The sequence below is a fragment of the Nocardioides coralli genome (assembly GCF_019880385.1).
In the GTDB taxonomy this organism is placed as follows: domain Bacteria; phylum Actinomycetota; class Actinomycetes; order Propionibacteriales; family Nocardioidaceae; genus Nocardioides; species Nocardioides coralli.
Genome location: NZ_CP082273.1, coordinates 1,290,707 through 1,520,733, shown reverse-complemented (window position 1 = coordinate 1,520,733; position 230,027 = coordinate 1,290,707). Strand labels below are relative to the sequence as shown.

At 71.9% G+C, this 230,027-nt stretch carries 205 protein-coding genes, 7 tRNA genes, 3 rRNA genes, 1 other RNA gene and 2 pseudogenes (2 of these 218 running past the window's edge); 85 read left to right on the top strand and 133 right to left on the bottom strand.

Translation table 11 applies throughout. The annotated features are described in order from the left end of the window. The 3 genes in view from K6T13_RS07410 to K6T13_RS07400 are tightly spaced (at most 2 nt apart) and all read left to right on the top strand, a layout consistent with a single transcriptional unit that may run on beyond the window. On the top strand, positions 1-1,031 hold the 3' portion of the coding sequence (locus K6T13_RS07410; protein ID WP_222897853.1) for an FAD/NAD(P)-binding protein. 553 nt of this gene lie to the left of the window's left edge; the window shows 1,031 of its 1,584 coding nt (coding positions 554-1,584); its start codon lies off the left edge, out of view; the stop codon is at positions 1,029-1,031. 2 nt (positions 1,032-1,033) lie between these two features. Further along, complete coding sequence (locus tag K6T13_RS07405) at positions 1,034-1,468, top strand: hypothetical protein (protein ID WP_222897852.1); 435 nt, start codon at positions 1,034-1,036, stop codon at positions 1,466-1,468. Then, a complete protein-coding gene (locus K6T13_RS07400; protein ID WP_222897851.1) occupies positions 1,465-2,754 on the top strand; it encodes an FHA domain-containing protein in 1,290 nt (429 codons plus the stop codon). The genes K6T13_RS07405 and K6T13_RS07400 overlap by 4 nt, the downstream gene beginning before the upstream one ends. Before the next feature lie 43 nt (positions 2,755-2,797). Here the strand turns inward: K6T13_RS07400 and K6T13_RS07395 are convergent, their stop codons facing one another. Further along, positions 2,798-4,366 (bottom strand): serine/threonine-protein kinase, encoded by a 1,569-nt coding sequence (locus tag K6T13_RS07395; protein ID WP_222897850.1) that lies wholly within the window; start codon positions 4,364-4,366, stop codon positions 2,798-2,800. Between the two features lie 174 nt (positions 4,367-4,540). Between K6T13_RS07395 and K6T13_RS07390 the strand changes: the two genes are divergently transcribed. Beyond that, on the top strand, positions 4,541-5,881 hold the full coding sequence (locus tag K6T13_RS07390; protein ID WP_222897849.1) for a serine/threonine-protein kinase: 1,341 nt from the start codon (positions 4,541-4,543) through the stop codon (positions 5,879-5,881). 11 nt (positions 5,882-5,892) lie between these two features. Here K6T13_RS07390 and K6T13_RS07385 read toward each other — a convergent pair whose 3' ends face one another. Further along, positions 5,893-7,968, bottom strand: a complete 2,076-nt coding sequence (locus K6T13_RS07385) for a cation:proton antiporter domain-containing protein (protein WP_222897848.1) — start codon at positions 7,966-7,968, stop codon at positions 5,893-5,895. A gap of 129 nt (positions 7,969-8,097) precedes the next feature. Here K6T13_RS07385 and K6T13_RS07380 point away from each other — a divergent pair, with 129 nt between their 5' ends. Beyond that, entirely contained in the window at positions 8,098-8,895 is a 798-nt protein-coding gene (locus K6T13_RS07380; protein WP_222897847.1) for a serine/threonine-protein kinase, read from the top strand. Between the two features lie 62 nt (positions 8,896-8,957). Here the strand turns inward: K6T13_RS07380 and K6T13_RS07375 are convergent. The 3 genes from K6T13_RS07375 to K6T13_RS07365 all read right to left on the bottom strand — a co-directional run bounded on the left by K6T13_RS07375 (position 8,958) and on the right by K6T13_RS07365 (position 10,397). Then, positions 8,958-9,029, bottom strand: a tRNA-Val gene (locus tag K6T13_RS07375). A 34-nt stretch (positions 9,030-9,063) separates the two neighbouring features. Beyond that, the gene (locus K6T13_RS07370) at positions 9,064-9,546 is read right to left on the bottom strand and encodes a PGPGW domain-containing protein (RefSeq protein WP_222897846.1); all 483 of its coding nucleotides are present in this window, start codon (positions 9,544-9,546) and stop codon (positions 9,064-9,066) included. A 29-nt stretch (positions 9,547-9,575) separates the two neighbouring features. Further along, a complete protein-coding gene (locus K6T13_RS07365) occupies positions 9,576-10,397 on the bottom strand; it encodes an aminotransferase class IV (RefSeq protein WP_222897845.1) in 822 nt (273 codons plus the stop codon). A gap of 103 nt (positions 10,398-10,500) precedes the next feature. Between K6T13_RS07365 and K6T13_RS07360 the strand changes: the two genes are divergently transcribed. The 4 genes from K6T13_RS07360 (at position 10,501) to K6T13_RS07345 (ending at position 11,100) form a co-directional block, all read left to right on the top strand. Next, a tRNA-Gly gene (locus tag K6T13_RS07360) sits at positions 10,501-10,573 on the top strand. Between the two features lie 28 nt (positions 10,574-10,601). Further along, a tRNA-Cys gene (locus K6T13_RS07355) sits at positions 10,602-10,675 on the top strand. Positions 10,676-10,710: 35 nt separating this feature from the next. After that, positions 10,711-10,785 (top strand) — tRNA-Val (locus tag K6T13_RS07350). 81 nt (positions 10,786-10,866) lie between these two features. Next, positions 10,867-11,100, top strand: coding sequence for a CGNR zinc finger domain-containing protein (locus K6T13_RS07345; RefSeq protein WP_222897844.1), 234 nt, complete (start codon positions 10,867-10,869; stop codon positions 11,098-11,100). A 25-nt stretch (positions 11,101-11,125) separates the two neighbouring features. Here the strand turns inward: K6T13_RS07345 and K6T13_RS07340 are convergent, their stop codons facing one another. The 8 genes from K6T13_RS07340 to K6T13_RS07305 form a co-directional block, all read right to left on the bottom strand. After that, positions 11,126-12,085: a formylglycine-generating enzyme family protein gene (locus tag K6T13_RS07340; protein ID WP_222897843.1), complete on the bottom strand. Its 960-nt coding sequence runs from the start codon at positions 12,083-12,085 to the stop codon at positions 11,126-11,128. Next, a complete protein-coding gene (locus K6T13_RS07335; protein WP_222897842.1) occupies positions 12,082-13,527 on the bottom strand; it encodes an aldehyde dehydrogenase family protein in 1,446 nt (481 codons plus the stop codon). The genes K6T13_RS07340 and K6T13_RS07335 overlap by 4 nt, the downstream gene beginning before the upstream one ends. Continuing rightward, a complete protein-coding gene (locus K6T13_RS07330) occupies positions 13,514-14,659 on the bottom strand; it encodes a mandelate racemase/muconate lactonizing enzyme family protein (protein ID WP_222897841.1) in 1,146 nt (381 codons plus the stop codon). Before K6T13_RS07330 ends, K6T13_RS07335 begins: the two co-directional genes overlap by 14 nt. After that, on the bottom strand, positions 14,656-15,528 hold the full coding sequence (locus K6T13_RS07325; protein ID WP_283247952.1) for an NAD(P)-dependent oxidoreductase: 873 nt from the start codon (positions 15,526-15,528) through the stop codon (positions 14,656-14,658). Before K6T13_RS07325 ends, K6T13_RS07330 begins: the two co-directional genes overlap by 4 nt. 2 nt (positions 15,529-15,530) lie before the next feature. Next, positions 15,531-16,382, bottom strand: coding sequence for an ATP-binding cassette domain-containing protein (locus tag K6T13_RS07320; RefSeq protein ID WP_222897839.1), 852 nt, complete (start codon positions 16,380-16,382; stop codon positions 15,531-15,533). After that, positions 16,379-18,193, bottom strand: coding sequence for a dipeptide/oligopeptide/nickel ABC transporter permease/ATP-binding protein (locus K6T13_RS07315; protein WP_222897838.1), 1,815 nt, complete (start codon positions 18,191-18,193; stop codon positions 16,379-16,381). The genes K6T13_RS07320 and K6T13_RS07315 overlap by 4 nt, the downstream gene beginning before the upstream one ends. Beyond that, entirely contained in the window at positions 18,190-19,131 is a 942-nt protein-coding gene (locus tag K6T13_RS07310) for an ABC transporter permease (RefSeq protein ID WP_222897837.1), read from the bottom strand. The genes K6T13_RS07315 and K6T13_RS07310 overlap by 4 nt, the downstream gene beginning before the upstream one ends. Positions 19,132-19,209: 78 nt before the next feature. Beyond that, positions 19,210-20,760, bottom strand: a complete 1,551-nt coding sequence (locus K6T13_RS07305; RefSeq protein WP_222897836.1) for an ABC transporter substrate-binding protein — start codon at positions 20,758-20,760, stop codon at positions 19,210-19,212. Between the two features lie 106 nt (positions 20,761-20,866). Between K6T13_RS07305 and K6T13_RS07300 the strand changes: the two genes are divergently transcribed. The 5 genes from K6T13_RS07300 to K6T13_RS07280 are packed head-to-tail and all read left to right on the top strand — an operon-like array spanning position 20,867 to position 26,401. Then, complete coding sequence (locus K6T13_RS07300) at positions 20,867-22,543, top strand: sulfatase family protein (RefSeq protein ID WP_222897835.1); 1,677 nt, start codon at positions 20,867-20,869, stop codon at positions 22,541-22,543. Next, positions 22,540-23,262 (top strand): GntR family transcriptional regulator, encoded by a 723-nt coding sequence (locus K6T13_RS07295; protein ID WP_222897834.1) that lies wholly within the window; start codon positions 22,540-22,542, stop codon positions 23,260-23,262. The genes K6T13_RS07300 and K6T13_RS07295 overlap by 4 nt, the downstream gene beginning before the upstream one ends. Further along, positions 23,259-25,724 (top strand): beta-glucosidase, encoded by a 2,466-nt coding sequence (locus K6T13_RS07290; RefSeq protein WP_249423984.1) that lies wholly within the window; start codon positions 23,259-23,261, stop codon positions 25,722-25,724. The genes K6T13_RS07295 and K6T13_RS07290 overlap by 4 nt, the downstream gene beginning before the upstream one ends. Further along, a complete protein-coding gene (locus K6T13_RS07285; RefSeq protein WP_222897833.1) occupies positions 25,724-26,083 on the top strand; it encodes a YidH family protein in 360 nt (119 codons plus the stop codon). The genes K6T13_RS07290 and K6T13_RS07285 overlap by 1 nt, the downstream gene beginning before the upstream one ends. Positions 26,084-26,089: 6 nt before the next feature. Next, positions 26,090-26,401: a DUF202 domain-containing protein gene (locus tag K6T13_RS07280; RefSeq protein ID WP_222897832.1), complete on the top strand. Its 312-nt coding sequence runs from the start codon at positions 26,090-26,092 to the stop codon at positions 26,399-26,401. A gap of 14 nt (positions 26,402-26,415) precedes the next feature. Here the strand turns inward: K6T13_RS07280 and K6T13_RS07275 are convergent, their stop codons facing one another. After that, positions 26,416-27,309, bottom strand: a complete 894-nt coding sequence (locus tag K6T13_RS07275; protein WP_249423983.1) for a phytanoyl-CoA dioxygenase family protein — start codon at positions 27,307-27,309, stop codon at positions 26,416-26,418. A gap of 96 nt (positions 27,310-27,405) precedes the next feature. Here K6T13_RS07275 and K6T13_RS07270 point away from each other — a divergent pair, with 96 nt between their 5' ends. Beyond that, a complete protein-coding gene (locus K6T13_RS07270) occupies positions 27,406-28,299 on the top strand; it encodes a helix-turn-helix transcriptional regulator (protein WP_222897830.1) in 894 nt (297 codons plus the stop codon). Here the strand turns inward: K6T13_RS07270 and K6T13_RS07265 are convergent. The 4 genes from K6T13_RS07265 to K6T13_RS07250 all read right to left on the bottom strand — a co-directional run bounded on the left by K6T13_RS07265 (position 28,296) and on the right by K6T13_RS07250 (position 33,699). Next, positions 28,296-30,614, bottom strand: coding sequence for a zinc metalloprotease (locus K6T13_RS07265; RefSeq protein ID WP_222897829.1), 2,319 nt, complete (start codon positions 30,612-30,614; stop codon positions 28,296-28,298). The two genes, K6T13_RS07270 and K6T13_RS07265, sit on opposite strands and share 4 nt — an antisense overlap. Positions 30,615-30,675: 61 nt before the next feature. Beyond that, positions 30,676-31,542 (bottom strand): hypothetical protein, encoded by an 867-nt coding sequence (locus K6T13_RS07260; RefSeq protein WP_222897828.1) that lies wholly within the window; start codon positions 31,540-31,542, stop codon positions 30,676-30,678. A 132-nt stretch (positions 31,543-31,674) separates the two neighbouring features. Continuing rightward, positions 31,675-32,670, bottom strand: coding sequence for a potassium channel family protein (locus K6T13_RS07255; RefSeq protein WP_222898190.1), 996 nt, complete (start codon positions 32,668-32,670; stop codon positions 31,675-31,677). A gap of 114 nt (positions 32,671-32,784) precedes the next feature. Next, the gene (locus tag K6T13_RS07250) at positions 32,785-33,699 is read right to left on the bottom strand and encodes a YihY/virulence factor BrkB family protein (RefSeq protein ID WP_222897827.1); all 915 of its coding nucleotides are present in this window, start codon (positions 33,697-33,699) and stop codon (positions 32,785-32,787) included. 17 nt (positions 33,700-33,716) lie between these two features. Here K6T13_RS07250 and K6T13_RS07245 point away from each other — a divergent pair, with 17 nt between their 5' ends. Beyond that, entirely contained in the window at positions 33,717-35,360 is a 1,644-nt protein-coding gene (locus K6T13_RS07245; protein WP_222897826.1) for an acyl-CoA dehydrogenase family protein, read from the top strand. A 203-nt stretch (positions 35,361-35,563) separates the two neighbouring features. Here the strand turns inward: K6T13_RS07245 and K6T13_RS07240 are convergent, their stop codons facing one another. After that, positions 35,564-37,000 (bottom strand): glycine hydroxymethyltransferase, encoded by a 1,437-nt coding sequence (locus K6T13_RS07240; RefSeq protein ID WP_222897825.1) that lies wholly within the window; start codon positions 36,998-37,000, stop codon positions 35,564-35,566. 308 nt (positions 37,001-37,308) lie between these two features. On the opposite strand from K6T13_RS07240, the gene K6T13_RS07235 reads away from it, so the two are divergent. The 6 genes from K6T13_RS07235 to K6T13_RS07210 all read left to right on the top strand — a co-directional run bounded on the left by K6T13_RS07235 (position 37,309) and on the right by K6T13_RS07210 (position 41,928). Then, positions 37,309-39,039 carry a nitrite/sulfite reductase gene (locus K6T13_RS07235; protein WP_222897824.1) on the top strand — a complete coding sequence of 577 codons (1,731 nt, stop codon included), beginning with the start codon at positions 37,309-37,311 and terminating at the stop codon, positions 39,037-39,039. Next, positions 39,036-39,203, top strand: coding sequence for a hypothetical protein (locus tag K6T13_RS07230; RefSeq protein WP_222897823.1), 168 nt, complete (start codon positions 39,036-39,038; stop codon positions 39,201-39,203). The genes K6T13_RS07235 and K6T13_RS07230 overlap by 4 nt, the downstream gene beginning before the upstream one ends. Further along, complete coding sequence (locus K6T13_RS07225; protein WP_222897822.1) at positions 39,200-39,943, top strand: phosphoadenylyl-sulfate reductase; 744 nt, start codon at positions 39,200-39,202, stop codon at positions 39,941-39,943. Before K6T13_RS07230 ends, K6T13_RS07225 begins: the two co-directional genes overlap by 4 nt. A 24-nt stretch (positions 39,944-39,967) precedes the next feature. Continuing rightward, entirely contained in the window at positions 39,968-40,711 is a 744-nt protein-coding gene (locus K6T13_RS07220; protein WP_222897821.1) for a sirohydrochlorin chelatase, read from the top strand. A gap of 78 nt (positions 40,712-40,789) precedes the next feature. Continuing rightward, entirely contained in the window at positions 40,790-41,230 is a 441-nt protein-coding gene (locus tag K6T13_RS07215; protein ID WP_222897820.1) for a hypothetical protein, read from the top strand. After that, the gene (locus K6T13_RS07210) at positions 41,227-41,928 is read left to right on the top strand and encodes an MOSC domain-containing protein (RefSeq protein ID WP_222897819.1); all 702 of its coding nucleotides are present in this window, start codon (positions 41,227-41,229) and stop codon (positions 41,926-41,928) included. Before K6T13_RS07215 ends, K6T13_RS07210 begins: the two co-directional genes overlap by 4 nt. Before the next feature lie 21 nt (positions 41,929-41,949). On the opposite strand, the gene K6T13_RS07205 is transcribed toward K6T13_RS07210, so the two are convergent. The 13 genes from K6T13_RS07205 to K6T13_RS07145 all read right to left on the bottom strand — a co-directional run bounded on the left by K6T13_RS07205 (position 41,950) and on the right by K6T13_RS07145 (position 51,940). Beyond that, positions 41,950-42,336: a DUF3037 domain-containing protein gene (locus tag K6T13_RS07205; RefSeq protein ID WP_222897818.1), complete on the bottom strand. Its 387-nt coding sequence runs from the start codon at positions 42,334-42,336 to the stop codon at positions 41,950-41,952. Beyond that, positions 42,333-43,097, bottom strand: a complete 765-nt coding sequence (locus K6T13_RS07200; RefSeq protein WP_222897817.1) for a HipA family kinase — start codon at positions 43,095-43,097, stop codon at positions 42,333-42,335. Before K6T13_RS07200 ends, K6T13_RS07205 begins: the two co-directional genes overlap by 4 nt. Continuing rightward, on the bottom strand, positions 43,094-43,948 hold the full coding sequence (locus K6T13_RS07195) for a PPK2 family polyphosphate kinase (protein WP_222897816.1): 855 nt from the start codon (positions 43,946-43,948) through the stop codon (positions 43,094-43,096). The genes K6T13_RS07200 and K6T13_RS07195 overlap by 4 nt, the downstream gene beginning before the upstream one ends. A 22-nt stretch (positions 43,949-43,970) precedes the next feature. Beyond that, the gene (locus K6T13_RS07190) at positions 43,971-44,681 is read right to left on the bottom strand and encodes a GNAT family N-acetyltransferase (RefSeq protein WP_222897815.1); all 711 of its coding nucleotides are present in this window, start codon (positions 44,679-44,681) and stop codon (positions 43,971-43,973) included. Positions 44,682-44,691: 10 nt separating this feature from the next. Next, positions 44,692-45,276 (bottom strand): regulatory protein RecX, encoded by a 585-nt coding sequence (locus tag K6T13_RS07185; RefSeq protein ID WP_249423982.1) that lies wholly within the window; start codon positions 45,274-45,276, stop codon positions 44,692-44,694. A 109-nt stretch (positions 45,277-45,385) separates the two neighbouring features. Beyond that, positions 45,386-46,438 (bottom strand): recombinase RecA, encoded by a 1,053-nt coding sequence (recA, locus tag K6T13_RS07180; protein WP_222897813.1) that lies wholly within the window; start codon positions 46,436-46,438, stop codon positions 45,386-45,388. Between the two features lie 181 nt (positions 46,439-46,619). Next, a complete protein-coding gene (locus tag K6T13_RS07175) occupies positions 46,620-47,750 on the bottom strand; it encodes a sensor histidine kinase (RefSeq protein WP_222897812.1) in 1,131 nt (376 codons plus the stop codon). After that, positions 47,747-48,430 (bottom strand): response regulator transcription factor, encoded by a 684-nt coding sequence (locus K6T13_RS07170; protein ID WP_222897811.1) that lies wholly within the window; start codon positions 48,428-48,430, stop codon positions 47,747-47,749. Before K6T13_RS07170 ends, K6T13_RS07175 begins: the two co-directional genes overlap by 4 nt. Continuing rightward, positions 48,408-48,830, bottom strand: a complete 423-nt coding sequence (locus K6T13_RS07165) for a hypothetical protein (protein ID WP_222897810.1) — start codon at positions 48,828-48,830, stop codon at positions 48,408-48,410. The genes K6T13_RS07170 and K6T13_RS07165 overlap by 23 nt, the downstream gene beginning before the upstream one ends. Next, on the bottom strand, positions 48,827-49,978 hold the full coding sequence (locus K6T13_RS07160; protein WP_222897809.1) for a molybdopterin-dependent oxidoreductase: 1,152 nt from the start codon (positions 49,976-49,978) through the stop codon (positions 48,827-48,829). Before K6T13_RS07160 ends, K6T13_RS07165 begins: the two co-directional genes overlap by 4 nt. Further along, the gene (locus K6T13_RS07155; protein WP_222897808.1) at positions 49,975-50,625 is read right to left on the bottom strand and encodes a class I SAM-dependent DNA methyltransferase; all 651 of its coding nucleotides are present in this window, start codon (positions 50,623-50,625) and stop codon (positions 49,975-49,977) included. Before K6T13_RS07155 ends, K6T13_RS07160 begins: the two co-directional genes overlap by 4 nt. After that, positions 50,622-51,284, bottom strand: coding sequence for a TIGR04282 family arsenosugar biosynthesis glycosyltransferase (locus K6T13_RS07150; protein ID WP_222897807.1), 663 nt, complete (start codon positions 51,282-51,284; stop codon positions 50,622-50,624). The genes K6T13_RS07155 and K6T13_RS07150 overlap by 4 nt, the downstream gene beginning before the upstream one ends. Further along, positions 51,281-51,940 carry a glycosyltransferase family 2 protein gene (locus K6T13_RS07145; RefSeq protein WP_222898367.1) on the bottom strand — a complete coding sequence of 220 codons (660 nt, stop codon included), beginning with the start codon at positions 51,938-51,940 and terminating at the stop codon, positions 51,281-51,283. The genes K6T13_RS07150 and K6T13_RS07145 overlap by 4 nt, the downstream gene beginning before the upstream one ends. 103 nt (positions 51,941-52,043) lie before the next feature. Here K6T13_RS07145 and K6T13_RS07140 point away from each other — a divergent pair, with 103 nt between their 5' ends. Beyond that, positions 52,044-53,360, top strand: coding sequence for a hypothetical protein (locus K6T13_RS07140; protein WP_222897806.1), 1,317 nt, complete (start codon positions 52,044-52,046; stop codon positions 53,358-53,360). 1 nt (position 53,361) lies between these two features. Here K6T13_RS07140 and K6T13_RS07135 read toward each other — a convergent pair whose 3' ends face one another. Genes K6T13_RS07135 through K6T13_RS07115 form a run of 5 tightly spaced genes read right to left on the bottom strand, consistent with a single transcriptional unit; the run spans position 53,362 to position 57,764 of the window. Then, positions 53,362-54,405 carry an NAD-dependent epimerase/dehydratase family protein gene (locus K6T13_RS07135; protein WP_222897805.1) on the bottom strand — a complete coding sequence of 348 codons (1,044 nt, stop codon included), beginning with the start codon at positions 54,403-54,405 and terminating at the stop codon, positions 53,362-53,364. Then, the gene (locus K6T13_RS07130; protein ID WP_222897804.1) at positions 54,402-55,190 is read right to left on the bottom strand and encodes an S-methyl-5'-thioadenosine phosphorylase; all 789 of its coding nucleotides are present in this window, start codon (positions 55,188-55,190) and stop codon (positions 54,402-54,404) included. Before K6T13_RS07130 ends, K6T13_RS07135 begins: the two co-directional genes overlap by 4 nt. Then, positions 55,187-56,449: an MFS transporter gene (locus K6T13_RS07125; protein ID WP_222897803.1), complete on the bottom strand. Its 1,263-nt coding sequence runs from the start codon at positions 56,447-56,449 to the stop codon at positions 55,187-55,189. Before K6T13_RS07125 ends, K6T13_RS07130 begins: the two co-directional genes overlap by 4 nt. Continuing rightward, positions 56,446-56,640: a DUF3046 domain-containing protein gene (locus tag K6T13_RS07120; protein ID WP_222897802.1), complete on the bottom strand. Its 195-nt coding sequence runs from the start codon at positions 56,638-56,640 to the stop codon at positions 56,446-56,448. Before K6T13_RS07120 ends, K6T13_RS07125 begins: the two co-directional genes overlap by 4 nt. Further along, a complete protein-coding gene (locus K6T13_RS07115) occupies positions 56,637-57,764 on the bottom strand; it encodes a DinB family protein (RefSeq protein ID WP_222897801.1) in 1,128 nt (375 codons plus the stop codon). Before K6T13_RS07115 ends, K6T13_RS07120 begins: the two co-directional genes overlap by 4 nt. A gap of 18 nt (positions 57,765-57,782) precedes the next feature. Between K6T13_RS07115 and K6T13_RS07110 the strand changes: the two genes are divergently transcribed. Beyond that, positions 57,783-58,265, top strand: coding sequence for a GNAT family N-acetyltransferase (locus K6T13_RS07110; RefSeq protein ID WP_222897800.1), 483 nt, complete (start codon positions 57,783-57,785; stop codon positions 58,263-58,265). 164 nt (positions 58,266-58,429) lie between these two features. Here the strand turns inward: K6T13_RS07110 and K6T13_RS17425 are convergent. The 5 genes and pseudogenes from K6T13_RS17425 to K6T13_RS07085 form a co-directional block, all read right to left on the bottom strand. After that, a pseudogene (locus tag K6T13_RS17425) lies at positions 58,430-58,708 on the bottom strand (GNAT family N-acetyltransferase); the annotation flags it as partial. A gap of 38 nt (positions 58,709-58,746) precedes the next feature. After that, complete coding sequence (locus tag K6T13_RS07100) at positions 58,747-59,556, bottom strand: ABC transporter permease (RefSeq protein WP_222897799.1); 810 nt, start codon at positions 59,554-59,556, stop codon at positions 58,747-58,749. Next, a complete protein-coding gene (locus K6T13_RS07095; protein WP_222897798.1) occupies positions 59,556-60,347 on the bottom strand; it encodes an ABC transporter permease in 792 nt (263 codons plus the stop codon). Before K6T13_RS07095 ends, K6T13_RS07100 begins: the two co-directional genes overlap by 1 nt. Further along, a complete protein-coding gene (locus K6T13_RS07090) occupies positions 60,347-61,273 on the bottom strand; it encodes an ABC transporter ATP-binding protein (protein ID WP_430228127.1) in 927 nt (308 codons plus the stop codon). Before K6T13_RS07090 ends, K6T13_RS07095 begins: the two co-directional genes overlap by 1 nt. A 50-nt stretch (positions 61,274-61,323) precedes the next feature. Then, positions 61,324-62,073: a phosphotransferase gene (locus K6T13_RS07085; protein ID WP_222897797.1), complete on the bottom strand. Its 750-nt coding sequence runs from the start codon at positions 62,071-62,073 to the stop codon at positions 61,324-61,326. Positions 62,074-62,105: 32 nt separating this feature from the next. On the opposite strand from K6T13_RS07085, the gene K6T13_RS07080 reads away from it, so the two are divergent. Beyond that, positions 62,106-62,495 (top strand): RidA family protein, encoded by a 390-nt coding sequence (locus K6T13_RS07080; protein ID WP_222897796.1) that lies wholly within the window; start codon positions 62,106-62,108, stop codon positions 62,493-62,495. A gap of 21 nt (positions 62,496-62,516) precedes the next feature. Beyond that, positions 62,517-62,879 carry a DsrE family protein gene (locus K6T13_RS07075; RefSeq protein WP_222897795.1) on the top strand — a complete coding sequence of 121 codons (363 nt, stop codon included), beginning with the start codon at positions 62,517-62,519 and terminating at the stop codon, positions 62,877-62,879. A gap of 25 nt (positions 62,880-62,904) precedes the next feature. Here K6T13_RS07075 and K6T13_RS07070 read toward each other — a convergent pair whose 3' ends face one another. Then, positions 62,905-64,026 (bottom strand): GNAT family N-acetyltransferase, encoded by a 1,122-nt coding sequence (locus K6T13_RS07070; RefSeq protein ID WP_222897794.1) that lies wholly within the window; start codon positions 64,024-64,026, stop codon positions 62,905-62,907. Positions 64,027-64,094: 68 nt separating this feature from the next. Next, positions 64,095-64,364 (bottom strand): DUF1876 domain-containing protein, encoded by a 270-nt coding sequence (locus K6T13_RS07065; RefSeq protein WP_222897793.1) that lies wholly within the window; start codon positions 64,362-64,364, stop codon positions 64,095-64,097. A gap of 112 nt (positions 64,365-64,476) precedes the next feature. Between K6T13_RS07065 and K6T13_RS07060 the strand changes: the two genes are divergently transcribed. Genes K6T13_RS07060 through K6T13_RS07050 form a run of 3 tightly spaced genes read left to right on the top strand, consistent with a single transcriptional unit; the run spans position 64,477 to position 70,440 of the window. After that, the gene (locus K6T13_RS07060; RefSeq protein WP_222897792.1) at positions 64,477-68,991 is read left to right on the top strand and encodes an ATP-dependent helicase; all 4,515 of its coding nucleotides are present in this window, start codon (positions 64,477-64,479) and stop codon (positions 68,989-68,991) included. After that, the gene (locus K6T13_RS07055; protein WP_222897791.1) at positions 68,988-69,638 is read left to right on the top strand and encodes a class I SAM-dependent methyltransferase; all 651 of its coding nucleotides are present in this window, start codon (positions 68,988-68,990) and stop codon (positions 69,636-69,638) included. The genes K6T13_RS07060 and K6T13_RS07055 overlap by 4 nt, the downstream gene beginning before the upstream one ends. 4 nt (positions 69,639-69,642) lie before the next feature. Next, positions 69,643-70,440: a DNA-formamidopyrimidine glycosylase family protein gene (locus K6T13_RS07050; RefSeq protein WP_222897790.1), complete on the top strand. Its 798-nt coding sequence runs from the start codon at positions 69,643-69,645 to the stop codon at positions 70,438-70,440. Positions 70,441-70,461: 21 nt separating this feature from the next. Here the strand turns inward: K6T13_RS07050 and K6T13_RS07045 are convergent, their stop codons facing one another. Continuing rightward, the gene (locus tag K6T13_RS07045) at positions 70,462-70,734 is read right to left on the bottom strand and encodes a helix-turn-helix domain-containing protein (protein WP_222898188.1); all 273 of its coding nucleotides are present in this window, start codon (positions 70,732-70,734) and stop codon (positions 70,462-70,464) included. Between the two features lie 50 nt (positions 70,735-70,784). Further along, entirely contained in the window at positions 70,785-71,267 is a 483-nt protein-coding gene (locus tag K6T13_RS07040) for a CinA family protein (protein WP_249423980.1), read from the bottom strand. Between the two features lie 34 nt (positions 71,268-71,301). Between K6T13_RS07040 and K6T13_RS07035 the strand changes: the two genes are divergently transcribed. Beyond that, on the top strand, positions 71,302-73,071 hold the full coding sequence (locus tag K6T13_RS07035) for a glycoside hydrolase family 15 protein (protein ID WP_222897788.1): 1,770 nt from the start codon (positions 71,302-71,304) through the stop codon (positions 73,069-73,071). Positions 73,072-73,078: 7 nt separating this feature from the next. Here the strand turns inward: K6T13_RS07035 and K6T13_RS07030 are convergent, their stop codons facing one another. From K6T13_RS07030 to dapA, 9 genes are all read right to left on the bottom strand, one after another. Beyond that, positions 73,079-75,937 carry an ExeM/NucH family extracellular endonuclease gene (locus K6T13_RS07030; RefSeq protein WP_222897787.1) on the bottom strand — a complete coding sequence of 953 codons (2,859 nt, stop codon included), beginning with the start codon at positions 75,935-75,937 and terminating at the stop codon, positions 73,079-73,081. Between the two features lie 83 nt (positions 75,938-76,020). Further along, complete coding sequence (locus K6T13_RS07025; protein WP_222897786.1) at positions 76,021-78,258, bottom strand: bifunctional metallophosphatase/5'-nucleotidase; 2,238 nt, start codon at positions 78,256-78,258, stop codon at positions 76,021-76,023. A gap of 180 nt (positions 78,259-78,438) precedes the next feature. Beyond that, complete coding sequence (gene pgsA, locus K6T13_RS07020; RefSeq protein ID WP_222897785.1) at positions 78,439-79,071, bottom strand: CDP-diacylglycerol--glycerol-3-phosphate 3-phosphatidyltransferase; 633 nt, start codon at positions 79,069-79,071, stop codon at positions 78,439-78,441. Next, positions 79,068-80,507 (bottom strand): 30S ribosomal protein S12 methylthiotransferase RimO, encoded by a 1,440-nt coding sequence (gene rimO, locus K6T13_RS07015; protein ID WP_222897784.1) that lies wholly within the window; start codon positions 80,505-80,507, stop codon positions 79,068-79,070. Before rimO ends, pgsA begins: the two co-directional genes overlap by 4 nt. A gap of 67 nt (positions 80,508-80,574) precedes the next feature. Further along, positions 80,575-82,407 (bottom strand): helix-turn-helix domain-containing protein, encoded by a 1,833-nt coding sequence (locus tag K6T13_RS07010; RefSeq protein ID WP_222897783.1) that lies wholly within the window; start codon positions 82,405-82,407, stop codon positions 80,575-80,577. Continuing rightward, positions 82,407-84,941, bottom strand: a complete 2,535-nt coding sequence (locus K6T13_RS07005; protein ID WP_222897782.1) for a DNA translocase FtsK — start codon at positions 84,939-84,941, stop codon at positions 82,407-82,409. The genes K6T13_RS07010 and K6T13_RS07005 overlap by 1 nt, the downstream gene beginning before the upstream one ends. 185 nt (positions 84,942-85,126) lie before the next feature. Then, positions 85,127-86,911, bottom strand: coding sequence for an ATP-binding protein (locus tag K6T13_RS07000; RefSeq protein WP_222897781.1), 1,785 nt, complete (start codon positions 86,909-86,911; stop codon positions 85,127-85,129). A 17-nt stretch (positions 86,912-86,928) separates the two neighbouring features. Beyond that, the gene (locus K6T13_RS06995; protein ID WP_222897780.1) at positions 86,929-88,620 is read right to left on the bottom strand and encodes a ribonuclease J; all 1,692 of its coding nucleotides are present in this window, start codon (positions 88,618-88,620) and stop codon (positions 86,929-86,931) included. A gap of 26 nt (positions 88,621-88,646) precedes the next feature. After that, positions 88,647-89,549, bottom strand: a complete 903-nt coding sequence (gene dapA / locus K6T13_RS06990; protein WP_222897779.1) for a 4-hydroxy-tetrahydrodipicolinate synthase — start codon at positions 89,547-89,549, stop codon at positions 88,647-88,649. Positions 89,550-89,698: 149 nt separating this feature from the next. Here dapA and K6T13_RS06985 point away from each other — a divergent pair, with 149 nt between their 5' ends. Beyond that, positions 89,699-91,267 carry a CHAP domain-containing protein gene (locus K6T13_RS06985; protein ID WP_222897778.1) on the top strand — a complete coding sequence of 523 codons (1,569 nt, stop codon included), beginning with the start codon at positions 89,699-89,701 and terminating at the stop codon, positions 91,265-91,267. A gap of 42 nt (positions 91,268-91,309) precedes the next feature. Here K6T13_RS06985 and K6T13_RS06980 read toward each other — a convergent pair whose 3' ends face one another. Genes K6T13_RS06980 through gcvT form a run of 6 tightly spaced genes read right to left on the bottom strand, consistent with a single transcriptional unit; the run spans position 91,310 to position 96,363 of the window. Next, on the bottom strand, positions 91,310-91,795 hold the full coding sequence (locus K6T13_RS06980; protein ID WP_222897777.1) for a dihydrofolate reductase: 486 nt from the start codon (positions 91,793-91,795) through the stop codon (positions 91,310-91,312). Beyond that, positions 91,792-92,586 (bottom strand): thymidylate synthase, encoded by a 795-nt coding sequence (locus tag K6T13_RS06975; RefSeq protein WP_222897776.1) that lies wholly within the window; start codon positions 92,584-92,586, stop codon positions 91,792-91,794. The genes K6T13_RS06980 and K6T13_RS06975 overlap by 4 nt, the downstream gene beginning before the upstream one ends. Positions 92,587-92,595: 9 nt before the next feature. Further along, positions 92,596-93,426, bottom strand: coding sequence for a PhzF family phenazine biosynthesis protein (locus tag K6T13_RS06970; RefSeq protein WP_222897775.1), 831 nt, complete (start codon positions 93,424-93,426; stop codon positions 92,596-92,598). Between the two features lie 29 nt (positions 93,427-93,455). After that, on the bottom strand, positions 93,456-94,958 hold the full coding sequence (locus tag K6T13_RS06965; protein ID WP_222897774.1) for a SigE family RNA polymerase sigma factor: 1,503 nt from the start codon (positions 94,956-94,958) through the stop codon (positions 93,456-93,458). Between the two features lie 38 nt (positions 94,959-94,996). Next, positions 94,997-95,254: a hypothetical protein gene (locus K6T13_RS06960; protein WP_222897773.1), complete on the bottom strand. Its 258-nt coding sequence runs from the start codon at positions 95,252-95,254 to the stop codon at positions 94,997-94,999. Beyond that, positions 95,254-96,363, bottom strand: coding sequence for a glycine cleavage system aminomethyltransferase GcvT (gene gcvT / locus K6T13_RS06955; RefSeq protein WP_222897772.1), 1,110 nt, complete (start codon positions 96,361-96,363; stop codon positions 95,254-95,256). Before gcvT ends, K6T13_RS06960 begins: the two co-directional genes overlap by 1 nt. Before the next feature lie 106 nt (positions 96,364-96,469). Here gcvT and K6T13_RS06950 point away from each other — a divergent pair, with 106 nt between their 5' ends. Further along, on the top strand, positions 96,470-97,969 hold the full coding sequence (locus K6T13_RS06950) for a leucyl aminopeptidase (RefSeq protein ID WP_222897771.1): 1,500 nt from the start codon (positions 96,470-96,472) through the stop codon (positions 97,967-97,969). 126 nt (positions 97,970-98,095) lie between these two features. Beyond that, entirely contained in the window at positions 98,096-100,990 is a 2,895-nt protein-coding gene (locus K6T13_RS17585; RefSeq protein ID WP_222897770.1) for a helix-turn-helix transcriptional regulator, read from the top strand. Positions 100,991-101,040: 50 nt separating this feature from the next. On the opposite strand, the gene K6T13_RS06940 is transcribed toward K6T13_RS17585, so the two are convergent. After that, the gene (locus K6T13_RS06940) at positions 101,041-101,319 is read right to left on the bottom strand and encodes a hypothetical protein (RefSeq protein WP_222897769.1); all 279 of its coding nucleotides are present in this window, start codon (positions 101,317-101,319) and stop codon (positions 101,041-101,043) included. Between the two features lie 129 nt (positions 101,320-101,448). Continuing rightward, a complete protein-coding gene (locus K6T13_RS06935) occupies positions 101,449-101,808 on the bottom strand; it encodes a hypothetical protein (RefSeq protein WP_249423979.1) in 360 nt (119 codons plus the stop codon). Positions 101,809-101,917: 109 nt separating this feature from the next. Here K6T13_RS06935 and lpdA point away from each other — a divergent pair, with 109 nt between their 5' ends. From lpdA to K6T13_RS06920, 3 genes are all read left to right on the top strand, one after another. After that, complete coding sequence (gene lpdA / locus K6T13_RS06930; protein ID WP_222897768.1) at positions 101,918-103,297, top strand: dihydrolipoyl dehydrogenase; 1,380 nt, start codon at positions 101,918-101,920, stop codon at positions 103,295-103,297. 34 nt (positions 103,298-103,331) lie between these two features. Then, on the top strand, positions 103,332-105,173 hold the full coding sequence (gene sucB / locus K6T13_RS06925) for a 2-oxoglutarate dehydrogenase, E2 component, dihydrolipoamide succinyltransferase (protein WP_222897767.1): 1,842 nt from the start codon (positions 103,332-103,334) through the stop codon (positions 105,171-105,173). A 353-nt stretch (positions 105,174-105,526) separates the two neighbouring features. Then, entirely contained in the window at positions 105,527-106,417 is an 891-nt protein-coding gene (locus K6T13_RS06920) for a TIGR01777 family oxidoreductase (protein ID WP_222897766.1), read from the top strand. Here K6T13_RS06920 and K6T13_RS06915 read toward each other — a convergent pair. Then, positions 106,366-106,956, bottom strand: a complete 591-nt coding sequence (locus tag K6T13_RS06915; protein ID WP_222897765.1) for a hypothetical protein — start codon at positions 106,954-106,956, stop codon at positions 106,366-106,368. The two genes, K6T13_RS06920 and K6T13_RS06915, sit on opposite strands and share 52 nt — an antisense overlap. Before the next feature lie 64 nt (positions 106,957-107,020). Between K6T13_RS06915 and lipB the strand changes: the two genes are divergently transcribed. Beyond that, on the top strand, positions 107,021-107,761 hold the full coding sequence (gene lipB / locus K6T13_RS06910) for a lipoyl(octanoyl) transferase LipB (protein WP_249423978.1): 741 nt from the start codon (positions 107,021-107,023) through the stop codon (positions 107,759-107,761). On the opposite strand, the gene K6T13_RS06905 is transcribed toward lipB, so the two are convergent. Continuing rightward, positions 107,758-109,104, bottom strand: coding sequence for an FAD-binding oxidoreductase (locus K6T13_RS06905; RefSeq protein ID WP_222897763.1), 1,347 nt, complete (start codon positions 109,102-109,104; stop codon positions 107,758-107,760). The two genes, lipB and K6T13_RS06905, sit on opposite strands and share 4 nt — an antisense overlap. A 96-nt stretch (positions 109,105-109,200) precedes the next feature. Continuing rightward, entirely contained in the window at positions 109,201-110,739 is a 1,539-nt protein-coding gene (locus tag K6T13_RS17410; RefSeq protein ID WP_249423977.1) for a LuxR C-terminal-related transcriptional regulator, read from the bottom strand. A gap of 129 nt (positions 110,740-110,868) precedes the next feature. On the opposite strand from K6T13_RS17410, the gene K6T13_RS06895 reads away from it, so the two are divergent. From K6T13_RS06895 to K6T13_RS06880, 4 genes are all read left to right on the top strand, one after another. Then, entirely contained in the window at positions 110,869-111,801 is a 933-nt protein-coding gene (locus K6T13_RS06895; protein ID WP_222897762.1) for an ABC transporter ATP-binding protein, read from the top strand. Next, on the top strand, positions 111,798-112,778 hold the full coding sequence (locus K6T13_RS06890; RefSeq protein WP_222897761.1) for a hypothetical protein: 981 nt from the start codon (positions 111,798-111,800) through the stop codon (positions 112,776-112,778). Before K6T13_RS06895 ends, K6T13_RS06890 begins: the two co-directional genes overlap by 4 nt. Positions 112,779-112,848: 70 nt before the next feature. Continuing rightward, positions 112,849-113,799: a lipoyl synthase gene (lipA, locus tag K6T13_RS06885; protein ID WP_222897760.1), complete on the top strand. Its 951-nt coding sequence runs from the start codon at positions 112,849-112,851 to the stop codon at positions 113,797-113,799. Positions 113,800-113,825: 26 nt separating this feature from the next. Beyond that, complete coding sequence (locus tag K6T13_RS06880) at positions 113,826-114,530, top strand: DUF4191 domain-containing protein (protein ID WP_222897759.1); 705 nt, start codon at positions 113,826-113,828, stop codon at positions 114,528-114,530. 6 nt (positions 114,531-114,536) lie between these two features. Here K6T13_RS06880 and K6T13_RS06875 read toward each other — a convergent pair whose 3' ends face one another. From K6T13_RS06875 to K6T13_RS06865, 3 genes are all read right to left on the bottom strand, one after another. Then, positions 114,537-115,367 carry an SCO4651 family lipoprotein gene (locus K6T13_RS06875; protein ID WP_222897758.1) on the bottom strand — a complete coding sequence of 277 codons (831 nt, stop codon included), beginning with the start codon at positions 115,365-115,367 and terminating at the stop codon, positions 114,537-114,539. A gap of 70 nt (positions 115,368-115,437) precedes the next feature. Beyond that, the gene (locus K6T13_RS06870; protein ID WP_222898185.1) at positions 115,438-115,803 is read right to left on the bottom strand and encodes an RDD family protein; all 366 of its coding nucleotides are present in this window, start codon (positions 115,801-115,803) and stop codon (positions 115,438-115,440) included. Between the two features lie 79 nt (positions 115,804-115,882). Then, a complete protein-coding gene (locus K6T13_RS06865) occupies positions 115,883-116,767 on the bottom strand; it encodes an endonuclease domain-containing protein (protein ID WP_222897757.1) in 885 nt (294 codons plus the stop codon). Between the two features lie 210 nt (positions 116,768-116,977). Here K6T13_RS06865 and glnA point away from each other — a divergent pair, with 210 nt between their 5' ends. Next, positions 116,978-118,399 carry a type I glutamate--ammonia ligase gene (gene glnA, locus K6T13_RS06860; protein WP_222897756.1) on the top strand — a complete coding sequence of 474 codons (1,422 nt, stop codon included), beginning with the start codon at positions 116,978-116,980 and terminating at the stop codon, positions 118,397-118,399. 177 nt (positions 118,400-118,576) lie between these two features. Here the strand turns inward: glnA and K6T13_RS06855 are convergent, their stop codons facing one another. Continuing rightward, positions 118,577-119,269 carry a hypothetical protein gene (locus K6T13_RS06855; RefSeq protein ID WP_222897755.1) on the bottom strand — a complete coding sequence of 231 codons (693 nt, stop codon included), beginning with the start codon at positions 119,267-119,269 and terminating at the stop codon, positions 118,577-118,579. 144 nt (positions 119,270-119,413) lie between these two features. On the opposite strand from K6T13_RS06855, the gene K6T13_RS06850 reads away from it, so the two are divergent. Both K6T13_RS06850 and K6T13_RS06845 read left to right on the top strand, forming a co-directional pair. Continuing rightward, positions 119,414-120,037 carry a maleylpyruvate isomerase family mycothiol-dependent enzyme gene (locus K6T13_RS06850; protein WP_222897754.1) on the top strand — a complete coding sequence of 208 codons (624 nt, stop codon included), beginning with the start codon at positions 119,414-119,416 and terminating at the stop codon, positions 120,035-120,037. A 125-nt stretch (positions 120,038-120,162) separates the two neighbouring features. Next, positions 120,163-121,050 carry a universal stress protein gene (locus K6T13_RS06845; protein WP_222897753.1) on the top strand — a complete coding sequence of 296 codons (888 nt, stop codon included), beginning with the start codon at positions 120,163-120,165 and terminating at the stop codon, positions 121,048-121,050. Between the two features lie 2 nt (positions 121,051-121,052). Here K6T13_RS06845 and K6T13_RS06840 read toward each other — a convergent pair whose 3' ends face one another. From K6T13_RS06840 to K6T13_RS06830, 3 genes are all read right to left on the bottom strand, one after another. Beyond that, on the bottom strand, positions 121,053-121,895 hold the full coding sequence (locus K6T13_RS06840) for a universal stress protein (protein WP_283247956.1): 843 nt from the start codon (positions 121,893-121,895) through the stop codon (positions 121,053-121,055). A 96-nt stretch (positions 121,896-121,991) separates the two neighbouring features. Next, on the bottom strand, positions 121,992-122,912 hold the full coding sequence (locus tag K6T13_RS06835; RefSeq protein WP_222897751.1) for a universal stress protein: 921 nt from the start codon (positions 122,910-122,912) through the stop codon (positions 121,992-121,994). A 182-nt stretch (positions 122,913-123,094) separates the two neighbouring features. Next, positions 123,095-123,538, bottom strand: coding sequence for a pyridoxamine 5'-phosphate oxidase family protein (locus K6T13_RS06830; protein WP_222897750.1), 444 nt, complete (start codon positions 123,536-123,538; stop codon positions 123,095-123,097). A gap of 97 nt (positions 123,539-123,635) precedes the next feature. On the opposite strand from K6T13_RS06830, the gene K6T13_RS06825 reads away from it, so the two are divergent. After that, the gene (locus tag K6T13_RS06825) at positions 123,636-124,856 is read left to right on the top strand and encodes an FAD-dependent oxidoreductase (protein ID WP_222897749.1); all 1,221 of its coding nucleotides are present in this window, start codon (positions 123,636-123,638) and stop codon (positions 124,854-124,856) included. Here the strand turns inward: K6T13_RS06825 and K6T13_RS06820 are convergent, their stop codons facing one another. From K6T13_RS06820 to K6T13_RS06780, 9 genes are all read right to left on the bottom strand, one after another. Beyond that, complete coding sequence (locus K6T13_RS06820) at positions 124,857-125,093, bottom strand: hypothetical protein (RefSeq protein ID WP_222897748.1); 237 nt, start codon at positions 125,091-125,093, stop codon at positions 124,857-124,859. Between the two features lie 95 nt (positions 125,094-125,188). Then, positions 125,189-125,587, bottom strand: coding sequence for a hypothetical protein (locus K6T13_RS06815; protein ID WP_222897747.1), 399 nt, complete (start codon positions 125,585-125,587; stop codon positions 125,189-125,191). Positions 125,588-125,592: 5 nt separating this feature from the next. Then, positions 125,593-126,336, bottom strand: coding sequence for a hypothetical protein (locus K6T13_RS06810; RefSeq protein ID WP_222897746.1), 744 nt, complete (start codon positions 126,334-126,336; stop codon positions 125,593-125,595). Beyond that, complete coding sequence (locus K6T13_RS06805) at positions 126,333-126,974, bottom strand: SatD family protein (RefSeq protein ID WP_249423973.1); 642 nt, start codon at positions 126,972-126,974, stop codon at positions 126,333-126,335. Before K6T13_RS06805 ends, K6T13_RS06810 begins: the two co-directional genes overlap by 4 nt. Before the next feature lie 47 nt (positions 126,975-127,021). Then, a complete protein-coding gene (locus K6T13_RS06800) occupies positions 127,022-127,927 on the bottom strand; it encodes a universal stress protein (protein WP_222897745.1) in 906 nt (301 codons plus the stop codon). Positions 127,928-128,010: 83 nt separating this feature from the next. Beyond that, positions 128,011-130,983, bottom strand: a complete 2,973-nt coding sequence (locus K6T13_RS06795; RefSeq protein ID WP_222897744.1) for a bifunctional [glutamine synthetase] adenylyltransferase/[glutamine synthetase]-adenylyl-L-tyrosine phosphorylase — start codon at positions 130,981-130,983, stop codon at positions 128,011-128,013. An 82-nt stretch (positions 130,984-131,065) separates the two neighbouring features. Continuing rightward, complete coding sequence (locus K6T13_RS06790) at positions 131,066-131,782, bottom strand: type 1 glutamine amidotransferase (protein ID WP_222897743.1); 717 nt, start codon at positions 131,780-131,782, stop codon at positions 131,066-131,068. 15 nt (positions 131,783-131,797) lie between these two features. After that, positions 131,798-133,135, bottom strand: a complete 1,338-nt coding sequence (locus tag K6T13_RS06785) for a glutamine synthetase family protein (protein WP_222897742.1) — start codon at positions 133,133-133,135, stop codon at positions 131,798-131,800. A 9-nt stretch (positions 133,136-133,144) separates the two neighbouring features. Then, positions 133,145-133,837 carry a helix-turn-helix transcriptional regulator gene (locus tag K6T13_RS06780; protein WP_222897741.1) on the bottom strand — a complete coding sequence of 231 codons (693 nt, stop codon included), beginning with the start codon at positions 133,835-133,837 and terminating at the stop codon, positions 133,145-133,147. A gap of 102 nt (positions 133,838-133,939) precedes the next feature. On the opposite strand from K6T13_RS06780, the gene K6T13_RS06775 reads away from it, so the two are divergent. Further along, positions 133,940-134,398: a hypothetical protein gene (locus K6T13_RS06775; RefSeq protein ID WP_222897740.1), complete on the top strand. Its 459-nt coding sequence runs from the start codon at positions 133,940-133,942 to the stop codon at positions 134,396-134,398. Positions 134,399-134,447: 49 nt separating this feature from the next. On the opposite strand, the gene K6T13_RS06770 is transcribed toward K6T13_RS06775, so the two are convergent. Then, positions 134,448-136,472, bottom strand: a complete 2,025-nt coding sequence (locus K6T13_RS06770) for an NAD(+) synthase (protein ID WP_222897739.1) — start codon at positions 136,470-136,472, stop codon at positions 134,448-134,450. 104 nt (positions 136,473-136,576) lie between these two features. On the opposite strand from K6T13_RS06770, the gene K6T13_RS06765 reads away from it, so the two are divergent. Both K6T13_RS06765 and K6T13_RS06760 read left to right on the top strand, forming a co-directional pair. Then, a complete protein-coding gene (locus K6T13_RS06765) occupies positions 136,577-137,158 on the top strand; it encodes an RNA polymerase sigma factor (RefSeq protein WP_222897738.1) in 582 nt (193 codons plus the stop codon). After that, entirely contained in the window at positions 137,155-138,147 is a 993-nt protein-coding gene (locus tag K6T13_RS06760) for a hypothetical protein (RefSeq protein ID WP_222897737.1), read from the top strand. Before K6T13_RS06765 ends, K6T13_RS06760 begins: the two co-directional genes overlap by 4 nt. Positions 138,148-138,150: 3 nt before the next feature. On the opposite strand, the gene K6T13_RS06755 is transcribed toward K6T13_RS06760, so the two are convergent. Then, positions 138,151-139,374: a glucose-1-phosphate adenylyltransferase family protein gene (locus K6T13_RS06755; RefSeq protein ID WP_222897736.1), complete on the bottom strand. Its 1,224-nt coding sequence runs from the start codon at positions 139,372-139,374 to the stop codon at positions 138,151-138,153. 128 nt (positions 139,375-139,502) lie between these two features. On the opposite strand from K6T13_RS06755, the gene panB reads away from it, so the two are divergent. Next, positions 139,503-140,357 carry a 3-methyl-2-oxobutanoate hydroxymethyltransferase gene (gene panB, locus K6T13_RS06750; protein WP_222897735.1) on the top strand — a complete coding sequence of 285 codons (855 nt, stop codon included), beginning with the start codon at positions 139,503-139,505 and terminating at the stop codon, positions 140,355-140,357. 28 nt (positions 140,358-140,385) lie between these two features. Here panB and K6T13_RS06745 read toward each other — a convergent pair whose 3' ends face one another. Both K6T13_RS06745 and K6T13_RS06740 read right to left on the bottom strand, forming a co-directional pair. Further along, complete coding sequence (locus tag K6T13_RS06745) at positions 140,386-140,895, bottom strand: GNAT family N-acetyltransferase (protein WP_222897734.1); 510 nt, start codon at positions 140,893-140,895, stop codon at positions 140,386-140,388. Positions 140,896-140,961: 66 nt separating this feature from the next. Further along, positions 140,962-142,461 carry an LVIVD repeat-containing protein gene (locus tag K6T13_RS06740; RefSeq protein ID WP_222897733.1) on the bottom strand — a complete coding sequence of 500 codons (1,500 nt, stop codon included), beginning with the start codon at positions 142,459-142,461 and terminating at the stop codon, positions 140,962-140,964. Positions 142,462-142,526: 65 nt separating this feature from the next. On the opposite strand from K6T13_RS06740, the gene K6T13_RS06735 reads away from it, so the two are divergent. After that, entirely contained in the window at positions 142,527-143,759 is a 1,233-nt protein-coding gene (locus tag K6T13_RS06735) for a PQQ-dependent sugar dehydrogenase (RefSeq protein ID WP_222897732.1), read from the top strand. A gap of 31 nt (positions 143,760-143,790) precedes the next feature. On the opposite strand, the gene K6T13_RS06730 is transcribed toward K6T13_RS06735, so the two are convergent. After that, the gene (locus tag K6T13_RS06730) at positions 143,791-144,075 is read right to left on the bottom strand and encodes a hypothetical protein (RefSeq protein WP_222897731.1); all 285 of its coding nucleotides are present in this window, start codon (positions 144,073-144,075) and stop codon (positions 143,791-143,793) included. A 3-nt stretch (positions 144,076-144,078) separates the two neighbouring features. Then, positions 144,079-144,273 carry a hypothetical protein gene (locus tag K6T13_RS06725; protein WP_222897730.1) on the bottom strand — a complete coding sequence of 65 codons (195 nt, stop codon included), beginning with the start codon at positions 144,271-144,273 and terminating at the stop codon, positions 144,079-144,081. Positions 144,274-144,296: 23 nt separating this feature from the next. Between K6T13_RS06725 and map the strand changes: the two genes are divergently transcribed. The 6 genes from map to rnpB all read left to right on the top strand — a co-directional run bounded on the left by map (position 144,297) and on the right by rnpB (position 149,646). Further along, a complete protein-coding gene (map, locus tag K6T13_RS06720) occupies positions 144,297-145,154 on the top strand; it encodes a type I methionyl aminopeptidase (protein WP_222897729.1) in 858 nt (285 codons plus the stop codon). A gap of 15 nt (positions 145,155-145,169) precedes the next feature. Next, on the top strand, positions 145,170-145,706 hold the full coding sequence (locus K6T13_RS06715; protein WP_222897728.1) for a hypothetical protein: 537 nt from the start codon (positions 145,170-145,172) through the stop codon (positions 145,704-145,706). Between the two features lie 154 nt (positions 145,707-145,860). Then, positions 145,861-147,453: a circularly permuted type 2 ATP-grasp protein gene (locus K6T13_RS06710; protein WP_222897727.1), complete on the top strand. Its 1,593-nt coding sequence runs from the start codon at positions 145,861-145,863 to the stop codon at positions 147,451-147,453. Next, the gene (locus K6T13_RS06705) at positions 147,447-148,379 is read left to right on the top strand and encodes an alpha-E domain-containing protein (protein ID WP_222897726.1); all 933 of its coding nucleotides are present in this window, start codon (positions 147,447-147,449) and stop codon (positions 148,377-148,379) included. Before K6T13_RS06710 ends, K6T13_RS06705 begins: the two co-directional genes overlap by 7 nt. Next, positions 148,379-149,218 (top strand): transglutaminase family protein, encoded by an 840-nt coding sequence (locus K6T13_RS06700; RefSeq protein ID WP_222897725.1) that lies wholly within the window; start codon positions 148,379-148,381, stop codon positions 149,216-149,218. Before K6T13_RS06705 ends, K6T13_RS06700 begins: the two co-directional genes overlap by 1 nt. 35 nt (positions 149,219-149,253) lie before the next feature. Further along, an RNA gene (gene rnpB, locus K6T13_RS06695) (RNase P RNA component class A) lies at positions 149,254-149,646 on the top strand. Positions 149,647-149,777: 131 nt separating this feature from the next. Here rnpB and K6T13_RS06690 read toward each other — a convergent pair. Together K6T13_RS06690 and K6T13_RS06685 are read right to left on the bottom strand one after the other, a co-directional pair. Continuing rightward, a complete protein-coding gene (locus tag K6T13_RS06690) occupies positions 149,778-151,223 on the bottom strand; it encodes a hypothetical protein (RefSeq protein WP_222897724.1) in 1,446 nt (481 codons plus the stop codon). 196 nt (positions 151,224-151,419) lie between these two features. After that, the gene (locus tag K6T13_RS06685; protein WP_222897723.1) at positions 151,420-153,549 is read right to left on the bottom strand and encodes a DEAD/DEAH box helicase; all 2,130 of its coding nucleotides are present in this window, start codon (positions 153,547-153,549) and stop codon (positions 151,420-151,422) included. A 548-nt stretch (positions 153,550-154,097) separates the two neighbouring features. Between K6T13_RS06685 and K6T13_RS06680 the strand changes: the two genes are divergently transcribed. Next, positions 154,098-155,435: an HNH endonuclease signature motif containing protein gene (locus K6T13_RS06680; protein ID WP_222897722.1), complete on the top strand. Its 1,338-nt coding sequence runs from the start codon at positions 154,098-154,100 to the stop codon at positions 155,433-155,435. A gap of 12 nt (positions 155,436-155,447) precedes the next feature. On the opposite strand, the gene K6T13_RS06675 is transcribed toward K6T13_RS06680, so the two are convergent. The 3 genes from K6T13_RS06675 to K6T13_RS06665 are packed head-to-tail and all read right to left on the bottom strand — an operon-like array spanning position 155,448 to position 157,568. Beyond that, positions 155,448-155,789 (bottom strand): DUF2200 domain-containing protein, encoded by a 342-nt coding sequence (locus K6T13_RS06675; protein WP_222897721.1) that lies wholly within the window; start codon positions 155,787-155,789, stop codon positions 155,448-155,450. After that, positions 155,786-156,085, bottom strand: a complete 300-nt coding sequence (locus K6T13_RS06670; RefSeq protein WP_222897720.1) for a hypothetical protein — start codon at positions 156,083-156,085, stop codon at positions 155,786-155,788. Before K6T13_RS06670 ends, K6T13_RS06675 begins: the two co-directional genes overlap by 4 nt. A gap of 34 nt (positions 156,086-156,119) precedes the next feature. Beyond that, positions 156,120-157,568, bottom strand: a complete 1,449-nt coding sequence (locus tag K6T13_RS06665) for an RNB domain-containing ribonuclease (protein ID WP_222897719.1) — start codon at positions 157,566-157,568, stop codon at positions 156,120-156,122. A gap of 23 nt (positions 157,569-157,591) precedes the next feature. On the opposite strand from K6T13_RS06665, the gene yaaA reads away from it, so the two are divergent. Then, the gene (gene yaaA, locus K6T13_RS06660) at positions 157,592-158,362 is read left to right on the top strand and encodes a peroxide stress protein YaaA (protein ID WP_222897718.1); all 771 of its coding nucleotides are present in this window, start codon (positions 157,592-157,594) and stop codon (positions 158,360-158,362) included. A gap of 15 nt (positions 158,363-158,377) precedes the next feature. On the opposite strand, the gene K6T13_RS06655 is transcribed toward yaaA, so the two are convergent. The 3 genes from K6T13_RS06655 to K6T13_RS06645 are packed head-to-tail and all read right to left on the bottom strand — an operon-like array spanning position 158,378 to position 160,940. Next, positions 158,378-159,067: a histidine phosphatase family protein gene (locus tag K6T13_RS06655; RefSeq protein ID WP_222897717.1), complete on the bottom strand. Its 690-nt coding sequence runs from the start codon at positions 159,065-159,067 to the stop codon at positions 158,378-158,380. After that, the gene (locus tag K6T13_RS06650; protein WP_430228212.1) at positions 159,068-159,781 is read right to left on the bottom strand and encodes a zinc ribbon domain-containing protein; all 714 of its coding nucleotides are present in this window, start codon (positions 159,779-159,781) and stop codon (positions 159,068-159,070) included. Between the two features lie 40 nt (positions 159,782-159,821). Next, positions 159,822-160,940: a Nif3-like dinuclear metal center hexameric protein gene (locus tag K6T13_RS06645; protein WP_222897716.1), complete on the bottom strand. Its 1,119-nt coding sequence runs from the start codon at positions 160,938-160,940 to the stop codon at positions 159,822-159,824. Positions 160,941-160,980: 40 nt separating this feature from the next. Here K6T13_RS06645 and K6T13_RS06640 point away from each other — a divergent pair, with 40 nt between their 5' ends. Next, entirely contained in the window at positions 160,981-161,415 is a 435-nt protein-coding gene (locus K6T13_RS06640; RefSeq protein WP_222897715.1) for a GNAT family N-acetyltransferase, read from the top strand. On the opposite strand, the gene K6T13_RS06635 is transcribed toward K6T13_RS06640, so the two are convergent. The 5 genes from K6T13_RS06635 to K6T13_RS06615 form a co-directional block, all read right to left on the bottom strand. Further along, entirely contained in the window at positions 161,408-162,952 is a 1,545-nt protein-coding gene (locus tag K6T13_RS06635; protein WP_222897714.1) for an AMP-binding protein, read from the bottom strand. The two genes, K6T13_RS06640 and K6T13_RS06635, sit on opposite strands and share 8 nt — an antisense overlap. A gap of 110 nt (positions 162,953-163,062) precedes the next feature. Then, positions 163,063-163,134: transfer RNA gene (locus tag K6T13_RS06630), tRNA-Val, on the bottom strand. 181 nt (positions 163,135-163,315) lie between these two features. Then, the gene (locus K6T13_RS06625; protein WP_222897713.1) at positions 163,316-163,783 is read right to left on the bottom strand and encodes a peroxiredoxin; all 468 of its coding nucleotides are present in this window, start codon (positions 163,781-163,783) and stop codon (positions 163,316-163,318) included. Between the two features lie 38 nt (positions 163,784-163,821). After that, a complete protein-coding gene (locus tag K6T13_RS06620; protein ID WP_222897712.1) occupies positions 163,822-165,447 on the bottom strand; it encodes an AMP-binding protein in 1,626 nt (541 codons plus the stop codon). A 45-nt stretch (positions 165,448-165,492) separates the two neighbouring features. Beyond that, positions 165,493-165,936, bottom strand: a complete 444-nt coding sequence (locus K6T13_RS06615) for a DUF3052 domain-containing protein (protein ID WP_222897711.1) — start codon at positions 165,934-165,936, stop codon at positions 165,493-165,495. Between the two features lie 164 nt (positions 165,937-166,100). Here K6T13_RS06615 and aceE point away from each other — a divergent pair, with 164 nt between their 5' ends. Then, complete coding sequence (gene aceE, locus K6T13_RS06610; protein WP_222897710.1) at positions 166,101-168,878, top strand: pyruvate dehydrogenase (acetyl-transferring), homodimeric type; 2,778 nt, start codon at positions 166,101-166,103, stop codon at positions 168,876-168,878. Positions 168,879-168,885: 7 nt separating this feature from the next. Here the strand turns inward: aceE and K6T13_RS06605 are convergent, their stop codons facing one another. Beyond that, positions 168,886-169,833 carry an alpha/beta fold hydrolase gene (locus tag K6T13_RS06605; protein WP_222897709.1) on the bottom strand — a complete coding sequence of 316 codons (948 nt, stop codon included), beginning with the start codon at positions 169,831-169,833 and terminating at the stop codon, positions 168,886-168,888. Positions 169,834-169,960: 127 nt separating this feature from the next. On the opposite strand from K6T13_RS06605, the gene K6T13_RS06600 reads away from it, so the two are divergent. The 7 genes from K6T13_RS06600 (at position 169,961) to K6T13_RS06570 (ending at position 176,921) form a co-directional block, all read left to right on the top strand. Beyond that, positions 169,961-171,160, top strand: a complete 1,200-nt coding sequence (locus K6T13_RS06600) for a PucR family transcriptional regulator (RefSeq protein ID WP_249423971.1) — start codon at positions 169,961-169,963, stop codon at positions 171,158-171,160. A gap of 80 nt (positions 171,161-171,240) precedes the next feature. After that, on the top strand, positions 171,241-172,425 hold the full coding sequence (locus tag K6T13_RS06595; RefSeq protein WP_222897708.1) for an acyltransferase domain-containing protein: 1,185 nt from the start codon (positions 171,241-171,243) through the stop codon (positions 172,423-172,425). Further along, a complete protein-coding gene (locus K6T13_RS06590) occupies positions 172,425-173,438 on the top strand; it encodes a beta-ketoacyl-ACP synthase III (protein ID WP_222897707.1) in 1,014 nt (337 codons plus the stop codon). The genes K6T13_RS06595 and K6T13_RS06590 overlap by 1 nt, the downstream gene beginning before the upstream one ends. Positions 173,439-173,481: 43 nt before the next feature. Next, positions 173,482-173,727: an acyl carrier protein gene (locus K6T13_RS06585; protein ID WP_222897706.1), complete on the top strand. Its 246-nt coding sequence runs from the start codon at positions 173,482-173,484 to the stop codon at positions 173,725-173,727. Between the two features lie 40 nt (positions 173,728-173,767). Further along, entirely contained in the window at positions 173,768-175,000 is a 1,233-nt protein-coding gene (locus tag K6T13_RS06580) for a beta-ketoacyl-[acyl-carrier-protein] synthase family protein (RefSeq protein WP_222897705.1), read from the top strand. Beyond that, on the top strand, positions 175,000-176,436 hold the full coding sequence (locus K6T13_RS06575) for an acyl-CoA carboxylase subunit beta (protein ID WP_222897704.1): 1,437 nt from the start codon (positions 175,000-175,002) through the stop codon (positions 176,434-176,436). The genes K6T13_RS06580 and K6T13_RS06575 overlap by 1 nt, the downstream gene beginning before the upstream one ends. Positions 176,437-176,492: 56 nt before the next feature. Further along, on the top strand, positions 176,493-176,921 hold the full coding sequence (locus K6T13_RS06570) for a hypothetical protein (protein ID WP_222897703.1): 429 nt from the start codon (positions 176,493-176,495) through the stop codon (positions 176,919-176,921). A gap of 6 nt (positions 176,922-176,927) precedes the next feature. Here the strand turns inward: K6T13_RS06570 and K6T13_RS06565 are convergent, their stop codons facing one another. The 6 genes from K6T13_RS06565 to tyrS all read right to left on the bottom strand — a co-directional run bounded on the left by K6T13_RS06565 (position 176,928) and on the right by tyrS (position 185,746). Next, a complete protein-coding gene (locus K6T13_RS06565; RefSeq protein ID WP_222897702.1) occupies positions 176,928-177,455 on the bottom strand; it encodes a DUF3145 domain-containing protein in 528 nt (175 codons plus the stop codon). A gap of 157 nt (positions 177,456-177,612) precedes the next feature. Then, complete coding sequence (locus tag K6T13_RS06560; protein ID WP_249423969.1) at positions 177,613-178,524, bottom strand: tetratricopeptide repeat protein; 912 nt, start codon at positions 178,522-178,524, stop codon at positions 177,613-177,615. Between the two features lie 87 nt (positions 178,525-178,611). Next, positions 178,612-178,728: ribosomal RNA gene (gene rrf, locus K6T13_RS06555) — 5S ribosomal RNA — on the bottom strand. Positions 178,729-178,887: 159 nt separating this feature from the next. Continuing rightward, a 23S ribosomal RNA gene (locus tag K6T13_RS06550) occupies positions 178,888-182,025 on the bottom strand. 440 nt (positions 182,026-182,465) lie between these two features. Further along, a 16S ribosomal RNA gene (locus K6T13_RS06545) occupies positions 182,466-183,988 on the bottom strand. The 16S, 23S and 5S rRNA genes sit together here, the layout of an rRNA operon. A gap of 486 nt (positions 183,989-184,474) precedes the next feature. After that, on the bottom strand, positions 184,475-185,746 hold the full coding sequence (gene tyrS / locus K6T13_RS06540) for a tyrosine--tRNA ligase (RefSeq protein WP_222897701.1): 1,272 nt from the start codon (positions 185,744-185,746) through the stop codon (positions 184,475-184,477). Positions 185,747-185,858: 112 nt separating this feature from the next. On the opposite strand from tyrS, the gene K6T13_RS06535 reads away from it, so the two are divergent. Beyond that, positions 185,859-187,292: a serine/threonine-protein kinase gene (locus tag K6T13_RS06535; RefSeq protein WP_222897700.1), complete on the top strand. Its 1,434-nt coding sequence runs from the start codon at positions 185,859-185,861 to the stop codon at positions 187,290-187,292. A gap of 15 nt (positions 187,293-187,307) precedes the next feature. Further along, positions 187,308-188,465 (top strand): WD40 repeat domain-containing protein, encoded by a 1,158-nt coding sequence (locus K6T13_RS06530; protein WP_222897699.1) that lies wholly within the window; start codon positions 187,308-187,310, stop codon positions 188,463-188,465. Position 188,466: 1 nt separating this feature from the next. On the opposite strand, the gene K6T13_RS06525 is transcribed toward K6T13_RS06530, so the two are convergent. Then, positions 188,467-189,174 (bottom strand): flavodoxin family protein, encoded by a 708-nt coding sequence (locus K6T13_RS06525; RefSeq protein WP_249423968.1) that lies wholly within the window; start codon positions 189,172-189,174, stop codon positions 188,467-188,469. Positions 189,175-189,553: 379 nt separating this feature from the next. On the opposite strand from K6T13_RS06525, the gene K6T13_RS06520 reads away from it, so the two are divergent. After that, positions 189,554-191,812, top strand: a complete 2,259-nt coding sequence (locus K6T13_RS06520) for an HNH endonuclease family protein (protein WP_222897698.1) — start codon at positions 189,554-189,556, stop codon at positions 191,810-191,812. A gap of 32 nt (positions 191,813-191,844) precedes the next feature. Then, positions 191,845-192,750, top strand: coding sequence for a phosphatase PAP2 family protein (locus tag K6T13_RS06515; protein ID WP_222897697.1), 906 nt, complete (start codon positions 191,845-191,847; stop codon positions 192,748-192,750). 19 nt (positions 192,751-192,769) lie between these two features. Here the strand turns inward: K6T13_RS06515 and K6T13_RS06510 are convergent, their stop codons facing one another. Beyond that, positions 192,770-194,050, bottom strand: coding sequence for a glycosyltransferase (locus K6T13_RS06510; RefSeq protein WP_222897696.1), 1,281 nt, complete (start codon positions 194,048-194,050; stop codon positions 192,770-192,772). Between the two features lie 31 nt (positions 194,051-194,081). Further along, on the bottom strand, positions 194,082-194,666 hold the full coding sequence (locus K6T13_RS06505; RefSeq protein ID WP_222897695.1) for a TetR/AcrR family transcriptional regulator: 585 nt from the start codon (positions 194,664-194,666) through the stop codon (positions 194,082-194,084). A gap of 141 nt (positions 194,667-194,807) precedes the next feature. Between K6T13_RS06505 and K6T13_RS06500 the strand changes: the two genes are divergently transcribed. After that, positions 194,808-195,212: a YybH family protein gene (locus K6T13_RS06500; protein ID WP_222897694.1), complete on the top strand. Its 405-nt coding sequence runs from the start codon at positions 194,808-194,810 to the stop codon at positions 195,210-195,212. Positions 195,213-195,243: 31 nt separating this feature from the next. Here K6T13_RS06500 and K6T13_RS06495 read toward each other — a convergent pair whose 3' ends face one another. From K6T13_RS06495 to K6T13_RS06480, 5 genes and pseudogenes are all read right to left on the bottom strand, one after another. Continuing rightward, complete coding sequence (locus K6T13_RS06495) at positions 195,244-198,579, bottom strand: adenylate/guanylate cyclase domain-containing protein (RefSeq protein WP_249423967.1); 3,336 nt, start codon at positions 198,577-198,579, stop codon at positions 195,244-195,246. Between the two features lie 141 nt (positions 198,580-198,720). Next, positions 198,721-198,804: pseudogene (locus K6T13_RS17645) on the bottom strand (zinc-ribbon domain-containing protein); the annotation flags it as partial. A 3-nt stretch (positions 198,805-198,807) separates the two neighbouring features. After that, the gene (locus K6T13_RS06490; RefSeq protein ID WP_222897692.1) at positions 198,808-200,496 is read right to left on the bottom strand and encodes an MFS transporter; all 1,689 of its coding nucleotides are present in this window, start codon (positions 200,494-200,496) and stop codon (positions 198,808-198,810) included. A 127-nt stretch (positions 200,497-200,623) separates the two neighbouring features. After that, the gene (locus K6T13_RS06485; RefSeq protein ID WP_222897691.1) at positions 200,624-201,553 is read right to left on the bottom strand and encodes a PLP-dependent cysteine synthase family protein; all 930 of its coding nucleotides are present in this window, start codon (positions 201,551-201,553) and stop codon (positions 200,624-200,626) included. A gap of 185 nt (positions 201,554-201,738) precedes the next feature. Beyond that, positions 201,739-201,812 (bottom strand) — tRNA-Ile (locus K6T13_RS06480). A gap of 81 nt (positions 201,813-201,893) precedes the next feature. On the opposite strand from K6T13_RS06480, the gene K6T13_RS06475 reads away from it, so the two are divergent. Further along, positions 201,894-204,002: a PAS domain-containing sensor histidine kinase gene (locus tag K6T13_RS06475; RefSeq protein ID WP_222897690.1), complete on the top strand. Its 2,109-nt coding sequence runs from the start codon at positions 201,894-201,896 to the stop codon at positions 204,000-204,002. Here the strand turns inward: K6T13_RS06475 and K6T13_RS06470 are convergent. Next, a complete protein-coding gene (locus tag K6T13_RS06470; protein ID WP_222897689.1) occupies positions 203,999-204,424 on the bottom strand; it encodes a response regulator in 426 nt (141 codons plus the stop codon). The two genes, K6T13_RS06475 and K6T13_RS06470, sit on opposite strands and share 4 nt — an antisense overlap. Positions 204,425-204,572: 148 nt before the next feature. Between K6T13_RS06470 and K6T13_RS06465 the strand changes: the two genes are divergently transcribed. The 3 genes from K6T13_RS06465 to K6T13_RS06455 all read left to right on the top strand — a co-directional run bounded on the left by K6T13_RS06465 (position 204,573) and on the right by K6T13_RS06455 (position 207,765). Continuing rightward, positions 204,573-205,232, top strand: a complete 660-nt coding sequence (locus tag K6T13_RS06465) for a response regulator transcription factor (protein WP_222897688.1) — start codon at positions 204,573-204,575, stop codon at positions 205,230-205,232. A gap of 317 nt (positions 205,233-205,549) precedes the next feature. Beyond that, positions 205,550-206,290: a PIG-L deacetylase family protein gene (locus K6T13_RS06460; RefSeq protein WP_222897687.1), complete on the top strand. Its 741-nt coding sequence runs from the start codon at positions 205,550-205,552 to the stop codon at positions 206,288-206,290. Between the two features lie 80 nt (positions 206,291-206,370). Further along, positions 206,371-207,765 (top strand): tannase/feruloyl esterase family alpha/beta hydrolase, encoded by a 1,395-nt coding sequence (locus K6T13_RS06455; protein ID WP_222897686.1) that lies wholly within the window; start codon positions 206,371-206,373, stop codon positions 207,763-207,765. A 14-nt stretch (positions 207,766-207,779) separates the two neighbouring features. On the opposite strand, the gene K6T13_RS06450 is transcribed toward K6T13_RS06455, so the two are convergent. From K6T13_RS06450 to dnaG, 5 genes are all read right to left on the bottom strand, one after another. Beyond that, positions 207,780-209,258, bottom strand: a complete 1,479-nt coding sequence (locus tag K6T13_RS06450) for a fused MFS/spermidine synthase (protein WP_222897685.1) — start codon at positions 209,256-209,258, stop codon at positions 207,780-207,782. Between the two features lie 3 nt (positions 209,259-209,261). Further along, on the bottom strand, positions 209,262-209,450 hold the full coding sequence (locus K6T13_RS06445; protein ID WP_222897684.1) for a hypothetical protein: 189 nt from the start codon (positions 209,448-209,450) through the stop codon (positions 209,262-209,264). A 58-nt stretch (positions 209,451-209,508) separates the two neighbouring features. Next, positions 209,509-209,581, bottom strand: a tRNA-Asn gene (locus tag K6T13_RS06440). 52 nt (positions 209,582-209,633) lie between these two features. Next, entirely contained in the window at positions 209,634-210,122 is a 489-nt protein-coding gene (locus K6T13_RS06435) for a hypothetical protein (RefSeq protein WP_222897683.1), read from the bottom strand. Further along, positions 210,119-211,996 carry a DNA primase gene (dnaG, locus tag K6T13_RS06430; protein WP_222897682.1) on the bottom strand — a complete coding sequence of 626 codons (1,878 nt, stop codon included), beginning with the start codon at positions 211,994-211,996 and terminating at the stop codon, positions 210,119-210,121. The genes K6T13_RS06435 and dnaG overlap by 4 nt, the downstream gene beginning before the upstream one ends. 105 nt (positions 211,997-212,101) lie before the next feature. Here dnaG and K6T13_RS06425 point away from each other — a divergent pair, with 105 nt between their 5' ends. The 4 genes from K6T13_RS06425 to K6T13_RS06410 are packed head-to-tail and all read left to right on the top strand — an operon-like array spanning position 212,102 to position 214,277. Next, positions 212,102-212,521, top strand: coding sequence for a phage holin family protein (locus K6T13_RS06425; RefSeq protein WP_222897681.1), 420 nt, complete (start codon positions 212,102-212,104; stop codon positions 212,519-212,521). After that, positions 212,521-212,772, top strand: coding sequence for a DUF3618 domain-containing protein (locus K6T13_RS06420; RefSeq protein ID WP_222897680.1), 252 nt, complete (start codon positions 212,521-212,523; stop codon positions 212,770-212,772). Before K6T13_RS06425 ends, K6T13_RS06420 begins: the two co-directional genes overlap by 1 nt. Continuing rightward, positions 212,772-213,077, top strand: coding sequence for a hypothetical protein (locus K6T13_RS06415; RefSeq protein ID WP_222897679.1), 306 nt, complete (start codon positions 212,772-212,774; stop codon positions 213,075-213,077). Before K6T13_RS06420 ends, K6T13_RS06415 begins: the two co-directional genes overlap by 1 nt. Positions 213,078-213,134: 57 nt before the next feature. Further along, the gene (locus tag K6T13_RS06410; RefSeq protein ID WP_222897678.1) at positions 213,135-214,277 is read left to right on the top strand and encodes a DNA glycosylase AlkZ-like family protein; all 1,143 of its coding nucleotides are present in this window, start codon (positions 213,135-213,137) and stop codon (positions 214,275-214,277) included. On the opposite strand, the gene K6T13_RS06405 is transcribed toward K6T13_RS06410, so the two are convergent. The 6 genes from K6T13_RS06405 to K6T13_RS06380 form a co-directional block, all read right to left on the bottom strand. Continuing rightward, entirely contained in the window at positions 214,274-215,542 is a 1,269-nt protein-coding gene (locus tag K6T13_RS06405; protein WP_222897677.1) for a deoxyguanosinetriphosphate triphosphohydrolase, read from the bottom strand. The genes K6T13_RS06410 and K6T13_RS06405 overlap by 4 nt on opposite strands. Before the next feature lie 158 nt (positions 215,543-215,700). Continuing rightward, positions 215,701-216,525 carry a VldE C-terminal domain-containing protein gene (locus K6T13_RS06400; RefSeq protein WP_222897676.1) on the bottom strand — a complete coding sequence of 275 codons (825 nt, stop codon included), beginning with the start codon at positions 216,523-216,525 and terminating at the stop codon, positions 215,701-215,703. Positions 216,526-216,747: 222 nt separating this feature from the next. After that, positions 216,748-217,890: a tRNA dihydrouridine synthase DusB gene (gene dusB, locus K6T13_RS06395; protein ID WP_283247950.1), complete on the bottom strand. Its 1,143-nt coding sequence runs from the start codon at positions 217,888-217,890 to the stop codon at positions 216,748-216,750. Positions 217,891-217,926: 36 nt separating this feature from the next. Next, the gene (locus K6T13_RS06390; RefSeq protein WP_222897675.1) at positions 217,927-218,619 is read right to left on the bottom strand and encodes a hypothetical protein; all 693 of its coding nucleotides are present in this window, start codon (positions 218,617-218,619) and stop codon (positions 217,927-217,929) included. A 25-nt stretch (positions 218,620-218,644) separates the two neighbouring features. Beyond that, positions 218,645-220,045: a glycine--tRNA ligase gene (locus tag K6T13_RS06385; RefSeq protein ID WP_222897674.1), complete on the bottom strand. Its 1,401-nt coding sequence runs from the start codon at positions 220,043-220,045 to the stop codon at positions 218,645-218,647. Positions 220,046-220,099: 54 nt separating this feature from the next. After that, positions 220,100-220,420: an antibiotic biosynthesis monooxygenase family protein gene (locus K6T13_RS06380; protein ID WP_222897673.1), complete on the bottom strand. Its 321-nt coding sequence runs from the start codon at positions 220,418-220,420 to the stop codon at positions 220,100-220,102. Positions 220,421-220,485: 65 nt separating this feature from the next. Here K6T13_RS06380 and K6T13_RS06375 point away from each other — a divergent pair, with 65 nt between their 5' ends. Genes K6T13_RS06375 through K6T13_RS06360 form a run of 4 tightly spaced genes read left to right on the top strand, consistent with a single transcriptional unit; the run spans position 220,486 to position 223,481 of the window. Continuing rightward, complete coding sequence (locus tag K6T13_RS06375) at positions 220,486-221,478, top strand: metal ABC transporter substrate-binding protein (RefSeq protein WP_222897672.1); 993 nt, start codon at positions 220,486-220,488, stop codon at positions 221,476-221,478. Then, on the top strand, positions 221,475-222,260 hold the full coding sequence (locus tag K6T13_RS06370) for a metal ABC transporter ATP-binding protein (RefSeq protein ID WP_249423965.1): 786 nt from the start codon (positions 221,475-221,477) through the stop codon (positions 222,258-222,260). Before K6T13_RS06375 ends, K6T13_RS06370 begins: the two co-directional genes overlap by 4 nt. After that, positions 222,257-223,093 (top strand): metal ABC transporter permease, encoded by an 837-nt coding sequence (locus K6T13_RS06365; RefSeq protein ID WP_346729103.1) that lies wholly within the window; start codon positions 222,257-222,259, stop codon positions 223,091-223,093. Before K6T13_RS06370 ends, K6T13_RS06365 begins: the two co-directional genes overlap by 4 nt. Beyond that, on the top strand, positions 223,086-223,481 hold the full coding sequence (locus K6T13_RS06360) for a Fur family transcriptional regulator (RefSeq protein ID WP_222897671.1): 396 nt from the start codon (positions 223,086-223,088) through the stop codon (positions 223,479-223,481). The genes K6T13_RS06365 and K6T13_RS06360 overlap by 8 nt, the downstream gene beginning before the upstream one ends. Positions 223,482-223,504: 23 nt before the next feature. Here K6T13_RS06360 and K6T13_RS06355 read toward each other — a convergent pair whose 3' ends face one another. Next, a complete protein-coding gene (locus K6T13_RS06355) occupies positions 223,505-225,118 on the bottom strand; it encodes a sensor histidine kinase (RefSeq protein ID WP_222897670.1) in 1,614 nt (537 codons plus the stop codon). 119 nt (positions 225,119-225,237) lie between these two features. Here K6T13_RS06355 and K6T13_RS06350 point away from each other — a divergent pair, with 119 nt between their 5' ends. Then, entirely contained in the window at positions 225,238-226,002 is a 765-nt protein-coding gene (locus K6T13_RS06350; RefSeq protein ID WP_430228095.1) for an isoprenyl transferase, read from the top strand. A 12-nt stretch (positions 226,003-226,014) separates the two neighbouring features. On the opposite strand, the gene recO is transcribed toward K6T13_RS06350, so the two are convergent. The 4 genes from recO to K6T13_RS06330 all read right to left on the bottom strand — a co-directional run. Further along, a complete protein-coding gene (gene recO, locus K6T13_RS06345; protein ID WP_222897669.1) occupies positions 226,015-226,743 on the bottom strand; it encodes a DNA repair protein RecO in 729 nt (242 codons plus the stop codon). Between the two features lie 18 nt (positions 226,744-226,761). Next, positions 226,762-227,631, bottom strand: a complete 870-nt coding sequence (locus tag K6T13_RS06340) for an alpha/beta fold hydrolase (RefSeq protein WP_222897668.1) — start codon at positions 227,629-227,631, stop codon at positions 226,762-226,764. 47 nt (positions 227,632-227,678) lie between these two features. Next, the gene (gene leuA, locus K6T13_RS06335; RefSeq protein ID WP_249423964.1) at positions 227,679-229,439 is read right to left on the bottom strand and encodes a 2-isopropylmalate synthase; all 1,761 of its coding nucleotides are present in this window, start codon (positions 229,437-229,439) and stop codon (positions 227,679-227,681) included. Between the two features lie 196 nt (positions 229,440-229,635). Beyond that, a protein-coding gene (locus tag K6T13_RS06330) for a hypothetical protein (RefSeq protein ID WP_222897667.1) crosses the window boundary here: on the bottom strand, positions 229,636-230,027 show its 3' portion. Its footprint extends 118 nt past the window's final position; only the last 392 of its 510 coding nucleotides appear in the window; its start codon lies off the right edge, out of view; the stop codon is at positions 229,636-229,638.

Sequence of the window (230,027 nt, the reverse complement as noted above, 5' to 3'; positions counted from 1 at the left end):
GCATGTCCCGCCGACGCTCCGGCGGCGGCTATTTCACCATCCTCACCCCGCCCGAGGGCACGACAGCCACCAAGCGGGTCGCCTACCGCAGCCGGTGGGTCCACCTCGCGGTCGGCTACCCGGGACTCAAGTTCCTGCCGGACCTGCAGACCTATCGCGAGACGCACAACGACTACGCCAGTGTGGTCAATGCCTACGAGCCGCACGAGGGGTTGTACGCCGAGCTCGTGAGGCGCCCGAGCACGGTCATCATCCGGGGCAGTGGCATCGTCGCGTCCCGGATCCTGCAACGGCTGGTCGACGACCGCGACAAGCACGGCGCCGCCACCGAGATCGTCCACGTCTTCCGCACCTACGTGAGCGGGGCCCACGGTCCGAGCATCTTCATGCGCCGCCGGGGCGGCGACGGGTGGGCCTACCAGGGCTTCAACTACCCGAAGTCGGTGTGGGGCGGCCAGCTCAAGAGCCGGATGCGGCGTCTGGAGGGCGAGGACCGGGCGGCGCTCTACAAGACCATCGGTGGGACGAACACGCCCATCCGCAGGCTCTGGCAGGAGCAGCTGGCTCGGGGCCGCACGGAGGGGTGGTACCGCACGATCACGGGACAGGTGCAGTCCGTGGTGCCGCGCCCCGGCGGCGGCACGATCACCCGGATCGACACCGGCAAGGGTGTGCTCGAGGTCGAGGCGAGCTACGTCATCGACTGCACCGGGCTGGAGGCGGACATCTCCGAGCACCGCATGCTCGCGGACCTGCTGCAGCACAGCGGGGCCGGGAGGAACCCACTCGGCAGGCTCGACGTGGAGCGCAGCTTCGAGGTGCGCGGCACCGCGAACGGCGACGGCCGCATGTACGCCTCGGGCACCGCCACTCTCGGCGGCTACTTCCCGGGCGTCGACACGTTCCTGGGGCTCCAGATCGCCGCGCAGGAGATCGCCGACGACCTCGCACGCCAGGGGTTCGGCAGACGCATCGGACCGGCTCGTTCCATCGCCCAGTGGCTCCGCTGGGCGCGGGGAAAGAGGATCTGACGATGCTCCCGACACTGAACGGACGCCTGCAGACCCGGGTGTTCCTCATCGCGGTCATCGGTGGCCTGTGGGCCGTCGTGGTAGCACCCCTGCTGCCCGGCGGTGGCAGCACCGCGGACAACTACCGGGCGCTCTACGCCGTGCTGGCCATCGTGCTGGTGCTGGGCCTGGGCTGGGAGGTGGTCTACCACCTGCTCCAGCAGTTCCGGTGGGAGAAGGACTGGCCGACGCTGTTCGCCCTGCTGGTGGGTATACCCGAGGGTCTGCTCGCCTACGCGGTGGCGCGCACGGGGGTCCTGCCGTGGGCGGCGGACGTGACACCGGCGGCGTTCGCCGTCGGCTTCGGCACGACGTGGTTGGTGACCTGGCTGTTCGTCAGCGGCCCCATGCGCGTCCTGAGCGTCCACTGGCGCTTCCGGGGAGGGAGACTGGCATGACCACGACGGCGGTGAACGAGCCGGAGAGCCTCGGTTGGAGCTCGATGCGCGTGATGCTCAGCCCCGGCCACCTCCTGGTCGCGCGGGAGGGCTCGGGGCTGCTGGTCGCGAACCCCGAGGGCCCTGACCAGGAGGCCGTCACGGACCGACTCCTGGACCTGTGCGCGGGTACGACGGGTGGCCCGCCGCCTGCTGGCCGTGAGCTGGTGCGAGCCGCCGCAGCGCTGCTCACCGGATCGGCGTCGGACGAGGTCCCGGCCCTGGCCCTGGTGGCGGTCGAGGGCGACGACCTGCTGGTCACGCTGACCCGCGGCATGCGACTGGCCCTCACCGACGCAACCGGGGCCGTGGACGTGATCGACGCGGAGGACTCCGTGCTGCCGGTCAGCCGGGTGTTGGCCAGCGGTGCCGGCACGGTGGCGCTTGCGCCCGACCCACAGACGCTGGAGGTGGACCGTCGGAGCAACCTCTCGGGCGGGGTCGTCCGCGCCGGCGGCCTGCTGCTCGAGCCCGGGAACCGCGCGGCTGGGCCGGTACCACCGGCCGAGACCCTGGTCGACCTCGTCCCACCCCCACCTCCCGTCGAGGCCACCGCGCCTCCCACCTTCGTGACCTTCCCGCTCCACGACCCCGAGCCCGAGGAAGAGCAGAGCCCGCCTGCGCACCGCGAGCCGGCGCCGGATCCCACCGCGGCAGAAGAGCCGGTGGACCACCCGGTCGCGACGGGCGAGCTCGACGACGGGCGCGACTCCGGACCGGACCTCGAGGAGGCGCGGCCCGAGGATCCGCCCTCGCCGGACGCGCAGGAGCAGGGTGTCCGGGTCCGGGGGATCGTCTGCTCCCGCGGACACTTCAACCCACCCGACGCCCGCTTCTGCGAACGGTGCGGCATCTCGACCGTCCACCAGACGCACAGCCTGGTCACCGGGCTCAGGCCGCCGCTCGGGGTCCTCGTCCTCGACGACGGAACGGTCCACACCCTGGCCGGGGACGTCGTCATCGGTCGCGCGCCGGAGGAGGCCGAGGACGTCCGCTCGGGGCGGTGTGCGCCGTTGGCCCTCGACGATCCTGAGCTGTCGGTGTCACGCACGCACGCGCGGCTGGTGCTCGACGGGTGGGAAGTCCGGGTGGAGGACGCCGGTTCGGTCAACGGCACGTTCCTGGCGGAGGCAGGCTCCGAGGACTGGTCCCGGCTCGAGGCCGGACGGCCCACGACGATCACGCCGGGCGCCCGGCTGCGGCTGGGGTCCCGGGTCCTCGCCTTCGAGTCGCACCACCGCGTCTGAGCCGGGGCCACAACCGATCCGGGGCCCTCAGCGATCGGGCCCCTCAGCGACGTACCAACACGATCCTGTAGGTGGCGGTGTCCGCGGGCGAGTCGTCACAATCGGTGAGGCCTTCGTAGGTCGTGCGCCACTTCTGCGTGCCTGTGAGTCGCACCGGGAACCCCGACTCGTCGACCTTCACCGTGCGGAGGGGTAGCCACGTGACCACGGTGGTCGCGCGCCCCCACGTGCCGGGGCTCTCCTCGCCCGTCACGGTGTCGACGCACAGCCCCTCATAAACGTCCCGCCCGTTCTTGGGTGGCGTGACGTCGAGCCGCTTGCCGTTCCACGTGTACTTGAACGTCGATCCGCTGGAAGACTTGATGCTGCCGGAGCAGACCTCCTCCCCCTGGCAGCGCCTCACGTCGAGCGCCCACCGAGTGGTCTCCTGCTTCTGTCCGGGCGGGTCGTAGGTGCTCGCCACTCGGGTCCGCGTGAAGGCGAACCGTCCGCTCGGCGTCAGCTCCTCCAGGGTGGGCGGCTCCTCCTCCTCGGCGGCTGCCGACTCCCCCGCCGCCACCGGCGCCACCGCCTCCGGGGCGTCGCCGTCGTCGCCGGTCAACGCGATCGTGGCGGCGGTGCCACCGACCACGACGAGGACCGCGCCGGCGCCGATGGCGACCAGACGGCGGGTGCCGCGCTTCACGGTCTCCGCGACAGGGCTGCCGACGACCCGTGCGGCGTCCACCACGACGGTGGGAGCCGCCGCTCCGCCGCCTCCGGCGGCCGGCACCGCCGCGCCCACCAGGGACGCGATCGAGGCGCGTTGGAGCCACGTGGCACCGAACCTGCGGCGTGCGGCCTCCTCCAGCTCCTCCAGGAACGCTCGTGCGTCCCGGGGGCGCTCCGACGGGTCCTTGGCCAGGCTCCGACGCAGCAGGTCCTGGAGGTCGTGACCGTGGCCCTCGAGCAGGGGCGCGGGTTCCTCCAGGTGACGTCGGATGGTCGTCGCGACGTCGGAGCCGGCGAAGGGTGGGACGCCGGCCAGGAGCGTGTAGAGCACTGCCGCGCTGGAGTAGACGTCGCTGGGCTTGTCGAGGCTCTCACCACGGGCGGCCTCCGGGCTCAGGAACGCCGGGGTCCCGGAGACCCCCGAGGAGCCGATCGGCGCAGCCAGTCCGAAGTCGACGAGCTTGGACACCCCCTCGGTGTCCGCGAGCACGTTCCCGGGTGAGACGTCGCGGTGCAGGACCCCGCGATCGTGGGCGTGCGCAAGGCCGAGCAGGGCACCGCGCACGACGCCCACGGACTGCTCCGGAGTGAGGGTGCGATGCGCCTCGAGGATCTGCTCGAGGGATGCCCCCGCGACCCACTCCTCGGCGATCCAGGCCCGGTCGGACTCCTCGACGTAGTCGTAGACCTGCACGATGTGGTCGTCCTCGAGCCCCGCGAGCGTCTCCGCCTCGGCGCGGAGCCGCTCCCGCATCCCGGGCGTGTCCAGGACCGCCGGATGCAGCATCTTGATCGCGGCGGTGCGCTCCAGCTCGCGGTGGCGCGCGCGGAACACGGTGCTCGTGCTCCCCTCCGCGACACGGTCGAGGACCTGGTACGGGCCGAAGGACTCGTCTGACATGGGGCACCCCCGTGGTTCGCACGATGCCGCCCCAGTGGAACGGCATCTCAAGGTACGGCCGCGCCGGAACCCGTCCAGATCGCCGCCACCACATACCCCAATTCCCGGTACGTCGCCGGCGCACCGGTCCCACCCCCCGAGGGCTGCCGGGACCATCACGGAGTGGATGCCACCGTGCCGGACGGATACGAGTTCATCCGCGTCCTGGGCGCCGGCGGTTTCGGCGAGGTGGTCCTCGCCCGGCAGACACGCCTCAACCGGATGGTCGCGGTCAAGCGCATCCACGCCGCGGCCCTGGGGGACACCGAGAGCCTCGAACGCTTCCGACGCGAGGCCCGGCTGCTGGCCACGATGGACTGCCCGTCGGTGGTGCGGGTCTTCGACCTCGTCCGCGGCCCTGACGGCGCCCACCTGGTCATGGAGTACGTCGCCGGGGAGCCGCTGTCGGAGCTCGTCAGCCGGGGGCCGCTCCCCGGCTCCCAGGCAGTCGTCGTGCTCCGTGACGTGGCCGATGCCCTCGCCGCGGCGGCCAGCCGCGGGATCGTCCACCGCGACATCAAGCCGCACAACGTCTTCGTCCTTCCGGACGGTCGCGCCAAGCTCGGTGACTTCGGGCTCGCCCGAGCGGTTTCCGACCCGGGCGTGTTCCGCACCGCTGCGGACACCACGCTCGGCACACCGGCCTACTTCCCACCGGAGCTGGGGCAGGGCGAGGGGGAACCGGACGAGCGCTCGGACGCCTACAGCTTCGCCGTGGTGGCCTACGAGACGCTCACGGGCCGGCGACCGTACGAGCACGCCGATGCCATCGCCCTCATCACAGCCCACTGGCGCCTGGAGCCGCCGGACCCGCGGTCGCTGCTGCCCGGCCTGCCGCGGCGCGCGGCCGACACGCTGCTGTCAGGGATGGCCAAGGACCCCGCTTCACGCATGCTTCCTCAGGAGCTCGTCTCGAACCTCGCCAAGATCCCCCCGGATGCCTGGCCGACCGTGGAGCGCCGACCGCCTCGCCCGCGTCCCGACCTCCGGGCCGCCCCCACGGCACGCGTGCACGTGGGCTCGGACTCGGTCCCGCCGACCCCGCGCCTGAAGCGCAGGACCATCAGGCGCCGCTCATGGGTGCTGCTGGCCGTCGCCGGGGTCGCCGTGCTTGGCTCCGCCGTGGCGTGGGCCGCCGGCCGGGCCGGCGGACCTGGTGAGCTGGACGTGACCTCGGTCCGGGTGACCGGTGACCCCTCCCCCACGCGGGTCGAGTGCCCCCGCGCCGAGGTGCGCCTGGCGGCGGTGGTCGACACCAATGGCGCCGGCGGCAGGCTGACTCTGGTGTGGACCGGACCCGACGGCTCGACGCTGGCGCGGCGGCAGATCGACACGTCCGCGGGACAGCGGCAGGTCGAGTCCCGGCTGACGCTCACCCTGGCGGGGCGACAGCCGGTGCGCGGCGACGTGGTGGTCGCGGTCGAGGACCGTGGCCTGACCGCGAGCCACCCCGTGGTCTACCGCTGCCCGGGCTGAGGCACTCAGCCTCAGCCCACGGCCTCCGGCGTCCGCCGGGCGAGCATGCGCTCGAGGCGCTCGTCGTCGTCGCCGCGGCCCCGGACCACCAGCACGCCGGCGCCGCCGTCCGGTGTCACCACGGCGTCAGCGCGTCCGGTGACCAGCACCGTCGTCGGGTCCGGGACGAGGGAGTCCGTGCGAGCAGCAGCGACGCCGGTGCCGGTCAGCCTCCGCTCGAGCATGCCGGCGCGGCGTTCGGCACGACGCTGCCCCTCCGTGACCAGCAGGAGCTCTGCTCCGAGGCGCTCGGCGAGACGGATCGCCTGCTCGACGGCAGCCACCCCGTCCGTCGTGACGCCCGGCCAGACCGCGACGCGGCGTACGCCGTCAACCTCGACGGGAGAGCCGCCGGGAAACGGGACGAGCTCCACCACGACGCGGTCACGGTCACCCGCGACGGCATCGGCGAGATCGGACCCCGCGGCGACCAGGACCACCTCGGCGCCCGTGGCCTCGGCGTGCACGGCGGCTTCGCTGCCCGGGTCGTCGGAGAGCCGGGACGTGACGTGCACGACCGCTCCTGCCGCGCGGGCGCGGCCCGCCAGCACCTCGAGACCCTCCAGGGCCGAGGCCACCGCGGCGAAGTCGGAGATCAGTCCGGAGCCGACCTCGAGCGAGGACGCGTCCCGGCGCTCGATACGGGTCACCAGCAGCTCGGCGTCCTCCCGCCTCCCGAGCAGCCCGACGCCACAGTCGACCAGGGACTCGGCCGTGGCGGGCTCCGGGAGCACCAAGACCCGGTGCTCGGCGGACAGCCCGAGCGCCGCCCGCTCGGCCTCGACGACGTCACGCGCCACCTCGTGGTCGGGGTAGATCAACCGCATCAGGGGCTCGGTGATGATCGTCGTCACGATCGCCATGAGGACCATGACCGTGAAGAGCTCCTCATCGAGGATTCCCACGGAGAGCCCGATGTTGAGCACCACCAGCTCCGTCAGCCCCCGGGTGTTCATGAGGACGCCGATGGAGGCCGCGCGCCGAGGCCGGACCCCCATGAACCGGGCCGCCGCGGCCGCACCCGCGAACTTCCCGACACAGGCGACCGTGAGCACGGCGACGAACTCCAGAAGGCCCTCCCGGCCGAGGTCGGTCACGTCCACTCTGAGCCCGGTCACGACGAAGAAGACCGGCAGCAGCAGGAGCACGGTCATCTGCTCGACGCGTTCGAGGATCTCGCTCGAGAGCTTCTCCGCGCCCTGGCGGGGCATGATGGCCCCGAAGAGGAACGCGCCGAAGATCGCGTGGATGCCGATCTTGTCGGTGATCACGCTCGAGACGAGCACCCCCACGAGGACGACCGCGAAGATGTCGGGCGTGAGGCGCTCCGCACGCTCGCGTCGGGCCACGAGCAACCGCAGCCGGGGCTTCACGAACCAGAACATCACCGCGACGAAGGCCACCGACTCGGACACCATGAGCAGCAGGTCGATGCCGCCCGAGGACTGGACGACGGCCAGGACCGCGGCCAGCATGATCCAGGCCAGGACGTCGTCGACGGCCGCACACGCCAGCGTGATGGCCCCCAGCGAGGTCCGGTTGAGGCCGCGCTCGGACAGGATCCTGGCCAGCACCGGGAAGGCCGTCACCGACATGGCGGCTCCGATGAACAGCACGAAGGGCAGCAGCGAGACCTCCTCGCCCTCGACGGTGCCGTGCCGGGAGTGGAGCCACACCGCCAGCCCGGAGCCCAGCAGGAAGGGCAACGTCACCGAGACGACGGAGATGGTGCCGGCGGTGGCGCCCTTGCCCCGGATCAGCCCGAGGTCGAGCTCGAGCCCGACCACGAACATGTAGATCGTGAGGCCGAGAGCGGCGATGACGGCGAGGTAGGGCCGGACGTCGCTGGGGAACAGCGTCTCGGTGAGGTCACCGGGCAGCAGGCCCAGCAGCGACGGTCCGAGCGCCAGTCCGGCCAGGATCTCGGCGATGACGACCGGTTGCCGGATCCGACGCATGACAAGCCCGAGCAGCCGCGCCACGACGACGATGAGAGCGATGTCGATGAAGACCAGGGCGATGGTCTGATGCAGGTCGTGACCCTCCACGGCGGCACTCTCCGGTTCGGCTCGAGATCGTCCCGAATGTAGGAGTCAGCAGAGCTCCGGCAGGCCGAAACCCTCCCGGTATCCCCAATGTGGGTGTCATCCTGCTGCCCGGAGCGTGAGGGAGGCACCGTGGACGGAGTGGCCGACTACCGGTTCGTGAGCTCGCTGGGCGAGATGGGGCACGGACAGTTCTACCTCGCCCACACGCCGCAGCGGCTGGGGCTCGAGACGCCACTCGTCGGCGTCAAGGTGTTCGAGCAGGCCACCGACGAAGACACCCTGCGTCGGGCGACACGCGAGCTCCGCGCGTTCGCTGCCGTCTCGTCGCCCTACCTGGTGAAGCTGCTGGACGCCGGGCGCGACGGCAGCTGGTTCTACTACGCGACGGAGCACTGTCCCGGCGGTTCCCTCGCGGCACCCACGCGGCCCTTGGGCAGGCCCGAGCAGCTCGCGGCCATCGGGCGCGCAGCGCGCGGCGCGCACGCCCTCCACGAGGCGGGCATGGTCCACCGCGGCATCCACCCGGGCTCGATCCTCCTCACCGACGACGGCGCCCGCCTCGCGGACCTGGGGCTGGCGGACGTCCTCGACCCGACCACGTCGGTCACGGGACTCGGTCCCGCCGGCGCGGTCGAGTTCATCGACCCGGCCGTGCTCGCGGGCGAGACCGCCTCCCCCGCGTCGGACATCTGGTCGCTCGGGGTAACTCTGCACAAGGTCCTGACGGGCACCGGCCTCTACGGCGACCTACCGACCCACGACGCTCTGCTGGCCGTACGCCGGGTGCTCACCGCGCCGCCGCAGGTGTCCTCCGAGCTCGCACCCCGCGAGGCGGAGCTCGTGAGCAGCTGTGTTGCGCCCGACCCCGGCAACCGTCCCGGGTCGGCGTTGGCCGTGGCAGAGGAGATCGAGCGCCTGGTCGCGTGAGCTTGTCGGTGGGCATCGGCACCGCCGGCGCTCGCGCCCGAGGGTCTGCCGGAGGAAGACGGTGGGCGATACTGGGTTCGAACCAGTGACCTCTTCGGTGTGAACGAAGCGCGCTACCACTGCGCCAATCGCCCGTCGCGCCGGAATGCTACAACGCCGTGGGGGCGATCACGAATCCGCCTCCTCGGCCTCCCGCCGGATGGCGCGGTCGATCCGCGCGACGGCCTCGGGCTCGCCGTGGAAGCGCCGGTAGCTGTAGACGATCAGCGCCAGCGCGATGACGGCTGAGGCGATCTGGGTGACGCCGGTCCACAGCCCCCCGGGCAGCCACCAGGTGTCGCTGACCGGCCACCAGCCAGGTGCGGGCGGGTCCATGATCCACAGCACCCCGGCGGCGACGAGTGCGGCCACGCCGCCCAGCGAGGCGAAGATCCGCGGCCAGGTCTGCACCCCCTCGGCGGCTCCCTTGAGGGCCCGGAGCTTGACCGGCTCCACCCGCTTCTCGGCCCAGTCGTACTGCTGCGAGAGCAGGGCCAGGCCCGCGAACATGCCGAGGAGCCCCGGCCCGGGGAGGAAGATCGCCGCGACGCCTGCCACCAGCAACATCCACCCGAGGGTTTCGAGGACGACACGCTTGGCGACGTCGGTCATGTCCTGACTCTTTCAGATCGACCTGACGGTCACGGGTCCAGGTGCTCGCGTTCGCGTGTCTGCCAGGTGGCCATGGCTTCCCGGGTGACGGGCCCCGGGGCCTCGAGCTCGCGGTCGTTCCAGCGGGAGACGCCCTGCACGTCGCGCGTGGTGGAGGCCAGGAACACCTCGCTCGCCCGGTCCACGACCTCGAGCGGCTCGTCGACCTCCACTCCCCCGAACCACTCCAGCACCAGCCCGCGGGTGACTCCCGCGAGACAGCCGCTGTCGAGCGTCGGGGTCCTCAGCTCCCCGTCGACGACGTAGAACACGTTGGTCCCGGTCCCCTCGCACAGGTGGCCGGCAAGGTTGGCGAACACCGCCTCGCTCGCGCCGTGACGCTGCGCGTGGGCGAGGGCACGGACGTTCTCACCGTACGACGTGGTCTTGAGGCCGGCCAGCGCGCCACGCTCGTTGCGCGGCCAGGGCACCGTGACCACGGCCGTGGTCGGTGGTGCGGGCTCCATGACGTCGGCGACGACGGCCAACGTCGGTCGGCCGTCGCCACGGCCGGAGCCGAGCGGCGCGGGCCCGCCGGTCCAGGTGATCCGGATGCGGCCGAGCGGGAGCGGGTCGCCCTCCAGCACGGCCGCGACACCCCGGCGAACCTCGGCGACATCAGGCCTCGGAAGACCGAGGCCCTCGGCGCTGCGGACGAGCCGGTCGAGGTGCCGGGTGAGGGCGAACGGGGTCCCGTCGACCACCTTGATCGCCTCGAAGACACCGTCTCCGACGGTGAAGCCGTGATCGTCGACGGCCACCGCCGGAGCCGTCGGATCAGCCAGGATCTCCCCGTTCAACCACGCGCGCACAAGGCCACTCTAAGGACCGAACACTCCGGGTCCGGGGTGATTTTGTCTCGATCAGGGCATGGGCTACTGTTCTGACCGCACCGGCCCCCAGGGCAGGGCGCAAGCGGACGTAGCTCAGTTGGTAGAGCGCAACCTTGCCAAGGTTGAGGTCGCGAGTTCGAGCCTCGTCGTCCGCTCGGAGAGGTCCCCGGCGTTGGCCTCCACGGTGGGTTGGCCGAGAGGCGAGGCAACGGACTGCAAATCCGTCTACACGGGTTCAAATCCCGTACCCACCTCCACCACCCACCTCACAACTGAAGACAGTCACACCCACGGGCGATTGGCGCAGTGGTAGCGCGCTTCCTTGACACGGAAGAGGTCACTGGTTCAAACCCAGTATCGCCCACCAGCACGACGAGGCCCCTGAGCTGCAGACCCGCAGACCAGAGGCCTTCGTCGTCTCCTCCCTGCCCGCTGCCGGGCGCAGTACGTGGTGGAGGCGCTGCGGCAACGCGTGGCGCGGGCAGCGGTGGACTTCCTGGCCTCGTCCGACGGTGGCCGGGTCTCCCAGTGCGCGGACGACGCCTGCGGCTGGGTCTTCCTGGACACCTCTCCCCGCCGCAACCGGCGGTGGTGCGTGGCCGGGGACTGCGGGGCCCGCAACCGGTCCCGTCGACACTACGCGCGCACGCGCCGCACGGCCGCCGGTCACGACGGCGGGTGAGAGTCTCGCTCGAGTCGACGGGTCGTCAACCAGCGACGGTCCGGAAGCCGGTGTTGGCGGTGGAGGAGTCCGGGGTGTTCCCCGTCCGGGCCGAGTTCCGGTACCGGTTGCAGTACGAGTCGTGACAGAGGAAGGAGCCACCCCGCATCACCCGGGTCGGCTCGGCAACGACCGAGGGACGGCCCCGGCCCTCAGTCTCAACACCGGGCAAGGTGAACGTGTCGGAGCACCACTCCCACACGTTGCCGACCGTCTGCCACAACCCGTAACCGTTGGGCTTGTAGGAACGAACCGGCGCGGTGGTCAACCACCCGTCGTCGCCGGTGTTGACGTCCGGGAAGTCGCCCTGCCAGATGTTGCATCGCCAGCCTCCGCCGTCCGCCAGGAGCACGTCGCCCCAGGGGTAGCGCTGCTGCACCAACCCGCCACGCGAGGCGTACTCCCACTCGGCCTCCGTGGGGAGTCGCCGGCCCGACCAGCGGCAGTAGGCGACCGCGTCGTTCCAGCTGACGTGCGTCACCGGGTGGTCCCAGCGTCCCGACAGATCCGAGCCGCGACCCTCCGGTTGGCGCCACGACGCTCCCCGCACCCCCAGCCACCACGGCGCCTGAGGGGGTACGCCCACCACGTCTGCGGCGCTCCCCGTGTGGAAGCACCGCACCACTGCCGACACCCCGAACTCCTCCGCCTCGGTCCGGTGACCCGTGGCGTCGACGAAGGCGGCCCAGTCAGTGTTCGTGACCGTGGTGGCATCGATGGTGAAGTCCTCCACGACCATCTCGCGGACCGGGCCCTCGCCGTCGCCGGGGACGCCGTCGCCCGCCGCGTCGCCCATGAGGAAACGGCCCCCCGGGATCCTCACCTGCTCGACCGCGTGGTCGCCGTCGTCTCTCCGGGGCGGGCTGGCCCCGGGAACGGCGGCCGGTCGTGCCGGGCCTGACCGGCGGGGCGCACAGCACGGCCGCCCGCTCCCGGCCTGGCTCATCGCGCGATGGAGACCGTCTGCTCGGCGATGAACTCTCGCAGACCGCTCATGCCGCCCTCGCGTCCGAGACCGGAGTCCCCCCGGCCACCGAACGGCACCTCCGGCGTGTTGGGCGCCCCGTTGTTCACCGCCATGACCCCGATGTCCAGGCGCTGCGCAAGGTTGATCTGACGCTCCGGGTCAGCGCACGCGACGTACCCGCCGAGGCCGGTGGACCAGCCGTTCACCTCCTCGACGACAGCCGCCTCGTCGGTGAACCGGCGGACGCTCAGCACCGGCCCGAACAGCTCGGTGGCCCACGCCGCACTCTCCACTGCAGGATCCTCGACCAGGGCGACCGGGGCGTAGCTCCCCGTGTCCGGCAAGGAGCCGAACGTCGTCACCTTCGCACCGGAGTCGCGCGCCTCCGCCACCACTTGCTCGAGGCGTCCGACCTCGCGCTGCTGGATCAACGGGCCGAGCCCCGTCTGGGGATCCCGCGGGTCGCCGATGACGATCGTCTCGAGCTTCTCCCGCAGTCGGTCCAGGACCTCGTCGTACACGTCCGCGTGCACGAAGACGTTGTTCGCGGCCAGGCACGACGCACCGTTGTTGCGCAGCTTGGCGACCATCAGCGCCTCGACCGCTTCGGGAACGTCGGCGTCGTCGCAGACGATGAACGGGGCACGACCGCCGAGCTCCAGCACCGACCTGGTCAGTGCCCTCCCGGCGCGTTCGGCCACCGATCTCCCGACCTGGGTCGATCCCGTGAAGGACACGACGCGGACGTCGGAGTGGTCGACCAGTGCGGGTGTCAGAACCGCGCCGTCACCCACGAGCACGTTGACCAGGCCGACGGGCAGGACCCGCTCGCACACCGCGGTCAGCGCCAGGGACGAGAGCGGCGTGAGCTCGGACGGCTTCTGGACGACAGCGCAGCCTGCCGCGATCGCGGGAGCGATCTTGCGGGCGGGGATCGAGAGCGGGAAGTTCCAGGGACTGACCGCTACAGCCACCCCCGCTGGGCGCTGCCCGATGAGGAACCGTCGCTGCGGAGTCTCGTAGTAACCGTCGTCCACCCGGGTGCAGGCATCGGCGAACCAGTCGAAGTAGCGGGCTGAGAAGCCCACCTCGGCGACGGCCTCCTCCAACCGCTTGCCCGACTCGGCACAGATCAGCGAACCCAGTGGCTCGGCGAGCGTCCGCAGCTCCGCCGCGATGCTCCGCAGCGCCGAGGCACGCTCCCGGACATCCGTGGCCGACCAGTCGAGCATCGCCGTCCTGGCCGCCTGCACGGCCACATCGACGGCGTCCTCCTCGGCCCAGCCCACGACACCGACCGTGTCGCCCGTGGCCGCGTCGCACACGTGCCGACCGCCGCCCGGAAGGGCGGTGCCTCCGATGCGTCCCGCCCCGAGGCTCCCGCCATCGGTCGTCTCCAGTCCCAGCTCAGACCACTGCACGAAGCTCACATTCCCTTCTGTCCACCAGGTAGGTCTCCATCACGTCGCGGTCGATCTCGACGCCCAGTCCCGGGCCGGACGGCACCGCGACATGCCCGTCCCGGGCGCGGAAGCAGTTCCCCACGAGGGCGTCACGAAGCGGGTTCGGCTGGACGTCGAGCTCGAGCCACGGGACCTGCGCGGGGTAGGCCGCGGCCAGCTGCACGCTCGCGGCCGTCACGATCGCGCCGCCGTAGCAGTGCGGCGACGCAACGACGCCCGGGGGCAGCTGGTCCAGCAGGCCCGTGGCCAGCGTGAAGCCGCCCGACTTGGCGAGGTCTGGCTGGATGACGTCCACGGCACCGGAGTGCGCGTAGCGGAGGAAGTCGTCGAGACCGTAGAGGTTCTCACCGCAGGCCAGCGGCAGGTCGACCCGCGACGCCAGCTCGCGCAGCTGCTCGAGCGCGTTCCCGGCGACCGGCTCCTCCAGCCAGGCTGCGTCGTAGGGCTCGACCCAGCGGCAGAAGTCGGCGGCCTCGGCGACCGACCACGCCTGGTTGGCGTCGACGAACAGCGCGACTGCCGGGGCCGTGCTGGCTCGCACCCGGGCCAAGGTCTCCTCGTCGCGCTCACGACCGAAGCCGACACGCGCCTTCACGGCGGCGAACCCGCCCGCCGTCGCCGCCTCGCACAGCTCCTCCACCCCCGAGGGACCCACGCCGCTGGCGTAGACCTGGACGCGAGAGCGGTGCTCGCCGGTCGTCAGGAGGTTCGCCACCGGCACCCCGCGGGCACGTGCCAGCAAGTCCCACAGCGCGACGTCGACGGCGCTCAGCGCCTGCCAGACCGGGCCCGGCGCACCCCACTGCCGAGCCACGCGTCCCAGTCCCTCGGCCAGCTCGCGCTGGACCCGACGCGGGTCGCTGACGTCGAGACCGGTCAGCCTGGGCAGGACCCCGTGCTCCAGGGTCGCGATCCGCTCGGCGGCCGCCCACGCCGGGTAGTTCACCCAGCTCTCGCCGACACCCGTGACGCCGTCCGCCTCCAGCTCGACCAGCACCACGTCGCGGGTGTCGAGCTGGGAGAACGACATCTCCACCGGCTCGTCGACCGGCGCCGACAGCACGGAGATGACAGCCCGCTCGATCCTCACCGGAGGGCTTGCTCGTCGTAGGCGTGGATGACCGCGCTCGTGTCATCGGCACCGTGGCCGAGGGCGAGGGCCGCGTCGTTGATCCTGCCGATCAGCTCCGTCAGCGGCGCAATCGCACCCGCGCCGGACGCGAGGTCGGCAGCCAGCCGGTTGTCCTTCGCCAACAGGTCCAGCGCGAACACCGGGGCGTGATTCCCCTCGGCGATGCGAGGACCGATGTCACGGAACAGGTTGGACACCGTCGCGGCCCCTGAGTCGACCACCGCGTCGACGAAGACCGCGGGGTCGATGCCGGCACGTGAGCACAGGTGGATCGCCTCGGCGGTGACCGCGTTGATGGCGCCGAACATCAGGTTGTTGAGGATCTTGACCACGCTGCCGGCTCCGACGTCCCCGATCCGGACGACGCGACCCGCGATGGTCGACTCGAGCAGCGGCGCCACGCGTGCGACCTGGTCCTGGGGGCCACCGGTCACGAGCGTCCACGACCCACACCCCGCGGGTCTCCCCAGCACCGGCGCATCCAGGTAGCAGATCTCCTGACGCGCCAGGCCCGCGGCCGCCTCCCGCGCCGTCGCAGGGTCGATGGTCGAGATGTCGACGACGACCGTGCCGGGACGGCCGCAGAGCAGTGCGCCTCCAGCCAGCTCCGCCACGTGCTCGGGCTTCGGCACCGACACCACGATCACGTCGGCGCCTGCCACGACGGCTGCCGCGTCGTCGACGACGGAGGTCCCGGCAGCGGCCGCACGAGACCGGGCCTGCGGCGCGGGGTCGAACCCGACCACGTCGTGGCCCGCCGCCGCGACCTTCTCCGCCACGCGTCCGCCCATAGCTCCGAGTCCGAGGACCCCCACGTGCTCGGTCATCGTCATCCCTTCCTGTTCGTGGTGGTCGTTGCGGTGGCCGCGAGCGCGGCCTCGCGCCGCTCCCGGCGGGCCCGTTGTCGGTCCGGGTCGGCGACGGGCGCCGCGCCGAGGAGGGTCCGGGTGTAGTGGTGCTCCGGCCGCGCGGTCACCTGGTCGCAGTCGCCCAACTCGACGATCTCGCCGGCGTACATCACGGCCACCCGGTGGCTGATGTGGCGCACGACGGCGAGGTCGTGCGACACGAAGACGTAGGCGATGCCGGTGGCGTCCTGGATGTCGATGAGCAGGTCGAGGACGCGGGCCTGCGTGGACAGGTCGAGCGCCGAGACCGGCTCGTCGCACACGATGAGGCGGGGCCGCAGTGCGAGCGCTCGGGCGATGGCGACACGCTGACGCTGGCCCCCGGAGAACTCGCGGGGGAAACGACGGCCGGACCCGGCGGGCAGGCCGACCTGGTCGAGCAGCTCGCCAATGCGCTGTCGCGCCTCGGGGGCGGGCACGTCCTGGGCTCGCAACGGCTCGCTGAGGATGTCCTCGACCGTGAGAGCGGGGTTGAGCGAGGAGTAGGGGTCCTGGAACACGACCTGGATCTCCGAGGCGAGCCGACGTCGGTCGCGGCGGGCCAGGCCCTGGATCTCACGTCCGTCGTAGCGGATGGTGCCGGACGTGACCGGAACCAGACCCAGGACCGCGCGACCCAGGGTCGTCTTGCCGGAGCCCGACTCCCCCACCAGGCCCACCGTCTCGCCCCGGGACACGTCCAGGCTCACGCTGTCGAGCGCCCGGAACGGTTTCGCGCGCCAGCCCCTGCCGGGGTACTCGACCACGAGATCGCTGATGTCGAGCAGTGTCATGACGACTCCCGGGCGGCCGCGACGGGTGGAACAGCGGGTCGTAGCGGAGCCCGCGGCTCGGTGTCGTCGAGGTTCGCCTCGAGCAGCATCCGGGTGTACGGGTGCTGGGGCGTGGCGAAGATCTCCCGCACCGACGACGACTCGACGATCCGTCCCGACTGCATGACCGCCACCGAGTCGCACAGGTCCGCCACGACCCCGAAGTTGTGGGTCACCAGCAGCACCGCCATGTTCCGTTCACGTTGCAGGCGCCGGAGGAGGGACAGCACCTCCGCCTGCACGGTCACGTCGAGAGCCGTCGTGGGCTCGTCGGCGATGAGCAGCACCGGGTCGCCCGCGATCGCACCGGCGATCAGGACCCGCTGGGCCATGCCACCGGAGATCTGGTGGGGGTAGGACCGGAAGGTGCGGTCAGGGTCGGGGATGCCGACGTCCGCCAACAGCTCGAGGGCCCGGGTACGGGCCTCGCTGCGCGACAGACCCGCCGCGCGCAGCGGCTCGACGAGCTGCTGCCCCACGCGGAACGCGGGGTCGAGGTTGGACATCGGCTCCTGGGGGACGTAGGCGATCTTTGAACCGAGCAGCTGCCTCCGGGCAGGTCCGGGCAGGTCGAGCACATCGGTCCCGTCGACGGTGATCGAGCCGCCGAGCACCTCCCCGCCCTGCGGGAGCAGGCCGAGGACGGCGAAGGCGGTCTGGGTCTTGCCGGACCCGGACTCGCCGACCAGACCGAGCACGTCCCCGCGCCTGACTGTGAGGTCGACGTCGTGCACCACGACGATGGTCTCGCCGTCCGCCTGCGGGTAGCCGATGCGCAGCCCGCGGACCTCCAGCACCGCGTCGACACCGTCTGCTCCGCCCACCGGGACCGCCTCAGCGGCGGGGCGTCCCTCCGCAGGCTGACGTGCCGGTGCAGCGCCCCGCCGACGACGGCGGACGGTCGAGGTCCCCTGCACTGCGTCACGGAGCCCGTTGCCGAGCAGCACCAGGGATGCGACCACGAGGCCGATGGCGATGCCCGGCCACACCATGGCCGTGGGCGCCAGGTAGATCACCGCGAACGCGTTCCCCAGCATCGACCCCCACGTGACCTGGCTCTGGTCGCCCAGCCCCAGGAAGTCGAGGCCGGACTGCACGATGATCGCGATGCCAGCCAGGATCGAGCCCTGGATGATCACGGGCGCGCGCACCACGTAGAAGATGTGGCGGGCCATGATCCGCAGGTCCGAGAGGCCTGCGACCCTCGCCGCATCCACGTACAGGTCGTTCCGGACGCCGATGGTCTGCGACCTCACCAGGCGGAACATGCCCGGCGCGAGGATGACGCCGAACGCGGTCATGGTGATCAGCACCGACGGGCCGAAGGCGGAGATCACCGCCAGCAGGACCACCTTGCCGGGCACCGAGAAGCCGACGTCCGCCAACCAGCTCGCCACCCCGTCGAACCAGCCGCCGTAGTAGCCCGCCAGCAGTCCCGCGGGCACACCCACGGCAACGGCGACCACGACGGCGAGGGCGGCACCGAGCAGCGTGAGCCGGGTTCCGTAGATGAGTCGGGAGAGGATGTCGCGTCCTGCCCCGTCCGCGCCGAGTGGGTGACCGGGGGTGCCGGGAGGCGCGTTGCGGGACCGCAGCTCAGGCTGGAGCGGGTCCATGGGCGCCAGCAGCCCGGCGAACAGCGCCACGAGGACCATCAGCACGAGGACGACCAGGCCGCTCAACGCCAGCGGGTTGCGCAGGATCAGGCCGAGGACCCCGCGGCGCAGGGGGACGGCGGGGGTGCTGGCCACGTCGGCTGCGACATCGGTCATCGGATCGTCACCTTCGGGTTGACCCATCCGTTCGCCAGGTCGATGACCAGGTTGACCACCACCACGATCACCACGGTCACCGCGACGACCCCCAGGAGGACGGGGATGTCTCCTTGGATGGTCGACTCCACCGCGGTCGAACCCAGGCCGGGAAGTGCGAAGACCTTCTCGATGACGATGGCACCCCCGAGCAGTCCGATGAACTGCAGCGAGAGCACCGTCAGGCCCGGTGAGGCAGCATTCTTCAGAGCGTGGCGGAACAGGATCGACCGCTCCGACAGACCCCGTGACCGGAGCGTGCGGATGTAGTCCGCCTCGAGGACGTCGATGACGGCACCGCGGACCTGCTGGGTCGCGGCGGCGACTCCGCTGAGGGCCAGAGCCGCGACCGGCAACGCGATGCTCGCCAGCCATCCGGTCACGGAGAGGTCCGGTGACACGTAGCCGGTCGCCGGGAAGAGCTGCCACGTGACGGCAAACAGGACCACCAGCATCAACCCCACCCAGAAGTTCGGCAACGACATCCCGGTCACGGACAGCACCTGGACGGCGCGATCGATCCAGCCGCGACGTACGGCGGCCAGCATCCCGAGGGCCACACTGAGCAGAGCGGTCACGAGCACCCCGCCGAGCACGATCGACAAGGTGACGGGCGCCCGCGTCACCAGGATCGCGGAGACGCTCTCGGTCGTGAAGTACGACGTCCCGAGGTCCCCGGTCACGGCTGAGCGCAGCCAGTCCAGGAACTGGACGAGCAGGGGACGGTCCAGGCCCAGCTCGGCTGCCCGCGCCTCGACCTGGGCTCGGCTCGCGTTCTCGCCGAGGATGTTGCGGGCGATCGTCGACGAGTCGCTGTAGACGAGGAAGAACGTCAGGGTGGTCGCGAACAGGATGAGGCTCACCCCGAAGGCCAGACGCCTGAGCACGAAGGCGAACACGCCGGCAGCTCCTCCTTTCTCACGATGGGTGTGGGAGGAGCGGCGCCCCCTGGGGGCGCCGCCCCCACCCGTGACGGCTCAGCCCTGGTCTGGCTGGAACGACCAGAGGGACGGTACGGCGTTCTGCGCCTGCATCGTCGTGGCGGTCCCCTCCGTGGTGCCGAAGACCTGGTCGGGCCGGAACAGCGGTGCGAACCAGGCCTGCTCGACGAGCCACCGGTTCACTTCCTGGAAGGCCTCCGGCTGCTCCTCCGCGGGAGCCATCTGTGCGGCCTCGATGAGCCGGTCCAGTTCGGGATCCTGCGCACCGAGCATGTTCCACGGAGCCTCGGGCGTCACCCACGTCTGCAGGTCCTGCCAGGCACTGGCGGAGGCCAGCGGGAAGAACGCGACCGGGTAGCGGCCCGAGAGAACTTCCGCGATGGCCTGGTCCGGCGGGATCTGCTTGTACTTGACGGTGATCCCGACCTTGCCCAGCTGGTCGCTGATGATCGGGAACAGGTCGTTCCACGGGCCGTCCCATTGAGGCAGCGTGATCGTGAAGTCACCGACGCCGGCGTCCTCGAGCAGCTGGCGGGCCTTGTCCGGGTCGTAGGAGTACGCGTCGTCGAGCGCCGCGTCGTAGGCCTCGCTGCTGGTGGAGAAGACCTGCGAGGTCGGCGCTCCGTAGCCGCTGAGGATGAACTCGACCATGGCCTCGCGGTCGAAGGCGTGGTTGATCGCCTGTCGGACCCGGGGGTCGGCGAGCTCGGGCACGACCTTGCCCTCCCGGTCAGCGATGATCAGTCCCGCCCAGGCCACAGCAAGGGTGTCGACGGTGACGCCGGCAGACTCTGCCTCCTCTGCGACCGCCGGCGTGAGCAGCGCAGCGTCGATCTGCCCGGTCTTCAGGGCGTTGACCGTCGGCGTGATGTCGCTCATCGGCCGGACCTCGACCGAGTCGTAGGGGTAGAGGTCGGGGTTCCAGTAGTCCTCGTTGCGCGTGTACACGTACTTCGTGGCAGGGGTGCTGGCTTCGGCGTCGAAGACGTAGGGGCCCGAACCCACCGGCTCCTGCGCGATGTCGCCCGAGTCGAGCGCGGCGGGCGAGGCCATCACCCCACCGACCCACGCCAGGTACGAGAGGAGCGCGGGCACCGGCTCGGAGAGTCGCAGCTCGACCTCGGTCTCCGAGTTCACGACCACCTCGTCGATGCCGGCGACCATGAACTGGTTCTGGCCCGTGCCAGCCTTGATGTGCTCGATGTTCGCCTTCACCGCCTCCCCGTCGAACGGCTCGCCGTCGGTGAACGTGACGTCGTCGCGGAGCTGCAGGGTGAGGACGGTCTGGTCCTCGTTGTAGGACCACTCGGTCGCCAGGTTCGGCTCCGGCTCTGCCTCCGGGCTCAGGCGCAGCAGCGTGTCGTAGACCGGCTGCCAGTACTGCACGCGGTTGCCGATCTCGAGGTCGGCCGGGTCGAAGGAGTTGTTGTCGACGCGAGCGCCCACCACCAGCGCGTCACCCTCGTCGCCTCCCCCGTCACCGGCCGCCCCGCCCTGCGACGTGCACCCGGCCGCCGTCAGCGTCGCGACGGCCACGGCCATCGCCACCGCGCGGCGTGTCCTCGTCCCCTTCATCCGTGTCTCCATTCCTCGACTCCAGCTCCATCAGACGTCCGCGAGGCCGGTCGGGCGACCGGTGACGTGACGCTGGGCTGTGCACATTACATGCAACATGTTCCGTTACGATAGGGACATGCGGATCCCACCGGACCCCGCCACGCCGGCGGCGAAGCGACCGAACGTGGTGTGGATCTCCACCCACGACATCAACCCGGACCTCGGGGCCTACCGCGGCGTCTGGCCCGGGGCGGAGTACGCCGACTCGCCCCACCTCGACGACCTGGCCGCCCAGGGTGCGGTCTACTCACACGCCTTCAGCAGCGCCCCCGTCTGCGCCCCCTCCCGGGCCGCCATCATGACCGGGTGCCACCCCTCCGCAGTCGGCACCCTCCCGATGCGCACGAAGGCCGTGCCCCCGCCTGACGTCCGGCTCCTCTCCGAGTACTTCCGTGAGGCCGGCTACTACACGACCTGCACCACCTTCACCGACTTCCAGGTCCAGACGCCGCCAGTTGCCTTCGACGACTGGGGCGACGAGGCGCACTGGCGCAACCGACCCACCCCGGACACGCCCTTCTTCGCCTCCTTCCACAGCAGCATCACCCACGAGTCGCGGCTCTACGTGCCGGACGAGGAGTTCGCCGGCGCCACCGCCGACGTGCCCGAGGAGTTCCGGCACGACCCCGCCGCGGCCCCGCTCCCTCCCTACTACCCCGACACCGAGGCCTTCCGGGAGACCTGGGCCCGCTACGCCGATCTCGTCACCCAGATGGACCACTGGGTCGGGGACCTGCTGCAGCAGCTGGAGGACGACGGGCTGGCCGACGACACCGTCGTGGTGTTCTGGAGCGACCACGGTGTGGGGATGCCACGAGCCAAGCGGTGGCTGCGCGAGGCGGGGCTGCGCGTCCCGCTGATCCTCCGCTGGCCGGGCATGGTGTCCCCGTCCCTCAGGGAGGAGCTCGTGCACACGATGGATCTCGCCGCGACCATGCTCGCCGTCTGCGGCATCCCTGTCCCCCCGTCCATGCACGCCCGCGCCTTCCTCGACGCCGAGGGTCGCCATCTCGAACCCAACGAGGCGGTGTACGGCGCGCGGGCCAGGATCGACGAGCAGGACGATTCCTCGCTCACGGTTCGCGACCGGCGCTACCGCTACGTGCGACATGCCCACCCCGACCGATCGCCGATGCAGCACAGCGAGTACCCCGAACGGTTCGCCACCTGGCGAGAGCTGCGCCGCCTCGCGTTCGAGGACGCCAAGGCGATCGCTCGCGGCGAACCAGCTGTCAACCTGACCGACGAGCAGCGGTCCACGTACCTGGCCGGCCGCTCGGCCGAGGAGCTCTACGACCTCGAGGCCGATCCCCACGAGCTGCACAACCTCGTGGACGATCCCGCCCACGCCGCGGACCTGGAACGGCTCCGGGAGCTGTTGGACCAGTGGCAGTCGAGGTACGCCGATCCCTGGCCGATCCCGGAGGCTGCGCTGCTGGAGCAGTGGCGTCCGGGAGGCGTGCCGCAGACCACGGCCACACCGGTGGTCCTCGAGTCGGACGGGGAGCTCACGGTCACGTGCGAGACCCCGGGTGCGTCCATCGGGTGGACCACGGACCAGCCGGGGACGCCACTCGAGCGCACCGAGGTGGAGGTCCTCATCGGCAGTCCCGAGGACGACGGACGCCGCTGGCACCTCTACACCGGGCCGTTCCGGCCGCCGGCGGTTCCCGTGTCCGTGGCTGCGTGGCGACTAGGGTTCGAGGCGAGCGACGAGGTGCTCTGGGAGCCCCCGAAGGGAGCAGAGCGATGACCGACGCGCAACTCACCCCCGATGCGGTGCCGCACGCCGACAGCCCGCTGGCGCTCCCCGCCCTGCCCCAGCAACGGAGGGTGGCCGACAGCGTCCACGACACGCTCCGGCAGGCCATCATCGGCGGCCAGCTGGCGCCCGGGAGCCGCCTGAGCGTCCCGGTGCTGGCCCAGCAGCTCGAGGTCAGCCGCAGCCCGGTCCGCGAAGCCGTTCAGCGACTGGTCCAGGAGGGCCTGGCCACCGAGGAGCCGCGGCGTGGCGCCGGGGTCGCCGTCCTGGACCCCGACGAGCTCGTCCCTCTCTACGAGATCCGCGAGGTCCTCGAGGGACTGGCGGCGCGGTTGGCCGCCCAGCACGCCACCGACGAGGAGCTCGACCGTCTCGCATCAGCCCACCGTGCCCACGCCGAGGCCCTCGAGCGGGGCGAGGCCTCCCACCACGCCGGCCTGGACATGGCCTTTCACGCCCAGCTTCGGGAGGCGTCGCACAACCCGGAGCTGCACGGGTATCTCGAGCGCGTGCAGGGACGGATCGCGATCGCCATCCTCGGCGGCAACCCCGTGGTGTGGTCGCAACAGGCGATCGTGGAGCACCAGGCCATCCTGGACGCGGTGCTGGCCCGGGACGCTGCCGCGGCCGAGGACGCCGCCCGGTCCCACGTGCAGCGCGTCCGCCACGACATCTCTGCTCTGCAGGCCCGTCAGGGCGGGGCGGAGTGACGGCCGGGCTCTCCCCCGGCCGCGGCAACGAGGAGCTGCTCGACGCGCTGACGCTCGCCGAGAAGGTGTCCCTGCTGACCGGCCAGGACCTCTGGCGGACCCGGCCACTGCCCTCGATCGGCTTGCGGTCGATGGTCTTCTCCGACGGTCCCGTGGGTGTCCGTGGCGAAGCCTGGGACGAGCGCCGTCCGTCCCTGAACCTGCCCTCCCCCACCACGCTGTCCTCGAGCTGGGACCCCGCTCTGGCGTGGCAGTACGGCCGAGTGCTGGCGGACGAGGCGCGCGCCAAGGGGGTCGACGTGGTGCTCGCCCCCACGGTGAACCTCCAGCGGTCACCCCTGGGCGGACGCCACTTCGAGGCGTTCAGCGAGGACCCGGTGCTGACGGGCGAGATCGGGGCCGCCCTCGTCACGGGCCTCCAGGAAGCGGGCGTCGCCGCCTGCGTCAAGCACTACGTCGCCAACGACTACGAGACCGATCGGTTCACCGCCAGCACCGAGGTCAGCGACCGGGCCCTGCGCGAGCTCTACCTGCAGGCATTCGTGGCTCCGGTCGTCTCCGCGCGCGCCTGGTGCGTCATGTCGGCCTACAACGCCGTGAACGGCGTGACCATGTCGGAGAACCCGCTGCTGAGGCACCCCCTGAAGGACGAGTGGGGCTTCGACGGTGTCGTCGTCAGTGACTGGATGGGGGTCCGGACGCTGGCGTCCGCCGCCACCGCCCAGGACCTGGTCATGCCTGGCCCCGACGGTCCGTGGGGTGACGCCCTGGTCGAGGCGGTCCGACGGGGCGAGATCGCGGAGAGCGTGGTGGACGACAAGGTGCGGCGGCTGCTGCTCCTCGCGGCGAGAGTCGGGGCCCTGGCTGGCGCCCCGGAGCAGCGGCCACCTCGCCTCGATCCCGCTGACAAGCGGGAGCTCGCCCGACGTGTCGCGACCGAGGGCACGGTCATGCTGCGCAACCAAGGTGTCCTGCCGCTGGCACGCGAGACACTGCGTCGGGTCGCGGTCATCGGGCACAACGCGACCCAGGCCCGCGCGCAGGGCGGCGGTTCGGCAACGGTCCTGCCCGACCGCGTGGTCGACCCGCTCATGGGTCTGCGGGCCGCCCTCACCGACACGGAGGTGGACCATGCCGTGGGCGCGGTGGTGCAGGAGGGGGTGGCCGCGCTCCCTCTGTCGGAGCTGACGACCCCGGACGGCGTGGAGCACGGCGTCCGGGTCAGCTTCCTCGGTGCCGACGGTCGGCTGTTGCACCGCGAGGTGCGACGGACCACCGACCTCGTCTGGTTCGGCGGTGACGCACCGGTGCGGGAGACGGCTGTCCTCGAGGTCGCCTTCACCTGGACGCCGTCGGAGACCGGGACGGTCGACACCGGCTTCGCGGCCATCGGGCCGGGCACCCTGCACGTGGACGACAGGTGCATCGCGGCGGGCACCGGCACCCTGTCGACCCGCCGGCTGGGGGCGAGCCCGCTGGCTCCGCCGTCGCTGACCGGACGGCTCGCGGTCGTGGCCGGCTCACCGCACCGGGTCGTCGCGCGGCTGGAGATCACCGCGGACTCGCTGGGGGCCGCGGGGTTGCTCTCCATCCGGGTCGGCGTCGCGCCGGACACCGCGTCGGGCCAGGTCCAGCTGGAGACGGCCGTCGCCTCGGCTGCCGCGGCGGACGTCGCGGTGGTGGTCGTCGGCACCAGCCCGGACGTGGAGTCCGAGGGGTTCGACCGCACCACGTTGCAGCTGCCCGGTCGTCAAGACGAGCTGGTCCGCGCCGTGGCCGCCACGGGCACGCCGACCGTGGTCGTCGTCAACGCCGGCGCCCCCGTGCTGCTGCCGTGGCGGGACGAGGTCGACGCCATCCTGGTGTCCTGGTTCGGCGGGCAGGAGATGGGGAACGCGTTGGCCGACGTGCTGCTCGGCGAGCAGGAACCCGGCGGTCGACTGCCCATGACCTGGCCCGACGAGGAGACCCCACCCGTCGTCGACGTCACACCGATCGACGGCCGGTTGGAGTACTCCGAGGAGATCCACGTCGGCCACCGGGCGTGGCTCCATTGCGGCCGCGAGCCGGCGTACCCCTTCGGGCACGGGCTCGGCTACACGACCTGGCGCCTGGACGACCTCGCGGTGCATGCGCCTGACGATGCTGGCGACGGCCAGGTCTCCGTGACCGTGCACAACAACGGAAGCCGGTTCGGCAAGCAGGTGGTCCAGGTCTATCTCTCACGGCCGGAGAGCGGCGTCGAGAGACCGACGCGCTGGTTCGCCCACCACGCCGTCGTCCGCCTCGCCCCAGGTGAGGAGCGGCGCGTCACCGTGCCGCTGCCCCGGCAGGCGTTCCGGCACTGGGCGTCGGGAGCCTGGGTCGTCGAGCCCGGCGTGTTCACTGTGCTGGTGGGCACGTCGGTCGCCGACCTGCCGCTGCGAGCGAACGTCGCGATCGACCGGATGGAGGCCACCTGATGCCCGGGCCTCGACGCTGGCCGACCTCGGTCTACGGGACCGGCGCGGAACCCGACTACCGCTTCAGCTTCGCGAACGAGCGGACCTTCCTGGCCTGGATCCGCACGTCGCTGGCGCTGGTGGCCGCCGGTGTAGCCCTCGACGCTGTGGAGGTGTCGTTCCCCGGTGTCGTCGAGGACGCGCTGGCTGCCTTCCTCGTCGTGCTCGGGCTTCTTGCTGCGGTCAGCGCCTGGGTCAGGTGGGCACGGGCCGAACGCGCCATCAGGCGCGCGGAGCCGCTCCCGGCGCAGGACTTCGCTCCCGTGCTCGCCGTCGGGATCGTGCTCGCGAGTGCCGTGGTCCTCGTCCTGATGGCGTGACGAGCAGTGCCGCACAACGGGCTGCAGAACGAACGCACCGCCCTGGCGTGGCAGCGCACCGCGCTGGCGCTGTTGGTGGCGGCCGCGGTCACGGCCCGGTTGACCTACGACCGGCTGGGACCTGCCGCTGTCATCGTCTCGGCCGCGGGCGTGACGGCGTGCTGCTGGGTCTTCTGGCACGGACGGGCGCGGTACCGGCAGCGGAACGCTCCCGGCACGGACAGCCCGCTCCGAGGCGGCCGCTCCGCGCTCGCGCTGACCGTAGCGGTCGTCGCCGTCGCCTGCCTGGAGCTGCTCGGCCTGGCCGACCCGTGGTGAGCCGGCCCTGCTGATCAGCGGTCGCAGCCGCCGTTCTTGTCCGGGCGGGAGAGTGGACGCGAGAGGTCCGGGGTTCCCTTGTAGGCATAGGGGTCCTCGCCGGCTACGAGCACGACGTCACGGAAGTCGTGCTTGCCGACGTGGACGCCTTCCGGAAGGTCCCGCCACGGGAGCAACGACTCGGCGCTCATGTAGTGGTTGGCCAGGGCACGCCGGTAGCCGTGCTTCCCGGAGTTCTCCAGTGACCGGTGGAGCAGGTAGCCGTTGAAGATGACGGCCGCTCCCGCGGGCACCTCCACGGGCACGGCATCCTCATCTCGGTAAGGGAAGTCGTAGGCCTCGATGGAGCAGTCGAACCGATCGTCGTCCTGCTCCCGGTCGGGGTAGAGGATCCCCCGACGGTGAGAGCCGGGGAGGACCCAGAGGCACCCGTTCTCCACGGTCGCGTCGTCGAGCGCGATCCAGGCCGCCGTGAGGGATCTGTCGCGCGTGGGGATGAAGTACTCGTCCTGGTGCCACGGTTGTCCGGGCTTGCCCTCGGACTTGATGAAGAGCATCGACTGCATCGCCTTGACGTTGGGTCCGATGACCCGGGTGAGCACGTCCACGACCCGGGGGGCCATGAGGGCACGGAGGGCCACGTCCGACACCTTGTGGGGATAGTGGATGCACAGGAAGCGCCGCATGAGCTCGTCGGCCGACTCCCCAGGTCGTGGGGCAGGGCCTCCGGCGATCTCGGCGAGCTCTCCGCTGCAGAGCCGCACCGCCTCCTCCCGGAGGGAGGACACCTCCGCGGGCGAGATGGCGTCGAGCAGCACCCCGTAGCCGTCCTCGCGGATCTGGGCGATCAGCTCGTCGGTGACCTCGTGGTGCAGGACCGGCCGGCGCGTGAGACTGGGCGTGGTCACGGAAGCTCCTTGTCTGTTCATGACACCTGGACTCCTGAGTCTCCAGCCGATACGGGAATGGAACAATGTCGTTCCACGTCGCCGTATTGTCTGATCATGACATCTCTCGACTGGGGCGTGCGCCCACGAGGGTTGGCCCAGGTGGCTCACTACCCGCCGGGTTCCAGCTACGGCCCTCGGCCGTTGCGGGACTTCGAGCTCGTGTGGGTCCTGCGGGGGTCGGCCCGGTGGACCGTGACCGACTCCCACGGCGGGGCTCGAGAGCTCGACCTGCGACCGGGCTCGCTGGCACTCGCCCGTCCGGGAATGGTGGACGTCTACCGCTGGGACGACCTGCGACCATCCGCTCACGCCTTCGTGCACTTCGAGGTCGACCACGCGACCGCCGCTGATCCCGAGACGTGGCCGCTGACGCGGCCATTCGCTGGCCACGCCCCGTTGGAGGCGCTGTGCCGGTACCTCCTCGACCTTGCCTCGATCGGCGCTGCGCAGCGGACCCGGAGCGATCAGATCGTCGAGCTGGTGCTCGACCTCTTCGTCTCCGGCCCCCTCCCCCGCGCCCTGTCACCGGTGCGTGTCTCCCCGGTCGTCGTCCCGGCCCTCCGCCATGTCCGCAGCGTGTGGGAGGCCGAGGGGGTTCGAGCTGTCAGCGTCGCTGAGCTGGCCCACGCGGCCAGCACCTCGTCCGGACACTTCTCACGATCGTTCAGCCAGACGTTCGGATGTGGGCCGGTCTCAGCACTCGAGCTGGTCCGGCTGGGCCGTGCCGCCATGGCGCTCCAGCGCAGCAACCTCTCCATCGCCGAGATCGCGCGACTCCACGGGTTCGCGGACCCGTATCACTTCTCGAAGCGGTTCGCGTCGGTCTACCTCTCGCCTCCCGGCCGCTTCCGACGGCGCGAGGACGGTGACGACGGCACCCTGGCGCCCTTGGCCGACAGGGGTCTCATCGGCCTCTGGGGGATGTTGGTGGGCGACCGCGAGCCCTAGCCGGACGACGAGGGCGAGCTCGTGGGGCTCCCAGAGGGCTCGGGGGACCGCGACGGGCTCGTCGACGCGGACGGGCTCGGAGAGCTGCGGGTGCTGCTCGACCCCGAGGGCTCGCCCGACGGCTCCGAGGAGGTCGTCCCACTCTCGGACGGCTCGGCCGACGGCTCCTGCGAAGGGCTGCTGCCACCGGTGCTCGACTCCCCCTCGGAGGGCACGGTCCCCGGCTGGTCGGCCTCGATGATGTCGAGGATCTGCTGCTCGAACTCGTCGAGCTGCGCCGCCACCTCGTCCAACGGGATCGAGGTGATGTCCTGTCCGAACTGAGCGATCTGGGCCCAGACGTCGTCGAGCTGCTGCATCGCCTCCTCCGACAGCGGACCGTCGAGGGTGACGATCAGCTGCTGGGCCAGCGCGTAGGTCAGGCAGTTGACGCAGTCGTAGTTGACGGCGGCCGCGATGTTCTGGGGTGCGATGACGTCGGAGTCGTCGAGCACCAGCACCACCTGGAAGGCGACCGCGACCGAGGCGCACGTCTCGCAGCTGGCGAACGCGTAGGCCTCGTTGGCGTTGAGGGCGGCGTCGCCGTCCTCGACCCACACCAGGGCGAGGGCGACGTCGTACTCGACGGTGCCGTCCTCGGTCGCCACCGCCAGGGCCTGGTTGTCTCCCGGCTCGGGTGCGAGTGGCTGGTCGAAGGGGAAGATCCACGCGTCCGGCGAGACGCCGGAACCACCCGATCCGTCGGTCGATGAGGTTCCGTCCGGATCCCGCGGCTGCAGGACCACCGCGAGCTGGGGCTCCGCCTCGGTCGGGAGGTCCTGGCGGGTGTCCCACACCGCCTGGACGTTGCCGCGCTCACCGGACTGCCAGGCGCCGGGTGCCGGCCGTGCCAGCGCGGAGACGGGCTGGACGAGGTCGGTGATGGTGCCCCGCTCGCCGGGCTCGATGGGGCGGTAGGTGTCGGTCCGTGGCCACCACGCCCACACCAGCAGCGCCAGCAGCGCCAGGGCCGTGATCACCGCGACGGTACGCCGCAGCGGGCGCTCCGCGGTGGCGCGCCAGGTCGCGAGTGAGATCTGTCGCCCCAACCGGGCCAGCATGTAGACGACCGCGGCCACGGGCAGCGTGATGGCCACCATCGTCAGCACGCGCGCCGAGAGCTGGAGCAGGTCGCCGGCATCGGCGGCCTGGGCGAGCAGGTCCTGCTCCTCCCCCAGCCGGGCCCAGGCGGTGCCGAGGATCCGGGGAAGGGTGAGCACGATCCCGGTCAGCGCCAGCAGCAGCAGGGGCACCACCAGCAACACCCACGTCGTGACCACGATGCGTGCCCAGGGCTTGAGCAACCGGGCCTCCGGGTCACCCCACCGCCACGGGAGGGCACCCAGCAGCGTCGGCTTGATCCGGGAGAACAGGTCGGGGACGCCGGTGACGTCGGCCAGCACGTGATAGCCGTCGAAGCGCACGATCGGCGTGAGCTGCTGGACCATCTGCAGCAGCTGTGTCGCGACGATGAGCAGCAGCGCGTCGAACCCGGTGGCCCACCACACCCCGGTGATGGCCACCGCCACGATCGCGTTGAAGTAGAGGCCGCCGAGGTCGGTGCGCACTCGGCCGCCGCGGCCAAGACGGTAGGAGTCGGTGACGTCGGTGTAGAAGGCCGGCCACACCAGGTAGAACCCGGCCCCCATGACACCGGGGGTGGCACCGCCGTAGCGGGCGGCCGCCGCGTGGCCGAACTCGTGGAACCCGGCCGAGAGGATGGTGACGGCGAAGACGAGCATCAGCAGGCCCGGCCGCTGGAAGGCGTCGTACGCCGCGCCGGCCAGGCCCCGTTCGAAGAGGACCCACCAGACGACCACCGCGAAGGCCGCGAGCAGTGGCAGGGCCACCAGTGGGTGGAACAGCCGGGCGAAGGGCGCGGTGAGCCGACGGGTGCGGTCGGGGTCGGTGACCGCGCAGCGCAGTCGGAGGCCGAGCAGCGGGTTCGACCGCTTCAGCTCGGGCTGGGTGCCGTCGGGGCGGGTCAGGAGCCCCAGGGGCCGCAGCTGCTCGTCCACCAGGGTGCGCACGTTGTCGGCGCTCACGCGACGCCCGGTGGCCTCGGAGACGGCCGCGGCGATCTCCGTGGCGTCCCGCCGCCCGTCGACCGCGGACAGCACGGCGTAGAGCAGCGGGGTGAGCTGGACGGTCTGGCCGTCCGAGCGGCGCGCCAGCCATGGCGGGGTCCGGTAGCCGGACCCCGCCATCTCCCCGATGAGCTGGATGCCCTCGGCGCGCTGCAGCACGCCGTCACCGGTGGTGGTGGCAGCGGGCATGGCTGGATCGCCCGGCACGGGGCGGTCCTGGGTGTCGGTCACGGTGATCTACCGCTCCCGACTACTGCTGGATGTCGGACTGCTGGTTGGCCTCGGCGGTCGCGTCACCCTCGATGTTCTGCTCGATGATGGCGTCCTGCTGTGCCACGGCCACCGCGTCGCTGCCGATCGAGCCGATGTTGGCGGCAACGCCGGCGTTGATGGGAGCGGCGACGTTGGCGTTGGCGCCCACCGCACCGTTGATCGGCGCCGCGATGTCGGCGTCGGCGGCCAGGTCGACGTTGACGTTGAGCAGGTTGCCGTCGAGGGCACCGGTGTCGATGTTGCCGGCAGCGCCACCCACGGCGTCGCCCACAGCCCCACCGGCGTCGCCCGCCGCACCGCCCACGGCGTCGCCGACCGCTCCTCCGGCACCGCCGGTCGCGCCACCGACCGCATCGCCGACAGCACCACCGGCACCGCCGGTCGCGCCACCGACCGCGTCGCCCACGGCGCCACCGGTGCCGCCGTCGGGCCCGGGCTCGACCGTCGGCTCACCGCCGACCGGGGGTGCCGCCGAGGCTGCAGCCGGGGCAGCCGCCGTCGCGGGCTGCTCGCCACCCACGGTGTCGTTGCTCTGGTCGAGGTTGCTGTCCTGGTCGGCGGCCGCGGAGGCGTCGCCGACGATGTTCTGCGACACCATGGCGCCCTGGTCGCCCAGCGCCTGGGCCGTGGAGTCGGCCGAGAGCACGTTGGCCGAGGCGGCTGCGTTGATCGGCGCGGCGACGTTGGCGTTGGCCGCCACCGCCAGGTCGATCGGCGCCGCGGCGTCGATGGCGAGGTCGAGGTCGGCGTTGAGGTCAAGGATCGACACGACCTCCTTGTCGGGCAGCGCGGTCGCGCCCTCTGCCTCGAGCTCCTCGGGTGTCAGACCGTCCTGCTCGTTCATGGAGACCTCCTGGTCGGGAACGCGGCGGAGGGACCCGCCTCACCTGATATGCCCGACCCCGCACCCCCCAAACCCACCCCTAAGGGTGAGGCCGCGCCAGGCGGGGTCTCGCTCCGGAGCGTCTTAGCGGGCTCAGGCGTCGTCGGCCGCGAAGTCCTCGTCGTGGGTGCCGGGGCGAGGTGCCCACGGCAGCTCCCTGGCGGGCCGGACGACGATGAGCCGGTCGCCGCGGGAGAGCTGGGTGACCACCGGGTCGAAGTAGCGGTAGACCTTCTCGTCGCGCACGACGGCGATCACCTGGTCGGGCAGCGTCTGCGGCGGCTGGCCGACCTCGGAGACCAGGAGCTCGCGCTCGGCGACCTCGAGCCCCTCCCCGTAGGTGAGCAGGTCCTCCATGACCGAGCCCAGCGTGGGCGAGAGCGAGGAGAGCCCGAGCAGCCGGCCCACCGCGTCGGAGGAGGTGATGACCGAGTCGGCGCCCGACTGCTTCATCAGGGGCGCGTTCTCGTGCTCGCGGACGGAGGAGACGATCCAAGCGTCGGGGTTCAGCTGCCGCACCGTGAGCGTCGCCAGCACGTTGGAGTCGTCGCGGTCGGTGGTGATGATGACCTGGTCCGCCCGGGCGACACCGGCCCGGCGGAGCACGTCGCGCCGAGTCGCGTCGCCGGTCACGACGGCCAGCCCGTCGGCGTGCGCGTCCTCGAGGGCGATGGAGCCGGTGTCGACGACGACGATCTGCTCCTTGTCCTGCCCGTTGCTGACGAGCGTCTCGACGGCGCTGCGGCCCTTGGTGCCGTAGCCGACGACGACGACGTGGTTCCCCATCTTCTTCCTCCAGCGGGCGACACGGAGCATCTCGCGGCCCTGCGAGGCGAGCACCTCGAGGGTGGTGCCGATCAGCAGCACCAGGAACGCGATGCGGGCCGGCGTGATGATGAATGCGTTGACGAGCCTGGCCTCGACCGACACCGGTGCGATGTCGCCGTAGCCGGTGGTGCTGAGCGTGACCGTCGTGTAGTAGATCGCGTCGACGAAGGAGACCTGACGCGTGGGGTCGTTGTTGTCGACGTAGCCGTGGCGGTCGAAGTAGACCAGCAGGACCGTGCCGACGAGGATCGAGACGGCCATGAGCACCCGGCGCCCGAGCTCCCACCAGGGAGACCGGATCCGCTCCGGCAGCGACACGTTGCCGAAGGCGTTGGCGTCGCCCTTGTCGAGCAGATCGTCGGCCACGGGGCGAATCTAGTCGCTCACCCGCGCGCCGGGCGTCATCCGCTCCCGCAGGCGTTGCACGAGCTCCAGACGGGCACTGGCCGTGGAGCTCTGCGGGAACACCGAGTCGAAGGCAGCGTTGACGGCCGCCCCGATCAGTACCGCCACCGACAGCAGGTAGAGCCACAGCAGGACCGCGATCGGCGCCGCCAGCGGGCCGAAGATCGAGCGGGAGTCGGCGGCGGTGACCGTCAGCACCCAGCGCAGCAGGAAGGACCCGATGATCCACGCCACCAGCGCGAAGGTGGCGCCGGGCAGGTTGAAGCTCCACTTGGTCCGGACCGGGACCGACACGTGGTAGAGCGTCGCCAGGAAGCAGATGGACAGCACGATCACGGCCGGCCAGTAGAAGGTCATGACGAAGGCCAGTCGGTCCGGGATCACGTCACCGACGAGCGATGGTCCGGCGACGACGAGGGGCAGCGTGAAGACGCCGGTCACGATGGCCAGGATGTAGAGGAAGAACGACATGGCCCGGGTCTTCACGATCCCCCGGTGCCCGCCGAGCCCGTGCATGATCGTGATGGTGTCCACGAAGACGTTGAGCGCCCGCGAGCCCGACCACAGCGACAGGATGAACCCCACCGAGATCACGTCGAACCGGCCGCCGTCGAGGACGTCGTTGATGGTCGGCTCGATGACCCGGCGTACGGCGGTGTCGGTGAGTCCCTGGGCCGAGAAGTCGATGACCGCCTGCTTGACCTGGGCGACGTCGGCCGGGGCGAACTGGTCGGAGACGTAGCCGATCGCGCCGGCCAGCGCGAAGATCAGCGGCGGGACCGAGAGGATGGCGAAGAAGGCCGCCTCGGCCGCGAGCCCGCTGACGCGGTACTTGATGCAGGATCCGACCGTCGTGACGACCAGTCGCCACAGGACCTCCCGCATGCGCCTACGGTACTGACATGACACCCCGGAATCCGGCAGGTGACCTGCGCGCCAGCACGAACCAGGCGCCGCCGCTGGTGGGCCACAACGTGGTCACCTCCGATCCCGCACTGGTGGAGGCGGTCCTCCGGCACGCCGCGCCGGAGGTGGTCGACGACCTCACCGGGATCGGTGAGCTGGCCGGCTCGGCCGAGGCGCGCGAGCACGGGATGCTGGCCAACCAGCACCCGCCCCGGCTGCTCCCCTACGACCGCTACGGCAACCGGATCGACGAGGTGGAGTTCCACCCGTCGTGGCACTGGCTGCTGGAGCGGGCGATCGGCCACGGTCTCGCCGCTGCGCCGTGGGAGTCGGACTCGCCGTACGCACACGTGCGTCGGGCAGCCGGCTTCATGGCGTGGTCGCACACCGAGCCCGGCCACGGCTGCCCCGTCTCCATGACGTACGCCGCCGTGCCGGCGCTCCGCGCCGACGACGCGCTCGCCAAGGAGTGGACGCCGCTGCTGGCCTCCACCAGCTACGACCCGGGACTGCGGCCGACGACCGAGAAGCGCGGCGCCCTCGCGGGCATGGGGATGACCGAGAAGCAGGGCGGCTCCGACGTGCGAGCCAACCTCACCCGTGCCGTGCCCACCGGGAACGACGGCGAGTACACGCTGCACGGCCACAAGTGGTTCACCTCGGCCCCGATGAACGACGTCTTCCTGGTGCTGGCGCAGGCCGAGGGTGGTCTCACCTGCTTCGTGGTCCCGCGGGTGCTGCCCGACGGCAGCCGCAACCGGCTCGACGTCGTCCGCCTCAAGGACAAGCTGGGCAACCGCTCGAACGCCTCCAGCGAGCTCGAGCTCGACGGAACCCTCGGGGTCCGGCTCGGCGACGAGGGCCGCGGGGTCCGCACCATCATCGAGATGGTGGCCGCGACCCGCCTCGACTGCGTCCTCGGCTCCACCTCGCTGATGCGCCGGGCGCTCAACGAGGCGGCCTGGCACGCATCGCACCGGTCGGCCTTCGGCTCGCTGCTCGCCGAGAAGCCGCTGATGCAGAACGTGCTGGCCGACCTGGCCGTCGAGGCCGAGGCGGCGACCGTGGTCGCGGTGCGGCTCGCAGCAGCCGTCGACCGAGCCGACGACCCGCACGAGGCCGCGCTGCGGCGCATCGGGCTGCCGCTCGCCAAGTACTGGGTGTGCAAGCGGACCCCCGGCATGGTGGCCGAGGCGCTGGAGTGCCTGGGCGGCAACGGCTACGTCGAGGAGTCGGGGATGCCGCTGCTCTACCGCGAGGCCCCGCTCAACTCGGTGTGGGAGGGGTCGGGCAACGTCAACGCGCTCGACGTGCTCCGCGCCCTGACCCGGGAGCCGGAGGTCCTCGCGGCCTGGGTGACCGAGGTCGGCCACGCCCGCGGTGGCGACCGGCGGCTGGACCGGGCCGTGGACGACACGCTCGCCCTGCTCGGTGACGCGGCCGGGCTCGAGGCGTCGGCGCGGCGGCTGGCCGGCCGGATGGCGGCGTGCCTGCAGGGCTCGCTGCTGGTGCGGCACGCGCCGACCGAGGTCGCCGACGCCTTCTGCGGCTCACGCCTCGGTGGTCACGACGGCACCTACGGGGCACTGGCCGCCGGTGACCTGGCGGCGCTGGTGGAGCGGGCGACGCCGACCGCGTGAGGCGCACACTCCCGGCGCATCCTCGACACCGTGGGCAGTGGAGGACGCCGCCGGGAGGGCGCGACCCGACAGGGGTGCCGCCGACTGAGGGACGGGTGCCCGCGGGGACATGCGAGCGCCCAGCCGACAGCTGCCGGGCTAGGTCAAATTCTACGCCGCGAGCGGCGGTTTCCCACGCCCGCTGTGGCGCGTAGCGGGATGGCTCAGGCCAGCTCGAGCCCGGGGTAGAGCGGGTGCTTCTCGAGCAGCTCGGCAGAGCCGTCCTTGACGCGCTGTGCGACACCGTCGGCGAGCACGTAGGACGCCTTCGACGGACCGCCGGCCTTGGTGGTGCCGGGCTGGGTGTTGGACAGCACCTCGACGATCAGCTCCGCCACCCGGTCGAACTCGGCGTGCCCGAAGCCCCGGGTCGTCAGCGCCGGCGTACCGAGCCGGATGCCGGAGGTGTACCAGGCGCCGTTCGGGTCGGCCGGCACGGAGTTGCGGTTGGTGACGACGCCGGCCTCGAGGAGTGCCGACTCGGCCTGCCGGCCGGTGAGCCCGAAGGAGGAGACGTCCAGCAGCACCAGGTGGTTGTCCGTACCGCCGGTCACCAGCGTCGCGTCCCGGGACAGGAAGCCCTCGGCCAGCGACTTGGCGTTGTCGGCGATGGACTGCGCGTAGTCCTGGAACGACGGGGTGCGAGCCTCGGCGAACGCCACCGCCTTGGCCGCCATCACGTGGGACAGCGGGCCCCCGAGCACCATCGGGCAGCCGCGGTCGACGTCACCGGCGAACTCCTCCTGCGCGAGGACGAACCCGCCACGGGGCCCGCGGAGCGACTTGTGGGTGGTGGAGGTGACGACGTGGGCGTGCGGCACCGGGTCCTCGTCGCCCGTGAACACCTTGCCCGCGACCAGCCCGGAGAAGTGGGCCATGTCGACCATGAGCGTGGCGCCGACCTCGTCGGCGATCTCGCGGACCTTGGCGAAGTTCACGCGCCGGGGGTACGCCGAGTAGCCGGCCACGAGGATCAGCGGCCGGAACTCGCGTGCCCTGGCCGCGAGGGCGTCGTAGTCGAGGAGCCCGGTCTCCGGGTCGGTGCCGTACTGCTGCTGGTGGAACATCTTGCCGCTGATGTTGGGCCGGAAGCCGTGGGTAAGGTGGCCACCCGCGTCGAGGCTCATGCCGAGCAGCCGCTGGTTGCCGAGCTCCTGGCGCAGCGACTCCCAGTCGGCGTCGGAGAGCTCGTTGACGTTCTTGGCTCCCAGCTTCTCCAGCCCCGGCGACTCGACCCGGTGGGCCAGGATCGACCAGTAGGCCACGAGGTTGGCGTCGATCCCCGAGTGGGGCTGCACGTAGGCGTAGGGCGCCCCGAACAGCTCGCGGGCGTGCTCGGCCGCGACGCTCTCGACCGTGTCGACGTTCTGGCAGCCGGCGTAGAAGCGGTGGCCGACGGTGCCCTCGGCGTACTTGTCGCTGAGCCAGGTGCCCATGGTGAGCAGCACCGTCGGGGAGGCGTAGTTCTCGCTCGCGATCAGCTTGAGCGAGGCGCGCTGGTCCTCCAGCTCCTGGCGGGTCGCCGCGGCGATCCGCGGCTCCACCGAGCCGATCACGTCGAGGATCTGCGAGTAGGCGGTGCTGATGGCGGCGTCGGTCATGCCGGCCAGCCTAGTGGTGTGACCCCGAACGCACCCGAGGGGTTTTCCTCCGCGTGCCGCGACGGCTCAGTCTCATTCTACGGACCGTCGTCTCGCCATACGGAACCGCTGGTTGTGGCAACCCCGTCCGACTCCTGAGACTTCTCGCCATGATCACTGCTGCGACCCATGCGCACCTCGTGGCCCGACGCCACGTGGACCTCGGGCGCACCCGCAGCATGATGTGTTGGCCTCGCTGAACCGCCGCCCCCGAACATCCCACCGCGCTCGACGATGCGCGCGGCCTCAGCAGAAGGACCACCCTTCCCATGCCTGACCTCCGCTTCTCCGCGGCACCCGCTTCCCGGACCGACATCCCGCGCCCCCGGCGCGGCGAGGGCCAGTGGGCCCTGGGCTACACCGAGCCGCTGAACAAGAACGAGCAGACGAAGAAGGACGACGACCCGCTCCACGTGCAGGACCGCATCGTCCACGTCTACGCCAAGCGCGGCTTCGCCTCCATCGACCCCGCCGACCTGCGCGGCCGGTTCCGCTGGCTGGGGCTCTACACCCAGCGTGCGCCCGGCTTCGACGGCGGCAAGACCGCCAGGCTCGAGGAGGAGGAGCTCGACGACGAGTACTTCATGATGCGGGTCCGGTCCGACGGCGCCCTGCTGCCGCCGGCGACGGTCCGGACCCTCGGCACCATCGGGCGGCAGTTCGCCAGCGACACCGCCGACGTCACGGACCGGGAGAACATCCAGTACCACTGGATCCGCATCGAGGACGTGCCCGAGATCTGGCAGCGGCTGGCCGCCGTCGGCCTCAGCACCCTCGAGGCGTGCGGCGACTCCCCCCGCCCGTTCCTCGGCTCACCCGTCGCGGGGGTCGCTGCCGACGAGATCATCGACGGCACCCCGGCGCTGGAGGAGATCAAGCGCCGGGTGCTCGGCAACCCGGCGTACTCGAACCTGCCGCGCAAGTTCAAGACCGCGCTCACCGGCCACCCCAGCCACGACGTCTCCCCCGAGACCAACGACGTCGCCTTCGTCGGCACCGTCCACCCGGACCTCGGCCCCGGGTTCGACCTCTGGGTCGGCGGGGGGCTCTCCACCAACCCGATGCTCGCGCAGAAGCTGGGGGTGTGGATCCCGCTGGACGAGGTGCCCGACGCCTGGGAGGGCGTGGCTGCGATCTTCCGCGACTACGGCTACCGCCGCCTGCGGTCGCGGGCCCGGCTGAAGTTCCTCGTCGCCGACTGGGGCGCGGACAAGTTCCTCGAGGTCCTCGAGAACGAGTACCTCGGCCGCCCGCTGCTGCGGAACCCGTCCCCACCCTCCCCCACGGGCCACCGTGACCACATCGGCGTGCACGAGCAGCACGACGGCAAGCTGTACGTCGGCGTCGCCCCGACCGTGGGCCGGGTCTCCGGCACCCTGCTGGAGGCGCTCGCCGACACGATGGAGGAGTTCGGGGTGGCCGGCGCCCGGCTCACGCCGTACCAGAAGGTCGTGCTGGTCGGCGTCGAGCGCGAGACCCTCGACGGCCTGCTCGACCGGCTGGACGCGATCGGCCTGTCGGCGCGGCCCTCGGGCTGGCGCCGCAACACGATGGCCTGCACCGGGATCGAGTTCTGCAAGCTGGCCATCGTCGACACCAAGGACCGCGCCCGCGACCTGGTCGGCGAGCTGGAGCGGCGGTTCCCCGACCTCGCCGAGGTGCTGCCGGGTGGCATCACGGTCAACGTCAACGGCTGCCCCAACGCGTGCGCGCGCACCCAGGTCGCCGACATCGGGCTCAAGGGCCAGCTGGTGATGCACGAGGGGCAGCAGGTGGAGGGGTTCCAGGTCCACCTCGGCGGCGCCACGGGGCTGCAGGCCAACTTCGGTCGCAAGCTGCGCGCCCACAAGGTGACCAGCGCCGGCCTCGACGACTACATCACCACCGTGGTGCGCAACTTCCTCGCCGACCGGGAGGGCGACGAGCCCTTCGTGGCGTGGGTGCAGCGAGCCGACGAGGAGCTGCTGCGAGGCGAGCGGGCACTGGAGGTCGTGTCGTGAGCGAGCGCAGCGTCCCGTTCCACTGCCCCTACTGCGGCGACGGCGACCTGTGGCCCTCCGAGGAGGGTCACGGGGCGTGGGAGTGCCGCGCGTGCCTGCGGGCCTTCAGCCTGAAGATGCTCGGCCTGGCCAGGCCGACCGGGTCGCCGGGGACGTCGTCGTGACCGCGGCCACCACCCGGCTGGCGCACGCCAACCGGGGAACCCACACCGACGGCCGCTCCCCCGAGCAGCTGCGCGAGCTGGTCTCCCACGTCGGCGCCGAGCTCGAGCTCGCGCCGGCCGAGGTGATCATCGAGTGGGCGGTCGCCACCTTCGGCGAGCGCTTCTGCATCACCTCCTCGATGGGCGACGCGGTGCTGGCCCACCTCGCCGCGCAGGTCGCGCCCGGCATCGACGTGGTCTTCCTCGACACCGGCTACCACTTCGCGGAGACCCTCGGCACGCGCGACGCCGTCGCCGGCACCCTGCCGGTCACCGTCGTGACCGCCGAGCCCGGGCAGACCGTGGCCGAGCAGGACGTCACCCACGGCGCCGACCTCTACCGGACCGACCCCGACCTGTGCTGCGAGCTGCGCAAGGTCGCGCCGCTCAACGCGGCCCTCGCGTCGTACGACGCCTGGGCGACCGGCCTCCGCCGCGCCGAGACCCGCGACCGGGTCATCGCGCCGGTGGTCGGCTGGGACGCCCGCAAGCAGAAGGTGAAGGTGTCTCCCCTGGCGCGCTGGAGCGACGACCAGGTGGAGCGTTACATCGCGGACAACGGCGTCCTGGTCAATCCATTGGTCTACGACGGGTACCCGTCGATCGGTTGCTGGCCCTGCACCCGCAGGGTGGCGCCGGGCGACGATCCGCGCAGCGGTCGCTGGGCGGGTACCTCCAAGACCGAGTGCGGGATCCACTGAGGTCCCGATGGGAAGGAAGTAACCATGGCTGCTCCGGCACTGGTGGCACTCGCCCACGGAAGCCGCGACCCCCGGTCGGCGGCGACGATCGGCGCGCTGGTCGACGAGGTCACGAAGCTGCGACCCGACCTGACGGTCGAGAAGGCGTTCCTCGAGCTCTCGCGTCCCGGATTCCAGACGGTCGTGGACCGCCTGGTCCGGAAGGGCCACGAGGAGATCGTCGTCGTCCCGCTGCTGCTCACACAGGCCTACCACGCGAAGGTCGACGTCCCCCGCGCGGTGGCCGAGGCGACCGCACGGCACCCGGGGCTGAAGATCACCACCTCGAGGATCCTCGGCCTCGAGGCGCAGTTCCTGGAGATCCTCGACCAGCGGATGCGCGAGGCGCTGAAGGCTGCGCGCGTCCGGGAGCTCGATGCGCTCGTCCTCGCCGGCGCCGGCTCCTCCGACGCGGTCGCCAACCAGTCGGTCGCACGACTGGCCCGGCTCTGGGGCACCCACCACAGGCTCCCCGTGACCGCGGCCTTCGCCTCGGCCTCGCCGCCGAGCACCGGGGAGGCCGTGCGCGCGTTCCGCGCCGAGGGACGCCGCCACATCGCGGTGGCGTCGCTGTTCCTGGCCCCGGGGTTCCTGCCCGACCGCGCACGGGAGCTCGCGCTGGAGGCGGGGGCGGTGGCGGTCTCCGACCCGCTGGGCGCCCACCCGGAGCTGGCACGGTCCGTGCTGGCGCGGTACGCCGTGGGTGCGGTGGAGCTGGTCCCGGTCTGACGCCGGCGCGTGTCGCCGGCGACGGCGGTCGGCTCGGGCACACTGGGTGCTCCGCCCACCAGGTCTCGGGAGGACACCGTGTCCGACAAGACACCGCACGAGGACTTCGCCCGCCACTTCACCGACCCGCTCTACGACGACGCGGGCGAGGACCTCGCGCCGTTCGGCAGCGACGAGGGCTCGGACCTGTTGTGGGAGTGGTCCGGGCGACGTGAGGAGCTGGGCGCGTCCAGCACGGTGGCCACGATCCTGGGATGCGACCCCGACGAGGTCGCGACCGTCGCGGGCCCGATGGAGGGTGTCGACGGGATGGACACGGCGGTGCTCGTCACGTCCGCCGCGTTCGTGCTGCTGCGGCTCACCGGTCGCATCCCCGAGGCCGATTGCGAGCTTGCGCTGCGTGCGATCGACGTCCAGGCCGAGATCCTGCCGACCATCAACCCCGACGTGGCCGGGACCCACCCCGTGCTGGCGACGATGCGCCGCGACCTCGCCGCCTGGCGCAACCCCGCTGCGTGACCGCCACGAGCAGCCGGACGGTGGTCGGCATCCGGCGCTACCCGGTGAAGGCCATGGTCGGCGAGTCACTGCCGCGTGCGGCCCTCGACGGCCGGGGACTCGTCGGCGACCGTGCCCTCGCCGTGGCCGACGGTGAGGGCCGGTTCGCCTCGCTCAAGGACACCCGGCGGTTCCGGCGCCGCGATGCGGTGGCCGGCTACCGCGCCACGACGCGGGACGACGGTGCGGTGGAGGTCTCGCACGGCACCGCGTCCTGGCAGGTCGGCGACCCCGCCCTCGACCAGGAGCTGGGCCGGGCGTGCGGTACGCCGGTCTCCGTCGTGGCGGAGGCAGCGGTGCCCCACCACGACGACGGTGCTGTCTCCCTGGTGGGCACGGCATCGCTCCGCTGGTGCGCAGACCGCTGGGGCGTGGACGCCGACCCCCGGCGGCTCCGCGTCAACCTGCTGGTCGAGACCGCCGAGCCGTTCGAGGAGGAGTCGTGGCTCGGTGAGTCCCTCAGGGTCGGGGGCGTCACCCTGCGGGTGGTGCAACGCGTCGAGCGCTGCCGGACCATCGACGTCGCCCAGGACGGCCTGGCCGAGGGTGAGCGGTGGTTGAAGCGGCTCGGCGCGGAGCGTGACCTGCGGCTGGCCGTCTACGCCGACGTCGTCGACCCCGGCGTCATCCGGCTCCGCGACACCGTGACCCGGGGGTGAGGGGGCGCCGACCTTGACCCGTCAGCCGACGAGGCGCTCCAGCAGGTGCTCCAGCTGGCGGGCGGGGTCCGCCGTGATGCCGCCGTGGACCGGTCCGGGCTGGATCACCGTGCTCCGCGGGGCCTTGAGGAAGCCGAACCGTTGGCCCAGGGGTGCCCGGGCGGCGTCGCCGACGGCCGGGTCGCCGGCGGAGACCCCGGCGGCGAACTCCAGCCCGGCGCGCACCTGCTCGAGATCCACGCGCGGGTCGAGGGACCGCAGCCGGGCCTCGTCCACGTGGCAGGCCACCTCGAGGTAGCCGGTCGCCTCGCAGAACACCACCACCCCGACGTTGACGAACTCCTCGCGGTCCGGTCGCGGGACGCACCGGAGCACGACGTACTGGTAGGGCAGCCGGCCGGGCGTCACGACATGGCCTCCGGGAGCCAGGCACGGCTCTCCCGACGCGCCCGGAGGAAGGCGACGTACGCCGACCGCAGCTCCGCCGGGGAGTCGGCGCCCGGCACCGGCTCGAGCCAGACGTCGGGCACCTGGTCGAGCGCTGCGACCAGCGCGTCGTCGTCGAGCCGTGTGCGCAGGTCGCCGTCGATGGCCGGGAGCTCGGCCAGGTGGCGGTGGAGGATGTGGTCGGTGGGGTCCCACGGCTGGGTCGCGAAGCGGGCCGGGTCACCGATCCCGCCCGGCCAGGCGTGGTGGAAGTAGAGCGAGGCGCCGTGGTCGATCAGCCACAGGTCGCCGTGCCACACCAGCAGGTTGGGGTTGCGCCAGCTGCGGTCCACGTTGGCGCAGAACGCGTCGAGCCACAGGACGCGCGCGGCGACGGCCGAATCCAGCGAGGCCTCGCCGTCGAAACCGAAGGCTCCCGGCAGGAAGTCGACCCCCAGGTTGGGCCCGGCGCTGGCCTTGAGCAGGTCCTGGACCTCCTCGTCGGCCTCGTAGCGCGCGATCTCGGGGTCGAGCTGGAGGCAGACGGTGCGCGGGGTGTCGAGTCCGAGCCGGCGGGCGAGCTCGGCCACGACCACCTCGGCCACCAGCACGCGCACGCCCTGCCCGGCGCCGCGGAACTTGCAGACGTAGGTGCCGAGGTCGTCACCCTCGACGATCCCGGGCAGCGAGCCGCCCTCCCGCAGCGGTGTGACGTAACGAGTGACCTCGACCGTGGCGATCACGCGACGGGGTCCTCCTCGGCGAGCCGGCGGTGCTCCTCGGCCACGTCGAAGTCGGCCGTCGGCCACTGCGGGGCGAGGAGCCGCAGCGTGTCGAGCAGCAGGTGCCCGACCGCGAGGTTGCGGTACCACTTGCGGTCGGCGGGGATGACGTGCCACGGGGCGACGGCGGTGTTGGTCCGCTCCAGCGCGATCTCGTAGGCCTCCCGGTAGGCCGACCAGCGGCCCCGCTCGTCGATGTCGCCGGGGTTGTACTTCCAGTGCTTGTCGGGACGCTCCAACCGCCGCAGCAGCCGCGACTTCTGCTCCTCGGGGCTCACGTGCAGCATGCACTTGAGGATCGTCGTGCCGGCGGCCGTGACCTCCTGCTCGAAGTCGTTGATCGCGTCGTAGCGCCGTTCGATCTCCTCCGGCGAGGCCAGCTCGCGCACCCGGCCGATCAGCACGTCCTCGTAGTGGGAGCGGTCGAAGACCCCCACGTAGCCCGGCGGCGGGAGCTCGCGGCGGATCCGCCACAGGAAGTCGTGCTCGAGCTCCTCGTCCGTCGGCGCCTTGAAGGCCTTGATCCGCACGCCCTGCGGGTCGATCAACCCCACGGTGTGGCGGAGCACCCCGCCCTTGCCGGAGGTGTCCATCCCCTGCAGGACCAGCAGCACCCGCCGGTCCGAACCGGCGGTGCCCTCGGCCCACAGCCGCTCCTGGAGCTCGGAGAGCTCCTCACCGAGCTCGGCGAGGGCGGCCTTGCCCTCGTCCTTGTCGCCGTCGAAACCGGGGGTGGTGTCGGTGGCGATCGCGCCGAGGTCGACCGGGCCGTGGGGCACGCGGGTCGCGTCGAGGATGCGGACGTCCGTCATGGGGCCATCATGGCGGACGCCGTCATCCGACCACGCTCGCGACGTCGAGGGTGCAGCCGACGAGGGTGACGGTGGACCCGTCGGCGCGCGGCTGGTCGAACCACGTGCCCTGGACGAAGCCCACCTTCTCCAGCACCCGCAGGCTGGCGCCGTTGCGGTGGTCGGGGGCGGAGAAGTAGCTGGTCACGTCGGGGTAGCGCTTGCGGGACCGGTGGAGCCAGGTCCACAGCATCACCGTGCCGATCCCTTGGCCGACCAGGTGAGCCTCCCCGATCACGTAGTCGACGCCGACAGCGTCGGGGTCGGGACTCAGGGCCGCGTAGTCCGGGTGGTCCCGCAGCCGGTAGTCCTGGCAGAAGCCCACCGAGCGGCCGTTGACCTCGACCACCCACATCCGGGTGGGCTCGACACCGTCGATGCGCGGGCCGTAGTGCTCGGTGACCGCCTCCAGCGTCGGCTCACCGTCGGCGTCGAACCAGGGCCGGACGTGGTCAGCGGCACGCCACCGCGCCACGTCGGGCAGGTCACCGCGTCCCATCGCGCGCAGCGCCACGACCCGGTCGTGGTCGACGACGAAGCGCTTCACCTCCCCCGACAGGTCGATCGGCACGGGGGTTACGTGCAGGCTGGCGCAGGTACGCCGGGCCGCGGCCGCCCAGGACTCACCGGGTCGCACCACCCCGGAGAGCTCATGACCCCGGTCGAGGATCGTCAGGTGCACGGCGCCGTCCACGACGCGCAGGCTAGTCCAGCGGCGGCGTCTCGGCTCCGAGCTCGTCGCGGACCACGGCGTGCGCGAGGCCCGCGTCGTACCCCTTGCGGGCGAGCATCCCCACCAGGCGGCGGGTGCGCGTCGCTTCGTCGAACCGGGCCAGGCTGCGCAACCGCTTGCGCACGAGGGCCCGCGCAGCCTCGTCCTGGGCGTCACGGTCGATCTGGTCGATCGCCTCCCGCGCGACTCCGTCGTCGACTCCCTTGCGCCGCAGCTCCTGGGCCAGCGCCCGGGGCGCGAGGCCCCGGGCGGCCTGGCGTCCCTCGACCCACTGCCGGGCGAAGGCGGCGTCGTCGACCAGACCGACCTCCTCGAAGCGGTCGAGCAGCCGGGTCGCGATCTCGGTCGGGACGTTGCGCTGGGCGAGCTTGTCGGCCAGCTCCTGTCGGGAGCGTGCGCGGCCAGTCAGCTGGTCGAGCAGGATCTTCCGGGCCACCGACTCGGGGTCGGCGTCGGGGCCGGCCGCCTCGGGGTCCTCGGGGGGCGGCTGGCTGCCGACCCACGCCTCGACCCCGAGCCGGACGTCACCGCGCCAGCGCTCCTCGTTCTGCTGCACGGGCTCGGTGGTCTCGACACGCGCTCTCGCCCTCGCAGGCTCGGGCAAGCGCTTGCTCGACCTGACCGCCCCCACGCGGGCCCCTCGTACCTCGGGGCCCGCTGGGCGGTCAGAAGTCATTGATCCCGATCGGCTCGTCGGACAGGTCGTCGGACGGGGTGTCGACCTGCGGCCCGACGCCGAGCTTCTCGAGGATCCGCTTCTCGAGCTCGTTGGCGAGGTCGGGGTTGTCGCGCAGGAAGGTGCGGGCGTTCTCCTTGCCCTGGCCGAGCTGGTCGCCCTCGTAGGTGAACCAGGCGCCCGCCTTGCGCACCAGCCCCGCCTCGACACCCACGTCGATCAGGCCCCCCTCGCGAGAGATGCCCTTGCCGTACATGATGTCGAACTCCGCCTGCTTGAACGGCGGGGCGACCTTGTTCTTGACGACCTTGCACCGGGTGCGGTTGCCGACCATGTCGGTGCCGTCCTTGAGGGTCTCGATCCGGCGGACGTCGAGGCGCACCGAGGCGTAGAACTTCAGCGCCCGGCCGCCGGTCGTGGTCTCGGGCGAGCCGAACATCACGCCGATCTTCTCGCGCAGCTGGTTGATGAAGATCGCGGTGGTGCCGGACGCGTTGAGGGCGCCGGTCATCTTCCGCAGCGCCTGGCTCATCAGCCGGGCCTGCAGGCCGACGTGGCTGTCGCCCATCTCGCCCTCGATCTCCGCCCGGGGCACCAGGGCTGCCACCGAGTCGATGACGATGAGGTCGAGCGCCCCGGACCGGACCAGCATGTCGGCGATCTCGAGCGCCTGCTCCCCGGAGTCGGGCTGGCTGACCAGCAGGGCGTCGGTGTCGACGCCGAGGTTCTTGGCGTACTCCGGGTCGAGTGCGTGCTCGGCGTCGATGAACGCGACGATGCCGCCGGCGCGCTGGGCGTTGGCCACCGCGTGCAGGGCGACCGTGGTCTTTCCGGAGGACTCGGGGCCGTAGATCTCGACCACCCGGCCGCGGGGCAGGCCGCCGAGGCCCAGCGCCACGTCGAGCGCGATCGACCCGGTGGGGATGACCTCCAGGGGTGCGCGGGTCTCGTCGCCGAGGCGCATCACCGACCCCTTGCCGAACTGCTTCTCGATGCTTGCGAGCGCTACGTCGAGCGCCTTCTCGCGGTCTCCACCAGCCATGTGCCGGTCCTTTCGTGGTCGTCGCGTGCCAGGTACACCGTCGACGCTAGGGCGGGCCACCGACATCCCCTGATCAAGGACGCCGAAGCCTGTGGACAGCTCCGCCTGCGTCGTACCTGTGGACAGCACGCTAGCCGAACAGACGTTCGACCACCGGCAGGGCGGCGCGGCGTGTCGCCGCTCAGCCCGGCGCCGCCGGCAGCACCACGCGGAAGCGGCAGCCCGGTGGCCGGTTCTCGACCTCCACCCGGCCGCGGTGGGCCTCCACCAGACCCTTGACGATGGCCAGCCCGAGCCCCGCGCCCGCGCCGAACTCCTCCGGCCGCGCCGCCGGGGTGCGGGCCGACTCGCCCTGCCACGCCACGTCGAAGACCCGGTCACGCACCTCCTCGGGCAGCCCGCCACAGCCGTCGGTCACCGTCAGCTCCACCCCGCCGTCGACCGCCCCGCCCCGGATCTCGACCACGCCGTCGGCCGGGGTGTGGCGGATCGCGTTCATGACGAGGTTGGCCACGATCCGTGACATCCCGTCGGGATCCGCCGTGACCCGGAGACCGTCGGCGACGGTGCCGCCGAGGCGGACCCCGTGCTCGCGCGCGACGGGGTCGGCGGCGGCGATCGCGTCGCTCACGACGTCACCGAGCACCAACGGCTCGGGCGAGAGGAGCATCACCCCGGCGTGCAGCCGGGAGACCTCGAAGAGGTCGTCGACCATGCGCACCATGCGGTCGACCTCGGTGCGGATCTGCCGGTGGTAGCGCGCCGGGTCCTCGGCGAGCCCGTCCTCGAGCGCCTCGGTCATCGCCCGCATCCCCGCGAGCGGCGTGCGCAGGTCGTGGGAGACCCACGACACCAGGTCGCGCCGGGCGGCCTCCAGCCGCTGCTCGCGGGTGCGCGACTCGGCGAGCCGGGCGCTGGTGCGGGCCAGCTCGTCGGCCAGCTCGCGCAGCTCGGCCGGCCCCCCGGCCCCGGGTGGTACGCCGGACTCGTGCCCGACGAGGCGGGCCTGCTCCTGCAGCCGGGAGGACCACCGCGCGAAGGCTCCGCCGACGGCCATGGCGACCAGCAGCGCGACCACCCCGGCGACGAGCCCCACCACGAGCACCACGCCGAGGTCGTGCTCGGAGATGAACATCGCCCGTGCCGTGCCGAGCATCCCCGCCACCACGGCGGCCACGGCCACCAGGGCGACGGCTGCGGTCTGCCAGCGGAGCGACCCGCGCCGCAGCACCCAGGCCAGCACCAGGCCGGCCAGCCCGACACCACCGGCCCAGGCACCGGCCACCAGCGCGATCTGCACGAGCTCGCTCATGCCGCCGCCTCCCACCGGTAGCCCACGCCCCACACGGTCAGCAGCCGCGAGGGTCGGGTCGGGTCGGGCTCCACCTTCTCCCGGAGCCGCCGGACGTGGACGGTGACGGTGGACTGGTCGCCGAAGGACCACCCCCACACCTCCGCCAGCAGCTGCTCCCGCGTGAAGACCCGGCCCGCGTTGGCGACCAGGAAGCGGAGCAGGTCGAACTCCCGGCCCGTCAGCGCGAGCTGCTCGCCCGCCAGGGTTACCTCGTGCCGCGCGGTGTCGACGACGAGGTCGCCGTCGACGAGGCGTTCGGGGACCGCCTCCGTGCGCTCGCCGGAGCGGCGCAGCACCGAGTCGACGCGGAGCGCGAGCTCGCGCGGGCTGAACGGCTTGGTGACGTAGTCGTCGGCACCCCGCTCGAGCCCCACGACCCGGTCGGCCTCGCCGCCGAGCGCCGTGAGCATGATGACCGGGACGTCGCGCGAGGCCCGCAGCCGGCGACAGACCTCGAGGCCGTCGACGTCGGGCAGCATCAGGTCGAGCACCACCAGGTCCGGGTCCCGCTCGCCGGCGTGGCGCAGTGCCGCCCCGCCGTCGGCCGCCTCGAGGACGTCGTGGCCACCGGCACGCAGGTAGGACACCACCACCTCGCGGACCGTGGGGTCGTCGTCAACCACCAGCACGCACGCCACGCCGCCTCCTCATGCTGCGGACCAGGGTTGCCGCCGCCACGCCGAGGGCCGTGAGTCCTGCCAGCAACAACCAGCCTGCCACGTAGTTCCGGTCGAGCAGGGTGTCGTTGCCCGGAGAGGCGCCGAACCGTCCCAGGACCGGTATCGCCAGCAGCGTCACCGACCCGAGGACCACCCCGCCGACGACCGCCGGTCCGCGGGCGACCTCGGGCACGAACCGCGACCCCAGCCAGCCCAGCCCCAGGGCCGCCGGGGCGAGGACGGCGTCGTGCAGCAGCACCCCGCCGGCCAGCCAGACGACGAGCGAGACCAGGGCGGGCAGCGGGTCGTCCAGCAGCAGCAGGGCGCCGTACGCCGCCGCCAGCGCGCCCACGGCCCCGACCGCGACCCGGGTCCTCACAGGACCTCCAACCGGTCGACCCACTTGGTCTGCCGGACCCCGGGGCGGTTGGGGGCGATGATCCGGCACGGGAAGCCGTGGTCGAGGGAGAGCGGCTCGCCGGCGAGCGCGAGCGCCAGCAGGGTCCGCTCGTCCTCGACGAAGTTGCCCCACAGCCGGGAGGTGCCGAAGGCGAACCGGGTCTGCAGCGAGCTGACCCGGATGTCGGAGTCGGGGGGCGCGTCGACCAGCGCCAGCAGGTCACGCACCCGGACGCCGGTCCACGAGCCGCTGGCACTCCAGCCCTCCACGCAGGCGATCGGCAGCTCCTCGGTGTGCTGAGGCATCGCCAGCAGCTCCTCCCGGGAGAGCTGCACCTCCCGGTCGCCGTGCACCACCGTCAGCCGGAACTCCGCTCCGGTGGCGGCGGGGTCGACACCGGCCTCGGCCGCGGTGCGGTTGATCGGCACACCCCCGGGCCCGTCGCCCGTGGTGACTCCGAGGACCGAGACCCGGCGCAGGAAGGGCACCGTCGCGCCGGCGGTGGCGAGGACGGCGACGACCGACGCGCCGAGGGTCGTGCGCACCAGGCCGCGGCGCGACAGGGCGCCCGGCTCCGTCGCGGACACCCGGTCCCGCTCCGCGTCGTTGATGTCTCCGGCGAGCGTCTCGCGGATGACCGGCAGCTTGACCGCCACGTGCACCAGCAGGGCGCCGACCGCGACCCAGGCCATCGCGTAGTGGGTGGAGCGGAAGGAGAAGGCCCACGGGTACCACTGCGTGGAGTTGGCCAGGCCGCCGGCCAGCTGGAACACGGCGGCGGAGACGAGCACCGCGATGGACCCCTTCTCGGCGAGGTCGAGGAGCAGGGCCCGGCTCGGCCGGCGGGCCGGCAGCCGGAACAACCGGGGGTAGACCGACCAGAGCTTGACCAGCAGCAGCGGGACGGCCGCCGTGCCGGCGAGCACGTGCACTCCCTGGGTGACCCGGTAGCCCCACGCCGGACTGGTGGGGAACGGCACCGGTTGCGACCCGGCCTGCGCGTAGTGGCTGACCAGGCCCGTCACGAAGCACAGCCCGAAGCAGACCCCGAGCCAGAGACCGACGCGGGACGCGACGGCCGGGCTCCGCAGCCGGGAGCCGAAGTCGGTCTCGGCCGGGATCTTCACCGGCGGTCACCCAGCACGGCGTACCAGCGCCCCTCGTGGACGCGGACCGCGGCTCCCGGGAAGCCGGCGGTGGCGGCGAGCGCTGCGACGGCGTCGGCCGAGACCAGCGCCCACCGGAACGGCCGGCTCGTCGCGTGGTCGGTGCGGATCCTGGCCCACCGGTGCCGGACGCCCCGGCCGGGCGGCCGCAGGTCGACCACGACCCGGCCGCCGGGCGCCACCAGCTCCCGCACCCGCCGGAGCAGGGCGGTCGGGTCACCACCGATGCCGATGTTGCCGTCGGCGAGCAGCGCGGTCTGCCAGCTGCCCTCCCGTGGCAGCGGGTCGAAGACGTCACCCACCCAGGTCTCCAACCCGCGGCTCGTCGCCTGGTGGGCGGCCTCCGCGACGATGTCCACGCCGAGCACGCGGTGTCCGCGCCGGACGAGGTACTCCCCCATCCGTCCCGGCCCGCAGCCGAGGTCGAGGGTGTCCCCGAGGCAGTGGTCGAGCAGCACGCGGTCCGACCCGTCGGCCGTACGCCGCCACTCGGTCACCGGCAGCGGGGTGAGGTCGTCGTCGAGCCACTCGACGTGGCAGCCGGTACCCCGGAGTGCCGCCGTGTAGACCGTGGCGAAGGGCCGGTCGTCCCGCATCACCTCGCTCACGTGGCCGCCTCCCTCACCAGCTGTGCCCAGGTCGCCGCGAACCGCCCCCCGCGCGCGGAGCCGGCCACGACCGTCGCGTCGGGCAGCTCGTCGACGTCGCGCAGCGTCGCCGTGGCCGCGACGTCCAGGCCACACCGCCGCAACGCCGCGAGGGTCAGGTCGCCGGTCTCGGGCGTCGACATCGGCACCTCCCGCAGGACCGCCGCGTGTGCGGCGTCGCGGAGGCCCAGCAGCCACCAGCCGCCGTCCTCGGCGGGCCCGAGCACCGCGTCGTGGTCACGGAGCAGGCCGGCGGCGTTCGCGAGCTGCTCGCCCGTGACCTGGGGCGTGTCCATGCCGATCTGCACGACCGGCCCGCCCACCCGGCGATGGGCGTCGGCCAGCCGCGCGGCGAAGTCACCACCGCGCTGGGCGAAGACGTTCCAGTCGGCGGCACGGCTGCGGACCTCGGGGCCGCACGGCGCCGCAGCGAGGTCACCCGCGAGGGCCAGGTGACAGTCCTCGACCGGGAACACGGCACGGCAGGCGTCGAGCGTGTCGAGGAGCGCTGCAGCGGCGAGCTCGGCCGCCGCGGCGGGCCCGATGTCGGCGGCCAGGCGGGTCTTGGCCTCGCCCGGGACCGGGGCCTTGGCCACGACGAGGCACTGGACGGCGCTCACGAGAGCACCCGCCAGAAGTCGCGCCCCGCCCGGACGGTCCCCCGGACCGACCCCGACACCTTCGACCGCGTGCCCGCAGCCCGCGGGGAGTAGTCGACGTCCCGCTCGGACACCCGCCAGCCGGCCCGCGTCGCGCGCTGCATCAGCTCCACGGGGTAGCCGAACCTCCGGTCCTCGACCCCCAGCGCCAGGAGCCGGTCGCGCCGGCAGACGCGGATCGGGGCGATGTCGTGGGCGGGGAACCCGATGCGCCGGCGCAGCCAGGTCACCACCAGCCAGGTCCCGAGCCGGGCGTGCCAGGGCCAGACCCCGCGGGCGACCGGTCGCCGCCGACCGACCGCGAGGTCGGCGCGCCCGTCCCGGACCTCGGTCAGCAGCGGGAGCAGGTCCTCGGGGTCGAAGGAGCCGTCGCCGTCCATCACCGCGACGTAGGGCCGGGAGGCCGCCAGCAGGCCGGCGTGGACTGCCGCCCCGTAGCCCGGCGTCGCCTCGGTCACCACCTCCGCGCCCAGGTCGCGGGCCACCTCCGCAGTCCCGTCGCGGGAGCCGTTGTCGACGACCACCACGTGGAAGTCGTCCGGCACCCGGGTCAGCAGGCCGGCCAGGGCCGCCGCCTCGTCCCGACACGGCAGGATCAGGTCGCAGTCGGCCTCCACCCTCGCCACGCTAGGCGCCGCCGCCAAGCCGTGGGGAGCCCGGCGCCTTACGGAGCTGTGACGCTTCGGCCCGGCCCACCGTCGGTGCCCTAGCCTCGCTGCCGTGACGTCGAGCTCCCGGGCGCGGGCCGGCCTGGTCGCGGGCCTGGTCCTCGTCGCCGCTGCCGTGCTGGTCCCGCGCCTGCTCGACTGGGAGGTCCGGGCCCGCTCGGCGCGGGCGGGTGGCATCTCCGTGCCACCGCTCCACGGCACGTGGAGCCCCGACCTCTTCGGCCCCGGCACCGTGCCGGCCGTGCTGCTCGCGCTGCTCGCCTTGCGGTACGCCGGCGGGCTGGCCGCCCGGCTCCGGTGGTCGCACCTGCTGCTGGTCTCCTACGCCGCCGGGCTGGTGTGGCTGCTGGCGCTGGCCCACGTCAACGGCATGCGCGGGGTATCCCACGTGCTGGAGCACCCCTACGACTACCTGGAGACCGCGCGGGAGGTGACCGACGTCGGCGTGCTGCTCGGCGAGTTCGTGCCGCGGATCGACGCCGACCACCCCGACAACTGGACCGTCCACGTGGCCGGCCACCCTCCGCTCGCGCTGCTCTTCGTCGTCGGGCTGGTGCGCCTGGGGCTGGGCGGCTACGGCGGCGGCGTGGCGATCGCGGCGGTGGCCGCGACCACCGCGCTGGCGGTGATGGTGGCGATGCGTGCCCTGGACGCCGAGGTCGCGGCCCGTCGGGCGGCGCCGTTCCTGGTGCTGGGTCCCGCCGCCCTCTTCATGGCGGTGTCCGGCGACGCGGTGTTCGCCGCGGTGGGCGCCTGGGGGCTGGCGGCGCTCGCCGTCGCCGCCACCCGCCGCGACCGCGGGCCGGCCCTGGCCTGGTCGGTCGTCGCCGGCCTGCTGCTGGGTGCCACGGTGATGATGTCCTACGGGCTGGTGCTGCTCGGTCCGCTGGCGCTGGCGGTGCTCGCGATCGCCCGGTCCTGGCGGCCGCTGCCGGTGGCCGCGGCCGCCGCGACCGCCGTGGTCCTGGGCTTCGCGGCGGCCGGCTTCGCCTGGTGGGAGGGCCTGCTGGAGCTCCGGGAGCGCTACTGGCGCGGCCTGGCGAGCCAGCGGCCGGCGGCGTACTGGATGTGGGGCAACCTCGCCGCGCTGGTGATCACCGCCGGCCCGGTGCTGGGCGCCGGCCTGGCCCAGCTGCGGCGCAGCGCCGACCGGGTCGTGCTGTGGCTGGTCGGCGCCGCGGCGACGGCGGTGCTGCTCGCCGACGTCTCACAGATGAGCCGCGCCGAGGTGGAGCGGATCTGGCTGCCCTTCGTGCCGTGGCTGCTCGTCAGCACCGCACTGCTGCCCGAGCGGTGGCGCCGACCGATGCTCGCGCTCCAGCTGGCCACGGCGGTCGTGCTCGAGCACCTGCTCTACACGACCTGGTAGCTCACGCGCGCAGGGGTGCGGTGGCGAACTCCGGGAGCCCCACCTCCGGCGGGACCGCGGCGGTGAAACCGAGCTCGGCCCGGGCCAGCTCCGGCGAGGCCACGACGTGCCGCACGTCGCCGGGGCGGTAGCCACCGGTCACCTCGGGGGCCACGTCCACACCGCTCCCCCGCGCCACCAGCTCGGCGACCTCGAGGATCGAGACCGGGGTCCCGGAGCAGACGTTGTAGGCGGTCAGGCCACCCACGGGCGCGTCGAGGACGGCGTCGAGCGCCGCGAGGTTGGCGGCCGCGACGTCGCTGACGTGCACGAAGTCCCGCGCCTGCCTCCCGTCCTCGAAGACCTGCGGCGGTTCGCCCCGCTCCAGGGAGGAGCGGAACATCGCCGCGACGCCGGAGTACGGCGTGTCGCGCGGCATCCCGGGGCCGTAGACGTTGTGGTAGCGCAGCGCAACCCCCGCAGCACCCGCCTGCCGGGCCCATGCCGCCACGTAGTGCTCCTGGGCGACCTTGCTGGCGGCGTAGGCGCTGCGCGGCTCGAGCCGAGCAGACTCCTCCACGAGCCGCCAGTCGAGGACCGCTCCGCACACCGGGCAGTGGTTGTCGAAGTCGCCCGCATCCAGGGTCGCCGGCTCTCGCGGCGAGGGCACCTGGTCCCCGTGGTCGGCGCAGGCGTAGCGCCCCTCGCCGTAGACCACCATCGAGGAGGCCAGCACCAGGCGGTCGACGCCGGCGTCGTGCATGGCGGCCAGCAGGGTGGCGGTGCCCAGGTCGTTGTGGCGCGCGTAGCCGGGGAGGTCGGCGACCCGGACCCCCGCTCCGACGAGGGCGGCCTGGTGGCACACCGCGTCGACGCCCCGCAGCAGCCGATCCCAGCCGGCGGGGTCGGCGACGTCGAGCCGGTGGGTCCCGGAGGGCGGCTCGGCGCTGCCGTGGGCCTGCGGCAGCATCAGGTCGGCGCGGACGACCTCGTCGCCGCGCGCCTCGAGTGCCGCGGCGACGGCGGAGCCGATGAAACCGGCCGAGCCGGTCAGCAGCACCCTCACGGGACGTCGTAGGTCAGCTCGAGGTCGTCCGCCCAGGTCTCACAGGTGCAGCCCGTGGGATCGGGCAGTCCCGCGATCGCGTCGGACAACAGCCCCCGCAGCCGGTCGAGGTTCTCCGAGAACCGCCGGAACACCTCCGCCTGCCCGACGCCGCTGCCGACCTCGAGCCCGGCGTCGAGGTCGGTGACGAGCGCGATGGCGACGTAGCACTGCCGCATCTCACGGGCGAGCACCGCCTCGGGGTGCCCGGTCATGTTGATCAGCGACCAGCCCTGGGCGGCGTAGTGCTGGGACTCGGCGCGGGTGGAGAACCGCGGGCCCTCGACCACCACCATGGTGCCGCCCGTCCGGATGTCGTCGGCCACGCCGGCCACGGCCCGTGACGTCGACGCGCAGTAGGGGTCGGCGAAGGGGACGTGGCAGGCACCGGTCTCGACGAAGCTCTGGGTGCGGCTGAGCGTGCGGTCGACCAGCTGGTCGGGCACGACGACGTCCCCCGGGCCGAGGTCGGGGGTGAGCGACCCGACCGCGCACGGCGCGAGCACCTGCCGCACCCCCAGGGAGCGCAGCGCCCACGCGTTGGCGCGGTAGTTGATCCGGTGCGGCGGGAACTCGTGGTGGCGGCCGTGCCGGGGCAGGAAGGCCACCCGCCGACCCGCCACCGACCCGATGGCCACGGGCGCCGAGGGGTCGCCGTACGGCGTCTCGACCACGTGCTCCTCGGCGTCGGACAGGAACGCGTAGAAGCCCGACCCTCCGATCACGGCGATGTCTGCCTGGCTCATGCACCCACCCTGTCAGCCTCGCGGTCGCGGCGCTCTCCCCCGGTCACGACCCCGGCCAGCACCACCCCGCCGCAGAGCACCGCGGCGAAGCCGTTGAGCACGGGGTAGCCGAAGCCGCCGACGATCACGCCCGACAACGCACCGCCACCGGCGGCGACCAGCCACATCGTCATGTCGGCGACGCCCTGGACGTCGGTCCGCGCGCTCAGCGGCGCCCGGTCCGCGACCACCGCCGACCCCGCCACGGTCGCCGCCGACCACCCGAGGCCCAGGAGGAACAGGCCGACGGTGATCTGCCACGACGAGCCCTCCGGCGACGCCCCGGCCAGCAGCAGCGACGAGAGCTGCAGCCCGGCACCGAGCAGGATCACCGCCGAGCGCCCCCAGCGGTCGGTCAGCCACCCCATCACGGGCGCGAAGGCGAACATGCCCAGCACGTGGCCGGAGATCACGAAGCCGATGACCCGCAGCTCGGCGCCGCCGTGCTCCATGTGGAGCGGGGTCATGATCATCACCGAGATCATCACGGCGTGGGCACTGGCCAGGCCGACGACGGCGGCCGCCAGGACCGGGTCGGCCCGCAGCGCCGCCAGCGCGCGCCCACCTGAGGTCCCCTCGGGAACCACTCCCCCGCTGCCGGAGAGCTCGCGTGCCAGCAGCAGCGGGTCGGGCCGCAGCAGCACGAGGAGGACGAGCGCCGACAGCGCCATCCCGACGGCCGCCAGTGCGAAGGGACCGGTCAGCTCGGGGATGCCGAGCCGGGCCGCGAGCGCCCCCGCGGGCCCCGCCAGGTTGGGACCGACGACGGCGCCCAGCGTGGTCGCCCAGACCACGAGCGACAGCGCACGGGCGCGGCCGCTGGCCGGCGCGAGGTCGGTGGCGGCGTACCGCGCCGCGGCGTTGGCGGCCGACGTCGACCCCAGCATCAGCGCCCCGAGCAGCAGCAGCGGCATGGACCCGACCACGCCCGCCACCACGCACAGCGCGGCGCCGGCCGCCCCCACGAGCAGACCGGTGGCCAGACCGACCCGGCGACCGCGGCGGGCCATGCCGCGCGCCAGGGCGTACGCCGCCACGGCCGCACCCAGCACCTGGGCGGTCTGCGCGAGCCCCGCCTGGCTCTCCGAGCCGCTGACGTCGCGGGCGAGCAGCGAGGCGGTGGCCACGCCGATGGTGATGCCGACGGCGCCGACGGCCTGGGAGGTGACCAGCGTCGCCAAGGTGCGACGGTGGACGGCGAGCACGTCCGGCGTGCTCATCGCTCGGAGGGCGGCAGCCCCAGCACCTCCCAGACCGCGCGCCACACCTCCTTGGGCGCGTAGCCGGCGTCGAGGGCCTCCATCACGGTCCGCCCGCCGAGCGAGCCCATCACGTGCTGGGTCGCCCAGCTGCGCGCGTAGGCCTCACCCAGCGCGTGCTCCATCCGGTCCCAGAACTCGGTGTGCCTCATCGCCTCACTGCCAGCACGTCGAGCCAGGTCTCGTCCCGCTGACCGGTGCTGCGGCGTACGTCCCGCACGTCCCACCCGGCCTCGTCGAGCAGGGCGCGCAGCCCTGGCTCGCGCCAGAAGGTGAAGTGACGGGGACCGGCCACGCGGCCGTGGGTGGAGAAGCGCGCGCCGTCGCCCTCCTTGACCGCGAGGTGCAGCGGCCCGCCGGAACGGGTGACCGAGGCGAGGTTGTCCATGACGTCCGGCAGGTCCTCCCGACGCACGTGCAGCAGGCTCGCGGCCGCCCACACGCCGTCGTAGGGCTCGCCGTCCGGTGCCGCCAGGTCGTCGGTGAGCGGGTCGAGCACGTCGGCCTCGTGGCCGGCCTCGCGGAGCATCCGCACGAACGCCGGGGTGATGTCGGTGCGACGGACCTCCACCCCACGAGCCTCCAGCTCGAGCGCGTCGCGCCCCGAGCCGCTGCCCACCTCCAGCACCCGTGCGCCCGACGACAGGAGGGCCACGAAGCCACCCATCACGTCACGCACCGACGCCGGGACCGGCTCCTGCTGCTCGACATACGCTGGGGCGGACTCGTCGTAGGAGGCCACGGTCACGCGCTTGGTGATGTGGGAGACGTCGTGGGCGTGGTGCACCAGGTCGTGGAGGTGGTAGCGGGCGAGCGTGTCGACGGTGAACCGGTCGCCGTTGCTGCGGGTGCCGGGTCGTTGCCAGGCGTCGGGGTCCAGCCGCTCGTAGGTCGCGGCGACCGCCTCGGCAGCCTCGGTGACCTGCGGCCCCACCACGGCGGGGTCCTGGCTGCCGTAGTCGTCCTCCTCGGCCGTGACGTCCTGGTCCCAGCTCGGGAACTGCGGGTCGTCCTGCTCCACCATCAGCCGCACCCGCTCGGCGAAGAGCTCGTTGACGTCCCGCACGTGGCAGGCGTACTCGAGGGGCGACCACACGTTGGCCGCGGGGCGAACCGCCGCGTCGTCGGTCCCGAGCACGACCTCCCAGAGCGTCGCGTTGTCGCGGATCGCCTGCGGGATCCGGGCCCGGTCGAGGTCGGGTGCGTCGAAGCCGCACTCCGGGCACGGGCGCTCGAGCACCCAGGTCCAGTCCTTGGTGTCCGGCTCGATGGTCATGGCTGCCATCCTTCCAGCATGGAGATCCGCCCGGCGCGCGAGTCCGACCTGGTGTCGGTGGCAGCGATCTACGAGCGCGAGGCGAGGGAGGGGCCGGCCACCTTCGACACCGAGGGTCGCTCGCCGGCCACCTGGCGCGGCTACCTCGAGTCATGCCGACCGGGTGACCACTTCCTCGTGGCCGTCGACCACGAGCTCCTCGGCTTCGCCTACTCCTCGACCTACCGCCCGAAGCCCGGGTACGACACCACCCGGGAGACGACGGTCTACGTGGCTCCCGGCGCGCAGGGCCGCGGAGTCGGCAGCGGTTTGTACGCCGAGCTGCTCCCCCGGCTCGCCGAGGACGGCATCCACCTGGCGCTCGCCGGGGTGGCCCTGCCCAACGACGCCAGCCGCGCGCTGCACCGCGCGCACGGCTTCGAGCCCGTGGGCGTCATGTGCGAGGTCGGCCGCAAGCTCGACCGCTGGGTCGACGTGGAGTGGTGGCAGCGCCGGCTCTGACCGGATCCTCGCGGGGCATGGCAACTGTGCGGTCGATCGGTGTCACCGGGTGGCACCGATCGACCGCACAGGCACGAGGTGGAGCCGGCGCTGCGGGTGGCTTTGCGCCGAGCCGTGCAGTCACCAGGTGACCGGGATCCTCGGCGCAGCCGCCCGAAACCGTGTCCCCACGCGTTCTCGGCGTAGCAGTAGCCGAGTGAGGCACTGCAGTGGACCTGGTCCCAGCGGTTGAGGCCGCACCACCCCACGAAGGCGCCGTCGCTCAAGCGGTCCACGGCCAGTCGCCTCCCGGTGCCGTCGTCAGCCATCTGGCGGCAGACAGCGATGAACCGCTGGGCGCGCTCCCGCCCCGTCCATGGTGGGGAGTCCCAGTAGCGCAGCACGTGGGCGCTGCTGTGCAGGGCGAACAGGTCGCCGGCATCCTCGTCGGCGACGGGGCGCAGCCGCAGCCGATCGGTGCGCAGGGTGGGCGGGGGGAGAGTCAGGTGAGCAGCAGCGCGTCGAGCCGGCGGCGTACGACGGCCAGGCCGACCAGGCCCATCACCACCAGGTAGACGACCGAGATCCCCGAGGCCCAGGTGATCGACCCGGTGGTGAGCTCGCGGCAGAGCACGACGCCGCGGTAGAGCGGGGTCACCTCGACCACCCACTGCAGCCAGGTCGGGAACGTGGTGAGCGGGAAGAACGTTGCGGAGAACAGGAACAGCGGCAGCTGCGCCAGCGTGATCTTGTCGAAGTCCTGCCACGAGGTCATCCACGTGGTGATCGCCATGAACACCGCGCTGAACGCGAAGCCGATGAGGATCGTCGCCGGGAGGGCCAGCACCGCCCACCACGACTCGACGAGGCCCATCGCCACCATCACCAGGAGGAACGCGGCCGCGTAGGCGGCGCCGCGCAGCTGCCCCCAGGCGATCTCGCCGCGCGCGATGTCGCCGGTGGTGAGCGGCGTGGCCAGCATCTGGTCGTAGAGCTTGTCGTACTTCAGCTTGAAGAAGACGTTGAAGGTGGAGTCCATCATCGCGCCGTTGAAGGCCGACACCGCGAGCATGCCCGGGGCCACGAAGGCCGCGTAGGAGATCGGCTGCCCGTTGAACTCGAAGCTCTCGATCAGCTGACCCACGCCGATGCCGATCGAGAACAGGTAGAGGACGGGCTCGAGGAAGCCGGTGAGGAACAGCTTCCAGTAGGTCTTGTAGGTGACGTAGTTGCGCAGCACCAGCAGCCGCAGCGCCGCCAGCGGCGTGAGCGGCGCGACGGTCTCGGTGCGCTCGAAGGTCTGCACCGCCATCAGAGCACCAGCCTCCTGCTCAGGCCCGACACCGACCAGAACCAGCCGACGACGAGGAGCACGACCAGCACGACCACGTTGGCGGCCGCGACCGGCCAGTCGACGGCGTCGACGCTGAACATGCGCGACAGGTTGACCCCGTGCCACAAGGGAGTGAGCCGCGCCAGCCAGGCGCCCACCTCGCCGAGGTTGGTGATCGGGAAGAACGCACCGGAGAGCAGGAACAGCGGGATCACCCCGAGACGGAACAGGACGCCGAAGCCTGCCTCGCTGCGCAGCCGCGCGCTCCAGCCGAAGACGAGCACCGCGAACACCATGCCGACCAGCACCTGCGCCGCGAACGCGACGAAGGGTCCCCACCAGGTCGCGAAGACACCGAACGGCGCCAGCACCAGCATGTAGACGCCGCAGGTCGTGATCAGCCGGAACAGCACGTACATCAGGTGGCCGGCGACCAGGTGGAGCGGCTCCAGCGGGGTGGCGATCTGGGAGTAGTAGGTCTTGTGCCACTTGATCGCGCCCATGACGGGGTAGGTCGTCTCCCCCACGGCGGTCTGCATGGCGTGGGCGGCGACCAGGCCCGGTACGACGAACGTCAGGTAGGAGGTGGCACCCTCCAGCCGGTCGGGGTCACCGGCGATGAAGCCACCCAGCAGCACACCCATCGCCAGCACGTAGAAGATCGGGCTGATGAAGCTGCTGACGATCGTGGCCTTCCAGGTCCGCTTGTAGACGGTCCACCAGTAGTCCAGCTGGCGCGAGGTGCCCTCGGCGAGGGTGAGCGTGGCCATCAGTCGACCAGCGTCCGGCCGGTCAGGCTGAGGAACACGTCCTCCAGCGTGGAGCGGCGGACCAGCACGGCGACCGGCTCGAGACCACGCTCGTGGGTCTTGGCGATGACCTCCTCGCCGTCGTGGCTATAGACCAGCAGCCGGTCGGGCAGCACCTCGACCCGGTCGCCGAGGTCGGCGACCTTCTCCGCGAGCGCCTCGTGCTCGCCGACGCCGAAGCGCAGCTCGGCCACCTCGCGGGTGGAGTGCTGCTCGATCAGCTCGCGCGGACTGCCCTCGGCGACGATCAGGCCCTTGTCCATCACCACCAGCCGGTCGCACAGCTGCTCGGCCTCGTCCATGTAGTGGGTGGTGATGACCAGCGTGACGCCCGCCTGCTTGAGCCGGAACAGCTGGTCCCAGAGCACGTGGCGCGCCTGGGGGTCGAGCCCGGTAGTCGGCTCGTCGAGGAGCAGCAGGTCGGGGCGGTTGACCAGGCTGCGGGCGATCGTCAGCCGGCGCTTCATCCCTCCCGAGAGGTCCTCGACCTTGGACGCCCGCTTCTCGGTCAGCGACACGAACTCGAGAAGCTCCTCGGCCCGCTCGCGGACCGTGGCGCGGTCGATGCCGAAGTAGCGGCCGTAGATGTAGAGGTTGTCGAACACGTTGAGCTCGTTGTCGAGCGTGTCCTCCTGCGGGCAGACACCCAGCCGGCCGCGGATCGCGGGGCCGTCGACGGCGGGGTCCATGCCGAGGATCCGCAGGTCACCGGCGCTCACCGGGCTGACGGCGGCGATCATCCGCATCGTCGAGGACTTGCCGGCGCCGTTGGGGCCGAGGAAGCCGAAGGCCTCCCCGCGCTGGACGTGGACGTCGATGCCGCGCACGGCCTCGAAGGTCCCGAAGGACTTCCGCAGGCCCGTCGCCGAGATCATGGCTTCTGTCACGGGACGCCATCCTAGGAACTACCGCCGACAACCTCCCACCGGATATCGGTTCACTCCACCAGGTGGCGGTGGCTGCGGGTCCACCGGGCGCGTCCCTGCAGGTCCCCGAGGTAGCCCGCGCGCACCCAGGCCGCCCACGGCTCGATCCTGCGATCGGCCAGTGACAGCACCCTCTCCACGGTCTGCTGCTGTCGCTCGATCACCCGGTCGACGATCCCCGTGGTGTCCTCGAGGCCGTACGCCGAGGCGAAGGCACGCACCCGGGCCGCACGGTCGGGCGCCTCCGGGAAGCCGTGCTCGGTGAGCACCACCTCGTCGGGCCGGAAGGGGGCGAAGGTGTCGAGGGCGTAGGCGACGTCCTGGACCACCGGCGCGGGCGAGGCGTGGTCCCAGTCGATGAGCCCGACGGCCTCGCCGTCGCGCCAGACGAAGTTCCACGGACCGGGGTCGCCGTGGCAGACCGTGGTCGCACCGGGCACCGGCGGGAAGGACCAGACGGACGGGTCCGGCGCGACGAAGCCGGTGGCCGCGTCGTGGACCGCCCGCAGCAGGACCGCGGCGGAGCGCAGCCCCGACTCGTCGTACTGGTGACGGAACGCGGACTGACCCGCGTCGCCCTCGAGGTAGGTGACCGCCTCGACGCCGTCGCGGACGCCGACCGGCTCGGGCACGCACGTCAGCCCCTGGGCACGGAGGTGGGCGAGGAGCGCGTGCACGGCCGCGGTCCAGGGGCGCTCGGGGCGCAGCACGAGGCCGTCGACGACCGTGACGTCTCCGTCCACCAGGTGCCAGCCGCTCATCCCCACCATGATCAGGGCCCTACCCTCACCCCGTGGCAGTTCAGCTAAGTTCGTCCGGATCGCCCTTCGAGCAGGCCATCGGCTTCAGCCGCGCCGTGCGCTCCGGGAGCCTCGTCTCGGTGTCGGGGACGGCACCGGTGTGGCCCGACGGCCACGTCGACCCCGAGCCGGCGGTCCAGGCGCGGCGCTGCTGGGAGATCGCGCTGGCCGCCCTCGCCGACCTCGGCGGGACGGTGGCCGACGTCGTCCGCACCCGGCAGTACGTCGTGTCCGCCGAACTCGCGGACCCGGTCGGTCGGGTGCACGCCGAGGTCTTCGGCGAGGTCCGCCCGGCGTCGACGATGGTGGTGGTGGGTCTGCTGGACCCGCGGTGGCTGGTCGAGGTGGAGGTGGACGCGGTCGTGCAGCTCGGGGCACAGTGATGGCCTGAGGGGGAGGTCACCATGGGCACACTGCTCGTCCACATCACATCCGGCCCCGAGGCGCCCACGCGGGCTGCGCTGGGGTTCCTGGTCGCGAAGGCCGGCGTCGAGGAGGGACACGACGTCACCGTCTTCCTGGCCGGCGACGCCGTCCAGCTGATCCGGGACGCCGCACTCGACTCGCTCGCCGGGCTGGGCACCGGGGAGCTGCGCGGGTCCTTCGACGCCGTGGTCGGGGGTGGCGGACGCCTCTTCGTCTCCGGCATGTCCAGCAAGGCACGGGGCGTCACCGAGGAGGACCTGGCCGGCAAGTCGGCGGAGTTCGCGATGCCGAACCGGCTCGTGCAGCTCACCTTCGAGGCCGACCGCGTCCTCACCTACTGACGACGGCGGACTCCGACCGGCTCGCTCAGCGGCGTACCCGGTCGTAGAGCGCGTTGTCCTCGTAGCCGCCGTCCGGCAGCGGCGCCGAGGCACGCTCCGTCCCGACGTGCTCGAAGCCGACGCGTTCGGCGAGAGCGCGCGACGCCGCGTTCCTGGCCGAGGTGAGCAGGTAGAGCCGGCGGGCACCGAACCCGCCGTCGGCGCGCCGCCGCAGGGCCCAGTCGCAGGCCGCCCCCAGCGCCGCCGACATCGCGCCGCTGCCACGGCCCGCGGGGTGTGACCAGTAGCCGACCTGGGCGGTGAGGTCGTCCTCGCCCGTGCCCTCCTCGAACTCGAACATGGCCACGTTGCCGAGGGCCAGGTCGGTGGTCGCGTCGGCGACGCACCAGGCCAGCCGGCCGTTGGTCGCCATCCCGAGGCGCACGCGGTCGAGGTACGCCGGCACGTCCTCGGCCGAGCGCGGCAGCGGCGTCTCCGGGATCCACTCGCGGATCACCGGGTCGTTGGCGGCCTCGACCAGCCGCTCGGCGTCGGCGTCGGCCCACGGCCGGAGCCGGACGGGCCCCGCCTCCATCACCGGGGGCTCGAGCCAGGGCTCCACCGGCTCGCGCTGGTCACCGGCCGCGATCCAGGCGGTCCAGGCGTCGACCCGGCGACCGCGCTGCTCCACGAGCCCCGGCACGGTGGGACCGAAGTGGAACCCCACCGCCCACGCGGCGCGACGTGACGACCAGTTCCAGACGTGGGAGCGCCACTGCACCACGGCCAGCCCGAGCTCGCCGAAGCCCCAGTCGAGCGCGAGGTCGAGCGCCCGACGCATCACGCCGCGGCCCCGGGCGTCGGGGTGCAGCGCGTAGCCGACCTCGGCCTCACCGCTCCCCCGCACCCGCAGGTCGACGGACCCGGCGAAGCGGCCGTCGCACTCGATGGCGAACCCGTAGGAGGAGTCCTGCACCCACCCCGCCGGCACCATCTGCTGCACGAAGGCGGCGGCGTCGGCCTCGGCGTACGGGGTCGGGACGGTCGTCCACGCCACGGCCTCGGGGTCGGTGGCCTGCTCCAGGACCCGCGGGATGTCGGCGGGCACGTGGGGACGCAGCGTCACGACCCCGTCGCTGAGGCGTGGGACGTCGTCGGGGAATCGCACCGCGCCAGTCTCACGTACGCCGCTCGGCGGCCGCGACCGGGTTTCGCGCTGCAGCGGGACCCCGGGGGTCAGAGCTCCAGCGAGCTCACGCGTTCGTGGGTGCGGGCCTCGATGTCGCTCGCGGCCACCGACAGCAGCTCGTGGGCGAGGTCGGAGAGGGCCCGCGCGGCGGCGAGCTCGTCGCCGATCCGCGGGGAGGCCTCGTCGGCGGGGTTGCGCCGGCTGGTCCCCCGGCCGTGCATCTCGGCTCTACCCTCGATCTCCACCACGGCGTCGGCGAAGGTGTCGTCGCCCTGCTCGTCGAGGTGGACCTGCACCGTCCAGGTCTTGGTCGTCATGCTCGTCACGTCCTTCCGCGTGCACCGTGCGACCGTCGTACGGGCTCCTCTCCAGTCTCCTCCGCCGCGTTCGCCGAGGGAACCTGTGGGACCCCGGTGACAAGATGGGCAGGTGACCGCCCTCGAGCGCTTCAGCGAACCCACGCGGGCCTGGTTCGCGGCGGCGTTCGCGGAGCCGACCCCGGCCCAGGCGGGGGCCTGGGATGCCATCAGCCACGGCCGCCACGCCCTGGTGGTCGCGCCCACCGGTTCCGGCAAGACGCTGAGTGCCTTCCTGTGGTCGCTCGACCAGCTCTTCACCGGGAAGAGGGGCGCGACCGAGGAGGGCGCCGCACCCCGCGGCGTCCGGGTCCTCTACGTCTCCCCGCTCAAGGCGCTGGCCGTCGACGTCGAGCGCAACCTCCGCGCTCCTCTCGCCGGCATCCGCCACACGGCCGAACGGCTGGGCACCGACCTCCCCGCGGTCTCGGTCGGTGTGCGCAGCGGCGACACGAGCGCGGCCGACCGGCGCCGACTGACCAGTGCGCCGCCCGACGTGCTGATCACCACGCCGGAGTCGCTGTTCCTCATGCTCACCAGCCAGGCGCGCGAGTCCCTGCGCACGGTCGACACGGTCATCGTCGACGAGGTCCACGCGGTCGCCGGCACCAAGCGGGGCGCCCACCTCGCCCTCAGCCTCGAACGCCTCGACGCCCTGCTCTCGCGGCCGGCGCAGCGGATCGGCCTCAGCGCGACGGTGCGGCCCCACGAGGAGGTGGCGCGCTTCCTGGGTGGCGAGGCCGCGGTCGAGATCGTGGCCCCGCCGACCGACAAGGAGTGGGACCTCCGCGTCGTCGTCCCGGTCGAGGACATGACCTCCCCGGAGGAGTACGACGACTCCACCGAGGGCGGCGCCGACGCCGGACGCAGCCAGTCGATCTGGCCCCACGTCGAGGAGCACGTCGCCGACCTCATCGGCCAGCACTCCTCCACGATCGTGTTCGCCAACAGCCGGCGGCTGGCCGAGCGGCTGACGGCGCGGCTCAACGAGATCGCGTCCGGCGTCGACGACGAGGCCGACGGTGACGGGACCGGCCCGCCCGCCCAGGTGATGGCCCAGTCCGGCTCCTCCCGGGCTGCGAGCCAGGTCATCGCCAAGGCCCACCACGGGTCGGTGTCCAAGGAGCAGCGCGCCCTGATCGAGGACGACCTCAAGCGGGGCCGGCTGCCGGCGGTGGTCGCCACCAGCAGCCTCGAGCTCGGCATCGACATGGGCGCGGTCGACCTGGTCGTCCAGATCGAGTCGCCACCCAGCGTCGCCAGCGCCCTGCAGCGCGTGGGCCGTGCCGGCCACCAGGTCGGCGAGGTCAGCCGCGGGGTGCTGTTCCCCAAGCACCGGGGCGACCTCGCCCAGACCGCGGTGTCGGTCCAGCGGATGCGCGAGGGCGCGATCGAGAGCCTGCGCGTGCCGACCAACCCGCTCGACGTCCTCGCCCAGCAGGTCGTCGCGGCCACGGCCCTCGACCCGTGGGACGTCGACGAGCTCTACGCCCTCGTGCGGCGCAGCGCCGCCTTCGCCACCCTTCCTCGCAGCGCCTACGACGCGACGCTCGACCTCCTCGCCGGCCGCTACCCCTCCGACGAGTTCGCCGAGCTGCGGCCCCGCATCGTCTGGGACCGGGTGACCGGGATCCTCACCGGTCGTCCGGGTGCGCAGCGCCTGGCCGTCACCAGCGGCGGCACCATCCCCGACCGGGGACTCTTCGGGGTCTACCTCGCCGGCGAGGGCGCAGGTCGTCGGGTCGGTGAGCTCGACGAGGAGATGGTCTACGAGTCGCGGGTCGGTGACGTCTTCGCGCTCGGGGCGACCAGCTGGCGCATCGAGGACATCACCCACGACCGGGTCATTGTCACCCCCGCGCCCGGCGTCCCGGGCCGGCTGCCCTTCTGGCGCGGCGACAGCCTCGGGCGGCCCGCCGAGCTCGGCGAGGCCGTCGGTGCCTTCACGCGCGAGCTGGCGGCCCTGCCGCGGGCGAAGGCCGTGACGACCGCGCGCAGCCACGGCCTCGACGAGTACGCCGCCGGCAACCTGGTCGCCTACCTCGCCGAGCAGGTCGAGGCCACCCGCATCCTGCCCAGCGACCAGACGATCCTGGTCGAACGGTTCCGTGACGAGCTCGGCGACTGGCGGCTGGTGGTCCACTCGCCCTACGGCACCCCGGTCCACGCCCCCTGGGCGCTCGCGATCAACGCACGGCTGCGCGAGCGCCACGGCATCGACGGGCAGGCAGTCGCCTCCGACGACGGCATCGTGGTCCGGGTCCCCGACACCGACGCCGAGCCACCCACCGGCGAGCTGGTCGCCTTCGAGCCCGACGAGATCGAGGAGATCGTCACCACCGAGGTCGGTGGCAGCGCCCTCTTCGCGTCCCGGTTCCGCGAGTGCGCGGCCCGGGCGCTGCTGCTCCCCCGCCGCGACCCGGGACGCCGCAGCCCGCTGTGGCAGCAGCGGCAGAAGTCGGCCCAGCTGCTCGAGGTCGCGGCCCGCTACCCCTCCTTCCCGATCGTGCTCGAGGCCGTTCGCGAGTGCCTGCAGGACGTCTACGACCTGCCGGGGCTGGTGCGCCTGATGCAGCGGGTCGACCGGCGCGAGGTCGCGGTCACCGACGTCTCGACGACCCAGCCCTCGCCGTACGCCCGCAGCCTGCTGTTCGGCTACGTCGCCCAGTTCGTCTACGAGGGCGACTCCCCCCTCGCCGAGCGTCGCGCGGCCGCACTGAGCCTCGACCAGGGCCTGCTGGCCGAGCTGCTGGGCCGGGCCGAGCTGCGCGAGCTGCTCGACCCCGAGGTGCTGGCCGAGGTGGAGGCGGAGCTGCAGCGACTCGCCCCCGACCGGCGGGCGCGCGACGCCGAGGGGCTGGCCGACCTGCTCCGCCTGCTCGGCCCCCTCACGACCGACGAGGTCCGGCAGCGGGCCGTCGAGGACGCCGACGTGTCGGGCTGGGTCGGCGCGCTGGGCGAGACCCGCCGCATCGTCGAGGTGCGCGTCGCGGGCGAGGAGCGCTGGGCCGCGATCGAGGACATCGGCCGGCTCCGTGACGGGCTGGGGGTGCCCGTGCCACCCGGTACGCCCGACGTCTTCACCGACCCCGTCGAGGACCCCCTCGCCGACCTCGTGGCGCGCTTCGCGCGGACGCACGGCCCGTTCACGACCGGCGACGTCGCCGCCCGCCTCGGCCTCGGCGAGGCGGTGGTCCGCCACACCCTCCAGCGGCTCGCGGCCCAGGGCCGGGTGCTCGACGGCGAGTTCCGCCCGGCGGGTGCCGGCACCGAGTGGTGCGACGCCGAGGTGCTGCGCAGGCTGCGCCGCCGGTCCCTCGCCCGGCTGCGCGAGGAGATCGAACCGGTCGAGCCGGCCGCGCTCGCCCGGTTCCTCGGCGCCTGGCAGCACGTCGGCGGCCGGCCCCGCGGGGTCGACGGCGTGCTCACCGTCATCGGGCAGCTGGCCGGGTGCCCGGTCCCCGCGAGCGCGCTCGAGCCGCTGGTGCTCAACGCCCGGGTGCGCGACTACGAACCCGCCCAGCTCGACGAGCTCACCAGTGCCGGCGAGGTGCTGTGGGCCGGTCACGGGACGCTGCCCGGGAAGGACGGCTGGGTCTCCCTCCACCTCGCCGACCAGGCGCCGCTGACCCTTCCCGAGCCGGAGCCCTTCCAGCACTCCCAGGCCCACCAGGCGGTGCTCGACGCGCTGGCCCCCGGCGGCGCGTGGTTCTTCCGCCAGCTCGGTCAGGCCACGGAGATCCGCAACGACGAGCAGCTCGCCGGCGTGCTGTGGGACCTCGTGTGGGCCGGCCGGGTCCACAACGACACGCTCGCCCCGCTCCGTTCGCTCATCGGTGGCGGGCGCGGCACCCACCGGACCCGCCGGCCGGGACCCCAGGTGCTGCGCAGCGGGCCACCCCACACCGCCGGTCGCTGGGCGATGCTGCCGGCCCTCGACACCGACCCGACCCGGCGTGCCCACGCCGCGGCCGAGCGGCTGCTCGACCGCCACGGCGTCGTGACCCGGGGGGCGGTCCAGAGCGAGCGGACGCCCGGCGGCTTCGCGGCCGTCTACAAGGTGCTGTCCGCCTTCGAGGAGTCGGGCCGGTGCCGCCGCGGCTACTTCGTCGCCGGACTGGGTGCCGCCCAGTTCGGCACCGCGGGGGCCGTCGACCGGCTCCGTACCTTCTCCGACGTACGCGCCGACGACAAGCCGGTCGCCGTGGCCCTGGCGGCCACCGACCCGGCCAACCCCTACGGCGCGGCGCTGTCGTGGCCCGCTCCGGCCGGGACCGCCGGTGAGAGCGGCCACCGCCCGGGGCGCAAGGCAGGCGGCCTCGTCGTCCTGGTCGACGGCGAGCTCGTCCTCTACGTCGAGCGCGGCGGGCGGACCCTGCTGACCTGGTCGGAGGACGGCGAGATCCTCACCCCGGCCGCCGAGGCCCTCGCCACCGCCGCGCGCCGTGGCCAGCTGGGCCGGCTGACCGTCGAGCGGGCCGACGGGACGCAGCTGCTGGGGTCGGGCTCGACACCGTTGCGCGAAGCGCTCTCCGCGGCCGGGTTCGTCGCCACCCCGCGCGGGCTCCGGCTGCGAGCCGCGTCATGAGCGACGGCGAGGGCTGCTGCTTCGACGACTGGGCCCGCCACGACGCCCGGCGGGCACGCCGGCGCGACGGTCCCGACCGGGTGACCGGGGCTCTGGTCGACGCGCTGGCCGAGGTCGGCCTCCGCGACCGGTCGCTGCTCGAGGTCGGCTGCGGGGTCGGCGAGCTGACGCTGGCCTGCCTCGACCGGGGCGCGGACCGTGCCACCGGCACCGACCTCAGTCGGGAGGCGGTCGACCAGGCGCGTCGGCTCGCCGAGGAACGCGGGCGCGCCGGCCGCGCCCGCTTCGTGGTCGCCGACGGCTCCGTCGCGCCGCTGGAGCAGCACGACGTGGTCGTCCTCAACCGTGTCATCTGCTGCTTCCCCGACGCCGCCGCCCTCGTCGACCACACCGCTGCGGCGGCACGGACCACCTACGGCGTCGTGCTGCCCCGCTCGGAGGGTCTGGCCGGCCTGGTGGCGCGGGTCGCGATCGGCACGGGCAACCTGGTGTTCCGGCTGCGGCGGCGCCGCTTCGGCGACTACCGGGCGTTCGTCCACGACGTCGCAGCGCTCGAACGGCGGCTGGCTGCCGTGGGCCTGCGCCGGGTCCGCCACCGCCGGGTGCGCCTCGTCTGGCACCTGGCGGTCTACGAGCGGGACGGGTGAGCAGATGCCCGAGGGCGACACCGTCTACCGCGCCGCGCGCCTGCTCGACCGCACCCTCAAGGGTCACGAGCTCACGGCGTGTGACTTCCGGGTGCCCCAGCTCGCCACCGCCGACCTCACCGGCGGCCGGGTGCTCGGCACCTGGTCACGGGGCAAGCACCTGCTGACCCGGATCGACACGACGAGCGCCTGGACCCTCCACACCCACCTCAAGATGGAGGGCGCCTGGCAGAGCTACCTGCCCGGCCAGCGCTGGCGCCGCCCCGCCCACACTGCCCGTGTCGTCCTCACCGCCGGCGACCGGATCGCGGTGGGGTTCTCGCTCGGCATCGTCGACCTGCTTCCGCGGGAGCTCGAGCCGCAGGCGGTGGGCCACCTCGGACCCGACCTGCTGGGTGCCGACTGGGACGAGGACGAGGCACTGCGGCGGCTGCAGGCCGTCCCCGACCAGCCGTTGTCCGAGGCACTGCTCGACCAGACCAGGCTGGCAGGCATCGGCAACATGTACATGGCCGAGCTCTGCTTCGTCCACGGCCTCCACCCCGAGACCCGGGTGGGCGAGGTCCCCGACCTGCGCCGGCTCGTGCGCCGGGCCCACCAGATGCTCGACCTCAACAAGGAACGGGCCCAGCAGACGACCACCGGCGACCTGCGTCAGGGGCGGCGGCTGTGGGTCTACCGGCGGGACAAGCAGGCCTGCCTGCGGTGCGGGACCCCGATCAGCGTGGCGATGCGGGGAGAGGCCGGGCGCGAGCGGGCGTCGTACTGGTGCCCGTCCTGCCAGCCGGCGCCGACGCCCTGACGGGCGACCGTGGCGGTCGGCTCAGGCGGCCGAGGCGACGACCTCGGGGCCGCCGGCGGCCTCGGCGACCGCCACCAGGGACGAGACGTCCTGGAGCACCTCCGACAGCGGGACGTCGAGGGCGCCGCACAGCGAGGCGAGCAGCTCCGACGACGCCTCCTTCTGGCCGCGCTCGATCTCGGAGATGTAGCCGAGGGAGACCCGCGCCTCGGCGGAGACCTGCCGGAGGGTCAGGCCGCGTGCTACGCGCTTGCTGCGGAGCACGTCGCCGAGCAGCCGCCTGAAGAGCACCATCTCGGTCACCGCCGGTCACCTCCCAGGTCAGGTCGCATGGTGCCCCAACGCTACCCGAGCAGTGGTTCTTCCCGGCGCAGGACCTCGCCGATCGCGGCGAGCGCCTCCGTGCACGTCCGCTCCTGGACGGCCTCCCGGTCGCCGGCGAGCTCGAGGGCGACCACGTCGACGCCCCCCGGACCGGCCACGGCGACGTAGACCGTGCCGGGCGGGTGACCCTCCTGCCGGTCGGGACCGGCGACCCCGGTCGTGGCGACGGCGTACGTGACGGCGAGCCGGTCCCGGGTCCCTGCGGCCATCGCACGCGCGCACGGCCCCGAGACCGCCCCGTGCCGGGCGAGGACGTCGGGGGGCACGTCGAGCAGCGACCCCTTGAGGTCGGTGGCGTAGGCGATCACGCCACCGCGGTAGGACCGGGACGCACCCGGGGCCGCGGTGATTCGGGCGGCGAGCCGGCCGCCGGTCAGCGACTCGGCGGTCGCCAGCGTCGCGCTGCGCTCCTCGAGCATCCGGAGGAGCGCGGCGGGGTCCACGGCGCCGATGCTAGCCCCGGCTACGGTTGAGGGCATGCCGCTGCCCATCGAGGACTACGCGCTGGTCGGCGACCGGCACACGGCGGCCCTCGTCGGCCGCGACGGGTCGATCGACTGGCTCTGCCTGCCGCGCTTCGACTCCCCGGCCTGCTTCGCCGCGCTGCTCGGCACCCGCGAGCACGGTCGCTGGCTGCTCGGACCGGTGGACGAGGCGGCCGTGAGCCGGCGCTACATCGGCGGCACCACGCTCCTCGAGACGACCTTCACCACCGACACCGGTTCGGTGACCCTGCTCGACGTGATGCCGACGCGCGACGACCGCGCCGACATCGTGCGCCGGGTGACCGGGGTCAGCGGCACGGTGCGGATGCGCCATGAGTGGGTGGTGCGGTTCGCCTACGGCAAGGTCCGCCCGTGGGTGAGCCGTCACCAGGTCGGCGGGCAGGAGGTCGTCGTCGCGGTCGCCGGCCCCGACAAGCTGATGCTGCGCGGCTCCCGTCTGCCCACCCGTGAGGACGGCCACCACACCGACGAGTTCGAGGTCTCCGAGGGCGACGTCCTGACCTTCTCGACCACCTGGGTGAAGTCCTGGCGCGACCTCCCCGAGCCGATCGGGTGGGTCGACCGCATCGAGGCCACCCGGGAGCGTCAGGAGGCCTGGGTCGAACGCTGCCGGCGCGACCTCCCCCACGGCGACCTCGTGGTCCGCAGCCTGGTCACCCTGCGGATGATGACGCTACGGGAGACGGGCGGGATCGTGGCCGCACCGACCACCAGCCTCCCCGAGCACTTCGGCGGCGAGCGCAACTGGGACTACCGCTACTGCTGGCTCCGCGACGCCGCCCTCACGCTCGAGTCGCTGCTCTCGGCGGGGTTCTCCGACGAGGCGCGCGAGTGGCGCGACTGGCTGCTCCGGGCCGTCGCCGGTGATCCGTCCGACCTGCAGATCATGTACGCCGTGGACGGGGCACGGCACCTGCCCGAGCACGAGCTCGACCACCTGCCCGGCTACGAGGACAGCCTGCCCGTGCGGATCGGCAACGGCGCGGCGGAGCAGAAGCAGACCGACGTCCTGGGCGAGGTGATGATCGCGCTGCAGCAGGCTCGCGAGGCCGGGATCGCCGAGAACGTCGACAGCTGGGCCCTGCAACGGGCACTCGTCGACGACCTGGCCGCACACTGGGACCAGCCCGACCACGGGCTGTGGGAGATCCGGGGTCCTCAGCAGCACTTCACCCACTCCCGGGTCATGGTGTGGGTCGCCTTCGACCGGGCCGTCACCGCCGTCGAGAAGCACGGGTTCCCGGGCGACGTGGAGCGGTGGCGCGAGCTGCGCGACCAGGTCCGGGAGGAGGTGCTGGCGCGGGGCTACGACGCCGAGCGCGGCACCTTCACCCAGCACTACGACACCACCGAGGTCGACGCCAGCCTGCTGATGATCCCCCTCGTCGGCTTCCTGCCCGCCGACGACGAGCGGGTGCTCGGGACGGTGCGTGCGATCGAGGAGGACCTGATGCAGGACGGGCTGCTGCTGCGCTACCGGACCGAGTCGGGCGTCGACGGCATCCCGTGCGGCGAGAACCCGTTCCTGGCCTGCTCGTTCTGGCTCGTCTCGGTCTACGCCGCCGTCGGCCGCCTCGAGGAGGCCCACGCGCTCATGGACCGGCTCTGCGGGCTGGCCAACGACGTCGGCCTGCTGGCCGAGGAGTACGACACCCGCCGGCGGCGGATGGCCGGCAACTTCCCCCAGGCCTTCAGCCACCTCGCGCTGGTGCAGGCGGCGCTCCACCTGCACCAGCGCTGAGCGAGGTTCAGCGGTCTCGGACCACCCGGAAGGTCACCTGCTCGGTGACCCGCTCCATCCGGTCGCTGCCCAAGTAGACGACGCGGACGACCTTGCGGCCCGGTCGGTTGAACACCGGCAGCCGGAAGGTGACGGCGCCGTCACGGAGGGCCCGGGTGTCGACGAAGCGACGACCCTGCCGGACGCGGACCTCACCGGTCACCTCCTCCTCGGGAGCAGTCAGCAACACGTCGAGGCGGACCCGGGTGCTGCCGGCGTACACCTGCTGGGGGCTGCGCTCGACCTCCATGGTCGGCGTCGTCTTCCCTGCTCCGGCGAGACCGACCACGACCGGGTCGTGGTCGGAGGACCGGAACGGTCCGTCCTCGTGGAAGTCGGTGCCGTGGTAGTTCCAGCGGCTGTACTCCAGCGCCACCGGCTCGTCGGCGTTGATGTCCCACACGTCGGCGCCGGTGAACGCGGCGAGGGCAGCATCGTTGGCGAGCACGTGGTCCAGCGAGCCCGACTGCCCCGCGAAGGAGTACGAGTACTCGTCGTGGCCCGCCGCGGTCTCCAGGTTGGTGTAGCCCTCGGCCTGGAGCAGCTGCATCGGGTCCTCCTTGGCGTAGGCGTTGAAGTCGCCCAGCAGCAGCACCCGGTCGACGTCCTCCAGGACCGTCGGCACCCACGCGGCCAGGGCCTCTGCCTGGCGGACGCGGGACTCGTTGGAGGAACCCTGGCCGTCGCCGCTGTCGGCGTCGCCCGGGAAGGGACCCGCCGAACCCTTGGACTTGAAGTGGTTGACGACGACGAGCACCGGTTCGCCACCGCCCACGGGGGCGAAGGCCTGGGCGATCGGCTCGCGCGCGTTGGCGAACGGTTCGTCACTGGCCGAGCCGTTGCCGTCGCTCTGGTCGCCCAGGGCGCGCGCCTCGCCGACCCGCTCCACGGCCGCGGGCCGGTAGATGATCGCGTTGGTGATCACGTCCTGCTGGTCGGCGGGCGGGAGCTCGGTCGACGACGGGTTCGCCGCCCAGGTGTCGGTGCCGGTGTCGGCGTTGAGGGCGGCGACGAGCGACTCGAGCGCCTCGTCGGTCTCTTCCCCGAGGGCGGCCGAGTTCTCGATCTCCATCAGGCCGACGACGTCGGCGTCGAGGGCGTTGATGGCCGCGACGATCTTGGTCTGCTGCCGGTCGAGGTCCTGGGGGTCCCAGGCGCCGCGCTGGTCGCACCCGGTGCGGACGTTGTTGCCGTCGCCCGCCCGGTCGTTGTAGGCCTGGCAGCCGCCGTCGCCCACGTTGTCGTCGTCGGCGTCACCGAGGGTCGTGAAGTAGTTCAGGACGTTGAACGAGGCGACCGTCATCTCCGGGGTGCCCTCGGCAGCGACCTGGTCGGCGTCCGGGGCGTCCTCCCGCGTGTTCGGGAACACGATCGGGGTCGTGGCGTTGTCGGGTCCCTCGACCAGCGCCAGCGGCTGGAACCGGTAGGTCGGCGAGCTCGGCGAGCCACCCTCGGTGAGGATGACGTCGTCGTCGAACGTGCTCGTCGCACCGATGCGGAACGGCTGCTCGTTGGAGACGTACGCCGGGGTCAGGCCGCGGTTCGCGCTGGAGGTGTAGCCGCGCGAGGACGCGTCGTCGAGCACGATCCGCCGCGCCGCGTTGTCGGCGACGACCCGCGCGGCCTTGGCCGTGTGGGGCCGCGCCACCTGGGTCGGCTGGACGAGCGGGGTGTCGCCGAGCGCCAGGACCAGCTCGCCGTAGAGGTTGGTGCTGTAGTTGTCGGTGATCGTGAACTCCCCCTGCGGGGCGACCAGCATCCCCTCGAGGGTCTCCTTGGCGACATCGGTGGCGGGCCACTCCGACACCACCGGGGTGACCGGGTCGGCCTCGCCCGCGGCGGGCGTCACCGCGTCGGCGTCGAACGCCGCGATCTGGGTGGCGCCGGCGTACTCGTCGACGGTGCCGAGGACCTCGACGAAGTCGCCGGGCTCCTCGGTGACGGGGTTGCTGCTGCCGCGGTAGACGAAGATGCCGTCGGAGGCCTGGTGGGTCGCGAGGTCCAGCTCGCCGCCGGTGCCCTCGGTCTGGAGGTAGAAGCCGTTGAGGCCGCCGGTCGGGTAGGCCGCGGTCACCACGCCCTGCGTGAGCACCTGCTCACCGTCGAGCGGGCTCTCCTCGCCGGTGCCCTGGATCTCGGCGATGGTGGCCTCGGTGGTGGGCGGGGGCGGCGGGGTGCACGCGTCTCCGCATGCCTGCGGCCCCGGGGTGCCCTCGGTGAAGTCGTTCGCGTTGTGGTCGGTGTCGACCCCGGCGGCCGCACGGGCGACGGACGTCTCGTTGGTCAGGGCGACGCCGGTGCGCGCGGTCTCGTAGGTGTCGGCGCTGGTCCCGTAGCCGACGGTGTCGACGAGACCGCCGGTGCCGATCCCCGCCACGTCACCGCGCGAGCCCACCGGGGTGGTCGTGCTCGCGAGGAAGACGATGCCACCGCTCTGGGAGAGGTTGAGCCCCACCGAGTCGTCCGGGGTGGGCAGCGACGGGGTGCCCGGCGCGGAGCCGGCCGAGCCGGACTGGATCAGGAAGTGCTGGCCCGGCGCGACGACACCGGACAGGCCCTCGGAACTGGCCGTGGCACCGGTACTCGACTTGTACTGGACCGACCAGCCCTCGAGCGAGATCGCCCCCTCGGTGGGGTTGTAGAGCTCGATGAAGTCATGGGTGTAGCTGGGCGTGCCGGTGCCGCCGCCTCCACCGCCGTAGACCTCGCTGATGACGAGGTCGGTCCCGGCGGGGTTGGCGACGGCGGGCGTGACGCCGATCGAGACGGCGCCGGCCAGCAGGCCGAGGCCGGCCGTCAGCGCGACTGCGCGACGACGAGAAGTCATGGTGGTCTCCAGTGAGTGGGTGGGGTGGCGGGGACGGCGGACGGTGGAACGGGGTGGGGCCGGTCGGCCCCACCCCGTCGGGATCACCTCCGGTGGACCCGGAAGCCGATCTTCTGGGCGGTGCCGCGGGTGGCGTCGTCGCCGAGGTAGCGCACTCGCACGACCTTGCGGCCGACGTTGTCGAACGGCTGGAACCGGACGACGGCGCGACCTCGGTCGTCGAGTCGGGTCAGGTGGCTCTGCCCGCCGCCCCGCATGACGACCCGGCCTGCGGCCGGCTCGCCGTCGACGAGCACGATGGCCCGGATGAGGGTCCGGGTCTCGCCGCGGACGACTCGCTGGGGCTTGCGGGCCAGGCCCATCTCCGACATCGACCTCGACTGGGCCTCCGTGGCGAACGGGATCGTGAGCCGGGTGCCGGTGGCACGGCCGACCAGGGTGATCTCGTCGGGGTCACCGGCGTAGCGCGGCAGCACCACGTCGACCGTGGCCCGGCCGGCCTCGTCGAAGGTGTCGACCACGCTGTTGTCGACCGGCGTCGTGCCGATGCGCTTGCCGTCGAACCGGACCACGAGTCGCTGGTCCTGCCGGTCGCCCGGGGCGGTCATCGCGAGCGAGCTCAGGTCGAAGGTGACCTGGTCGCCCGAGCCGTAGGAGGAGGGCGCGTCCTCGGGCCACGACACCCCGACGGCGCGCTGGCCGAAGTCGGGGGCGAGCGGCTGCCCGGAAGCGAACTCGGCCATGTAGTCGACCATCGCCTCGAGGTCCACCTGACCACTGTCACGCTTGCCCGTCGCCTCGGTGAAGGCAGCGAAGCTGTCACCGCCGGCTGCGATGAACGAGTTGGCAGCCACTCGGTAGGTGCGGTCGTAGCGGACCGCCTGGCCGTCGAGCCACATCCGGTCGATCTCGCCGCGCATGGCGGTCACGCCCGGGTCGGGGTTCGAGTCGTAGCTCTCGTAGGTGTAGGAGAAGCCCTCGGAGACGCCGAGCTTGAGGAAGGGGCGGCTCTTGCCGGGCTGCCACTGCTGCTCCAGGAGCGTCTCGATCTGGGCTCCGGTCATGTCCATCGTCACGATCGTGTTGGCGAACGGCTGGACCTCGGCGGCCTGCCGGTAGGTCAGGTCGGTCGGGTAGTCGTAGACCGGCTCCGCGGCGGCGGGGTCCACCGGGTTGCCCTTCATGTCGTTGCGCAGCCCACCGGGGTTCATGAAGGCGATGTCGGTCCCGGTCGCCCAGCGCTGGGCCTCGGCCACCTCGTTGCCGAGGCTCGACTCGCCACCCCGGTTCTCGGAGGTGCCGTTGGACTGACGGGCCCGGTTGAACGGGGCGGCGATCTCGCCCAGCGGGACCGAGCCCGGTGCCTTCGCGTCCTCGACCGCCTGGTCGACGATCGCCTGGACCTCCGCGTCGGGCGCGAACCCACCGTTGTAGACGTCGACCAGCTGCTGGGAGCTGAGCGTCGCCGTTCCGGCCTCGGGGTCCACGGTGAAGTCCAGGCGGTTGAGGTAGGCGCCGTACTGGCCCGCGGAGACCACCGGACGCCCGGCGATCGAGCAGTTGTAGGCCAGGTGGGTGTGGCCCGAGATGATCGCGTCGACGTTGGTGTTGACGCCGGAGACGATGTTGCCCCAGGTCGTCGACGGGTCGGTCATGGTGGCGCAGTCGGTGCGGGGCGCCCCCTCGTGGACGAGCATGACCACCATGTCGGCGCTCTCCTCGGCGACGAGACGGTCGGCCTCGGTGTTGACCGCGTCGACGACGTCGGTGACCTGGACGCCCTCGATGCCTGCCGGCGAGACGAGCGACGGCAGGTCCTCCGTGACCGCACCGACGAAGCCGATCCTGGCCCCCGCGACCTCGGCCACCCACGAGTCCTCGATCAGCTCTTCCTCGCCGGCGGGACCGATGAGGTTGGCCGCGATGTACTCCCACAGGGCGCCGCCCTTCGGGTTGGCGTCGCTCTCCGGCTGCATCACCCGCTGGGTCAGGTCGTCCCAGCCCTTGTCGAGCTCGTGGTTGCCCACGGCCGACACGTCGAGGCCCATGGCGTTGAGCACGTCGATGGTCGGCTTGTCCTGGTTGATGAAGGACTCGAACGTCGTGGCGCCGATCAGGTCTCCGGCTGCCGCGAAGACCGTGTTGGGGTTGTCGGCGCGGATCGAGTCCACGGCGCTGGCGTAGTACGCGGCCCCCGGGATGCCGAAGTTGTCCCGGATCAAGCGGCCGTGGAAGTCGTTGCTTCCGACGATCGTGACCGCGACCGGAGCGGCATGCGCTGCTCCAGAGGTCAGACCGATGGCGAGTGGTGTGGTGGACACGAGCGTGATCGCCGCGAGACCGGTGATCCGGCGGCGCGTTGTGGCAGCAGAGAACAAGGCGGCATAGCCCTTCGGGTGAGTGTGATCCGAGAGACTTCGAGTCGAAGCGCGCACACACTAACCGCCGTCGGGCCGCGGCAACCCACCCTTCAGGGCAAACTTTTTCGTGTCGCCCGACGGTCAGTCGTCGACGGTCGACGGGCGCAGCTGGTGGCGCTGCCGCCACACGTCGCGGAAGAACTCGTAACCCGACCACAGCGTCATCGCGACCGCGCCGACGAGGGCGACCTGGGCGAGGTAGAAGAGCCCCTCCCCGGCAGCGCCGAAACGGTTGAAGGCGCCGCCGTGGGCGTCACCGTGCGGCAGCGGCAGGGTCAGGCCGGAGAGCGCCACCGCCTGCAGGGTCGTCTTGAGCTTGCCGCTCTGGGCGGCCGCGATCACCACGTGCTTGAGCACCGAGAGCCGCAGCAGGGTGACGCTCCACTCGCGCAGCAGCACGAGGATGGTGACCCACCACCAGACGTCGCCGACGATCGACAGCGCGATGAAGGCCATCCCCGTGATCGCCTTGTCGGCGATGGGGTCGGCGATCTTGCCGAAGTTGGTGACGAGCCCGTGCTTGCGGGCCAGGTCGCCGTCGATCTTGTCGGTGATCATGGCGCCCACGAAGATCGCGAAGGCCACGAGCCGCCAGGTGATCGAGTCGCCGCCGTCCTGCAGCAGTGCCCACGCGAAGAAGGGCACCATGAGGATGCGCAGCGACGTCAGCGCGTTGGGCAGGTTGAGGTTGCTGGTCCTCGGCTCGTCGGTCACGCCAGCTCCTCGGCGTACAGGTCGACGCCCTCGGTCTCGACGACCCGGGCCCGCACCAGGTCACCGACGACGGCACGGCTGTCGGTGAGGTAGGTGGTGCCGTCGACCTCCGGGCCCTGCTGGGCGGCCCGGCCCGCGACCGAGCCGTCGGCCACGGACTCGACCAGCACCTCCACCACCTCGCCGACCCGCTCGGCCGCCCGCTGCGCCGTGAGCTCCTCCACCAGGTCGGAGACGTGCGCGGTCCGGGCCCGGACCTCGTCGTCGTCCAGCTTGCCGGCGTACGTCGCTGCCTCGGTGCCGTCCTCGTCGGAGTAGCCGAACACCCCGGTGACGTCGAGGCGGGCCTCGACGAGGAAGTCGCACAGGGTCTCGAGGTCCTCCTCCGTCTCGCCCGGGAACCCGACGATCACGTTGGACCGGATCCCGGCGTCCGGGGCGAGGTCGCGGATCCTCTCCAGCAGGCCGAGGAACTGCTCGGGGTCACCGAACCGGCGCATCCGCCGCAGCACCGCGCCGCTGGCGTGCTGGAAGGAGAGGTCGAAGTAGGGGGCCACGCCGGGGGTCGACGCGATGGCCTCGACGAGGCCGGGCCGGGTCTCGGCGGGCTGCAGGTAGGAGACCCGCACCCGCTCGATGCCGTCGACCGCCGCCAGCTCAGGCAGCAACGTCTCCAGCAGTCGGAGGTCCCCGAGGTCCTTGCCGTAGGAGGTGGAGTTCTCGCTGACCAGGAAGAGCTCCTTCACCCCCTCACCGGCCAGCCACACCGCCTCGCCCAGCACGTCGGAGGGACGGCGGCTCACGAAGGAGCCCCGGAAGCTCGGGATCGCGCAGAACGAGCAGCGCCGGTCGCACCCGCTGGCCAGCTTGAGCGGTGCCATGGGGCCACCCTCGAGCCGGCGGCGTACGGCGCGGGGACCGCCGAGGCCGGGCACGCTGATGTCGTCGACGGAGCTGCCGCGCTCCACCGGTGTGATCGGCAGCAGCCGTCGCCGGTCCTGCGGGGTGTGCGGGTGGTGCGCCTCGCCCGCCACGATGGCCCGCAGTCGGGCGGCGATGTCGGGGTAGTCGTCGAAGCCGAGCACCGCGTCGGCCTCGGGCAGCGAGGAGGCGAGGTCCTTGCCGTAGCGCTCGGCGAGGCAGCCCACCGCGACGACGGCCTGGGGGCGCCCGCCGTCCTTGAGGTCGGCGGCCTCGAGCAGGGTGTCGACGCTGTCCTTCTTGGCCGACTCGACGAAGCCACAGGTGTTGACCACGACGGTGTCGGCATCCTCGGCGTCTGCCACCAGCCGGAACCCGTCGGCCGCGAGCCGACCGGCCAGCTCCTCGGAGTCGACCTCGTTGCGGGCGCACCCCAGCGTCACCAGGGCGACGGAGAGCTGCTCGTCGGGCAGGTGGGAGCGTCCCGCGGTCGGGGTGTCGGTCGAGGTCGTCATGCTCCGGACGAGTATGCCGCCTCAGAGGCCTTCCGTCCGAGTCGGCGGCCGCACCCGGTGACCGCGGTCACTCCGTGACGGTGAAGGTGTTCTGGGCCGGCTGGCCGGTGGCACCCAGCTCGCCGTGCTCCTTCCCCGCGACCGTCGTGGTGAGCGAGCCGTCGGTCGACTGCACCCGGACCGGCGGTGACACCTGGAGGGTCGTGGACTCCCCGAAGGCCAGGTTGCCGGTGAAGACGACCGCCCCCGTGCCGTCGCGCACCACCACGCGGGCCCCACCGCCGGCCGCGGTGAGCACGACCGGCACCTCCGGGGCGGCCCGGCCGCCGCCGTTGCCGACGCCGGCCGAGCCGTTCAGGACCGGAGCGGTGCTGCCGAGCTCGCTGGGTGAGTCCATGACCAGCCGCGCCACCGACCAGGCCAGCACCAGCGCCATCACCGCGGCCACGAGGACCGACCAGTTGGGTCCGCCACGGGTGCCACGGATCGAGCCGTGCGCACCGGTCGCCAGCTCCGCCTCGAAGACCCGGCGCGGGTTGATCGGCGCGTCGGCGTACCGCTCGTCGTACGTCGCGAGCAGCGGTGCCACGTCGACACCCAGCACGCGGGCGAGGGTGCGCAGGTGGCCGCGGGCGTAGAAGTCGCCGCCGCAGGGGGTGAAGTCGTCGACCTCGATCGACTCGATGACGTGGGGCCTGATCCGGGTGCGGTCGGCGAGCTGGTCCACGGTGAGTCCGAGCCGGGTCCGCGCGGCCGCGAACTCCGGCCCGATGACGGGGTCCTCGGCCGGCTCGACGGCGTAGTCGTCGATCAGCAGCGGCTCGACCGCGTTGCCGGGCTTGGCGATCGGGGCGACCCGTTCGCTCCACACCACCGTGTCCTCGACCAGGCTGACGCTCCCGGGCCGGCGGAGCTCCTTCCCGGCGGGCGCCTCGTGAGGCTCGGACCCCTCGTCCTCGGGGATCTCGCGCCGCACCTCCACCCGCGAGGCGGTCACGGACTCCCGCAACGGGCTCGGCGTCGCGCTCGCCTCGAGCTGCGGGGCGCCCTCCGGGACCTCCGCGTCCCGCTCCCGCTGGAACAGGCCGGACACGCGGAACAGCGCGTGGGCGAGCCGGGGCTTGAGCTCGCGGAGCCCGTGCTCCTCGTCGACCACCTCGGGGACCTCGGGGACCGCCTCGGAGTCGCCCCCGGAGACGACCTGAGGGGCGTCGTCCGGCTCGGCGAGCGCGACCGGGTCCTGGGGCTCGCGCGTCGGCTCGTCGGCGGACGGTGCGGCGTCCACGGCCGGCGCCACCTCGACGACCCGGCTGTGCTCCCCCGCCAGCGCCGTGAGTGCGGCGGTGAGGTCCTCCCCGGCACCGTCGATGCGCGTGGAGAGACCCAGCGGCACCGCGAAGGGGGCTCCGTAGAGGCGTTCGCTGAGCCGCGACTGGCGTCGTGAGGCGCCGTCGAGCTCCTCGAGCAACCGGGCCGGGTTGTGCACGACCATGACCAGCCGGCCGTCGCGGATCGGGCCACGACGCGGCAGGTGCTCGACCCGGCTCAACGCCCCCCAGGGCAGGCCCCGCCAGGAGCGGCCCAGCCGCAGCCGCACCCCCTGGGAGTCGGCCACCAGGAGCGGGGTCCGGGCGTCGACGAGCGCCGCCAGGTGGGCGATGCCGAGCACGCCCAGCGCGCCCGCCAGCACCCAGTCGAGCACGGCTCCGGTCTCGGCGGCGCGGGCGAGGTAGCCGATGGCGATCGCTGCGGCGAGTCCGCCCACGAGCGCCGCTAGCCCGGCGTTGCGACGCACGACCACCGCTTCCGGCGCCAGGGCGAGCGTGGTGTGGGACTGCTCGTCCTCGACCGGCTCGCTGTCGTCGTCGTGGAAGACGGGTGCTGGACCAACGCTGCTCATCAGGCCTCCCCCTGCACGGTGGCGATCACGCCGTCGATCTCGTCGGGCTTCACGAGCACGTCGCGCGCCTTGGACCCCTCGCTGGGTCCGACCACGCCTCGGCTCTCGAGGATGTCCATCAGCCGGCCCGCCTTCGCGAAGCCGACGCGGAGCTTGCGCTGCAGCATCGACGTGGAGCCGAACTGGGTCGACACCACCAGCTCGATGGCCTGCACGACGAGCTCCATGTCGTCCCCGATGTCGTCGTCGAGCTCCCGCTTGGACTGCTGCGGGGCCGTGACCTCCTCGACGTACGTCGGCTCGAGCTGCTGCTTGCAGTGGGTGACCACCTGGTGGATCTCGGCCTCGGTGACCCAGGAGCCCTGGACGCGGACCGGCTTCGAGGCCCCCATCGGCAGGAACAGCCCGTCACCCTGCCCGACCAGCTTTTCGGCGCCCGGCTGGTCCAGGATGACCCGGCTGTCGGCGAGCGACGAGGTCGCGAAGGCCAGGCGGGACGGCACGTTGGCCTTGATCAGGCCGGTCACCACGTCGACGCTGGGCCGCTGCGTCGCGAGCACCAGGTGGATGCCCGCGGCGCGTGCCAGCTGGGTGATGCGGACGACGGCGTCCTCGACGTCACGCGGGGCGACCATCATCAGGTCGGCGAGCTCGTCCACGATCACCAGCAGGTAGGGGTACGGCGCCAGCTCACGCTCGCTGCCGGGAGGCACCTCGACCTTGCCGGCCCGCACGGCCTTGTTGAAGTCGTCGATGTGGCGGAAGCCGAAGTTGGCCAGGTCGTCGTAGCGCATGTCCATCTCGCGCACGACCCACTGCAGCGCCTCGGCGGCCTTCTTGGGGTTGGTGATGATGGGCGTGATCAGGTGGGGCACGCCCTCGTAGGCGTTGAGCTCGACCCGCTTGGGGTCGACCATGATCATCCGCACCTCGTCGGGCGTCGCGCGCATCAGCACCGAGGTGATCATCGAGTTGATGAAGGACGACTTGCCGGAGCCGGTGGCACCGGCGACCAGCAGGTGCGGCATCTTGGCCAGGTTGGCGACGACGAAGCCGCCCTCCACGTCCTTCCCGAGCCCGGCCACCATCGGGTGGTGGTCGGACCGGGCGGTGCCCGAGCGCAGCACGTCGCCGAGCGAGACGATCTCCTTGTCGATGTTGGGGATCTCGATCCCGATGGCCGACTTCCCGGGGATGGGGCTGAGGATCCGCACGTCGGCCGACGCCACCGCGTAGGCGATGTTCTTCGAGAGCGCGGTGACCTTCTCCACCTTCACCGCCGGGCCGAGCTCGACCTCGTAGCGCGTGACGGTCGGGCCGCGGGTGTAGCCGGTGACCTGGGCGTCGATCCCGAACTCCTCGAGCACCTGGGTGAGCCGGCCCACCACCTCGTCGCTGGCCCGGGAGCGCGACTTGTGGGGGGAGCCGGGCTTGAGTGCGGAGTTGTCGGGCAGCGTGTAGGCGATGTCACCGGAGAGCGACAGCTGCTCCACGCGCTGCGGGATCGGGCTGTGCGGCGGCGGCTCGAGCTCGTCCTTGCCCTCCACCACGGGGGTCTGCTCGGTCGGTTGCTCGTCCGCGTCCGCCTCGGGCGCCTTGCGGCGACGCTTCTTGAGCTCGCGGTCGGCGAGCACCGGCGTGTCGTAGGCGGGGTCGCCCATGTCAGGGTCGACGTCCTCCCCTCGACCGCGCCGCGCGCGGACCGGCTGGGTCTCCTCGGCGTCGGAGTCGGCGGGCTGGCGGCCGAGCATCTGGTCACGGAGCGCAGCCAGCTTGGCCGGGACCTGGTAGACGGGCGTGGCCGTGATGACGAGCACCCCGAACGCCGCGAGCAGCACGAGCAGCGGCACCACGACGAAGGACGAACGCAGCAGGTCGAGCAGCAGGCTCGAGACCACGAAGCCGATCGCACCGCCGCCGAACTGCAGCTGGCTCGCGTCGCCCAGCTCGGGCTGCGGGTTGCCGCTGGCGATGTGGACGATGCCGAGCACGCCGAAGCCGAGCGCGAGCCACCCGATCACCTGTCGTCCGGCGGGGCCGTTGTGCTCGGGGTCGCGCATGTTGCGCCAGCCGATGAGGACCAGCATCACCGGCACCAGCCAGCCGACCTTGCCGACCGAGCCCGAGACGACGGTCCGCGCGACGTCCATCACGCCACCGGGCACTTGCCACCACACGGCGGCCGCAGCGATCACGGCGAGCGCGATCAGGAACAGCCCGACGCCGTCGCGGCGGTGCTCGGGCTCGAGGTCGCGAGCGGCGCCGCCGACCTTCCGGGCACCCGCACCGACGCCGTGGGCGGTGGCCATCCAGGTGGCGCCCACCCCACGGCCGATGGTGCCGAAGGTGCGCGCGACCGGGCCCTGGCCGCTGCGCACGGCGCGGGGCGCCGGGCGGCGGCTCTTGGTGGACGCGCGGCCGCGCGAACGCGCGCTGGTGCCCTTGCGGGTACTCCGTGATCGGGAGCTCGAGGACGTCGACCTGGACGTGCTCTTGCTCCGCGACCCCGGCGGGGAAGACGTACGGGTCGCCATGGTGAGAAGGCTAGGCCACCGTCACACCAGTCACACGGACCACACGCGCAGCGCGTCGCATTGTCTCGACCCCACGCCGGTCGAGCCTGCCGGGGTTTCGAGGCTCGTCGCCGGCGCTCCTCGCACCTCAACCTCCGGGCCGACCCCACGCCGGTCGAGCCTGTCGAGACCACGACGCGGGGGCGTCACTCCACCAGCGGGATGCGCAGCGTGAAGGTGCTGCCCTCGCCGAGCTCGGACTCGACCGTGATGTCGCCGCCGTGGAGCTCGGCGATGGTGCGCGAGATCGCGAGACCGAGCCCGGTGCCGGGGATGGTCAGCGCCTCGGGGTTGGTGGAGCGGTGGAACGCCGAGAAGAGGTGGACCTGGTCCTGCTGGGAGATGCCCAGGCCGGTGTCGCACACCACGACCTCGCCCATCCCCTGGCGCGCCCGGACGCTGACCCGCACCTGCCCGCCCCGCGGGGTGTACTTCACCGCGTTGCTGCACAGGTTGTCGATCACACGGGGCAGCTCCTCGCCGTCCCCCCACACGATGACCTGCTCGGTCGGCACCTCCAGCGCCATCGCGACGCCGGCGGTCCGGCTCTGAAAGGCGAGCATGTCGAGGGTGCCGCGGCACAGCTCCGCCAGGTCGACCTTGCCCCGGTCGAGCTGCTGCCGGCCCTGGATCCGCGAGTAGTTGAGGAGGTTGGTGACCAGCCGGTCGAGCCGGGCGGCGTTCCGACCGATCGCCGCGACCGAGCTCGGGTGGACACCCGCCTCCTCCAGCAGCTCGGTGTGGCCGATGATCGAGGTGAGCGGCGTCTTGAGCTCGTGGGAGATGGTGGCGATCAGCTCGCCCTTGTAGCGGTCGAGCTCGCGGAGCTCGGCGACCAGCCGTCGCTCGGTACGCCGCAGCCGGGCGTCGCGCACCAGCCGGCCGAGCTCGCGGCCGGCCTCGTTGGCCGCCTCGATCTCCTCGGGGTGGAAGGGGACCCCGGGCTTGATGGTCATGACGACGAGGTAGCCGAGCAGCTCCTGGCTCAGGGCGATGGGGGTCACCAGCGCGGCGGCCCAGCCGTGGTCGCGGAGGTGACGGACCAGCGCCAGCCCGGACGCCTCGAAGCCGGGGTGCTGCCCGTCGACCGTCACCAGTCGCGGACGCAGCTCACCGCCCTCCACCCACTGCGTGAGGTCGCGGCGGAGCAGCCGTGCCAGCTCACCCGGGACGCCCGCGGCGCGGGGGAAGCCGGCCGCGAGGTCGGCCTGGTCGTGGGCCGTGTCACCGAAGCACCGCACGGAGACCTGGGCGGCGTCCATCGCCTCGGTCAGCCCGAGCACCGCCGCCCGCAGCGCCGTGTCGAGGTCGCCGTGCGCACCGGCGGTGGTCAGCCGGCGCAGCGCCTCGCCGAGCATCACCTGCCGGCTGAGCTGCTCGCGTCGCTGCGCGTTCTCCAGGGCCAGGCCGGCCTGCACCACGAACATCTCCAGCAGGTCACGCTGCTGCTGGTCGGGCACCTTGTTGTCCGGCGGCAGGTCCACCGCCATGTTGCCGAGCAGCACGCCGTCGGCGGAGTAGAGCGGCGCGTAGAGGGCGTCCAGGGGGTGCCAGGCGTCCGGCTCCGCGCCGGCCTCGATGTCGGGGACCCAGAGGCTCTCGATCTGGTCCTCGGGCTGCCGGTCGTGCGGCACGAACCGGAGGATGCCCCAGTGGTCGGCGATCGAGAACTCCCGGCCGAGCACCTGCTCGGCCGGTGTCCGCCGGCCCACGATCTCCTCGCGGACCTCGTCGTTGCCGGCGACGGCTGCCATCACCAGGACGTCGCCCTCCAGCCGGGAGATCGCGGCGACGCCGTAGCCCAGCCCGTCGACGACACCCTGCGCGATCTCCTCGAGCACCTCGGCCAGGTCGGCGGACGAGGTGACCCGACGGGTCAGCTCGTAGAGCCGCCGGACCCCTTCCGCCGGAAAGGTCTCTGACCGGGGCATCCCATCTCCGTCCTCGCTCAGGCCTCGATGACCACGGGGATGATCATCGGCCGCCTGCGGTGGGTGCTGTTGACCCACCGGCCGACGACCCGTCGCACCGTCTGCTGCAGCTGGTAGTTGTCGTCCACTCCGTCGGCCACCGCGCGGTCGAGGGCGTCGATGATCGGCTGCCGGATGTCGTCGAAGGTCGAGTCGTCCTCCGCGAACCCCCGGGCATGGATCTCCGGGCCCCCGGCAACCTTGCCGGTAACCGAGTCAACAACAACGATGACAGAGATGAACCCCTCCTCGCCGAGGATTCGCCGGTCCTTGAGGTCGGACTCGGTGATGTCACCCACGGAGGAGCCGTCGACGAAGACGTAGCCGCAGTCGACCTTGCCCGCGATCCGGGCCTGTCCGTCGACCAGGTCGACCACCACCCCGTCCTCGGCGATCACCACGTTGTCGGCCGGGATGCCGGTACGCCGCGCCAGGGCCGCGTTGGCCAGCATGTGCCGGATCTCGCCGTGGATGGGGAGGACGTTGCGAGGTCGGACGATGTTGTAGCAGTACAGGAGCTCCCCGGCGCTGGCGTGACCGCTGACGTGGACGAGGGCGTTGCCCTTGTGGACCACGTTGGCGCCCCAGCGGGAGAGTCCGTTGATCACCCGGTAGACCGCGTTCTCGTTGCCGGGGATGAGGCTGGAGGCGAGCACCACGGTGTCGCCCTCCTCGATGTGCACGAAGTTGTGGTTGCGCTGGGCGATCCGGCTGAGCGCGGAGAGCGGCTCGCCCTGCGACCCGGTGGAGACGAGCACCTGCTGCTCGGGCGGCAGGTCCGCGAGCTCCTTGGCGTCGACCATGACGCCGGGCGGGACCCGCAGGTAGCCGAGGTCGCGGGCGATCCCCATGTTGCGCACCATCGAGCGGCCGACGTAGGCGACCTTCCGACCGTGCTCGACTGCGGCGTCGAGGATCTGCTGCACCCGGTGCACGTGGGAGGCGAAGCAGGCCACGATGATCCGCTGGCTGCTCTCGTGGAAGACCCGCTCGAGGACGGGCCCGATCTCCTGCTCGGAGGTGGTGAAGCCCGGGACCTCCGCGTTGGTGGAGTCGACCATGAAGAGGTCGACCCCCTCCTCGCCGAGCCGCGCGAAGGCCCGCAGGTCGGTGATCCGCCCGTCGAGCGGCAGCTGGTCCATCTTGAAGTCGCCGGTGTGGAGGACCACCCCGGCACCCGTGCGGATCACCACGGCCAGCGCGTCGGGGATCGAGTGGTTGACCGCCACGAACTCGAGGTCGAAGGGCCCGAGGCTGATCCGGTCACCCTCCTGGACCTTGTGGTGGACGGTCTCGCGCAGCCGGTGCTCGCGCAGCTTGCTGTCGAGGAGGGCGAGGGTGAGCTCGGACCCGACGAGCGGGATGTCGCCGCGCTCGCGCAGCAGGAACGGCGTGGCTCCGATGTGGTCCTCGTGGCCGTGGGTGAGCACCAGCGCCTCGATGTCGTCGAGGCGGCCGCGGATGGGTTCGAAGTCGGGGAGGATCAGGTCGACGCCGGGATGGTGCTCCTCGGGGAAGAGCACCCCGCAGTCGACGACGAGCAGCCGGCCGTCGTGCTCGAAGACCGTCATGTTGCGGCCGACCTCGCCCAGCCCCCCGAGGGGGGTGACGCGGAGGCCGCCGGCAGGCAGCTCGGGGGGTGCGGTCAGTTCCGGGTGGGGGTGTGACATCCAGTCGCTTTCGTTCGGTCGTGCGGTCAGAGCAGGCGTGAGGCCTCGAGGCCGCGTCGCAGCGCCTCGACCTCGGTCTCGTCGAGCGGGACCAGCGGCGAGCGCACCCGCCGGTTGTCGATCACGCCCAGCAGCTCGAGAGCGGCCTTCGCCGTGGTCGCGCCGTAGTTGGGGACCGCCATCACGGCGTCCATCGCCGGCAGCAGGCGCCGGTAGGTCTCGAGGGCACCGGCATGGTCGCCGGCGAGGTAGGCCTCCGCCAGGGAGGCGAGCTCCCGGCCACAGGCGTGGCCGACCACCGACACGAACCCCGCGGCGCCGTGGGCCAGCCAGCCGAGGTGTGCGTGGTCGTCGCCGGAGTAGAGGGCGTAGCCGAGCTCCATGATGCGCACACCGCGAGCGAAGTCGCCGACCGCGTCCTTGACCGCGACGACGGGCGCGAGCTCCTTGACGGCCTCGTAGGTGTCGAGGGCGATCGCGGTGCCGGTGCGCCCGGGTACGTCGTAGAGCATGACCGGGACGTCGGTGGCGGTGGCCACCTCGGTGAAGTGGTGGCGCAGGCCCCCCTGGCTCGGCTTGCTGTAGTAGGGGGTGACCAGCAGCAGCCCGTCGGCTCCGAGCTTGGCGGCCTGGCGGGCCAGCTCGACCGAGTGAGCGGTCACGTTGGTGCCGACGCCGGCCACGACCGCGGCCCGGTCGCCGACCGCGTCACGGACGGCCCGGAGGATCTCGCCGTTCTCGGCCGTCGTGGTGGTCGGCGACTCCCCCGTGGTGCCGCTCACCACCACACCGTCGTGGCCGTGGTCGACGAGGTGGGCGGCGATGGCCGCGGTCTGGTCGAGGTCGACCGAGCCGTCGGGGCCGAAAGCGGTGGCCATCGCCGTCAGGATCCGTCCGAAGGGGGCCTCGGGGGTGGTGCCAGACGTCATACGGTCAGGGTATCGGCTCACCCGGGTGGCCTAGTCCGTCCGAGTCATGTTTCGCGGTTTCGCCTCGCGCGCCCCGGTGCCGACTCCACGATGATCGCGCGCCCGTCCCCCGTATCCCGGGCGCATTCCTGGAGGATCGGGTGTCGATCGTGGGCGAACGCGTCCGTGCCTGGCGCGTGCTGCTGGCCTCAGTCGTCGTGGTGGCCACGATGATGACGGCCGCCGGTCCCCTGTCCGCAGCGCCCGGCGGGTCGAAGGGGCACGGCGCCTCGGCGAAGCCCGTGGCCGGCGGCGGCAAGAAGGACAAGGAACCGGTGTGGACCGGTACCCCCGGCACCAACCTGGCCCACGACACCTTCGGCTACCCCTGGCCGGCGGCGCCTGACTGCTACGAGGGGGACGTGTCGAGCAGCGGCTGCGTCAACGACGGCCGTGGCTACTTCCAGGGCCAGTGCACCTCCTGGGTCGCCTTCCGGCTCGCCCAGCGCAACGGGGTCCACTTCCACAACTACTTCGACGGGGCCCACTGGGGCAACGCCCGCGACTGGGCGAAGGCGGCGAAGAAGACCGGGTACCTGCGCAACAAGGTGCCCGCCAGCGGGTCGATCGGGTGGTATGCCCGAGGCCACGTCTCCTACGTCGAAGAGGTCAACAGCGACGGCAGCATCGTCATCTCGGAGATGAACACCGACGGCCACAACGGCTTCCACGTCGTGACGGTCTACCCCGGTGGTGCCGGCTGGCCCGACAAGTTCATCCACGTGGCCGACGTGGTGCCGGTGGACGTCACGGCTCCGCAGCGCCCGCGGCCGGTCGCGGCCAGCCACGTCGACCGCGGCGTGACGCTCCGGTGGAAGGCCTCCGCCGACGACGTCGGGGTCGCCGGCTACCGGGTGCTCCGCAACGGTGTGCCCCTCGCGGAGACCACCGAGCCGGCGTACGTCGACCGGACCGCCTCGGCCGGCCAGAACTACCGCTACACCGTGCGCGCCCACGACGCCGCCGGCAACGTCTCCAAGCCTGCCGCCGCCGGGGTCAGCCAGGACCGGCCCGTCCGGCCCGGGCCGTTCCTGCGGGCCACCGAGGTCGACACCGGCTCGGGCCCCGTGCTGTGCGGTCGGCTGGCCGCCAGCCGCGGCCAGCAGGTCGGGTGCCGGGTGCGCACGCTGGACGGGTGGCGCGTCGTCCGCACCGGGCGCCCCGTCGAACGCGGGGTCCTCGGCACGCGGGCCTTCGTCGGCGACGGCGAGGCGACGATCTGGTTCTGCCGCCAGTTCCGGGGCAACCGCGACGCGTGCACGGCCTTCGACCTGGCGACGCTCAGCTGGGGCTTCGACCAGGTCAGCCGACCCCGGGCGACTCCCCCGTCGGCCGTGTGGGTCGCCTCGAGCACCGGTCCCGCCCGCTGTGCGGTGGTGAACGGCAAGGCGGGCTGCCAGGTGCTCACCGAACGCGGTTGGGCCAAGCAGCGCCGCACGCTGCACGCCACCGCCGGCGACGTGCACTCCCGTGCCTTCCTCGCCACCGGCCGAGGGGTCGCCTTCTGCCGGGTCGCCGCGGGACGCCCGACCTGCACCGTCCTCGACGAGGACCGGCTCACCTGGGGCCGGGGCGTCAGCAACGGTCGCGGCGTCGGTCACGGTCGCTGGGGCGTTCGCAAGAACGGGCCGGTGCTGTGCGCGGTCGGCGAGGAGTGCCGCCTGGTCGTCCGCCGTTGAGCGGAGCCCTGCGCCCGGACCTGCGTCCCTTCGGGGCGTCGGTCAGCGGGTGCGTTCCCACCAGACCCAGTCGAGGTCGGGCCGGCTGACGCGTCGCGTCTCCCGCCACTCGGACAGGTCGAACTCCGGGTAGTGGGCGTCGCCGTCGACGACGCGGTGCACCTCGGTCAGCACCTGGTGGGTGAGCGCCGGCATCGCAGCCGCGTAGATCTGGGTCCCTCCCGACACGATCGTGTCGCCGTCGTAGGTCGCCGCGAGCTCGAGCGCGTCGGGCACCGAGTGGACGACCTCGACCCCCTCCGCCCCCCAGTCGGGGCTGCGGGTGACCACGATCGTGCGTCGGCCCGGCAGCGGCCTGCCGATCGAGTCGAAGGTGAGCCGGCCCATCACCAGGGTGTGACCGAGCGTGAGGGACTTGAAGTGGGCGAAGTCGTCCGGGATGTGCCACGGGATCCGGCCGTGGTCGCCGATCACCCGGTTCTCGGCGTACGCCGCGACGGCGACGACCCGCCGGTCGGACGGGCTCATACGGCGATGGGTGCCTTGATGCCGGGGTGGGGGTCGTAGCCCTCGACACCGATGTGGTCGAGGTCGAAGGCGTCGATCTCCGTGACCGCGGGGTCGAGCACCAGCCGCGGCAGCGGTCGCGGCTCGCGCGTCAGCTGCAGCCGCGCCTGGTCGACGTGGTTGCTGTAGAGGTGGGCGTCGCCCAGCGTGTGCACGAAGTCGCCGACCTCGAGCCCCGTCACCTGCGCGACCATGTGGGTCAGCAGCGCGTAGGAGGCGATGTTGAAGGGCACGCCGAGGAAGACGTCGGCGCTGCGCTGGTAGAGCTGGCACGACAGCCGCCCCTGCGCGACGTAGAACTGGAAGAACGCGTGGCACGGCGCCAGCGCCATCTGCGGGATGTCCGCGACGTTCCAGGCGCTGACGATGTGGCGGCGGCTGTCGGGGTCTCGGCGGATCTGCTCGATCACCTGCTGGACCTGGTCGACGTGACGGCCGTCCGGCGCGGGCCACGAGCGCCACTGGTAGCCGTAGACGGGACCGAGGTCACCGTCGTCGTCGGCCCACTCGTCCCAGATGGTGATGCCGCGGTCCTGGAGCCACTTCACGTTGGTGTCGCCGCGCAGGAACCACAGCAGCTCGCCGAACACCGAGCGGGTGTGGATCTTCTTGGTGGTCACCAGCGGGAAGCCCTCGGTCAGGTCGAACCGCATCTGGTGGCCGAAGACCGAGGAGGTGCCGGTGCCGGTGCGGTCGCCCTTGTCGACACCCTCGTCGAGGACACGCTGGAGGAGGTCGAGGTACTGCTGCACGGCTGCAGCCTACGGCGTCAACGACACCTGGCCGTGGAGCACGGTCGTGGTGTCCCCGCCCACCCACACCTCGTCGCCCTCGCGTGCGACGTGGACCCGGCCCGTGCGGCCGATCGCGGTCCCCTGGGCGGCGACGTACGCCGTCGGCAGGACGGTGCCTGCCAGCCACATGCCGATGCCGGCGTTGAGGGAGCCGGTGACCGGGTCCTCCGGGATCCCCATCCCGGGGCAGAAGGCGCGCACCTCGCACGCGGTGTCGCCGCCCTCGCGCGGGCCCACCACACCGACGTCCATCCCGACCAGGGCCGACCAGTCCGGGTCGAGGGAGAGCACCGTCTCGGCGTCACGGAGCAGGACGGCCACCCAGCCGGGTCCGTTGTCGACCCAGGCGAGGTCGACGACGTCGTCGTCGGCGATGCGCAGCGCCCGCACGAGCCGGGCCCGGTCGTCGTCCGCGACCGCGCCGGAGCGCACCAGCGGGGGTGCGGCGAAGGCCAGGCGGGAGCCAGTACGCCGCACGGTCACCAGGCCCGCGCCGCACTCCTGCACCAGCCGGTCACCGCCGCGGGGCTCGCCACCGGCCTCCAGCCACGCGTGCGCCGAGCCGAGGGTGGGGTGCCCCGCGAAGGGCAGCTCCTCGGCGGGGGTGAAGATCCGCAGCCGGTAGTCCGCGTCCGGGCTGGTCGGCGGCAGCAGGAAGGTCGTCTCGCTCAGGTTGGTCCAGCGGGCGAAGTCCTGCAGCAGGTCGTCGTCGAGCCCGTCGGCGTCGTGCACCACGGCGACCGGGTTGCCGCCCAGCCGCTGGCCACCGAACACGTCCACCTGGCGGAAGTAGCGCACCCGTCGACCCTACTGCTGACGGCTGCTGCTCACCGGGCGATGATCGGCGGTTCCGGGAGGTCGCCGTCGACCTCGGCGATCTTCTCGCACGGGTCGGCGCGCAGCGGGTCGCAGTGGTAGATGCGGTACTCACCCTCCGAGGGCATCTGGAGGGTGTCCTGGTAGGTCTTGTCCTGCAGCTTGTGGAGCACCGCGAAGAGGAAGCTGCCGTCGTCGACGTACCCCCAGGAGACGGCGACGTCGCTGGGCGAGTACATCCGCTCGATCGGTTGACCCGTCATGACGTCGTAGACGACCATCTCGGCGAACTCGTCGCGGGCGAAGGCGTAGCGGCCGTCCCGGGTCAGGCTCCCCTCGACGGCGGGGACGAGCGTGCCGACGGAGAAGGCGCTCGACTTCACCAGCAGCCCCTCGGCGTGCCCGACCAGCCGGGACCCGCTCGCGGCGTCGACGAGCGTCCCGGCGATTCCGAAGGCCGCGTTGGTCTTCAGGGGTTCCCAGGCGAACACCGTGTCGTCGGCGTCGAAGTAGACGCGCCCGTCGTCGATCGCGATCGGCCGGTCGTCCCCCACGGGCTGGCCGTTGCCCGCGCCCGGGACGGCGAGGGAGCGACGGCCGATCTCGCGGGCCCGGGTGGTGTCGTGCACGACGAGCTCCGGGGTGCCGGTGCCGGGGTCGGCCCACCCGACCCACCCCGTCTCGGCCTCGGCAACCAGCGGCGAGTCCGGGACGGTGTCGCCGATCTGCTGCTGGACGCCGGCCTCGTCGACCATGACGACGTCACCGTCCTCGTCGCTCAGCACCACGCCGTCGGGCACGACCACCAGCCGGCGTACGCCGTCCAGGTCGACCTCCACCTCGGCCAGGTGGAGCACGCCGTCGGCGTACCAGGGCACCGGCAGCGGGTTGGTGGCGGGGCGGACCTCGCCCATCCCCTCCGGGCGGCCGGTCCACCAGACGACGGCCGCCAGGACCAGACCGAGGGCGGCGACGGTCCCGACGCCGCGTCGCCAGGCACGGCGGCGCCGGGCGCGGAGCCGGTCGCGCACGTCGTCGGCATGGACGGAGGCGACAGGCACCGCGCCGGCGGCGAACCGCACGTCTTCGGTGCTCGGTCCGTCCACCCGGGGGCGCTCGCCGAGGACGGCGGCCACCTGCTCGTCGGCGAGCTCGGCCAGGTCGCGGAGCACCAGCGCCGCCCGGTCCGCCGGTGGCATCGCGGCAAGCGCTGCCTCGACCTCGGCCCGGCGCTCGGCCTGCTCGGTGAGACCCGGCAGGACGTCGGCGTCCTCGCCGCGGACGGCCTCGCCGGTCGGCCAGCGTCGGCGCTCGTCGAAGGCCTCGCGGTAGAGGGCGACGTCGACGTCGTCCTCGCGGCGCAGCCGCTCCCACGCCGGGAGCACCCGCGCCAGGGCCTCGAGGGCGATCCGTTCGGCATCAGGCGGCGGATGGCCGAGGAAGACGAGCGCGCGGACCAGGTCCGGCCAGCGTGCCGTCACCCAGGCGGAGAACTCGGAGTCGTCGCGGGCCATGACGCGGGGTGTTCGGAGCCGTGGTCGGCCTCGATGGGTCAGGGATGCAGGGACATCGGCCCGTAGACGGAACGGTCGTGCTCGAAGAGCGTCACCCGGTCGACACCCTCCGCCGCCAGCTCCGACCAGATCTCGCCGACCCACGACTCGGCGTCGGCCTGGCTGGTGAACCGCTGCCCGGCGTACGCCTCGGGGACGTCGACCTCCTCGCCGGCGGCGTCCTCCAGACGCCACCACCAGGGCCGCTCCGCGGGCGACGGCGGCCGGAAGGTCGAGGGCTGCTCAGGGAGGTTCATCAGGCCTCCCGGACGCTGGTGTCGACGAACGGCGGTCGCGCCAGCTGGAAGATCTCGCGGCGGCCGCGGATGTCGACGCCGACCTCGGCGTCGGGATCGACCGACGTGGGGATCAGGGCCATGCCGATGCCCTTGCGCAGCGTCGGGCTGAAGGTGCCCGACGTGACGTCGCCCAGCGGCACGTCCTGCGTCAGCGTCACACTCATGCCCGGCCTGGGGATGCCGCGTCCGGTGGCGACGAGGCCGCGGAGCACGCGCTTGGGTCCCTCCTCCTTCTCCTTCAGCAGGACCTCCCTCCCCCAGAAGGCCTCCTTCTTCCAGCCGACCGCCCAGCCGAGACGGGCCTCGTTGGGGGTGACGTCGAGGGAGATGTCGTTGCCGTGCAGCGGGTAGCCCATCTCGGTGCGGAGGGTGTCGCGGGCGCCGAGACCGCACGGCAGCATCCCCAGGGGCTCGCCCGCCTCGAGCAGCCGGTCCCACAGCTCACCGGCGACGTCGTTGTGACAGATCAGCTCATACCCCCGCTCCCCCGTGTAGCCGGTGCGGCAGACGACGACGCCGGACCCGTTCCAGTCGGCCTCGACGAAGGACATGTAGTCGTGGCCGACCGGGAGGCCGACCGCCGAGAGCACCTCGTCGGACCTGGTGCCCTGGACCGCCATCACGGCGTACGTGGTGTGGTGGTCGAGCACCTGGACGTCGTCGGGGGCCTGGTCGCGCAGCCGGCGCAGCACCTCGGCGGTGTTGGCGGCGTTGGGGACCAGCAGCACGTGCTGGTCGTCCTGGTAGTAGGCGATGAGGTCGTCGACGATGCCGCCGGTCGCGTCGTCGCAGCAGAGCGTGTACTGCGCCTTGCCGGGCTGGATCTTGCCGAGGTCGTTGCTCAACGTGGCGTTGATCAGCTCGGCCGCCCCGGGACCGGTCACGAGGGCCTTGCCCAGGTGGCTGACGTCGAAGATCCCGACCGTCGACCGGACGGCGGAGTGCTCGGCCACGGTCCCCGAGGGGTACTCGAGCGGCATGGTCCACCCGCCGAAGTCGGCGAACTTGGCGCCCAGCGCGACGTGACGATCATGGAGCGGCGACTGCAACGGCACGGACTCACCCATGCTCCGACCCTAGCCCGGGCGCTCCCGCCCGGCCCGCGACAGGCCGGGGCGGGGCCGGTTGCCACCGGGCGGCCCGTGCGCGAGCCGCCGTGACTATCCTGCCCCGGTGACGACTTACCAGCTGCGTGCGACCAACCCTGCGAAGACCCGTGTCGATGCCCTCGTGGTCGGGGTGGTGAAGCACGAGGACGGCCCTCGCGTCGCCGCTGGCGGTGAGGCTGTCGAAAAGGCCTGGGGCCGCAAGTTCCGGCCGCTGCTGGCGAGCCTCGGCGTCACGGGCAAGGCCGGGGAGGTCCACAAGATCCCCACCAACGGGACCATCTCGTCCTCGCTGCTGGTGCTCGTCGGGCTCGGCGAGGACACCGACCAGGTCGCCGTACGTCGTGGCGCGGGTGTCGCCGCGCGCTCGGTGCCCAACGCTGCGTCGGTGGCGCTCGCCCTCCCGGCCGAGTCCCCCGAGCTGGTCCGGGCGGTGACCGAGGGGTTCCGGCTCGGCGGCTACACGTTCACCACCTACAAGCAGTCGAGTGACAGCTCCGCGCCGGGCACCGTGACCGTCCTCAGCGACGCTGCCCGGAAGTCGGAGGTGTCCGACGCCTTCGAGGCGGCCCAGGTGCTGGCCGACGCGGTCGCCACGACCCGCGACTGGGTCAACACCCCGCCCGGCGACCTGCGCCCGCCGGCGTTCGCGGAGGCCGTCGAGGAGGCCGCGCACGCCGTGGGCAAGGGCCGCGGCCGCACCAAGGTGAAGGTCACCGTCCACGACGAGAAGTCGCTGGCCGAGCTCGGCTGCGGCGGGATCCTCGGGGTGGGCGCCGGTTCGGACGCGCCGCCGCGACTGGTCGAGCTCAGCTATGCCCCCAAGAACGCCGAGGCCCACCTGGCGCTGGTCGGCAAGGGCGTGACGTTCGACTCCGGCGGGCTGTCCATCAAGCCCGCCCAGGGCATGCACGACATGAAGTCGGACATGGCCGGCGCCGCTGCCGTCGTGCAGGCGACCCTGGCCATCGCCGCGCTGCAGCTGCCCGTGCAGGTGAGCACCTTCGTGCCGATGGCCGAGAACATGGTCTCCGGCAGCGCGACGCGCCCCGGCGACGTGCTGCGGATGTACGGCGGCAAGACCGTCGAGGTGCTCAACACCGACGCCGAGGGCCGGCTGATCCTGGCCGACGCCCTGGTGCGGGCCACCGAGGCCAAGCCCGACGTGATCCTCGACGTCGCCACCCTGACCGGTCACATGGTGCTCGCCCTCGGCGACCGGGTCGGCGGCGTCATGGGTGCCGACGACGTGGTCGCGGGCGTGCTCGCGGCCGCCGAGGTCGCCGGCGAGTCGCACTGGGCGATGCCGCTGCCGGAGTCGATGACCGAGCGGGTGCGCGCCAGCAAGATCGCCGACCTGCTCCAGCACGACTGGAACCGGATGGGCGGCGGGCTCTACGCCGGGGCGTTCCTCCAGGAGTTCACCGAGGGCATGCCGTGGGCGCACCTCGACATCGCCGGCCCCTCGTTCCACTCCGGCTCGCCCTACGGTCACGTCACCGTCGGCGGCACCGGGTTCGCGGTCACCACCGTCGTGGAGTACGCCCGCAGCCTCGCCTCGGCCTAGCCCGGTCTCGCTGCCCGGCAGCGACGGTCCGGGTCACCCCGGTGACCCCCGTCGTCGGCGTGCCCGTCACCGGACAGGACCGTCACGCACTCCCCGGCGTCGAGCCTGCGGGTGCACAATGCCGCCATGCGTGCGGGGGGACACCTCGTCGGACGGGACGCCGAGCGTGGGCTGGTCGCATCGGTGCTGCACGGTGCGGCCCTCGGCGCGCCGTCGGCGCTGCTGGTGTGCGGGGAGCCCGGCATCGGCAAGACCACGCTGATCGCCGAGGCGACCGGGGAGCCCGGGACGCAGGATCAGCTGGTGCTGTGGGGGCGGTGCCTGCGATTCGGCGCGGACTCATCCCCGTTCCTGCCCTTCGGGCAGATCCTCACCCAGTGGCACCGGCAGGCCCCGGAGGACGTGCGTCGTCGCATCCTCACCGGCGCTGACCAGCTCGGCGGCATCGCTCCGGCGCTCGGGGCAGCCTCATCGGCAGACGACGCCCGCATCGTCACGCAGCTCACGGCCGTGCTCGACCGGATCGCTGCCGAGCGCCCGCTCGTGCTGGTCGTCGACGACCTGCAGTGGGCCGATGGCAGCTCCTTGGACCTGCTGGCCTACCTCGCAGCCGGGTTCACCACCGGGCAACGGCTGGCGGTGCTGGCGACCTACCGCGACACCGAGCTGGCTGAGGGCCACCGGCTGCACGGCTGGCTGGCCGACGTCCTCAGGCTCCCCTCGGTCTCCCGGGTCCACCTGGAGCGACTCGGCTACACCGACGTGCACGAGCTCGTGGCCGGCCTCAGCGGCGGCACCGCCACCGAGGACCTCGTGGCCGACGTCTTCCGTCGCGCGGCCGGAAACCCCTACTACACCGAGCTGCTCGCGGGTGAGCTCGGGGAGCCTGGACGCCCCGGCGGCACCGGGCTGCGCGAGGCGCTGCTCGGGTCCTGGCACCGGCTCGACGCCGGGGCGCGCGAGGTGCTGCAGCTGCTGGCGGTCGGCGGTCGACCTGTGTCCGTGGACGTCCTCCAACGACTGGCCGCCATCCACGACCCTGACCTCTCCGTCCCCGCGGCCCTCGCCAGGGCCGCCCACGCCGGTCTCGCGGCGGTGGCCGGCGACGGGGAGGCGTGGTTCCCGCACCCGCTCATCGCCGAGGTCGTGACCGAGACGGTGCAGCCGGGCACTCGCCGCCGCATCCACCAGCAGTACGTCGCCGTCCTCGAGGAGACCGACGGCGTGCCCCTCGCCTCCCGGGCAGCACACTTCGCACTGCACCACGCCGAGGCCGGCGACGTCGACGAGGCCTTCGCCTGGTCGCTCCGGGCCGCCGACGCCGCGGCCGCGGTCCGCGGGTACGCCGAGGCGGCCGACCACCTGCAACGCGCCTGCCACCTCTGGCCCGAGGCCTCCGCAGCAGCACGCTCGTCCGCGGGCAGCCGCTCCGAGCTCTGGCGCCGTGCCAGTGAGAGCGCGTGGAGCGCCGGCGAGCACGAGCTGGGGCTCCGGTTGCGTGAGGAGGCGCTGCAGCACCACGACGTCGACGTCGACCCCGTGGGTGCGCTGCGGCTACGCCTGCCGATGCTGCACTGGCGTGAGCTGTGCGGCACCCAGTCCGCGCCGCGGTTCGCCGATGCCGAGCGGTTGCTCGCCTTCGCCGAGCGCCGCTGCCCGGGCACGCCGGAGCACGCGGAGGCGTTGGCCCGCTGCGCATTCGCCGAGGTGTGGAACGACGAGCCCGAGGCCGCGCTCCGTCACAGCATGGAAGCCGTTCGGCTCGCTCGGCGCACCGGCTCCCCGTCCGCCCTGGCCTGGGCTCTCACCACCCGGTCGCAGGCCCAGCCCGACCAGGAGCGAGGACTCGCCGACGCACTCCAGGCGGTGACGCTCGCCGAGGAGCTGGGCGATCCCGAGCTGACGGGCGTCGCGGCCATCGCCGGCGGGAACTGCTACGAGCGCCTGGGGATGCGGCAGGAAGCAGCCGAGCTCCTGCTGACCTCCTTCCACCGTCTCCTCGCCACGTCCTCGGTGCACGACGCGATCTGGGCCTCGCCCGAGTTCGCGGCCGCCCTCCTCATCGACCTGGGGCGGTGGGACGAGGCCCGGGAGGTGGTGTGGCAGCTGCTGAGCCGGCGTCACCCCCGGGAGCACGGGGCCAACGTCCGGGGCGTCGCCGCCCTGCTCGCCTACCGCTCCGGCGACACGGAGGCAGGTCGTACCCACATGGTGCGGGCTCGCGAGCTGATGCCGGGTCGGTGGGCCCCCGGTGACCTGCTGGCCCTGGTGGAGGTGGAGGCGCTGGGGGCGGAGAGGAAGTACGCCGAGGCTCTGGACGTCGCCGGACACCTCATGCCGGACATGGCGGCCGTCGATCTCGGTGGCGCGGACGAGCTCCTCGTGTCCGCGGCCCGGGCGGCGGCCGACCTCGCCGAGCGCGACCGGCCGGCCGCCGTGGCCCAGCTCGAGCGTCTCGAGTCGCTCCGGGGCGCCGACGCCTTCGTCGCCCAGGGCAGGCGCGACCGGCTGCACCCGGCGCTGGGCTCCCTGTTCCGGGCGGAGCGGGCCCGTTGCACGGGTGACCGTGACGCTGCGGCGGCATGGGCGAGCGCGGCGGAGAGCTGCCAGGATGTCGGGCTGCCCTGGCACGCGGCCCACGCGTCGTACCACCTCGCACGCACCCTCCTGGCCTCGCCAGGGTCCCGCCGCGAAGCCACGGCCGCCCTGCGCCGCGCGTGGATGCTCTCCCGAGGCATGGGGGCGGCCCCACTGGTACGCGCGGCCGAGTCGCTGGCCGCCCAGGTACACCTCACGCTGGCGGAGCCGTCCGCGAACCCGCCCTCGTCCCCCGGACTCCCGGAGCTGACCCCGCGGGAGCGCGAGGTGCTCGCCCACGTGGTGGCGGGGCGCACCTACGCCGAGATCGCGAAGGAGCTCTTCATCAGCGAGAAGACCGTGAGCGTCCACGTGTCCAACCTGCTGCGCAAGACCGGCACCTCCAGCCGGGTCGAGCTCGCGGAGATGGCACGCCGCGGCTGACCGCGAGCGTGGCAGCGGGGTCGGCCCGCCGGCCGACCCCGCTGGTCCCCTCACGCCGGGTGCGGGGCGTGGTGCCCGAACCGCCGCACCGAGACCGCCGCGGCTCCCGCGACGGCCATGCCAGCCAGGGCGCCGAGGCCGATCTGCAGGTACTCGAGGGCGTTGTCGTCGATCGGGACCTCACGGACCTGCGTCGTGGTGGCCCCACCGCCGCCGGTGCTCCCCGGCACCCCCCAGTCGGGCTCGGCGGACGCGGGGACGGCGGTGGCGATCGACAGCACCGCCGTGACGGCGGTCGTCGAGAAGATCCTGCGGGCTGTGGTGTTCATGGTGATCGGTCCTTTCCGGACTCGTCGGTGGCTGACCACACCACTGTCGGCCCGGACCGGATGGCCCCACATCGGGCGAGACCCCTCAGACCCGGGCCCGACACCCCTCAGATCCGCGGGGTGGACGTCCTACGCGTCGCCGGCCTTCCGCCGTCGGTTGTAGTCGCGCATCCGCTGCGGGACGCCGACCACGGCGGCGTCGTAGGACGGCACCTGGTGGCGGTTGGCGAACTGGTGGGCCCACTGCACCGACGGGACGCGTCGCCGGGTCCACTCGCCGTCGTGGGCGACCAGCAGCAGGGTCACGTCGCTGACCGCCGTCCGCGGCTCGACGAAGCCCTCCACGCCGCGCCGGCTCGTCACGAACGCGGTCAGGTGCTCCTCATCGGCCTTGACGGAGGCACGCACGGTCGTCGACCCGGTGCGGGCGGCGTCACGGGCGGGGCGCCGCATCCGCGGCGCGCGACGGAAGCGGTCGAACAGGCCCATGCCACCCAGTGTGCCGGGTCAGCCGACGGGGTGGTGTCGACCCACTCGCAAAGAGTGCAAAGATGGGCCCGGGCTGCGAGGGCGCGCCCGGTGATCCGAAGGGAGCAAGGTGGCTGACGCCGACTTCGACGTACTCGTTCTCGGGGCTGGGTCAGGGGGTTACGCGTGCGCCCTGCGCGCCGCACAGCTCGGGCTCTCGGTGGCCCTGGTCGAGAAAGACCGCCTCGGTGGCACCTGCCTCCACGTCGGCTGCATCCCCACCAAGGCCCTCCTCCACGCGGCCGAGGTCGCCGACCACGCCCGCGACGCCGGCAAGGTCGGCGTGCAGGCGAGCCTCGACGGCATCGACATGCCCGGGGTGAACGCCTACAAGGACGGTGTGGTCAGCCGGCTCTTCAAGGGACTCACCGGCCTGGTCAAGAGCCGCGGCATCACCGTCATCGAGGGCGAGGGGCGGCTCACCGGCCCGCGCGAGGTGACCGTCGACGGCACCGCCCACACCGCCCGGCACGTCGTGCTGGCCTCCGGCTCCTACAGCCGGACCCTGCCCGGCCTCGAGGTCGACGGCGAGCGCGTCATCACCTCGGAGCAGGCTCTGACGCTCGACCGCGTCCCGGCCTCGGTCGTGGTGCTCGGCGGCGGCGTGATCGGCTGCGAGTTCGCCAGCGTGTGGCGCAGCTTCGGGGCCGAGGTGACGATCGTCGAGGCACTGCCCCGGCTGGTGGCGGCCGAGGACGAGGCCTGCGGCAAGGCGCTCGAGCGGGCCTTCCGCAAGCGCGGCATCGGCTTCCGGACCGGAACTCCTTTCCAGAGCGTCAAGACCAGTGACACCGGAGTGGCCGTCACGGTCGAGGGTGGCGACGTCATCGAGGCCGAGCTGCTGCTGGTGGCCGTCGGCCGCGGCCCGGTGACCGACGGTCTCGGGTACGAGGAGCAGGGCATCACCCTTGAGCGTGGCTTTGTGGTCACCGACGAGCGGTGCCGTACCGGCGTCGAGGGCGTCTACGCCGTCGGCGACATCGTCCCGGGGCTGCAGCTGGCCCACCGGGGCTTCCAGCAGGGGATCTTCGTGGCCGAGGACATCGCCGGGCTCGACCCGCAGCGTATCGACGAGACCGCCATCCCCCGCGTCACCTACTCCCACCCCGAGGTCGCCTCCGTCGGCCTCACCGAGGCCGCGGCGGTCGAACGCTACGGCGCCGACGAGGTGGAGGCCCTGAGCTACGACCTGGGCGGCAACGGCAAGAGCCAGATCCTCCAGACCCAGGGCTTCGTCAAGCTGGTCCGCCAGAAGGACGGGCCCGTCGTCGGTGTCCACCTGGTCGGCGACCGGGTCGGCGAGCTGATCGGCGAGGCGCAGCTGATCTACGGCTGGGAGGCCCACGCCGAGGACGTCGCGCCCCTCGTCCACGCGCACCCCACCCAGAACGAAGCCCTCGGTGAGGCCCACCTGGCACTCGCCGGCAAGCCGCTCCACGCACACGCCTGACCACCCATCCGCAGCCGCTAGCGAAGGAAGAGCATTGGCCACCGAAGTCACCCTCCCCGCACTCGGCGAGTCCGTCACCGAGGGAACCGTCACCCGCTGGCTCAAGCAGGTCGGCGACACCATCTCGGTCGACGAGCCGCTGCTCGAGGTCTCCACTGACAAGGTCGACACCGAGATCCCCTCCCCCGTCGCCGGCACGCTGCTGGAGATCAAGGCGGACGAGGACGACACGATCGAGGTCGGTGCGGTGCTCGCCCTGGTGGGCGACGAGGGCGAGTCCGCGGGCGGGGACTCCGGCGAGGACCAGTCGTCCGGCGAGGAGTCGGGTGACGACTCCGGCGACGACTCGGGGGACGACTCCGGTCAGGCGGACGGCGACTCCGGCGAGCAGTCCGGCGAGAGCGGCGGCGGCCAGGACGTCGAGCAGCAGCAGGCCGAGGAGCAGGCCGAGCAGGAGGACGGCGGCGCCCCCTCCCAGCAGGACTCCGGCGGCGAGCAGCAGTCCGGTGGGTCCGGCGGCGGCGACAGCACCCCGGTGACCCTGCCGGCGCTCGGCGAGTCCGTCACCGAGGGCACCATCACCCGGTGGCTGAAGCAGGTCGGCGACGAGGTGGCCGTCGACGAGCCGCTGCTCGAGGTCTCCACCGACAAGGTCGACACCGAGATCCCCTCCCCGGTCGCCGGCACGCTGCTGGAGATCAAGGCCGAGGAGGACGAGACCGTCGAGGTCGGTGCCGAGCTGGCGCTGATCGGCTCGGGCGACGCCAAGCCCTCCGGTGGAGGTGAGCAGAAGTCCGAGCCCGAGCAGGAGCCTGAGCCCGAGCAGGAGCCTGAGCCCGAGCAGAAGTCGGAGCCCGAGCCCGAGAAGGAGCCGGAGCAGGAGCCCGAGCCGGCTGCCGAGTCCGAGCCCCAACAGCAGGCACCGGCCCAGCAGGAGAAGGACCGCAACGAGCCGGCGACGTACGTGACGCCGCTGGTGCGCAAGATGGCCGCGCAGCACGACGTCGACCTCTCACAGGTGGAGGGCACCGGCGTCGGCGGGCGCATCCGCAAGCAGGACGTCCTCGACGCGGCCGAGGCGAAGAAGCAGCCCGAGGAGGCGCCCGCCTCCGAGCCGGCCGCCGAGAAGCCCCAGCACGGCGCCCCCGCCGTCGCCCCGAGCCCGCTGCGTGGCAAGACCGAGAAGATGTCGCGCCTGCGCAAGGTGATCGCCCAGCGCATGGTCGAGTCGCTGCAGGTCAGCGCCCAGCTGACGACGGTGGTCGAGGTCGACGTCACGAGCATCTCGCGGCTGCGCGACCAGGTGAAGGCCGACTTCGCGACCCGCGAGGGCGTGAAGCTGTCGTTCATGCCGTTCTTCGCCAAGGCGGCGATCGACGCGCTCAAGCAGCACCCGTCGCTCAACGCGGCCATCGACACCGAGGCCGGCGAGGTCACCTACTACGACCGCGAGAACCTCGCGATCGCCGTGGACACCGAGAAGGGCCTGCTCACGCCGGTCATCAAGGACGCCGGCGACCTCTCGATCGCCGGGCTGGCGCGCAAGATCGCCGACGTCGCCGAGCGCACCCGCGACAACAAGATCACCCCCGACGAGCTCTCGGGCGGGACCTTCACGCTGACCAACACCGGCAGCCGTGGGGCACTCTTCGACACGCCGATCATCAACCAGCCGCAGGTCGCGATCCTCGGCACCGGCTCCGTGGTCAAGCGCCCCGTGGTGATCGACGACCCCAACCTCGGCGAGACGATCGCGGTCCGGCAGATGGTCTACCTGGCACTGACCTACGACCACCGGCTGGTGGACGGCGCCGACGCCGCGCGGTTCCTCACCGAGGTCAAGGACCGTCTCGAGAACGGCACCTTCGACGTCTGAGCCCAGTCGACGCCCCGAGCGAAGCGAGGGGCGTCGACGCGGGGCGAAGAGGTTGAGGAGGGCGGGGCAGTCCCGAGCGCAGCGAGGGACTGCCCACCGCCCGTCTCGAAACCGCGACAGCCGGTGCCGGGGCCGAGCCACGCCTCGACCTCCGACCACGCCGGTCGAGCCTGTCGAGACCACGAGAGCCCCGGTTCGCGTGCGCCTGCCGGGGTTTCGTGGCTCGTCGCTGGCGCTCCTCGCACCTCAACCTCCGACCACGCCGGTCGAGCGTGTCGAGACCGCCGATCCCACGCCGGTCGAGCCTGTCGAGACCACCGCTGCCGCTTCCCGTCGCTGGTTAGATGGCCAGCATGCAGATCCTGATGGCCGGCTCCTCCGGCTTCATGGGCCAGGCCCTGACCACGCGGCTCCGCTCGGCGGGCCACGACGTCGTCCGGCTCGTACGCCGGGTGCCGGAGGCCTCCGACGAGCGGCAGTGGGATCCGGCGGCCGGTGAGCTCGACGCCGGGCTGGTCGCGGACGCCGACGTGGTGGTCAACCTGTGCGGGTCGCCGCTGCTCGGCATCCCCTACCTGCCCAGCCACCACCGCCGCCTCTACGAGAGCCGGATCGGCCCCACCCGGCTGCTGGCCGACGCGATCGCCGCTGCCGGCAGCCCGCCCGCACTCGTGAACGCCGGGGGCTGCTCGCACTACGGCGACCACGGCTCGGAGGTGGTGATCGAGTCCTCGGAGCTGCGCGGCGGCGACGCCCCGCTCGAGCGGGTGGCTCGCGACTGGGAGACCGCCACGAAGCCAGCCGGTGAGGCCGGCGCCCGGGTGTGCATCCTGCGCACCGCGCCCGTGATGTCGCGCGGCAGCCAGGCGATGAAGCTGCTGACCCCGATGTTCCGGTTCGGGCTGGGCGCCCGCCTCAGCTCGGGCGACCAGTTCTTCCCCGTCCTCTCGCAGCAGGACTGGCTCGGCGCGGCCATGCTGCTCGTCACCAGCGACACCGCGTCCGGTCCCTTCAACGTGTGCACCCCGGTGACGCCGACCAACGCCGAGTTCACCGAGGCACTCGCCGACGCGGTGAACCGCAAGGCGTTCCTCGCGGTGCCGTCGCCGGTGCTCCGTCTCGGGGCGGGGCCGATGGCGGTCGAGCTGTTGCGTTCGCTCAACCTGCACCCGGCGGCGCTGCTGGCCGAGGGCTACGAGTTCTCCGACCCGGACGTGGACGCGGTGCTGGCCGGCCAGGTCTGATCGGACACGCGCTCCACCCGCCATCGGCCACCGGACCGCACCAGCACGAGGTGGCGTCGCGACCACCGGTCGCGCGGCAGCTCGGTGCGGCCGTGGCGCCCCACCACGGTGGCACCCACGAGCCGGTCGGTCACGACGACCTCGACCCGTCGCGGCGCGGCCGAGACCACCTCGACCTCGGCCACCTGCATCCGCATCCCCGCCACGCGCAGCCCCCGCCCGGCGTACGCCGCCAGCAGCCGACGGTCGGCCCGACCCGCGTCGGCGCCGGGTGTGTAGAGGTCGGCGAGCGCCGCCGGGTCGCCCGCGCGCCAGGCGGCCGCGCGGGCGCGGTCCCACCCGCGGAGCACCGCGAGGGCCACGGTGCGGTCATTGGCCCGGGCCGCGGCGCGGTCGTCGCCCAGGACCGGCGACGACGTCCGGCCACCGGGGTCGCCGGTGTCGGCCCTGTCGGGCTGGTCGGGCAGCGCGAAGGGCACCACCAGCAGGCAGGCCAGCCCCGACACGACGACGGGGATCAGCATGCGGGTGGGGGCCACCCCGCCTTCCTACCCCGTTCCAACCGGTCTCCGCCGGCTTCCTCCACAGGGGTACGCTGCCGGCGTGGAGCAGGCAGTGGCGGACTTCAGGATCGCGGGCCTCGGCGAGGACGCGGTCGACTACCTCGCGGCCTGGGACCTGCAGCGTGAGGTCCACGCGGAGGTCGCCGCAGATGGCCGAGACACCGTGCTGCTGCTGGAGCACCCGCCGGTGTTCACCTGCGGCAAGCGCACCGACCCCCACGAGCGGCCGCTCGACTCCGGCGGCGCCCCCGTCATCGACGTCGACCGGGGCGGCAAGATCACCTTCCACGGGCCCGGCCAGCTGGTCGGCTACCCCATCGTCACCCTGCCCGACCACGTCAAGGTCGTCGACTACGTCCGCCGGGTGGAGGAGGCCCTGATCCGGGTCTGCGCCGAGCTGGGTGTGGACACCGCCCGGGTGCCGGGCCGCAGCGGGGTGTGGCTGCAGGCGGACGACCGCGGACCGGAGCGCAAGATCGCCGCCATCGGCATCCGGGTCAGCCGCGGCGTCACCATGCACGGCTTCGCCCTCAACTGCGACGTCGACCTGGGGTGGTACGACCGGTTCGTGCCGTGCGGCATCGCCGACGCCGGCGTCACCTCGCTCTCCCAGGAGCTGGGTCGCGACGTCACCGTCACCGACGTGGTCCCGCTGGTGGAGCGACACCTGTCGGCGTTCCTCGCGTGGCAGCCCTACGACGCCACCCCCGACTACGACCCGCGGCCGGAGCCCGGCCGCGGGTCGCACATCCCCCTGGTGACGCCAGCCGGTCGCGGCTAGGGCGTGATGTTGTGGTTGAGCCGGAACACGTTGTCCGGGTCCCACTCCCGCTTGACCGCGACCAGGCGGTCCCAGCCGGCCCCGAAGCCGGCCCGCACCCGGTCCTGGCCCTCGTCGGAGATGAAGTTCAGGTAGACGTCGCCGGTGGCCCACGGCCTCACCGCTGACCGCACCGACCTCGTCCACTCCCGCGCCCGGTCGTCGTCGGCCGGGTCGGTCCAGAGCGCGAACGGGTGGACCACCCACGGCGCGGTGCGCCACGGGATGGGGTGGTCGGTCCCGGCACGGGCGGCTGCCCCACCGGCCGGGAAGAGCACGTGCTGCGAGGCCGACGGCACGATCAGGCCCTCGCGGGCGGCGTGGAACGCGGCGACCGCCTCGTCGGGCATGCTGCCCAGGTGCTCGGCGGACCAGTAGTTCCGGAGGCCGGGCGGGTCGTCGAGCATCGAGTTGAGGTCGGCGTACGGCAGCTCCATCACCGCGTGGCCGTCGGGCTGGAGCGCCAGGAACGGCGCGAGGTGGGGCGCAGCCTGCTCCTCGGTGCCGGTGAAGGTCACCAGCACGAGCGTCGCGAGCCGCCCCACCAGGTGGGCCGGCACGAACTCCTCCTCGGGGCCGGTGGCATAGAGGACGCCGCCACCGAGCTCGTCGGGCCCCTCCTCGAGGGCGTCGCGGAAGGTGCGGACGACCTCCTCGCCCCGCTCGGGGTCGAAGACCAGCAGTGCCGCGGTCATCACGGGGAGCTCGTGGAGCCGGAAGGTCAGCGAGGTCGCCACGCCGAAGTTGCCACCGCCGCCGTGGAGCGCCCAGAACAGCTCCGGGTTCTCCTCGTCGCTGGCGGTCACCAGCTCGCCCTCGGCGGTCACCAGCTCGACGGCGAGCAGGTTGTCGCAGGCCAGGCCGAACTTGCGGTCGAGCCAGCCGGTGCCGCCGCCCAGCGTGAAGCCACCGACGCCGGTGGTCGACACCCGGCCACCCGTGGTGGCCAGGCCGTGGGGCTGGGTCGCCCGGTCGAGGTGGCTCATGGTCGCGCCCCCGCTGACACGGGCGGTGCGGGTGACGGGGTCGACGGTGACGTCGTGCATCCGCCGCAGGTCGACCACCAGGCCGCCGTCGGTCAGTGACGTCCCGGCCACGGAGTGGCCACCGCCACGGACGGCGATCTGCAAGTCGCGCTCGCGGGCGTGCCGGATCGCGGTCGCCACGTCGGCCGGGGTCTCGCACTGGGCGATGATCCCGGGCCGCTTGTCGATCATGGCGTTGTAGACGGTGCGGGCCTCGTCGTAGTCGCTGTGGGCGGGAGTGATCCACCGCCCGGTGAGCTCGTCGGTTAGTGCAGTCATGCCGCTGACGCTAGGAACCGCCGGGGGTGCGCGACTTCGCTCGTACCGGCCATCTTCGGCTGTGCCGTCGACTGGCCCGTCCGGGCCATGGGCGCGCTAGAGCAGGCCGTGGCCGGCGGCCTTGGCGACCGCGGCGGCCCGGGTCGCGACGTCGAGCTTGGTCAGCACGTTGGCGACGTGGCGGTGCACGGTGTGCTCGCTGAGGTGGAGCCGTTCGGCGATCGCTGCGTTGCTCAGCCCCTCCGCGACCAGCCGCAGCACGTCGGCCTCCCGGGGGGTGATCAGGCGCTCGGAGGCCGGTACGTCGGTCTCCCCCGTCGCCCGCTGCAGCAGGGCCTGCGCCTGGCCGGCCCCGAAGGCGGCGCCGGCCCGTTCGTAGTGGGAGACGGCGTCCTCGGCGGCCCGGCGGGCGCCGGCCCGGTCGCCGGCCGCCAGCAGCACCGCAGCCTCCGCGTGGTGGGCGGCCGCGACCATGGTGCCCCCGCGCAGCGTCGCCACGGTCTCGCGCAGCTCCTGCAGCGGTGCCTGGGCACCGGAGACGTCACCCGCGGCGGCGCTCGCGTGCACCAGCAGCTCGAGGCCCCGGAACCGGCCGATCCGGTCGCCCGGCGCGTGCTGGCGCAGGTAGCGCTCGGCGGCGTGCTGCGCCTCGTCGGGGCGCCCCTCGTCGAGCGCGATCGCGCCCAGCCCCAGGACCGACAGCGCATGTCCCTCGCCGCGGGCGAAGAGCTCGGTCGCCTCCTCCATCCGGCCCTGCCGGCGGCGCAGCTCACCCAGCCGGACCAGCGGGCCGGCCACCATCGGGGGACGCTTGTCGGCCAGGACGTCGACGGCGGTCAGCATCTCCTGCTCGGCGCGCTCCCACTCCCCCTGCTCGACGAGCACACCGGCGTACTCGGTGCGGCAGACCTGCTGCAGCGCGTGGAAGCCGGCGCGCTCGCAGTGCTCGTCGAGCTTGGCGCACCACTCGCCCGCCCGGCCGACGTCGCGCACCTCGTGGCAGGCGGTGATGAGGTAGCAGCAGGCATACCCGGCGTACGCCGGGTCGGCGATCTCGCCGGCGGTCGCGGCGACCGCGGTCGCCTCGAGGAGCTGCATCCCGGCGTCGACCTCCCCGCGCAGCAGCCGCACCAGTCCCTGCTGGGCGAGGGCCAGCAGCTCGATGTCGTTGTCCTCGAGCGTGCGTCCGATCGCGGCGGCCCGCGTCGCCTGCTCGTCGGCCGTGACCAGGTCAGCGCCGTCCAGGGCGAAGTCGGCCTCCCACAGCGCCAGGTGCCCGTGCTCGGCCGACACCGGCTGGCCGTCGAGCGAACGGGCCGCCAGCCGGAGCCACCCGCGGGCCACCGACTCCTCGCCGCGGAAGGTGAGGTGGTCCCAGGCGAGGGCGGTCGCCACCCGCGCCGCGCCGTAGGGGTCGCGGGCGGCGCGGTAGGCGTTGTAGGCGCGTTCGCGGACCGCGATGGTGTCGGGGCGGTCGGTCCAGAAGCAGGCCGTGCCGAGTGCCTCGAGCACCGCTCCGCTCGGGTCCTCGACGGCGGCGGCGTCGAGCAGGTCGGCGGCCTCGTGCCAGCGTCGGGCGTCGAGGGCCGCCCGCCCGGCGTCGTACGCCGTCCGGTCACCGACCTCTGCTGCCATCTGTCCACCTACTCGAGCCACCCCTCAGGCTAGAGCCCCGTGGCCCTGCGGGGCATCACGAATTCTCGGCGTCCCGATCGCCCGCGTGTCGGCGTGCCCCGAGCCGGCGCTGATACATACTCCGTATCCATGACGGACCTGGTGATCGAGACCGCCGGTCTCCGCAAGGAGTACCGGACGCGGCGAGGGACACGGGTGGCCGTGCAGTCCCTCGACCTCGCGGTGCCGGCGGGCGGTGTGCACGGCTTCCTCGGTCCCAACGGCTCCGGCAAGACCACCACCATCCGGATGCTCCTGGGCCTGGCACGCGCCACCCGCGGCACGATGCGGCTCTTCGGCGAGGACGTCCCGCGCCGGCTCCCCCAGGTCATCGACCGGGTCGGCGCCGTGGTCGAGTCGCCGAAGTTCTCCCCCAACTTCACCGGTCGGCAGAACCTGCAGCTGCTCGCCCGCACCCGCGGCATCACCGGTGACCGCATCGACGCCGCCCTGGAGACGGTGAGCCTCACCGGGCGCGACCGCGACCGGTACCGGACCTACTCCCTGGGCATGAAGCAGCGGCTGGCGATCGCCGCCACGCTGCTGAAGGACCCCGCGCTGCTGATCCTCGACGAGCCCACCAACGGCCTCGACCCCGCCGGCATCCGCGAGATCCGCGACACCGTGCGCAGCCTCGGGGCGTCCGGCGTCACGGTGCTCCTGAGCTCCCACATCCTCGCCGAGGTCCAGCAGGTCTGCACCTCGGCGACGATCATCGGTCACGGGCGGATGCTCGCCTCGGGCCGGGTCGAGGACCTCCTCGGCGCCAGCACGGCCTACCGGGTGCGGGTTGCCGACGCGGAGGCCGCCGTACGCCGGCTGCGGGAGGAGGGGCTGACCGTCCACCCCGACAACGGCGTGCTGCGCGTGGAGACCGACCGGCCCGCCAGCCACGTCAGCCGGGTGCTCGGTGAGGCGCAGCTGTGGCTGGAGGAGCTGACTCCGTTGCGGCCCGATCTCGAGGAGGTGTTCCTCGAGCTCACCTCCGGTGAGGCGCTCGGGAGCGGCGGTGGCCGCGCATGAGGCTCATCGGGCTCGAGCTCACCCGGCTGCGCTGGCGCCGGGCGGTCGTGGTGCTCCTCGGCGGATGCGTGCTGGTCGGGGCCGTCATCCTCGGTGGCACGGCGTGGGACACCCGGCCGGTGTCGGCCTCGGAGCTCGCCGCCGCCGAGGAGCTGGTCGAGCAGGAGATGGGGCGCCGCTACATGCAGCGCCAGCTCGCGGAGTGCGAGGAGCGGCCCCGCCGCTTCGGCGTGTCCGACGCCGAGCAGTGCGTGGCGGCGATCGCACCGCAGGTCGACTGGTACGTCTCCCGCCAGCCGCTGCAGCTGTGGGTGGCCATGCGCGCCCAGGGCGTGGGCCTGGTGACGGTCCTCATGGGGCTGCTGATGCTCGTCGGCACCACCTTCGTCGGGGCCGACTGGAGCTCCGGCTCGATGAGCAACCAGCTGTTGTTCGAGCCGCGCCGCGCCCGGATCTGGCTGTCCAAGGCCGGGGCGGTCCTCGGGCTCGCCCTGCTCGCCTCGACCGCGGTGCTCGCGGCGTTCTGGGGCGGGATGGCGCTGCTGGCCCGGATGCGCGGCATCGACGTGCCACCAGAGGTGCCCGGCATGATCGCCGCAGCCTCCGGTCGAGCGGTGCTCCTCGTCGGCGCGGCCGCCGTCGGCGCCTACGCCGTGACCATGTTGTCGCGCAGCACGGTGTTCACGCTCGGGGCGATGTTCGCCGTCGTGGTGGGAGCCACCGTGGTCATGGCGCTGCTCGGCGTCAGCGAGGCCTGGTTCCCCAACAAGAACCTGGGGGCGGTGCTCTGGAACGGCACCCAGTACTACGTGGAGCCGCCGCCGTCCTGCTTCGACCGGGGCCGGCCCGAACCGGGCGTCGACTGCAGCGGGCTGCGCGACCTCAGCCTCGCGACCGGCGCGCGCAACCTCGGGGTGCTGCTCCTCGCCACGTGTGCGGCCTCGCTGTGGTCGTTCCGGCGGCGCGACGTGCCCTGACGCTGTTCCTCAGGCTGGGGTGCCTGACGCTGATGTGCCCTGCCTCCAGCCCCCGCGTACAGTGGCGGGCGTGACTCAAGCCCCCGCTCCCGAAGGCCGCAAGCTGCTGCGCCTGGAGGTCCGCAACGCGGAGACCCCGATCGAGCGCAAGCCTGAGTGGATCAAGACCCGCGCCAAGATGGGCCCGGAGTACAAGCACCTGCAGAACCTGGTGAAGTCCGAAGGGCTCCACACCGTCTGCCAGGAGGCCGGCTGCCCCAACATCTTCGAGTGCTGGGAGGACCGCGAGGCGACGTTCCTCATCGGCGGCGACCAGTGCACGCGGCGCTGCGACTTCTGCCAGATCGACACCGGCAAGCCGCAGCCGCTCGACCGCGACGAGCCACGCAGGGTGGCCGAGTCGGTCCAGAAGATGCAGCTCAAGTACGCCACCATCACCGGCGTCGCCCGCGACGACCTCCCCGACGGCGGCGCCTGGCTCTACGCCGAGACGGTCCGCGCGATCCACGAGCTCAACCCCGACACCGGTGTCGAGAACCTCATCCCCGACTTCAACGGCAAGCCCGACCTGCTGCTCGAGGTGTTCGAGTCGCGGCCCGAGGTGCTCGCCCACAACGTCGAGACGGTGCCGCGCATCTTCAAGCGGATCCGGCCCGCCTTCCGCTACGAGCGCTCGCTCGACGTGATCACCCAGGCCCGCGACTTCGGACTCGTGACCAAGTCCAACCTGATCCTCGGCATGGGTGAGACCCGTGAGGAGGTCAGCCAGGCCCTGCGCGACCTGCACGAGGCCGGCTGCGAGCTGATCACGATCACCCAGTACCTCCGGCCGTCCGTGCGACACCACCCGGTCGAGCGCTGGGTCAAGCCGGAGGAGTTCGTGGAGCTGCGGGACGAGGCCGACGAGATCGGCTTCTCCGGTGTGATGTCCGGCCCGCTGGTCCGTTCGTCCTACCGGGCCGGCCGGCTGTACCGTCAGGCCCTGGAGACGCGCGCCGCGCGCTCCGTCAGCCCCGCCTGACCCCACCGCACGCGAGAAAGCACCGCATGTCCGACCTCGACCCCTCGAAGATGAACCGCCGGCAGCAGCTGCGCGCCACCTACCGGATGGCCAAGCAGACCGACCGACGCCTGGGCCTGTGGCTGCTGGGGGCCTTCGTCCTCGGCGCCGCGCTGGGTTTCGCACTGTTCTGGCTGCTCCCCGGCTCCGGCACGGTCAGCCTGGTGCTCTCGATCATCGGCGCGCTGATGCTGGGCCTGCTGGCGCTGCTCATCGTGTTCGGCCGGCGCGCCCAGGCGGCGGCGTACAAGCAGATGGAGGGCCAGCTCGGAGGTGGGGCGAGGGCGCTGTCGATGCTGCGCCGCGGCTGGCGCACCGACCAGATGGTCGCCTTCAACAAGCAGCAGGACATGGTCCACCGCGTGGTGGGCCCCCCGGGGATCGTGCTGGTCGGCGAGGGCAACGCCAGCCGGCTCAAGGCCCTGCTCGCCACCGAGGAGCGCCGCCACGCCCGCGTCGCCTCCGAGGTCCCGATCCACACCGTCGTCGTGGGCGACGGCGAGGGCCAGGTACCGGTGCGCAAGCTGGTGCGTCACGTCAACAAGCTGGGCCGCAAGGTGAAGGGCGCCGAGCTGACCGACGTCCTCAGCCGGCTCAAGGCCATCGACGCCAACCGCCCCAACATCCCGCTGCCGAAGGGCCCGATCCCGACCAGCATGAAGGGCCTGCGCGGCCAGATGCGCGGCCGCTGAGGTCCCTCAGCGCTGGCCCTGCAGCTGGCGGGGGTCGATGATCTCCTTGGCGGGGGGCGCCTCGATCGTCACCGGCTCGCCCCAGCCGGTCATCCGGATGTCCATCGACACCGACTGAGGACCGGCGTCGAGCGAGGTCGACATCCGGCGGGCGAGGAAGTCGTCGTCGACCCAGAAGTCGAAGGTCACCTCCTCCGGCACCCCCTGGCCCGAGGGCAGGCCCTGGAACCCGTCGGCGGTCTTGGTGTCCACGGTCAGGGCGTAGCGGTCGAGCTGCTCGCCGTCGACGTCCTCCTCCCCGACGTAGGTCACCGACGTGATCGACTCCTCGAACTGCTCGAAGCCGCCCAGCGGGTCGAGCTGCTCGGTGAAGCCGTCCATGCCGGGCGGGAGGTTCTTGGCGTCGTTGAGGTCGAAGGACATGAACTTGTTGAGCGACATCTGACCCATGTTCATGTACATCACGCCGTCGACCAGTCGGAACTCGATCGGCTGCTGGCTCATGGTCGGCATGCTCATCGTCATCTGCATGGCCGTCGGCTCGGTCGTGTAGTCGAGCTGACCCTCGGCCTCGAGGGCTTGTCCGGCGGCGTCTACGGTCATCGTCACCTGCGCGGTCGTCGCGTTCTCCAGGCCCTCCCGCATGTTGGCGACGAAGTCGGCCTTGTCGACCTCCTCGCCCGCGACCGGCCCGTCCTCAGCCGGCTCCTCGGTCTGCTCCTGCTGCCCGGTGTCCGCGGTGTCGTCGGCAGCCTCCGGATCACCGGTACAGCCCGTCAGGACCAGGGCGAGGGCGGCGACGACGGCCGCCAGGGCGGTGCGCAGCGGAGTTCCCATCTCCCCACCGTACGCTCGCCGCGAGCGGAATGGGACCGGCGCGGATCCACGCTCCCGCCCACCCTGCGGCTCAGCGGACCCGGATGGTCCGCGTGCCGACGGCGAGGTCGTGCAGTCCCCGCCGGTCGGGCTTGTAGACCAGCGGTGGAATCACCAGGCACACCAGGACCGAACGGAGCAGGCTCCGCAACAGGTCCGGCGGGCCGGGTCGCTCGTCCTGCACCACGCGGAGCCCGGTCGCGAGCTTGCCGAAGGACCCGCCGGCCACGGCCGTGAGCACTGCCGTCTCGAGCGCGAAGACCAGCAGCACGTAGACGCTCGACAGCCGGTTCTCGCTCCACCCGACCGGCCCCAGCACCAGCACCACCACGAGCGTGGACGCGAACCAGTCGACGATGAGCGCCAGGACCCGGCGTCCCCACGAGGCGGTCTCCATCACCGCGCCAGCGTAGTCAGCCCGTGCGCCCGGCCCACCGGCGCGTCAGACAGGCAGAAGCTCGCATCCACTCCCCTCCTCACGCGGGGCGGCCAAGCTCCTGGCCGACTTCTGCCTGTTCGACGCGCCGCGTCACCCGCGCCAGCACCCACCGCACGTACGCCGGCTCCAGCATCACCTGCTCCCAGGTGAAGCGGAACACCCGCCACCCGGCCAGCACGAGCATGTTGTAGCGGGCGCAGTCGCTCCGATGCGCCTTCCGCGTCGCGTGGTGGGTCCAGGAGTCTGCCTCGAACACGGCACCCGCGCTCCGACTCACCACGTCGGGGTGCACGGTCCCCGTCTCGAGCTCGACGGGCGCCTGCGCCTCCACGACGAGCCCCGCCTCGATCAGGTAGGCCCGCAACACCGACTCGAACGGGTTGGCGGCACGACCGTCCGCATGCTCGAGCACGCGGCGTACGGCCGCAGATCCGGCGCCCCGTACCGAGACCGCCCTCAGCTCGTCACGCGTGACGGCGCCAGAACGCAGCGCCGAGTCCACGATCGCCAAGGCCTCGTCGAAGGGCAGGTGTCGCGAGCAGTCGATGACGGTGCGCAACGGGCTGGTGACGCCGGCCTGCCGGTCGTCGGCTGCCATGTCCACCCAGCTGAGGCGTACGTCGCGGCGCCGCTCCGGTGGTACCTGCCGCTTGCGGTCGACGGCCACCTCGGGGAGCTCAGGCTGGGTCTTGAGCGCCCACCCGTGGTGGGCCGCGGCGCTGCGCAGCCACACGACTGCCGTCAGCCGGCCGGCGGCGCGCCGAGCGTCCGAGGCCGTCGGCAACGCGTAGCTGCCGCGCGTGCTCCGCACCACCGCACCCGATCGCAGTGCCGCGCGCAGCTTCCGACGACTCGTGAGCGTTAGCAGAACCGAGGCGCTGGCCACCCCACCGAGCCGTTGCAGTGCCTCGTCCGCCCTCATGGCACGAGCATGCTGCGACGCAGCCCACCGGCGTACCGGCTCTCCACAGGCACGCGCCCGGACATCTGTTACATGGGCGAAACAAAAGGGATACGGTCGAGAAACTGCCCGTGCCTAGGTTCGCGGACACCGGGGCGGAGTCGGCCCGGAGTCTCGTTCCGATCAGACAGAAGCGCGGCTGGCGTGACCCCCGTCGGCCAAGGAGGACGAATGTTCGCAAACAGCGAAGAGCTGCTGAAGTTCATCAAGGACGAAGGCGTCGAGATGGTCGACGTCCGGTTCTGCGACCTGCCCGGCATCATGCAGCACTTCACCGTGCCGGTGTCGTCGTTCGACCAGTCGGTCTTCGACGACGGCCTTGGCTTCGACGGCTCCTCCATCCGCGGGTTCCAGGCGATCAACGAGTCCGACATGTCGCTGTTCCCCGACCCGACGACGGCCTACATCGACCCGTTCCGCCGCTCGAAGACCCTCAACGTCAACTTCTTCATCCACGACCCGATCACCGGTGAGGCCTACTCCCGCGACCCGCGCAACATCGCGCGCAAGGCGCTGGCCTACCTGGAGTCCACGGGCATCGCGGACACCGCCTTCTTCGCGCCCGAGGCGGAGTTCTACATCTTCGACAACGTGCGCTACTCCACCTCGGAGAACGAGGGCTTCTACCACATCGACTCGCAGGAGGGGTGGTGGAACTCGGGCAAGGAGGACGGCGAGAACCGCGGCTACAAGACCCGGTTCAAGGGTGGCTACTTCCCCGTCGAGCCCTACGACCACTACTCCGACCTCCGCGCCGACATGGTGAAGAACCTCGAGGCGTCCGGGCTGCTCGTTGAGCGCGCCCACCACGAGGTGGGCACCGCCGGCCAGGCCGAGATCAACTACCGGTTCGACACGCTGCTCAAGGCCGCGGACGACGTGATGAAGTTCAAGTACCTCATCAAGAACACCGCGTGGGCCGCCGGCAAGTCGGTCACCTTCATGCCGAAGCCGATCTTCGGCGACAACGGCTCGGGCATGCACGTGCACCAGTCGCTGTGGAAGGACGACGCTCCCCTGTTCTACGACGAGACCGGGTACGCCGGCCTCTCCGACACCGCTCGCCACTACATCGGCGGCATCCTCAAGCACGCGCCGTCGGTGCTGGCGTTCACGAACCCGACGGTGAACTCCTACCACCGCCTGGTGCCGGGCTTCGAGGCGCCGATCTCGCTGGTGTACTCGTCGCGGAACCGGTCGGCCTCGGTGCGGATCCCGATCACCGGCGCCAACCCGAAGGCGAAGCGGATCGAGACCCGCTTCCCCGACCCGTCGGCGAACCCGTACCTGGCGTTCTCGGCGCTGATGCTGGCCGGTCTGGATGGCATCCGCAACAAGATCGAGCCCGCGGAGCCGGTGGACAAAGACATCTACGAGCTGCCGCCGGACGAGCTGGCCGAGATCGACCAGGTGCCGACGTCGCTCGGTGCGGTCCTCGACAACCTCGAGCGCGACCACGACTTCCTCACCGAGGGCAACGTGTTCACGCCCGACCTGATCGAGACCTGGATCGACTTCAAGCGCACCGCCGAGATCGCGCCGGTCCAGCTCCGCCCGCACCCGCACGAGTTCGAGCTCTACTACGACATCTGATCCTGGGTCTCGACCCTGTCAGTGGTCGCCATGAACGGCGGCCGACCTGGCGTGACGCCGTCCGAGCGTCCGCCGGCGTCGGCCGCCGTTCTGCGTCTGCCGTGCGCCGGTGACCGGCCAGCGACGTTCGAGCCCCAACGGGTGAGGACGATCCGTTGCCGACGTGACGGCGTCGGCTCATCGACAGGTGCGGCCCTCCGGCGTGTAGGAGCAGATCGACGGGTTGCCGCGGAGCCGCGCCGAGGCGGGACTCGTCGCGACCGGGTTGCCGGAGAACACGGCGAAGAAGAAGCTGCCGTCGGTGGCTGTGCCGGCAGAGTTGCTGGTGGCGACCGCCATGCTCGTGTCGCCCGACCCGCAGTTCGTGGTCACGCTGGGGACGGCAACCTGTCCCCCGCCGAAGGGTGTCGCAACGAGGTTCGGAATGGTGCCCACGCATCCCGGCCGAAGCCCGGGAAGGAGGACGCTGTAGAAACCAGTACCGGTCTTGGACGCAGTCATGCCCGCCCCGGCAGCTCCTGACAGGGCACCAGCGCTGCTGACGAGCCCCTCGCCCACGAGGCGTCCCGCCGGTGATGACAGGGACAGGAAGTCGTTGGCGTCGCGTCCGTCGAGCAGGTCGGAGTCTCCTGCCTTGCGGATGATGTTGTTCGGCAGCCGCCCGGTCCTCTTGCTGGTCGCGACGAGCTTGCCCTTGCGCTGAGTGGCAGAGGCCTTGCTACCGACGGCGTGCTTGCCGTCGACCTTGTCAGCGTTGTCGGCGAAGACGAGCCTGGCGAGGGCTGGACCCCCGGTGGCGGTCGTGCTGATGAGAAGGGCCGCGCAGGCGACGACGAGCGCAACCCTGCTGGTGCGTGTGCTGTTGTCCATGAGCCGAGGATGGTCCTCGTGTCCGCGTACTCACCAGAGCCCGATATGACCATTGCGCACGTCCGTCACACCGGCTCCAGGTTGCGGGGCGTCGCGGACAGGCGTTCCATGGGAGGAGCAGCAGACGCGAGGGGGCGCTGCGGGATGGACACCTTCGACCTGGTGGCGGAGCGGCGGCGAGCGCTGGCCGACGCGCTGGAGCCACTCGACGACGCGCAGTGGCGGACACCGAGCCTGTGCGAGGGGTGGGAGGTGCGTCACGTGGCCGGGCACCTGCAGATCCCGTGGGCACTGTCGACCCCACGGTTGATCTGGGCGATGCTCCGCCACCGCGGGTACGACGCCGCGAACCTCCGCCTCTCGCGGGAGCTGGGAGAGCGGCCTCCCGCCACGCTCGTCGCCGGGCTGCGCGAGCACGCCGACAACCGCCGGACCGGGCCCGGCATGCCACCGGAGTCGCTGCTGGCCGACGTGGTCGTGCACACCGCCGACATGCTCGTGCCGCTGGGCATGACGACGTCTGCCCCACCAGAGACCGTGGCCAGAATCCTCGACTTCGTGATGTCGTCCAAGGGCTCGTCCCTCCACCCCCCGGGCGGCGTGGACGGCCTGCGCTTCGAGGCCACCGACGCCCCGTGGAGTCACGGCGACGGACCCGAGGTCACCGGCGAGGGGTCGATCCTGGCGGCGGCCCTGACTGGACGGGCGGGGGTGCTCGACCAGCTCGGAGGGGCCGGGCTCCCCACCTTCCGTCAGCGTTTCGAGTGACGCGGAGGGGAGGGTCCCCGGGCAGACGGGACCTTGGTCCCCCGGTCACCGGCCCCTTGCGCCCTACGCGGACGCCCCCTGTCTCGACACCGTGGTGGTGACACCACGATGAAGGGACATGCGCCATGCAGAGCTACGACATCCCCACCGGGACCATCGCCGTCGGCGTCGACGGGTCGCCGTCAGCCGAGAGGGCGCTGAGCTGGGCCGTCGAGGAAGCGCGCCTGGCGGGACGAGCCCTGACGCTGGTCCACGCCATCACACCCCAGGGCGGCGTCTGGGTGGACCAGGCGGGGCACGACAGCACTCTCGGGTCGGGAGCCACCCGGACCGAGGCACAGCAGCTGCTGGACGCGGCGCAGCGGGCGGCGACCGACCGGGACCCGACGCTCGAGGTCCACCACCTGCTGCGGGTGGCCGACCCCCGAGACCTGCTCCTCACCGTCTCCCGCCAGGCATCGACCGTGGTGCTCGGGTCCCGCGGCCGGGGTCACCTGCGCAGCCTGCTGCTCGGCTCGGTGAGCGTGGCCGTCACTCGGCACGCCCACCGCCCCGTCGTCGTCGTGCGGCCGCACGACCGGGGTGGCGCCCGGGAGGGCGTCCTCGTCGGCGTCGACGGGACCGAGAGGTCGCTCGGCCCGCTGGAGTTCGCCTTCACCCAGGCTTCTCAACGCGGCGTGCCGATCACCGTGCTCCACGCCGTCCACGACGCCCTCGCCACCTCGGTCGACCCCTACCTGCTCGACGGCCTGGAAGACGGGATCGAGGAGCACCGGCTCCTGGTCGCGGAGTCCGTGGCCGGCATGCGGGAGAAGTTCCCCGACGTCAGCGTGAACACGGTGCTCGCGCGCGGGTACGCCGGGGACGCACTGACGGAGCTCGGCGACCGCATGGACCTGGTGGTCGTCGGCGCCCATCACGGTGGTGCGGCCTCGGCGATCCTGCTCGGGTCGGCCGCGGCGTCGGTGGTGGAGAGCGCCCCCTGCCCGGTCGCGGTGGTCCCCGTGGCCTGACCTCACGGATGGGGATCGGTCAGCAGCACCGGACAGCTCGCGTCCTGCAGCACAGCTCGCGTGACCGGCCCGAGGTGGCTCCCCACTGGTTGCACGAGGTCGTGCAGGGCCACCACCAACAGGTCGGAGTCACGGGAGGCGTCGAGGAGCGACTCCACCGCTGGCGCATGGCGCACCTCCACCTGCGTCGCGACACCCTCGAGGGCGCCGCCCAGCTGGTCGAGCTGTAACTCGACAGCCGCTTCGGCCACCCCGGCCCAGGTCGCCTCGACCGTGCTGTCGACGGGCAGCGCGTCCTCTGCCGTCCCCAGGTGCCAGGCATGGAGGACGTGCAGCTCGGACTCCCGACGAGAAGCCTCGCGCCCGGCCATCCGCAGGACCTGGTGCGACCGCTCGGGTCGGTCGACGCCGACGGTGACCCGGTCGGTGCGGGCGCGGGGGTCGGCCGACCAGCTCGACGGCACGCAGACCACGGGGGCACGTGCCCGTGGGGCCACGCCTCCCGCGACGGAGCGGGTGACGACGCGCGGCGAGCTGCGGCGTCGGCGGTGCTCGAGGACGATCAGGCGCGCGTCCGCGGCCGCGGACACGATCGCGGGAACCGTCGCGCCCTCCACGACCCCGCTGGTGACCGGTGCGGCACCGCCGGGTGCCTCGAGCGCCTGCTCCAGGGCCTCGCGGAGCACGGCACGGCCGCGACGCTCGTGCTCGATGGGTGACTGGGCCACCAGGCCCGGCCCGTTCGCGGGTACGGCGTGGACGAGGTGGACCCCGCAACCGAGCCGCGACGCCTCGGCCACGGCGAAGCCCACTGCAGCCCCGATCGGTCCGTGACCAACTCCCACGACGATCGGGTCAGGGTTTCCGACGACCACCACTCCTCCTTCCCTCCACCATGCCGGGAGGGTGGCTACGACGACTGGACCGGCGTCGACTCCGTGTCAGCCGGAGGCGACTCCCGCGTCCGCCCACGGCTCGACCGCAGCCGCGAGGTGGACCGGTGGCACGACGACGACCGGGCATGTGGCTTCACGGAGCAGCGCCCGGGCGGTGCCGCCGAGATGGCGGACCGCCGGCCCCTGGCCGTGTCGACCCAGGATGAGCCGGTCGGCGCCCTGCGACGCGTCCCGCAACGCGAGCGCCGGCTGCTGGTGGACGACCTCGACCTCCACCTCGACGTCGGGAGCCGCACGCCGGAGCTGGCGCAGCAGCTCCTCGATCCGGTCCTGGGCGCCGCGCTTCCAGTCCAGGTCGTGCGCCCGACGCACGATCATCTCGTCGTAGAAGCGTGGCAGCTCCCACGCGTGGAGCACGGTGAGACGTGCTCCCAGGTCGGCCGCGCGGCCGACGGCGTACTCCAGCAGCGCGGCGTCGAACTCGCTGGCCTCGAACCCCACCACCACGGAGCCGGGCTCCTCGCTCGCCGTCCACTCCTCGGGGACCGAGCTCACCGGGCAGTGCGCCCGCTCGGCGACTCCCATCGTCACGGCGCCCGTGAACACGCGCGCCCACCCGGGCGTCGTCTCGCGGCCGAGGACCACCATCCAGGCGTCGTCCGACTCCCGGACGAGCTGTGCCACGGCGTCCCCGCGCAGCAGCCTGCTGCGGACCGCCACGTCCGGCTCCGCGTCCCGGGCCACGGCCACCGCCTCGGCCAGCAACCGCTCCCCCAGGTCGGTCAGCTCGCGGGGTGCCACGGCAAGCACCGGCGACAGCGGTACGTGGCCGGGCATCACGTGCACGAGGACGAGCCGCGCCTGCCATCGTCGGGCCTCGCGGGCGCCGAAACGCACGGCTGCCAGGGCGCGCTCCGAGCCGTCGATCCCGACGACCACGGCGTCTCGCTCCCGGTGATGCCTCATCGCTGGTCCCTCCTGCTCGATCGATGTGCTCCGCCCGGACCGGGACGCCCGGGGGCGACCGGCGCCGCCCCCGGGCACTTCCCCCCTGGTCCCCCGATTCCCCCGGTTCCCCCGGCCCCCGTGTTTCCGCTGGAACGGCGGCAGCCGCTCCAGGAGTCAGTGGTCGGCAGACGCGCGAGGTCTCACGACGAGCCACCCGTCGACCTGCTGGTGACGCCTCTCGGCACCTCGACGAGGCGGCGACCCGTGACCTCGACGGGGCTCAGGCGCACGAGGAACCCGCGGTGGCCCGATGGCGTGGGGGTCGGCTGTTCCAGCGCCGCCTCCTCACCGTCCGTCGGTGGGGTGTCGATCCGCGCGGCGATCAGCACGCTCCACCGGCCGTCCGTCACGTCCGTGACCTGGTCCACCTCGAACGACACGAGCGCGCCGTCCCCGAACATGGCGACGAAGTCCGCGAGCTCGCTGTCGCGAGACGTCCGGACATAGATCCTGCGGTCGTGCACCGCGTAGTCGACGGGATGGATGCGTGGCCCCCGCCCCCGATCGAACCCGATCCGGCCGACCCCGCGCTCCCCGAGCTGCTGCCAGCACTCGGAGGACGACATCGAGGTGAGGGTGGGCATGTGGTCCTCCTGGTCGATCGGTCACCCCAGCCTCGCCGATCGCCGCGCGCCCCGTCAGGGCCAAAGGCCCCGGACGCGTGGGACGTTGGGTCCAGGTGTGCCGACTACTGTCGTGGGCGTACGACGAGGAGCGGAGGACGGCGTGGAGCACCACGAGGTGGTGATCGTCGGCGGAGGCAACGCCGGGATCTCCCTGGCCGCCCGGCTGCTGCGCCAGGGAGCACGCGACGTGGCGCTCCTCGAGCCGAGCCCGGTCCACCGCTACCGGCCGCTGCTCAGCTACGTCGGCGCCGGGGAGGCGTCGATGTCCTCGCTCGAGCGTCCTGCGGCGGACGTGGCCCCCGATGGCTGCACCCGGGTGACCGAGCAGGTCGTGGCGGTGGATCCCACAGAGCCGAGCGTGACCACCCGGGCCGGGCGGCGGATCGGGTGCGACCGGCTCGTGGTCTGCCCCGGGCTCGAGGAGGACTGGGACGCCACTCCGGGGCTGGCCGAGGCGTACGCCGCCGGGTGGGCGGGCTCCACGTTCGTGGTCGACACGGCCCCCCGGGTCTGGCCCGCGCTCCGCGGTGTCACCCGGGGACGCGTCCTCTTCACGGTGCCACCCGAGCCGGCCCCGTGCGGGGTCACCGCTCTCAAGCCGCTCCTCATGGCGTGCGACCACTGGCGACGTGGCGGGGTGCTCGGCCGGCTCGACGTCCGGGTGGTGCTGCCCGGGCGCGGCCCGACCGACGTCCCCGCAGCCGACCGCGTCCTGGAGGAGGTCCTGGCGTCGTACGACGTCCAGGTGGTGCGCAACGCCCGGGTGTCCGCGCTGGGCGACCACCGCGTCACCATCACGACGCCGGACGGCGAGCAGGCGCTCGACGACGTGACCTTCGCCCACGTGGTCCCCCACTACCGGGCGCCACGCTGGGTCGTCGAGAGCGGCCTCGCCGGACCCTCGGCCGCAGGACTGGTGGATGTGGACCCGCTCACGCTGCAGCACCGCAGCCACCCGGCGGTCTGGTCCCTGGGCGACGTCGCCGACGTCGGCACCCGACCCTCGGGTGGCGCGTTGCGCAAGCAGGTCGACGTGCTCGCCCACAACCTGGCTGCCGGCGACCGGGCGTCCCTGCGGCACTACGACGGCTACACCGTCATGCCCATCACGGTGTCCCGGCGCCGGCTCATGCTGGTCGAGGTCGACCGCGAGGGGCGCCTGTCCCCCACGGTGCCGTTCCCCGACCTGGTGCGGCCGCGGACCCTCACGTGGCTGGTCGACCGCTACGCGCTTCCGGTGACCTACTACCGCCGGATCCTGCGCGGCAAGGTGTGATCAGTCCCGCTTGTCGCGCGTCGGCGTGAAGTCGTCCGGCTCGCTGTCGATGAGGTAGTTGCGGTCTCCCTTGATGCCCTCGACCATCCGCTCGAGCCACGCGTCGTCGCTGGTCTCGATGTCGCGCTCGGCGAGCTGCTCGCGCAGGTAGTCGACCAGGTCCTCGGTCGTGCCGGCGTCGTTGGCCACGGACGTGGCGTCCACAGCGGCCTGCAGGTCGGCGTCGTACGTCGCCATCGGCTCCTCCTCGGTCGACGGTCACCGGTGGTGACCCGCGGCGCCCAGCCTAGGCAGCGCCGTCCCTGCACCACTCACCCCAAAGGGGGGACGGGTCAGCGGTCGACGTGGTGGCGCAGCCGGCTGTGGAGGTCGTCGACCCGGTCGACGGTGAGCGTGGCTCCGGGGTGGCGCACCAGGCGTCCCGTCGGGTCGAGTGCCTTCACGGGCTCGTGGAACTGCACGCACACTGCCCGCTCGCCGTTGGTCGTGAAGGACACGCCCCGGTCGGTCAGCGAGAGGTGGGGCGGGCCCGCGGTCCGGTGCCACGCGAAGCCACCGGTGATGCTGACCTCGCGCACGTTGCTGGTGGGAGTGTCGAGCGACCACGGCCCGTAGCGCACGTGCAGCCGGTCCGCACTGAGCGTGACCCCACTCGTCAGGGGTGTGATGCCCAGCAGCAGGGCGGGCAGCCGGTAGGCGGGCGCGAACGCGAAGTCGAAGTGTTCCTCCATGCCCCTCATCCCATCAGGACCAGGGAGGTGAGCGGTATCAGCCAGCTCACGAAGCTGCCGACGAGGAAGTACTCGGTCACCTGGTGGATGCCGCTGCCCGGCACGTCCTCGTCGCGGGCGGCCTGCAGCTCCGGCCAGCGGAGCAGACCCTTGGCCGCCACCACGATCGCGGCGGCGGTGAGCTCGCCGGCGAGCCCGAGCCCCAGGATGAAGAGCCGCTCCATCGGACCGAGCAGCCGCCCGCCCTTGAGCCGGTACGACGGCACCTCCCGGCCGTGGACGCGGGCCGGACTGACGGTGCCGGTCGCGGTCAGGACCAGTCGCACGAGCACGTTGCCGGTCGATCCCTGGACGAGCAGGGCACCGAGCAGCAGCAACGCGCGGTCGGCGGGGAGGTCGGCGAGCACCGGGACGGGAGTGCGGTCCAGCCACGCGCCCAGGATCCCGTCTGCCTCGCCGGCCAGCGGCGAGGCCACCACCGCCAGGCCCAACCCGGCGGCGAGCACGACCAGCGGCGCTCCCGCCCGACCCGAGGCGAAGCCGCGGGTCACCGTCTGGCCCCACGCGACGACGACCGCACCCAGCACCAGCAGCGCCACCAGGTCACGCCACGTCCCGGGGTCGCCCAGCAGCCCGAGGACGATGAGCACGGTGGCGCCGACGGCCTCGGGGACGTGGCGCATCGGTCGTGCCGAGAACACCAGGTCGGTCGTGCCGATCCCGATCAGCAACAGGGCGATCCACGTCATCGCAGCTCTCCCAGGTCGGCGTCGAGGGTCAGGAGCATGCCGAGGCCATCGTGGCGGACCCGCTGGGAGATCGCGGAGGTGGACACGCCCTCTGCCTCGGCGATCTCACGCTGGGTCATGCCGGACAGCAGACCAGCGAGCACCGACAGCCCGCGGTCGGAGAGTCGTCCCACCATGGCGTCGCGCCCGACCAGCGCGGCGTTGACGGCGGCCGGCTCCACCCCGTCGACCCCGTCGGTCAAGCGGTACGCCGTCCGCAGGGTCCGGGTCGCCGCCCTGCCCTCGGCCCGCTCGACCGCGTCGATGGCGTCCCGGGCGGCCCACCACCCGGGACCGTCCTCGATCCGGCCCGGCCCCGACAACGCCTCCACCGGCCCGACCCCGACCCCGTGACGGGCGTCCGCGGCCGGCAGCAGCGCCAGACGCAGGGCGAGCGTCGCGCGCAGGGCCGCGCCCAGGTGCGGGAAGCTGCCCTGGTACTCGTCACCGACGGTGAGCCGCAGGTCGCCCTCGAACCGGTCGTTGACCCGTCGCAGGGCCCGCGAGACGTTAGCGTGGAGAGCCCGCCGGTCGACGCTGCGCCGGGAACCGACCAGGTCGCCGATGACGACCACAGCCGGTGACTTCATCCGCACCATGTGAAGAGTATATCTTCATTCCGGCCAGATGAAGCCAATCGCTACACTCAGGCTGACGCCCGGGTGGCCTGCTCCTCGCTTCCGTGCCGGTGCGGACCCGGCGGGAGGACCAGGACCGGTGTCGTGAGCCGGTGGATCAGCTCGCGCGCCGTGGATCCCAGGTGCCCGTGGACCGCCAGCAGGTGTCGGCGGCGTGGCAGCACCACGAGGTCGGCGTCTGCCGCGGCCTCGATCAGCACCTGTCCTGGATACCCGTGACGCACCTCGATGTCGACCTTCGTCTCCGGGTGAGCCTGCAGCGCGGCCTCGAGGACCTCCGTGACCGTGCGCTCACCCTCCTCCTCCCAGTCGCGGGAGTGCGTGCGCAGGGCCGCGATGTCGACGTACGGGTCGGGCACCACCCAGGAGTGCAGGGCCACCAGGGAGGCGCCCCGGGACGACAGGTCGGCGAGCGTCTCTCCGAGCGCGTCCACTCCGAGGGTCTCGGCGGTCACGCCGACGAGGACCGTGTCCAGCGGCCCAGCGGTCCATCCGGCCGGGACGACCGCCACCGGCGCGCTGCTGTGGGAGGACACCCCCACCGCCGTGCGCCCCGACCACGCCGCCAGCGGGCCACGGTGCCGGCCGCGACCGACCACCACCAGCTGGGCGTCTGCGGACGATGCGCAGAGCTCGCGAACCGGCGACCCGTGGCCGAGCCGGGTCGACACCTCGAGCTCGGGCGCCAGGTCGGCGACCAGCTCCTTGGCCTTCTGCAGGACCTGCTCACCGATCTCGCGGAACTCCAGGGCGCCGAGACTGCCGAGGGGACCCAGCGGCAGGTGGATCGGCACCACGTGGGCCAGCTGCAACCCGGCCCCCCGTCGCCGAGCCTCGGCCACCCCGAACGCGATGGCCGCCTCGTCGGCGGATCCGCCGACCGCCACCATGACTGGATTCTTCTCGTGTGCCATCACACACCTCCTGACCCCATCGTTCGGAGGCCGGTGGAGGGCCCACAGGGTCCAAGGTCCCGTGGACCCCGGGCCGGTGGGACTCACTCCCAGAAGATCCGCTCCACGACCGCGTGGGTACGCCGGGTGCGGCGCAGGTAGTCGTTGACCATCTCGTCCGAGCCGCCCGGCGGGTAGCCCATCGACACCGCCACCGCGGCCTTCTCCCGGGTGTCACGCGGCAGCTGGTCGACCGGCTTGCCGCGCACGAGCGTGCTGGCGTTGCGCACCCGGCTGACCGTCCGCCACCCGTCCGCGAGCACCTGGGCATCGGCGGCACCGATGAGGCCCGCCTCGAGGGCCGCGTCGATGGCCGGCAGCGTCTGCGGGGTGCGCAGCCCCGGCACATCGGCACCGTGGCGCAGCTGCAGCAGCTGCACCGTCCACTCGATGTCCGAGAGCCCGCCGCGGCCGAGCTTCAGGTGGGTGTTGCGGTCGGCGCCGCGGGGCAGCCGCTCGGTGTCCACGCGGGCCTTGATCCTGCGGATCTCGATCACGTCGTCCTCGCTCAGCCCCGCCTCGGGGTAGCGCAACGGGTCGATCAGCTCGGTGAACCGGCGCCGCAGGTCGCGGTCGCCCACGACCGCGTCCGCGCGCAGCAGTGCCTGGGCCTCCCAGACCCGTGACCACTTGGCGTAGTAGGCGCCGTAGGACTCCAGGCTGCGGACCAGCGGGCCCTGCTTGCCCTCCGGCCTGAGGTCCGCGTCGACGGCGAGCGTGGGGTCGGGCCCCGGCAGCGCCAGCAGCCGCCGCAGCTCGTTGGCCACGGCCACCGCCCACGAGCTCGCCTCCTGCTGGTCGACACCCGGGCGGGGGTCGTGGACGAAGAGGACGTCGGCGTCCGAGCCGTAGGACAGCTCGAAGCCGCCGTAGCGCCCCATCGCCACGATCGCCAGCGCGGTCGGCGGCTCGGCGGTGCCCCGTTGCTCCGACACCGCCCGGACCGCCACCTGCAGCGTCGCCTCGAGGGTGGCGTCGGTCAGGCGGGAGAGGCCCGCCCCCACGGCCTCGACCTCGGTCTCCCCGAGCAGCTCACCGGCGGCGATCCGCAGCAGCTCGCGGCGACGTACGGCGCGGACCGCCCGCGTCGCCTCCTCCGGGTCGTCGTGGCGGCCGGCGGTGGCCACCATCTCCTCGGCCAGCGCGTCGCTGCCCAGCGGCTCCAGCGACTCCCCCAGCATCTTCACGCCCTGCGGCTCGCGCTCCAGCAGGTCGCTGGCGTAGCGGGAGGTCGCGAGCAGGGTGGCCAGCCGCTGCGCCACCTGCCCCTCGTCGCGGAGGGTGGAGAGGTACCACGGGGTGTCGCCGAGCGCCTCGCTGATCCGCCGGAAGCCGAACAGGCCGGCGTCGGGGTCCGGCGCGTCGGCGAACCACTCCAGCATCGCCGGCAGCAGCGTGCGCTGGATCGAGGCCGTGCGCGTGACACCGGTGGTCAGGGCCTCGAGGTGGCGCAGCGCCGCCTTGGGGTCGGCGTACCCCAGCGCCGCCATCCGCGCGGTCGCGGCCTCGGGGGACAGCCGGGCGCCCTCGCCCGGGATCTTGGCGACCGCCGCCAGCAGCGGCCGGTAGAAGAGCTTCTCATGCAGCCGCCGGACCTCGCGCCGGTGGTGCGTCCACGCCTTCTCGAGCTCGCCGACCGGGTCCTTGACGTAGCCCATGCTGCGCGCCAGCCGGCGCAGCGCCGCCTCGTCGTCCGGCACGACGTGGGTCCGCCGCAGCTGGAAGAGCTGCATCCGGTGCTCGAGGGTGCGCAGGAAGGAGTACGCCGCGTGCATCGCCTCGCCGTCGGGCCGGCCCACGTAGCCGCGGGCGGTCAGGTCGTGGAGCGCGCTCAACGTGGTGGGGGCACGGACGGCGGGATCAGTGCGCCCGTGCACCAGCTGGAGCAGCTGGACGGCGAACTCGACGTCGCGCAGGCCGCCCGACCCGAGCTTGAGCTGCCGGGGGGCGTGGTGGGCGGGGATGTGGTCGAGGACCCGGCGCCGCATCGCCTGGACGTCCTCGACGAACCCCTCCCGCTCCGACGCCTGCCACACCAGCGGCTCGACCAGCTCCGCGTAGGCCCGGCCGAGCTCGGCGTCGCCGGCGACCGGCCGGGCCTTGAGGAGGGCCTGGAACTCCCACGTCTTGGCCCACCGCTCGTAGTAGCCGGCGTGGCTGGCGAGGGTGCGCACCAGCGGCCCGGCCTTGCCCTCGGGCCGCAGGTTGGCGTCGACCGGCCAGATCGTGCCCTCGGGAGTGTGGTCGGAGCAGATCCGCATCAGGTGGCCGGCGAGCTGGGTCGCGACCCGGGCAGCGGGCGCCTCCTCGACCCCGTCAGCCGGCTCGAAGACGAACACGACGTCCACGTCGGAGACGTAGTTGAGCTCGTGGCCGCCGCACTTGCCCATCGCGATCACGGCGAGCCGCGCGCGCCCGCTGTCCTCCCCGACCCGGGCGCGAGCGACGGCGAGCGCGGCCTCCAGCGTTCCGGCGGCGAGGTCGGAGAGCTCGGCCGCGGTGTCGTCCATGCCCTGGCCGTGGGCGAGGTCGCGCGCCGCGAGCCGCAGCAGCACCCTGCGGTACTCCACCCGGAGCGCGGCCACCGCCGCGGCGTCCGGCAGCGTCGCCACCGGCTCCGGGTCGTCCGGGTCGGCGCCGACGGCCGCGAGCAGGCTCGCCCGCACGGCGTACGCCGCCGCCCGGGTGGTGGCCAGGGACGGGTCGGCCAGCTCCCGCCACTGCTCCGGGTGCCGGCACAGGTGGTCGGCCAGCGCGGAGCTCGCCCCGAGCACCGACAGCAGCCGCAACGCCGAGTCCTCGTCGTCCCGCAGCGTGGTGACCAGCTGCTCGCGGTCCTCGACCGCCCCGCAGAGCCGCAGCAGGCCCGTCAGGGCGAGGTCGGGGTCGGCTGTCCGGCCGAGCGCACCCAGCAGGTCCTCCCCGTGCTCACCCAGCTCGCCCACGAGCTCGGCCGCCCGGCTGGCGTCGGCGAAGCCGACCTGGGCCAGGCGGGAGCGGACGCCGGCACGGTTCACACCGACACCGTAGCGATCCGCGAGGCCGGAGAGGCCGCCTGCCGGGCCCTGGCGAGGACCGGGGGCGGCGACGTCGGGCGGGTCAGTGGCTGCCGGCTCCCGCCAGCAGCGCCACGAAGCGGTCGGCCAGCGGTCGCCAGGCGTCGTCGAGCTCGTGACGGGCGTCGCGGATCTGGGCGATCAGCGCCTCCTGGTCGATGCCGCGGTGTAGGTGGTCGTCGCGGTCACCGGCCGCCCAGGAGGTGACCACCGGCTCGTCGACCTCGGGGTGCAGCTGGATCCCCCACGCCCGCCGCCCGAACCGGGCGACCTGCAGCTCGCCCTGCGCGGTCTCGGCGAGCGCCACGGCCCCCTCGGGCAGCCGGGTCACGATGTCGTGGTTCCACTGCACCCCGCGCACAGCGCCGTAGCCGGCCACGAGCTCGTCGTCCTCGGCGGCGGGCAGCCAGCCGACGTCGAAGAGCCCCACCTGCTGGCCGGGCGGGTTCGGCGCGACCGCCCCGCCCAGCGCCGAGGCGATCAGCTGGTGGCCGAGGCAGATGCCGAGCAGCGGGACCTCGCGCGCGATCGCGTCGCGGACCAGCTGCTTGAGCGGCGCCAGCCAGTGGTGGAGCTCGTCGTCGTCGGCGCCCATCGAGCCGCCCAGCACGACCAGCCCGTCGCAGCCGTCGAGGTCCGGCAGCTCGTCACCGGCCCAGGGCCGGCGTACGTCGAGCGTGGCACCCGCGTCGGTCAGCCAGGTGCCGACGTGGGCGGGTGGGCACTGCGCCTCGTGCTCGACGATCGCGATCACCGTCATCGTGGTCCCCGCCCGTCACATCACCGGCAGCATGCGGTCGCGCTCGAACGGCGAGACCTGGATGCGGTACTCCTCCCACTCCTTGCGCTTGTTGCGCAGGAAGTAGTCGAAGACGTGCTCGCCGAGCGCCTCCGCCAGCAGCTCGGAGCCCTCGGCGATGAGGATCGCGTCGTGCAGGCTCTTGGGCAGCGGCTCGATCCCGAGGCTCTGGCGCTCGCGGTCGGTCAGCGACCACATGTCGTCCTCGGCCTCACGCGGGAGGTCGTAGCCCTCGTCGATGCCCTTGATCCCGGCAGCCAGGATCACGGCGTAGGCGAGGTAGGGGTTGCAGCCGGAGTCGAGGGTGCGGATCTCGATGCGGGTCGACTGACCCTTGTTGGGCTTGTACATCGGCACCCGGATGGCCGCCGAACGGTTGTTGTGCCCCCAGCAGATGTAGGGCGGCGCCTCGTCGCCCGCCAGCAGCCGCTTGTAGCTGTTGACCCACTGGTTGGTCACCACGGAGATCTCGCTGGCGTGGCGCAGCACACCGGCGATGAACTGCCGCGCCGTCTTGGACAGCTGGTACTCCGCACCCGCCTCGTAGAAGGCGTTGCGGTCGCCCTCGAACAGGCTGACGTGGGTGTGCATGCCCGAGCCGGGGTGGGTCGTGAACGGCTTGGGCATGAAGCTGGCCCAGATCCCCTGGGAGAGCGCGACCTCACGCACGATGGTGCGGAAGGTCATGATGTTGTCGGCGGTCGAGAGCGCGTCGGCGTAGCGGAGGTCGATCTCCTGCTGCCCCGGGCCGCCCTCGTGGTGGCTGAACTCCACCGAGATCCCCATCGACTCCAGCATCGTGATCGCCTCGCGACGGAAGTCGGAGGTGCGTGACTGGGCGGTGTGGTCGAAGAAGCCGCTGCGGTCGACCGGCACGGGCTCGTCGCCGGGCCCCGGGCTGTCCTTGAAGAGGTAGAACTCGATCTCGGGGTGGGTGTAGAAGGTGAACCCGCGGTCGCCGGCTGCCTCCAGGTTGCGCTTGAGGACGTGACGCGGGTCGGCGTAGGACGGCGACCCGTCCGGCATCATGATGTCGCAGAACATCCGGGCGGTCGACGGACCCTCGCCCTTCCACGGCAACAGCTGGAAGGTGGAGGGGTCGGGCATCGCGAGCATGTCGGACTCGTAGACGCGGGCGAACCCCTCGACGGCCGAGCCGTCGAAGCCGATGCCCTCCTCGAAGGCGCCCTCGAGCTCGGCCGGGGCCACCGAGACCGACTTGAGGAACCCGAGCACGTCGGTGAACCAGAGCCGGACGAACCGGACGTCGCGCTCCTCGAGCGCCCGGAGCACGAAGTCTTCCTGCTTGCCCATGGCGCCAGCCTAGGGCCCGTCACCGTCGACCCGGACGCGGACACAGCAGCGGGACTGCTCCCGGTCGGGTGTCGCCGCGACGTCGGTGCAGCCGAGGGCGTCGACCACCGCACCGACGAAGGTCTGGTTCATGCCGCAGACCAGGTCGGCGTGGTCGCTGGCCAGCTGGCCGAACGGGCAGTTGCGCAGCGTCAGCTCCTCGCCGACCAGCGGCTCGTAGCCGAAGGGGGCGAGGACGGCGGCCACGCGCTCGAGGTCGTCACCGGCTCCGTCCACGCCCGACGCGGAGACCGCCCGCCCGCCCGCGGCGGTCGCGGCGTCCTGCACGGCGTCGGCCATCGGCGTACCGCCGAGACTCCGCTCGACGGCGTCGGCGAGGACGTCGCCGGCCAGGTCGTAGCGGCGGTGGGGCAGGCTGACCGAGACCTCCTTCCCGGACCGGCGGTAGAGCTTGGCCGGCCGGCCCGCGCCCGGGCCGGACCGCCCGGTGAGCCGCCGGAACTCGGTGACGAGCAGCCCCTCGTCCACGAGCCGGTCGAGGTGGTGCTTCGCGGTGTGGTGGGGGACGTCGATGCCGTCCGCGGCCTGGTCGCGGCTCACGGCGCCAGGTTGGTCGGCGACGAAGTGGTAGAGCGCCCGGCGCACGGGATCGGCCAGCGCGCCGAGCTTGGTGACGCGCCGCGCGAAGGTCTCGTCGGTCATGGCGGCTTTCTATCAGAGAGATCTCTTGCCGAAACAGTGCCGCAGGTCTACCGTCTAAATCAACCTCTCTTAGAAAGGGAGCTCCAGAAAGGAACACCTGCCATGGCTCTCACCCATGCCTGGCACGACTACGTCCACGACTTCCGGGACGAGATGCACGACCTGGCCACCATCACCCGGGTCGACGCCGCACGACAGGCCTACCTCGGGCTGTGGGCCACCGCGATGGCACTGCCGCTGCTCTTCGGCCTCGACCGCTTCGTCGGCGTGATGAACGAGGGCTGGAACGGGTATGTCGCGGGCTGGGCCGACAGCCTGCTGCCCGGTGGCGCCGGCGCCGCCATCGCCACCTTCGGCGTCGTGGAGCTCGTGCTCTTCGCCGCCGTCGCCGCGATGCCACGCATCGGCGGCGACCTGCTGGCCCTGTGGCTGGTCCTCCAGGCGATCAACCTCTTCGCCCTGGGCGACCTGCACTGGGTCGCCGTCGGCTGCCTCGGCCTCGCCGTCGCCTGCCTGGCGATGGCCCGGATGTCGACGGCCTACCACCACCGCGAGGGCTGACCCGGCGTCGGCCGTCCCGGCTCTCCGTCGTCACGCCGGGGCGGCCGCGTCAGCCGGTCGGGACGTCGCGCTCGATCTCGGCCAGCCAGGTGGTGCCGCTCGCGTCCGACGGCATCCGCCAGTCACCCCGCGGCGACATGGTCCCGCCCGGGCTGACCTTCGGGCCGTTCGGCAGCGCCGAGCGCTTGAACTGGTTGCCGAAGAACCGCCGTACGAAGACCACCAGCCAGTGACGCACCGTTGCCAGGTCGTACGTCGGCCGCTCCCCCTCCGGGAAGCCCGGGGGCCACTCCCCCGCGCCGGCGTCCCGCCAGGCGTGCCACGCGAGGAACGCGATCCGCCGGGGCCGGTGGCCGTGGCGGATCACGTGGTGGAGGGTGAAGTCCTGCAGCGCGTAGGGCCCGACCTGGTCCTCCGTCGACTGCTGCCCCCCGGGGACCAGCTCCGGGGTGATCTCGGCGTCGACGATCTCGGCCAGCACGTCGTTGGTGTCGTCCTCGAACTGGCGGGAGTCGATCACCCAGCGGATCAGGTGCTGGATCAAGGTCTTGGGCACGCCGGCATTGACCCCGTAGTGCGACATCTGGTCGCCCACCCCGTAGGTGCACCAGCCCAGCGCCAGCTCGGACAGGTCGCCGGTGCCGAGCACGATCCCCCGCCGGTGGTTGGCGATCCGGAACAGGTAGTCGGTGCGCAGCCCGGCCTGCACGTTCTCGAACGTCACGTCGTAGACGTCCTCGCCCTCGGCGAAGGGGTGGTCGAGGTCGGCCAGCATCTGCCGCGCCGCAGCGGTGATGTCGAGCTCCTCGAAGGTGACGCCGAGGCTCTTGGCCAGCCGGGTCGCCCGCGACCGGGTCTCCTCGCCCGTGGCGAAACCGGGCATCGTGAAGGCGTGGATGTCCTCGCGAGGGCGTCCGAGACGGTCCATCGCCTTGGCCGCCACGATCAGGGCGTGGGTCGAGTCGAGCCCACCGCTGACACCGATCACGACCTTCGGGTGCCCGATGGCGTGGAGCCGCTGCTCGAGACCCGACACCTGGATGTTGTACGCCTCGTAGCAGTCGTGCGCGAGCCGCTCGGGGTCGTCGGGCACGAAGGGGAACCGGTCGACCTTGCGACGCAGCCCGATGTCACCGGCCGGCGGCCTCAGCTCGAAGCGCACGCGCCGTACCTCGGGCACGTCGATCCCGCGGCGGTTGTCGTCGAAGGTCCCCTGCCGCAGCCGCTCCTGCCGGATCCGGTCGAGGTCGACGTCGACGACGCTGCGCCGCGGCCCCTCCGGGAAGCGCTCGCTCTCGGCGAGCAGCTCGCCGCACTCGTAGACCATCGTCTGCCCGTCCCAGGACAGGTCGGTCGTCGACTCCCCCTGCCCCGCCGCTGCGAAGACGTACGCCGCCAGGCACCGCGCGCTCGCGGAGCGCACGAGCAGCCGGCGGTCCTCGGCGCGGGCGATCGTGATCGGGCTGCCGGAGAGGTTGCACAGCACCGTCGCGCCGGCCAGCGCTGCCTGGGCGCTCGGTGGCACCGGCACCCACATGTCCTCGCAGACCTCGACGTGGACCGCCAGGCCCGGGACGTCGGCGGCCTCGAAGACCAGGTCGGGACCGAGCGGGGCCTCAGCACCGAGCAGGGTGATCGTGGACCCGCGCCGGTCGTCGCCCGGAGCGAACCAGCGGCGCTCGTAGAACTCTCGGTAGGTCGGCAGGTAGGACTTCGGCGCCACCCCGAGCACCCGGCCGCGGTGGATCACGACGGCACAGTTGAGGACCCGGGTGCCATGGACCAGGGGCGCGCCGACGACCACCACGGGCGTCAGGTCGGCCGTGGCCACCACCAGGGTCCCGATGGCCTCGAGGACGCCGTCGAGGAGCGCGTCCTGCAGCAGCAGGTCGTCGATGGCGTAGCCGCACAGCGAGAGCTCCGGGAAGACCGCGACGGCCACGCCGTCGTCGTGGCAGGCCCGCACCTGCTCGAGGACCGTCTCCGCGTTGCGCGCCGGGTCGGCGATCGCCACCGGGACCGTGCACGCGGCCACCCGGGCGAAACCCTGGTCGTAGGCGGAGTAGAAGTCCACGCTTCGAGTCTAGGGCGAGCCGGCCCGCGGGGCGGTCTCCCTGCACCGGTCCAGCCCACCACCGTGCCCGGTAAACCCGGACGCTCGTGGGACGACTCATGGGCATGAGGCAAGCCGGCCGGGAGGACGCGCTCACCACGGGGGTGGTTGTGACCGACGTCGAGGGCGGGCGTGAGCGCGGCGCGGACGTGGTCCGCGACCAGCTGCTGGACGTGCTGTTCCGGGAGCACTACCCGACCCTCCTGCGGCTTGCCGTCGTCATGCTGGGCGACCGCGGGGCGGCGGAGGACGCCGTCCAGGACGCGTTCGTCTCCTTGCACCGGCACTGGAAGCGGCTGCGCGACCACGACGCCGCCGCGGCGTACCTGCGCACGGCGGTGCTCAACCGCTGCCGCTCCTGGGTGCGCCGCGAGGTCGTCCGACGCGCGGCCCGTCCGCTGCGGGTCCTCCCGGACCCACCCCCGGACCCCGAGGACGCCGCGCTCGCCCACGAGCGGGCCGGATCGGTCGTCGCCCAGATGCGCACGCTGCCCGCCCGGCAGCGCGACGTGCTGGCGTGCCGGTTCGTCCTCGAGCTCTCCGTGGAGGAGACCGCCCAGCTGCTCGAGATCGGGGAGGGCACGGTCAAGGCCCACACCCACCGCGGTCTCCGAGCCCTGCAAAAGAGGATCGAGGTGGCCCCATGAGCACCGTGGCGGAGCGGCTGCGCCGGGACATCGAGGCAGTCATCGAGGAGGTCGTCGTGACCGATCACGACGTGCGCGAGGCTCGCGCAGCAGTGGAGGAGCACGCGGAGGCACGGTCCCGCCGGGACCGCCGTCTCGCGGTGGCGGGGGTGGCCACGGCGGCGGCCGCGATCACCGTCGTCGCCGTCGTCGCGGCCGGGGTGCTCTCGCCCGACCGGGAACCGGAACCCACGGGACCCGCACCCACCGACCCCGGGGCGCTCAGCGGGCTGCTCCCGGGTCAGCAACCCACCACCGACCTGCTGACGGGCGTGTGGCGGAAGGACGACGACGTGCTGCTCGTGCGCTTCCTGCCGGGCGGCGAGGTGAGGCTCGACAGCGAGGGGACCCTCTTCGCCGACGGGCGGCCGAGTGCGGGCCGCTACGAGATCGACGGCGACACCGTCACGGTGCGCATGGCCGAGGACAGCACCGACTGCGCCGGGGAGTCCTTCGCCATGGGGGCCGTCGTGCCCCGACCCGGCACCATGCAGCTGATCTTCACCTCCGAGGCCACGGGCAGCTGCCTCGCCGAACCGGGCGAGGAGTGGCGGCTGGAGCAGATCCTGCCGACCTCGACGCTCTACGACGGCTACGAGTTCAGCGGCACCGGCGAGAGCTGGCCGGCGCCCACCGCCTCCCAGCTGCACGGCGTCTGGTACCTCGAGGGTGGCGGCCACCTGGTCCAGCTCACCGCCGACGGCCAGTACGTCGTGGTCGACGGGACCGCCGAGGCGGCCGACCGGGGCCGGTGGACCTGGCAGCAGGCGGGTGCCTCGCTCACGCTGACCAGCTCGGACGCGTCGGCCTCCTGCGACGCGGGCGACCGGCTGGTGCTGCGCGAGGCCGGCCTCACGGAGATCGGCGGGCCCAACCTGCAGAGCACCATCGAGGGGAACACCTGTCGGGCGCCGTGGGCCGTCGACCGCTGGGTGCGGCTCTCTCCGTGACTCTCAGGCGCGGGTGCCGGGCTCCAGCCTGGCCCCCGCGCCGACGTCCGCGCCCGGTGTCACCTCGCTGTCACGGCCCACGAGGGTGACCTGGTCGCTGTCGGCGAGGTCGGCGGCCTCCGACCCGACGGTGGCGCCGTCGCCGATGCGACAGCCGGTGTCGACGATGGATTCGGTGACCTGCGCTCCCCTGTCGAGGCGGACGTCGGCGAACACGACCGAGTCGGTGACGCACGCGCCGGGCTCGACGACCACCCCGGGACCCAGCACGCTGCGGACCACCGTGCCGGCCACCCGGCAGCCCGAGCTCACCAGGCTGTCCACCACCTGTGACCCATCCAGCAGCCGGGCCGCCGACCGTTGCGGGTGCTGGGTGAGGATCGGCCACACCGGGTCGTTGAGGACGCCGAGGTCGTCGGTCAGCAGCTCGCGGTGCGCGCGCAGGTAGAGGTGAGGCTGGCCCAGGTCCCGCCAGTAGCCCGGCAGCGGCAGCGCGCCGGTCCGCCCGCGCGAGACCATCCGCGGCAGCAGGTGCTCGCCGTAGTCGCCGAGCCCGCTGTCACCCCGGTCGGCGTCTGCCCCGAGCTCGCCGTGCAGCTCTTCCAGCACCTCGAGCAGCGTGTCCGGCCGGTAGGCGAACAGCTCCGCGGCCACCGTTCCGGACGTGGGTGACTCCGGCTTGTAGTCCACGCCGACCACCCGGTCGCCGTCGACGTCGAGCACCGCGAAGTCCCCGGCCTCCGACACGTCGACCTCGGTGGTGACCACCGTGCACTCGTTGCCGCGCTCGAGGTGCTCGGCGACCAGGTCGCGGAAGTCGAACCGGTAGACGTGGTCGGAGCTGAGCAGCAGCAGCACCTCCGGGTCGCGCTGGTGGAGCTCGCGGCGCAGCTTGAGCAGCCCGTCGGCGTTCCCCGTGGCGAAGCCGTCCTCGTCGGGGCTGCCCGCGCCCTGCTGCGGCATCAGCAGCCGCAGCCCGCCACGGTTGCGGTCGAGGTCCCAGGGCCGGCCGTTGGCGACCTGCTCCTCCAGGGAGGCGCCCTGGTACTGCACCGAGAGCCACACGTCGGTGATGCCGCTGTGGCTGAGGTTCGACAGCGGGAAGTCGACGAGCTGGTAGACGCCTGCCACGGGGAGCGCCGGCTTGGTCCGCTCCCGCGTCAGCACGTCCATCCGGTTGCCCGCTCCCCCGGCCTGGACGATCGCGAGGACGTCGGGTTGCTGCATCGTGGTCCGCCCCGTTCCGGCGGCTCGACGCGACCCGCCCTGGCGGCATGGTGCCACGCCGCCGACCCCCGTGGCGGTGGTGAGGCAGGCCACATCACGCGGGTCCGGCGCAGGTCTAGCCTGATGGCATGAGCGACGAGCAGCCCGCGCCCTACGGCATCGGTCCTCAGCAGGGTGCGACGACGCCGGTGAAGCGGGTCCGCACCCACCACCTCCGTGAGATGAAGGAGCGCGGCGAGAAGTTCACGATGCTCACCGCCTACGAGCAGTACGCCGCGGCCACCTTCGACGAGGCCGGCATCGACGTGCTGCTGGTCGGCGACAGCGCCAGCAACAACGTCTACGGCAACGAGACCTCGCTGCCGGTGACCGTCGACGAGCTGATCCCGCTGACCCGGGCGGTGTCACGCTCGGTGAAGCGCAGCCTCGTCGTCGGCGACCTCCCCTTCGGGTCCTACCAGGCCTCGCCCGAGCAGGCCTACCTGACGTCGGTGCGCTTCATGAAGGAGGGCGGCGCCCACTGCGTCAAGCTCGAGGGCGGGGTCGAGATGGTGCCCCAGATCGAGAAGCTGACCCGCGGCGGCATCCCGGTGATGGCGCACGTCGGGTTCACCCCGCAGAGCGAGCACGCCCTCGGCGGCTACCGGGTGCAGGGGCGTGGCGACGCCGCCGACCGCGTGCTCCGCGACGCCCGCGCCGTCCAGGACGCCGGCGCCTTCGCCGTGGTCATGGAGATGGTGCCCGGCGACGTGGCCGGCCAGGTCACCAAGGAGCTCGAGATCCCCACCATCGGCATCGGCGCCGGCAAGGACTGTGACGGCCAGGTGCTCGTCTGGCAGGACGCCTTTGGACTGCGGACCGGCAAGATGGCCCGCTTCGTCAAGCAGTACGCCGACGTCCACGGCGTCCTGCTCGAGGCCGCCCGCGCCTACGCCGACGACGTGAAGGCCGGCACGTTCCCCGGCCCCGAGCACACCTTCTGAGGCTGGCGGTCCAGGCGGCGGGCGGCGGTCAGAGCCGCCGGGTCGCCACGAGGTTCGTGCCGTGGCCCGTCTCCTCGCGCTCGGTCTCGGTGAACCCGACCTTCGCCAGCACCCGCCGGGAGGCGGTGTTCCACTCCCAGACGGTGGCCCACAGTCGCCGGTGTCCCGCCGAGCGTGCCCAGTCGAGCACCGCCCACGAAGCCTCCGTGGCGTACCCGCGTCCCCATGACCAGCGGAGGAGCTCGAAGGCCAGCTCCGGCTCCTGCACGCCGCGTCCGCTGTCGACGAGGCCGCAGTAGCCGACCACGTCCCCGTCGGACCTGCGCTCGACGGCCAGCAGGCCGACGGCGGACGACTGCTCGTCCCGGATGGCCGCCTCGAAGCTGGCGACCGGCGGGTTCCCGTCGGCGGCGATGCGGCGGCCGGGCGGCACCCGAGGATCGCGTTCGGTCCACAGCTCCCGCCGGAGCGCTGCCTCCGACTCCCGCCAGCGTCGCAGGAGCAGGCGCTCCGTCGTCAGCACGAGCTCGTCGGCCACCACGAGGTCACGACGTCAGGCGAACCGCGCGTCAACGCACGCGGTCGCCTGACGTCTTGGCTGCGGTCAGCCGTCCTGGCGCAGCCGGCGGCGGATCAGCCCGACCACCACGATCGCCGGCAGCAGCACCGCCAGCGGCGCGAGGGCGCGAGCCTGCTGCGACTGCTTCCGCGGCGCGACGTCCTTCGGCTTCAGCGGTGCGACCTTGCGGTCCTGCAGCCCCTTGAAGCGGAACACGTCGAACCCGCGGACCAGGTCGTTGGCGTAGCCGAAGAACGAGCCGTCGCGGCGGATCTTGTTGGTCTTGAACGACCACGCGTCGGAGTCGGCGAAGACGTAGTTGCCGACCTCCTTCATGCCGATGCCGTCACCGAGGGCGATGTCGGTGGCCGAGCCCTGGTAGGTCGCGAGCCCGGCGATGTCGAGCACGCGGACGCCCTGGGCGTACCAGGCGATCGTCATCATCTTCTGGCGCTCGTAGATGCGCAGCACGTGGGAGGTGCAGGTGGCGCCCGCCTGGACCTGCGCCGCGGGGATGAACCAGGCACCGAGCTTCTCGGGCGACTGCTCCTTCTTCCCGGTGATGTCGTAGACGTGGAGGCCACCGCCCGGGCACTCGGCGCTCGCGGCCGCGCCGGCCCGCTCGTCGGTGATGATCAGCAGCTCGCGCCAGGTGCCGTTGGGGCGCTGCACCCGGAACGGGTCGGACTGGTGCACCACGTTGATGGTCGGGTCGACGATCTTGCTGATCAGCTCCGGCCGGCGGGGGTCGGAGGTGTCGAGCACGAGGGTCTGCGACAGCGCGGCGACGTACGCGCGGTCACCGCTGCTGTCGAAGGTGATGTCGTGCGACTCCGTTCCGAGCGACCCGGGGGTGAAGGGCAGCTCGTAGTCGACGACCTTCTTGGGGTCCAGCGGGTTGCGGACGTCGTAGATCGTGACGTTGGGGACCTTGCCGGAGGTGTAGAGGTCGGAGTTGGAGTTGTAGAGGTAGTCGCCACTCGGGTGCAGCGTCATGTTGTGGGAGCCCTGCGGGACCGGCAGGAAGCTCAGCGACTGCGGGTTGCTGGGCGAGGTGATGTCGACCAGCACGGTGCCGGCGTCGCTGGGCTCGAGCTGCAGGTCGCGGCCGCACTGCGACTGGGCGCCCTCGGCGCGCACGGTGCCGTCGGCCGTGTAGCTGGCCAGCACCCGGCCACCGGTCCGCCAGACCTGGATGTCGCCCTGGCTGATGGCGCAGTCGTAGACGGCCACCTTGCGTGGGTTGCGGGGCTTGGTGATGTCGATGATCTGCATGCCCTTGCGGAGCGTCCCGGCCAGCGCGTACTCCTTGCGCCCGAGCCGCACGAACTCGATGTCCGAGCCGTTCTGGACCCCGCCGGTCTCGTCGTACTGCAGGTTGGCCACGAACTCCATCCGCTTGCCCTGGCCCTGCGTCTCCACCTCGATCCCGCGGGTGTTGGTGGCGACGTCGCCGTCACCGTGGCCGGAGGCCGGTGGCGCGACGAGCACCAGGCTGGCGAGCACTGATGCGGCGGCAAGGCGTGCGAGGGCGTTCGTGGGCATGGAACCTCCGAGTGGGCGCTGTCCAGTGACCAACGACGCACCCGGCCAGGGGTTACCGTTCCGCCATGCGTCCCCTCCTCCCCGCGCTGGCGCTCGTGCTGACCGTCACCGCCTCCCCCGCCTGCGCCGCCGACGAAGCCCCCCGCCGCCCGGCGGCCGCCGACTCCTCCTCGCCCGCGGCGAGCCCGTCGGCCACCTCCACCTCCGCCGGCCCCACGGCCAGCCCGCGGCCCAAGGCGATGCCCGGGCTGCGCGTACGCCGGCTGGTGACCGGTCTCGACAACCCGTGGGACGTGAAGCGCCTGCCGGGCGGCACGCTGCTGGTCACCGAGCGGGACCGCGCCCGCCTCTCCTCCTACTCGGGCGGCAGCCGCCGCACCGTGCGGTTCCCCAGCTCCCGGATCTGGGTCCTGGGGGAGACCGGACTGATGTCGCTGGAGGTCGACCCGGACTTCCGGGACAACCGCCGCTTCTACACCTGCTCAGGCTGGGAGAAGCGGGGCGGCGGCCACGACATCCGGGTGATCGCCTGGCGCCTCAACGCCGCGGAGAACCGGGCGCGCCGGGTGGAGACCCTGCTGTCCGGCATCCCGACGTCGACGCGCGGCTTCCACGGCGGTTGCCGGCTCCTGGTCGCCCGCAACGGGTCGCTGATGGTCAGCACCGGCGATGCCGGCATCGGCAGCGCTCCCCGCAACAAGAACTCCTTCGCGGGCAAGACGCTCCGGCTCAACCGGATGACCGGGAAGCCGTGGCCCACCAACGCCTTCGTCGACTCGCGGCGGACGCGGCAGCGCTACGTCCACACCTTCGGACACCGCAACGTCCAGGGCCTGGCGCAGCGACGCAACGGCACCGTCTGGTCCGTCGAGCACGGCCCGGACCGCGACGACGAGGTCAACCTGCTCCGCAAGGGCGGCGACTACGGGTGGCACCCGGTACCGGGGTACAACCAGACCGTCCCCATGACCGACCACAGCCTCCCGGGCAAGCAGCGAGGGGCCAAGTGGCGCTCCGGGACCCCGACGCTCGCCACGTCGGGGGCGACGTGGGTCTACGGCAGGCGCTGGGGCAAGCTCCACGGAACCCTCGCCGTCGCGGCCCTCAAGTCCAACCGGGTGGTCTTCATGAAGTTCGGGCCGAAGGGTGAGCTCAAGTGGACCCGCACCCCCAAGCCGCTACGGCGTCTGGGCCGGCTCCGCTCGCTGACGCAGACGCCGAACGGCGACCTGCTGGTGACCACCGACAACGACGGCGGCACCGACGCGATCCTGCGGGTCCGGGCGCGGCAGCCCTGAGGCCTGGTCAGAGGCGGGGTCAGAGGCGGGGTCAGCCGTTCCAGTCGAAGACTGCGGCCCCGCCGGCCACGACCGCGAACCACACGACGGTCATGCCGACCGGCAGCCACGGCACCCATGTGGGGTGCGGGGTGAACCAGCGGACGGCCACCACGAGGCCGGCCACCCAGACCAGGCTGAGCACCAGCACGACGTACCAGGGCGTCGCGAGGATGCTGGCTCCGATCAGGAAGGCCACGCACGCCATCCCGATCATCCCGGCGAAGGGCCACGGTGAGGCCTTGGCGGGCCGTGAGGGCGTCGGGGGGAGGCTCAACGCTCAGTCCTCGAGGTCGTCGTTCCACCTCGGGTCGTTGTCCCACTCCTCGTTGCGCTCCTCGACCTTGTCGAGCGCCCGCGCCGCCTCCGCCTCGGTGGCGTAGGGGCCGAGCCGGTCGGCGCTCTTGCAGCCGTCGGCACCCTCGACGGTGTGGTGCTTGAGGCAGAACCAGTACTCCGCGCCGTCTGAACCCATGCCCCGGAAACTACACTCGCCCCATGCCTCTCGCAGCCCCCATCGCCCCCGGCGTGGTCTCCGCGCGCCGTCCGGTCCCGGCGAGCATCGTGCAGCCCGAGTACGTCGACCAGCCCATGCCGGAGGAGTACGCCGGGAGCGAGGTCAAGGACGCCGAGACGATCGAGCGGATGCGGGTCGCCGGCCGGCTGGCCGCCCAGGCGCGCGACCTCGTCGGCTCGCACGTCGCGCCGGGCATCACCACCGACGAGCTCGACCGGATCGGCCACGAGTTCCTCTGCGACCACGGGGCCTACCCCTCGACGCTGGGCTACAAGGGCTTCCCCAAGTCGCTGTGCTCCAGCGTCAACGAGGTCATCTGCCACGGCATCCCCGACGACCGGCGGGTCGAGGACGGCGACATCGTCAACATCGACATCACCGCCTACCTCGACGGCGTCCACGGCGACACCAACGCCACCTTCCTGGCCGGTGACGTCGACGAGGAGTCGCGGCTGCTCGTCGAGCGCACCCGCGAGGCCCTCGACCGCGGCATCAAGGCGGTCCGGCCCGGCCGCGCCATCAACGTCATCGGCCGGGTGATCGAGAGCTACGCCCGCCGGTTCGGCTACGGGGTGGTGCGCGAGTTCACCGGCCACGGCATCGGCACCGCCTTCCACTCCGGCCTCGTCGTCCCCCACTACGACGACCCGCGCTTCGACGACGTCATCGAGGTCGGCATGACCTTCACCATCGAGCCGATGCTCAACCTCGGCACCCACGAGTGGGAGATGTGGGACGACGGCTGGACCGTCGTCACCCGCGACCGCCGCCGCAGCGCCCAGTTCGAGCACACGCTGCTGGTGACCGAGTCCGGCGCCGAGGTCCTCACCCAGCCGTAGCCATCGGCCCCCGACGTGACCGAGCGGCCCTGGACGTGGGCGGACCTGCGCCGGCCGCTGGTCGCCCTGACCGCCCTGGTCGCCTTTGCGCTCACCCTTCCCCTCGCGGTGGTGGGCAGCTGCAACGTCCACGAGCTCGGCCACGCGGCTGTCGGGACCGCGCTCGGCTGGGAGGTCGACCGCGTCGTACCGTGCCTCCCGTCCGGTGGCGAGGTCCGCTACCTGTCCTCGGACGCCGCCGGTGATGCCGTCGAGGGCTGGGCCGGTGGGCTGGCCGGCGCCCTCGCGCTGCTCGTGGCCTACGCCCTCGTCTGCCGGGGTGGTCGACCGCTGAGGAGCCCCGTCGCGTGGGCGGCCGGGCTGGCACTCTCGGTGCCGGTCGGCGTCCAGCTGGTGATCGCCGCCGTCGAGGGATCGGCAGGCCTCGGGGAGGACTACACCGACACCATCGCCGCCCACACGGGAGTGTTCGTGCCGGTGCTGCTGCTGGGGGCTCTCACCGGGCCGACCGCGCACGTGTGGTGGTGGCGGGTCCGTGCGCGGAGATCCTGACCGGCCCGAGTGGCCGGCGGCGCGCCCCCGAACGGTGCCGCTACGGGCCTGGGTCTCGACGCGCCGTCGTGACCTCGCAGGCTCGGTCGCGGTCTTGCTCAACCCACCGACCCACGCCGCGCGCTCCTCCGTCGCGCCCGGCTAGGGTCGGTGCATGACGGCCATGTTCGAGGACTACCAGGGGTCGGACGGTCCGGCCTTCGACGAGATGTTCGACGGACCATCGCTGCGGGCGCCGTACGAACGGCTGCGCGCCTCCCTCCACGACGTCACCGTCCCGGAGCTCGCAGGCCGGCTGGAGTCGCTGCAGACCAGCTACCTCGACCAGGGCGTCACGTTCGACATCGGCGGAGAGGAGCGGGCCTTCCCGCTCGACATCCTCCCCCGCGTCATCGAGATGGAGACCTGGTCGACCATCGAGCACGGCGTCCAGCAGCGGGTGCGGACCCTGGAGCGCTTCCTCGAGGACGTGTACGACGCCGGGCAGGTCTTCCTCGACGGGGTCGTGCCGCGCAGCGTCGTCGCCACCTCCTCCCACTTCCACCGGGCCTCCGCCGGGATCCGTCCCGCCAACGGCGTGCGGGTGCACGTGTCCGGCATCGACCTGATCCGCGACAACGCCGGCGAGTTCCGGGTCCTCGAGGACAACGTCCGCGTCCCGTCCGGGGTGTCCTACGTGATGACCAACCGGCGGGCGATCGCCTCCGCGCTGCCCGAGCCGTTCGCCGAGCACCGGATCCGGCCCGTGGCGTCGTACCCCCAGCGGCTGCTGGCCGCCCTCCGCGCCGCCGCTCCCGCCGGTGTCGCCGACCCGACCGTCGCCGTGCTGACCCCGGGCGTCTACAACGGCGCCTACTTCGAGCACGCCCTGCTCGCCCGCACCATGGGCGTCGAGCTGGTCGAGGGCCGCGACCTCGAGTGCCGCCGCGGTCGGTTGATGATGCGCACCACCAACGGCCTGGAGCCGGTGCACGTGATCTACCGCCGCGTCGACGACGAGTTCCTCGACCCCGTCCACTTCCGCGGCGACTCGCTGCTGGGCTGTCCCGGCCTGATCGACGCCGCGCGCGCCGGTCAGGTGACCATCGCCAACGCGGTCGGCAACGGCGTCGCCGACGACAAGCTCGTCTACACCTACCTCCCCGACCTGATCCGCTACTACCTGTCCGAGGAACCGATCCTCAACAACGTCGACACCTGGCGGGTGGGTGACGCCGACGCCCGCGAGGAGGTCATGGACCGCCTCGACGAGCTCGTGCTCAAGCCCGTGGACGGCTCCGGCGGCAAGGGCATCGTGATCGGGCCGCGTGCGGACAAGAAGGAGCTCGACGAGCTGCGGACCAAGGTGCTCGAGGACCCCCGCGCCTGGATCGCCCAGCCGGTCGTGCAGCTCTCGACCGTGCCCACGTTCGTCGACGGCCGGCTCGGGCCGCGCCACGTCGACCTCCGGCCGTTCGCGGTCAACGACGGCAACCGGGTGTGGGTGCTGCCCGGCGGCCTGACCCGCGTCGCGCTGGCCGAGGGCGAGCTGATCGTGAACTCCTCCCGCGGTGGTGGCTCCAAGGACACCTGGGTCCTCGCCGGCACGGGCTCCGGCAGCCGGCCCCACCACGTCGAGCAGGACCACCTGGCGCCGCCCCAGAGCACCGGCCCGGCGATGGACGACCTCACCAGCACCGTCGAGCAGCAACAACAGCAGCAACAGCAACGGACGACCCCGGGCGACGAGGAGGTCGCGACGTGCTGAGCCGCATCGCCGAGTCCATGTTCTGGATCGGCCGCTACGTCGAGCGTGCCGAGGACACCGCGCGGATCCTCGACGTCCAGACGCAGCTGCTGATGGAGGACTCCGCCGGCGAGGAGGAGGTCACCTGCCGCAACCTGCTGTCGATCATGGGGGTGCCCGCACCCGCCGACACCCCGGTCGACACGGCGTTGATGCTGGAGATGCTGGCCTACGACAGCACCTCCCCCGCCTCGGTGGCGGCCGTGCTCGGGGCCGCCCGGGAGAGCGCCCGCCGGGCACGCGAGACGCTCTCGGTGGCGATGTGGGAGGCGCTCAACACGACGTACCGTGGCGTGGCCTCCGGCCAGTTCCGGATGCTGCGCGGCCACAACACCTACCGCTGGGTGCGGGACCGGGCGGCGCTGATCAACGGCGCCGCCGACGCGACGATGACCCGCGACGAGGGCTGGCAGTTCATGGTGCTGGGCCGCAGCATCGAGCGGGCCGACATGACCTCGCGGCTGGTCGCAACCGCGGCCCTCGCCGGCGGCATCGGCGCGCCGTGGACGAGCACGCTGCACGCCTGCGGCGGCTACGAGGCGTTCCTGCGCACCTACAAGGGGCTCGAGACCGAGCGCGGCGCGGCGGAGTTCCTGCTGCTCGACCGGTTGTTCCCGCGGTCGGTGGTGTTCGCGCTCAACCGGGCCGAGCAGTGTCTCGACAACCTCGAGGCGTCGGGCTCGCGGGCCGGCATCAGCAACGACGCGCAGCGGCTGCTCGGTCGTACCCGCGCCGAGCTGGAGTACCGCTCGCTCTCCGACGTGCTGGCCGACCTGCCGGCGGAGATGGAACGGCTGCAACGCACGTGCGCACTGGCGACGGAGGCGGTCACCCGGCGGTTCTTCGCCGGGGCCGAGACCAAGGACTGGTCGGGGGTCAGGATCTGATGGAGCTGAAGATCGTCCACACGACGGGGTTCGAGTACGAAGGCAAGGCGACCGCGTCCTACAACCAGGCGCGGATGACGCCGCAGACGACGCCGGAGCAGCTCGTGGTGCACACCCGGCTCGAGGTCTCGCCGACGCCGTGGACCTACGAGTACCGCGACTACTTCGGCAACGAGGTCACGGCCTTCGAGGTCCTCGACCCGCACGAGTCGATGACGGTGACCGCGACGTCCACGGTGCACACCCAGCGGGGCGCCGGCCCGGAGCCGCGGCTGTCGTGGGAGGACCTCGCGGCGCCCGAGGTCGCGGACCGCTGGACCGAGTACCTCGAGCTGCCCGACATGGTGGCGCCGCCCGAGGACTTCGCGCGGCGGGTGCAGGAGATCCGCCGTGACGCCTCCCGCCCCGGTGAAGCGGCGCGGGCCGTGTGCGACCTGGTGCACAGCGAGGTCGAGTACCAGACGAGCGCCACCGACGTGTTCTCCTCGGCGGCGGACGCCTGGGAGGCCGGCGGCGGGGTGTGCCAGGACATGGCCCACCTGGTGATCGGTGGGCTGCGGACGCTGCGGATCCCGGTGCGCTACGTCTCGGGCTACCTGCACCCCACGACCGACCCGGTGATCGGCGAGACCGTGCAGGGCGAGTCGCACGCCTGGGTGGAGTGGTGGGACGACGGCTGGCACGGCTTCGACCCCACCAACGACCTCGAGCCCGGCGAGCGTTGGGTGGTGGTGGCCACCGGCCGCGACTACCTCGACGTGAAGCCACTGTCGGGCATCTTCTCCGGCGGCGGTACGTCGTCGATGTTCGTGCAGGTGGATGTGACGCGGCTGGCCTGACGCGGCCCCCGCCTGTGCCAGAATTGGCGGGCGGACGGGCTGGTCGGGCGACCGCGTCGTACCCCTCGCGGGGTGCGCCGAGGAAGGTCCGGGCTCCGAAGGGCAGGGTGGTGGCTAACAGCCACCCGGGGAGACCCGCGGGACAGTGCCACAGAAAACAGACCGCCGGGCCTCTCGAGGACCGGTAAGGGTGAAACGGTGGTGCAAGAGACCACCAGCGGTCCGGGCGACCGGACCGGCTCGGTAAACCCCACCCGGAGCAAGGTCAAGAAGTCCGGCACCTCGGTGCCGGGCGCGCGTGCGACTGAGGGCGGCCCGCCCGAGCACGCGGGTAGACCGCTGGAGGCGGCCGGCAACGGTCGTCCTAGATGGATGGTCGCCCCCGTCGTGAGACGGGACAGAACCCGGCCTACAGACCAGCCCGTCCGCCTCAATTGCACCCTCAGAGGCTGACTCCAATCCGCGTACCTGCCCAGACTGAGTGGGCGCATGGGATTCGTTGAATAGTTGACTATCGAGCTACGGATTCCGCCCTCGCCTATAGGCATCGACCTAGCCCCTATATGGCATGACTGGACAAGACTCGGTGGAGATGACCGGGATTGGCGAGGACATCCAGCATGTAAAGGAACCCGAGACCTGCGATCTCATGTGGGATTCGCCCGTCATGTTGAGCGAGGAGAGAGTTCGTCTTGCCCTTGGAGTTGTCTCTATTGGAGCCATGCCCGTGGGTTGCGTCTCGCAAGACCTTCAGATAATGGGCTGCCGCCGTGTCGAGGTTCAGCCAGCGCTCGGAACCACGATCGTCGCGTATGCGGATTTGGTCCCCGGTCAACCCGCGGAGGAAGAACCCCTGCTGGACCTCGATAAGCGCTGCGACAGCTCGTCTTGGGCCCCACAGGAGCAGCTCTTGGGCGGAGGCGGGCATCGATTGCTCAAGGCGTTCGATCGTCTTAGCCGCGAACACTGACGAGCAGTGCTTCTCGATCGGCCTGGCGGTGATTCGCTGAAGGGTGTCCAGGACAGAGAACAACAGTGCCCGAGAAGCTTGCGTATCTCGAGCGGCGCCCTGGATCGACACAACGCGAGTGAAGAGCTGTTCGAAGGTAAGCAGCGCATGTAAATGGGTAGTGGCGCGGTAGTTGCCGTCGCGGTCCGCGAATACCGATGGATCGGTGAGCACACCGAACAGATCATCGAGTCGGTCGGTCCACCATGCGACCGCCGAACCGTAGGCACCTTTTGATGGGCGAGGACGGGGTGCTTCGCGCTCATTTCCGTAGGTCGGCAAGATCTGCAGCAACTCGCTCGCCTCCGACCGGGTACCAATAAGCGTTACCCCGAGATCGACTATCAGCACCCCATGGTTCCTCGGCACAAGCAGACACCAAAAGTATGGGCTCAGACAGCCGGCAAGAGGGCCGAAGAACACCTCCAGCATCAGCATGCCGCTGTGGAGATCGAACGCGGCGGCGAATCCTGGGTCGTCACCCGATTCTGGAGCGAGGCTCGGGACCTCGCCCTCGGTCAAACGTTCGTCGTACTCGAAGCGCAATAGCACGGATGGAAGTTTGATCCGATGCGTCATTGCTGGGTCCCGTTGTGCCAAGTGGACGCCGGCGTCCTCGAACGGCCGCGATGCAGGGTCGTCCGCAAGAGGGACGTCGCGAATCGCGTCGAACGCGACCGTGAGGACGCTAGGGAGTTCCGCGTCTGGCGCCACCATTGCTGAGAGTTTCACATGCGTGAACATGTCGACGATCTCCGAAGACTCGTCCAAACGTTCGCCCATGGCATTCACACGCTCGATGGCCTCAGCTCCCGCCTCGAACGTGGCACCGCGGGCGGGTGAGCCCAGTACCTCAAGGATTTGGCTCGCGATACCGGCCCCAGCAAGCCTCCTGTAACGCAGCAGCCCGGGGCGGGCCTGCCTCAGGTAGCGCTCCTCGGTACAAACTCGCCACGCTCCAGGCCGCCCGGAGACAGGGTTCCCCTTCAAGCGCATCCACTCGAGTAGACCTCTCGCATTCCCTCCGAACAGGAGAGCTGGAACGACAAGGTCCACGTATCTGGATGCGGCCCGATCCTCCATAACGCGACGCTACCGCGGCGGTCGCGATGCGGAGCCGGTTCGCGCTGTCCGTCCATCCGCCGCTATGACGGCCAAGTAGTGCGGCGTCAACAGGGCTAACCAGGTCGCGTCAGGAGGCGTCGGGCGCTGTTGCAAGGGCATTGGTCAGCATCGACACCAACGCTTCGACCTGGATGTCGGCCGACGAGACGACCTCCTCGTCCGATCCGTCGAGCGCCCGGCCGGCGAGCCCGGCCTTGGTGTCGATCAGCTCGGCGATCCTCGCGTCGATGGTCTGCGCGGCGATGATCCGCCAGGCCGTGACGGGCTCGGTCTGACCGATGCGGTGCACCCGGTCGATCGCCTGGGTCTGCTCGGCGTTGGTCCAGGAGAGCTCAGCGAGCACGACGTTCGAGGCGACCTGGAGGTTGATCCCGACACCGGCAGCCGTCAACGAGCAGATGATGACCCCGACGTCGGGATCGTTGACGAACGCGTCGATGGCCTTCTGGCGTGCCGTCGAGGTCTGGTCGCCGCGGATGGTGGTGTGGCGGATGTCGTGCTTGGCGAAGGTCTCCGCCGCCGTGTCCATCACGTCGAGGTGCTTGGCGAAGAACACGACCTTGCCGGCACTGCGCGCGAGCTGGGCGGCGTAATCGGCGGCGAGCTCCGCCTTGGCCTGCCCGATCTTGCGCACCATCGTGAAGACATTGTCCCCGGTGGTCTCGTCGCCCCCCTCGGCCACTTCGCGTTCGGCCACGAGCCGGACGAGCGCGTGGTCGATCCCGTCGGTGACCTCGCCGGTACGTCGGTGCTCCAGCGCCGCCTGGTAGCGACCGACCAGGCGTTGGGCGAGCTGCTTCTCGGCCTGGCTGATCGAGCGCCCGGCGGCTCCCTCGAGCTCCACCGGCAGGTCGGCGATCCGACGTGCCGGAATGTCTGCGGCCACGTCGACCTTGCGTCGACGGACGATGCCGAGGTCGATGACGGCGGACCGCGCGGCCGGGTAGAACGCATGGTCGGCGGGCGTGAAACCGGTCTTCTCGAGGGCCGCCGTCAGCTCGTCTCCGGGCCGGCGTTCCTCGATCCAGCCGAGGAACTGCCAGATCGCCCGGAAGTCGTCGATGTCGTTGACCAGCGGGGTCCCGGTCAGTGCCATCAACAACGGCCGGCTGACCCGCTTCCGGATCCGGTCGGAGACCTCGATGACGTGCTGGGACCGCTGCGACTTCTTGTTCTTGATGTAGTGCGCCTCGTCGACGACCATGCCCCGGAACCCGTGGTCCCCGATCCAGTCGACGTGCCGGTCGAGCACCTCGTAGTTGACCACCACGATGTCGGCGAACCCGTCGATCGTCTGACCGTCGCCGTGGATCACGGTCACCGATCGACCGGGGGTCCACTGCTGCGCCTCGCGGGCCCAGTTGGTCTTCACCACGTTGGGTACGACGGCCAGCAGTGGGTAGGCGTTCGCGACCTGTGCGGCCAGCAGTGCCTGCGCGGTCTTGCCGAGCCCGGGCTCGTCGGCCAGGAGGAACGTCCGGTGGCCCGCTGACGCAGCGGCCAGCAGCCGCGCCTGGTGGGCCATGAGATCCAGGCCCTTCGGCGCCGTCGTACCGCGGGGCTCCGGTAGCGCCATGCAGGCCGGGGCACCCGGAGCAGGGTGCTCGAAGGCATTCAGGATGGGCCCGATCAGCTCCCACCCAGCCAGGTGGCCCTGCACCTTGGCGCTCGCCCGTGAGAAGTCCGGGGTCAGGAACGGGTTGGCCAGCTGAGCAGCGCGAACCGACGGCGGCGGCGGTGGTGCCTTCCTCTCGGTGGGTTGCGGAGCCGTTGCAGGCGTGGCGACCTCGTCGTCCTGAGCGGGAGCGATCCCCGCCGCGTGCCGCATCTCGCGCATCAGACGCTGCGTGGTCTCGGATACGTCGCCGTCGAGCTCGGCGAACAACGAGGGCTCGCGCGCCACGATCTGCGCCAGGATCGTGGCCACCCCGTCCAGACGCTTGCGATCGTTGTTCGCGCGTGCCTCGGGGACCGACGAGTCGCCCTGGATCCGGGCTCGCTCCTCACGGACGAGCAGCGCGACGGCCTGCAGTCGGGAACGCTGGCCCGCCGTCAGCTGCCGGCGCTCGACCGCGGCCTCGACCTCCCGGACTGCCTTGGCAAGTACCGGGATCAGCCCGTCGTCGTCCTGGCGTCGCCGCGAGCGATTCCGGGAGCTCCTGTCCGCTCCGGATCGATCGACTCGTCTCCTGGCCAACCAGCAACCTTCCTCTTCATCGCAGCCCGCGCCGGAGGCGAACGGGAACCGCTCCGACGCCCTGTCCGGCCGCCGGCAGACCTAGCAGGGCGGCCCGCCTCGCTGAAGGCGCCCAGCTGCGCCTCAGCGGCGATGCATCGGTGGGCGAACCGCATCACGACCGCGGGGACGGTTCCGACTCCGTCGCCCGGCGCCTGCCAGAGCTCCAGCGTAGAAGATGGGCACCCAGGCACGGAAACCCGCACCAGCGGGTGACCCAGACGCAGCGCTTTCGGACGTGGCGAAGCCCGTGAGGTCTCGAGGGCGCCGGGGTTGTCAGTGGTGGCGTCTAGGTTGGAACCAGGTTCGAACCAGTGATGCGACACCGTGGGTTCGGGCCGGGAGCCCTTCGGGTTCCGCCTCCCACAGGCACACCGTGTCGCGCACCGTGGGACCCACCGTCTGGGTGGGGTGGTGCGGTTACCCCGGGCGGGGGTATGCCGTGGCCGGCAGGGACTCGCCGGGTCGCCGTTGACAGATGCGCGCGTTCCAGGAAGGAGGCACCCCCGTTGCGGCACCACCACCCCGACGACCCCCACGGCCACGACGCTGCCTCCACGGACTGGCGTGCTCCGGGATGCGACGCCGACGCGTCGCCGGTGGTGACCGAGGTGCTGGACCGGCTCGACACGGCGTTGGCCGACCTGGGTGAGCTGGCGCTGGCCGGGCTCGCGCCGGCGGACGTGACCCGGCTGCTCGACGCCACCACCCGGGCAGCGGGCCGGCTGACGGCGGCGACCTGTCGGGTAGCGCGGGAGGCCGACCGGCGGCGGATCGCCGATGACACCGGTGCCCGCAACACCCCGGTCTGGTGGGCCCACCGCACCCGGATCACCCGCGCCGAGGCCGCCCGCACCCACACCCTCGCCCAGCGGCTGGAGTCCGACCGCCACACCCCCACCGCGACCGCCCTCGCCGCGGGACGGCTGCACGCCGACCAGGCCGGCGTCATCGTCGCCGCCGTCGACGCCCTCCCCGACACCGTCACCGACGACCTCCGGGCCCGGGCACGTGACCACCTCCTGACCGCGGCGGCGGACTTCGACGCCCGCGCGCTGCGGATCCTCGGCCGGCGGATCCTCGACGTCATCGCCCCCGACCTCGCCGAGTCCGAAGAACAACGCCGCCTCGAAGCCGAAGAAGCAAAGGCCACCGCGAAGGCCCGCATCACCTTCCACGACGACGGCCACGGCACCTGCCACGGCCGGTTCACCCTCCCCACCCACCTCGGCGCGCTCTTCAAGGAACAGCTCCACGCCCTGGCCAACCCCCGCCGCCACCACCCACTGGGCACCCCCGACACCGACGGCGTCCAAGACGGGATGCCGGGCCCGGTGATCACCCCCGAACTCCTCGGCCGGGCACTCATGGCCTACGTCGAGCACTACCCCACCGACCGGCTCCCCGGCCACGGCGGCGGCGGCTTCGAGCTGGTCGTCACCCTCGACCACGACACCCTCCTCACCGGTCTCGGCGCCGCCACCCTCCCGGACGGTGGCCGGATCAGCGCCGGCGAAGCCCGCCGCCTCGCCTGCCAGGCCGGCATCACCCCCCTCGTCCTCGGCGGCGACTCCCAACCCCTCGACCTCGGCCGCACCAGGCGCCTCTTCACCCCCGCCCAACGCCGCGCCCTGGCGGTCCGCGACCGCGGCTGCACCACCGAGGGCTGCGGTCTCCCCGCCTCCGTCTGCGACGCCCACCACGACCACCCCTGGTCGGTCGGCGGCCCCACCGACCTCACCAACGCCCGCCTGTTGTGTCCGAGGCATCACCGGCTCGCCCACGACCGCCGCTACACCACCCGCACCAACCCCAGCGGAAGGATCAGCTTCCACCGACGGACGTAGGCCGACCGACGTTCAGCCGCGCAGCACCTTCTCCATCGCCTTGCCCTTGGCGAGCTCGTCCACGAGCTTGTCGAGGTAGCGGATCTGCTGCATCAACGGGTCCTCGACCTCCTCCACCCGCACCCCGCACACCACACCGGTGATCAGCGACGCGTTCGGGTTGAGCGACGCGTCCGCGAAGAAGTCCTCGCACGTCGTCCCCGCCTCGAGGTGCTGCGCCAGTGCTGCGTCGTCGAAGCCCGTCAGCCACCGGATGACCTCGTCCAGCTCTTCCTGCGTCCGGCCCTTCCGCTCCACCTTGGTCACGTAGTGCGGGTAGACGGAGGCGAACGGCATCGCGAAGATCCGGCTCATCCCGGCATCGTAGGTCCGTCCGAGGCGGGCTCCAGCCGGGACGCCGGCAGCCACTCCTCCACCACCACCCAGCCCGAGACCTCCTCCACCGGGTGCACCACCCGCCCGTGCCACCCGTCGGCCCGCTGCCCCCACCCCAGCAGCAGCCCCGGCAACCGCCCCGCCGGATGTCCCAGCACCCAGCAGTGCCGGATCGGAGGCGGGACGGGGGCAGCCGCGGCCGCCTCCCCACGCATCGCGGCCGACCGCTCGGCCAGGCTCCCCAGCTCGGGACGCCGCCGCATGCCACCCGCCATGGCAGCAGCGTATCGAACACGTGTTCGACACGGGTCAGGACAGGGTGAACTCCACCCGGCGCTCCTGCGGGTCCGCAGCCGACAGCTGGACGGTCACGTCCTCACCCAGCGGCAGCTCGCCGTCACCCGTGACCCGCGCCTCGATCGCCGGGTCCTTCACCGTGACCGCGCCGCGCGAGGTGTCCTCGTGGTCGACGTCGACCACCACGGCCGGGAAGGTCTCCCCCACCCGCTCGTGCAGCAGGATCGCCTCGACCAGGTTGATGACGGCGTTCTCGTAGCGGTTCGCCAGCGTCCCCGACCGCTGCAGCGTCCCCGGGAGGTCGTGGAGCCGCTCGGTCACCCAGCCCGGTACGTCGTCACCGGCACACAGCGCGAGGCAGATCTCCCCGGCGTACCGGTCCCCCAGCCGGCGCAGCGGCGCCGTCACGTGGGCGTACTCCGAGGCCAGTGCCGCGTGGCGCGGGTCGGCCGGTACCTCACCGTCGAACCCGACGTAGCCCGCACCCCGCAGCAGCCGCGTGCACGCCATCACCATCGCCGCGTGCTTCGGCTTCGACGGGTCCAGGGTCCGGATGAAGTCCGGGTAGAGCAGCTCCGCCGGCCAGTCGATCCCCAGTGCCTTGGCGGTGCGGTGCAGCCGGGTGACGTCGTGCGGCTCCGGCTCCGGCAGGGTGCGCAGCAGCCCCACCCGGGCGTAGACCATCAGCGACGCCGCCGCGAAGCCGGTCAGCAGCGAGATCTGGGCGTTCCACCGCTCGACCGGGAGCTGCTCGCGGAACTCCAGGTCGAGGTGGTCTCCCTCGACGTCGACCTCCTGCTCGGGCAACGGCAGCGATACCCCGCCGCGGGCCGCCTCCCGGGCCAGCCGGAGCTCGCCGACCTCCCCGAGCAGCTGCAGCGACTCCGACGCCGACCCCTCGTCGAGCATCCGCTGCGCCTCCTCGTAGGACAGCTTCGCGCGCGAGCGCACCAGCGCCCGCTCCACAGTGACGTCGGTGCCCTCACCGGTGTCGTCGACGTGGATCGTCCACAGCAGCGCCGGCCGGACCTGGTCGGGCAGCAGCGAGGCGGCGTCCTCCGACAGCGCGGGCGGGTGGAGCGGCACCTTCGAGTTCGCGCCGTAGAGGGTCTCCCCGCGCCGGTGCGCCTCCTCGTCGACCGCGTCACCCGGCGTCACGAACGCCGCCACGTCGGCGATCGCGTAGTGCACGACGTACCCCTCACCGTCCCGCTCGAGGTGGAGCGCCTGGTCGAGGTCCATCGCGTCCTCGGGGTCGATGGTGACCATCTCGAGGTCCGTGCGGTCCAGCTCGGGCAGTCGCGGGTTCTCCGCCGCCTTACGCGCCGCCGCCTCCACCTCGTCAGGGAAGTCGGGGCTGACCTCCAGCTCCTGCTGGATCCGGGCGATCCCGTCCTGCAGCGCGGACGCCGCCGCGCCCTCGCGTCGTGACCGGAGCCTGACCACTCGGTTGCTCGGCATGGTCAGCACCCTAGCCTTGCCCGGTGCTCATCCTGCTCCCCCCGAGTGAGGGGAAGACCGCCCCCGCGCGCGGCAAGCCGCTCGACCTCGCAGCCCTCTCCCACCCCACCCTCGGTGAGGTACGCCGGCGGGTGCTCGACGCGCTGGTGGCGACCAGCCACCGCGAGGACGCGGCCGACGTGCTCGGCCTCGGGCGGACCCAGCAGGACCTGATCGACCGCAACCGGACCCTCACCACCGCCCCCACCGCCCGCGCCGACCGCGTCTACACCGGGGTGCTCTACGACGCGCTCGGCTTCGACAGCCTCTCCCCCGCGGCCCGGCGCCGCTCGGCCACCCGGGTCGCGGTCACCTCGAGCCTGTTCGGGCTGGTGCGACCGACCGACCGGATCCCGGCGTACCGCCTCTCCGGCGACGCCACCCTCCCCGGCCTCGGCGGCGTGGCGGCCACGTGGCGCGAGGCGTTCCCGACCGCGGTGAGCGAGTCGCTGGGCACCGGCCTCCTGGTCGACCTGCGCTCGGGGACCTATGCGGCGTTCTGGAAACCGGGGCCCGAGCTCGCCGACCGCGTGGCGACCGTCCGCGTCCTCCACGAGGTGGACGGCAAGCGGTCGGTGGTCAGCCACTTCAACAAGGCGACCAAGGGCCGGATCGTCCGCGCGCTGCTCGAGCACGGCGGCAACCCCCGCACCCCGTCGGCCCTCGCACGGCTGCTCGGCGAGCTCGGCTGGCGGGTCGAGACCGCCGCCACCGGCTCCGGCACCCGGCTCGACGTCGTCGTCGACCAGGTCTGACGCGTCAGAGGAGGGTCACCAGGGCCGGGGCTCCAGGAACGCCGGCCGTCCCGGCGGCACCCCGTTGAACATCCGCAGTGACGGGTGCGGCGCCCGGTCGGGCTGGGGGTAGAAGGAGAGCACGGTGACCGAGGCGGGGGCGAGCTCCATCCGGAACAGCGCCTCCAGCGGAGCCCCCATCGCATGGGCGACCATCACCTTGATCGGCGTGACGTGGCTGACCACGACGAGGGTGTTGCCCTCGTGCTCCTCGAGCACGGGGTGCAGCCGGCCGAGAACGCGTTCCTCGACCGAGCGGAACGACTCACCGAGCCCACCGCCCGGAACCCGGTCGAGCTGGCCCAGCCACTCCTCGAGCTCGGACCGGTGGTGCTCGGCGACCTCGTCGAAGGTCATGCCCTCCCAGACCCCGAAGTCCATCTCGGCGAAGGCCGGGTCCTCGACAACGGGGACACCGAGCACGTCGGCGACGATGTCGGCCGACTCACGCGTGCGCAGCACCGGCGAGCTGATCATCGACCCGACCTGCCCCGCGAGCGGAAGCAGCCACTCGGCGGTCTCCTTGACCTGGGCGCGCCCCTCCTCCGAGAGCCCGGGGTTGTGGCCGGCGAGGCCGCCGGAGAACCGGCGCTCGGTGGTGTGGGCGGTGACCCCGTGCCGGACCAGCACCAGCGTGGTGGGCTGCGACGGCTCGGGCAGCGCCACCTAGAGCCCGCTCTCGGCGGTGCGGACCAGGATCCGCTGGCACTCCTCGCAGCGGATGACCTCGTCGCTGGCCGCCGACCGGATCGTGGCGAGCTCGGCGGCGTCGAGGGTCAGCCGGCAGCCGCCGCACTGACGGGCGCGCAGCGCCGCTGCGCCGATGCCGCCCTTCTGGTCGCGCAGCCGGTCGTAGAGCTTGAGGAGGTCCTCGGGGAGCCCGTCCACCGTGGGGGCCCGATCGGCCTCGACACCGGCGAGGTCGGTGTCGATGGCGGCGGTCTTCTCGTCGCGGCTGGTGGTGAGCGAGGCGATGCGCTCGTCGGTCGCGGTCACCTCGACCATGAGGGAGTCGAGGGTGCGCTGGGCCTCCTCGAGCTGCTCCATGACCTCCAGCTCCTGGTCCTCCAGGGTGGTGATCCGGCGGTCGAGCGACTCGAGCTCGTGGAGCATCCGCTGCAGGTCCTTGGGGTTCGAGACCAGGCCCTGGTCGATCTTCTCCTGGTCGCGGGTCTTGCGGGCGCGGGCCTGCTCGACGTCGGCGTCGATCTTGGCGCGCTCGGTCTCGAGGTCGTCGACCGTCATCTGGGCGTCGACGAGCTGGCCGTCGAGCTCGGCACGTGACTTCTGCTGCGCCTCGATGTCGGCCAGCTCGGGGAGGGTACGCCGCTGGTGGCGCAGCTGGTCGGCCCTCGCGTCGAGCTCCTGGAGGTCGAGCAGCTTCAGTTGGGCGAAGGGGTCGGCTTTCAGCGTCTTGCTCCTAGATCCGGAACTGCCAGGGGTCGGTGTTGATGGTGCTCACGCGGGTCTCCACCGTATCGCCCAGCTCGTCGGCGAGCCGCGCCGAGACCACCGGCAGCCAGGTCCACTCCGCCGCCCAGTGCGCGACGTCGACGAGCGCCGGGCCGTCGTGCTCGCGGAACTCGGCCGCCGGGTGGTGGCGCAGGTCGCTGGTGACGTAGACGTCGGCGTCGGTGCCGCGGACCGCGTCGAGCAGGAAGTCACCGGCCCCGCCGCAGAGGGCCACCCGCCGCACGGGGCGGTCGGGGTCGCCGGCGACGCGTACGCCGGCGGCGGTCTGCGGCAGTGCCCGCGCAACGGTCGAGGCGAACTCGGCCAGCGTCGTCGGCTCGACCGTCCCGATGCGGCCGGTGCCGGTGGGGGCCTGCCCCGGGTCGGCGAGCTCGATCACGTCGTAGGCCGGCTCCTCGTAGGGGTGCGCCGCGAGCAGGGCCGCGACCACCTGCGTGCGCAGCCGGCGCGGCAGCACCACCTCGACCCGCTCCTCCTCGACGGTCTCGATCCTGCCGACCTCGCCGATCGCCGGGCTGGCGCCGTCGAGCGGCCGGAACCGGCCCTCGCCGAGCGAGGAGAACGAGGCGTGCTCGTAGTCGCCGATCCGGCCTGCCCCCGCCTCGGCCAGCGCGACGCGGAGCTGGTCGGCGTCGGCGCGCGGGACGAAGACGGTGAGCTTGTCGGTCGCGACCGTGGGCGCGGGCAGCAGCGGCTCGATCCCGGTCAGCCCGAGCGCGTGGGCCATCGCCTCGGAGACCCCCGAGACGGCCTGGTCGGCGTTGGTGTGGGCCGTCAGCAGGCCGCACCCGGCCCGCAGCAGCGTGGTGAGGGTGCGGCCCTTGGGCGTCACGGGCGCGATGCCGTGCACCGGCTTGAGGAAGAGCGGGTGGTGGACGACCAGCAGGTCGGCGCCCCAGTCCGCGGCTTCCTCGGCCACCGGGAGGGTCGGGTCGACCGCGAACAGCACCTTCGAGACCCCGGCTTCAGGGTCGCCCGACACCAGGCCGACCGCGTCCCACGAGTCGGCGGTCCCCGGCGGGTACCAGCCGTGCACCAGGTCGACGACGTCCTCGAGGCTCGGCATGGCGCGAGGCTACCGCCTGGCGCGGCGTAGCCTGCGCGGCGTGGAGCTGACCCTGGAGCCCGTGACCCGCGACAACTGGCGCGCCGTCGCCGACATCGCGCCGCGCGACGACCAGCGGCGGTTCGTGCCCGCCCTGGCAGCCCGCTACCTGTTGCTGGGGATCTACGGCGACACCTGGCACAACCTGGGCGCGTTCGAGGGCGACACCGCGGTCGGCCACGTGATGTGGGGGGTGGACGACGAGGACGGATCCTGCTGGATCGGCGGCCTCGTCGTCGATCGTGCCCACCAGGGGCGCGGCGTGGGCCGGCGGGTCGTCGAGCTCCTCCTCGAGCAGCTGCGCGAACAGGCGGGTGTGGTGCGGATGTCCTACCTGCCGGACAACACCGCCAGCCGCACCCTGTTCGCGAGTCTCGGCTTCGTCGACACCGACGAGTGGGACGACGACGAGCGGATCATGGAGCTGCTCAGTTGACCTGTCGGTCGTAGCCCTCCCAGTACTGCTGGCGCAGCTTGTACTTCTGCAGCTTTCCGGTCGCGGTCCGCGCCAGCACGTCGCGGAACTCCACCGACGTGGGCGCCTTGTAGCCCGCCAGCCGTTCCTTGCACCAGGCGATGATCTCGTCCTCGGTGACCTCGGCGTCCTCGGCGGTCACGACCAGAGCCTTGATCGTCTCGCCCCACTTTTCGCTCGGGACGCCGATGACCGCGACCTCGGCGACCGCGGGGTGGGAGAAGATCGTGTCCTCCACCTCGATCGAGGAGACGTTCTCGCCACCGGTGATGATCACGTCCTTCTTGCGGTCCTGGATCGTCACGTAGCCGTCGTCGCCGATCACTGCCCCGTCGCCGGTGTGGAACCAGCCGTCGGCCAGCGACCGCTCGCTCTCCTCCGGCTGCTCCCAGTAGCCCGCGAGCACCACGTTGGAGCGGGCCAGCAGCTCGCCGGTGCCCTCCCCGGACTCGTCGACCTGCAGGCGTACGCCGAGGGCCGGCGCCCCGGCCCGCACCAGCTTCTGCGCGCGCTCCTCCGCGGCGAGGTCGTCCCACTCCGACCGGGTGCGGTTGACGGTGAGCAGCGGCGAGGTCTCGGTCAGCCCGTAGATCTGGACGAACTCCCAGCCCAGCTCCTCCTCGACCCGGACCACGGTCTGCGTGGGCGGCGGGGCGCCGGCCATGATGATGCGCACCCGGTCGCGGCCGGGGATCTCGCCGTCCCAGTCCTGGGCCGCCTCCAGCACGGCTGCGGCCACGGCCGGGGCAGCGCACATCACGGTGACCCCGTGCTGCTCGACCCGGCGCAGGATCTCGGCACCGTCCACCTTGCGGAGGACGACCTGCGGCACCCCGAGGCCGGTCATGGTAAACGGCATCCCCCACCCGTTCGCGTGGAACATCGGGAGGGTGTGGAGGTAGACGTCGCGGTCGCTCACGCCGGTGTGCAGACCGAACGTGACGGCGTTGACCCAGATGTTGCGGTGGGTGATCTGGACGCCCTTGGGCCGCGCGGTCGTGCCGGAGGTGTAGTTGATGCACGCGGTGGCGTTCTCGTCGGGCTCCCAGGGCTTGGGCTCGGCGCCCTCGGGTGCTAAGAAGTGGTCGTCCTCCCCCAGCACGAACCGGTGCTCCGCGTCGACCGAGGACAGCGCCTCGTCGAGCTCGGGGTCGACGTAGAGGACCCGGGCGCCGGAGTGCTCCACGATGTAGCGCACCTCGTCGGGCTTGAGCCGGAAGTTCACCGGCACCAGCACCCGGCCGTGGCCGGCGACGCCGAAGAACGACGTCAGCAGCCGGGCACTGTTCTGCGAGACCACGGCGACCCTGTCGCCGACCCCGATGCCGAGCTCGTCGAGATGGGCCGCCTGGCGGCGCGCGAGCCGGTCGAGGTCGCGGTAGGTGAGCTCGCCCAGCGATGCGGCGGGCTGGTCCGGCTCGTCGATGACGCCGACGCGGTCGCCGTAGACCGTGCGCGCGCGGTCGAGGAAGTCGGAGATGCTGAACGGGACGATCATGGGAACCTCCGTGTGCCGAGAGGTCCCCACCCTAGGCGCGCCCGCGTTGGCCGTGGGTTGGCCGCGGGCCGGCGGCGTACGTCGACCGGCTGGACGGCCGGGGTCCGGGGTGCGTCGGGACGGGATCGAACCGCCGACCGCTCGGGTGTAAACCGAGTGCTCTACCGCTGAGCTACCGACGCCGGGGAGGACAGCGGGCCACACCCTACGGGGTCGGGGGGCGACCGGAAGAAATCATCCGGACATGAGTCGAGCCGCTGGCGTCTCGGGTCACCAGCGGCTCGAACAACTACGAGTGTAGACGCCGGGACAAGGTGCTGTCGCGGGTTGCCGCAAAATTCTCCCGCCGGTGGACCGCGAGGCCTAGACCACGACGGCGTGGAGCTGGCGGAGGTGCTCGTCGAGGTCGCGCTTGTCGGGTCCCTCGTTGTGCACCGACCACCGCAGCAGGCCGTCGCGGTCCACGACGTAGGAGGAGCGCGTGGGGCAGCCCCGGTGCTCCTCGAAGACGCCGTAGGTGCGCGACACCTCGCCGTGCGGCCAGAAGTCGGACAGGAGCGGGAAGTTCAGGCCGTCCTGGTCGGCGAAGGTGCGCAGCGAGTAGACCGGGTCGCAGGAGATGGCGAGCACCTCGCTGTCGAAGGTCATGAACTCGGCCAGCCGAGCGCGGATGTCGGCCATCTCCCCGGTGCAGACACCGGAGAAGGCGAAGGGGAAGAAGACGAGGGCCACGGCCTTGCGGCCGCGGAAGGAGGAGAGCGTGACGTCCTGGCCGAACTGGTCGCGGAGGGTGAAGTCAGGCGCTGGGCCACCGAGGGGGATGCCGGTCATGGTGGGCCCATCCTCGCACCCGGCCGGGAGACCCGGACTCAGGACCCCGACGGCTCGTGGTCGGCCAGCTCGCGCTTGAGCACCTTGCCGGTCGCGTTGCGGGGCAGCTCCGGGAGGAAGACGACCTCGCGGGGCACCTTGTAGCGGGCCAGGTTGGCCTTCACGTGCTCCTTGAGGGCGTCCTCGCTCACCTCGGAGCCCTCCCGCACCACCACGAAGGCCCGCAGCCGCTTGCCGTAGTCGTCGTCGTCCACGCCGACAGCCGCGGCGTCGGCGACCGCCTCGTGCCCGACCAGGCAGTCCTCGACCTCCTTGGGGAAGACGTTCTCCCCGCCGGAGACGATCATCTCGTCGTCGCGTCCGTCGACGTAGAGCCGTCCGTCCTCCCCGATCCGGCCGACGTCGCCGGTCGACATGAGGCCGTCGATCATGTCCTTGGAGCCGCCGCCGGTGTAGCCCTCGAACAGCATGCTGTTGCCGACGAAGATCCGGCCGGTCTCGCCGTCGGGGAGCGGGCGGCCGTCCTCGTCGAAGATCCGGACCACCGTGGCGTGCGGGGGCCGGCCGGCCGAGGACGGCGCCTCGCGGAGGTCCACGGGCGTCGCGATGCTGGCGTAGGCGACCTCGGTGGAGCCGTAGATGTTGTAGAGGTGGTCACCGAAGTGGTCCATCCAGCTCAGCGCCAGGTTGCCGGGCAGTGCCGAACCGGAGGCGGCCACGACCTTGACGTGCGCGAGGTCGTACTCCCGCAGCGTGTCCTCGGGCAGGCCCAGGATCCGCTGCAGCATCACCGGGATCACCACCAGCGAGTCGCAGCGCTCGTCCTGGGTGGCGCGCAGCGCCTCCTCGGGGTCGAACTTGCGGCGCAGCACCACGGTGGAGCCCAGCAGCATCCCGAGGGCGAGGTGGGCGAACCCCCACGTGTGGAACAGCGGTGCCGCGATGTGGGTGCGCCAGCCGTGGCGCAGGGGCAGCCGCGACATCAGGGACACGGCGGCGTCGATCCCGGCCTCGTTGCGGGGGGCACCCTTCGGCGTACCGGTCGTGCCGGAGGTCAGGATCACGATCCTGGCGTGCCGTGACGGCGGGTCGAGGTCACCGCCGTCGTGGTCGGCGAGCAGCTGCTCGAGCGTCGTCTCCCCGGTGCCGGAGCCGGTGTCGGAGTCGGAGTCGGTCCACCCCAGCACCCGGTGCTCGACGTCGACACCCTCGAGCAGGCCGGTGAACTCCTCGTCGTGGACGACCACGCGGGGCGCCTCGCGCTCGAGCACGTCGGCGAGCTGCGGCCCCGCGAAGGCCGTGTTGAGGTAGAGGATGTCGGCGCCGAGCCGGGCGATGCCCACGGTGGCGTCGACGAACCCCCGGTGGTTGCGGCACATCACCGCGACCGAGTCGCCCTCGCCCACCCCCAGCTCCGCCAGCCCACGGGCCACGGCGTTGCCGCGGCGGTGGATCTCGTCGAAGGTGAGCTCACCGAGCTCGTCGACCAGACCGACCCGGTCGGGATCGGTCAGCGCAAGGGTGGCGAACCCGCCGGCGGGACCGGTGCCCCACTGCTTGAGGATGCGACCCAGCCCGGCGAGCTTGCGCGGGCCCAGCGGGCGTACGACGCCGGAGCCGCCCAGCACGCGGAGCGTCACGGCGGCGTTGGTGAGCAGCTGCATGTGTGGTCAGAACGTCCCGGCCGCGGTTGCGTTACGCCCCGGCCCTCACGCCCGGGTCTTGGGGGTCACCAGACGGGTGGCCGACCAGTCCTTGCTGACCGCGGCCGTCGTCGTCTGCGACAGCCCGGCGATCGGCGCGGCCTCGGCGATGTCGGCGGGGTCGACGGCGTTGGGCCGACCCACCTTCGGGGTGAGCAGCCAGATCGCGCCGCCCCCGACCAGGTCGGTCAGGGAGTCGACGAGCCCGTCGACGAGGTCGCCGTCCTCCTCGCGCCACCACAGCACGACGGCGTCGACCACGTTGCCGTAGTCGCCGTCGACCATGTCGGCGTCGATCGCGTCCTCGATGGCGATCCGCAGCTCGTCGTCGGTGTCGGAGTCCCAGCCGAGCTCCTGGACGACCATGCCCTTGCTGAGACCGAGCCGGTGGGCCGGTCCGTCGGCCGGGGCCCCCGTCTGCGGGGCATCACTGCCCGCGGTCGAGCTCACTGGTTCCAACTCCGATCTGACAGGTGCACGGATCTGCGCGACGGCGTCGCGTGGTGAGTAGTCCAGCGGAGTTGCGGCAGCGGCGCAACCCGTTCCGGAAACCGGGCGTGGCCGGTACCGACGGGTAGATTTCACGCCGTGGCGTCGCATGCAACGATGAGCGGGTGAGCAGCGACGACAGCACCGCCCGGTCCGAGGCCTCGCAGCCCCACGCGTCCGTGATCCACGAGGGACTCCCGACGCAGCTCCCGGACATCGACCCCGAGGAGACCGCCGAGTGGCTGGCCTCCTTCGACGGCCTCGTCGACGAGCGCGGCCGTGGGCGAGCGCGCTACCTGATGCTGCGGCTGCTCGAGCGGGCCCGCGAGAAGCAGGTCGGCGTGCCCGCCCTGCGCAGCACCGACTACATCAACTCGATCCCGCCCGAGCGTGAGCCGTGGTTCCCCGGCGACGAGGACATCGAGCGCCGGATCCGGGCCTTCATCCGCTGGAACGCCGCCGTCATGGTCTCCAGCGCCAACCGCAAGGGCCTCGAGGTCGGCGGCCACATCGCGACGTACCAGTCGGCGGCCAGCCTCTACGAGGTCGGCTTCAACCACTTCTTCCGCGGCAAGGACCACCCCGGCGGCGGCGACCAGATCTACATCCAGGGCCACGGCTCCCCCGGCATCTACGCCCGCGCCTTCCTCGAGGGCCGGCTCACCGAGGACCAGCTCTACGCCTTCCGCCAGGAGGTCCAGCACGGCCCCGGGCGCGGCCTGCCGTCCTACCCCCACCCCCGGCTGATGCCGGACTTCTGGGAGTTCCCCACGGTCTCGATGGGGCTGACGGCGCTCAACGCGATCTACCAGGCCCGTTTCAACCGCTACCTGCACAACCGCGGCATCAAGGACACCTCGGACCAGCGGGTGTGGGCGTTCCTCGGCGACGGGGAGATGGGTGAGCCGGAGTCGCTCGGCGCGATCGGCCTCGCCGCCCGTGAGGAGCTCGACAACCTCGTCTTCGTCGTCAACTGCAACCTGCAGCAGCTCGACGGTCCGGTGCGCGGCAACGGCAAGATCATCCAGGAGCTCGAGGCGCAGTTCCGCGGTGCCGGCTGGAACGTCGTCAAGGTGGTCTGGGGCCGCGAGTGGGACGAGCTGCTCGCCCGCGACGTCGACGGCGTCCTGGTCAACCGGATGAACAACACCCCTGACGGGCAGTTCCAGACCTACTCCGTCGAGACCGGCGACTACATCCGCGACCACTTCTTCGGCACCGACTCGCGACTCCGGGCGATGGTCGAGCACATGTCCGACGACCAGATCCGCAAGCTCCCGCGGGGTGGCCACGACTACCGCAAGGTCTTCGCGGCCTTCGACGCCGCCACCAAGCACGCCGGACAGCCGACGGTGATCCTCGCCAAGACCATCAAGGGCTGGACGATCGAGGCGCTGGAGGGCCGCAACGCGACCCACCAGATGAAGAAGCTGACCATCGACGACCTCAAGCTCTTCCGCGACCGGCTCTACCTCCCGCTCAGTGACCGCGACCTCGACGAGAGCTACGAGCGGACCGGGGCGGCGCCGTTCTTCCACCCGGGCGAGGACGCCCCCGAGATCCGCTACATGCTCGAACGGCGCGCCACTCTCGGCGGCTCGCTGCCCCGGCGGGTCGACCGGTCGAGCCCGCTGAAGCTGCCGGGTGACGCGGTCTACGCCGAGCTCAAGCAGGGCTCGGGCAAGAACGCCGTGGCGACGACCATGGCGGTCGTGCGGCTGCTCAAGGACTGGATGAAGGACCCCGAGATCGGTGAGCGGATCGTGCCGATCGCGCCCGACGAGTACCGCACCTTCGGCATGGACTCGATGTTCCCGGGGGCGAAGGTCTACAACCCGGGCGGCCAGCAGTACGAGTCGGTGGACCGGAAGTTGTTGCTTGCCTACAAGGAGTCCGCGCAGGGCCAGATGCTCCACGAGGGCATCTCCGAGGCCGGCTCCATGGCCTCGGCGACCGCGGCCGGCTCGTCGTACTCCACCCACGGCGAGCCGATGATTCCCTTCTACATCTTCTACTCGATGTTCGGCTTCCAGCGGACCGGCGACTCGATCTGGGCGATGGCCGACCAGCTGGCACGGGGCTTCCTCATCGGCGCCACGGCCGGGCGGACCACGCTGACCGGTGAGGGCCTCCAGCACGCCGACGGCCACTCGCCGCTGCTGGCCACCACCAACCCGGCCGTCGTCCACTACGACCCGGCGTTCGCCTACGAGGTCAGCCACATCATGCGCTCGGGCCTGGAGCGGATGTACGGCTCGGACCCCGAGGACGTGATCTTCTACCTCACCGTCTACAACGAGCCGGTGAAGCAGCCAGCGGAGCCCGACGACGTCGACGTCGACGGCATCCTGCGGGGCCTCCACAAGGTCTCGACCGGTGACGGCGACGGGCCACGGGTGCAGCTGCTCGCCTCCGGCGTCGGCTACCCGTGGGCCGAGGAGGCTGCCCGGCTGCTCCGGGAGGAGTGGGGCGTGGTCGCCGACACCTGGTCGGTGACCTCCTGGAACGAGCTGGCCCGCGACGCCGTGGCCGCCGAGGAGTGGAGCCTGCTCAACCCCGACGAGGAGCAGCGCACCCCCTACGTCACCGACAAGCTCCGCGACGCCGGCGGGCCGGTGCTGGCCGTGTCGGACTACATGTCCGCCGTGCCCCTGCAGATTGCGCGCTGGGTCCCCGCCGACTACCGGGTGCTGGGAGCCGACGGCTTCGGCTTCGCCGACACCCGTCCCGCGGCGCGCCGCTACTTCCACATCGACGCGCAGTCGGTCGTGGTCAAGGCGCTGCAGGCGCTCGCCGACGCCGGCGAGGTGCCGCGCGAGAAGGTGGCCGAGGCGTTCGCGAAGTACCGCATCGACGACCCGACCGCGGTCGCGGGTGTCAAGCAGGAGGGCGGCGACGCCTGAGCGTGGTTCAGGCGGGCGTGATGCTGGTGACGCTGGCCTTGCGCTCGATCCGCTGACCCGCGCGCAGCAGCGTCCGGAACCGGCCCCGGTTGTAGGTCGCCGGCGGTGTGGACCGGATGAACTCGTGCACCACCTTGGCGAAGCGCTGCGGGTGGTCGCGGTGGGGGAAGTGGCCCGCGTTGGGCAGCACCTCGACCCGCGCCTCGGGAGCCAGGCGTGAGGCCAGGGCGGCGTGGCTCACGGGGATGACCTGGTCGTCCTCGCCCCAGATCACCGCCATCGGCATCTCCTGGGTCAGGTAGGCGCGGTCGGCCATGGTGACCACCTGCCCCCGCCAGTCGACGACCGCCTTGACCACGTGGCGGATGGCGTGCCGCGCCGCCGGGTCCTTGAAGGAGTCGTAGATCTCGGCGACCTCGTCGAGGTCACGGGTGTACTTCGAGGGCAGCCGGGAGAGGTTGCGGAGCCCGATCATGCCGGCGTGGCGCACGCCGGGCAGCGTCAGCACCCTCATCGCAGGGTGGAACCCGGGCGTGGTGATCGCGCGGATCAACGGCGTCACCTCCGGTCCCAACCCTCCGGAGGCGACCAGGATCAGCCGCTCGGTGCGCTCGGGGTACTGGTAGGCGAACTGCATCGCCACGCCGCCGCCGAAGCTGTGGCCGACCACCGTGACCCGGTCGATGCCGAGCACCGTGAGCAGGTCGCGCATGCCGTTGGCATAGCCGCCGACGCTGTAGTCGGCGCGCGGCTTGTCGGACAGCCCGTGGCCGAGCAGGTCCGGGGCGATGACGGTGTAGCGGCGGGCGAGCGCCTCGATCACCGGTTCCCAGGTGGTGTGGTCGCACCCGAGGCCGTGGAGCAGCAGCACCACCGGGCCCTTCCCGGTCCGGACGAACGCGCGCCGGTGACCGTGGACGGTGAGGTACTCGACCTCGTACCGGGACTGTGCCACGTGTGCCGCCTCCCTGGGGGTTGTTGCGGAGTCAATCAGACATGTCCACTGTTGGGGACCGCGAAACCCCTGATTCACGGGACCTTGATCGTTTCGTGACGATCGCACGCTCCACTAGCCTCGACCCGTGTCCGCCCAACCCGCCTCCACGGGGCCCCGTCGCGACCGCGCTGCCTCGGCACTGCTGCGGGCCACGGGTTCCCTGAGCACCGCCGCCACCGCGCGGATGGAGTCGGACCTGCCGTGGTTCCGCGAGCTGCCGGCCGAGCACCGGTCGTGGGTGGGGCTGATCGTGCAGGCGGGCATCAAGGGCTTCGTCGACTGGTACTCCCACACCGGCGAGCCCGTGCCGGCCGGGAGCGACCTCGCCGCCGCGGTCTTCGGTGCTGCTCCGCGGGCCCTGACCGGGGTGATCTCGCTGCAGCAGACCGTCGAGCTGGTGAAGCTCTCGCTCACGGTGGTGGAGCACAACATCGACGACATCATCGACCCGGTCGACGCCCCCGACGTGCACGCCGCCGTCCTGCGCTACGCCCGCGAGGTGGCCTTCGCGACCGCCGAGGTCTACGCGCGGGCCGCCGAGCTGCGCGGGGCCTGGGACGCGCGGCTGGAGGCCCTCGTGGTCGACTCGGTGCTCCGCGGCGAGGCCGACGAGGCGGTGATGTCGCGCGCGAGCGCACTCGGCTGGTCGGCCCACGGCGACGTGGCCGTCGTGCTCGGCCGGGCCCCCGCCCGGCGTACCGAGACCGACGTCTTCGCCGAGGTACGCCGGGTGGCCCGCGCCGCCGGCATGGACGCGCTGTGCGCCACGCAGGGTGAGCGGCTGGTGGTCGTGCTGGGCGGGGTGTCCGACGCCTCACGGGCGGCGGGGTCGGTGGCCGACCTCTTCGGCGAGGGTCCCGTCGTGGTCGGCCCGGTCACCGACGGCCTCGAGCACGCCCACGTCTCCGCCCGCGCGGGGATGTCGGCCTACCGCGCGGCCGGCGGCTGGCCCGACGCACCCCGCCCCGTCCGCAGTGACGAGCTGCTGCCGGAGCGGGTGCTGGCGGGCGACGGCCACGCTCGCCGCCACCTGGTCGACGAGGTCTACGTCCCGCTGCTCCACGCCCGCAGTGCACTGATCGAGACACTCAGCGCCTACCTCGCCAACGGGTCCGCGCTGGAGGCCACCGGCCGCGCGCTGTTCGTCCACCCCAACACGGTCCGCTACCGGCTCAAGCAGGTCACCGAGCTGACCCACCTCGACCCCGGAGACCCGCGCGACGCCTTCGCGCTGCGCATCGCGCTGGTCCTGGGCCGGCAATCCGGACGCAACGACACCTTGTAGGAACCCTACAAAGAACCGGCCACCGGATTCGTGGGCGCCGAAGGCGCGACCGGAGCCCTCGTCCCGGCAGAGTTGGTGTCGTGCTCGTGATCGTCGCGCCCGGGCAGGGCGCCCAGACCCCCGGCTTCCTCACCCCCTGGCTCGAGGACGCGACGTTCGCGTCCCGCATGGAGTGGCTCTCCACGGTCGCGGGCCTCGACCTCGTGCACTACGGCACGGAGGCCGACGCCGAGACCATCCGCGACACCCAGGTGGCCCAGCCGCTGCTGGTCGCCACGGGTCTGGTGGCGGCGCTGGAGCTCTTCCCGCACCCCGCCGACGCGTTCTCCCTCATCGGCGCCGTGGCCGGCCACAGCGTCGGCGAGCTCACCGCGGCCGCGGGCGCCCGGGTGATCACCGCGGAGCAGGCGATGGTCCTGGTGCGCGAGCGCGGCAGGGCGATGGCCGAGGCCGCCGCGGTCACCCCGACCGGCATGACCGCCGTGCTCGGCGGCGACCGCGACGAGGTGCTGGCCGCACTCGAACGCCATGGCCTGACGCCGGCCAACGACAACGGCCCCGGCCAGATCGTCGCCGCCGGCACGGAGGCCCAGCTGGCCGCGCTGGCCGACGACGCCCCCGCCAAGGCCCGCCTGATCCCGCTGAGCGTCGCCGGCGCCTTCCACACCGAGCACATGGCCCCGGCCGTCGGCCACCTGTCCCACCTGGCCCGCTCCGTGTCGGTCCACGACCCCCGCACGCCGGTCATCTCCAACCGCGACGGCCAGGTCGTCCACGACGGCCGCGACGTCCTGGCCCGCATCGTCGGCCAGATCGCCAACCCCGTCCGATGGGACCTCTGCATGGAGACCATGGCCGACGCCGGGGTCACCGGCATCCTCGAGATGCCCCCCGCCGGGACCCTCACCGGCATCGCCAAGCGGGCGCTCAAGGGGGTCGAGACGTTCGCCCTCAAGACGCCCGACCAGCTCGACGACGCCCGCGCCTTCGTGCAGAAGCACGGTGAGGCCTCCCCCATCGACACCACGCCGACCTGGCGCATGGTCGTCTCGCCGGCCAAGGGCACCTTCCACCGCGCCGAGGACGTGGCCGACGCCGAGATGCTGCCGCCCGGCACCACCATCGGCGACGTCGCCAGCCTGCGCGACACGACCGACATCGTCGCCGCCCACGGCGGACAGGTCGTGGAGTGGCTCGTCGAGGACGGCGACCTGGTCTCACCGGGGCAACCGCTGCTCCGGCTCCACCCGGAGGGAGCTGCCTGATGGCCGCGATCAGTCCTGCCACCGGTGCGCCGCACGCGACGATCCTCGGGATCGGCGCCTACCGCCCCTCCCGCGTCGTGCCCAACTCCGCCGTCATCGAGGCGATCGACTCCAGTGACGAGTGGATCCAGCAGCGCTCCGGCATCAAGCAGCGGCGCTGGGCCGCGCCCGACGAGACCGTCCAGGTCATGTCGGTCGGCGCCGCGCGCGAGGCCATCGAGCAGGCCGGGATCGCCCCGGCGCAGATCGACTGCGTCGTCGTCGCCACCGTCACCCACCTGCTGCAGACACCGGCCATCGCCACCGCGATCGCCCACGAGCTCGGCACCGAGAACGCCGCCGCCTTCGACATCTCCGCGGCGTGCGCCGGGTTCTGCCACGGCGTCTCCCTGGCCGCCGACATGGTCCGCGGCGGCAGCGCCGGTCACGTGCTGGTCATCGGGGTCGAGCGCCTGAGCGACATCACCGACCTCCACGACCGCGGCACCGCGTTCATCTTCGCCGACGGTGCGGGTGCCGCCGTGGTCGGACCCAGCGAGACCCCCGGCATCGGCCCGGTGGTGTGGGGCTCCGACGGCGAGCAGTTCGACCTGATCCGGCAGAAGGAGGACTGGCGCGACGTCGTCGGCACCCCGGCCGTGCCGGGCAGCGGCGTGATGCCCCACCTGGTGATGCTGGGCAATCCGGTGTTCCGCTGGGCGAGCTTCGCGATGGCCAAGGTCGGCCAGCAGGCACTCGACCGGGCGGGGATCGCCGTGGAGGACCTCGACCTCTTCGTCCCCCACCAGGCCAACATGCGGATCATCGACGCGATGGCCCGCTCCATGAAGCTGCCCGAGTCGGTGCGGATCGCCCGCGACATCGCCGAGCAGGGCAACACCTCGGCGGCGTCCATCCCGCTCGCCCTGCACCGGATGGTCGAGGAGGGCGAGGCCCAGAGCGGCGACGTCGCCCTGCTCATCGCCTTCGGCGCCGGCCTGGCCTACGCCGCACAGGTCGTCACAGTTCCCTAGCACCACCCCGCAACCACCCCCACAGAGGAGAGGACACAGACACATGCCCACCACCGAAGACATCCGCGCGGACCTGGCCGAGATCGTCAACGAGGTCGCCGGAGTCGACACCGAGGACGTGCAGCTCGACAAGTCGTTCGTGGACGACCTCGACGTCGACTCGCTGTCCATGGTCGAGGTCGTCGTGGCGGCCGAGGAGAAGTTCGGCGTGACCATCCCCGACGACGAGGTCAAGAACCTCAAGACCGTCGGCGACGCCGTCGCCTACATCGAGCGCGCCCAGGGCTGACCCACCGGTCGGCCCACCCCACCACACCCCGAGGAGTCGCATGTCTGCCACGCGCGTCGTCGTCACCGGCCTGGGCGCCACCTCGCCCGTCGGTGGCGACGTGCCCACCACCTGGTCGGCCCTGCTCGCAGGGCAGTCCGGGGTCGCCACCCTCGACCACGACTGGGCCGAGCAGCTGGGCGCCCGGATCGCGGCCGAGGTCGCGGTCGAGCCCAGCGAGGTCCTCGACCGCGTCAAGGCACGCCGTCTCGACCGTTCGGCACAGTTCGCCATGATCGCGGCCGACGAGGCGTGGCGGGACTCCGGTCTCGCCGATGCCGACCTCGAGCCCGAGCGGCTCGGGGTGGCGATGGCCTCCGGGATCGGTGGGGTCCTGACCCTGCTCACCAACTACGACGCGCTGAAGGAGAAGGGCCCGCGCCGGGTCTCGCCGCTGGCGATCCCGATGCTCATGCCCAACTCCCCCGCCGCCAACGTGGGGCTGGCGCTCGGCGCGAAGGCCGGTGTCCACACGCCGGTGTCCGCGTGCGCCTCCGGCAACGAGGCGATCTCGCTCGGCATCGACATGATCCGGCTCGGCCGTGCCGACGTCGTGGTGTGCGGGGGAACCGAGGCGGCGGTGCACGCGCTGCCGATCGCGGCGTTCGGCCAGATGATGGCCCTCTCCAAGCGCAACGACGACCCCGAGGCCGCCTCGCGGCCCTGGGACAAGGGTCGCGACGGCTTCGTGCTCGGCGAGGGCTCGGCAGCGGTCGTGCTCGAGTCCGCGGCGCACGCCGAGGCACGAGGCGCCCGGGTCTACGCCGAAGCGGCGGGAGCCGGCATCACCGCCGACTCCCACGACATCGCCCAGCCGGACCCGGCCGGGCAGGGTGCCGCCCGAGCGATGGCCCGAGCCCTGGAGGACTCTGACCTGGCGCCGTCCGACGTGCTCCACATCAACGCCCACGCCACCTCGACCCCGCAGGGCGACGTGGCGGAGGCGGGCGCCATCCGCGCGGTGCTCGGCGACTCGCCCGCGGCGATCCTCACCAGCACCAAGTCGATGACGGGACACCTCCTCGGCGCCGCCGGCGCCCTGGAGTCGGTGGCGACGATCCTCGCGGTCCACCACCGCACGGTCCCGCCGACCATCAACCTCGACGACCCCGAGGACGTCGGGCTCGACCTGGCCGACAAGCGGCGCGACCTGCCCGCCGGCGACGTGGCGGCCCTCAACAACTCCTTCGGGTTCGGCGGCCACAACGTGGCGCTCGCCTTCCGGAGCGCCTGATGACGACCAGCCAGGCCCCGGCGAAGCCGGCGAAGCTCCCCCGTGAGGAGGACCCCCGCAACCCGGTCCACCGGTTGCGGGCGCTGCTCGACGACGGGACCATGGAGCTGATCACGCCCGACGACGACTCCGGCATGCTCGCGGCGGTCGGGTACGTCGACGGGACCCGGGTCGTGGCCTTCTGCTCCGACGCCACCGTCATGGGCGGAGCGATGGGTGACGTCGGCTGCCGGGTGGTCGTGGACGCCTACCACCGCGCGATGACCGACGGCGTCCCGATCATCGGCCTCTGGCACTCCGGCGGCGCCCGGCTCGCCGAGGGTGTGCTGTCGCTGCACGCCGTCGGCCGGATCTTCCACATCATGACCCAGGCCTCCGGCCGGATCCCCCAGGTCTCGGTCGTGCTCGGCCCCGCAGCCGGCGGTGCCGCCTACGGGCCCGCACTCACCGACGTGGTCATCCTCGGCCCCGACGGCCGGATCTTCGTCACCGGACCCGACGTGGTCCGGTCGGTCACCGGCGAGGACGTCGACATGCTGCGTCTCGGGGGTCCCGAGCCCCACGGCCGCCGGTCCGGTGTGGTCCACATCCTCACCGAGTCCGAGCAGGAGGCCCTGCAGCGGGCGCGCACCGTCGCCACCCTGCTCGGCTCCCAGGGGAGCCTCGACACCGCCGGCGTCGAGGACCGCGACCTCGCCGACCTGCTGCCGGAGTCCAAGAAGCGCGCCTACGACGTCCACCCGCTGGTCGAGTCGCTGCTCGACGAGGGCACCATGCAGGAGCTCCACGCCCGCTGGGCGCCCAACATCGTGACCGCCCTCGGCCGCTTCGGCGGCCGCACGGTCGGCGTGGTGGCCAACAACCCGCTGCGCCTCGGTGGCTGCCTCGACTCCCTCTCGGCGGAGAAGGCCTCCCGCTTCGTGCGCATGTGCGACGCCTTCGGCGTGCCACTCGTCGTCGTGGTCGACGTGCCGGGCTACCTCCCGGGCGTGGGCCAGGAGTGGGACGGCGTGGTCCGTCGCGGCGCCAAGCTGCTCCACGCCTTCGGCGAGTGCGTGGTCCCGCGCGTGACCCTGGTGACGCGGAAGACCTACGGCGGTGCCTACATCGCCATGAACGCACGCTCGCTCGGGGCGACCCGGGTGCTGGCGTGGCCCGGCGCCGAGGTCGCCGTGATGGGAGCGGTCGCCGCCATCCGCATCCTCCACCGCCGCAAGCTCGCCGAGGTCTCCCCCGACGTGCGCCCGCAGATCGAGGCCGAGCTCGCGACGGAGCACGAGCGGATCGCCGGCGGCGTCGACCGTGCTGTGGAGATCGGTGTCGTGGACGAGGTCGTGGAGCCCACCCGCACCCGGTCAGCGATCGCCCAGGCGATCGACGACGCGGTCCAGAGCGTCGGCGTACGCCGCGGGGCGCACGGCAACATCCCCCTCTAGACCCAGCGTCTCGTAACGAGAGCGGGCCCCACCCGTTGTGCAGGGTGGAGGTCTGCATGCTTCTCGTACGCATCCTGGTCACCCTCGTCCTCGGGAGTGGCCTGCTCGTCGCCGCTCCTGCCGCCGCTTGGGACGCCGACTACGGCCGCGTGTGGCGCGGCGACGGTGTCCTCGAGCCCGGCTGTCACCTCTACCGCTTCCGGTACCGGGTCCGTCCGGGCAACGACGACTGGGTCGCGGAGTTCTTCCTGCGCGGCCCGGGCGGCGAGGGCCTCGGGACGGTCGCGAAGGACTCCGACATCCACCGCAAGCGCGGCAAGGGCAAGTACGAGGTGTGCCACCAGTCGACGCGCCCGGGCCGTTTCACCATCCGCGGCAAGCTGTCGATCCACGGCCCCGACGACCACAACCCCCTCACCCCGCCGCAGGGGCCGACCGTCAAGTGGGTCAAGCCCGCGAAGTTCCGGCTCAGCGCTCCGCGCTGACCTCCCTCACACCACCTGGTGGAGCCAGCGGACCGGCGCCCCGTCGCCGGCGTGGCGGAACGTCTCGAGCTCGTCGTCCCAGGGCTTGCCGAGCAGCTTGTCGATCTCGAGCACGAGCGTGGTGTCGCCGAGCGCGGCCTTGACCACGGCTGCCTTGATCCGGTCCTCGGGGATCATGATGTCGCCGTGCAGCCCGGTGACCGCGTGGAAGACACCGAGGTCGGGGGTGAAGGAGTAGCGGGAACCCTCGGTGTGCGCGGTGGGCTCCTCGGTGACCTCGAACCGGAGGTGGTTCCACCCACGCAGCGCCGAGGCGATGGCGGCCGCGGAGCCCGTCGAACCGCTCCACGACAGCTCGGCCCGGTAGGTACCGGGCTGGGCGGGCTGCGGGGTCCAGTCGATGTTCACGGCAACGCCGAGGACGCCGCCCACCGCCCACTCGATGTGCGGGCACAGTGCAGACGGCGCGGAGTGGACGTACAGGACGCCCCGCGTGGCAGTGGTGGTGCGTGCGTTCACCGTGTCCTCCTTCATCTCCGGCGCGAGATGCGCCTTCCCCAGCGGTCTCGGACGGAGTGAGGGAACCTCACGGTGAGTCACACCTGTGTAGTTGTCGCGCCCATTGTGACGCATGAGGCGGGTGTTTTCCAGCGAATCCGCAGGTGAGGCGGCTGCCAGGCAGGCGGGCTGCTCAGGCCGGCGACTCGGGCCGCTCGGGGGACTCGAGGGACGCCGCGCGCTGCTCCGCGTCGGTGATCTCGTCACTGTCGATGGCGTGGGTGCGGTGGAACCACTCGAGCGCCTCGGTCGTCCGGCCGGCCTCCTCCAGCGTGTCGGCGTAGGCGTAGCGCAGGCGCACCACCCACGGCGCACGGTTCTTGGAGTTCAGGGGCGCCTGCTCGAGGGTGCGCAGCGCCGCGTCGAGCTGCCCGAGATCACGGCGGGCGCCGGCCTCGACGATCGTCATCTCGGCCTTCGCCTCGGGCGGGAAGTTGGCCACGCTGGGCGTCCGTGCGAGCTTCAACGCCTGGTCGGGCTTGCCCAGTGCCCGATGGCAATCCGCCATCATCGGCAGGTACGCCGTCGCACCGTTCATCCGCTTCGCCGCCCGGAGCTCGCTGAGCGCCTCCGCGTAGTGCCCGGCCGCGTAGGCCGCCTCCCCCGTCGCCTCACGCACGACGGCCAGGCGCGCCGCGCGGGCCCGCGCCGCCAACGTGTGCTGGTAGGCGGTCTCGGGGTCGCTGTCGATGAGCAGCCCCGCCGCGGCGAGGTGACGGGCCACGCGGGCGGCGAGCTTCTCGGGGAGTCCCTTCAGCTGCGCCGACACCGACCGGTCGAGCTCCCCGCCGGTGATCTCCTCCGGGATGGGGGGGCCGTCGTAGCGTGCCTGCTGCTCGGTGCGCGGCGTCTGCTTGTCGGCCGGTCGCTTCCAGTCGCCGGACCGCGGCGGTCGGCCGCCGCCGCCCCGCTTGTCGCCCCGCCTGTCCCCCCGCGGAGCCTGTCGGTCGCGGTCCCCCCGCGAGCCCTGGCCGTCGCGGTTTCCTCGTTGCTGGCGGTCACGGTCGCCCCGCTGCGGCCGACGACCTCCTGACTGCTCTGCCACGTCGCGCTCTCCTCATCCTGGCCGGTGGTGACGGCCGCGAAATGCCGTGGAGGCCATCCGCGAACGGATGGCCTCCACCAAGGGTATGTCCGGCGGCGTCCTACTCTCCCACAGCCTCTCGGGTGCAGTACCATCGGCGCTGAACGGCTTAACTTCCGGGTTCGGGATGGGTCCGGGTGTTTCCCGTTCGCTATGGCCGCCGTAACTCTATTTCCAACTGTTCCCTGCCACACACTCGTGTGTGGTGGGTGTGTTGGTTGGGATCTGGTTAGTGGACGCGGAGCAGTGCTCTTTGTGTGTCTGTGGGTGTCGTGCACACCGTGACCGTGTTCCCCGGGTGGTGGGGGTGTGGTCGTGTGGGTGTGGGACAAGCCCTCGGCCTATTAGTACCGGTCGGCTGGGCATTGCTGCTGTACACCTCCGGCCTATCGACCCACTGTTCTGGTGGGGGCCTTAACCCCTCGTGGGGGTGGGAAACCTCATCTTGAAACGTGCTTCCCGCTTAGATGCATTCAGCGGTTATCACTTCCGAACGTAGCTAACCAGCCGTGCCCCTGGCGGGACAACTGGCACACCAGAGGTTCGTCCATCCCGGTCCTCTCGTACTAGGGACAGCCTTTCTCAAGTTTCCTACGCGCGCGGCGGATAGGGACCGAACTGTCTCACGACGTTCTAAACCCAGCTCGCGTGCCGCTTTAATGGGCGAACAGCCCAACCCTTGGGACCTACTCCAGCCCCAGGATGCGACGAGCCGACATCGAGGTGCCAAACCATCCCGTCGATATGGACTCTTGGGGAAGATCAGCCTGTTATCCCCGGGGTACCTTTTATCCGTTGAGCGACCACGCTTCCACATGCCGTGGCCGGATCACTAGTTCCGACTTTCGTCCCTGCTCGACATGTCTGTCTCACAGTCAAGCTCCCTTGTGCACTTACACTCGCCACCTGATTGCCAACCAGGCTGAGGGAACCTTTGAGCGCCTCCGTTACTCTTTGGGAGGCAACCGCCCCAGTTAAACTACCCATCAGGCACTGTCCCTGAACCAGATCATGGTCCCAGGTTAGACATCTAGTACGACCAGAGTGGTATTTCAACGTTGACTCCACCTCCACTGGCGTGAAGGTTTCACAGTCTCCCACCTATCCTACACAAGCCGAACCAAACACCAATACCAAACTATAGTAAAGGTCCCGGGGTCTTTCCGTCCTGCCGCGCGTAACGAGCATCTTTACTCGTAGTGCAATTTCGCCGAGTCCATGGTTGAGACAGCGCCCAAGTCGTTACTCCATTCGTGCAGGTCGGAACTTACCCGACAAGGAATTTCGCTACCTTAGGATGGTTATAGTTACCACCGCCGTTTACTGGGGCTTAAATTCTGAGCTTCACCACCGAAGTGGTTGACTCGTCCTCTTAACCTTCCAGCACCGGGCAGGAGTCAGTCCGTATACATCGTCTTACAACTTCGCACGGACCTGTGTTTTTAGTAAACAGTCGCTTGGGCCTGGTCTCTGCGACCCTCCCCGCTTCCCCCAGCTAGTGGGTTGACGGTTCGGGTCCCCCTTCTCCCGAAGTTACGGGGGCATTTTGCCGAGTTCCTTAACCATGGTTCTCTCGATCGCCTTGGTATTCTCTACCTGATCACCTGAGTCGGTTTGGGGTACGGGCGGCGCATAGCTCGCTAGAGGTTTTTCTCGACAGCATAGGATCACCCACTTCACCAGAAGTGGCTCCCCATCACATCTCAGACTCCACATCAAAGTGAGAGACCCGGATTTGCCTAGGTCTCGTCCTACATGCTTGGCCACGGACAACCATCGCCGTGGTTGGGCTACCTTCCTGCGTCACCCCATCGCTTGACTACTACCGGATCGGGTCCCACGCTCCACCACCGGGCCACCGGCCCGAAGGCCGACATACCCGGGGTTTCGGGTGGTTAGCATCACCGGCCTCGTCAGGGTCGCTACGTTGCCGGTACGGGAATATCAACCCGTTGTCCATCGACTACGCCTGTCGGCCTCGCCTTAGGTCCCGACTTACCCAGGGCAGATTAGCTTGACCCTGGAACCCTTGATCATTCGGCGCACGGGTTTCTCACCCGTGATTCGCTACTCATGCCTGCATTCTCACTCGTGCCGCATCCACCCCTGGATCACTCCGGGACTTCCCACGCGACACGACGCTCCCCTACCCATCCACACACCTGAACCAACCCCACGAAAGGGCGGCTTGGCTTACGCGTGAATGCCATAGCTTCGGCGGATGACTTGAGCCCCGCTACATTGTCGGCGCGGAATCACTTGACCAGTGAGCTATTACGCACTCTTTCAAGGGTGGCTGCTTCCAAGCCAACCTCCTGGTTGTCACTGCGACTCCACATCCTTTTCCACTTAGTCACCGCTTAGGGGCCTTAGCTGATGGTCTGGGCTGTTTCCCTCTCGACGACGAAGCTTATCCCCCGCCGTCTCACTGCTGCGCTCTCACTTACCGGCATTCGGAGTTTGGCTAACGTCAGTAACCTGGTCGGGCCCATCGGCTATCCAGTGCTCTACCTCCGGCAAGAAACACACAACGCTGCACCTAAATGCATTTCGGGGAGAACCAGCTATCACGGAGTTTGATTGGCCTTTCACCCCTATCCACAGGTCATCCCCTCAGTTTTCAACCTAAGTGGGTTCGGTCCTCCACGTCGTCTTACCGACGCTTCAACCTGCCCATGGATAGATCACTCCGCTTCGGGTCTTGAGCGCGCTACTGAAACGCCCTGTTCGGACTCGCTTTCGCTACGGCTACCCCACACGGGTTAACCTCGCAACACACCGCAAACTCGCAGGCTCATTCTTCAAAAGGCACGCCATCACCCCACCCGAAGGCAAGGCTCTGACGGATTGTAGGCACATGGTTTCAGGTACTATTTCACTCCCCGCCAGGGGTACTTTTCACCTTTCCCTCACGGTACTGGTCCGCTATCGGTCATCGAGGAGTATTTAGGCTTAACGGGTGGTCCCGCCAGATTCACACGGAATTTCAGGAGTTCCGTGTTACTTGGGAAAACGCTCCACAGACGCACGCTTACGGTTACGGGGCTCTCACCCTCTCCGGCGCCCCCTTCCAAGGGACCTCACCTTCACGACGCGTTTTATCACTGCCCGAGGGGCCGGCAGACCCCTCACGAACGCTCCCACGACCCCCCACACACAACCCCTGCCGGGTATCACATGCATGAGGTTTAGCCTCATCCGATTTCGCTCGCCACTACTCTCGGAATCACAATTGTTTTCTCTTCCTACCGGTACTGAGATGTTTCACTTCCCGGCGTTCCCTCCACACGCCCTATGCATTCAGGCGCGGGTAACACGACATGACTCGTGCTGGGTTTCCCCATTCGGACACCCCCGGATCACAGCTCGGTTGCCAACTCCCCAGGGCTTATCGCAGGCTCCAACGTCCTTCATCGGCTCTCGATGCCAAGGCATCCACCATGTGCCCTTCACAGCTTGTCTCCACACACACACCACCACACCCCAGAAAACACCAGGGCACGGCGGCCACGCATGCACAGAAGACACAGACTACAAAGATGCTCGCGTCCACTATCCAGATCTCAAACAACAACCCCACACCGCCCCGACGACTCCCCCTCACGAGGAGCCCAGGCACGGCCAGGACCAAGACAACCAACCCCCCCCCCCACACCCCGATCCCCCACCACCACACCATCAGCGCAGCAGCAGGGGACAACCAGGGAAACCAGCAGGGGCCGGCCCGATGCCTCAGAACCCCAACAGTGTGCCCCCACCCCGACCACCAGCCACCAGCACCGGACACAACCGGCACCAGCACCCAGCAACCACACGGGCAGGGAATGTCGACAGATTCCACTAGTGAACACCCCACACAACCCACCAGACACTCGCCGGTGAGCACAGGGCGTGCTCCTTAGAAAGGAGGTGATCCAGCCGCACCTTCCGGTACGGCTACCTTGTTACGACTTCGTCCCAATCGCCAGCCCCACCTTCGACCACTCCCTCCGCAAGCGGTTGGGCCATGGGCTTCGGGTGTTGCCGACTTTCGTGACGTGACGGGCGGTGTGTACAAGGCCCGGGAACGTATTCACCGCAGCGTTGCTGATCTGCGATTACTAGCGACTCCGACTTCATGGGGTCGAGTTGCAGACCCCAATCCGAACTGAGACCGGCTTTTTCCGATTCGCTCCCCCTCACGGGATCGCAGCGGTCTGTACCGGCCATTGTAGCATGCGTGAAGCCCTGGACATAAGGGGCATGATGACTTGACGTCATCCCCACCTTCCTCCGAGTTGACCCCGGCAGTCTCCCATGAGTCCCCAGCACCCCAAAGGGCCTGCTGGCAACATGGAACGAGGGTTGCGCTCGTTGCGGGACTTAACCCAACATCTCACGACACGAGCTGACGACAGCCATGCACCACCTGTACACCCCCAAAAGAAGCCCCATCTCTGGAGCGGCAGGGTGTATGTCAAACCCAGGTAAGGTTCTTCGCGTTGCATCGAATTAATCCGCATGCTCCGCCGCTTGTGCGGGCCCCCGTCAATTCCTTTGAGTTTTAGCCTTGCGGCCGTACTCCCCAGGCGGGGCGCTTAATGCGTTAGCTGCGGCACGGAACCCGTGGAATGGATCCCACACCTAGCGCCCAACGTTTACGGTGTGGACTACCAGGGTATCTAATCCTGTTCGCTCCCCACACTTTCGCTCCTCAGCGTCAGGACATGCCCAGAGAACCGCCTTCGCCACCGGTGTTCCTCCTGATATCTGCGCATTTCACCGCTACACCAGGAATTCCGTTCTCCCCTGCATGCCTCCAGTCTGCCCGTATCGAAAGCAAGCCCAGAGTTAAGCCCTGGGTTTTCACTCCCGACGCGACAGACCGCCTACGAGCCCTTTACGCCCAATAATTCCGGACAACGCTCGGACCCTACGTATTACCGCGGCTGCTGGCACGTAGTTGGCCGGTCCTTCTTCTGCACCTACCGTCACTTGCGCTTCGTCGGTGCTGAAAGAGGTTTACAACCCGAAGGCCGTCATCCCTCACGCGGCGTTGCTGGATCAGGCTTCCGCCCATTGTCCAATATTCCCCACTGCTGCCTCCCGTAGGAGTCTGGGCCGTGTCTCAGTCCCAGTGTGACCGGTCACCCTCTCAGGCCGGCTACCCGTCGAAGCCTTGGTAGGCCATTACCCCACCAACAAGCTGATAGGCCGCGAGCACATCCTCCACCGAAAAACTTTCCACCCCCCCACATGCGTGAAGGAGTCATATCCGGTATTAATCCCGGTTTCCCGGAGCTATCCCGAAGTGGAGGGCAGATTACTCACGTGTTACTCACCCGTTCGCCGCTCGAGTACCCCCGAAGGAGCCTTTCCGCTCGACTTGCATGTGTTAAGCACGCCGCCAGCGTTCGTCCTGAGCCAGGATCAAACTCTCCGTAGAAAACCTACAAAAAACTCAAACCTGACAACAAACCCTGACACAATTGCCAGAATCAATCATCAAACCCAAACAACAACACAACAAACATTGCGCCATTGACAGGGCACACAAACTAATTCTATCGACATAAACACACTGTTGAGTTCTCAAACATCGGGCACTCGACGTGATCGGCTCTCGCTTCTCTGCGTCGGTGTTTCCAACGTTAGCGGGAGGTTTTCGGCTTCCGCAAATCGGGGCCTTTTCCTCCCCACCTCGGCACAGCACTGAACCCTCGGAGTTTCGAGACCGCCTGCTCGGCGCGCACTCAGTCATCCGGTGGATGTGTGTTGGAGGTGGCCACCCGGGGCCGGCCGCCCGATCCTCGCGGATCTTGCGTCCCGCCGCTCCCTGGCGACCCGGAGAACATTAGAGGCTGTCCGGCCCAGGACCAAATCCATCCGCTGTGTCGTGAGCCACAGGCTCCCGGCACCCGCACGGGCAGGTTCAACCGGCGGTGACCCGCACCCCCGCGAAGCTCTTCTTGCCGCGCCGGAGGACCAGCCACTCCCCCGCGATCAGGTCCTCCCTCGAGGGCACCAGGTCGGGGTCCTCGATGCGCACGTTGTTGAGGTAGGCGCCACCCTCGCCGATGGTGCGGCGCGCCTCCCCCTTGCTCCGCGCCAGGCCCGCCTCCACCAGCAGGTCGACGACCCCCGGCAGCTCGCCGGAGACCTCCGTCGCGCCCGCCTCGGTCAGCGCGGCGCCGATGGTCCCGGCACCGAGCTGTGTCAGGTCACCGCTCCCGAACAGCGCAGCGGCGGCCGCCTTGGCCTGCTCCGTCTCGTCCTTGCCGTGGACCAGTGTGGTCACGTGGTCGGCCAGGGCCCGCTGCGCCGCTCGGAGGAACGGCTTCTCACGCGTCTGCTCCTCCAGCTCGAGGATCTCCTCACGGGACAGGAACGTGAAGACCCTCAGCAGCTCACCGACCTTCTCGTCCTCGGCGTTGAGCCAGAACTGGTGGAAGGCGTACGGCGACATGAGCTGGGGGTCGAGCCAGAGGGCGCCGCCCTCGGACTTGCCGTACTTGGTGCCGTCGGCGCGGGTCAGGAGCGGCGTCGCGATCGCGTGCACCCGCGCGCCCTCGGCGCGACGGATGAGCTCCACACCGGCGGTCAGGTTGCCCCACTGGTCCGACCCGCCGAACTGCAGCGTGACGCCGTGGTCGCGGTAGAGGTTCAGGTAGTCCAGGGACTGCAGCAGCACGTAGCTGAACTCGGTGTAGCTGATGCCGGCCTCGAGCCGCGTGCGGACGACGTCGCGGGCCAGCATCCGGTTGACCGGGAAGTGCTTGCCGATGTCGCGCAGGAAGTCGATGGTCGACAGCGATGCCGTCCAGTCGTAGTTGTTGACCATCGTCGCGGCGTTGTCGCCCTCGAAGGAGAGGAACGGCTCGATCTGGCTCCGCACCGTGGCCACCCAGTCACGCACGACGTCCAGCGAGTTCAGCGTTCGCTCGCCGGACTCCTTGGGGTCGCCGATCATGCCGGTCGCTCCGCCGACGAGGGCGTAGGGCGTGTGGCCGGCGAGCTGGAGACGCCGCGCGGTGAGGATCTGGACCAGGTGGCCCATGTGGAGACTGGCCGCCGTGGGGTCGAAGCCGACGTAGAACTTCACGCTCCTGGAGCCGAGCTCGTCGCGCAGGGCGTCGAGGTCCGTCGAGTGCGCGATGAGGCCGCGCCACGCGAGGTCGTCGAGGAGGGTGGGATCGATGGACACGTGCTGCCTTTCCGCCTTGGTGGTTCGGAGCAAGCCTGCCCCATGGCGCGACCCGGCGTACAACCCCGGCTTCACCCGTGGGGGTGGGGGGCGCGGTGGATAGCATGCGCGGGTGATCGCAGACCGCTACGAGCTCGAGCGTGAGGTCGGCCGCGGCGGCATGGGTGCCGTCTGGCTGGCTCGCGACGAGGTGCTCGGTCGGCAGGTGGCGGTCAAGCGGACCGGCCTCGTTCCCGGGGGCGGCACGCCCGACGCCCAGCGGGCGGAGCGCGAGGCGCGGTTGGCGGCCCGGCTCAGCCACCCCAACGTGGTCGCCGTCTTCGACCTCGTGGCCGACGACGACGGCCAGTGGCTGGTCATGGAGTACGTCGACGGCGTGACCCTGGCGGCGCTCGTCGAGCGGGAGGGTGCGCTCCCCCCGGACCGGGTGGCCGACCTGCTCTCCCAGGCGGCCGCAGCCCTCGCCGCCGCCCACGCGGCGGGGATCACGCACCGCGACGTGAAGCCCTCCAACATCCTCGTGGCCAAGGACGGGCAGGTGAAGCTGTCCGACTTCGGCATCGCCCGCTCCGACGCCGAGAAGACCCTGACGGCCACCGGTCTGGTGACCGGCTCCCCGGCCTACCTCGCACCCGAGGTGGCGTCCGGCCGATCGGCCTCCGCGGCCAGCGACGTGTGGTCGCTCGGTGCGACCACCTTCCACGCCCTGGCGGGCAAGCCGCCCTACGAGGTCGGCGACAACCTGCTCGGCGCGCTCTACCGGATCGTGCACGAGGAGCCGCCGCGGCTGGACGACCCCGGTTGGCTGGCCCCCGTGCTCGAGGCCACCATGACCAAGGAGCCGGACGAGCGGTGGTCCATGGAGCAGGTGCACCGGTTCCTGGTCGGCGGGGAGTCGAAGGCGGGGGTGGTGCCCCCGGCGACCGCCGATCCCCAGGCGACGCAGGTCATGGCGGCCACGCCGCCGCCCCCACCTCGCACTCCCGACCAGCCGTTCGCCGCCGTGCCCCCGGAGCCCGCACCGGTGACGTCGTCGTCGACGACATCGACATCGACGTCGCGGCACGGACGGTCGACGAGTCCGCTCGTCGTGGCGGGGGTCGCCGCCGGGCTGGTGCTGCTGGTCCTCCTCGTCTGGCTGCTGGCGGGCAACGACGACCAGACGCCCGCAGCCGACGACCAGCCCGACGAGCCGGCGTCGTCGCAGACGACCCAGTCGGCGTCGGAGCCCGCGGCCGAGCCCTCCGCCGACGAGATGGAGGCCTTCATGGCCGACTACCTGGCCACCGCGCCCTCCTCCCCCGAGACCACCTTCGAGATGCTCACCCCGCGCTTCCAGCGGGCCAGTGGTGGATTCGACGGGTACTCGGGGTTCTGGGGGACCATCGAGAGCGCCGAGCTCGCGCAGATCACCGCTGACCCCGATGCCCTGACGGTCGCCTACACGGTCAACTACGTCACCGAGGACGGGAGGTCGTCCAGCGACGACGTCGTGCTGCAGCTGGCGTTCCGCGGAGGCGACTACCTGATCGCCTCGGAGAGCTAGCACTCGGGGAGCACCATGCGCTTCGGCATCCAGCGCCGTCGTCTTCTTGCTGCGGTAGTGGTCACCGTCGTCGGGGTCGCGGCGCTCTACACCGCGTCGACGTGGGGGTGGGCGGCGGTCCGCGGTTCCACGACCGGCGCCTCCGGCGGCGTCGGGAGCCTTCCCGACGTGGTCGAGCGACCTCCGGACAGCGTGGCCACCACCGGTGACTACGGTCCGGTCGGCACGGTGTCGATGGTCTTCGCCGGGACCGACGTGCGCGACGGGCTCCTCGGAGACCTCGACCCGGCGTGGCTGACCATCTCCTCCCAAACCGGTGACTACCGGGCCCTCGAGGTCGACGACCTCCCGCAACCTGCCGCCGGGGCGGTCGCGGTCAGTCCCGCCGGTGACCGGTTGGCGTGGGTCGGGGAGGACGGCGTCGTGGTCTACGACCCGGTCACCGACGACGCGGCGGCCCTCGAGGTCCCGGGTGCCACCAGCGTCGGCACCTTCTCCCCGGACGGCGAGCTGCTGCTGGTCCTCGCCGAGGGACTGGTGGTCGTCGACGTCGCGACGGGCAGCGTGGTGGCGGAGGTCCCCGGCGACCGGGACGACCTCCGGCGTACGGCGTGGCGGCCGGACAACAGCGCCGTCGACGTCGTCGTCGGGACCGAGCTCGTCACCGCCTCGGTGCCGGGACCGGAGATCGCACGCCAGCCCACCGACATCCCCGAGGGCTCGCAGCTGGCCTGGTCGGCGACGGGCGAGCGGCTGGTCAGCCTGCAGCCGGCCCGCGGGGCACGCCGGCTCTTCGTGGCCGAGCTGCAGGGTGACCGCGTGTCGGCGTCGCAACGGGTCAGCACGACGGGGATCTCCCTCGAGCGACTCCTGGGGTTCAGCGGCCGCGACAGCGTCACCGTCATCGCCCGGGCACTGGAGAGCGGTGCCGTCCAGCGGGTGCTCGACGTGCCGCTCGTCACCGGCACGATCGAGGACGTGACCACGCTGCCCGACCCGGGCCCGAACTGGGCGGGGACCTCGACGCTCGCGGTCGCCACGGACACCCTGACCTTCGGCAGCACCGACTTCGCCGACCGGGTCTGGCCCTGGAGCTACACCGCCCGCCTGGTGATGTGCGTGCTGGTCGGGGTGTTCTTCCTGGGACTGTTCGTGACGCGTCGGCCGCGATGAGCTAGCGGTACTCGGGATTCTCGAAGTCGAACCGCGCGCCGTCGTCCCAGGCCGTCCGCTGGTTGCCGTGCGCCGGGATCCCGCCGGCGTCGCGCAGCAGGCGGGCCACGTGCAGCAGGTTCCACGTCATGAACGTGGTGTTGCGGTTGGTGAAGTCGTTCTCCGGCCCACCGCTGCCCTCGTCGAGGTAGGAGGGGCCGGGCCCGGCCTCGCCGATCCAGCCGGCGTCCGCCTGCGGCGGGATGGTGTAGCCGATGTGCTGCAAGGAGTAGAGGACGTTCTGCGCGCAGTGCTTGATGCCGTCCTCGTTGCCGGTGATGAGGCAGCCGGCGACGCGCCCGTAGTAGGCGTACTGCCCCTCGTCGTTGAGCGCCCCCGACCCGCCGTAGAGCCGCTCGATCACCTGCTTGGTGACGCTGGAGTTGTCCCCGAGCCAGATCGGTCCGGCGATGACGAGGATGTTGCTGGCCATGACCCGCTCGTGGATCGCCGGCCAGGCGTCGGTCTGCCAGCCGTGCTCGGTCATGTCGGTGTAGACCCCGGTGGCGATGTCGTGGTCGACGGCGCGGAGCACCTCGACCTCCACCCCGTGCTTGCGCATGATCGCTGCGCTCGCCTCGACCAGTCCTTGGGTGTGACTGCGCTCGGGCGACCGCTTCAGCGTGCAGTTGACGAACATGGCGCGGAGTCCGCTGAAGTCGAGGTCCACATCTGACACCCTGCCCCGCCCGGGCCGCTCGTGTCACCACCTGACGCCACACCCACGGGGGTGAACCGGCGCGCGTGCCCCGGTCTGCAAGACTGCCGACGACGGCCACCAGGCCGGGGAAAGGGTGAATCGCATGAACACTCGCACCATGGCAATCGCGGCGCTCGTCATCGCCGTCATCGTCCTGCTCATCCTGGTGCTCTGACAGCAGGCCGCGCCCGGCCCCGGCCGGGCGCGGCCCACACCCATCGCTCCTGCCCGTGACCGTGGTCTAGTCACGGGCAATCCTTTTGTGCCATTCACCGCTCAGCGAATGGCAAAAAGCTCCAGTCTTCTGGTCGGCGCCAGTGTTCTCCCCCCGACCAGTGAGCGACCCCCCATGAAGCATCTGCCTGCCCTTGTGTCCGTCCTGCTCGTCTCCGCGGTGACCCCCCTCGTCACCGCCTCGAGTGCCGAGGCCGGACGGACGGCCGCGCCCCAGGCGCGCAACGACACCATCACGACCACCGTCGGCCGGACCACGAAGATCCGGGTCAAGGCCAACGACACCGCGTTCCGCAAACGCCGGGCTCGCGTGCAGATCCTGCGCGTGGCACCGGCGGCGGCCCGCCCGGTGGCCGCACGCGCCCGGGGCGGCCGGGCGATCCGGTTCTCGGCGCCGGCCGACATGGCCCCCGGCACCGTCTCGATCCGCTACCGCCTCACGGACGTCCGTGGCCGTTCCGACGTCGCCACGGTGCGGATCCGGGTGCGCCCCGCGGCTCCGAAGCTGCTCGCGCTGCTGGACGAGCTGCCCGTCGCCCCGGAGGCGCGGGCCGGCTTCGACCGCGCCCACTTCGAGCACTGGGTCGACGCCGACGGCGACGGGTGCGACACCCGGCGCGAGGTCCTCCTCCAGGAGGCGACTGCCCCCCGGCTGCGCGGTGGCTGCATCTTCCGCAGCGGCAGCTGGCACTCCTGGTACGACCGGGTGTCGACCCGTGACCCCCGGTCGCTGCACATCGACCACATGGTCCCCCTGGGGGAGGCCTGGGCCTCCGGCGCACACAGCTGGACCGCGGCGACCCGCAGCGCCTTCGCCAACGACCTCGCTGACCGCCGCTCGCTGACCGCCGTGACGGCGTCGGCCAACCAGCGCAAGGGGAACCAGGACCCGGCGCGCTGGCTGCCCGCGCACGACCAGTGCCGTTACGTCGAGCACTGGGTGGCCGTGAAGGCACGGTGGTCCCTGAGCGTGGACGCTGATGAGAAGGCGGCCCTGCTGCGAGCGTTCCGCACCCACCGCTGCGGCAACGTCCCCGTGCCCGTGTCCCGAGCGCGAGCTCTGGGGGGCGAGCTCCCCCAGCAGCCCGAGCCCCCGGTGGTGCCCGAGCCGCCCGTGCCGCCGCAGGACCCGGAGACCCCCGAGCCCCCGCCCGGACCGGTGGGCCCACCGATCTCCGACCTGCCGCTGCTGGACGTGGTCGCCGCGCAGGACCTCGCCGACCGCGTCGGCGTGCGCGACTTCCCGCACTACAACCACACGACCTACGGCAAGCGGCCCGCCATCGAGGAGGCGATCGACGACCTCGGGGTGGAGTGGGTGACCCTCAAGTACGTCACCAACAAGGCCGACGTCGCCGACATCGAGCGGCTCCACGCGATGGGTGTCAAGACCATCCTCACCGTCGGCGAGACCAAGGGCGGCTACAAGCCGGAGTCCGCCGCCTTCTGGAACGGCCTGACCGACAAGCTGGTCCAGTGGGGCGACAACGTCCCCATGGTGGTGGGCTGGAACGAGCCCAACCACATCCGTGGCGGCGGCTCCCCCCTGCCCGCGGACTGGCCGCTCCGCACCCTGCGCGACAACATCGTCCCGCTCGCGAAGGCGGTGGCCGCCGCCAACGCGCGGATGCGTCACCAGGTGGACGTCGGGTTGCCGGCGCTGTGGTCCGGCGACACGGCCCAGTTCCGGCGCGACGCCCAGAAGCTGGCGGACGTCCGCTTCACCGACGGCACCGGCCGGGTCTGGTCGGCGCACGACACCATCGACGCGATCACCTACCACCTCTACCCGCGGGGCGGTGACCCGACGTGGGAGCTCGACCAGACGATCGACGCGTTGCGGGACACGTTCCCGAAGGCCGACCCCACGCCGTGGTGCACCGAGGCCGGCTACTTCACCGCCCAGAACTACCGGGGCGGCGCGAGGAACGTCACCGAGGCACAGCAGGCGGCCTACGTCGCCAAGATGGGCCTCGAGTACTTCCTCCGCGGCGGTTACGTGTCCTACTTCGAGGTCAGCGACTCACCCGACCCCAGTGACGCGGACCGGGAGGCGAGCCTGGGCCTCGTGGACACGCCGACCATGGACCCGGCTACCTGGCGGCGCAAGCCGGCCTTCACCGCCCTGTCCACGATCCTCCGGCACAAGGGCGGTACCGCCACCCGGGTGCACGCCGACATCGACGCTCCCGCCGGCGTGCAGCGCCTCGCGACCCGCGACGCCGCGGGAACGGTGCGGCTGTACCTGTGGCGCCGGGTGACCGTCGACGCCGCCGGCAGGGCCGCGCCGGTCTCCGTCCGGGTCACCACGCCCGCGGGCAGCAGGACCGTCCAGGTGGGTGGCGACGTCACGGTCGTGACCCTCGACGGCTGACGGGGTGCCCGGGTAGCGAGCATCATGGAAGGGTGAGGTTCGGACACAGCACGGTCACCCGTCTGACGGTGCTCGCGGCCCTGCTGCTGATCTACGCGGGGGTGTTCGCCGCCCTCTACTGGTTCACCGTCCGCACGCTCACCGGTCGCGTGTTCGGGGACGCGGCGCTCCGCGGCGCGATCCTGACGCAGGACCCGGTGGCCGACAGCGTCGACCTGGTGCTCGACCTCGTGTCCGTGGCGTCGTTGACCGGCGCTCTGGCCATCGTGGCCACCATCGCCCTCGTGCGCCTCGCCCGGATCACGGGCCTGGTGGCCCTCGCCACGATGTTCGCGGCCAACGGCACCAGCTGGCTGCTCAAGGAGGCCCTGCTCACCCGGCCCGACCTCGGGCTGGACGAGTACGCACCCGCGACCCTCAACAGCATGCCCAGCGGCCACAGCACGGCCGTCTTCTCCGCCGTCGCCGCCGTGCTGATCGTGCTCCCTCACCGAGTGCGTCTGGCCGTCGGCACGGCGGGCGGGGTGTTCGCCGTGCTCACCGCCCTGGCCACCATGTCGGCCGGGTGGCACCGCCCGGCGGACTCGGTGGCGTCGTTCCTGGTCGTGGGGGGCTGGGTGGTGGTGGCCGCCGCAGCCCTGATGTTGCTGCGTGGTCCGACCGAGGCGGCCTCCGAGGCACCCGCGCAAGGCGCCCGCTGGTTCGGCGCGTTCGCCTGGGGTGCCGTGGCACTGGGAGCCGCGCTGGTGCTCGCCCTCGACGCAGCGGCGGGTTTCCGCGACAGCGCGGTCGGTCAGACCTTCTCGCTGCTCACCGGCGCGCTCGTCGTGGCCGGCGCCGCGACCGGTGTCCTCCTGGTCACCCTGCGGGTGCTGGAGCTCACCGACGCGGCGCCGATGCCGCACCGCCTCGACCACCACACCGGCGGCGCTGCCTGAGGGCCGGACCGACCCGACGTCAGCGCACCAGCGGCTGGAGGGTCGAGGTGTCGCCCGCCAGCAGCCCCTCGATCTCCTCGACCGCGAGGTCCTGCGCTGTCTCGACGGCGATCGCCGCGGCAAGCTGCTGTGCGCGATCCCGGTAGGCAGGCACGCGCAGCACCTCGTCGATCGCCTGGCGGATGTCGTTCGCCCCGGCCGAGGGGTCCACGCGGAGGCCGACACCCCGGTGCACCACGCGGGCGGCCACGTCAGGCTGGTCACGCCCCATGGGGATGCACACCAGGGGCACGCCGGACGCAAGCGCCTTGATGGTGGTCCCGTGACCTGCGTGGGTGACGACCGCCGCGGCGTGCGCCAGCACCTGACGGTGCGGGGCGAGGCGGACGACCTGGACGTTGGGCGGAGCCGGGACGTCGGCGGGGTCGACGGCCCGGCCGGTGGTCACGACGCCGCGGACCGGCACGCCGCCGAGGGCCTCCACGATCCGGTTCAGCACCGCGGTCTGGTCCTGGAACTCGGTGCTGAGCGAGACGAGCACCAGCGGGTCGTCGCCGGGAGGCGGCTCCCACGCTGTGAGGCCACCGCCCTCGAGGTCGTCGAGTCGTGGTCCGACGTAGCGGATCGGCGGTGGCAGTGGACCGGTGAAGTCGAAGGCGGCGCTGGACAGCACGAGCAGCCTCGCCGGCGACATGAGCTGGTGCAGCACGTGCTCGAGCGGCTCGAGCCCCTCCTGCTGCCGGGCCCGGTTGAGTGCAGGGAGGGCGACGTCCCAGGCTGCTGCGCCGGCCGCCGCCACCTGCTCGTGGAGCAGCCGGTCGGCATCGTCCCGGGCCGGCAGCAGTCCGGCGCCGAAGGGAGGGACGCCCTCGACAGGGGCCATGTTGACGGTGGTGTTGAGCAGCACGCTCGGGACACCGGCCGCCTCGGCGGCCACGAGCGCGCCGAGGAGGAGGGTCTCCGCCAGGACCACGTCCGGACGCTCCCGGTCGATCTCGGCGCGTACGTCGGCGGCGAACTCGGCCGCCGGGCCGACCGCGAGGTTGTCGCGCATGCCGGCGAAGCCCTCGGGACCCAGGTCGTCGATGAACCAGGACTCGCGTGACCTCACCGTGCGGTGCGGGGCCCGCGTCCAGGACACGTGGCGCGCCCCCACGGCCCTCGCGGCGTCGGCGATGACAGGGTCGGCGATGACCCGGACGTCGTGTCCCCGCTCGACGAGGGCACGGGCGACGCTCAGCAGCGGTGGCACGCAACCAGCGCCGTCCCAGGCGGCGAGGAGGATCTTGTGGTGCGTCATGGGTGGTTCCTTTCGTGGCGGTGGAGGCGGGTCAGCGGTGCAGCCCGCGGACGAGGTCGGTGATGATCGCGGCCACCTCGTCGGGTTCGAGGCCGCGGTCGCGTCGGAGCAGCTTCCAGGCGTAGACGTCGGTGACGACGACGAGCTGCGCGAGGCGACGGGCGCGCTCGTCCGAGGACAACCCCTCGAGGGCGCCGGCGAAGGCGCTGGCCACCCAGCGCTCGTGCTCGCGCCGCCCCTGGGCCAGCCACGGCCGGATGCTGTCCACGCGGTGCTCGACGGCGAGCATCCGCAGCGTGGTGTCGCCGGTGAGCTCGTAGTCCTCGACGAGCAGGGACACCGCCGGGCCCACTCCCGCGGACCGGGCTTCGGCCCGACGCGAGTCGATGGCGCCGGTCCAGCGCTCGAAGGCCACGGCACAGAGCTCGTCCTTCGAGGAGAAGTGGTTGAGCACCGTCTGCTCCGACACCTCCGCGACGTGGGCGATCCCCCGGATCGTCACGTCGTCGTACCACTCGGTGCTGAAGGCGTGCTCGGCTGCGGCAGCGATCCGCTCACGGGTCACCGCCGCGGCGGCCGCTCGCGCGGACATTCGGTAGGGTCGCGTTGAAGTCATTAGGGTGAGACTAAAACGAAAGCAGGTGCGCGGCAACCCCCTGCATCGCGCGGTCTGGACCTGTCGTCCGGGCCTGTTCCGATCGGCCCGGCCTCTGCGAAACTGCCGGCACACCTGATGACCACAACGACGGGGGTTCTCGTGGACGACGACCAGGAACGGCAGCAGCTGATCGAACGCGACCGGGCATGGGCGAAGCTGGCTGAGAGCGAGGGGGACGTCGAGGAGATCCTCGAGTTCTGGACCGACGACGCCGTGGTGATCCCGCCCGGGATGCCGCCCGTGGTCGGCAAGGAGGCTCTTCGCGCTTACGTCGAAGGCACGCGCACGATTCCCGGCTTCTCCATCAGCTGGACCACCGACAGCGTCGAGGTGTCAGCCGACGGGTCGATGGCGTGGATCCTCGGCACCAACCTGGTCGAGATGGACACCGAGGCCGGGCACGTGCGTGCCGAGGGCCGGGTCGCCACGGTGTGGCGCAAGGAGCACGACGGGACGTGGCGGTGCTGCCTCGACATGTGGAACGACGCTCCCGCCGACGGCTAGCAACGCCGGCACGCGAGACCCGGCGACCCGGCTAGTCGGCGACGCGGACCCGATCGCCCTCGCCGAGCCCGAGCCTGGCCAGCCACCCGAAGGCTCCGAGCTCGGCGAGCGCCGTCCGCCCGTCCCGGACCAGCCCGTGGCCCTGCTCGGTCTCGCCCCGCTCCACCAACCACTGGCCCAGCTCCACCTGCGTGCGCGCCAGGTAGGGCTGCGCGCCCCACCGGCGGAACATCTCGATCGCCTCCCGGAGCATGCGCTCCGCCGCGTCGGGCTCGCAGCGGCGGGCGAGCAGGCCGGCCACCCGTCGCCGGTGCGCCGCCACGGCGACGGGCACCAGTGCCCGCACCGCGTGGTCGTCCACGACGGCCAGCAGCCGGGCCAGCGCGTCGTCGTCCTCGCACTCCATGGCGACCTCGACGGCCGCCGGCCAGATGTGGTGGAGGTCGTCCGAGAGCCCGGTGGCCTCGGCCGTCAGCTCGACTGATCGCGCCAGCAGGTGCGCTGCCTGCTGGTGCTCTCCCCTCGAGACCGCTTGCAGTCCGCTGACGTAGTGCCACCAGGCCTGCTCGACGGGGTCGTCGAGCTCCAGGGGCGGGTCCGCCGCCACCGCCGGAGGAGCAGGGTTGCGAATCAGCTCCAGGGCGAGCTGCAAGGTGCGCATGACCGAGACGTTGATGGACATCAGGCCGTGGGCGTCGGCGACCAGCTCGTCCACGGTCGCCCAGTCGCCGGCGGCGAACGAGGCGAGCGCCAGGTTGGCCCGGATGTACTCACGCCAGAACGCGACCCCCGACCGGTCGGCGACCTCCACGCCCTCGCGCGCGGCTTCCAATGCCCGGGGCAGGTCGGAGAGCCCCTCGGTGACGATGAGGTTGTTGAGGCAGCGCGCCAGTGACACCGGCAGGTGGTGGGCCCGGGCCAGGTCGGCTGCCGCCTCCATCACGACCTTGGAGGTGTAGGGCGCGCCCAAGGAGGTGAAGTCGACACTGAGCCAGTTGAGCGTGTCCGCGAGATGCGCGTGCTCCCCCATCCGTTCGGCGATCTGGATCCGGCGCCGGAGCACCTCCCACCGCGTCTCACCCCGGCGCGACGTGGCGCCGATCAGGGCTTCACCGAGCCGCAGCAGCGCGGGATCGCTGCCGGGGACGTCCTGCAGCGCCTCCCAGCGGGGCTCCACGACCTCGACGGCCGCGGGGATGTCACCCGACGCCGCCAGTGCGTCGGCCCAGGCGGCGGCCGCGACGGCCGCCGACAGGGCATCACCCAGAGCGTCGAAGGCCTCCGTCGCGGCCCGCCCGTGCTCGGCGGCCCCCGCGTAGTCCCCGGCGTCGAACATCGCGGCGGCCAGAGCCGACTCCAGACGGGCGCGCTGGTCGTCACCCGAGGCGCGCTCGAAGGCAGCGCGCAGGTGCTGGACCGACTCGCTGGGCGCACCGAGGGCCCGTGCCCGCTCCGCTGCCACCTCCAGCTGCGCCGTCGCCCGCGCCTCGAGGTCTGCCACGTCCGGGTCGCCGGGCATCGCGGCCAGGGCGTCGAGGTAGTGCCGGGCGACGATCGCCGCCACGTCGGCACCCGTGTCCTCGGCTCGCTCCAGCAGCGCGGCGACCGCGAGGTGGGCCGCCTTCCGGTCCCGCCGCGAGAGGGTTCCGTAGGCGACCTGTCGCACCACGCTCTGCACGAAGTGGTAGCGGCCGAAACCGGCGCTGAACCGGTTGGCGTCGACGCCCAGGATCTGCAGCCTGGTGAGCGCCACCAGGGCGCCCTCGACGTCGGCGACGCCGCCCAGCTCGCGCCCGAGCGCACCGATCTGCTCCGCGGTGAAGGAACCCCCGAACACGGAGGCCAGGTCGACCAGTCGTCGGTGGGAGGGCTCCAGCGCATCGAGGCGCGCGGAGATCAGCGCCTGCAGCGAGGCAGGGGCACCCAGGGAGTCGAGGTCGAGACGGTCGGGATCGGCCAGCACATACTGTCCGCCCCGCGGCACCACGAGGTCGCGGTCGATGAGTGAGCGCACCGTCTCGACCGCGAACAGGGGGACCCCCTCGGAGCGCGCGACGAGCGAGCTGCGGACGGAGGCCGGCACGCCGGCCACCAGCCCGTCGATCAGCTCGGCCACCTCGTCCTCTCGCATGACCTCGAGATGACTGACGGTCGCCCGATGGTTCGTCGCCAGGCTCGGACGTGCCTCGACCAGCCCGGGACGAGTCAGGAGCAGCACGAAGCAGGGGAAGGCAGCGACGCTGATCACGTGCTCGACGAAGTGCAGGAGACCGTCGTCGGCGTGCTGCGCGTCGTCGATCACCAGCACCAGCGGGTACCCCTCCGCGACACGCTCCAGGAACACCGTCCACGCCGAGAACAGGTCCTCGCGCGGGAACCCCGCGACCGAGCCGGTGCCGAGCAGTGCAGCGACCCGCGGGCGAAGCCAGTCGCGCTCCGCCTCGTCAGCGACGTAGCGCACCAGCCCCAGCTCCAGCAGCCGGACCGCGTCCTCCTCACCGCCGTCCTCCGGTGCGGAGAGCAGCATCTGCAGCCGACCACGGAACGCCTCGGCGAGGGCGTAGTAGGCGACCCCCTCGCCGTAGGACACGCAGCGCCCGCTGTGCCAGCGGACGGAGCCGAGCAGACCGTCGACGTACTTCTCGAACTCCCAGGCCAGGCGCGACTTGCCCACTCCCGGCTCCCCCACCATCACGAGGAGTGCCGGTCGGCCCGACTCCTCCGAGGCGTGGAAGAGCTCCTTGACCATCCGCAGCTCGCGCTCCCGGCCGATCAGCGGCGCCTCCAGGCCGTCAGCCCGCTGGGCTCCACCGACAGCGGCGACGACGGCCCGCACCGACCACAGCGGGACCGGGTCAGCCTTTCCCTTGAGAGCGTGACTTCCGACATCCAGGTAGGTGATGGCGGCGGACGTGAGCAGCCGCGTCGTCTCGTCGACCCACACCTGGTGGGGAGCAGCCACGGACTGGACCCGTGCCGCGGTGTTGACGGCGTCGCCGGCCACCATGCCCTGTTGCTCGGCGCCGATCGTCACGGCCACCTCCCCGGTCACGATGCCCACCCGCATCGCGAGGTCGGGCACGCCGAGCTCGTCGCCGATGCTGGTGACGGCATTGACGAGCTCGAGCCCGGCACGAACCGCGCGCTCGGCATCGTCCTCGTGGGCGCTGGGGACCCCCCACACAGCCATCACCGCGTCGCCGATGAACTTCTCGACCGTGCCCCCGTAGCGCTCGACGATCCGCCGGCACGTGTCGAAGTAGTGGCTCAGCAGCTCACGCGCGTCCTCCTGGTCCCGGCTCTCCGTCAGGTGCGTGAACCCGACGAGGTCGCCGAACAGCACGCTGGTGATGCGGCGCGTGGCCACTGGGCGCGGCGGGGTTCCCGGGGCTGTCTCGGAGAGCCCGGACGACCCGGGCAGCGTCGCCGCCTCCGTCGTCGCGGCGGCTCCGCAGTGCATGCAGAACCGGGAGGCCGGCACCAGCTCCTCACCACAGGATGAGCAGGTCGGCGCCTGGCGCGAGGTGCCGCAGCTGGGGCAGAACCGGGCGAGGTCGGGGAGTGCTGCCGAGCACGCGTGACAGGTCGACATCGATCAGCCCGCCAGCCGACGCTTCACGACCGCCTCCGCGGTCAGCCGTGACTCTCGGTGCCCGCTCACCGCCCGCAGGAAGTCCTCCCGGGAGAGCGTCAGTGCCCGGGTGTCCTCGACCGCGGTGACCGTCGCAGTGCGGGGTACGTCGCGCAGCAGCCCGATCTCGCCGACGTACTCCCCCGGCCCCTCGGTGCGCAGCACCCGTTCACCCTGGGTCACCTCCACCAGCCCCGACTCGATGACGAAGAACCTGTCTGACTCCTCGCCCTCGCGCACCAGCGTCTCGCCCGCGGTGAAGACGACGGGGACCAACCGTGATGCCAGCTGCTCCGTCGTCCCCGGGTCGAGCGGCGCGAAGAGGTCCAGCGAACGCAGCAGGTCGAGCCCGGCAGGCGCGGAGAGCCTGCCATCCATCCGGTTCATCGCAGGAAGGCCGAGCAGCGCGACGACGGTGACCGGGAGCGCCACCGCGGCCAGCGCCCAACGCAGGCCGAGGAGGTCGAGCAGCAGCGGCATCGCGAACGCCCCGATGGCCGCGGTGGCGATGACGCACGACTCGAGGGCACCAAAGGCCCGGCCGAGCAGCTCGTCGGGGGTCAGCCGCTGGAAGATGGTGTCCAGGTTGACGTCGACGAGGGGGTTCGCCAGACCCAGGAGTGCGGCCGCCAGGAAGCAGGCGGCCGCCGTGGGAGAAGCGGTCACCAGGAGCAGGGGCGCCGACCACAGCACGACACCTGCCACCATGTCGCGACCCAGGGTCCCGCGGTCGGCACGCGCGATGGCCACCAGGCCACCGAACACGGAGCCGATCCCGATCACCGCGTTGAGGTAGCCCAGGCCGGCGTCTCCACTGCGGAGCAGCTCGGCGGCCATCACCACCAGGAAGACGGACGAGGCACCCATGACGACCGTCTGGGCGCACACCTGGATGGTGCAGAGCAGCAGGTCACGGTTGGTCCGGAGCAGCCGGAAACCGGCCAGGATCTCGGACACGAAGCTCTCGGCATCCGGCTCGTCCCCATCGCTCCCGGTGATCGGTTCGCCCACCTGGACGACCCGGACACGGGCGACGAGCATCATCGACCACAGGAAGGTCGCGACGTTCAGCGCCAGCACGACGGGGACGTCGGTCGCGACGAGCAGCCCCGCGGCCAGCGCCGGGCCCAGGAAGTAGGCCAGGCTGTCGATGGTGCTGTGGATCCCGTTGGCTGCGGTCAGCTCCGCAGGGGTGCGCGACAGAGCGGGAAGCAGCGCCCGCTGCGCGATCAGGAACGGCGACGTCAGCACCGAGACCAGGGTGGAGAGCACGAGCACCAGGAGCACCGACCCGTCGACGGCGACGAGCACCGCGACGGCTGTCACGAGCACCGCACGCGTCAGATCCGCGAGGAGCATGACTCGCCGGCGGGGCCAACGATCGGCCAGCACCGCGCCCAGCGGCGTGGTGAGGGCACCGAGCAGGAACCGGACGCCCATCCACGCCCCGACGACAGCAGCCCCACCCTCGGCGTAGGCCCAGACCACGATGGCCGTGGCATAGGCCCAGTCGCCGACGGAGGAGCCGAGGAATGCCAGCTGGATGCGTCTCAGGTCGGCGTTGCTCGCCACCGTTCGCAGCGTGGCCCGGGTCCCGGTCGCACGCCCTCCGGGCCGGGCGGGTTCGTCGGCGGTGTCCTGCACCTCGGCCATGACGGCTCCCCCGGGTCAGCGGCAGCCCACGGTGGCCGCCGACGAGCGAGCCGAGCGTAGTCCTCTCGCGCGTGCTTGTCTGCAGTCTCAGCAGACACGACCGGCGGGGTGGGTCCCCGTCGCCGTCTCAGGCGTAGGGGGCAGTGCTGAGGTAGCGCAGGCCCGAGTCCACGGCGACCGTGGCCACCGTGGCATCGCCGCTCAGCGTCTCGGCCACGCGGAGCGCCGCCACGACGTTGGCGCCCGTCGAGGTGCCCGCGAACAGCCCCTCCTCCCGCGCCAGCCGACGGGCCATCTCCTGCGCCTCCGCGCTGGCCACCTGGTCGATCGCGTCGACCAGGTCCGGCTCCCACAGCGGCGGGAGGAAGCCGATGCCGATGCCCTCGATCCGGTGCGCCCCGGTGGGACCCCCGGAGAGGACGGCAGACTCCGCCGGCTCGACCGCCACGATCCGGAGCTCCGGGTTGTGGGCACGCAGCGCGGCCCCCGCCCCGTGGATGGAGTGCGCGGTCCCGACCGTGTGCACGAAGGCGTCGACGCGGCCCGCGGACTGCTCCCAGATCTCGTGGCCCATCGGCTCGTAGCCGGCGATGGCGTCGTGGTTGGTGAGCTGATCGGACCACCAGTGCCCGGGGGCCGCGCTGATCTGCTCCGACCGGGCGATCATCCGCTTGATGAGGTCCTCGGTGATCTTGCCGGCGTCACTGGCCTCGTCGGTGATCTGCGCGCCGAGCGCCGACATGGTCAGCCGCTTCTCCGTGCTGAAGGCGTCGGAGAAGACCACGTGCAGCCGGTAACCGAGCGCGGCGCACACGAAGGCCAACGAGATCCCCGTGGTGCCGGCGGTGTACTCGACGACCGTGCCGTCCTCCGGGAGTCGCCCGTCGGCCGCCGCCGCCCGGATCACCTCCACCGCCATCCGGTCCTTCATGGAACCGGTCGGGTTGGCGGACTCGAGCTTCACCAGGATCCGGCAGCCCGACTCGGGCACGATCCGCTGCAGCTCGACGACCGGTGTGTCACCGATGCCGGCAAGGACTCCGGGACGCGCGTTCACGGCTCTCCCCCGCTCCGGCGTCGGTGCGCTCGACGCCGCCTGCTCGTGAGGATCCTCGCCGGCCACGGACCCGTCAAGGAGGCGGTCGCGCGGCGGTGAGGTGCCCGCGTCGATGCGGCTGCTGAGCTGCCCTGGCGAGGCTCGAGTGCGGCCGGACGGAGCCGGTCGGGCTCGGGTGGGGCGGGTGGGGCGGGTGGGACTCGAACCCACGACACGGCAGATTATGAGTCTGCTGCTCTACCTGCTGAGCTACCGCCCCGTGCCCGCGGCAGCCTACTGAGGGCGGTCGTCAGGCCGACCAGGTGGCATCGGCTCCCACGGAGACGTTCTGGCTCGTAGCATGAGCGTTCTCGAGGAGTTGGAGACCAGCATGACGGGGGACACGTCTGCCAGCGGTGTGCTGCGCCCTGCCCCGGGCGGAGCGCGCGGGCCCGCGGCAGGTCTGGTCGGGGTCGCTGCGGCCCTCGCCGTCACGGCCTATGCCGTCTCCACCGTGCCCGGGGTGCGTGGCCCCGGCTGGGACCTCCTCGTGGACGGGTGGCTGCAGGGCGGTGCCTACGTGCTCCTCGCAGCCTGGGCGGGCCTGCGTCCGCTGACGCACGGCGACGACCGGAGCTTCTGGTCCCTGGTCGCGGCTGCGGTCGCTCTCCGGTCCCTCGGCTTCGTCCTCTACCTGGGTGTGGTCCGCCATCTCGACCCGGTGCCCTACCCGTCCGTGGCAGACGCCGCCTGGCTCGGTTCCGGCATCGTCCTCGGCCTGGTGCTGTGGCGCCTGCTGCGGGACACAGCGCCGCGCGACTCGCGTGCCAAGACCCTCGACGCACTGCTCGGCTCCCTGGCCGTGGCTGCGGTGGCCATCGCGCTGCTGACCGAGACCGTGCTGCTCGGGCCACGGCCCGGGGTCCCGGCCGCGGCGTTGCTGACGAACCTGAGCTACCCCGTCCTCGACGTGGCCCTGATGATCCTGCTCGGCGCCCTGCTCGCTGCCACCCACGGTCGGGCGAGTGCCGCCGACCTGGCCATCGGCGCCGGCATCCTGGCCATCGCCGTGGTCGACACCGTGTTCGTCGTCCAGGTGGCCACCGGCACCTTCAGGCCGGGGAGCTGGTTGGGTGCGGTCTCGCTGCTCGGCACGGCGCTGGTCGCCGGCAGCGGCTGGGTCCGTGACCACCGGGCACCGCCGGCGGCCGGGGCGCGAGCCGGTCTGTTGCTGCCGTCCGCGCTGGGGATGCTCTGCCTGCTCACGCTCGTGTACGGCGCCGCGTCCGCACCACAGTTCCTGGCGAACCTCGTCGCTGCCCTCGGCGTCGTCGTGGCCGTCGTCCGCGTCCGAGGGGCGCTGACCCGGGACCGGGAGGAGGTGAACGCGGCGCTCGCGGCACAGCAGCTCGAGCTCGTGCGGTTCCGGTCCCTCGTCGAGGCCTCCGGCGACCTGGTGGCGTTGGCCGAGCCGGACGGGAGGCTGGTGTACATGAACCCCGCCGGCCGGACACTCGTGGGGCTGGACCCGGAGGTCGACATCACCTCGATGACGGTCCCGGACTTCCTCACCCCGGAGAGCAGGGAGGGCTGGCGGAACGTCCGCCAGCAGGGAGTCATGGATCGGGGCGTCGTCCGGGGGGAGACCACCCTGCAGCACCAGCAGGGTGGGGAGCCCGTGCCCGTGGCCGTCACGAGCTTCCTCGTGCGGCACCCCGTCACCGACGCCCCCTGGTTGATCGGCACGGTGCAGAAGGACATCGCCGACCGGGTGGCCGCCGAGCGGGCACTCCAGAAGCTCGCCGACGAGCGATCCGTCCTGCTGAGCCACCTGGTCCAGGCACAGGAGGACGAGCGGGCCAGGATCGCCGCCGACGTCCACGACGACTCCGTCCAGGCGCTCGCGGCCGTGGAGCTCCGGCTGGCGACACTGGGTCGGCAGCTGCAGAGCGAGGACCCGTCTCCGGCGGAGCTCGAGGAGGCGCTCCACACCATCCGCGGGCTCGCCGGCGGCGCCACGGAGCGGCTGCGGCACCTGCTCTTCGACCTCGAGTCGCCCGCCCGGCGCACCGACCTGGTCAGTGCGCTCGAGGAGGCGGCCGCCTACGTCTTCGGGACCTCGGTCGCCTGGTCCGTGGCGGCCCAGGGGGACCTCGATCTCCCCGCCGCCACACGGGTGACGGTCTACCGGATCGTCAAGGAGGCTCTGGTCAACGTCGGCAAGCACGCGGCCGCCTCGCGTGTCCTCATACACCTGTGGCGGGACGCCGAGGGCCTGGTGGCGACGGTCGCGGACGACGGCCGGGGCTTCGACCCGCGAGGCGAGCCCGACCTGCCCGGGCACCTCGGACTCCCCGCGATGCGCGACCGTGCGATGGTCGCGGGCGGTCGGCTCGAGGTCGACTCACGACCCGGCGACGGGACCACGGTCCGTCTGTGGCTCCCGCCGGGCGACGGAGCCGCCCCCTAGGGCTCGCGGGCCAGACGCCGGAGGACGACGGCTGCGGTGGGGACCGCGAGGATGACCTCCCCGTCCAGGCACCGGCTGACCAGGTCAGGGAGGGCATCACCCAACCGGCCCTTGCCCAGGTAACCCCGCGCGCCCGCGGTGAGGTACTCCTCCACCACCGCCGCCGAGGTCTCCGCCGAGACCACCACGACGACGGCCGCACTGTGGTCCCGCACCGCGCTGCACACCGACGCACCACCCCCGGGCATGCGGACGTCCAGCAGCACCACGTCGGCCCGAGAACCTCGCACCACTGCGAGCAGGTCGTGGGCGTCGGCGAGCCGGGCGACCACCTCGAAACGGCGGTCGCGGTCGAGGGCGAACGCCAGCGCCGCACGGACGTCGTCGTCGTCATCGGCCACCACGACCCGGTGGGGCGACATCACCACCTCCTCGGGCGGGACAGGCTCCGACCATGCTGCAGGACCCCGGTCGGCGTGACGACCCGCCGAGGAACCGGATCGCCTAGTATCTGTGCACTACCGCGCGAGCCGAGCGCCCCACGCGTCAACCCGGACGATGGAGGACTTCGTGACCACTCACCCCGGCTCGCCCATCCGGGTGCTGGTCGTCGACGACCACGAGGTCCTCGCCACCAGCCTGGCCCATGCCCTCGACGCCGAGCCCGACCTGGCAGCGGTCGGGGTCTCCGGCACCGTCGAGGGAGCCGCGGCCCTCATCCGCACCACGGCTCCCGACGTGCTGCTGCTCGACCACCGGCTCCCCGATGGCGACGGTGTCGACGCCGTACCCATGCTGCGGTCGCTGCGCCCCTCGATGGCTGTCGTGGTGCTGACGGCGAGCACCGCGGAGCACCTCCTGCTCTCGGCCGTGGAGGCCGGCGTCGCCGGTTTCCTGTCCAAGACCCGAGGCTTCGCCGACGTCGCCGCGGCCGTGCGGGCGGCGGCGGTCGGCGAGGCCGTGATCTCCCCCGAGATGCTGGCCAGGCTGCTCCCCCGCCTCAACCGCGACACCCGACGCGGCGGGCACGAGCCGCTGACCCGTCGGGAGCGGGAGGTCCTCGAGCTCCTGGCCCAGGGACTGACCAACGCCGCGATCGCCACACGGCTCGGCGTCAGCGTCCACACGGTGCGCAACCACGTCGCGAACCTGTCGGCGAAGCTCGGAGCCCGCTCGAAGCTCGAAGCGCTCTCCATCGCGGTGCGGGAGGGCTTGCTCCCCGGCGGGTGAACCGCTCGGTGCCCGTCTCGTGCACAGGGCTCTTCTAGTGCACAGGGCCCAGTCGAAATGCGCCACGTGCGGGATGTCCTCGCCCTCGGGCCCACGCAGACTGGGGTCAGCCTCTCCTCCCTGGACCCGAGACCGGGGAGGAGGGGCCCGGACTCCGGCCTGGTGATGCGGGGTTCCCCCCGTACCCGCTCGCCAGGCCGGACCCCGCGACCAGGGCCCTCCCGAACCCCTTGCCGGGAGGGCCCCGGCGCTCTCCGGGGTCGCCACTCGTCGAGAAGGACCTGTGCTCCGAGCGGGATCCCCGGCATGCTCTGATCATGAGCACCGAGCCGTTCGAGGCGCTGCGCGAGGACTGGGAGCGTGCCCTGTGCGTGGTCGCGCATCCCGACGACATGGAGTTCGGCGCCGCGGCCGCGGTCGCGCGCTGGACGGGGCAGGGCAAGACGGTCACCTACTGCATGGTCACCAGCGGCGAGGCCGGGATCGACGCCATGCCGCCCGAGGAGTGTCGTCGGGTCCGCGAGGCCGAGCAGGTCGAGTCGGCGCGCGTGGTCGGTGTCGAGGAGGTGGAGTTCCTCGGCCTCCCCGACGGCGTGCTCGAGTACGGCGTACCGCTGCGCCGCACGATCGCCGAGGTGGTGCGCCGACGGCAGCCGGAGATCGTCGTGACCGGCAACTTCCGCGACACCTGGGGTGGCCGCAACCTCAACCAGGCCGACCACATCGCCGTGGGCCGGGGGGTCCTCGACGCGGTGCGGGACGCCGGCAACCGGTGGGTCTTCCACGACCAGCTGTCGACGGGTCTCGAGCCGTGGGGCGGCGTCCGTGAGGTCTGGGCCTTCGGCTCCCCCCAGGCCGGGCACGCGGTCGACACCACCGACTCCTTCGAGGCTGGGGTCCGCTCCCTCGAGGCGCACGCCGCCTACATCGACGGCCTGGGGTGGGAGGACTTCGACCCCCGGGAGTTCCTCGAGGGCATGGCGCGCCAGTCCGGCCAGCGGCTCGGCGTCGCCCTCGCCGCCCCGTTCGAGGTGTTCCCCCTGGGCTGGGGCGAGTAGCCATCCACCACAGCCGCAGGCCGCGGCTGTGGTTCCGCGGCACATGGCCCACCGGGTGTCGAGGTGGTCACGATGGCGACATGTCTCGGACCACTGCTGCTGCCGCGGCCACCGCCGCGATCGCCCTCGGCCTGTCCCTCCTCGCGGCGCCGGCGGCGATCTCCGTGGAGCCTGCTGTGGCCTCGGCGGGGCCGGGCCACTGTGCCCGTGAGGCGCGCATCGACGTCCCGCGCGCCGAGGTGCAGGAGACCGCCTGCCTCGACGACCTCACGACCGCCGGCACGCAGCGCACCGGGCACACCGATCCGGCCGACTGGAGCGGCCTGCACGCCCCGGGGACGCGCAACCCCTCCGGCGTGCCCGGCATCCAGGTCGACGGCTACTTCCCGGACACCTCGACCTCCAACACCCACCACGGGTGGAACCACGACTCGCAGTTCGTGATCCGGCTGCCCGACGACTGGAACGGGCGGCTCGTCGTCAGCGGGGCGCCCGGTACCCGCACCCAGTACGCCGGGGACTACATCTTCAGCGACTGGCTGGTCGCGCGGGGCTACGCCTACGCGATGACCGACAAGGGCAACAACGGTGGCTCCTTCCACGCCGACGGCGACCAGCCCGGCGACGCGGTGGCCGAGTGGAACCGTCGCGTCACCCAGCTGACCCGCGCCACCCGGGCGGTGCTCCGCCAGCGCTACGGTCGCGAACCGCGCCGCACCTACGCCTTCGGCATCTCCAACGGCGGCTACCTGGTCCGTTGGCAGCTGGAGAACCGCCCGGGGCTCTACGACGGCGGCGTCGACTGGGAGGGCACCCTCTACCGCGCACAACCACCGAACCTGCTGACCTACCTGCCCGAGGCCCTCACCCACTACCCGGCGTACGCCGCCACCGGCGACGAGTCCGCACGGAAGGCCATGATCGCGGCTGGCTTCCACCCACGGTCGGAGTTCACCTGGGAGTACCACTACTCCGTCTACTGGGACCTGACACAACGCCTGTACCGCGAGGAGTTCGATCCCTCCTACGACGGTGAGCTCGTCGCGGGCGTGCCGTTCTGCCAGAGCGGCACGCCGCGCTGCGACGCCGACTACGACTACGCCGAGCGCCCCGGCGCCCGGCGCGCGATGGCCGAGGTCGCGCTGACCGGCGACGTCCGACGGCCGATGCTGACCCTGCACGGCACCCTCGACGCGCTGCTGCCGATCCGCACCGACTCCGACGTCTACCGACCGATGGTGCGCCGTGCCGGCCGGGCGGGGCTCCACCGCTACTACCGGATCCGCGGCGGCACCCACGTCGACGGCCTGCACGGGACCTTCGGCGACCGGGTCCGGCCACTGCTCCCCTGCGCCCGGCGGGCCTTCCAGCGGCTGACCGCGTGGGTCGAGGACGGTCGGCGCCCACCGGCCGACGCCACGGTGCCCAGGCCGCCGGCCGGGACCGACCAGGTCAACCGCTGCAGCCTCCGGTAGCTCACCGTGAGGGGTCAGCCCCAGGGCGTCAGCAGCTGGTCGACCGGCGCGTAGTCGTCGCGCAGCACCGGCGCGTCGTCGATCCAGGCGTCGAGGGCCTCACCGGTGATGACCACCCAGCCGGTCCCCCGCTCGTCGAGGGCGGCGGCCCACGCCTCGACGTCGAGCGGAGCCATGCTGGCCACCGCGACCAGGTTGCCGCCGTCCTCGCCGCTCAGGCCCTCGGGACGGCCCGCCAGGGCCAGGTGTCCGAAGACCTCCCGCAAGGTCGCCAGCTCGGCACGGGCGAAGGACATCGGGCCGTGGTCGATCAGGTTGGCGACGTACCGCCCGTCGTCCTCGAGGACACGGCGGACCTCCGTCATCGCCTCGACCGTCGTCAGGTGGAAGGGGACGCTCACGCCGCCGAAGGCGTCACCCACGACGAGGTCACGACTCGCGTCCTCGAGCCGCCGCATGCCCACCCGGCCGTCCTCGACGCGCACCTCGAGGTCCTCGCCGGTGACCAGGCCGAGCTGCTCGGTGTCGACCTCGACCACGCCGGGGTCGATCTCGGACACGAGGCTGCGGGTGCCGGGGCGGACCTCCGCGAGGTAGCGCGGCAGGGTCAGGCCGCCGCCACCGAGGTGGTAGGCGCGCAGCGGCTGCTGCGGCGGATAGGCGCTGTCGACGTACGCCGCCATCGCCTGGATGTACTCGAAGTCGAGGTAGGTCGGGTCGGTGGTGTCGACGTAGGAGTGCCGCAGCCCGTCCAGGACGAGCACCCGGCCCGTGGGGCGGTCAGGGTCGGTGGTGACCACCGCGCAGTGGTACTGCGTCTCGGCGTCACACCCGCCGGGGGCGGCAGCGGCGCCGATCCCGGCGACGGCGACCAGCGCGAGCGGTACGCCGGCAGACCGCCGGCCGCGGACCCGCAGGTCCACCACCAGCGACGCCACCACCAGCAGCAGGCCCAGCCCCACCAGGATGGCGCTGACCGGGGCCAGCGAGATCAGCACGAAGCCGGTGAGCACGGTGCCGGCGATCGCCCCCACCGTGCCGATGCCGGAGAGGCGACCGACCACCGACCCGGTCTCGTCCAGGTTCGTGAGCCGCAGCTTCACCACCATCGGCGTGACGGCCGACAGCAGCGCGGCGGGCACCACGATGACCAGCGTGGCCACCGGCAGCAGCAGGCTTCCGTCCCCGACGGCGGCCGCGGAGCGCATCACCGAGGGCATGAGGGCGACGGCGATGCCCGCGACGCCCAGGAGCGGACCGAGGGCACGTCGCGGCGGGATGCGGTCGGCGGCCTGACCACCCAGCCAGGCGCCGGCGGCGATCGCCGTGAGCGCGAGGCCGATGACGAGGGTGTTGGTCTCGAGCGTCAGGCCGAGGTAGGGAGCCAGCAGTCGCAGCGAGGCGAGCTCGACGACGAGCACGGCTGCAGACGAACCGAAAACCAGCGCTGCGGCGGCCGTGGGACCGAGGGGTTCGCGGACGGTGACGGGCACGCCTCAGAGGGTGTCGGACGGTCCCCGGAGCGCGGAACGCGGGTCCCGCAGGGCGACACGGTCAGGGATGCCGGTGCGAGGCAGGGAGGTGGTGGCGTGGCGCCCGCCGGCCCACACACCGAGGGCGAGCACGACCGCGAACACGAGCAGCGCCAGGACCCACATGTGCACCTCCGGGCCCCATTGCAGCACGGCAACCCCCAAGAAAGCCACGAGCACGCCCGGTGGTCGGACGTGCTCGTGGTTCCTGCTCCCCCGGTTGGACTCGAACCAACAACCCTCCGGTTAACAGCCGAATGCTCTGCCAGTTGAGCTACAGGGGATCGTGCGCGCCACAGGTTAGCAAGGTGCGGAACGGCCGAGGAAATCGGCACCTCAGGCCGGCCCCACCTCCTCGCGCGCCGCGCGGAGCGCGCTCTCGGCGGCCTCGCGGACCGCCGGGTCGTCGGGGTCGACGCCCTCGTCGTACTCGTAGACCCACCTGATCGGGGCGTCTCCGCGGGGAGCCCGCCGGGCGATGACCCTGAGCCCACGCCGGCCGTCGACGTCGACGTGACGCTGGAGGACGACGCTGGCCGTGACCCGCTCGCGCACCAGCTCGAGCAGGCGGCGCGGCTCCTCGATGGTCAGCACGTGCTCGGCCCGCTGCTGTCCCCACGCACCCACCTCGCTGAGGCGGAAGATCTCGGTGTCGCGGTCCCAGTCGGCCGCCTCGACCTCCTCCCACGGGAGCCGCGTGCCCGCGACGTAGACCGCGTCGCGGGTGCCGGCGACCACCGTGCCGTCCGTCGCGCGAGCCCACGCCAGGACCGACTCGCCACGCGGCACGTCGACCGGCGGCCGCTCACGGCGCAGTCGTCTCACGGTGCCCCTCCGACCGCACGGTCGTGGAGCGTGCGCCGATGCTGCTCGAGCGCGACGAGCTCACCGAACATCCGGTTGTAGTCGGCGGCGTGGTCGACCGGGTTGGTGCGCTGCAGCCTGGACTTGAGGTCGGCGATCCGGCGCTGGGCGGTGAGCTCCAGCAGGCGGTAGACGTGGGCAGCGACGTAGGCCGCGTCCGGTTCCTTGGCCGTGGGCAGCGGCTCGACACCGAGCGCGCTCAGTGCCGAGGCCACCGTCTGGTCACGGGCAGCGTCGCGCAGCCGGCTGGCCCAGCCGGGGTCCTGAGCGCCCGCGCTCGGTCCGCCCGCGGCGGCGACCAGCTCCCACACCCCGCGGTAGACGGGGTGGGTGAAGTCGTTGCTGCCGACGTCGCGCGCCGCGTTGCCGAGGGCGGCCGGGTGCTGGATGACCAGCTTGAGGGTCTCCCGCTCGAGGGTGAACCGCGGGTCGCGCAGGTCGGGCAGCCGCTGCTCGGGGGACGGCGTGGTGGCGGCGGGCGGCGGCTGCTGCTGCTGTCGGCTGCTGCGGTTGCCCGCGCGGCGTACCTCCTCACGAGCCTGCTCGACGTCGACGCCGACCATCCCGGCCAGCTCGCGGGCGAAGGCGTCGACCTTGGAGCGGTCGCGGATGCTCGTGACCAGCCGGGCGCCTTCACGGACGGCGTCGACACGCCCGTCGGCACGGTCGAGGTCGTACTTGCCGACGACGTTGCCGAGGACGAAGCGGTAGAGCGGCACCCGGCGGGCCACCAGCTCACGCACCGCGGCGTCGCCCTCCTTGAGCCGGAGGTCGCACGGGTCGAGGCCGGAGGGCTCGACGGCGACATAGGTCTGGGAGACGAAGTTCTGGTCGCCGTCGAAGGCCTTGAGGGCGGCCTTCTGACCGGCGGCGTCGCCGTCGAAGGTGAAGATCACCTCGCCGCGGAACTCCTCGTGGTCGTGGAGGAACCGGCGCAGCACGCGCGCGTGGTCGTCGCCGAAGGCCGTCCCGCAGGTGGCCACGGCCGTCCCGACACCGGCGAGGTGGCAGGCCATGACGTCGGTGTAGCCCTCCACCACCACGGCCTGCGACGCGCGGGCCATCTCGCGACGGGCGAGGTCGATGCCGTAGAGGACCTGGCTCTTCTTGTAGATCGGCGTCTCGGGGGTGTTGAGGTACTTGGCGTCGATCCGGTCGTCGTCGAAGATCCGCCGTGCCCCGAACCCGATGGTGTCGCCCGAAGCGTCGCGGATCGGCCACAGCAGCCGGCCCCGGAACCGGTCGTAGGCGCCGCGCCCGACCGCCACGAGCCCGGCAGCGATGCTCTCCTCGTCGGTGAAGCCCTTCTGCCGCAGCACCCGCAGCAGTGCGTCGCCGTCACGCGGCGCGAAGCCGTTGCCGAAGCGCTCGGCCGCCTCGCGGTCAAAGCCCCGTTCGGTGAGGAACTGGCGTGCCACCGCAGCGTCTGGCGAGGCGAGCTGGTCGGCGTAGTACTCCTGCGCGACGCGGTGGGCCTCGACGAGCCGGCTCCGCTGCGGCCCCCGCGGCCGCTCCTCCCGCGCATCGCCGTCCTCGCGGCGCAGCTGTACGCCGTACTTGTCGGCGAGCCGCTCCACGGCCTCGGTGAACCCCAGTCCGTCGATCTTCATGAGGAAGGAGAAGACGTCGCCACCCTCCTGGCAGCCGAAGCAGTGGAAGAACTGTCGAGCCGGCGTGACGTGGAAGGACGGGGTCTTCTCGTCGTGGAAGGGGCACAGGCCCTTCAGGGAGCCGCCGCCGGCGTTGCGGAGCGTGACGTAGCCGGACACGACCTCGTCGATGCGGGCCTTCTCGCGCACCTCGGCGATGTCGTCGTCGCGAATCCTCCCGGCCACGGGGCGGAGTCTACGCAGCGCGCCGGTGCCGTGAACGCCTGCTCCACACCCGGCTCACCCAGTCGGGGGTTGGCATTCCCGGGCCGGACCGGCGAGGGTGGAGGCATGAGTCATTCCGACGGTACGCCGACGCAGCGCGACGTCGACCCCACCCTCGGCGCGCTGGTCCACGACCTCACCCAGCAGCTCCCCGAGCTGATCCGCTCCGAGATCCGGCTGGCCCAGGCCGAGATGGCACAGAAGGGCAAGCGGGCCGGGATCGGCATCGGTCTGTTCAGCGGCGCCGGGCTGCTGGCCTTCTTCGGGCTGGCGACCCTGGTCGCGACGGCGATCCTGGCCCTGAGCCTGGCGGTTGCGGCCTGGCTCGCCGCCCTGATCGTGGCGGTGGTGCTCTTCGCCGCCGCAGGCGTCCTCGCCCTCAGCGGGCGCAACCAGGTCCAGGAGGCCACGCCCGCGGCGCCCGAGCGGGCGGTCGAGGGCCTCAAGGCCGACGTGGCCACGGTGAAGGGGAAAGGACAGCGCTGATGCCCGGAAAGTCGCCCGACGAGCTCCAGGCCGAGATCGACGCCCAGCGGGAGGAGCTCGCCCACACCGTCGACGAGCTCGCCGCCCGCCTGGACGTGAAGTCGCGTGCCACGGCGCGTGCCGCGGACCTGAAGGACCGCGCCACCACCGACGCGGGGAAGCCGCGGCCCGAGGTGCTGGCTGCCGCCGCGTCCCTCATCGCCATGACCGCCGTGCTGATCGTGTGGCGGGTCCGACAAGGAGGTAAGTGATGAAGAAGCTGACGATCCTGGTGTCCGGCGCGATCGGGTACGTCCTCGGCACCCGCGCGGGGCGTGAGCGCTACGAGCAGATCAAGGGGATGGCCGGCAAGGTCAAGGACGACCCCCGTGTGCAGGAGAAGGCGCAGCAGGCCGCCGACGTCGCCCGGGCTCAGGCCCCGGTGGTGAAGGACCGGATCTCCGAGGCCGCCGAGTCCGCCAAGTCCAAGGTCTCCGGGAGCCACGCCGCCGACGACCTGCCCGACGAGAGCCTGGTCAACCAGGACGACCCCTACCCCAAGGGCGACCTGCCCTAGGCGAGTCGGCGTGAGTTGCGGACGCAACTCGTCCGGATCGACTGCCATGCTGCGGGCGTGAGCACGGCCACGCGCGGGCGCAGCACCCGGGGACGGGACACCGAGGGGTCGACCACGTGGCGCCGGGCGCTCGCCTGGCGCCTCCGGCGACACCTCCTCGACCCGGTCGGGTCGGCAGCGGCGGCCGACGTGGTGGCGCGACTCGGTGCCGTGCCGGCCATGGACGACTCGCTGGCTGCCCTCGCCGTCGGGACCCGGTCGACCTCGTCACGACCCGACGACCTCGAGAAGGCCCTAGCGGACGGCAGCGTCATCCAGGTGTTCGCGTTCCGTGGCGCCATGCACTACCTCTCCCCCGGCGGTGGCGGGATCTACCTGTCGCTGCGTTCGGCCGAACGTCAGTGGGAGCTGCCTTCCTGGGTCGAGCACTACCGGCTCTCGCCGGAGGACTGGCCCGACTTCCGTGCCACGGTCAGGGAGGTGCTTTCCGGCGGGCCGCTGACCCTCGACGAGCTGGCGGCGGGCGTCACCGCGCGACGTGCGTACCGACACCTGCGACCGGCGTTCACCGAGGCGGGGACGTTGCTCAAGCCGCTCACCTGGCAGGGCGACATGAGTCTCGGCCCTCCGCGTGACGGACGCCGGACCTTCCAGCGCCTCGACCTCAACCCGGCCTGGGTGGGAGTTCCGGACCTCGAGGAGGCCGGCCCGAGGGCGATCACGGCCTACCTCCGCACCTACGGACCGGCCACGGCGAAGCACGTGCACTACTGGCTCGGTGAGGGACTGAGTGCTGGCCGCCGGCGACTGGACCGCTGGCTGGCCGCGCTCGATGACCAGCTCGTCGCCGTCGACGTCGACGGAACCACGGCGTACGTCGTCCGCGATGACGTCGGCCCGCTACTGGAGGCGGAGCCGTCCGACGCAGTCCGGCTCCTGCCGGGTCACGACCAATGGGTCATGGGCCCCGGCACGAAGGACGAGCAGATCACGCCACCGGCACTGAGAGACCTGATGACCCGGAAGGCCAACCCGGTCCTGGCCGGCGGGGTGGTCAGCGGCACGTGGAGCCGCTCCGGCGACCAGCTCGTGGTCCGCTGGCTCGCTGGGGGCCACCCTCCGGCGACGGCGATCCGGGCCGAGTCCGACCGCTTGTCAGGGGTGCTGCATCGCGACCTGGAGCTCCGGCTCCAGGGCTAGCCGACCAGCCGCTGGTACCAGCTGACGGCGCTGGCGTCGGTCAGGGATGCGACCTGGTCGATGACCGCCCGCCGCCTGCCCGCGTCGTCGGCGGCGGCCTTCCAGTCGTCGGCGAACGCGCGCTCGAGCACGTTCGGCGCTCCCGCCAGCAGGGTGTCGACGAGCTCCGCGAGCAGCTCGCGCTGCCCGACCATGGCCGCGACCCGGTCGTCGGCCCGCATCACGTAGTGGGCCGCGATGCCCTTGAGCACCCCGATCTCCAGCCGGGTGCGCTCGGGCACCACGAGGTCGGCGGAGTAGCGCACGAACGGCCCGGCCGCCGAGGCGAAGGTGGCCGCCTGCACCGCGCCGCAGAAGCGCCCGATCAGGTCGCTCGTGAGGTTCTTCAGCGCCGCGAGCGACCGCCGGCTGCCGTCGTACGCCGCGTCGGGCCAGCCGGCGATCCCGACCAGCCCGTCGAGCACCTCGTCGAGGTGGTCGTCGGCCGCGTCGGGGAGGTACCAGTCGCGGACGGTCTCCCAGACCGCCGCCCGGTCGAGGCGGCTCAGGTCGACCCGTCCGGCGACCACGCCGTCCTCGATGTCGTGCACCGAGTAGGCGACGTCATCGGCGAGGTCCATGACCTGCGCCTCGAAGCACGGCCGGGAGCCGAGCTCGGCCGGCCGCGCCCACCGGAAGACCGGGAGGTCGTCGTCGTAGACGCCGAACTTCACGACCACCCGGGGTGAGCCGTCGGCGTGGACGCCGCCGGGTGGCGTCGCGGCCGCCAGCGGCCAGGGGTACTTCGTGCAGGCATCGAGGGTGGCCCGTGTGAGGTTGAGCCCCACACTGGCGCCGTCGGGGGCCAGGGTCTTGGCCTCGAGCCGCGTCAGGAGCCGCAGCGTCTGGGCGTTGCCCTCGAAGCCACCGCAGCCGGCGGCCAGCTCCGCGAGCACCCGCTCCCCGTTGTGGCCGAACGGCGGGTGGCCGAGGTCGTGGGCCAGCGCGGCGGTCTCGACGAGGTCCGGGTGGCAGCCCAGCGCCCGGGCCAGGTCGCGCGCCACCTGGGCCACCTCGAGGCTGTGGGTGAGCCGGTTGCGGACGAAGTCGTCGCTCTGCGGGCCCACTACCTGGGTCTTGGCGGCCAGCCGGCGGGAGGCCGCCGCGTGCACGACGCGGGCGCGGTCGCGCTCGAACGGGGTGCGCTCGGGGGCGGAGACCCGCTTCGGCGGCTCGGTGACCAGCCGTTCACGCGACGCCTCGTCGTAGCCCTCCATCGACTCCATCGGGGCCGACCCTAGTGGGACACCCCGGTGGTTGCGCCCACGAGTCCCGGTTGCGTGATCTCGACGCGCCCGTCGCGACCTCATACCTCGGTCGCGGGGCTTGCTCGATCTTCGCTCGCGACGGACAGGCTCCTTCGTCGCCTGTCCTGCTCGCTCGCTCAGTAGGTCGTGACGTGGACGTGGTCGTAGTGGTTGGCGGTGACGGAGCCGCGGTCCTCCATGTAGCGCCATCCCTCCGAGGCGCGGTCGACCGACCAGATCTTCTGGGCGTAGATGACGTAGCTGACGCCGAGCTCCTGGTAGTTGGCGCGGACGAACTCCGCGACCTCCCAGCCGCGCGAGCCGCTGACCATGATGTCGATGGCGATGCCCTGCGCGTGCTCGCCGTCGCCGCGGTAGGTCCCGTAGGACGTGATCTCCGGGAAGTTGGCGCAGACCGCCTCGTGCACGGACAGCACGTTGGGCTGGCCCGACACTGACGAGCCGTTGGTGCAGGCCCCGCCCACAGCCAGCTCCTCGGGCTCGGGCTCCGGCTTGGCGTCGGTGAGGTAACCGGCGGTGACCCAGCGGGACTCGCCGTCGACGGCGAGCTCGACGCGGCCGGCCGCCTCGCGACCGGTGGCGAGCACCTTCTTGCCCTCCTCGACGACCCCGACCTTGCGGGCACCGTCCTCCAGCGGGGAGGTCCACAGGTCGAGGGCGGTGGTCGTCCACAGCCGGGTGTCGGCGTTGCGGACCGCCTGGGCGGTCGGCTGGGGGCGCATCATCATCTCGACGCGGCTGAGCCGGCCGATCCGCGACCCGTCGCGGGACACGACGGGCTGCCGCTCGGCGATCTCGTCGCTGACGTCGGCGCTGACCAGGCTGCTCCCGATGGAGCTGCCGCTGCCGGCAGCGAGCAGGTCGCGGGTGTCGGGGTTGGCCGCGAGGACCCCGACCCCGACGGTCGACAGGGTCGCCACGACGGCGAGGGGGCCAGCCACCAGGTACGGCTTCGGCATACGGCGGGCATTGGTGTCCCGCTTGTGGCGATGTTCTGCCACAGCGCTGATCCTTTGCTGTTGCTTGCGGGGGTCCACGCCAGGGCCTGTGGCCCATACGACGCGCCGAGAGGTCACCGAGTGAAGCACAACCGGGGCTGGGGGGCCCAAATCCGGGAGGGTGTTTCGCGGGGTAACGCTCGTCACCCTACCGTCACCGCGGCGTTATCCGCCCGTGACCTCCGCGGTCTCCTCACGAAGTGAGACACCGGAGCCGTCGGTGTCCTCCAGCCACCCCTCGGGAAGGACGACACGTGCCCGGGGTGACCCCTGCCGGCCGCGGGGGGCGCCGAGCTCGGAGACGGGGAACGGCTCGTCGGGGTCGAGGTCGGCCAGCAGCCCGTCGAGCGCCGCGAGGGAGTCGACGAGCGCCAGTGACCGGCGCAGCTCTCCCCCGGCCCGGAAGCCCTTGAGGTACCAGGACACGTGCTTGCGGAACTCCTTGCAGCCCCGCTCCTCCCCCAGGTGCTCGCAGAGCAGCTCGGCGTGGCGCCGCATCATCGAACGCACCTCCCCGAGGGTCGGCAGCGTCCGTGCGGGCTCGCCGGCGAACGCAGCGGCCAGGTCCCGGAAGAGCCACGGGCGGCCCAGGCAGCCCCGGCCGACCACCACGCCGGCGGCGCCGGTCTGCCGCACCATGCGCAGCGCGTCCTCGGCCTCCCAGATGTCGCCGTTGCCGAGCACGGGGATGTCGACCTCCTCGACGAGGGCGGCGATCGCATCCCAGTCAGCCTGACCCGAGTAGGACTGGGCGACGGTGCGTCCGTGGAGGGCGATGGCGGCACAGCCCGTCTCCTGAGCGATACGGCCGGCGTCGAGATAGGTGAGGTGGTCGTCGTCGAGGCCCTTGCGGGTCTTCATGGTCACGGGGACGTCGTACGGCGCCGCGGCGCCGACGGCCTCCTCGAGGATGTCGGCGAGCAGGCCCCGCTTCCACGGCAGCGCTCCCCCGCCGCCCTTGCGGGTCACCTTGGGCACGGGGCAGCCGAAGTTCAGGTCGACGTGGTCGACGCCGTACTCGGCGCAGAGGATCTCGACCGCCTTGCCGACGTAGACCGGGTCAGTGCCGTAGAGCTGGACCGACCGGATGCGCTCGGCGTCGTCGAAGACCAGCATCGAGCGGGTGGTCTCGTCACCCTCGACCAGGCCCCGCGAGGTGATCATCTCGCAGACATAGAGCCCCGCTCCCTGCTCGGCACACAGGCGCCGGTAGGCGGCGTTGGTGATCCCCGCCATGGGAGCGAGCACCACCGGCGTGTCGACGACAAGCGCGCCCAGGCGCAGGTTGGTGGGGACGGGATGGCTCACCCGGTCATTGTCCGCACGTGAGGCTCGGCCGCGAAATCAGCCGCCGCCCGAGCCGCCCTTGCCCTTGTCCTTGCCCTTGCCCTGCTTCTTGTCCTGGCCGCTGCCCTTGGCCGGCTTCAGCTCGCCCTCCCAGGTGATCGGGTTGAACTCCTGGGTGGGGCGGAAGCTGACGGCCGTCAGGTCACCCTTGTCGGGGGCGAGGTAGACCAGGCACGCCTTGACCGAGGCGCCGGACTTGAACTTCTTGGGGAACGACGCCCCGTCGCAGGGCTTGAAGGTCCCGGTGAACACCGATGCCTCGATGAGGCGGTTCTCCCCGTCGACGATGTAGAGCGGCACCGGGCGGCCGCCCAGGTTGCTGTCGCCGACGTTGGTCACGTTGGCGCGGACGAAGTAGGGGGAGGTCTGGCGGGTCTGCTTGCTCAGCTCCCATCCCACGAACTGGTCGAAGGACGCCTTCTCGAGCGAGGTGACCTTGACCTCGAGCGCACCCACCTGGTCCTGGCGGGGCTCGTAGGCCACGGTCGCGGTGTCGCCGACCTCGAGGGTCGACCCCTGGGCGGTCAGCTCGACGCCGTCCGGAACCTCGAGGTAGGGCTCCTCCTCGGTCTCCGCGGTCGTCGTCTCGGTGGGCTCCTCCGCAGCCGGCGCCTCGTCGTCCCCGGAGCAGCCCGAGAGGACCAGGGTCGCGGCGAGGAACAGGCCGGTCAGGCGGGCGGGGAGATGCATGCGGTCATTGTGCATGAGCGGCCAATCAGCAGCCGACGAAACGCTGGGCGAACCACGCCGTCACGCCCTCGAGCGGGATCCGCTCCTGCGACATCGAGTCGCGTTCGCGCACGGTGACGGCGTGGTCGTCGAGGGTGTCGAAGTCGACCGTCACGCAGTACGGCGTACCGATCTCGTCCTGGCGGCGGTAGCGACGCCCGATGGCGCCGGAGTCGTCGAACTCCACGTTCCAGTTGCGGCGCAGCTCCGTGGCCAGGTCCCGCGCCTTCGGCGAGAGGTCGGCGTTGCGCGAGAGCGGCAGCACCGCGACCTTGACCGGCGCGAGCCGCGGGTCGAGCCGGAGCACCGTCCGCTTGTCGACCCCACCCTTGGTGTTGGGGGCCTCGTCCTCCTCGTAGGCGTCGAGGAGGAACGCCATGAGGCTGCGGGTGAGACCGGCGGCGGGCTCGATGACGTAGGGCACGAAGCGCTCGTCGTTGGCCTGGTCGTAGTAGGAGAGGTCCTGCCCCGAGTGCTGGCCGTGCTGCGTCAGGTCGAAGTCGGTGCGGTTGGCGATGCCCTCCAGCTCCTCGAACCCGCGGGAGGAGAACCCGAAGTCGTACTCGATGTCGACGGTGCGCTTGGAGTAGTGGGAGAGCTTCTCCTTGGGGTGCTCGTAGTGGCGCAGGTGGGCCGGGTCGATGCCGAGGTCGGTGTACCAGCGGGTGCGCTCGTCGATCCAGTACTGGTGGAGCTCCTCGTCCTCACCCGGCTTGACGAAGTACTCCATCTCCATCTGCTCGAACTCGCGGGTGCGGAAGATGAAGTTGCCCGGGGTGATCTCGTTGCGGAAGCTCTTGCCCATCTGGGCGATGCCGAAGGGCGGCTTCTTGCGGCTGGAGGTCACGACGTTGGCGAAGTTGAGGAAGATCCCCTGCGCGGTCTCGGGGCGCAGGAAGTGCAGCCCCGACTCGTCCTCGATCACCCCGAGGTAGGTCTTGAGCATCATGTTGAACTCGCGGGGCTCGGTCCACGCACCGCGGGTGCCGCAGTTGGGGCAGGGCACCAGCTCGTTGAGGTCGACCGAGTCGGGGTCCTCGAGGCCCTTGCGCTCGGCGTACTCCTCCTGCAGGTGGTCCTCGCGGAACCGCTTGTGGCAGGACTGGCACTCGGTCAGCGGGTCGCTGAACGTCGAGAGGTGGCCGCTGGCCTCCCACGTCCGGGTCGGCAGGATCACGCTCGAGTCGAGGCCGACCACGTCCTCGCGCGCGGTCACCATGGCCTTCCACCACTGGCGCTTGATGTTCTCCTTCAGCTCCACGCCCAGCGGCCCGTAGTCCCAGGCGGAGCGGGTGCCGCCGTAGATCTCGCCGCAGGGGAACACGAAGCCGCGTCGCTTGCAGAGGGAGACGACCTGGTCGAGGGTCGAGGGGGGTGGCTTGGCCACGGGGGAGCTCACTTCCGACGGTCCGGCCGGCTGGCTGCCGGTCTGGGCGAGGGTTCAGCCTAACGACCGGCTGTCGCGCACGTTGAGCACGGCCCCGGGCCGGACGTCCTCGTAGGCGGACGGCTCGTCGATCGCGCGGCTGAGCAGCGGCACGGCACGGAGCTTGACGTCGTACGCCGACAGCGCGCGACGGTAGGCGCCGACGTGCTCCCAGGTGGTGGTGAGCACCCACAGCGTGGGGTCGTCGAGGTTGCGACCGAGGTGGCTGCCGAGGTGCCCGGGCCGGGCCGCCAGGGCCTCCCGGGCCTGCTCGACGTCGACGCGGAAGGAGTCCGCGTCGGCCTCCTCGACCCGGAACCTGTTCACCACCAGCACACCGGCCAGTATGCCCGCCGTCCGAGCTTTGACAATCATTCTCAAACTGCCTGAGAATGGTTCTCATGTTGTCCGCCACCCGCCGCTGGTCCCCGCTCGTCGCCGCCCTGGCGTCCGTCTCCCTCCTTGCGGGATGCGGAGCGGCAGCTGACGAGGGGGCCGAGGGACGTGAGGTCGTCGCGTCCTTCTACCCCCTGGCCTGGGTCAGCGAGCGGGTGGCGGGCGACGGGTGGACCGTCACCAACCTCACGGCGCCCGGTCAGGACTCCCACGACCTCGAGCTCTCCATCGACGCGACCGCCCGGCTGAGCGAGGCCGACCTCGTCGTCTACCTGGAGGGCTTCCAGCCGGCCGTCGACGACGGCATCGACGTCAACGCCTCGGGGCCGACCCTGGAGGCCGGGGAGGTGGTGGACCTGGTGCCGGCCCTCGACCACGGCGCCGAGGAGCACGACGGGGAGGCCCACGGCGACGGCGAGTCCCACGCCGACGAGGGGACCCACGCCGACGAGGAGACCCACGACGAGGAGCACGACCACGGCGACCTCGACCCCCACTTCTGGCAGGACCCGGAGCGGATGGCGCTGCTCGCCGAGGCGGTGGCCGATGAGCTCGCGGAGCTCGACCCCGAGAACGCCGGCACCTTCCGCGGCAACGCCGAGGAGCTGGTCGAGGAGCTCACTGCCCTCGACGCCGACTACGAGGAGGGGCTCTCCGGCTGCCGACGCGACATCGTGGTCGCGAGCCACGACGCGTTCGGCTACCTCGAGAAGTACGACTTGCACGTCGAGGCCATCGCCGGGCTCGACCCGGGGACGGAGCCCACGCCCGCGGTCCTGGCCGAGCTGGCCGACCTGATCCGGGACGAGGGGCTGACCACGGTCTTCTCCGAGCGTCTCGCCAGCCCCGAGGTCGCCGAGACGCTCGCGGCCGACCTCGGCATCGAGACCGCCGTCCTCGATCCGCTGGAGGGACTCACCGACGAGACAGCCGAGGATGACTACCTTTCTCTCATGCGCGCCAACCTGACCGCGCTCGAGGAGGCGAACGGCTGTTGAGCGGCGAACCAGCGGTCGTCGACGCCCGAGGCGTCAGCCTGTCCCTCAGCGGACGCCAGGTCCTGCACGGCGTGGACCTCACCGTCGAGCCGGGCGAGTTCCTCGCGCTGATGGGCGCCAACGGGTCCGGGAAGTCGACGCTGGTCCGCGCCCTGACCGGGCTGCGGCCGCTGTCGGCCGGGACCGTCTCGCTCTTCGGCACTCCGCTGAACCGGTTCCGGGACTGGGGACGCCTCGGGTTCGTGCCGCAGCGAGCCAGTGCCGCCTCCGGCGTACCCGCGTCGGTGAGGGAGGTGGTCGCCGCCGGGCGCCTCGGACGGCGCCGGCCCCTGGCGCCGCTCTCGCGATCCGACCGCCGAGCCATCCGTGACGCGCTGCAGGTCGTCGGGATCGAGGACCTCGCTCGTCGCAGCGTGGCGACGCTCTCGGGTGGCCAGCAGCAGCGGGTGCTCATCGCCCGAGCCCTCGCGGGGGAGCCCGACCTGTTCCTCCTCGACGAGCCCACGGCGGGCGTCGACCTGCCGCACCAGCAGGCCCTGGCACGCTCGCTGAGCGTCCTCAAGGAGCGCGGCAAGGCGGTGCTCCTGGTCGCCCACGAGCTCGGTCCGCTGCAGGCCCTGGTCGACCGGGCGGTCGTGCTCTCCCACGGTGAGGTCACCTACGACGGCGCACCGCTGGCCGACGACGACGTGCACGTCCACCACCACGCGCAGCCGCTGCGGCACGACCACACCCCGCACGTCGGCTCGCCGCTCGACACCCTGCAGGAGGGGGCCCGGTGATCGACCTGCTCTCCCACCCCTTCATGCTCCGGGCGCTCGTGGCGGCGGCCGTCACCGGCCTGGCGGCCCCGGCGATCGGTACCTACCTCGTGCAGCGTCGCCTCGCCCTGCTCGGCGACGGGCTGGGGCACGTGGCGGTGACGGGCGTGGCCGCCGGACTGCTGACCGGGACCTCGCCGGTCTGGTCGGCAGTGGTGGTCGCCGTCATCGGTGCGGTCCTGGTCGAGGTCATCCGGGAGCGCGGCCACACCAGCGGGGACGTCGCCCTGGCGCTGCTCTTCTACGGCGGGCTCGCCGGCGGTGTGCTGATCATCGGCCTGGCAGGCCAGGGCGCGGCCGAGCTGCAGGCCTACCTCTTCGGCTCCGTCACCAGCGTGTCCGCCGAGGAGGTCTGGGTGACCGTCGCCCTCGCCGCGGTCGTGGTGGCGGTCAGCCTCGGTCTGCTCCCCCAGCTCTTCGCCGTGGCCCAGGACCAGGAGTTCGCCCAGGTCGCCGGCGTCCGCATCCGGCTCTACAACGTGCTCGTCGCCGTGCTGGCCGCCGTCACCGTGACGGTCGCCATGCGCACCGTGGGCCTGCTGCTGGTCTCGGCCCTGATGGTGGTGCCGGTCGCCACGGCCCAGCAGCTCACCCGGTCCTTCCGCAGCACCCTCGGGCTGGCGATGGTGCTGGGCCTGGGCGCCGCCGTCGGTGGTCTCATGCTGGCGGCGTACCTGTCCTTCCGCGTGACCGTCTCCCCCGGCCCCACCATCGTGCTGCTGGCGCTGGCCGGGTTCGTCGCCGCCTGGCCCCTCGGGCTGTGGGTCCGCTCCCGGGAGGTCGCCCATGCCTGAGCAGCCGCTGCGGCTCACGCGACAGCGACAGGCCGTCGCCGAGGCGCTGGAGAACGTGCCCGACTTCCGCTCCGCACAGGAGGTCCACGAGATGCTGCGGTCCGGCGGCAGCACGATCGGCCTGGCGACCGTCTACCGCACCCTGCAGCTGCTGGCCGACCACGACCAGGTGGACGTGATCCGCTCGGCCGAGGGCGAGGCGAGCTACCGCCGGTGCTCGGGCAGCCACCACCACCACCTCGTCTGCCGATCGTGCGGTGCCACCGTGGAGGTCGAGGGGCCGGCCGTCGAGCGGTGGACCCGCGCGACCGCGGAGGAGCACGGGTACGCCGACGTGAGCCACACCCTGGAGATCTTCGGCGTCTGCCGCCGGTGCAGCGACCACTGAGCCCCCGTTGGGGAGGGACCTCCTCAGGCCTCCGCGGCCATGCTGCCCGTGAAGGGCATCCGGACGCGGAACGTGCTGCCGCGCCCGACCTCGCTGTCGACCTCGATCCGGCCCCCGTGGCTCTCGACGATCGACTTGGTGATCGACAGGCCCAGGCCGACACCCTGCACGTTCTGCTCCTCGGCGTGCCGCGTGCGGAAGAACCGCGTGAACAGCCGGTCCCGGTCTGCCGGGTCGATGCCGATGCCCGTGTCGCTGACCGACAGCTCGATCCTGGCACCGTCCACGCTCAGGCCCACCTCCACCCGTCCGTGCGGCGGGGTGTACTTGACCGCGTTGGAGACCAGGTTGTCGACCACCTGGCGCATCCGCACCTGGTCCATCATCATCACCAGTCGCTCCGGACCCACATAGGACAGCTCCAGCTGCGAGGAGGCCGCCGCCGGGCCGGCGGCTGACACCGCGTCCCTCACGAGCGCTGCCAGGTCGCCGCGGGTACGCACCACGTGGACCGATCCCAGCTCGAACTGAGCGCTCTGCAACAGGTCCGCGACCAGGCGACCCAGGCGCTCGGAGTTGCGGAGCACCACCGTCAGCGCGCGGGTCGCGTCGTCCGGGAGGTCGTCGCGGTCCATGAGCAGGTCGGCGTACCCCCGGATGGAGGTGAGGGGTGTCCGCAGCTCGTGCGAGACCGAGGCGACGAACTCGTCCTTGACCTCCAGCGCCCGCATGAAGTCGGTGACGTCCTTGTAGGCGAGCGCGGCACCGGCGAAGGCTCCCGTCTCGTCGTGGACGGTGCGCGCCGAGACCGACAGGGCCCGTGACGTCAGCGGGTCGCCGCCGACCCAGATGCGGCAGTCGTCGAACTCCTCGCCCTGCATCGCCCGGTAGGAGGGCATCTCCTCGCGGGCGAGGAGGTGCCGCCCGTCCTCGCCGTAGACCTGGCCGAGCTGACCGGCGTACCCGGAGTGGCCCTCCGGGAAGGCGAGGCGCATGAAGTCGTCGTGTCGCCGGTTCATGCTCTGGTAGGCGCCGTCACGGTCCAGGAGGACCAGCCCGACGTCGACGGTGTCGAGGATGGCGGCGTTGAACCGCCGGTGCTGCTCGACCTCCTCGTCACGGCGCCGCACGTGGTGGGTCCCCGCCGCGAGCAGCAACGCCGCGAGCGCGGCGAGCGCCGGGGCGAGCAACGCGCTGGCCACGTTGCCCTCGACCGGACCGAGCAGCACCATCCACGGGACGCTCATGCCGGCCACCACCCCTACCCCGGCGACCAGCGCCCCGCGGTAGTGGAACTCACGGCCGAGCCAGAGCGCCGGCAGCACGCAGAGGATGTCCGACCCCGTCCCCGGGAGCCCGATCCGGGTCAGCCCGAGAGCCACGAGGTCGAGCAGCGGCAGCACCGCGACAGCGGCGTGCGGCAGCTGTCGCCACGGCACCAGCCAGCACGCCACGAGCACCGACACCGCGATCAGGAAGGCCAGCCCCACGTGGACGTCGAGCAGGCTCCCCGACCCGAGGACGGACGTCGAGACGAGGTCGACCGCCAGCATGAGGACGAACGCCCCCTGCACCAGCAGCGGTGAGGGACCGCGGTCGTCGCCGGGCAGACCCCGGCGCCGAGCCTCCACGTCCACGGCAGGCTCCTTCCCCCGGGTGACTGGCCCAGCGCATCGTCGCAGACGCGGACCTCGAGCAGGCGCATTTTGCGGGTCCCGCCTCGCGGCCCGGTACGACGTCTGACATCCTGCGCCGGGTGAGGCGCCCCGTCCGACCCCCCAGCCCGCACCCGTCCGGCGCCCGGCCCCCGGCGGTGCCGCGCGAGCTGGTCCCGCGCCACGTCGCGATCGTGATGGACGGCAACGGCCGCTGGGCGCAGGAGCGGGGGCTCCCCCGGACCGCCGGCCACGAGCAGGGTGAGCACTCGCTCTTCGACGTGGTCGAGGGTGCCATCGAGATCGGGGTCCGGGCGATCTCGGCGTACGCCTTCTCGACCGAGAACTGGTCACGCTCGCCCGACGAGGTCAGGTTCCTCATGGGCTTCAATCGGGACGTGATCCGGCGCCGCCGCGACGAGATGCACGAGCTCGGCGTCCGCGTCCGGTGGGCGGGCCGCACACCCCGGCTGTGGCGGTCGGTGATCAAGGAGCTGCGGGTCGCCGAGGAGCTGACGCGCGACAACGACGTCCTGACCTTGACGATGTGCGTCAACTACGGCGGCCGCGCCGAGCTCGCCGACACTGCCCGGTCCATCGCCACCGACGTCGCCGCGGGCCGGCTCGACCCGCGCCGCATCGACGAGCGCACCTTCGCCCGCCACCTCTACGTGCCCGAGGTCGCCGACGCCGACATGGTGTGGCGGACCTCCGGTGAGCAGCGGCTGTCCAACTTTATGCTCTGGCAGGCGGCGTACGCCGAGCTCGTGTTCTCCGACGTGCTCTGGCCCGATGTCGACCGCACCCATCTCTGGCAGGCGATCGAGACCTACGCGCGGCGCGACCGTCGCTACGGCGGCACCTGAGAGGCTTCCCGGCTAGCGCTCCACGTAGGCCAACGAGCGCAGGCCGCGCTCGAGGTGCCAGGCGAGGTAGGCAGCCACCAGCCCGCTGGCCTCCCTGAGGTGACGTGGGTCCGTGGCGTGCACGACCGGCCAGTCGCCGGCCAGCAACGCGCCCAGGGCCCGCACCGTCTCCCCCGCCGGCCCCGCCGACCCGGGCAGCTTGCACGTGGCGCAGAGCACCCCGCCCGCCGAGGGGTTGAACCACCGGTGCGGCCCGGCGTCACCGCACCGCGCACAGTGGTCGAACGACGGCGCGTACCCGGCCACCGCCAGGGACCGCAGCAGGTAGCTGTCGAGCACCTGGTGGGGTCCGTGCTCCCCCGCCGCCATGGCGCGCAGCCCACCCACCAGCAGCAGGAAGTGCTGGAGCGAGGGCTCCTTCTCCTCGGTCACCAGGCGGTCGGCCGTCTCCAGCATCACCGTGCCGGCGGTGTAGCGGTCGTAGTCGTGACCGATCCCGGCGGCGAAGGGCGTGACGGTGTCGGCCTGGGTCACCACGTCGAGGCTGCGTCCCTCGGCCAGCTGGAGGTCGACGTGGGTGAACGGCTCCAGCCGGGACCCCCAGCGGGAGGTGGTCTTGCGGACCCCCTTCGCGACCGCCCGGACCCGGCCGTGCTGGCGGGTCAGGAGCGTGATGATGCGGTCGGCCTCACCCAGCTTGTGGGTGCGCAGCACGACCGCCTCGTCGCGGTAGAGGGGCACCCCACCATTCTGCCCTGCTCAGGCGCGACGCCGACCCCGCCCGCCGCGTGTCTGCCCGGGTGTCTGCCAGCAGTTGCGGACGAACGCGAGGGCCGCCGCGTCGAGCCGCTCCGGGCGGGCGCGCCACTCGAGGATGCTGGTGGCGCGCACGAACGTCGCGTCCGGCAGCTCCTCCGCGAGCATGGCGGCGTCGGCGGCCGGGTGGATCGGGTCGGCGGGGTGGCCGACCACGAGGGCGGGCGCGGCGATCTGGCGGCGCAGCCGGGCACTGGGGGCGACCCGCCCGAAGAAGATCCCGTGCACGACCGCGGCGAGCGGCGCGGCCCGCTGGTCGCAGGTGTCCAGGGCGATGCCGGCCCAGAACGGCACCAGGCCCCGCGGCACCGGTCGGGTCAGCCGTCGTACGACGCCGATGCTGGCCGGCAGGAAGCGGGCCGCGAAGAGCAGCGGTCCGAAGGCGATGAGGCCGGCCTCCAGCGCGTTGTGCAGGACCGGCATCTCCAGGAGCAGGCCGCGGACCCGCTCCGGTGCCAGCACCGCCACCTCGAGCGAGACGTTGGCGCCCAGCGAGGTGCCACCCACCACCGCCTGCTCGGCGCCGAGGTGGTCCAGGAGTGCCACCACCTGCTCGCCGAAGGCCGTCATCGAGTAGGCCAGCGGGTCGGCGGGCCGGTCGGAGCGACCATGACCCAGCAGGTCCAGGGTGACGACGTGGAAACCCTCGGCGGCCAGCGACCGCGCCAACGGCTGGTGCATCCGCCGCGGCATCAGCTGCCCGTGCAGCAGCACCACCCAGTCGTCGCCCGAGCCGTACTCGGTGTACTCCAGCCGGTCCCGCCCCGTCTCGCCGTCGAGGAAGAACTGCCCGATGCGCTCGGATACCAGCATCCGGGCAGCCTAGGCCACGGACGACCGGATGTCGGGGCGGACGGGCCTCACCCGGCCGCGAGCCCCACCTGGCTCCGGTTGACGGCACTGATGACGGCCTTGAGGCTCGCGGTGACGATGTTGGCGTCGATCCCGACGCCCCACAGCACTACGGTCTCGCCGGCCGCACTGCTCACCGAGCACTCGACGTAGGCCGCGGCGACCGCGTCGCCACCGGCCGAGAGCGCGTGCTCGGCGTAGTCGAGCACCCGCACGTCGTAGTCCTGGGGCAGCCCGTTGATCGCCTCGACGAAGGCGGCGATCGGGCCGTTGCCGGTGCCCTCCAGCGTCCGCAGCTCGCCGTCCACGTAGACGTTGACGCTGAGCGCGTCCTTCTCGCCTGCCGCGGCCGAGGTGTGGACGGAGTTGAGCCGCAGCGGCTGCTCCCGGTCGAGGTACTCGTCTCGGAACACGTCCCAGATCTGCTCGGGTGTCATCTCGCCGCCGTCGGCGTCGGTCCGCGCCTGCACGACTCGGCTGAACTCGATCTGCGCCCGCCGTGGCAGGTCGAGCTTGTGCTCGGCCTTGAGGATGTAGGCCACGCCCCCCTTGCCGGACTGGCTGTTGACCCGGATCACCGCTTCGTAGCTGCGGCCCACGTCCTTCGGGTCGATCGGCAGGTAGGGCGCCTCCCAGGCGATCGCGGCGACGTCGACGCCACGGTCGGCGGCCTGCCGCTCCAGGTCCTCCAACCCCTTTTTGATGGCGTCCTGGTGGGAACCGGAGAAGGCGGTGTAGACGAGGTCGCCGGCGTAGGGGTGGCGAGGGTGCACCGGCAGCTGGGTGCAGTACTCGACCGTGCGCCTGATCTCGTCGATGTCGCTGAAGTCGATCTGCGGGTCGATGCCCTGGCTGAACAGGTTCATGCCCAGCGTCACCAGGCACACGTTGCCGGTGCGCTCGCCGTGCCCGAACAGGCACCCCTCGACGCGATCGGCGCCGGCCATCATCGCGAGCTCGGTGGCCGCGACGGCGGTGCCCCGGTCGTTGTGGGGGTGGAGGCTGATCGTGGTGTGCTCGCGCCGCGTGAGCTGCCGCGAGAACCACTCGATCTGGTCGGCGTAGACGTTGGGCGTGGCCATCTCGACGGTTGCGGGCAGGTTGAGGATGATCTCCCGGCCGTCGTCGGGCTGCCACACGTCGGACACGGCCTCGCAGACCTCGACGCTGAAGGGCAGCTCGGTGCCCGTGAAGATCTCCGGGCTGTACTCGAAGCCGATCACGGTCTGCCCCAACGTGTTCTCGACGTGCTTCATCATCAGGCCGCTGTGGCGCACGGCGATGTCCTTGACCTCGTCGCGCCCGGCGTGGAACACGACCCGGCGGAACAGCGGGGCGAGCGCGTTGTAGAGGTGGATGTTGGCGTGGTGGATCCCCACCAGGCTCTGCACCGTGCGCTCGATCAGGTCCTCGCGCGCCTGCGTCAGGACGGAGATCGTGACGTCCTCCGGGACGCGGTCGCCCTCGATCAGCTGCCGGACGAAGTCGAAGTCGGTCTGGCTGGCGGAGGGGAAGCCGACCTCGATCTCCTTGTAGCCCATGGACACGAGCAGGTCGAACATGGCCATCTTGCGGGCGGGCGTCATGGGGTCGATGAGCGCCTGGTTGCCGTCGCGGAGGTCGGTGGAGAGCCAGCGCGGCGCCTGGGTGATGGTCCGGTTCGGCCAGGTGCGGTCCGGGAGGTCGACCGGGGTGAAGGGCCGGTAGCGGTGGATCGGCATGCCCGAGGACCGCTGGGCGTTGGTGAAGCCGGAGTTCTGGAGTGTCATGGTGTGCCTTCGCTGTGTGCCATCGCTGGACTGGGACCGGCGCCGGGGTGCGCGAGCTCTCCGCAGCAAGGGATCCGGCGGATCAGCCCTCGCGGCGGCAGCGAAGAAGCAGCGCGCACGTCATGACGCCGTCAGCGTAGCCGACCCGTCCTCGGGACGCCGCCGGACGCCGACCGCCGCTCACGGGCTGGACAGCTCAGGCGGTCAGGCAGCTGCTCAGCTCCTGGGTCACGGCCTGCGTGGCGGCCGCCTGGTCGCCGGTGAAGACCGTGGCGAGGAAGTCGCGCACCACCTCATCGGTGAGCCGCTCCTCGATGCAGCTGGCCAGCTCGGGGTCGACGTCGCCGCCGAGCCCCTGGGCGATGGAGTCAGTCAGCAGCGCCTGCACGTCGACGCAGTCGACGAAGACCGTGGCCGCGCTGTCGGCGTCCTCCTGCTCGAGCTCCTGGTTCTCGAGGCTCTCGTCGCGCGCCTCGAGGTCCTCGGTCAGGAGGCCGTAGTCGATCAGCTTGTCGACCCCGATCTCCTCCACCATCCCGTCGGCGACGCAGTCGGCCTCCTCCTGGGAGACCTCGAAGGTGCCGTCGG

Coding starts and splice junctions, on each gene's coding strand:
- K6T13_RS07235 (WP_222897824.1), top strand. CDS start 37,309: ATGCCTGACCTCCGCTTCTCCGCGGCACCCGCTTCCCGGACCGACATC.
- K6T13_RS07115 (WP_222897801.1), bottom strand. CDS start 57,764: ATGACCATCGAGCCGGACACCAAGGACTGGACCTGGGTGCTCGAGCGC.
- K6T13_RS07250 (WP_222897827.1), bottom strand. CDS start 33,699: ATGCGGGAGGTCCTGTGGCGACTGGTCGTCACGACGGTCGGATCCTGC.
- K6T13_RS06800 (WP_222897745.1), bottom strand. CDS start 127,927: ATGGCACACGAGAAGAATCCAGTCATGGTGGCGGTCGGCGGATCCGCC.
- K6T13_RS07045 (WP_222898188.1), bottom strand. CDS start 70,734: ATGGTGCTCTTCAGGCGGCTGCTCGGCGACGTGCTCCGCAGCAAGCGC.
- K6T13_RS06850 (WP_222897754.1), top strand. CDS start 119,414: ATGGACACCTTCGACCTGGTGGCGGAGCGGCGGCGAGCGCTGGCCGAC.
- K6T13_RS06710 (WP_222897727.1), top strand. CDS start 145,861: ATGACGGCCATGTTCGAGGACTACCAGGGGTCGGACGGTCCGGCCTTC.
- K6T13_RS06425 (WP_222897681.1), top strand. CDS start 212,102: ATGAGTCATTCCGACGGTACGCCGACGCAGCGCGACGTCGACCCCACC.
- K6T13_RS07245 (WP_222897826.1), top strand. CDS start 33,717: ATGACACCCCGGAATCCGGCAGGTGACCTGCGCGCCAGCACGAACCAG.
- K6T13_RS07370 (WP_222897846.1), bottom strand. CDS start 9,546: ATGACCGACGTCGCCAAGCGTGTCGTCCTCGAAACCCTCGGGTGGATG.
- K6T13_RS07125 (WP_222897803.1), bottom strand. CDS start 56,449: ATGAGCACGCCGGACGTGCTCGCCGTCCACCGTCGCACCTTGGCGACG.
- K6T13_RS06415 (WP_222897679.1), top strand. CDS start 212,772: ATGAAGAAGCTGACGATCCTGGTGTCCGGCGCGATCGGGTACGTCCTC.
- K6T13_RS07305 (WP_222897836.1), bottom strand. CDS start 20,760: ATGGAGACACGGATGAAGGGGACGAGGACACGCCGCGCGGTGGCGATG.
- K6T13_RS06790 (WP_222897743.1), bottom strand. CDS start 131,782: ATGACGGTGATCGCGATCGTCGAGCACGAGGCGCAGTGCCCACCCGCC.
- K6T13_RS06460 (WP_222897687.1), top strand. CDS start 205,550: ATGAGCACCGAGCCGTTCGAGGCGCTGCGCGAGGACTGGGAGCGTGCC.
- gcvT (WP_222897772.1), bottom strand. CDS start 96,363: ATGGGTGAGTCCGTGCCGTTGCAGTCGCCGCTCCATGATCGTCACGTC.
- K6T13_RS07340 (WP_222897843.1), bottom strand. CDS start 12,085: ATGAGCCAGGCCGGGAGCGGGCGGCCGTGCTGTGCGCCCCGCCGGTCA.
- K6T13_RS06830 (WP_222897750.1), bottom strand. CDS start 123,538: ATGCCCACCCTCACCTCGATGTCGTCCTCCGAGTGCTGGCAGCAGCTC.
- K6T13_RS07320 (WP_222897839.1), bottom strand. CDS start 16,382: ATGACACTGCTCGACATCAGCGATCTCGTGGTCGAGTACCCCGGCAGG.
- K6T13_RS07120 (WP_222897802.1), bottom strand. CDS start 56,640: ATGAGGCACACCGAGTTCTGGGACCGGATGGAGCACGCGCTGGGTGAG.
- K6T13_RS06820 (WP_222897748.1), bottom strand. CDS start 125,093: ATGGCGACGTACGACGCCGACCTGCAGGCCGCTGTGGACGCCACGTCC.
- K6T13_RS06645 (WP_222897716.1), bottom strand. CDS start 160,940: ATGCCGAGCCTCGAGGACGTCGTCGACCTGGTGCACGGCTGGTACCCG.
- K6T13_RS06765 (WP_222897738.1), top strand. CDS start 136,577: ATGAGGCAAGCCGGCCGGGAGGACGCGCTCACCACGGGGGTGGTTGTG.
- K6T13_RS07315 (WP_222897838.1), bottom strand. CDS start 18,193: ATGACCGATGTCGCAGCCGACGTGGCCAGCACCCCCGCCGTCCCCCTG.
- K6T13_RS07005 (WP_222897782.1), bottom strand. CDS start 84,941: ATGGCGACCCGTACGTCTTCCCCGCCGGGGTCGCGGAGCAAGAGCACG.
- K6T13_RS06520 (WP_222897698.1), top strand. CDS start 189,554: ATGAAGCATCTGCCTGCCCTTGTGTCCGTCCTGCTCGTCTCCGCGGTG.
- recA (WP_222897813.1), bottom strand. CDS start 46,438: ATGGCTGGTGGAGACCGCGAGAAGGCGCTCGACGTAGCGCTCGCAAGC.
- K6T13_RS07065 (WP_222897793.1), bottom strand. CDS start 64,364: ATGACGACCAAGACCTGGACGGTGCAGGTCCACCTCGACGAGCAGGGC.
- K6T13_RS07085 (WP_222897797.1), bottom strand. CDS start 62,073: ATGAGCGGCTGGCACCTGGTGGACGGAGACGTCACGGTCGTCGACGGC.
- dapA (WP_222897779.1), bottom strand. CDS start 89,549: ATGACGTCTGGCACCACCCCCGAGGCCCCCTTCGGACGGATCCTGACG.
- K6T13_RS06590 (WP_222897707.1), top strand. CDS start 172,425: ATGGCCGCGATCAGTCCTGCCACCGGTGCGCCGCACGCGACGATCCTC.
- K6T13_RS06530 (WP_222897699.1), top strand. CDS start 187,308: ATGCGCTTCGGCATCCAGCGCCGTCGTCTTCTTGCTGCGGTAGTGGTC.
- K6T13_RS07325 (WP_283247952.1), bottom strand. CDS start 15,528: ATGACCGAGCACGTGGGGGTCCTCGGACTCGGAGCTATGGGCGGACGC.
- K6T13_RS06700 (WP_222897725.1), top strand. CDS start 148,379: ATGGAGCTGAAGATCGTCCACACGACGGGGTTCGAGTACGAAGGCAAG.
- K6T13_RS06675 (WP_222897721.1), bottom strand. CDS start 155,789: ATGAGCCGGATCTTCGCGATGCCGTTCGCCTCCGTCTACCCGCACTAC.
- K6T13_RS06890 (WP_222897761.1), top strand. CDS start 111,798: ATGAGGCTCATCGGGCTCGAGCTCACCCGGCTGCGCTGGCGCCGGGCG.
- K6T13_RS06340 (WP_222897668.1), bottom strand. CDS start 227,631: ATGCTGGTATCCGAGCGCATCGGGCAGTTCTTCCTCGACGGCGAGACG.
- K6T13_RS06835 (WP_222897751.1), bottom strand. CDS start 122,912: ATGAGGCATCACCGGGAGCGAGACGCCGTGGTCGTCGGGATCGACGGC.
- panB (WP_222897735.1), top strand. CDS start 139,503: ATGAGCGACGAGCAGCCCGCGCCCTACGGCATCGGTCCTCAGCAGGGT.
- K6T13_RS06635 (WP_222897714.1), bottom strand. CDS start 162,952: ATGATCGTCCCGTTCAGCATCTCCGACTTCCTCGACCGCGCGCGCACG.
- K6T13_RS07255 (WP_222898190.1), bottom strand. CDS start 32,670: ATGGCCGTCTCGATCCTCGTCGGCACGGTCCTGCTGGTCTACTTCGAC.
- K6T13_RS06995 (WP_222897780.1), bottom strand. CDS start 88,620: ATGTCACACCCCCACCCGGAACTGACCGCACCCCCCGAGCTGCCTGCC.
- K6T13_RS06865 (WP_222897757.1), bottom strand. CDS start 116,767: ATGAGGGCGGACGAGGCACTGCAACGGCTCGGTGGGGTGGCCAGCGCC.
- K6T13_RS06735 (WP_222897732.1), top strand. CDS start 142,527: ATGCGTCCCCTCCTCCCCGCGCTGGCGCTCGTGCTGACCGTCACCGCC.
- K6T13_RS07195 (WP_222897816.1), bottom strand. CDS start 43,948: ATGACGGACGTCCGCATCCTCGACGCGACCCGCGTGCCCCACGGCCCG.
- K6T13_RS07260 (WP_222897828.1), bottom strand. CDS start 31,542: ATGAACGAGCAGGACGGTCTGACACCCGAGGAGCTCGAGGCAGAGGGC.
- K6T13_RS06870 (WP_222898185.1), bottom strand. CDS start 115,803: ATGGAGACCGCCTCGTGGGGACGCCGGGTCCTGGCGCTCATCGTCGAC.
- K6T13_RS06575 (WP_222897704.1), top strand. CDS start 175,000: ATGACGACCAGCCAGGCCCCGGCGAAGCCGGCGAAGCTCCCCCGTGAG.
- K6T13_RS06455 (WP_222897686.1), top strand. CDS start 206,371: ATGTCTCGGACCACTGCTGCTGCCGCGGCCACCGCCGCGATCGCCCTC.
- K6T13_RS06585 (WP_222897706.1), top strand. CDS start 173,482: ATGCCCACCACCGAAGACATCCGCGCGGACCTGGCCGAGATCGTCAAC.
- K6T13_RS07110 (WP_222897800.1), top strand. CDS start 57,783: ATGGAGATCCGCCCGGCGCGCGAGTCCGACCTGGTGTCGGTGGCAGCG.
- K6T13_RS06470 (WP_222897689.1), bottom strand. CDS start 204,424: ATGTCGCCCCACCGGGTCGTGGTGGCCGATGACGACGACGACGTCCGT.
- K6T13_RS07055 (WP_222897791.1), top strand. CDS start 68,988: ATGAGCGACGGCGAGGGCTGCTGCTTCGACGACTGGGCCCGCCACGAC.
- K6T13_RS06665 (WP_222897719.1), bottom strand. CDS start 157,568: ATGCCGAGCAACCGAGTGGTCAGGCTCCGGTCACGACGCGAGGGCGCG.
- K6T13_RS06670 (WP_222897720.1), bottom strand. CDS start 156,085: ATGGCGGGTGGCATGCGGCGGCGTCCCGAGCTGGGGAGCCTGGCCGAG.
- K6T13_RS07010 (WP_222897783.1), bottom strand. CDS start 82,407: ATGAGCAGCGTTGGTCCAGCACCCGTCTTCCACGACGACGACAGCGAG.
- K6T13_RS06895 (WP_222897762.1), top strand. CDS start 110,869: ATGACGGACCTGGTGATCGAGACCGCCGGTCTCCGCAAGGAGTACCGG.
- K6T13_RS06905 (WP_222897763.1), bottom strand. CDS start 109,104: ATGACTGCACTAACCGACGAGCTCACCGGGCGGTGGATCACTCCCGCC.
- K6T13_RS07075 (WP_222897795.1), top strand. CDS start 62,517: ATGGGCACACTGCTCGTCCACATCACATCCGGCCCCGAGGCGCCCACG.
- K6T13_RS07000 (WP_222897781.1), bottom strand. CDS start 86,911: ATGCCCCGGTCAGAGACCTTTCCGGCGGAAGGGGTCCGGCGGCTCTAC.
- K6T13_RS06780 (WP_222897741.1), bottom strand. CDS start 133,837: ATGACCGACGAGACCTTCGCGCGGCGCGTCACCAAGCTCGGCGCGCTG.
- K6T13_RS06775 (WP_222897740.1), top strand. CDS start 133,940: ATGGCTCTCACCCATGCCTGGCACGACTACGTCCACGACTTCCGGGAC.
- K6T13_RS06510 (WP_222897696.1), bottom strand. CDS start 194,050: ATGACGCACCACAAGATCCTCCTCGCCGCCTGGGACGGCGCTGGTTGC.
- K6T13_RS06755 (WP_222897736.1), bottom strand. CDS start 139,374: ATGCAGCAACCCGACGTCCTCGCGATCGTCCAGGCCGGGGGAGCGGGC.
- K6T13_RS06490 (WP_222897692.1), bottom strand. CDS start 200,496: ATGGCCGAGGTGCAGGACACCGCCGACGAACCCGCCCGGCCCGGAGGG.
- K6T13_RS06420 (WP_222897680.1), top strand. CDS start 212,521: ATGCCCGGAAAGTCGCCCGACGAGCTCCAGGCCGAGATCGACGCCCAG.
- K6T13_RS07220 (WP_222897821.1), top strand. CDS start 39,968: ATGGCTGCTCCGGCACTGGTGGCACTCGCCCACGGAAGCCGCGACCCC.
- K6T13_RS07240 (WP_222897825.1), bottom strand. CDS start 37,000: ATGACCGACGCCGCCATCAGCACCGCCTACTCGCAGATCCTCGACGTG.
- K6T13_RS06760 (WP_222897737.1), top strand. CDS start 137,155: ATGAGCACCGTGGCGGAGCGGCTGCGCCGGGACATCGAGGCAGTCATC.
- K6T13_RS06845 (WP_222897753.1), top strand. CDS start 120,163: ATGCAGAGCTACGACATCCCCACCGGGACCATCGCCGTCGGCGTCGAC.
- K6T13_RS06740 (WP_222897733.1), bottom strand. CDS start 142,461: ATGCCCACGAACGCCCTCGCACGCCTTGCCGCCGCATCAGTGCTCGCC.
- K6T13_RS06375 (WP_222897672.1), top strand. CDS start 220,486: ATGTTGTCCGCCACCCGCCGCTGGTCCCCGCTCGTCGCCGCCCTGGCG.
- K6T13_RS06475 (WP_222897690.1), top strand. CDS start 201,894: ATGAGCGTTCTCGAGGAGTTGGAGACCAGCATGACGGGGGACACGTCT.
- K6T13_RS06935 (WP_249423979.1), bottom strand. CDS start 101,808: ATGGGCCTGTTCGACCGCTTCCGTCGCGCGCCGCGGATGCGGCGCCCC.
- K6T13_RS06565 (WP_222897702.1), bottom strand. CDS start 177,455: ATGAAGGAGGACACGGTGAACGCACGCACCACCACTGCCACGCGGGGC.
- K6T13_RS06960 (WP_222897773.1), bottom strand. CDS start 95,254: ATGAACCTCCCTGAGCAGCCCTCGACCTTCCGGCCGCCGTCGCCCGCG.
- K6T13_RS17410 (WP_249423977.1), bottom strand. CDS start 110,739: ATGGCAGCAGAGGTCGGTGACCGGACGGCGTACGACGCCGGGCGGGCG.
- K6T13_RS06405 (WP_222897677.1), bottom strand. CDS start 215,542: ATGGAGTCGATGGAGGGCTACGACGAGGCGTCGCGTGAACGGCTGGTC.
- K6T13_RS06570 (WP_222897703.1), top strand. CDS start 176,493: ATGCTTCTCGTACGCATCCTGGTCACCCTCGTCCTCGGGAGTGGCCTG.
- K6T13_RS07095 (WP_222897798.1), bottom strand. CDS start 60,347: ATGGCCACGCTCACCCTCGCCGAGGGCACCTCGCGCCAGCTGGACTAC.
- K6T13_RS07050 (WP_222897790.1), top strand. CDS start 69,643: ATGCCCGAGGGCGACACCGTCTACCGCGCCGCGCGCCTGCTCGACCGC.
- K6T13_RS06810 (WP_222897746.1), bottom strand. CDS start 126,336: ATGACGTGGATCGCCCTGTTGCTGATCGGGATCGGCACGACCGACCTG.
- K6T13_RS17585 (WP_222897770.1), top strand. CDS start 98,096: ATGCGTGCGGGGGGACACCTCGTCGGACGGGACGCCGAGCGTGGGCTG.
- K6T13_RS07295 (WP_222897834.1), top strand. CDS start 22,540: ATGACCGACGCGCAACTCACCCCCGATGCGGTGCCGCACGCCGACAGC.
- K6T13_RS06805 (WP_249423973.1), bottom strand. CDS start 126,974: ATGGTGCGGATGAAGTCACCGGCTGTGGTCGTCATCGGCGACCTGGTC.
- K6T13_RS06965 (WP_222897774.1), bottom strand. CDS start 94,958: ATGGCCCGCGACGACTCCGAGTTCTCCGCCTGGGTGACGGCACGCTGG.
- K6T13_RS07265 (WP_222897829.1), bottom strand. CDS start 30,614: ATGCCCGCTGCCACCACCACCGGTGACGGCGTGCTGCAGCGCGCCGAG.
- K6T13_RS06855 (WP_222897755.1), bottom strand. CDS start 119,269: ATGGACAACAGCACACGCACCAGCAGGGTTGCGCTCGTCGTCGCCTGC.
- K6T13_RS07130 (WP_222897804.1), bottom strand. CDS start 55,190: ATGAGCCAGGCAGACATCGCCGTGATCGGAGGGTCGGGCTTCTACGCG.
- rimO (WP_222897784.1), bottom strand. CDS start 80,507: ATGACGACCTCGACCGACACCCCGACCGCGGGACGCTCCCACCTGCCC.
- map (WP_222897729.1), top strand. CDS start 144,297: ATGCCTCTCGCAGCCCCCATCGCCCCCGGCGTGGTCTCCGCGCGCCGT.
- glnA (WP_222897756.1), top strand. CDS start 116,978: ATGTTCGCAAACAGCGAAGAGCTGCTGAAGTTCATCAAGGACGAAGGC.
- K6T13_RS07175 (WP_222897812.1), bottom strand. CDS start 47,750: ATGAGCGAGCTCGTGCAGATCGCGCTGGTGGCCGGTGCCTGGGCCGGT.
- K6T13_RS07395 (WP_222897850.1), bottom strand. CDS start 4,366: ATGTCAGACGAGTCCTTCGGCCCGTACCAGGTCCTCGACCGTGTCGCG.
- K6T13_RS07400 (WP_222897851.1), top strand. CDS start 1,465: ATGACCACGACGGCGGTGAACGAGCCGGAGAGCCTCGGTTGGAGCTCG.
- K6T13_RS06390 (WP_222897675.1), bottom strand. CDS start 218,619: ATGCATCTCCCCGCCCGCCTGACCGGCCTGTTCCTCGCCGCGACCCTG.
- K6T13_RS06620 (WP_222897712.1), bottom strand. CDS start 165,447: ATGCAGCTGCTCACCAACGCCGCCGTGACGCTCCGCGTGCTGGGCGGC.
- K6T13_RS06875 (WP_222897758.1), bottom strand. CDS start 115,367: ATGGGAACTCCGCTGCGCACCGCCCTGGCGGCCGTCGTCGCCGCCCTC.
- K6T13_RS06920 (WP_222897766.1), top strand. CDS start 105,527: ATGCAGATCCTGATGGCCGGCTCCTCCGGCTTCATGGGCCAGGCCCTG.
- K6T13_RS06360 (WP_222897671.1), top strand. CDS start 223,086: ATGCCTGAGCAGCCGCTGCGGCTCACGCGACAGCGACAGGCCGTCGCC.
- K6T13_RS06880 (WP_222897759.1), top strand. CDS start 113,826: ATGTCCGACCTCGACCCCTCGAAGATGAACCGCCGGCAGCAGCTGCGC.
- K6T13_RS06940 (WP_222897769.1), bottom strand. CDS start 101,319: ATGAACACCACAGCCCGCAGGATCTTCTCGACGACCGCCGTCACGGCG.
- K6T13_RS06785 (WP_222897742.1), bottom strand. CDS start 133,135: ATGGGCAAGCAGGAAGACTTCGTGCTCCGGGCGCTCGAGGAGCGCGAC.
- K6T13_RS06505 (WP_222897695.1), bottom strand. CDS start 194,666: ATGACTTCAACGCGACCCTACCGAATGTCCGCGCGAGCGGCCGCCGCG.
- K6T13_RS06690 (WP_222897724.1), bottom strand. CDS start 151,223: ATGCGCTTGAAGGGGAACCCTGTCTCCGGGCGGCCTGGAGCGTGGCGA.
- leuA (WP_249423964.1), bottom strand. CDS start 229,439: ATGACACTCCAGAACTCCGGCTTCACCAACGCCCAGCGGTCCTCGGGC.
- K6T13_RS06725 (WP_222897730.1), bottom strand. CDS start 144,273: ATGGGTTCAGACGGCGCGGAGTACTGGTTCTGCCTCAAGCACCACACC.
- K6T13_RS07300 (WP_222897835.1), top strand. CDS start 20,867: ATGCGGATCCCACCGGACCCCGCCACGCCGGCGGCGAAGCGACCGAAC.
- K6T13_RS07285 (WP_222897833.1), top strand. CDS start 25,724: ATGCCCGGGCCTCGACGCTGGCCGACCTCGGTCTACGGGACCGGCGCG.
- K6T13_RS07035 (WP_222897788.1), top strand. CDS start 71,302: ATGCCGCTGCCCATCGAGGACTACGCGCTGGTCGGCGACCGGCACACG.
- K6T13_RS06625 (WP_222897713.1), bottom strand. CDS start 163,783: ATGACCGGCATCCCCCTCGGTGGCCCAGCGCCTGACTTCACCCTCCGC.
- K6T13_RS07100 (WP_222897799.1), bottom strand. CDS start 59,556: ATGGCGGTGCAGACCTTCGAGCGCACCGAGACCGTCGCGCCGCTCACG.
- K6T13_RS07405 (WP_222897852.1), top strand. CDS start 1,034: ATGCTCCCGACACTGAACGGACGCCTGCAGACCCGGGTGTTCCTCATC.
- K6T13_RS07270 (WP_222897830.1), top strand. CDS start 27,406: ATGACATCTCTCGACTGGGGCGTGCGCCCACGAGGGTTGGCCCAGGTG.
- K6T13_RS06980 (WP_222897777.1), bottom strand. CDS start 91,795: ATGAGCCCGTCCGACCGGCGGGTCGTCGCCGTCGCGGCGTACGCCGAG.
- K6T13_RS06815 (WP_222897747.1), bottom strand. CDS start 125,587: ATGGAGGAACACTTCGACTTCGCGTTCGCGCCCGCCTACCGGCTGCCC.
- K6T13_RS06580 (WP_222897705.1), top strand. CDS start 173,768: ATGTCTGCCACGCGCGTCGTCGTCACCGGCCTGGGCGCCACCTCGCCC.
- K6T13_RS07030 (WP_222897787.1), bottom strand. CDS start 75,937: ATGACTTCTCGTCGTCGCGCAGTCGCGCTGACGGCCGGCCTCGGCCTG.